This is a genomic window from Streptomyces sp. NPDC026575, from assembly GCF_055567415.1.
In genome coordinates this window covers 1-213,232 of sequence record NZ_JBVHQM010000016.1, presented here as the reverse complement: position 1 = coordinate 213,232, position 213,232 = coordinate 1, and the positions used below count along the sequence as shown (strand labels likewise).

The 213,232-nt window shown below is 70.5% G+C and carries 193 protein-coding genes and 8 pseudogenes; 81 read left to right on the top strand and 120 right to left on the bottom strand.

What is annotated here, in order from left to right:
• The 9 genes and pseudogenes from ACZ4NB_RS23360 to ACZ4NB_RS23320 form a co-directional block, all read right to left on the bottom strand.
• Nucleotides 1–800: pseudogene (locus ACZ4NB_RS23360) on the bottom strand (hypothetical protein); the annotation flags it as partial.
• Nucleotides 801–822: 22 nt separating this feature from the next.
• Complete coding sequence (locus ACZ4NB_RS23355) at nucleotides 823–1,422, bottom strand: helix-turn-helix domain-containing protein (RefSeq protein WP_467664369.1); 600 nt, start codon at nucleotides 1,420–1,422, stop codon at nucleotides 823–825.
• A gap of 284 nt (nucleotides 1,423–1,706) precedes the next feature.
• Complete coding sequence (locus ACZ4NB_RS23350) at nucleotides 1,707–3,311, bottom strand: helix-turn-helix domain-containing protein (RefSeq protein WP_467664367.1); 1,605 nt, start codon at nucleotides 3,309–3,311, stop codon at nucleotides 1,707–1,709.
• Nucleotides 3,308–4,435, bottom strand: a complete 1,128-nt coding sequence (locus ACZ4NB_RS23345) for a hypothetical protein (RefSeq protein WP_467664365.1) — start codon at nucleotides 4,433–4,435, stop codon at nucleotides 3,308–3,310. Before ACZ4NB_RS23345 ends, ACZ4NB_RS23350 begins: the two co-directional genes overlap by 4 nt.
• Nucleotides 4,432–5,202: an AAA family ATPase gene (locus ACZ4NB_RS23340; protein WP_467664363.1), complete on the bottom strand. Its 771-nt coding sequence runs from the start codon at nucleotides 5,200–5,202 to the stop codon at nucleotides 4,432–4,434. Before ACZ4NB_RS23340 ends, ACZ4NB_RS23345 begins: the two co-directional genes overlap by 4 nt.
• A complete protein-coding gene (locus tag ACZ4NB_RS23335; protein WP_467664395.1) occupies nucleotides 5,199–5,741 on the bottom strand; it encodes an AAA family ATPase in 543 nt (180 codons plus the stop codon). Before ACZ4NB_RS23335 ends, ACZ4NB_RS23340 begins: the two co-directional genes overlap by 4 nt.
• A complete protein-coding gene (locus ACZ4NB_RS23330; RefSeq protein ID WP_467664361.1) occupies nucleotides 5,663–6,037 on the bottom strand; it encodes a hypothetical protein in 375 nt (124 codons plus the stop codon). Before ACZ4NB_RS23330 ends, ACZ4NB_RS23335 begins: the two co-directional genes overlap by 79 nt.
• 290 nt (nucleotides 6,038–6,327) lie before the next feature.
• The gene (locus ACZ4NB_RS23325) at nucleotides 6,328–7,905 is read right to left on the bottom strand and encodes a transposase (protein ID WP_467664359.1); all 1,578 of its coding nucleotides are present in this window, start codon (nucleotides 7,903–7,905) and stop codon (nucleotides 6,328–6,330) included.
• A 56-nt stretch (nucleotides 7,906–7,961) separates the two neighbouring features.
• Nucleotides 7,962–8,516: a transcriptional regulator gene (locus ACZ4NB_RS23320; protein WP_467664357.1), complete on the bottom strand. Its 555-nt coding sequence runs from the start codon at nucleotides 8,514–8,516 to the stop codon at nucleotides 7,962–7,964.
• Between the two features lie 964 nt (nucleotides 8,517–9,480).
• Here ACZ4NB_RS23320 and ACZ4NB_RS23315 point away from each other — a divergent pair.
• Nucleotides 9,481–10,191 carry a hypothetical protein gene (locus tag ACZ4NB_RS23315; protein WP_467664356.1) on the top strand — a complete coding sequence of 237 codons (711 nt, stop codon included), beginning with the start codon at nucleotides 9,481–9,483 and terminating at the stop codon, nucleotides 10,189–10,191.
• 188 nt (nucleotides 10,192–10,379) lie between these two features.
• Here ACZ4NB_RS23315 and ACZ4NB_RS23310 read toward each other — a convergent pair whose 3' ends face one another.
• From ACZ4NB_RS23310 to ACZ4NB_RS23300, 3 genes and pseudogenes are all read right to left on the bottom strand, one after another.
• Complete coding sequence (locus tag ACZ4NB_RS23310) at nucleotides 10,380–11,342, bottom strand: hypothetical protein (RefSeq protein ID WP_467664354.1); 963 nt, start codon at nucleotides 11,340–11,342, stop codon at nucleotides 10,380–10,382.
• 586 nt (nucleotides 11,343–11,928) lie between these two features.
• A complete protein-coding gene (locus ACZ4NB_RS23305; protein WP_467664352.1) occupies nucleotides 11,929–12,303 on the bottom strand; it encodes a hypothetical protein in 375 nt (124 codons plus the stop codon).
• Nucleotides 12,304–12,688: 385 nt separating this feature from the next.
• Nucleotides 12,689–15,238, bottom strand: a pseudogene (locus ACZ4NB_RS23300) (RHS repeat-associated core domain-containing protein); the annotation flags it as partial.
• Between the two features lie 190 nt (nucleotides 15,239–15,428).
• On the opposite strand from ACZ4NB_RS23300, the gene ACZ4NB_RS23295 reads away from it, so the two are divergent.
• Nucleotides 15,429–16,295, top strand: coding sequence for an alpha/beta fold hydrolase (locus ACZ4NB_RS23295; RefSeq protein WP_467664350.1), 867 nt, complete (start codon nucleotides 15,429–15,431; stop codon nucleotides 16,293–16,295).
• Between the two features lie 39 nt (nucleotides 16,296–16,334).
• Here ACZ4NB_RS23295 and istB read toward each other — a convergent pair whose 3' ends face one another.
• From istB to ACZ4NB_RS23280, 3 genes and pseudogenes are all read right to left on the bottom strand, one after another.
• Nucleotides 16,335–17,132, bottom strand: a complete 798-nt coding sequence (gene istB / locus ACZ4NB_RS23290) for an IS21-like element helper ATPase IstB (RefSeq protein WP_467664348.1) — start codon at nucleotides 17,130–17,132, stop codon at nucleotides 16,335–16,337.
• Nucleotides 17,129–18,762: pseudogene (gene istA, locus ACZ4NB_RS23285) on the bottom strand (IS21 family transposase). The gene istB and the pseudogene istA overlap by 4 nt, the downstream one beginning before the upstream one ends.
• A gap of 720 nt (nucleotides 18,763–19,482) precedes the next feature.
• Nucleotides 19,483–20,022 (bottom strand): GNAT family N-acetyltransferase, encoded by a 540-nt coding sequence (locus ACZ4NB_RS23280; protein ID WP_467664393.1) that lies wholly within the window; start codon nucleotides 20,020–20,022, stop codon nucleotides 19,483–19,485.
• Between the two features lie 1,188 nt (nucleotides 20,023–21,210).
• Here ACZ4NB_RS23280 and ACZ4NB_RS23275 point away from each other — a divergent pair.
• From ACZ4NB_RS23275 to ACZ4NB_RS23265, 3 genes are all read left to right on the top strand, one after another.
• On the top strand, nucleotides 21,211–25,521 hold the full coding sequence (locus ACZ4NB_RS23275) for a LamG-like jellyroll fold domain-containing protein (protein ID WP_467664346.1): 4,311 nt from the start codon (nucleotides 21,211–21,213) through the stop codon (nucleotides 25,519–25,521).
• 163 nt (nucleotides 25,522–25,684) lie between these two features.
• Nucleotides 25,685–32,035, top strand: coding sequence for an RHS repeat domain-containing protein (locus tag ACZ4NB_RS23270; RefSeq protein WP_467664344.1), 6,351 nt, complete (start codon nucleotides 25,685–25,687; stop codon nucleotides 32,033–32,035).
• Entirely contained in the window at nucleotides 32,032–32,406 is a 375-nt protein-coding gene (locus ACZ4NB_RS23265; RefSeq protein WP_467664342.1) for a hypothetical protein, read from the top strand. The genes ACZ4NB_RS23270 and ACZ4NB_RS23265 overlap by 4 nt, the downstream gene beginning before the upstream one ends.
• 495 nt (nucleotides 32,407–32,901) lie before the next feature.
• Here the strand turns inward: ACZ4NB_RS23265 and ACZ4NB_RS23260 are convergent, their stop codons facing one another.
• A complete protein-coding gene (locus ACZ4NB_RS23260; RefSeq protein WP_467664340.1) occupies nucleotides 32,902–33,381 on the bottom strand; it encodes a MarR family winged helix-turn-helix transcriptional regulator in 480 nt (159 codons plus the stop codon).
• A gap of 97 nt (nucleotides 33,382–33,478) precedes the next feature.
• Here ACZ4NB_RS23260 and ACZ4NB_RS23255 point away from each other — a divergent pair, with 97 nt between their 5' ends.
• The 3 genes from ACZ4NB_RS23255 to ACZ4NB_RS23245 all read left to right on the top strand — a co-directional run bounded on the left by ACZ4NB_RS23255 (nucleotide 33,479) and on the right by ACZ4NB_RS23245 (nucleotide 35,299).
• A complete protein-coding gene (locus ACZ4NB_RS23255) occupies nucleotides 33,479–34,360 on the top strand; it encodes an NmrA/HSCARG family protein (protein WP_467664338.1) in 882 nt (293 codons plus the stop codon).
• A 28-nt stretch (nucleotides 34,361–34,388) separates the two neighbouring features.
• Complete coding sequence (locus tag ACZ4NB_RS23250; RefSeq protein ID WP_467664336.1) at nucleotides 34,389–34,820, top strand: MarR family winged helix-turn-helix transcriptional regulator; 432 nt, start codon at nucleotides 34,389–34,391, stop codon at nucleotides 34,818–34,820.
• 149 nt (nucleotides 34,821–34,969) lie between these two features.
• Nucleotides 34,970–35,299, top strand: coding sequence for a hypothetical protein (locus ACZ4NB_RS23245; protein ID WP_467664334.1), 330 nt, complete (start codon nucleotides 34,970–34,972; stop codon nucleotides 35,297–35,299).
• A gap of 31 nt (nucleotides 35,300–35,330) precedes the next feature.
• Here the strand turns inward: ACZ4NB_RS23245 and ACZ4NB_RS23240 are convergent, their stop codons facing one another.
• A complete protein-coding gene (locus ACZ4NB_RS23240) occupies nucleotides 35,331–36,194 on the bottom strand; it encodes an alpha/beta fold hydrolase (RefSeq protein ID WP_467664332.1) in 864 nt (287 codons plus the stop codon).
• Between the two features lie 134 nt (nucleotides 36,195–36,328).
• The gene (locus tag ACZ4NB_RS23235) at nucleotides 36,329–36,784 is read right to left on the bottom strand and encodes a MarR family winged helix-turn-helix transcriptional regulator (protein WP_467664330.1); all 456 of its coding nucleotides are present in this window, start codon (nucleotides 36,782–36,784) and stop codon (nucleotides 36,329–36,331) included.
• Between the two features lie 78 nt (nucleotides 36,785–36,862).
• Between ACZ4NB_RS23235 and ACZ4NB_RS23230 the strand changes: the two genes are divergently transcribed.
• The 4 genes from ACZ4NB_RS23230 to ACZ4NB_RS23215 all read left to right on the top strand — a co-directional run bounded on the left by ACZ4NB_RS23230 (nucleotide 36,863) and on the right by ACZ4NB_RS23215 (nucleotide 40,609).
• Nucleotides 36,863–37,270 (top strand): VOC family protein, encoded by a 408-nt coding sequence (locus ACZ4NB_RS23230; protein WP_467664328.1) that lies wholly within the window; start codon nucleotides 36,863–36,865, stop codon nucleotides 37,268–37,270.
• A 188-nt stretch (nucleotides 37,271–37,458) separates the two neighbouring features.
• Nucleotides 37,459–38,175 carry a hypothetical protein gene (locus tag ACZ4NB_RS23225; protein ID WP_467664326.1) on the top strand — a complete coding sequence of 239 codons (717 nt, stop codon included), beginning with the start codon at nucleotides 37,459–37,461 and terminating at the stop codon, nucleotides 38,173–38,175.
• A 424-nt stretch (nucleotides 38,176–38,599) separates the two neighbouring features.
• A complete protein-coding gene (locus tag ACZ4NB_RS23220) occupies nucleotides 38,600–40,303 on the top strand; it encodes a hypothetical protein (RefSeq protein WP_467664324.1) in 1,704 nt (567 codons plus the stop codon).
• Nucleotides 40,304–40,390: 87 nt separating this feature from the next.
• On the top strand, nucleotides 40,391–40,609 hold the full coding sequence (locus ACZ4NB_RS23215; RefSeq protein WP_467664322.1) for an EF-hand domain-containing protein: 219 nt from the start codon (nucleotides 40,391–40,393) through the stop codon (nucleotides 40,607–40,609).
• A gap of 53 nt (nucleotides 40,610–40,662) precedes the next feature.
• On the opposite strand, the gene ACZ4NB_RS23210 is transcribed toward ACZ4NB_RS23215, so the two are convergent.
• Nucleotides 40,663–41,016 (bottom strand): histidine phosphatase family protein, encoded by a 354-nt coding sequence (locus ACZ4NB_RS23210; RefSeq protein ID WP_467664320.1) that lies wholly within the window; start codon nucleotides 41,014–41,016, stop codon nucleotides 40,663–40,665.
• 345 nt (nucleotides 41,017–41,361) lie between these two features.
• Between ACZ4NB_RS23210 and ACZ4NB_RS23205 the strand changes: the two genes are divergently transcribed.
• A complete protein-coding gene (locus tag ACZ4NB_RS23205) occupies nucleotides 41,362–41,559 on the top strand; it encodes a hypothetical protein (RefSeq protein ID WP_467664318.1) in 198 nt (65 codons plus the stop codon).
• A 238-nt stretch (nucleotides 41,560–41,797) separates the two neighbouring features.
• Here ACZ4NB_RS23205 and ACZ4NB_RS23200 read toward each other — a convergent pair whose 3' ends face one another.
• From ACZ4NB_RS23200 to ACZ4NB_RS23185, 4 genes are all read right to left on the bottom strand, one after another.
• A complete protein-coding gene (locus ACZ4NB_RS23200; protein ID WP_467664316.1) occupies nucleotides 41,798–42,229 on the bottom strand; it encodes a GNAT family N-acetyltransferase in 432 nt (143 codons plus the stop codon).
• A gap of 245 nt (nucleotides 42,230–42,474) precedes the next feature.
• Nucleotides 42,475–43,293, bottom strand: a complete 819-nt coding sequence (melC2, locus tag ACZ4NB_RS23195) for a tyrosinase MelC2 (protein ID WP_467664314.1) — start codon at nucleotides 43,291–43,293, stop codon at nucleotides 42,475–42,477.
• 40 nt (nucleotides 43,294–43,333) lie between these two features.
• The gene (locus ACZ4NB_RS23190) at nucleotides 43,334–43,810 is read right to left on the bottom strand and encodes a tyrosinase family oxidase copper chaperone (protein ID WP_467664312.1); all 477 of its coding nucleotides are present in this window, start codon (nucleotides 43,808–43,810) and stop codon (nucleotides 43,334–43,336) included.
• Nucleotides 43,811–44,224: 414 nt separating this feature from the next.
• Nucleotides 44,225–44,377: a hypothetical protein gene (locus ACZ4NB_RS23185; protein WP_467664310.1), complete on the bottom strand. Its 153-nt coding sequence runs from the start codon at nucleotides 44,375–44,377 to the stop codon at nucleotides 44,225–44,227.
• 332 nt (nucleotides 44,378–44,709) lie between these two features.
• Between ACZ4NB_RS23185 and ACZ4NB_RS23180 the strand changes: the two genes are divergently transcribed.
• Nucleotides 44,710–45,573, top strand: a complete 864-nt coding sequence (locus tag ACZ4NB_RS23180; protein ID WP_467664391.1) for an aldo/keto reductase — start codon at nucleotides 44,710–44,712, stop codon at nucleotides 45,571–45,573.
• Between the two features lie 40 nt (nucleotides 45,574–45,613).
• On the opposite strand, the gene ACZ4NB_RS23175 is transcribed toward ACZ4NB_RS23180, so the two are convergent.
• Nucleotides 45,614–46,213, bottom strand: a complete 600-nt coding sequence (locus ACZ4NB_RS23175) for a baeRF3 domain-containing protein (protein ID WP_467664308.1) — start codon at nucleotides 46,211–46,213, stop codon at nucleotides 45,614–45,616.
• A gap of 38 nt (nucleotides 46,214–46,251) precedes the next feature.
• Between ACZ4NB_RS23175 and ACZ4NB_RS23170 the strand changes: the two genes are divergently transcribed.
• The 4 genes from ACZ4NB_RS23170 to ACZ4NB_RS23155 all read left to right on the top strand — a co-directional run bounded on the left by ACZ4NB_RS23170 (nucleotide 46,252) and on the right by ACZ4NB_RS23155 (nucleotide 50,451).
• Complete coding sequence (locus tag ACZ4NB_RS23170; RefSeq protein WP_467664306.1) at nucleotides 46,252–47,292, top strand: vWA domain-containing protein; 1,041 nt, start codon at nucleotides 46,252–46,254, stop codon at nucleotides 47,290–47,292.
• Between the two features lie 149 nt (nucleotides 47,293–47,441).
• Nucleotides 47,442–47,975 carry a DinB family protein gene (locus ACZ4NB_RS23165; protein WP_467664304.1) on the top strand — a complete coding sequence of 178 codons (534 nt, stop codon included), beginning with the start codon at nucleotides 47,442–47,444 and terminating at the stop codon, nucleotides 47,973–47,975.
• A gap of 480 nt (nucleotides 47,976–48,455) precedes the next feature.
• Nucleotides 48,456–49,139 carry a TetR/AcrR family transcriptional regulator gene (locus tag ACZ4NB_RS23160; protein ID WP_467664389.1) on the top strand — a complete coding sequence of 228 codons (684 nt, stop codon included), beginning with the start codon at nucleotides 48,456–48,458 and terminating at the stop codon, nucleotides 49,137–49,139.
• 82 nt (nucleotides 49,140–49,221) lie between these two features.
• A complete protein-coding gene (locus tag ACZ4NB_RS23155) occupies nucleotides 49,222–50,451 on the top strand; it encodes an acyltransferase family protein (RefSeq protein ID WP_467664302.1) in 1,230 nt (409 codons plus the stop codon).
• A gap of 102 nt (nucleotides 50,452–50,553) precedes the next feature.
• Here the strand turns inward: ACZ4NB_RS23155 and ACZ4NB_RS23150 are convergent, their stop codons facing one another.
• Nucleotides 50,554–51,087 carry a DUF4232 domain-containing protein gene (locus tag ACZ4NB_RS23150; protein ID WP_467664300.1) on the bottom strand — a complete coding sequence of 178 codons (534 nt, stop codon included), beginning with the start codon at nucleotides 51,085–51,087 and terminating at the stop codon, nucleotides 50,554–50,556.
• Nucleotides 51,088–51,562: 475 nt separating this feature from the next.
• Nucleotides 51,563–51,919: a hypothetical protein gene (locus ACZ4NB_RS23145; RefSeq protein WP_467664299.1), complete on the bottom strand. Its 357-nt coding sequence runs from the start codon at nucleotides 51,917–51,919 to the stop codon at nucleotides 51,563–51,565.
• A 315-nt stretch (nucleotides 51,920–52,234) separates the two neighbouring features.
• Between ACZ4NB_RS23145 and ACZ4NB_RS23140 the strand changes: the two genes are divergently transcribed.
• Nucleotides 52,235–53,674, top strand: a complete 1,440-nt coding sequence (locus ACZ4NB_RS23140) for an MFS transporter (protein ID WP_467664297.1) — start codon at nucleotides 52,235–52,237, stop codon at nucleotides 53,672–53,674.
• Nucleotides 53,675–53,951: 277 nt separating this feature from the next.
• Here the strand turns inward: ACZ4NB_RS23140 and ACZ4NB_RS23135 are convergent.
• Together ACZ4NB_RS23135 and ACZ4NB_RS23130 are read right to left on the bottom strand one after the other, a co-directional pair.
• Nucleotides 53,952–54,163, bottom strand: a pseudogene (locus tag ACZ4NB_RS23135) (DUF4287 domain-containing protein).
• A gap of 54 nt (nucleotides 54,164–54,217) precedes the next feature.
• A complete protein-coding gene (locus ACZ4NB_RS23130; protein WP_467664295.1) occupies nucleotides 54,218–54,787 on the bottom strand; it encodes a dihydrofolate reductase family protein in 570 nt (189 codons plus the stop codon).
• A 128-nt stretch (nucleotides 54,788–54,915) separates the two neighbouring features.
• Here ACZ4NB_RS23130 and ACZ4NB_RS23125 point away from each other — a divergent pair, with 128 nt between their 5' ends.
• On the top strand, nucleotides 54,916–55,581 hold the full coding sequence (locus ACZ4NB_RS23125; RefSeq protein ID WP_467664293.1) for a TetR/AcrR family transcriptional regulator: 666 nt from the start codon (nucleotides 54,916–54,918) through the stop codon (nucleotides 55,579–55,581).
• A gap of 225 nt (nucleotides 55,582–55,806) precedes the next feature.
• On the opposite strand, the gene ACZ4NB_RS23120 is transcribed toward ACZ4NB_RS23125, so the two are convergent.
• Nucleotides 55,807–57,396 (bottom strand): amino acid adenylation domain-containing protein, encoded by a 1,590-nt coding sequence (locus tag ACZ4NB_RS23120; RefSeq protein ID WP_467664291.1) that lies wholly within the window; start codon nucleotides 57,394–57,396, stop codon nucleotides 55,807–55,809.
• A gap of 610 nt (nucleotides 57,397–58,006) precedes the next feature.
• Between ACZ4NB_RS23120 and ACZ4NB_RS23115 the strand changes: the two genes are divergently transcribed.
• From ACZ4NB_RS23115 to ACZ4NB_RS23105, 3 genes are all read left to right on the top strand, one after another.
• Complete coding sequence (locus ACZ4NB_RS23115; protein ID WP_467664289.1) at nucleotides 58,007–58,294, top strand: hypothetical protein; 288 nt, start codon at nucleotides 58,007–58,009, stop codon at nucleotides 58,292–58,294.
• A gap of 552 nt (nucleotides 58,295–58,846) precedes the next feature.
• Entirely contained in the window at nucleotides 58,847–59,197 is a 351-nt protein-coding gene (locus ACZ4NB_RS23110; RefSeq protein ID WP_467664387.1) for an LppU/SCO3897 family protein, read from the top strand.
• 548 nt (nucleotides 59,198–59,745) lie between these two features.
• A complete protein-coding gene (locus tag ACZ4NB_RS23105) occupies nucleotides 59,746–59,934 on the top strand; it encodes a hypothetical protein (protein WP_467664287.1) in 189 nt (62 codons plus the stop codon).
• 140 nt (nucleotides 59,935–60,074) lie between these two features.
• Here the strand turns inward: ACZ4NB_RS23105 and ACZ4NB_RS23100 are convergent.
• From ACZ4NB_RS23100 to ACZ4NB_RS23090, 3 genes and pseudogenes are all read right to left on the bottom strand, one after another.
• Nucleotides 60,075–60,194: pseudogene (locus ACZ4NB_RS23100) on the bottom strand (IS5/IS1182 family transposase); the annotation flags it as partial.
• 428 nt (nucleotides 60,195–60,622) lie between these two features.
• Nucleotides 60,623–61,033: a VOC family protein gene (locus tag ACZ4NB_RS23095; RefSeq protein ID WP_467664285.1), complete on the bottom strand. Its 411-nt coding sequence runs from the start codon at nucleotides 61,031–61,033 to the stop codon at nucleotides 60,623–60,625.
• A 90-nt stretch (nucleotides 61,034–61,123) separates the two neighbouring features.
• Nucleotides 61,124–61,516 carry a helix-turn-helix domain-containing protein gene (locus ACZ4NB_RS23090; protein WP_467664283.1) on the bottom strand — a complete coding sequence of 131 codons (393 nt, stop codon included), beginning with the start codon at nucleotides 61,514–61,516 and terminating at the stop codon, nucleotides 61,124–61,126.
• Between the two features lie 74 nt (nucleotides 61,517–61,590).
• Between ACZ4NB_RS23090 and ACZ4NB_RS23085 the strand changes: the two genes are divergently transcribed.
• Together ACZ4NB_RS23085 and ACZ4NB_RS23080 are read left to right on the top strand one after the other, a co-directional pair.
• Nucleotides 61,591–62,103, top strand: coding sequence for a hypothetical protein (locus ACZ4NB_RS23085; protein WP_467664281.1), 513 nt, complete (start codon nucleotides 61,591–61,593; stop codon nucleotides 62,101–62,103).
• 108 nt (nucleotides 62,104–62,211) lie between these two features.
• Nucleotides 62,212–62,694, top strand: a complete 483-nt coding sequence (locus tag ACZ4NB_RS23080; RefSeq protein WP_467664279.1) for a hypothetical protein — start codon at nucleotides 62,212–62,214, stop codon at nucleotides 62,692–62,694.
• Nucleotides 62,695–62,705: 11 nt separating this feature from the next.
• Here ACZ4NB_RS23080 and ACZ4NB_RS23075 read toward each other — a convergent pair whose 3' ends face one another.
• Nucleotides 62,706–63,527, bottom strand: a complete 822-nt coding sequence (locus ACZ4NB_RS23075) for an alpha/beta fold hydrolase (protein WP_467664277.1) — start codon at nucleotides 63,525–63,527, stop codon at nucleotides 62,706–62,708.
• 306 nt (nucleotides 63,528–63,833) lie between these two features.
• On the bottom strand, nucleotides 63,834–64,772 hold the full coding sequence (locus tag ACZ4NB_RS23070) for a helix-turn-helix transcriptional regulator (protein ID WP_467664275.1): 939 nt from the start codon (nucleotides 64,770–64,772) through the stop codon (nucleotides 63,834–63,836).
• 97 nt (nucleotides 64,773–64,869) lie between these two features.
• Between ACZ4NB_RS23070 and ACZ4NB_RS23065 the strand changes: the two genes are divergently transcribed.
• The gene (locus ACZ4NB_RS23065; RefSeq protein WP_467664273.1) at nucleotides 64,870–65,664 is read left to right on the top strand and encodes an NAD(P)H-dependent oxidoreductase; all 795 of its coding nucleotides are present in this window, start codon (nucleotides 64,870–64,872) and stop codon (nucleotides 65,662–65,664) included.
• A gap of 173 nt (nucleotides 65,665–65,837) precedes the next feature.
• The gene (locus ACZ4NB_RS23060) at nucleotides 65,838–66,218 is read left to right on the top strand and encodes a VOC family protein (protein ID WP_467664272.1); all 381 of its coding nucleotides are present in this window, start codon (nucleotides 65,838–65,840) and stop codon (nucleotides 66,216–66,218) included.
• 104 nt (nucleotides 66,219–66,322) lie between these two features.
• Here ACZ4NB_RS23060 and ACZ4NB_RS23055 read toward each other — a convergent pair whose 3' ends face one another.
• The 7 genes from ACZ4NB_RS23055 to tgmA form a co-directional block, all read right to left on the bottom strand.
• A complete protein-coding gene (locus ACZ4NB_RS23055; protein WP_467664270.1) occupies nucleotides 66,323–67,321 on the bottom strand; it encodes a DUF1259 domain-containing protein in 999 nt (332 codons plus the stop codon).
• 319 nt (nucleotides 67,322–67,640) lie between these two features.
• Nucleotides 67,641–68,408 carry a TetR/AcrR family transcriptional regulator gene (locus ACZ4NB_RS23050; protein WP_467664268.1) on the bottom strand — a complete coding sequence of 256 codons (768 nt, stop codon included), beginning with the start codon at nucleotides 68,406–68,408 and terminating at the stop codon, nucleotides 67,641–67,643.
• On the bottom strand, nucleotides 68,405–69,088 hold the full coding sequence (locus ACZ4NB_RS23045; protein ID WP_467664266.1) for a DUF4166 domain-containing protein: 684 nt from the start codon (nucleotides 69,086–69,088) through the stop codon (nucleotides 68,405–68,407). The genes ACZ4NB_RS23050 and ACZ4NB_RS23045 overlap by 4 nt, the downstream gene beginning before the upstream one ends.
• Nucleotides 69,085–69,825, bottom strand: coding sequence for a hypothetical protein (locus ACZ4NB_RS23040; RefSeq protein ID WP_467664264.1), 741 nt, complete (start codon nucleotides 69,823–69,825; stop codon nucleotides 69,085–69,087). The genes ACZ4NB_RS23045 and ACZ4NB_RS23040 overlap by 4 nt, the downstream gene beginning before the upstream one ends.
• Nucleotides 69,826–70,259: 434 nt before the next feature.
• A complete protein-coding gene (locus ACZ4NB_RS23035; protein ID WP_467664262.1) occupies nucleotides 70,260–71,003 on the bottom strand; it encodes a Clp protease N-terminal domain-containing protein in 744 nt (247 codons plus the stop codon).
• Between the two features lie 86 nt (nucleotides 71,004–71,089).
• Entirely contained in the window at nucleotides 71,090–72,019 is a 930-nt protein-coding gene (gene tgmB / locus ACZ4NB_RS23030; RefSeq protein ID WP_467664260.1) for an ATP-grasp ribosomal peptide maturase, read from the bottom strand.
• Between the two features lie 6 nt (nucleotides 72,020–72,025).
• Nucleotides 72,026–72,217, bottom strand: coding sequence for a putative ATP-grasp-modified RiPP (gene tgmA, locus ACZ4NB_RS23025; protein ID WP_384441964.1), 192 nt, complete (start codon nucleotides 72,215–72,217; stop codon nucleotides 72,026–72,028).
• Between the two features lie 794 nt (nucleotides 72,218–73,011).
• On the opposite strand from tgmA, the gene ACZ4NB_RS23020 reads away from it, so the two are divergent.
• On the top strand, nucleotides 73,012–73,440 hold the full coding sequence (locus ACZ4NB_RS23020) for a hypothetical protein (RefSeq protein WP_467664258.1): 429 nt from the start codon (nucleotides 73,012–73,014) through the stop codon (nucleotides 73,438–73,440).
• 130 nt (nucleotides 73,441–73,570) lie between these two features.
• On the opposite strand, the gene ACZ4NB_RS23015 is transcribed toward ACZ4NB_RS23020, so the two are convergent.
• Nucleotides 73,571–73,957 (bottom strand): methyltransferase domain-containing protein, encoded by a 387-nt coding sequence (locus ACZ4NB_RS23015; RefSeq protein WP_467664256.1) that lies wholly within the window; start codon nucleotides 73,955–73,957, stop codon nucleotides 73,571–73,573.
• Between the two features lie 60 nt (nucleotides 73,958–74,017).
• Complete coding sequence (locus ACZ4NB_RS23010; protein WP_467664254.1) at nucleotides 74,018–74,839, bottom strand: alpha/beta fold hydrolase; 822 nt, start codon at nucleotides 74,837–74,839, stop codon at nucleotides 74,018–74,020.
• A 57-nt stretch (nucleotides 74,840–74,896) separates the two neighbouring features.
• Between ACZ4NB_RS23010 and ACZ4NB_RS23005 the strand changes: the two genes are divergently transcribed.
• Nucleotides 74,897–75,364: a MarR family winged helix-turn-helix transcriptional regulator gene (locus ACZ4NB_RS23005; protein WP_467664252.1), complete on the top strand. Its 468-nt coding sequence runs from the start codon at nucleotides 74,897–74,899 to the stop codon at nucleotides 75,362–75,364.
• Between the two features lie 57 nt (nucleotides 75,365–75,421).
• On the opposite strand, the gene ACZ4NB_RS23000 is transcribed toward ACZ4NB_RS23005, so the two are convergent.
• Both ACZ4NB_RS23000 and ACZ4NB_RS22995 read right to left on the bottom strand, forming a co-directional pair.
• The gene (locus tag ACZ4NB_RS23000; RefSeq protein WP_467664250.1) at nucleotides 75,422–76,087 is read right to left on the bottom strand and encodes a maltokinase N-terminal cap-like domain-containing protein; all 666 of its coding nucleotides are present in this window, start codon (nucleotides 76,085–76,087) and stop codon (nucleotides 75,422–75,424) included.
• Between the two features lie 180 nt (nucleotides 76,088–76,267).
• Nucleotides 76,268–77,257: an ornithine cyclodeaminase family protein gene (locus tag ACZ4NB_RS22995; protein WP_467664248.1), complete on the bottom strand. Its 990-nt coding sequence runs from the start codon at nucleotides 77,255–77,257 to the stop codon at nucleotides 76,268–76,270.
• Between the two features lie 180 nt (nucleotides 77,258–77,437).
• Here ACZ4NB_RS22995 and ACZ4NB_RS22990 point away from each other — a divergent pair, with 180 nt between their 5' ends.
• Nucleotides 77,438–78,097 carry an NADPH-dependent FMN reductase gene (locus tag ACZ4NB_RS22990; RefSeq protein ID WP_467664246.1) on the top strand — a complete coding sequence of 220 codons (660 nt, stop codon included), beginning with the start codon at nucleotides 77,438–77,440 and terminating at the stop codon, nucleotides 78,095–78,097.
• A gap of 544 nt (nucleotides 78,098–78,641) precedes the next feature.
• Here the strand turns inward: ACZ4NB_RS22990 and ACZ4NB_RS22985 are convergent.
• The gene (locus ACZ4NB_RS22985; protein ID WP_467664244.1) at nucleotides 78,642–79,016 is read right to left on the bottom strand and encodes a hypothetical protein; all 375 of its coding nucleotides are present in this window, start codon (nucleotides 79,014–79,016) and stop codon (nucleotides 78,642–78,644) included.
• Between ACZ4NB_RS22985 and ACZ4NB_RS22980 the strand changes: the two genes are divergently transcribed.
• From ACZ4NB_RS22980 to gntA, 4 genes are all read left to right on the top strand, one after another.
• Nucleotides 79,015–79,227, top strand: a complete 213-nt coding sequence (locus ACZ4NB_RS22980) for a WCX domain-containing protein (protein WP_467664242.1) — start codon at nucleotides 79,015–79,017, stop codon at nucleotides 79,225–79,227. The genes ACZ4NB_RS22985 and ACZ4NB_RS22980 overlap by 2 nt on opposite strands.
• Nucleotides 79,228–79,242: 15 nt before the next feature.
• The gene (locus ACZ4NB_RS22975) at nucleotides 79,243–79,881 is read left to right on the top strand and encodes a hypothetical protein (protein WP_467664240.1); all 639 of its coding nucleotides are present in this window, start codon (nucleotides 79,243–79,245) and stop codon (nucleotides 79,879–79,881) included.
• On the top strand, nucleotides 79,878–80,027 hold the full coding sequence (locus ACZ4NB_RS22970) for a helix-turn-helix domain-containing protein (protein WP_467664238.1): 150 nt from the start codon (nucleotides 79,878–79,880) through the stop codon (nucleotides 80,025–80,027). The genes ACZ4NB_RS22975 and ACZ4NB_RS22970 overlap by 4 nt, the downstream gene beginning before the upstream one ends.
• A 299-nt stretch (nucleotides 80,028–80,326) precedes the next feature.
• On the top strand, nucleotides 80,327–81,046 hold the full coding sequence (gene gntA / locus ACZ4NB_RS22965; protein WP_467664236.1) for a guanitoxin biosynthesis heme-dependent pre-guanitoxin N-hydroxylase GntA: 720 nt from the start codon (nucleotides 80,327–80,329) through the stop codon (nucleotides 81,044–81,046).
• A 53-nt stretch (nucleotides 81,047–81,099) separates the two neighbouring features.
• On the opposite strand, the gene ACZ4NB_RS22960 is transcribed toward gntA, so the two are convergent.
• Genes ACZ4NB_RS22960 through ACZ4NB_RS22950 form a run of 3 tightly spaced genes read right to left on the bottom strand, consistent with a single transcriptional unit; the run spans nucleotide 81,100 to nucleotide 84,698 of the window.
• Nucleotides 81,100–83,430 carry an FtsX-like permease family protein gene (locus ACZ4NB_RS22960; RefSeq protein WP_467664234.1) on the bottom strand — a complete coding sequence of 777 codons (2,331 nt, stop codon included), beginning with the start codon at nucleotides 83,428–83,430 and terminating at the stop codon, nucleotides 81,100–81,102.
• A 3-nt stretch (nucleotides 83,431–83,433) separates the two neighbouring features.
• Nucleotides 83,434–84,195, bottom strand: coding sequence for an ABC transporter ATP-binding protein (locus ACZ4NB_RS22955; protein ID WP_467664232.1), 762 nt, complete (start codon nucleotides 84,193–84,195; stop codon nucleotides 83,434–83,436).
• Nucleotides 84,192–84,698, bottom strand: a complete 507-nt coding sequence (locus ACZ4NB_RS22950) for a PadR family transcriptional regulator (RefSeq protein ID WP_399148478.1) — start codon at nucleotides 84,696–84,698, stop codon at nucleotides 84,192–84,194. The genes ACZ4NB_RS22955 and ACZ4NB_RS22950 overlap by 4 nt, the downstream gene beginning before the upstream one ends.
• Nucleotides 84,699–84,871: 173 nt before the next feature.
• Between ACZ4NB_RS22950 and ACZ4NB_RS22945 the strand changes: the two genes are divergently transcribed.
• The 5 genes from ACZ4NB_RS22945 to ACZ4NB_RS22925 all read left to right on the top strand — a co-directional run bounded on the left by ACZ4NB_RS22945 (nucleotide 84,872) and on the right by ACZ4NB_RS22925 (nucleotide 91,896).
• Entirely contained in the window at nucleotides 84,872–86,143 is a 1,272-nt protein-coding gene (locus ACZ4NB_RS22945; protein ID WP_467664230.1) for an ABC transporter substrate-binding protein, read from the top strand.
• Between the two features lie 226 nt (nucleotides 86,144–86,369).
• A complete protein-coding gene (locus ACZ4NB_RS22940; RefSeq protein WP_467664228.1) occupies nucleotides 86,370–88,142 on the top strand; it encodes a glycoside hydrolase family 13 protein in 1,773 nt (590 codons plus the stop codon).
• Nucleotides 88,143–88,226: 84 nt separating this feature from the next.
• The gene (locus ACZ4NB_RS22935) at nucleotides 88,227–89,561 is read left to right on the top strand and encodes an ABC transporter substrate-binding protein (protein WP_467664226.1); all 1,335 of its coding nucleotides are present in this window, start codon (nucleotides 88,227–88,229) and stop codon (nucleotides 89,559–89,561) included.
• A gap of 18 nt (nucleotides 89,562–89,579) precedes the next feature.
• A complete protein-coding gene (locus ACZ4NB_RS22930) occupies nucleotides 89,580–90,980 on the top strand; it encodes an ABC transporter permease (RefSeq protein ID WP_467664224.1) in 1,401 nt (466 codons plus the stop codon).
• Between the two features lie 34 nt (nucleotides 90,981–91,014).
• A complete protein-coding gene (locus ACZ4NB_RS22925) occupies nucleotides 91,015–91,896 on the top strand; it encodes a carbohydrate ABC transporter permease (protein WP_393495882.1) in 882 nt (293 codons plus the stop codon).
• A gap of 76 nt (nucleotides 91,897–91,972) precedes the next feature.
• Here ACZ4NB_RS22925 and ACZ4NB_RS22920 read toward each other — a convergent pair whose 3' ends face one another.
• Nucleotides 91,973–92,875 (bottom strand): PhzF family phenazine biosynthesis protein, encoded by a 903-nt coding sequence (locus ACZ4NB_RS22920; protein ID WP_467664222.1) that lies wholly within the window; start codon nucleotides 92,873–92,875, stop codon nucleotides 91,973–91,975.
• An 83-nt stretch (nucleotides 92,876–92,958) separates the two neighbouring features.
• Here ACZ4NB_RS22920 and ACZ4NB_RS22915 point away from each other — a divergent pair, with 83 nt between their 5' ends.
• Nucleotides 92,959–93,885 carry a LysR family transcriptional regulator gene (locus tag ACZ4NB_RS22915; protein WP_467664220.1) on the top strand — a complete coding sequence of 309 codons (927 nt, stop codon included), beginning with the start codon at nucleotides 92,959–92,961 and terminating at the stop codon, nucleotides 93,883–93,885.
• A 500-nt stretch (nucleotides 93,886–94,385) separates the two neighbouring features.
• A complete protein-coding gene (locus ACZ4NB_RS22910; RefSeq protein ID WP_467664218.1) occupies nucleotides 94,386–95,147 on the top strand; it encodes a CAP domain-containing protein in 762 nt (253 codons plus the stop codon).
• Nucleotides 95,148–95,229: 82 nt separating this feature from the next.
• On the opposite strand, the gene ACZ4NB_RS22905 is transcribed toward ACZ4NB_RS22910, so the two are convergent.
• Genes ACZ4NB_RS22905 through ACZ4NB_RS22895 form a run of 3 tightly spaced genes read right to left on the bottom strand, consistent with a single transcriptional unit; the run spans nucleotide 95,230 to nucleotide 98,074 of the window.
• On the bottom strand, nucleotides 95,230–96,465 hold the full coding sequence (locus tag ACZ4NB_RS22905) for a cytochrome P450 (RefSeq protein ID WP_467664216.1): 1,236 nt from the start codon (nucleotides 96,463–96,465) through the stop codon (nucleotides 95,230–95,232).
• A 45-nt stretch (nucleotides 96,466–96,510) separates the two neighbouring features.
• Nucleotides 96,511–97,875: an NAD(P)/FAD-dependent oxidoreductase gene (locus ACZ4NB_RS22900; protein WP_467664214.1), complete on the bottom strand. Its 1,365-nt coding sequence runs from the start codon at nucleotides 97,873–97,875 to the stop codon at nucleotides 96,511–96,513.
• Nucleotides 97,865–98,074, bottom strand: coding sequence for a ferredoxin (locus ACZ4NB_RS22895; protein ID WP_467664385.1), 210 nt, complete (start codon nucleotides 98,072–98,074; stop codon nucleotides 97,865–97,867). The genes ACZ4NB_RS22900 and ACZ4NB_RS22895 overlap by 11 nt, the downstream gene beginning before the upstream one ends.
• A 297-nt stretch (nucleotides 98,075–98,371) precedes the next feature.
• Between ACZ4NB_RS22895 and ACZ4NB_RS22890 the strand changes: the two genes are divergently transcribed.
• The gene (locus ACZ4NB_RS22890; RefSeq protein ID WP_467664212.1) at nucleotides 98,372–99,298 is read left to right on the top strand and encodes an MBL fold metallo-hydrolase; all 927 of its coding nucleotides are present in this window, start codon (nucleotides 98,372–98,374) and stop codon (nucleotides 99,296–99,298) included.
• A gap of 28 nt (nucleotides 99,299–99,326) precedes the next feature.
• Here the strand turns inward: ACZ4NB_RS22890 and ACZ4NB_RS22885 are convergent, their stop codons facing one another.
• The 3 genes from ACZ4NB_RS22885 to ACZ4NB_RS22875 all read right to left on the bottom strand — a co-directional run bounded on the left by ACZ4NB_RS22885 (nucleotide 99,327) and on the right by ACZ4NB_RS22875 (nucleotide 102,084).
• Nucleotides 99,327–100,559, bottom strand: coding sequence for an FAD-dependent oxidoreductase (locus ACZ4NB_RS22885; RefSeq protein WP_467664211.1), 1,233 nt, complete (start codon nucleotides 100,557–100,559; stop codon nucleotides 99,327–99,329).
• 161 nt (nucleotides 100,560–100,720) lie between these two features.
• Entirely contained in the window at nucleotides 100,721–101,293 is a 573-nt protein-coding gene (locus ACZ4NB_RS22880) for an AMIN-like domain-containing (lipo)protein (RefSeq protein ID WP_467664209.1), read from the bottom strand.
• 164 nt (nucleotides 101,294–101,457) lie between these two features.
• Complete coding sequence (locus ACZ4NB_RS22875; RefSeq protein WP_467664207.1) at nucleotides 101,458–102,084, bottom strand: alpha-ketoglutarate-dependent dioxygenase AlkB; 627 nt, start codon at nucleotides 102,082–102,084, stop codon at nucleotides 101,458–101,460.
• Between the two features lie 210 nt (nucleotides 102,085–102,294).
• Here ACZ4NB_RS22875 and ACZ4NB_RS22870 point away from each other — a divergent pair, with 210 nt between their 5' ends.
• On the top strand, nucleotides 102,295–102,942 hold the full coding sequence (locus ACZ4NB_RS22870) for a CatB-related O-acetyltransferase (RefSeq protein ID WP_467664205.1): 648 nt from the start codon (nucleotides 102,295–102,297) through the stop codon (nucleotides 102,940–102,942).
• Between the two features lie 15 nt (nucleotides 102,943–102,957).
• Here ACZ4NB_RS22870 and ACZ4NB_RS22865 read toward each other — a convergent pair whose 3' ends face one another.
• A complete protein-coding gene (locus ACZ4NB_RS22865) occupies nucleotides 102,958–103,362 on the bottom strand; it encodes a DUF4345 domain-containing protein (RefSeq protein WP_467664203.1) in 405 nt (134 codons plus the stop codon).
• Between the two features lie 96 nt (nucleotides 103,363–103,458).
• On the opposite strand from ACZ4NB_RS22865, the gene ACZ4NB_RS22860 reads away from it, so the two are divergent.
• Nucleotides 103,459–104,112: a TetR/AcrR family transcriptional regulator gene (locus ACZ4NB_RS22860; protein ID WP_467664202.1), complete on the top strand. Its 654-nt coding sequence runs from the start codon at nucleotides 103,459–103,461 to the stop codon at nucleotides 104,110–104,112.
• Nucleotides 104,113–104,119: 7 nt separating this feature from the next.
• Here ACZ4NB_RS22860 and ACZ4NB_RS22855 read toward each other — a convergent pair whose 3' ends face one another.
• Together ACZ4NB_RS22855 and ACZ4NB_RS22850 are read right to left on the bottom strand one after the other, a co-directional pair.
• Complete coding sequence (locus tag ACZ4NB_RS22855; protein WP_467664200.1) at nucleotides 104,120–105,514, bottom strand: tetratricopeptide repeat protein; 1,395 nt, start codon at nucleotides 105,512–105,514, stop codon at nucleotides 104,120–104,122.
• Between the two features lie 201 nt (nucleotides 105,515–105,715).
• Complete coding sequence (locus ACZ4NB_RS22850; RefSeq protein WP_467664383.1) at nucleotides 105,716–105,961, bottom strand: agmatine deiminase family protein; 246 nt, start codon at nucleotides 105,959–105,961, stop codon at nucleotides 105,716–105,718.
• Nucleotides 105,962–106,017: 56 nt separating this feature from the next.
• On the opposite strand from ACZ4NB_RS22850, the gene ACZ4NB_RS22845 reads away from it, so the two are divergent.
• Nucleotides 106,018–106,323 carry a TetR family transcriptional regulator C-terminal domain-containing protein gene (locus ACZ4NB_RS22845; protein WP_467664381.1) on the top strand — a complete coding sequence of 102 codons (306 nt, stop codon included), beginning with the start codon at nucleotides 106,018–106,020 and terminating at the stop codon, nucleotides 106,321–106,323.
• 49 nt (nucleotides 106,324–106,372) lie between these two features.
• Here ACZ4NB_RS22845 and ACZ4NB_RS22840 read toward each other — a convergent pair whose 3' ends face one another.
• Nucleotides 106,373–107,602, bottom strand: coding sequence for an MFS transporter (locus tag ACZ4NB_RS22840; RefSeq protein WP_467664198.1), 1,230 nt, complete (start codon nucleotides 107,600–107,602; stop codon nucleotides 106,373–106,375).
• Nucleotides 107,603–107,750: 148 nt separating this feature from the next.
• Here ACZ4NB_RS22840 and ACZ4NB_RS22835 point away from each other — a divergent pair, with 148 nt between their 5' ends.
• Nucleotides 107,751–108,608: a helix-turn-helix transcriptional regulator gene (locus ACZ4NB_RS22835; protein ID WP_467664196.1), complete on the top strand. Its 858-nt coding sequence runs from the start codon at nucleotides 107,751–107,753 to the stop codon at nucleotides 108,606–108,608.
• A 25-nt stretch (nucleotides 108,609–108,633) separates the two neighbouring features.
• Here the strand turns inward: ACZ4NB_RS22835 and ACZ4NB_RS22830 are convergent, their stop codons facing one another.
• A complete protein-coding gene (locus tag ACZ4NB_RS22830; protein WP_467664194.1) occupies nucleotides 108,634–109,401 on the bottom strand; it encodes a ribonuclease H family protein in 768 nt (255 codons plus the stop codon).
• 126 nt (nucleotides 109,402–109,527) lie between these two features.
• Complete coding sequence (locus ACZ4NB_RS22825) at nucleotides 109,528–110,205, bottom strand: AIM24 family protein (protein WP_399148456.1); 678 nt, start codon at nucleotides 110,203–110,205, stop codon at nucleotides 109,528–109,530.
• A 299-nt stretch (nucleotides 110,206–110,504) separates the two neighbouring features.
• On the opposite strand from ACZ4NB_RS22825, the gene ACZ4NB_RS22820 reads away from it, so the two are divergent.
• Both ACZ4NB_RS22820 and ACZ4NB_RS22815 read left to right on the top strand, forming a co-directional pair.
• Nucleotides 110,505–110,744: a chaplin gene (locus tag ACZ4NB_RS22820; RefSeq protein WP_467664192.1), complete on the top strand. Its 240-nt coding sequence runs from the start codon at nucleotides 110,505–110,507 to the stop codon at nucleotides 110,742–110,744.
• A gap of 487 nt (nucleotides 110,745–111,231) precedes the next feature.
• Nucleotides 111,232–111,777, top strand: a complete 546-nt coding sequence (locus tag ACZ4NB_RS22815) for a DoxX family protein (protein WP_467664190.1) — start codon at nucleotides 111,232–111,234, stop codon at nucleotides 111,775–111,777.
• A 180-nt stretch (nucleotides 111,778–111,957) separates the two neighbouring features.
• Here ACZ4NB_RS22815 and ACZ4NB_RS22810 read toward each other — a convergent pair whose 3' ends face one another.
• Together ACZ4NB_RS22810 and rho are read right to left on the bottom strand one after the other, a co-directional pair.
• Entirely contained in the window at nucleotides 111,958–112,542 is a 585-nt protein-coding gene (locus ACZ4NB_RS22810; RefSeq protein ID WP_467664380.1) for a DinB family protein, read from the bottom strand.
• Nucleotides 112,543–112,736: 194 nt separating this feature from the next.
• Nucleotides 112,737–113,978, bottom strand: a complete 1,242-nt coding sequence (gene rho, locus ACZ4NB_RS22805) for a transcription termination factor Rho (protein WP_467664188.1) — start codon at nucleotides 113,976–113,978, stop codon at nucleotides 112,737–112,739.
• 451 nt (nucleotides 113,979–114,429) lie between these two features.
• Here rho and ACZ4NB_RS22800 point away from each other — a divergent pair, with 451 nt between their 5' ends.
• A complete protein-coding gene (locus ACZ4NB_RS22800) occupies nucleotides 114,430–115,161 on the top strand; it encodes a class I SAM-dependent methyltransferase (RefSeq protein ID WP_467664186.1) in 732 nt (243 codons plus the stop codon).
• 22 nt (nucleotides 115,162–115,183) lie between these two features.
• Here ACZ4NB_RS22800 and ACZ4NB_RS22795 read toward each other — a convergent pair whose 3' ends face one another.
• Nucleotides 115,184–115,909 carry an alpha/beta fold hydrolase gene (locus ACZ4NB_RS22795; protein ID WP_467664184.1) on the bottom strand — a complete coding sequence of 242 codons (726 nt, stop codon included), beginning with the start codon at nucleotides 115,907–115,909 and terminating at the stop codon, nucleotides 115,184–115,186.
• Nucleotides 115,910–115,970: 61 nt separating this feature from the next.
• On the opposite strand from ACZ4NB_RS22795, the gene ACZ4NB_RS22790 reads away from it, so the two are divergent.
• Nucleotides 115,971–116,567 carry a TetR/AcrR family transcriptional regulator gene (locus ACZ4NB_RS22790; protein WP_467664182.1) on the top strand — a complete coding sequence of 199 codons (597 nt, stop codon included), beginning with the start codon at nucleotides 115,971–115,973 and terminating at the stop codon, nucleotides 116,565–116,567.
• Nucleotides 116,568–116,977: 410 nt separating this feature from the next.
• The gene (locus ACZ4NB_RS22785; protein ID WP_467664180.1) at nucleotides 116,978–117,613 is read left to right on the top strand and encodes a hypothetical protein; all 636 of its coding nucleotides are present in this window, start codon (nucleotides 116,978–116,980) and stop codon (nucleotides 117,611–117,613) included.
• A 171-nt stretch (nucleotides 117,614–117,784) separates the two neighbouring features.
• Here ACZ4NB_RS22785 and ACZ4NB_RS22780 read toward each other — a convergent pair whose 3' ends face one another.
• Nucleotides 117,785–118,156, bottom strand: a complete 372-nt coding sequence (locus ACZ4NB_RS22780) for a cupin domain-containing protein (RefSeq protein ID WP_467664178.1) — start codon at nucleotides 118,154–118,156, stop codon at nucleotides 117,785–117,787.
• Nucleotides 118,157–118,310: 154 nt separating this feature from the next.
• Between ACZ4NB_RS22780 and ACZ4NB_RS22775 the strand changes: the two genes are divergently transcribed.
• The 4 genes from ACZ4NB_RS22775 (at nucleotide 118,311) to ACZ4NB_RS22760 (ending at nucleotide 123,276) form a co-directional block, all read left to right on the top strand.
• Nucleotides 118,311–119,213 (top strand): helix-turn-helix domain-containing protein, encoded by a 903-nt coding sequence (locus ACZ4NB_RS22775; RefSeq protein WP_467664177.1) that lies wholly within the window; start codon nucleotides 118,311–118,313, stop codon nucleotides 119,211–119,213.
• Nucleotides 119,214–119,333: 120 nt separating this feature from the next.
• On the top strand, nucleotides 119,334–120,260 hold the full coding sequence (locus ACZ4NB_RS22770; protein WP_467664175.1) for a carbohydrate kinase family protein: 927 nt from the start codon (nucleotides 119,334–119,336) through the stop codon (nucleotides 120,258–120,260).
• A 152-nt stretch (nucleotides 120,261–120,412) separates the two neighbouring features.
• On the top strand, nucleotides 120,413–122,650 hold the full coding sequence (locus tag ACZ4NB_RS22765; RefSeq protein WP_467664174.1) for a trehalose-6-phosphate synthase: 2,238 nt from the start codon (nucleotides 120,413–120,415) through the stop codon (nucleotides 122,648–122,650).
• 122 nt (nucleotides 122,651–122,772) lie between these two features.
• A complete protein-coding gene (locus tag ACZ4NB_RS22760; protein WP_467664172.1) occupies nucleotides 122,773–123,276 on the top strand; it encodes a C40 family peptidase in 504 nt (167 codons plus the stop codon).
• Nucleotides 123,277–123,422: 146 nt separating this feature from the next.
• Here the strand turns inward: ACZ4NB_RS22760 and ACZ4NB_RS22755 are convergent, their stop codons facing one another.
• Nucleotides 123,423–124,175, bottom strand: coding sequence for a L,D-transpeptidase family protein (locus ACZ4NB_RS22755; protein ID WP_467664170.1), 753 nt, complete (start codon nucleotides 124,173–124,175; stop codon nucleotides 123,423–123,425).
• A gap of 271 nt (nucleotides 124,176–124,446) precedes the next feature.
• On the opposite strand from ACZ4NB_RS22755, the gene ACZ4NB_RS22750 reads away from it, so the two are divergent.
• The gene (locus ACZ4NB_RS22750) at nucleotides 124,447–124,959 is read left to right on the top strand and encodes a mycothiol transferase (protein WP_399148442.1); all 513 of its coding nucleotides are present in this window, start codon (nucleotides 124,447–124,449) and stop codon (nucleotides 124,957–124,959) included.
• 821 nt (nucleotides 124,960–125,780) lie between these two features.
• Nucleotides 125,781–126,470: a transglycosylase family protein gene (locus tag ACZ4NB_RS22745; RefSeq protein ID WP_467664168.1), complete on the top strand. Its 690-nt coding sequence runs from the start codon at nucleotides 125,781–125,783 to the stop codon at nucleotides 126,468–126,470.
• 203 nt (nucleotides 126,471–126,673) lie between these two features.
• On the opposite strand, the gene ACZ4NB_RS22740 is transcribed toward ACZ4NB_RS22745, so the two are convergent.
• Together ACZ4NB_RS22740 and ACZ4NB_RS22735 are read right to left on the bottom strand one after the other, a co-directional pair.
• Nucleotides 126,674–127,216: an LppU/SCO3897 family protein gene (locus ACZ4NB_RS22740; RefSeq protein ID WP_467664166.1), complete on the bottom strand. Its 543-nt coding sequence runs from the start codon at nucleotides 127,214–127,216 to the stop codon at nucleotides 126,674–126,676.
• Between the two features lie 180 nt (nucleotides 127,217–127,396).
• Nucleotides 127,397–127,831, bottom strand: a complete 435-nt coding sequence (locus ACZ4NB_RS22735) for a CBS domain-containing protein (RefSeq protein ID WP_467664164.1) — start codon at nucleotides 127,829–127,831, stop codon at nucleotides 127,397–127,399.
• A 146-nt stretch (nucleotides 127,832–127,977) separates the two neighbouring features.
• Between ACZ4NB_RS22735 and ACZ4NB_RS22730 the strand changes: the two genes are divergently transcribed.
• Nucleotides 127,978–130,008, top strand: a complete 2,031-nt coding sequence (locus tag ACZ4NB_RS22730; protein ID WP_467664162.1) for a M3 family metallopeptidase — start codon at nucleotides 127,978–127,980, stop codon at nucleotides 130,006–130,008.
• A gap of 12 nt (nucleotides 130,009–130,020) precedes the next feature.
• On the opposite strand, the gene ACZ4NB_RS22725 is transcribed toward ACZ4NB_RS22730, so the two are convergent.
• Complete coding sequence (locus tag ACZ4NB_RS22725; protein WP_467664160.1) at nucleotides 130,021–130,638, bottom strand: maleylpyruvate isomerase family mycothiol-dependent enzyme; 618 nt, start codon at nucleotides 130,636–130,638, stop codon at nucleotides 130,021–130,023.
• Nucleotides 130,639–130,723: 85 nt separating this feature from the next.
• On the opposite strand from ACZ4NB_RS22725, the gene ACZ4NB_RS22720 reads away from it, so the two are divergent.
• Nucleotides 130,724–131,635 carry a LysR family transcriptional regulator gene (locus tag ACZ4NB_RS22720; protein ID WP_467664158.1) on the top strand — a complete coding sequence of 304 codons (912 nt, stop codon included), beginning with the start codon at nucleotides 130,724–130,726 and terminating at the stop codon, nucleotides 131,633–131,635.
• Between the two features lie 15 nt (nucleotides 131,636–131,650).
• On the opposite strand, the gene ACZ4NB_RS22715 is transcribed toward ACZ4NB_RS22720, so the two are convergent.
• From ACZ4NB_RS22715 to ACZ4NB_RS22700, 4 genes are all read right to left on the bottom strand, one after another.
• Entirely contained in the window at nucleotides 131,651–133,114 is a 1,464-nt protein-coding gene (locus ACZ4NB_RS22715; RefSeq protein WP_467664156.1) for an SDR family NAD(P)-dependent oxidoreductase, read from the bottom strand.
• Between the two features lie 132 nt (nucleotides 133,115–133,246).
• A complete protein-coding gene (locus ACZ4NB_RS22710) occupies nucleotides 133,247–135,796 on the bottom strand; it encodes an MFS transporter (RefSeq protein ID WP_467664155.1) in 2,550 nt (849 codons plus the stop codon).
• A gap of 298 nt (nucleotides 135,797–136,094) precedes the next feature.
• Nucleotides 136,095–136,463: a PASTA domain-containing protein gene (locus ACZ4NB_RS22705; protein WP_467664153.1), complete on the bottom strand. Its 369-nt coding sequence runs from the start codon at nucleotides 136,461–136,463 to the stop codon at nucleotides 136,095–136,097.
• Between the two features lie 26 nt (nucleotides 136,464–136,489).
• Complete coding sequence (locus ACZ4NB_RS22700; RefSeq protein ID WP_467664151.1) at nucleotides 136,490–137,383, bottom strand: DMT family transporter; 894 nt, start codon at nucleotides 137,381–137,383, stop codon at nucleotides 136,490–136,492.
• 397 nt (nucleotides 137,384–137,780) lie between these two features.
• On the opposite strand from ACZ4NB_RS22700, the gene ACZ4NB_RS22695 reads away from it, so the two are divergent.
• Entirely contained in the window at nucleotides 137,781–138,008 is a 228-nt protein-coding gene (locus tag ACZ4NB_RS22695; protein WP_384437254.1) for a 4Fe-4S dicluster domain-containing protein, read from the top strand.
• Nucleotides 138,009–138,055: 47 nt separating this feature from the next.
• On the opposite strand, the gene ACZ4NB_RS22690 is transcribed toward ACZ4NB_RS22695, so the two are convergent.
• A complete protein-coding gene (locus ACZ4NB_RS22690; RefSeq protein WP_467664378.1) occupies nucleotides 138,056–139,255 on the bottom strand; it encodes an RNA-guided endonuclease InsQ/TnpB family protein in 1,200 nt (399 codons plus the stop codon).
• Nucleotides 139,256–139,377: 122 nt separating this feature from the next.
• On the opposite strand from ACZ4NB_RS22690, the gene ACZ4NB_RS22685 reads away from it, so the two are divergent.
• The 7 genes from ACZ4NB_RS22685 (at nucleotide 139,378) to ACZ4NB_RS22655 (ending at nucleotide 148,678) form a co-directional block, all read left to right on the top strand.
• A complete protein-coding gene (locus ACZ4NB_RS22685) occupies nucleotides 139,378–142,101 on the top strand; it encodes a fumarate reductase/succinate dehydrogenase flavoprotein subunit (protein ID WP_467664149.1) in 2,724 nt (907 codons plus the stop codon).
• Between the two features lie 90 nt (nucleotides 142,102–142,191).
• Entirely contained in the window at nucleotides 142,192–142,905 is a 714-nt protein-coding gene (locus tag ACZ4NB_RS22680) for a flavodoxin family protein (protein ID WP_467664147.1), read from the top strand.
• A 25-nt stretch (nucleotides 142,906–142,930) separates the two neighbouring features.
• Nucleotides 142,931–144,049: a PP2C family protein-serine/threonine phosphatase gene (locus ACZ4NB_RS22675; RefSeq protein WP_467664145.1), complete on the top strand. Its 1,119-nt coding sequence runs from the start codon at nucleotides 142,931–142,933 to the stop codon at nucleotides 144,047–144,049.
• A gap of 93 nt (nucleotides 144,050–144,142) precedes the next feature.
• On the top strand, nucleotides 144,143–144,400 hold the full coding sequence (locus ACZ4NB_RS22670; RefSeq protein ID WP_467664143.1) for a hypothetical protein: 258 nt from the start codon (nucleotides 144,143–144,145) through the stop codon (nucleotides 144,398–144,400).
• Between the two features lie 224 nt (nucleotides 144,401–144,624).
• Nucleotides 144,625–144,966 (top strand): hypothetical protein, encoded by a 342-nt coding sequence (locus ACZ4NB_RS22665; protein WP_467664141.1) that lies wholly within the window; start codon nucleotides 144,625–144,627, stop codon nucleotides 144,964–144,966.
• Nucleotides 144,967–145,564: 598 nt separating this feature from the next.
• The gene (locus tag ACZ4NB_RS22660) at nucleotides 145,565–147,370 is read left to right on the top strand and encodes a M4 family metallopeptidase (RefSeq protein WP_467664139.1); all 1,806 of its coding nucleotides are present in this window, start codon (nucleotides 145,565–145,567) and stop codon (nucleotides 147,368–147,370) included.
• A gap of 108 nt (nucleotides 147,371–147,478) precedes the next feature.
• Nucleotides 147,479–148,678, top strand: coding sequence for an MFS transporter (locus tag ACZ4NB_RS22655; RefSeq protein WP_467664137.1), 1,200 nt, complete (start codon nucleotides 147,479–147,481; stop codon nucleotides 148,676–148,678).
• Between the two features lie 122 nt (nucleotides 148,679–148,800).
• Here ACZ4NB_RS22655 and ACZ4NB_RS22650 read toward each other — a convergent pair.
• The 3 genes and pseudogenes from ACZ4NB_RS22650 to ACZ4NB_RS22640 form a co-directional block, all read right to left on the bottom strand.
• A pseudogene (locus ACZ4NB_RS22650) lies at nucleotides 148,801–148,974 on the bottom strand (cytochrome P450); the annotation flags it as partial.
• A 35-nt stretch (nucleotides 148,975–149,009) separates the two neighbouring features.
• Entirely contained in the window at nucleotides 149,010–150,083 is a 1,074-nt protein-coding gene (locus ACZ4NB_RS22645; protein WP_467664135.1) for an isopenicillin N synthase family dioxygenase, read from the bottom strand.
• Nucleotides 150,084–150,340: 257 nt separating this feature from the next.
• Nucleotides 150,341–151,054: an AfsR/SARP family transcriptional regulator gene (locus ACZ4NB_RS22640; RefSeq protein WP_467664133.1), complete on the bottom strand. Its 714-nt coding sequence runs from the start codon at nucleotides 151,052–151,054 to the stop codon at nucleotides 150,341–150,343.
• Between the two features lie 277 nt (nucleotides 151,055–151,331).
• On the opposite strand from ACZ4NB_RS22640, the gene ACZ4NB_RS22635 reads away from it, so the two are divergent.
• From ACZ4NB_RS22635 to ACZ4NB_RS22605, 7 genes are all read left to right on the top strand, one after another.
• The gene (locus ACZ4NB_RS22635; RefSeq protein WP_467664131.1) at nucleotides 151,332–153,779 is read left to right on the top strand and encodes a cyanobactin maturation protease PatG family protein; all 2,448 of its coding nucleotides are present in this window, start codon (nucleotides 151,332–151,334) and stop codon (nucleotides 153,777–153,779) included.
• Nucleotides 153,780–153,818: 39 nt separating this feature from the next.
• The gene (locus ACZ4NB_RS22630) at nucleotides 153,819–153,995 is read left to right on the top strand and encodes a hypothetical protein (RefSeq protein WP_467664129.1); all 177 of its coding nucleotides are present in this window, start codon (nucleotides 153,819–153,821) and stop codon (nucleotides 153,993–153,995) included.
• A 160-nt stretch (nucleotides 153,996–154,155) separates the two neighbouring features.
• Nucleotides 154,156–154,338 (top strand): hypothetical protein, encoded by a 183-nt coding sequence (locus ACZ4NB_RS22625; RefSeq protein WP_467664127.1) that lies wholly within the window; start codon nucleotides 154,156–154,158, stop codon nucleotides 154,336–154,338.
• A 95-nt stretch (nucleotides 154,339–154,433) separates the two neighbouring features.
• A complete protein-coding gene (locus tag ACZ4NB_RS22620) occupies nucleotides 154,434–154,613 on the top strand; it encodes a hypothetical protein (protein WP_467664125.1) in 180 nt (59 codons plus the stop codon).
• A gap of 29 nt (nucleotides 154,614–154,642) precedes the next feature.
• Nucleotides 154,643–154,825, top strand: coding sequence for a hypothetical protein (locus ACZ4NB_RS22615; RefSeq protein WP_467664123.1), 183 nt, complete (start codon nucleotides 154,643–154,645; stop codon nucleotides 154,823–154,825).
• Nucleotides 154,826–154,899: 74 nt separating this feature from the next.
• Nucleotides 154,900–155,130, top strand: coding sequence for a hypothetical protein (locus ACZ4NB_RS22610; protein WP_467664121.1), 231 nt, complete (start codon nucleotides 154,900–154,902; stop codon nucleotides 155,128–155,130).
• Nucleotides 155,131–155,217: 87 nt separating this feature from the next.
• Nucleotides 155,218–156,561, top strand: coding sequence for a hemopexin repeat-containing protein (locus ACZ4NB_RS22605; RefSeq protein ID WP_467664119.1), 1,344 nt, complete (start codon nucleotides 155,218–155,220; stop codon nucleotides 156,559–156,561).
• Between the two features lie 134 nt (nucleotides 156,562–156,695).
• On the opposite strand, the gene ACZ4NB_RS22600 is transcribed toward ACZ4NB_RS22605, so the two are convergent.
• From ACZ4NB_RS22600 to ACZ4NB_RS22570, 7 genes are all read right to left on the bottom strand, one after another.
• Nucleotides 156,696–156,878 carry a hypothetical protein gene (locus ACZ4NB_RS22600; RefSeq protein WP_467664117.1) on the bottom strand — a complete coding sequence of 61 codons (183 nt, stop codon included), beginning with the start codon at nucleotides 156,876–156,878 and terminating at the stop codon, nucleotides 156,696–156,698.
• A gap of 149 nt (nucleotides 156,879–157,027) precedes the next feature.
• Nucleotides 157,028–158,341, bottom strand: coding sequence for an MFS transporter (locus tag ACZ4NB_RS22595; protein ID WP_467664115.1), 1,314 nt, complete (start codon nucleotides 158,339–158,341; stop codon nucleotides 157,028–157,030).
• Nucleotides 158,338–159,411 (bottom strand): 4-hydroxythreonine-4-phosphate dehydrogenase PdxA, encoded by a 1,074-nt coding sequence (pdxA, locus tag ACZ4NB_RS22590; protein WP_467664113.1) that lies wholly within the window; start codon nucleotides 159,409–159,411, stop codon nucleotides 158,338–158,340. The genes ACZ4NB_RS22595 and pdxA overlap by 4 nt, the downstream gene beginning before the upstream one ends.
• Before the next feature lie 74 nt (nucleotides 159,412–159,485).
• Nucleotides 159,486–160,781, bottom strand: a complete 1,296-nt coding sequence (locus ACZ4NB_RS22585; RefSeq protein ID WP_467664111.1) for a four-carbon acid sugar kinase family protein — start codon at nucleotides 160,779–160,781, stop codon at nucleotides 159,486–159,488.
• 93 nt (nucleotides 160,782–160,874) lie between these two features.
• Entirely contained in the window at nucleotides 160,875–161,639 is a 765-nt protein-coding gene (locus ACZ4NB_RS22580; RefSeq protein ID WP_467664109.1) for a DeoR/GlpR family DNA-binding transcription regulator, read from the bottom strand.
• Between the two features lie 190 nt (nucleotides 161,640–161,829).
• Complete coding sequence (locus tag ACZ4NB_RS22575) at nucleotides 161,830–162,225, bottom strand: SHOCT domain-containing protein (RefSeq protein ID WP_467664107.1); 396 nt, start codon at nucleotides 162,223–162,225, stop codon at nucleotides 161,830–161,832.
• Nucleotides 162,226–162,255: 30 nt separating this feature from the next.
• Nucleotides 162,256–164,982, bottom strand: coding sequence for a SpoIIE family protein phosphatase (locus ACZ4NB_RS22570; protein ID WP_467664105.1), 2,727 nt, complete (start codon nucleotides 164,980–164,982; stop codon nucleotides 162,256–162,258).
• 449 nt (nucleotides 164,983–165,431) lie between these two features.
• Between ACZ4NB_RS22570 and ACZ4NB_RS22565 the strand changes: the two genes are divergently transcribed.
• The gene (locus ACZ4NB_RS22565) at nucleotides 165,432–165,770 is read left to right on the top strand and encodes a hypothetical protein (RefSeq protein WP_467664103.1); all 339 of its coding nucleotides are present in this window, start codon (nucleotides 165,432–165,434) and stop codon (nucleotides 165,768–165,770) included.
• A 1,016-nt stretch (nucleotides 165,771–166,786) separates the two neighbouring features.
• Here the strand turns inward: ACZ4NB_RS22565 and ACZ4NB_RS22560 are convergent.
• Together ACZ4NB_RS22560 and ACZ4NB_RS22555 are read right to left on the bottom strand one after the other, a co-directional pair.
• Nucleotides 166,787–168,253, bottom strand: coding sequence for an APC family permease (locus tag ACZ4NB_RS22560; protein WP_467664101.1), 1,467 nt, complete (start codon nucleotides 168,251–168,253; stop codon nucleotides 166,787–166,789).
• A gap of 352 nt (nucleotides 168,254–168,605) precedes the next feature.
• Nucleotides 168,606–170,690, bottom strand: coding sequence for a SpoIIE family protein phosphatase (locus ACZ4NB_RS22555; RefSeq protein WP_467664099.1), 2,085 nt, complete (start codon nucleotides 170,688–170,690; stop codon nucleotides 168,606–168,608).
• A gap of 445 nt (nucleotides 170,691–171,135) precedes the next feature.
• Between ACZ4NB_RS22555 and ACZ4NB_RS22550 the strand changes: the two genes are divergently transcribed.
• Nucleotides 171,136–172,683, top strand: coding sequence for an AMP-binding protein (locus ACZ4NB_RS22550; protein ID WP_467664097.1), 1,548 nt, complete (start codon nucleotides 171,136–171,138; stop codon nucleotides 172,681–172,683).
• Between the two features lie 55 nt (nucleotides 172,684–172,738).
• Here the strand turns inward: ACZ4NB_RS22550 and ACZ4NB_RS22545 are convergent, their stop codons facing one another.
• The 3 genes and pseudogenes from ACZ4NB_RS22545 to ligD all read right to left on the bottom strand — a co-directional run bounded on the left by ACZ4NB_RS22545 (nucleotide 172,739) and on the right by ligD (nucleotide 174,786).
• Entirely contained in the window at nucleotides 172,739–172,972 is a 234-nt protein-coding gene (locus tag ACZ4NB_RS22545; protein ID WP_467664096.1) for a hypothetical protein, read from the bottom strand.
• Between the two features lie 153 nt (nucleotides 172,973–173,125).
• A pseudogene (locus tag ACZ4NB_RS22540) lies at nucleotides 173,126–173,479 on the bottom strand (SpoIIE family protein phosphatase); the annotation flags it as partial.
• Between the two features lie 290 nt (nucleotides 173,480–173,769).
• Complete coding sequence (ligD, locus tag ACZ4NB_RS22535) at nucleotides 173,770–174,786, bottom strand: non-homologous end-joining DNA ligase (RefSeq protein WP_467664095.1); 1,017 nt, start codon at nucleotides 174,784–174,786, stop codon at nucleotides 173,770–173,772.
• A 101-nt stretch (nucleotides 174,787–174,887) separates the two neighbouring features.
• Between ligD and ACZ4NB_RS22530 the strand changes: the two genes are divergently transcribed.
• The gene (locus tag ACZ4NB_RS22530; RefSeq protein WP_467664093.1) at nucleotides 174,888–175,949 is read left to right on the top strand and encodes an ATP-dependent DNA ligase; all 1,062 of its coding nucleotides are present in this window, start codon (nucleotides 174,888–174,890) and stop codon (nucleotides 175,947–175,949) included.
• 21 nt (nucleotides 175,950–175,970) lie between these two features.
• Here the strand turns inward: ACZ4NB_RS22530 and ACZ4NB_RS22525 are convergent, their stop codons facing one another.
• The 4 genes from ACZ4NB_RS22525 to ACZ4NB_RS22510 all read right to left on the bottom strand — a co-directional run bounded on the left by ACZ4NB_RS22525 (nucleotide 175,971) and on the right by ACZ4NB_RS22510 (nucleotide 180,211).
• Entirely contained in the window at nucleotides 175,971–176,957 is a 987-nt protein-coding gene (locus ACZ4NB_RS22525) for an MASE1 domain-containing protein (protein ID WP_467664377.1), read from the bottom strand.
• Between the two features lies 1 nt (nucleotide 176,958).
• Nucleotides 176,959–177,855, bottom strand: coding sequence for a PP2C family protein-serine/threonine phosphatase (locus ACZ4NB_RS22520; RefSeq protein WP_467664091.1), 897 nt, complete (start codon nucleotides 177,853–177,855; stop codon nucleotides 176,959–176,961).
• 265 nt (nucleotides 177,856–178,120) lie between these two features.
• Nucleotides 178,121–179,677 carry an APC family permease gene (locus ACZ4NB_RS22515; protein ID WP_467664375.1) on the bottom strand — a complete coding sequence of 519 codons (1,557 nt, stop codon included), beginning with the start codon at nucleotides 179,675–179,677 and terminating at the stop codon, nucleotides 178,121–178,123.
• 177 nt (nucleotides 179,678–179,854) lie between these two features.
• Nucleotides 179,855–180,211 (bottom strand): acyl-CoA carboxylase subunit epsilon, encoded by a 357-nt coding sequence (locus tag ACZ4NB_RS22510; protein WP_467664089.1) that lies wholly within the window; start codon nucleotides 180,209–180,211, stop codon nucleotides 179,855–179,857.
• A gap of 304 nt (nucleotides 180,212–180,515) precedes the next feature.
• On the opposite strand from ACZ4NB_RS22510, the gene efeB reads away from it, so the two are divergent.
• Nucleotides 180,516–181,769, top strand: a complete 1,254-nt coding sequence (gene efeB, locus ACZ4NB_RS22505; RefSeq protein ID WP_467664087.1) for an iron uptake transporter deferrochelatase/peroxidase subunit — start codon at nucleotides 180,516–180,518, stop codon at nucleotides 181,767–181,769.
• Between the two features lie 572 nt (nucleotides 181,770–182,341).
• Nucleotides 182,342–185,788, top strand: a complete 3,447-nt coding sequence (locus tag ACZ4NB_RS22500; RefSeq protein ID WP_467664085.1) for a toll/interleukin-1 receptor domain-containing protein — start codon at nucleotides 182,342–182,344, stop codon at nucleotides 185,786–185,788.
• Between the two features lie 106 nt (nucleotides 185,789–185,894).
• Here the strand turns inward: ACZ4NB_RS22500 and ACZ4NB_RS22495 are convergent, their stop codons facing one another.
• The 20 genes from ACZ4NB_RS22495 to ACZ4NB_RS22400 form a co-directional block, all read right to left on the bottom strand.
• Nucleotides 185,895–187,067, bottom strand: a complete 1,173-nt coding sequence (locus ACZ4NB_RS22495; RefSeq protein WP_467664084.1) for a lipase family protein — start codon at nucleotides 187,065–187,067, stop codon at nucleotides 185,895–185,897.
• Nucleotides 187,068–187,151: 84 nt separating this feature from the next.
• Nucleotides 187,152–188,258: an AraC family transcriptional regulator gene (locus ACZ4NB_RS22490; RefSeq protein ID WP_467664082.1), complete on the bottom strand. Its 1,107-nt coding sequence runs from the start codon at nucleotides 188,256–188,258 to the stop codon at nucleotides 187,152–187,154.
• A 126-nt stretch (nucleotides 188,259–188,384) separates the two neighbouring features.
• Entirely contained in the window at nucleotides 188,385–189,497 is a 1,113-nt protein-coding gene (gene hypE / locus ACZ4NB_RS22485; protein WP_467664080.1) for a hydrogenase expression/formation protein HypE, read from the bottom strand.
• Nucleotides 189,490–190,614 (bottom strand): hydrogenase formation protein HypD, encoded by a 1,125-nt coding sequence (gene hypD, locus ACZ4NB_RS22480; RefSeq protein WP_467664078.1) that lies wholly within the window; start codon nucleotides 190,612–190,614, stop codon nucleotides 189,490–189,492. Before hypD ends, hypE begins: the two co-directional genes overlap by 8 nt.
• Nucleotides 190,611–190,946, bottom strand: a complete 336-nt coding sequence (locus ACZ4NB_RS22475) for a HypC/HybG/HupF family hydrogenase formation chaperone (RefSeq protein ID WP_467664076.1) — start codon at nucleotides 190,944–190,946, stop codon at nucleotides 190,611–190,613. The genes hypD and ACZ4NB_RS22475 overlap by 4 nt, the downstream gene beginning before the upstream one ends.
• A gap of 49 nt (nucleotides 190,947–190,995) precedes the next feature.
• Entirely contained in the window at nucleotides 190,996–193,428 is a 2,433-nt protein-coding gene (gene hypF, locus ACZ4NB_RS22470) for a carbamoyltransferase HypF (protein ID WP_467664075.1), read from the bottom strand.
• Nucleotides 193,425–194,255, bottom strand: coding sequence for a hydrogenase nickel incorporation protein HypB (gene hypB, locus ACZ4NB_RS22465; protein WP_467664073.1), 831 nt, complete (start codon nucleotides 194,253–194,255; stop codon nucleotides 193,425–193,427). Before hypB ends, hypF begins: the two co-directional genes overlap by 4 nt.
• Nucleotides 194,256–194,258: 3 nt before the next feature.
• On the bottom strand, nucleotides 194,259–194,639 hold the full coding sequence (locus ACZ4NB_RS22460; protein WP_467664072.1) for a hydrogenase maturation nickel metallochaperone HypA/HybF: 381 nt from the start codon (nucleotides 194,637–194,639) through the stop codon (nucleotides 194,259–194,261).
• A gap of 165 nt (nucleotides 194,640–194,804) precedes the next feature.
• Nucleotides 194,805–194,909, bottom strand: coding sequence for a DUF6893 family small protein (locus ACZ4NB_RS22455; protein WP_467664070.1), 105 nt, complete (start codon nucleotides 194,907–194,909; stop codon nucleotides 194,805–194,807).
• On the bottom strand, nucleotides 194,903–195,562 hold the full coding sequence (locus ACZ4NB_RS22450) for a hydrogenase maturation protease (protein WP_467664069.1): 660 nt from the start codon (nucleotides 195,560–195,562) through the stop codon (nucleotides 194,903–194,905). The genes ACZ4NB_RS22455 and ACZ4NB_RS22450 overlap by 7 nt, the downstream gene beginning before the upstream one ends.
• On the bottom strand, nucleotides 195,559–196,980 hold the full coding sequence (locus ACZ4NB_RS22445; protein WP_467664067.1) for a hypothetical protein: 1,422 nt from the start codon (nucleotides 196,978–196,980) through the stop codon (nucleotides 195,559–195,561). The genes ACZ4NB_RS22450 and ACZ4NB_RS22445 overlap by 4 nt, the downstream gene beginning before the upstream one ends.
• Nucleotides 196,977–197,681 carry a DUF6084 family protein gene (locus ACZ4NB_RS22440; RefSeq protein WP_467664066.1) on the bottom strand — a complete coding sequence of 235 codons (705 nt, stop codon included), beginning with the start codon at nucleotides 197,679–197,681 and terminating at the stop codon, nucleotides 196,977–196,979. The genes ACZ4NB_RS22445 and ACZ4NB_RS22440 overlap by 4 nt, the downstream gene beginning before the upstream one ends.
• Entirely contained in the window at nucleotides 197,678–198,316 is a 639-nt protein-coding gene (locus ACZ4NB_RS22435) for a DUF5947 family protein (protein WP_467664373.1), read from the bottom strand. The genes ACZ4NB_RS22440 and ACZ4NB_RS22435 overlap by 4 nt, the downstream gene beginning before the upstream one ends.
• Nucleotides 198,317–198,336: 20 nt before the next feature.
• Nucleotides 198,337–198,906 carry a hypothetical protein gene (locus ACZ4NB_RS22430; protein ID WP_467664064.1) on the bottom strand — a complete coding sequence of 190 codons (570 nt, stop codon included), beginning with the start codon at nucleotides 198,904–198,906 and terminating at the stop codon, nucleotides 198,337–198,339.
• Entirely contained in the window at nucleotides 198,903–200,687 is a 1,785-nt protein-coding gene (locus ACZ4NB_RS22425) for a nickel-dependent hydrogenase large subunit (protein WP_467664062.1), read from the bottom strand. The genes ACZ4NB_RS22430 and ACZ4NB_RS22425 overlap by 4 nt, the downstream gene beginning before the upstream one ends.
• A gap of 85 nt (nucleotides 200,688–200,772) precedes the next feature.
• The gene (locus ACZ4NB_RS22420; RefSeq protein ID WP_467664061.1) at nucleotides 200,773–201,858 is read right to left on the bottom strand and encodes an NADH-quinone oxidoreductase subunit B family protein; all 1,086 of its coding nucleotides are present in this window, start codon (nucleotides 201,856–201,858) and stop codon (nucleotides 200,773–200,775) included.
• A 187-nt stretch (nucleotides 201,859–202,045) separates the two neighbouring features.
• A complete protein-coding gene (locus ACZ4NB_RS22415; protein ID WP_467664059.1) occupies nucleotides 202,046–202,816 on the bottom strand; it encodes a DUF4232 domain-containing protein in 771 nt (256 codons plus the stop codon).
• Nucleotides 202,817–203,059: 243 nt separating this feature from the next.
• Complete coding sequence (locus tag ACZ4NB_RS22410; protein WP_467664057.1) at nucleotides 203,060–203,635, bottom strand: hypothetical protein; 576 nt, start codon at nucleotides 203,633–203,635, stop codon at nucleotides 203,060–203,062.
• Between the two features lie 211 nt (nucleotides 203,636–203,846).
• A complete protein-coding gene (locus ACZ4NB_RS22405; protein WP_467664055.1) occupies nucleotides 203,847–206,075 on the bottom strand; it encodes an MFS transporter in 2,229 nt (742 codons plus the stop codon).
• A 231-nt stretch (nucleotides 206,076–206,306) separates the two neighbouring features.
• Nucleotides 206,307–207,020: a ScbR family autoregulator-binding transcription factor gene (locus tag ACZ4NB_RS22400; RefSeq protein WP_467664053.1), complete on the bottom strand. Its 714-nt coding sequence runs from the start codon at nucleotides 207,018–207,020 to the stop codon at nucleotides 206,307–206,309.
• 235 nt (nucleotides 207,021–207,255) lie between these two features.
• Between ACZ4NB_RS22400 and ACZ4NB_RS22395 the strand changes: the two genes are divergently transcribed.
• Both ACZ4NB_RS22395 and ACZ4NB_RS22390 read left to right on the top strand, forming a co-directional pair.
• Nucleotides 207,256–208,179 carry a ScbA/BarX family gamma-butyrolactone biosynthesis protein gene (locus ACZ4NB_RS22395; RefSeq protein WP_467664371.1) on the top strand — a complete coding sequence of 308 codons (924 nt, stop codon included), beginning with the start codon at nucleotides 207,256–207,258 and terminating at the stop codon, nucleotides 208,177–208,179.
• A 129-nt stretch (nucleotides 208,180–208,308) separates the two neighbouring features.
• Nucleotides 208,309–209,073 (top strand): SDR family NAD(P)-dependent oxidoreductase, encoded by a 765-nt coding sequence (locus tag ACZ4NB_RS22390; protein ID WP_467664051.1) that lies wholly within the window; start codon nucleotides 208,309–208,311, stop codon nucleotides 209,071–209,073.
• A 29-nt stretch (nucleotides 209,074–209,102) separates the two neighbouring features.
• Here the strand turns inward: ACZ4NB_RS22390 and ACZ4NB_RS22385 are convergent, their stop codons facing one another.
• The 6 genes and pseudogenes from ACZ4NB_RS22385 to ACZ4NB_RS22360 form a co-directional block, all read right to left on the bottom strand.
• Nucleotides 209,103–209,843, bottom strand: a complete 741-nt coding sequence (locus ACZ4NB_RS22385) for a 2OG-Fe(II) oxygenase (protein WP_467664049.1) — start codon at nucleotides 209,841–209,843, stop codon at nucleotides 209,103–209,105.
• Between the two features lie 62 nt (nucleotides 209,844–209,905).
• Nucleotides 209,906–210,424, bottom strand: coding sequence for a methylated-DNA--[protein]-cysteine S-methyltransferase (locus ACZ4NB_RS22380; RefSeq protein ID WP_467664048.1), 519 nt, complete (start codon nucleotides 210,422–210,424; stop codon nucleotides 209,906–209,908).
• Between the two features lie 54 nt (nucleotides 210,425–210,478).
• Complete coding sequence (locus tag ACZ4NB_RS22375) at nucleotides 210,479–212,056, bottom strand: AlkA N-terminal domain-containing protein (protein ID WP_467664046.1); 1,578 nt, start codon at nucleotides 212,054–212,056, stop codon at nucleotides 210,479–210,481.
• Between the two features lie 161 nt (nucleotides 212,057–212,217).
• The gene (locus ACZ4NB_RS22370; protein ID WP_467664044.1) at nucleotides 212,218–212,400 is read right to left on the bottom strand and encodes a hypothetical protein; all 183 of its coding nucleotides are present in this window, start codon (nucleotides 212,398–212,400) and stop codon (nucleotides 212,218–212,220) included.
• Between the two features lie 121 nt (nucleotides 212,401–212,521).
• Nucleotides 212,522–212,749: a hypothetical protein gene (locus ACZ4NB_RS22365; protein WP_467664042.1), complete on the bottom strand. Its 228-nt coding sequence runs from the start codon at nucleotides 212,747–212,749 to the stop codon at nucleotides 212,522–212,524.
• Nucleotides 212,750–213,137: 388 nt separating this feature from the next.
• Nucleotides 213,138–213,232 (bottom strand): annotated as a pseudogene (locus ACZ4NB_RS22360) (2-hydroxy-3-oxopropionate reductase); the annotation flags it as partial.

The window sequence follows — 213,232 nt, the reverse complement described above, 5'->3', positions numbered from 1 at the left end:
TTGAGCCAGGCGGCGACGGCGTCACGCAGGAACGGGTAGCGGCTGGCATCGTGGTGCCAGGGGTCGCCTGCGGTGATGTAGATCCGCTCGACACCATTCGGGATGGTGTGGAAGACGGCTTGCAGGATGTCGGCCGCCGACTGGCTGCCAAGGTCGAGGTGATGGGTCTGGTCGCGGTAGACCAGCATGCCGGTGGCGGTGTCGAGGAAGGCCGTGGAGCGGGCCTGTTGGGTGAAGTTCGGCCGGGTGGAGGCCAGGTTGGCGGTGTGGCCGACCCAGCGGTCGCCCTCGGGTCCTTCGGGCAGGGACGGCAAGGAGCGTGGCGTTTGAGGAGACTCCAGCAGGGATGGTGGGTTCGCGGTAGCGGCCGGAGTGGGTGGGGCGGGAGTCGTCTGGGTGAGCGCAGGGTTAGGTGGAGCTGTGGCAGCGGAGGTCGCTGTCTGGGGTGCGCCAGCCATGGAGGGGGCAACCGCACCGGGAGTCGCAGCAGGAGCTTGTGCGGCGGGCGGTTCCTCGGCGGGCTCGGTTTGGGCTTCCGGGGCTGGTTCGGGCGGCGGGGTCTCTGCAGGGGCGGTGAGGCTGCCCGGTGCCAGGATGGGGGCGATTGCGACGACTTCGGCGAGGCTCAGGCCGGACGCCGGTGCGATGCGGTCCGCTTTTGCCTTCTCGTAGGCGGCCAGGGCGGAGATGCGGCGTGCACGCTGCGCTTCGAGCTTGGCGACCTCGGCCTGTTTCTTCTTGATCTCGTCGCGCAGGGTCCGTAGCTCGGCGAGAGCCGCGGTATATGCCTTGCTGTCCATCGCAATCCCTTTGGGGTGTGGGTTATTTGGCGGCGCTGCCTGTGCGGACGTAGGCGATCGCCCCGCCTGAGTGAGAGGTGAGGCGGGCTCCCAGTAGCAGGTCAGCGACGGCGCGGTCCTGGGCTGCGGATGCGATCACGTGTTTCGTGGGACGGGCGAGGTCAGTGACGTAGCCAGCCAGGACTGCGTCGGGGAAGACGTGCCGGCCCTTGGTGTTCTTCTCCCACCGATCAAGGCCGGCCAGGACGGCCACGACATAGCCCGACAGGGTCACCGGCAGCACTTGGCCGGCGGCCACGCTCGCCGCGTCGCATCTCCACCAACCTCGTAGCGCTTTGAGGAGGTCGTCGGGAGTCAGGGTGGCAGCGAAGCCGATCCAGCTCCGGTCTGGTTCGTTTGCGGGCTGAGCTGTGTCAACGCGCAGGACTGCGGTCTCGTCGACGGCCAGCTTGTCCAGGGGTGCGGGCTGGCGTGTGCGGAGGGCTTGAATGACTTCCAGCGGGACCATGACGCGTACCCCGCGGCGGGAGAGGCCCGGGAGAAGTCCGGCGCGCACGAGTCGACGGAACGTGGTGACGGCGCAGCCGAGTTCTGCCGCAGCCTGCCCTGTTGTCAGCAGCACACAGCACCCCTACAAGCAGACTCAGATATCTGATTCGGCTACGACACTAGACGTCTGAGTGGTCCGGGTCAAAGGCCGCGCAACCGGCAGCTGGCGCCAGCGCACCGCGGCGCTGCGCCTGAACCCTCACCGTTCACCAGCACTCGGCCCACGGTCTCGGCGGGTGTAGGCAGACATGGCCAGGGAGAGATGGCTGTGCCAGCCGGGGTGGGGGCGGGCCTGTAGTCGAGGCCACACTCCTGCTTCGCGTTCTGGAGGCCATTGCGGTCATCCGGATCGTCTAACTATTGGCATGTAGAGCACAGATTGTCGTCGTTGTGCTCAGGAAGAAGATCGGACGGAGCGAGGTGGACGGTGTAGCACCTGGTGCATAGATCTCCCCCACAGGTGCGGCAGCCTACGTAGCGCCCGCCTGCATACTCATATCGCCGCTTTTCGACATTCGGGTCGCTGCACGCCACGTGCGGCTCGCGGCTCACCACTGCAGCTTGATACGTGTTCTTCAGTCTCACCTGACTAAGGTCTCTTCCCTCCCGGAACACTCGCCGCCAGTCTCCTTGCACGTGGAGTTCGTCGGTGCCGCACACCCGCACCAAGGTGAGCCCATTGGTATGGGCCTGGTATGCCTTGGACCATAGGTTGGCGAATGCCTGCGAGTGGATGATGTGCATCCAGTCGGGGCGGCGCAGTTTCCTGTTGTAGGACGATTCCCCCATGGTCGAGACGAACTTGGCGTACAGGGCTTTCACGTACTCCAAAGTCACAGGGTCGCGCTCCTCGATGGCACGGGCCCTGGCGTCCCGCAGCGTGGTCCGGAACTTTTCAAGCAGGTTCTCAGTGGATCCAGACGTATAGGACTCGTGGATGAGAGGAGGGTCGCACAGTTCGTAGTTACGTCCTGACAGGCGCAGTAGTAGCCGAAGGGTGGCCTCAGTGATCCATACGGGGCCGGGTTCGTGTCGGGTACCCAGGGGGTTGGGCAGGCAGCCGTCGTGTTCCCAGGCCGGGGGTGTGACGAGGTGAATGCCGGCGCGGCGTCGGTCGTGAGGGTAGGGATTGGTCGGTTGGAGGTGACCGAGGGGCAGGTGGGTCTTGAGGGCGGACAAGTATGCGCCGTTGATGTCCAGTACGGCCACAGGGCCGGTCTCTGCTGGCGCTTGTGGGCGTTGCCAATTGAGGCGAGCTTCCCAGATGCTGTCGGCCGTTCGGGGGGACGGCTTGCAGAGCACCTCGGGAAGCGCAGGGTAGTAGACGATGTCGTACCGGCCGCCTGCGCGGCTTGCGTTGAGCAGACGCATGGCATCGGGGATCGCCCGGGCGGTAAGCGCGGCCGTGGCTGCGTGGGGATCGCCGTCGTGATCAGCTAACGCTGCGGCAACGGTCTCGCGGATCGGGTCCTGGAGGGAATCGGAGTATCGCGCTGCGGCGTGGCGGGGAGTTGGGATGCGGCGCTCTGTCGCCGCGTCGCGACTCGCGGAATGTGAGACCGGCTCGGACGACGGCGCGGAGGCTGCTGCCGCGCAGTCGGAGGCGCTCAGGTGCTGTGCGTATCCCAGGACTTGCTGTGTGGCCGGCTTCCCGCACAGGACGCAGGGAGCGGGCTGGGTGAGCGGCTCGCTGTCAGAAGCGGCTTGCTCGGAGGGCTGGGTGTGGACCTCGGCCGTAGCGTGGGCACTGGTGAGGAAATAGCTGCAAGCGGCGTGGAACTGTCCTTCCGGTTCGCTCTGGCCGGTCTCCCATGTGTGCAGAGTGGCAGTATCCACGCCGAGTGCGTGGGCGACCCGGTGGGCGGGCAGGCCGAGGTGGCGCCGCAGCCGGCTGCGTTCGGCGGGCGGCGGTAGGGGGGTGTATGCGGCAAGGAGAGCGTCGATGGCCTGGAAGCCGTTCATCGTTTGTACTTTCTGGGCGAGTTGGGGCGCGCTACTGGGGTGGGGGCTGCGATGAGACGGCAGGTTTCAGTGGCGTGGGCGACGTCGTTGCGTTCCCAGCTCGTCAGCCGGAAGGGCCGGTTGGCGCCGGATAGGTGGGCAGGGAGATCGGGACGGATGTAACCCTGCAGATCGGTGTAGATGCGGGCGGCTTCCTGGAGGAGGGCTGCCCATGCAGGGAGTTGGGCGGGCAGGTCGGCGCAGGGCTCTGCAGGGGTGGAAAGCAGCAGGTGGGGCAGTTGATCGGTGCCGTAGCCGGTCAGCGCGCGGATGGCGACGGCTGCGGCGTAGAGCGGGTGGGCGATGCGGGTGTGGATGCGCTGGGATACGACGTCGTGGTGGGCGCTGGTGAGGGTGGCAGCAGGGGGCGGGTTGTCACGCGAGGGGAGGCGGGTGGGGACACCGCGGCAGCTGCTGGTGGTCTCCTCTGGCTCCCCCCGTGGGTGCCGGGGGCGTGGAGGCAGCTGATGCCAGGACTCGTCGTCGGCACCAGGGAAGGGGGTGGACTGCCACCAGGGATAGAGGGCTGAGGGCATACCGGGGTGGGGAGCGTGAAGGTGCTGGTAGGCGGCTTCTGGGGTGTCAAGGCTGTGGTGGGCGACCGCGTTGAGGACGTCGCTGAGGGCCTTGGGTGACGGGCCGCTGACGATGAGGGTGAGGTGGATGCGGGTACGTTCGCGCAGGGCCATGAGGTGCTCGAGGTGACGGCGGGTGATGCGGTGGGCGCGGCAGATTATGTATTGGTCAATGCAGAGGGCCTGGGTCCAGGCCGCCGTTATCCGCCAGGACTCGTCGGCGTTTCCGATCCACCATGGTGGATCGGTATTGGGTGGCGGCAGGTGCTTGCCCAGAGCACGGATGAGGTCATGGGCGAGGTAGGCGGGCGCGGTGCCCAGCGGGGTGGGGTGGACGACGATCCGGCCCTGTGCGGGCTGGTGGGCGGCAAGGGCTCTGGTGGTGTAGATGGACTGGTCGTGTGGGTCGGTAATGACGGTGATTGGCGGCAGGTGGGGGTCGGTCTGGTCGGGCGACCACTGGGGCGTCCACTTGTGGATGGCATCTGCTGGTGCGGTATGTGGGGTCATGCGTTGTGGACCAGGCTGGTTTGGAGGCGGCTCAGAAGGGTGGTTGGGTCGGGCGGGCGGTTGGGGTGGCGGCGCAGGGTGGCGTTGAGCTGGTGTGTCAGGGCGGCCCAGCGGCGGAAGTTGCCGTGGGCCCACAGGCTGTCCAGGTGGGTGAGGGTGGCAGGGGGGATGGCTTGCCATAGCGAGTGGAAGGCGGGCAGGACAGCGAGAACTTCGTCCGCGTCGAGTGGTTCCATGTGGTGCCAGGTGGTGATCCGGCTGAGCAATGTCGGCTGGGAGCGCAGGGCCTTGAGGCGGGGCTGGCTGGCGAGTAGCACAACGGTGACTTGCGGGGTGGGGTCGTCGTAGAGGTAGCGCAGGTATTCGATGCAGGAGGCGGACAGCTGGTGGGCTTCGTCGATGGTGAGCAGGCGGGGCGGCTGTATGAGGGCGTGGCGGAGGTAGTCGTCGCAGATGCCGGGGTCCGTGGGCGGGTTGCTGGGGAGGCTGAGGGCGCGGTAGAGGCTGTGGCGTAGGTCGTCGGGTCGGGCCTGGGGGCGTGGCAGCAGTCGCAGAGTTGGCAGGGTGGGGCGTTGGTCGCAGAGGGTGTGCAGGGTGAAGGTCTTGCCGACGCCGGGGTCGGCGGTCAGGCACATCATGCTCTGGGTGCGCTGCGCCTGGTCGAGGGCGCGGGCGGTGGCCCGCACCGCGGAGGTGGTCACGGTGCGGGCGCCGGGCAGGTTGAGGTAGTGGCTTGCGTGGGGGGCGCTCTCGTGGGGGCGGGTCATCCGGCGTCCTGGTCGGGGCGGCGGGTCTTGCGGCGGTGGGGCAGGGCGCGGCGGATGGCCCAGCGTGCGATGGTTTCGTCGACTTCGGTCAGGCCGCGGCGCTTCATGCCTTCGAGGATGTGGTAGGTGATCTTGGACCACATGCGGAAGGTGCCGCCGGCGCCTTCGTCATAGATGTAGTCAATGAGTGCGGGGTCGGCGTTGGCCCGCACTGGGTGGAAGTGGGGGATGGTGCGCTGGACCTCGTCGGCCTCCATCGGGGCGAATTCCTGCCAGATGTAGATCCGGGAGGCGAGGGCAGGTTCGCTGTAGAGGGTCTTGTATGCCTCTTCTCCCCCGACGAAGAGGACAGCGGGACGGTTCTTGCCCTTGCCGGTGTCCCACAGGTGGCGCACGAACTCAAAGCATTCACGGCTGAATTGCTGGGCTTCGTCGCAGACCAGGACGTAGGGCTTGCGGGTCAGGGTCCGCTTGAGGAGGCGGTCGAACTCGCTGGGGTGGGAGGGCGGTTCGCCTTCGAGGTGGAGTTCGTTGAACAGTTCTTGGCGGATATCACGGGGGGGGTGGGGCGGGAGCGGAACTGCAGCAGCAGGACGCGGTCGGCGGCTACTTCCTTCAAGGCCGCCAGGACGGAGAAGGTCTTGCCGAGGCCGGCGTCACCGTAGATGCAGGACATCGCGCGGGCTTCGATGGTGTCGGCGATGTTTTCGCTAGCCTCGAGGAGGGCTTCGGTGGCGACGATGCGGGCGTCGGCGAGGTTGAGGTAGAAGTCAGGCTCGCCGACGGTCTCCTCGTCGTCCGGGCGGGGCGCCGCCACGGTGGTGCTGTCGGTCATGTTGGTCTCCCTTGTGGGCTGCGGTGCGTGGTCGTGGGTGCGGGGTTTCGGATCTACCGATGGGCTGGGGTGGATGGGTTGCTGGGCATGGGCGGTGCCCAGGAGCTGTCCGGTTGAGTCATCGAACAGCTCGACGGAGTCCGGACCGCAGGGGCCGATGCGGACTGTGCGGTCGGTGTGGGCGGCCATCCAGGTGGCGGTGTATGGGCGGCCGCGCCAGTGGACGGCCTGACGTCGGATAACCCTGGTGTTCCGGCGCGGCGGTGGTGCGGGGGCCGTCGTGAGGGTGGTCACGCGTTGTCCTTGGGCAGGGGGGAAGGGGTGTCGGGGGCGGCCCAGCGGTTGGGGGGCTTGATGCGGCGGGGCATGTAGTTGGCGGGCAGGTCGTCGGTGTGGCGGCGGGAGCGCAGGCTGTGCAGTTCTTTCGTGGCCTGTTTGCGGGTCATGGCTCCTTCGGCCACGGCTGGGCCTGCGGTGGTAACCGGTTTGAAGCGGCGTCGGCGCAGCGCTTCGGCCTTGCGCAGGTCTCGGCGCAGGCGGCGGGCGCGTTCGGTGCGTGCCTGGTAGACCTCCTCGACCTGTTCCTGGCTGGCCTGGTCGGCCAGGTAGGCAGTGCCCAGGTGCCGGATGTTGTCGGCGTCGAAGACTTCGATCTCTTGCGGGTGGTGGGGCTGGAAGCGGATGTGGACGCGTGTGCCGGACCAGCCGGCCATGTAATCGCGTCCCTCCCATCGGATGCCGTGGCCGTGGATGACCCGGCTGGAGCGGCTCCCTTCCAGCAGAAAGGCATGCAGATCCTCGGCGGGCACATCGCGGATCGGGGTGGGATCGCTGTTCCAGCACTCCAAAGCGGTCACCCCGCCGTAGTCGTTCATCTTGTGCTCGCTGTTGCGCCTCTGGACCCACTTGGAGAACTCGCTGACGAAGCCCTCGAAGGTCAGTGCTGGGTCCTTCTCCCCCACCCGGCGGCGGGCGTCGAGCTTTTGGGCATGGACGTACCGAGGCAGTGTGGAGAAGAACATGCTGGTAGCGGCGCGGTTGAGATTTTCGATGTTGCCTTTGAGGTGCGGGGTGTAGGGCGGCAGGACATCGACTTGGACGCCGAAGGCTCCCAGGGCTTCTTGGACGGCGCGGGAGAGGAAGTCCTTGCCGCGATCGATGCGGACCCGGGTGGGCAGGCCGCCGGCTGGACCGTAGTTGCCCTCGCGCAGGATGCAGGAGCGTAGGGCGGCGAGGATGGAGCCACGGTGTGGGAAGTGCGCGGTGATAGCCCAGCCCATGGTCACGCCTGTGTGGCAGTCACAGAACCAGGTCACCCACGGTTTGACTAGCCGCCCGTCGGCCCAGACGAAAACGGGGACTTGCTTGTGGTCGCCCTCCCATTCCTCATTGCGGGCTGTGGGAGGGCGGCGCAGGTGCGGGTCGTGGCTGCGGGAGGCCGGCAGCCCGGCCCGCAGGCCGGCCAGGTCCCCGGGCGTGAGGTCCCGCTTGATGGCCCGGTGCAGCGTGGACAGGCTCACCGGCTCTATGCCTATCTTCTCTGCATCTTTCGCGAGTTCTTCGTGGACGCGCTTGATGTTGCCTCGGTAGTAGGCCAGCAAGACGCGGATGTGGTCAGTGATCTCGAAGCGGTCCCGGGTGCGGCGCAGGGGCTGATTGAGCCGGGCGCGGGCGAGGTTGCGCCACACGGTGCGGATATGAACGCCGAGGGTGTGGGCGGACAAGCGGACGTGGGCGGTGGTCAGCTCACCCTGTTCGGCGAGCTGCAGCAGGGCTCGTACAGCGGGCCCCATGAACTCGTCGCGTTCGCGCCGCCCGTGGGCCGTGCCGTCGGGGCTGGGAGGTTCATCTGGGTCAGAAGCCGCCATGGGACTACTCCTATCTGCAGGCGGGGGTGTGAGCGCCCAGCGGGAGGAGGACTGAGTCAGGCCCAGAAGCCGAGGTGGGTAACGTGCTCGTACTGGCGCCAGTCGGAATCCAAGTCACTGATGACGTCCTCCCATTGGCGTGTGAGGTCTTGCAGGTCACTGCGGGACCACGCCTCGACGATGCCGTCCCAGCGGTAGATGTTCTTGCGCCTCCACCGAGCCACACGCTGATGTTTCGGATCCACCTCGTTCTGATCAACGGGGTAGATCTCCACGCGGGTCCCGCCATCGGCATTGAGTCGACGGGTGAGGCTTGCCGCCATGTTGCGGCGACGCAGAAGTCGGAAAGCGTCCTCCAGGCGCAGTTGCTGCCCAGTGCTGGGGGTGCAGTCTTCGGCAAGCCAGGCGGTGATCTTGCGTCGATCCAGGCGGACCCCGCTGTCCCGCATATAGGCGTAGCCCGTGCGGGAGCGGGTCAGGTACAGCGGGTTGCGTCTGAGACGGTCTTCCGACGTTTTGTAAGGGTCCGTGACCTGCGCGCTCTCGTCGAGTGTGATGGTAAGGGCCACGGCCCCGGGCACGCCCTGCGCGCCGAGTCTGCCGAATCCCATTGATCCTCCAAAGCTGATATCGGCGCGCCGCGGCGGTGGCCACCGCTATGCACGTCAATGGGGTCAACAGATGCAGGACGGCGGCAGGGCTGAAAGCGCAGTTGCCGGCACATGTGTGCAAGCTCTAGTAGCAAACGAAGTTGAGGTGCGCCCAGCAAGGCTGCGACAAGGCGGGAGAAGCCTGGTCGGTGGACGGGTACGTCCAGGCACAGGCTCGGTTGCGCAGGACGCGGGTACGCGTCGAACACACCTCGAACCTAGGACGCACAGACACTCAGAAAGATCTTTCCGGTCATTCCTTCCCCGCCGTCCAGTCACGTTGTGACGCGCGTAGCAGGTGCTGTCGCTTTTTGAGCTCTGGTTGTCGCCCTCGCGGGAACTGGACTGCCCAGGTCGGCCATTGATCTACCTTTCCCCACGTCAGGGCAGCATTGGCCAACACGTAACGCGTGCACGACGACGCCTGGCGGCAGGGACGGCGAGGCACTGTAGCTGCAGGGTCTGACAACGAGCCCTCCATAGCACTTGAGTGCGATTGCGGGGCGAGAGGCCGATGGCGCGTTTTTCCCGCTACCGATCAGTACCAGGGACGGCGAGCAGCCAGGACGCTTCATGTGAAGGACCGATGCGCAACGATGCGCTTATGAGTCTCACCTCATCACTCAAGGACCCCACATCCACGATCTCCCGCTTTCTCGCGGAGCAACTCCCTTTCCCTAACCAGGTATTAGCCGACTTCCGTAAGCGATTGACGCGCTTTCCTGCGCCAGTTGAACCTCGGCCTGGAGCAGGCCAGCGCCCGGAATGGCGGATGTTGGGCCACACGATCGACCATCGGCTCCGTATCAGCCTGGGAGCGCCCACCGGCCAGCCGATCAAAGACGGTGTCCTACGGGCCGTCCTTGACGACAACGGATGGCCCAGCAGCGAGGTCATCAGCACAGTGCAGGCAGCAGGAGCAGTCATGCTGGAGGAACTGCGCCAGTATGAGAGCCCCGACGGCCAGCCATTGTCCCTCGCTCCCGAAGCCGAGGACCGATTGATCCGGCTGTGCCACATCGCCTCCAGCTTCGAGGCGATCTTCCGCCACGCGGGCTGGATGCGAGGCAACAGCCTGGGATTTTGTGAGCCCGGCGCCAGCCTGAACGACCTCGTCGAGGCCGTGCCTGACTACATAGTCGACGACATCTGCCAGCAGATGGCCCTCGCTGCCAGCCCCGGCCCCTTCAGCAGCCTTCGCGATCTTCCGGCGCGCCAACGGATCTGCGGTCCCGTCTTTGACGGGAGCCGGCATGTGGGCGGCGCAGACGCCGACTTCGTCCTTAACGGGAAGCTGATCGACTGCAAAGCCACCAAGCGCCCCGAGCGGATGGGGCGCGCCGAGATCTACCAGCTGGCCGGCTATCTCTTGCTCGACTACAGCAACTCCCACGGCATCCAGGAGGTAGGACTGTATCTCTCGCGTCAGGGCGCCCTCATCGACTGGAGCGTTGAGGACTTCCTCGGCCTGCTGGAAGCCCAACTTCCCCTGCCTGACTTGCGGGCAGGGTGCCAGTACGCACTGACCGATGGTGCAGAGGGCACTTCGCTACCTCCCGTGGACCAGCGCCAACGTCTCCCTCGCCCAGGTCGCGCGCCCGCGGTACAGGAGTCGCTCTTCGACGATCTGAGCTGATCCGAAGATACGGTGTCAGCCCATTCAGTCCCCGTGGCAGGCATGGCAGTTTACCGTTCCCATCAGCTGGCGATCTGGCTGGACTACACGTTTTTCTTTCATGGTGCGAGGTGTACGGAAGGTCACGTCACCAGCAGGGGCAGTTGGTCAGGATCGCCCATACGCTGCTCCTGAGGACGGCAGTACCATCACCGGCCAAGTGGCACCTCAGTGATGTCAAGGTTTCGGGCTGGACGCAACATTTCGTCAGCGATGGAACGGGGCACTACAAGCGTGATGTGTCCCGACACCCAATCGGCGTCAATCTGGCAGGCAGCAATGACCGCCAGCTCCCAATCCGTCAGTGGATCGACTTGGAGGCCGCAGTCCCATTCGGCGAACTCCAGCAGCGGCACCTGCAGACGCAGCCGCACAGTCAGTGGTACTGATCTTTCTACCGATGGAGCCTCTCGGGACAGGGTAGACCGAAGCATTTCTTGAGCCCCGCCGGCTGACCAATGATCTGGGCTTGGCATGGTCGCGGAGTATTCATCAGTCCATCGCTGACGCCAGGCATGCCATGTCTTATGCAGTTGTTCCCGGGAAACTTCCGCCTCATCTTGCGGCACAGAGACTCGTCGTTCGAGTTCTTCCACGCTCAAGAACGCCTGGAGGTCCCAACGCCTGCGCTCCACGTGCATGGCTAGCCGAGCCAGCAGCGGCTCCGCCCACTGGCTCAGCCAGGGATATGGGGCAGCGCAGCGCAAGGCATCGCTCATGTAGTGCTGTGTGTCCCTCCACCTCTCGAGACCAGCGAGCCCAGCCACTCGCCCTACAGGGTGCAGTACCTCAGGGTCGATCTCCTCGTCTTCCTCAGCAAGGGTGTCAAGGGCCGTGATGAGGGCCGCTACAGCGTGAGTGAGCTGCCGCGATCGGGCAGGGAACTCGTAAGTAAAGCAGTGGGAACACATCCGGCGTGCCACTTCACGGCTGAATCCAACGGTCTCCGCGGTGCCATGAACCTCATGGCGAATCTTCGAGCAGCCTGCGTCCCCATGCAGAACACCCTTGCCGTCTACGTACACCGTGAGGGGCTGGCCTGTGAAGCGCTCAAGGGGCATGCCATATCCGACCATCTCCATCAGCAGCGCGGGCGCAAGTTCCGTCGTCATGCCGGAACCCTACGGACTTTGCAATCCCTGCGTAGCAGCAACGACCACATGCGCCCGATTCGAGATCAATATTCCTTTGACCCGCAGGACAGACAAACAGCCCTATAGGAAATGCCAGTAAATTGACATGCAGTTATGCAGTTGCCTGTCACAACGATCTTCCACTTCATGCCATCAGAGTGGTAGCCATTTCCCCAGGTCATGGCCCCGACATCAAGTTCCTGACGATGGCATAGAAACGACAAGCGATTGCTGGCATCTCAGTGGCACATCACACCGTGCTCGCGCAGGCGGTCGAGGACGGCACTCCACGATCAGCAACCCCCGTGCCCAGGGCAGGGTCCCTCGCCCCGCGGTGACACACCGGGATCTGGAAGCGTTGTGGCCCCGGAAGCCATGGGCCTCCGGGGCCACAACGACGAACGGCGGGGTCGGTCCGATGCCGACGGCAAACAACTGTAACGGCTCCGTGACGGTGACCAGGTCGTCGATACCGTTGGGCGTTGTCCCTTTCATTGGCAGGGTCGGCTCGATCTCCAGCTTCGTGTCACCGTCACGAACCTGCCTGATGATTCTGCAACATGCTTCAGGCGCTGCTCTCCCCGTGGAGGCAACAACGCTCAACTGTGATCTGATTTGTTCGAGCGATTTCAAGGGTTCCCTCTACAGCACCCTTGAGTGCACGTTCCAGGGCCTTCAGTTCCGGGATTCTCTGCTTTATATCTGGAGCAATCTCTACTGCCTCCCACGCGCTTCGGTAAGCGTCCTCCAGGTCCAGAACCGCCTCAACAATATCCGCATGCTGATCTGCGGAAAGGCCGGAGCGGCCTTGCATACCCATGCCGAGTTGAGCCCTGACTGAAATCAGATCACCGACCAGCCGGACATGTCCAACTCCGACTTTTTTGCTCAGCAGGATCTCGGCCAGAATGGCATCATGGTGCTCCTCGTGTCCGGGCATCATTCTTCCCCTAACTCATCATTCTCTTGAGCTTGATCATTCCTCGTGCGCCTGGTGGGATGTCAACTCCGCCAGGTCTCAATATATCCACACAGTATGTGACGCAGCTGTTGTGGATTCCATCGTAGGGGCCAAGGTCTGCGTTGATGGACCTTAGCTGCGCATCAATGGCCGCATTCACGTCGGGCACATCGAAGATTCGCTCTATCACGTTCGGCCCCAGACGTTGAGCGCCCGCCCCAGTTGTCGGGAAGCCATTCGGATTCCCCTCTCCGTCCCACCCGTTGATGATTTGTTCGGTCTCCATGTACCGGCCGTTGCCCTCGACTCGGATGGTGGCGTGGCCCTGATCGACATCCCAGCGCACCGTCGCGCGCCCGCTGTATGGGGAGAGCCCGAGGGGGTCTGTCCAAGTGTGGGGGTTGCAGACGTACGTGACTGGGTTGGGGGCGGGGGTGAGTCCGAGGGGGTCGGGAGTCGTGTAGCGGGCGGTTTCGGGGTCGTAGGTCCGGACGTAGTTGTAGTGGTGTTCGGTTTCGGGGTCGAAGTATTGGCCGGGGAAGCGGAGCGGTGTGTAGGCGGTGGCGCCCACGTTCCAGACGGTGGAGCCCCAGAGGGTGGTGCGGGCGCGGGCGGCGATGGTGCCGGTTTCGTCGAGCAGCTCGGTGGGGGTTCCGACGAGGTCGGTGATGATGGCGAAGAAGCGCTGGTCGACCTCGTGTTGGGGTGCGTCGACTGCGGTGAGGCGTTCGCGTTGTGTCAGGGGTTTGAGGCCCTGGTGGTCCCAGGTGATGGTCGATTGTGTCGAGCTGTTTTGGAGGAGCGTGGTTTGCTCGCACAGGGTGGTGCGGTCCCAGGTGAAGAGGACCTGCTCGGCGATGCTCTCGCCGTCTTCGGCCAGGCGTAGCTTGGCGGTGCGCCAGCCGAGAGGGTCGTAGGTGTAGCGCCAGGTGGTGCCGTCGGGGGTGGTGCAGGCGGTCAGGCGGTCTTCGGCGTCCCAGGTGTAGCGCCAGGTGTCGGGCTTGTGGGACAGGCGGGTCTTTTGGCGGAGGGTGGTGCGGCCGGCTGCGTCGTATTCGTAGCGGATGCCTCCGGCGCGGTTGATGCGGGTGCCGGTGTAGGTGCGCTCGCCACGGGCCTCGCGGGCGGGGTGGCGGTCGGGCCAGGTGGCATGGGTCTGGTTTCCGGCGGCGTCATAGGCGTAGGTCTCGGTCCAGTTGTGGGCGGAGACGGTGGTGACACGGCCGACGGTGTCGAGTTCGAAGTGGCGTACACCGTTGAGGTGGTCGGCGATACCGGTGAGATGGCCGTCTGCGCGGTAGGTGTACGCACGGTGCTGAATGGTTTCAGCGGCTGCGGTCACGTGCTGGTCGGTGAGACGGCCGAGGGTGTCGAATTGGTTGGCGAAGGTGATGTCGCCGAGGGTGCGGGAGACTTCCTGGCCCAGCGCGTCGTGGGCGAAGGCCAGGGTGCGGCCGGAGACGTCAAGTCCGGTGCACCGCCCTGCCGCGTCGTAGTTCCAATGGCTCACCGCGCCGGTGGGGGTGGTGCGGGACAGGCGGCGGCCCAGGGCGTCGTAGGTGTAGGTGGTGGTGCGGCCGTTCACCGTCTCGCCGACGACCTTGCCGGACTCATCGCGGGCGTAGGCCAGTTCGCTGCCGGGACCGGCGATCCGGGCCAGATGCCCGGCAGCGTCGTAGGCGTAGGTGGTGAGCTCGCCCTCGACTTCCTTGGCGACCATACGGCCGAGGGCGTCGTGCTGGTAGCGGATGGTGTGGCCCAGCGGGGTGGTGCGGGAGGTCAGGTGCCCTGCCGGATCGTGAGTGTAGGTCTGGGTGCGGTTGTCGAAGTCCGTCTCGGCAATCAGGCGGCCGGCCAGGTCGTATTCGTATCGCCAGGTCAGGCCCTGGGGGTTGATGACCTTCATGAGCTTGAGTTCGGTGTCGTGCACGAACTCGTGGCGTGCCCCGTCCGGGCCGGTACGTGCCTTCAGCTGGTCGAAGTGGCCGTATTCGAACGTGGTGGTCTGACCCAGGGGATCGGTGTGGGTTGTGCAGTTGCCCTCGCCGTCGTACGTCCAGGACTCTCGGGTGGCATCGGGATTGACGCGGGCTGTCAGGAGTCCTTCGGTGTTCCATTCGTACCGAGTGGTGTTGCCGAGGGGGTCGGTGACGGAGGTGGTGCGGCCGAATTTGTCCCGGCTGAACGCTGTGACGGCGCCGAGTGGGTCGGTGACGACAATTGGGAGCCCCGCCTTGTCGCACTCGATCCCGCTGGTGCTTCCCAGTGGGTCGGTGACCGACGTCAGGTTGCCGCGTCCGTCGTAGGTGAAGCGGGTGGTTCGGCCTGCGGGGTCGGTGACGGCAATCCGGTTCCCCGTGGCGTCGTACTCCTGGTGGAAGGCCTGGCCATCTGGGCCGGTGACCTCCGCGGGCAGGCCGAGGTCGGTGTAGGTGGTGGTGCTGCTGCCGCCGCCGGGGCGGACGACACCGATGAGGCGCCCCTGCTCGTCGTAGGTGAACTGTGTGGTGGCGCCGACGGGGTCGGTGATCTGCAGTGGCCGGTCGTGCGTGTCATACGTGGTGCGAGTGGTGTTGCCAAGCGGGTCGGTGACGGCGACGACCTGGAGGCGGTCGTTGATGAGGTAGCGGGTGCTGGCGCCCTCTCCGTTGATGTGGGTGGTGATGCGGTGACCGGTCTTCGGGTCGGCTTCGCCGTAGGCGAACCGGTTCTCCAGGTGCCACTCGGCGCCGGACTGAGTGGTGCAGCGGTGCCGATGGTCGTAGGTGTACTCGTAGCGGGAGCCGTTGGAGTCGACCCAGGCCGTCATCCGGTGCTCGGCGTCGTACTCGAAGGTCGTCACCGCGCCGGTAGAGAGAGTGACCGACGTGAGGTTGCCGCTCTCGTCATGCCCGTACGACCGGATCAGCTGGTCTGGCTTCGTGCATCTCTAGGAACAGCGTTTGTCGACAGGTTCCGGAGGCAGTTGATGATCAACCAGCGCACAGATGTCGAGCAGAAATGACGGCACTGACTGCCTGTCCTGGTGAGGTTGGGGTGTGTAGGCACCCGTGCGGGGCGCCCCTGGTGCAGGGGGCTGCTCCGGGCAGGGGCATACTCGCTGGATGGGCTCGATTTATCGCAGTGAGAGGGGCCGGCAGTCCATCCAGGGCTGGTGTGTCGATCAGCTTCATCGGTGGACGGTTCCGCATGAGCGCATGAAGGTGACCGCCAAAGAGGCGCCCACTCACGTAGTGGCTGCGGGCTCCGGCTCGACGACGGTGGTGTTCATTCCCGGTACCAATTTCAATGCTGCTTCCTCATTGCCGTTGGCGACGGCCCTGGTAACTGCTGGCCACCGGGTCTTACTCGTGGACGTCCCGGGGCAGCCCGGCCTCAGTGCCGCAGAACGTGAGCCCTCTGGCGGTGGACTGTCCTGGTATGGCGCTTGGCTGGGCGAGACGCTGAAGGAGTTGGCGGCCGGTCCTGTGACAGTCCTGGGTCATTCATTCGGCGCCGCCGTCGCCGTCTCGTGCGCTTCGCCGTGCATCGAACGACAGGTTCTGGTGTGCCCAGGCGGGCTGGCGAGGCTGCGGATCACCGCCGGCGTGATGGCCGCCTCTGCCGCCTGGTACTTGCGTCCAACGCCGAAACGCAGCGCCCGGCTCCTGCGAGCCATGCACGCGCCCGGCCACCAACCACGCACTGAGCTGGTTGAGTGGATGACGCTCATCGCGCGACACGTCCGCTCAAGCGGATCCCCAGGGATCGCGGATGTGCCCCCGACGGCTGCTCGCCGCTGCGCCGTCGCGGGTGAGCATGACACCTTCCTGCCACCTCGACGCCTCGGCCCCACCGTGCGCAGAACACTCGGTATCGACCTTCACGTGGCCGCTGGCAGCGGTCATCTCCTGGTTGACGAAGACCCCGAATACGTGGCTGCTCTCATCGACAACCTGGGCGGGGCTCAGCCTTCGCATCAGGCAAGTTGAGTGGAAACCTGCCCCGTTGCAGGATTTCGCTGAGCGAGGTTAGCCGGCCTTGGCGGGCTCCTCGGCTCGTGCTCGGGTGCTGGCGAGGCGGTAGGAGTCGGTGCCGGTCTCGATAATGGTGCCGTTGAAGGTCAGCCGGTCGACGATGGCCGCGCAGAGCCGCGGGTCCGTGAACGTCTTCGTCCAGCCTCCGAACGACTCGTTGGAGGCGATGGCGACGCTGTTCTTCTCCTCGCGTTCGGTCAGGACCTGGAAGAGGAGTTCGGCGCCGTGCCGGTCGAGTTCCATGTAGCCGAGCTCATCGATGCACAAAAGATCAACACGCCCGTAGCGGGCGATGGTCTTGTTCAGCTGCTTCTCGTCGGCCGCCTCGACCAGCTCGTTCACCAGCTTCGTGGCGAGCGTGTAGCGGACCCGGTAGCCCTTCATCGCCGCCTCGGTGCCCAGGGCGATCAGCATGTGCGACTTGCCGGTGCCGGAGTCACCGATCAGGCAGAGCGGCTGGCCGTTCTTGATCCATTCGCAGCTGGCGAGGGTGTGGACGGTGGCCGCGTCGATGTTCGAGTTCGCGTCGAAGTCGAACGCTCGTAGGGACTTCTCCCGCGGGAAGTTCGCTGCCTTGATTCGCCGCTCCGAACGGCGGCGGGCCCGGTCGTCGCATTCGGCCATCAGCAGTTCGGCGAGGAAGCCCCGGTAGCTCATCTGCTCCTTCAGCGCCCGCTCGGCGATGTCGGGGAACTCCTTGCGGATCGACGGAAGCCGCAGCATGCGGCAGGCGCTGTCGATGGCGGCGTCGGCGGCCTGCTCGGTCAAGCCACGCTGGCGGGGCAGGGTCATTGCGCTTCTCCCTCACGGTGGTCACCGCTGTTGTCGCGGCGGTGTCGGAGCAACTGGTCGTAGGGGGTCACCGAGGGCAGCGGCCTGGTGTCCGGCGGAAGGTGAGCGAGGCGCCACTCGTGCAGGGACGTCACCGTCGCCGGCGGCTTGCCGGGAACCAGCTGGCCTGCTGCGGGGCCGGGTTCGGTCTCTGCCTGGGCGGCTTTTCGGGCCTCCAGCGCGACGGCGTCCGCGGTCATGGCCGCGGCCCTCAGGGCCGCGGCCAGACCGGCGACGACATTCTCGTGGGGCAGGTGACGGCCCAGCAGTAGCACCTCGATCAGGGCCCGGGTGCCGTCCCGCTCGCCGTGGATCTTCTTGGCCCGGTCCCACCAGGCGTCATGGATCGGTGTGAACTTTCCTGCCGAGCGGGCCTGTTCGAGGGCGGTGGAGCCGGGAAAGGCGCCTGGCTTGCGGACCAGGGCCTCCAGGTAGTGGTCCAGCTCCAGGCGGACAGCGCCCTTGGCGATCAGCCGCTCATGTCGTGCCACTTCCACGTTCCTGTCGTAAACCACCAGGTGAGAAGCGTGTAGAACGACCCGGACGCGTTTGCCGATCAGCCGGGTCGGCACCGAGTAGCGGTTGGTGCGGACGGGGATCTGGCTGTAGCGGTCGACCCGTGGTGTGAACATACGCCCGGTCTCGAACGGCTCGTCGGGCAACGGCAGCAGCAGTGGCTGTTCGACCGCGAAGTACTCCGCAACCGTCTTGGGCCTGGACCCGATTCGGCGGGCGCCGTCCTGCCGGTCCCACTGGTCAACCATCTCGTTCAGCTCGGCGAGCGAGGAGACCTCGGGAACGGGAACGAAGTGGTTGCGGCGAAAATAGCCGATCTGGCCTTCGACTCCGCCCTTCTCGTGGGCCCCTTAGATGCCGGGCCGGCAGTAGAAACTCTCGATGCCGTAGTGCGACTTGAACGCGATCCACCGGTCCGTTTCCACCCTGGCCCGGTTCAGCCCCAGCACCCGTGCGACGGCAGCCTTGAGGTTGTCTAGCGGACCTTGCTTCGCGGGACCCCGCCCAGCGTCCGCAGTGCGTGGACGTGGCCTTCGAAGAAGGCTTCTTGACCGGCCGAGGCGAACACGCGGTGGACGGCCTTGCCCGAATACGACAGGCGGAAGGAGAACAGATAGCAGGTCACCAGCTCTCCGGCGAGCCGCACGGTCACGTCACCGAAGTCGACTTCCGCCTCATGGCCTGGCTGGTGGGTCTGCGGGATGAACGCCTCCAGCGGTGCCTTGCCGGATTCGACCAGGATCTCCGGCTTCCGGCCGGCGACGTAGTAGCGGACCATCCCGTAGGAGACGTCCGCCCCGTGCTCCTCGACCAGCCGGTGAAAGATCCGTGTGACCGTGTGCCGCTGCTTGCGCGGCGCGTCCAGATCCGAACGCAGGATCTCGTCGATCACCGGCTTGAACGGATCCAGGGCACTCGCCCGGGGCGGGAGCTTCTTGCGCGGCTCCGGCCATGCCGAGTCCAACGCCTTCCGCACCGTCCGCCACGTCACGCCGTGCTTGCGCTCAAGCTCCCGCATCGACATGCCGCCGCGATGGTCACGCCGGATCGCCGCGTACAGCTCGACCTTCGACATCGGCGGCATGACCAGCACCTTTCACCAGGAGCATCCCGATGCTGCCCTGGCAAGAGACCCGGCGCCTCCCAAACTCATCAACACCACTCGTTCGTGCCCCGGGGCGCCTCCCAAACTCATCGACAAGTGACGTCACTACTGCTCGATAAAGCCAGTCTCCTGACCCCAACGAACAGCTCACTCCCAGACCAGTCAACTGCCCAGTCTGTGACTGCGAGTTCACGCCGAGCCCGAGACAGATCTACTGCTCTCCCCGCTGCAAGAGCGCCGCCCACCGACGCGCTCCCGTCGGCCTGGCCGCCCACACCTGCCCAGTCTGCGACGGCATCTTCACCGCCAACCCCCGACTCCGCCAGGTCTACTGCTCGCCCGAATGCCGTCGTGAGTCGGAAAGGCAACGCAACCGGACCCGCGACGAAGAACGAGCACGCCGCCTCGGCGAACACCCCCGAGCACTACCGTCCGCCCCGCAGCCGACAGCCCCCGGCCCCATCGACCCACTGGCACCGACAGCCGTCCGGAACTGTCCCCACTGCGACCAGCCAGTCACGATCGTCGCCCTGCTCGCCACCCCAGAAGCCGCCCGCCCCACGATCACCAACCGCGTCACCGACATCGCCCCGCTCAGACGCCTCCAGTGAGCTCCGGCTGACCGTCACCGATCACCGGGCCCGCCGACCTGACGGTCGGCGGGCCCACAACGCGGCTTCGTCCACGAGTTCAAGCAGACGGCACGACCGGGGACCGCAAGCCGAGCCACTGCTCGGCATCCCAGGCTTGGAACCGCTCTACCTCGGTGAACCCCAGTTTTGCCGCGAGACGCATCGAACCGACGTTGGCGGTCTGGGTGGCGAGCACCACCGGCTCGCCGGGAAGGACACCGCCGAGCCAATCGAGTGCCGCCGCGCACGCCTCGGCGGCGTACCCGAACCCCCACGCCTGCGGCAGGAACAGATAGCCGAGATCGACCTTCCCCACAGCAGCCGGGCGAAGATGCTCCGTTGCCCTCCTGAGCAGGATCTGGCCGATCATCGCCTCGTCGAGATCAACGACGAAACTCCCCGGCCACCGCTCGGGCACCCCAGGCATTTCACGCTCAAGCTCGTCCCGCGACCGGGGGCCGCCGAGATAGGCGTGCACCTCTGGCGACGTCAGCAGCTCGATAAACGCTGCACGGTCCCGGGCCTCAGGCTCTCGGAGCACGAGCCGCTCAGTCTTGATCGGGGCAGGCGGCCAGGCGACGGGTCCGAGTTCAGTCATGCCGACCAACCAATCAGCAGGCTCGGCAACGATCAAGGCTCGCGGACCGATCAAGCCAACGGGGCCATGCAGACCCGTTGCGGTGATCAAGGTCCGCTCCCCACTCCCCATCTTCCCCAGACAGTTCAAAGACCAAGCAAATGGGGCGAGGAGCACCCCCGGCCGTTTTCAAAGGTTCCCATCAACAAGAACGACGGGGAGGTCTGTCTGGGGGACTGAGGCACGCACCTTCGCCAGGACACGAGGAAAGTCTTCATCGTCGATGCCACCCAAGTGCTCCTGACACAACCCGTAGATGACCTCGACGGGGTCAGGACGCAGCCCCATCTAGGCGCGGGACGTCCGAATCTCCTCCTCGACTTGCTCCATGAACCAGCGCATGACCTCGTACCAGACGTCCCGGACGAGCAGGGGGGATGCACAGAGGCAGCCGGCAACAGTTGACGCGCCGCCCGTCCTCACTGACCACGTGTCAACAAGAAAAAGCCTACGAAAACCACTAACACCACCACCGCGACACAGAAGGCCACGCCAGCGCAGACCGCGAGGATCGCACTCCACCCGAAACGAGCCACCCGCCGCGAACGCCGCAGCTCCGCCTCATAGGCGTCGTCGTCCCACCAACCCGGCTCAACCATCCCCACCACACCCCCCACATAAGCAAACCACCCTACGGCCGCGGCGCTGCGTGAGATTACGACGCCAAGCCGACAGCCTCCCGGGCCGCAGATCCCGGCCCGCCGGACTGCCGGTCGCGGGCGTAATCGACCCGGTCTCCTTCAGTGGCGCGGCAGCCGGTCCGCACCGGCTCACCGTCCCCACTCCGCGGGGCGCGCAGCCGGATCGGGACCCGGGTTGGTCAGGCAGCGGATGCTACGGATGCCATCGGGCGCAGCTCACAGCTCAGTTGACCGCGCGCGATGGCTTGGCCCGGAAACCGGTCAACATGACGCCATCAGCAGGTCCTGCGGTGGTCCTCAACTGGCGTGTTCTTGCTGCGAATACGACTTAAAGGCGTACAACCCCACAGCACGGTGATAGGCATCACATAACTCCGCTTGGCGGAATGTCGGTTCCGTTCCATGGGTGCCATTTCATGGAGGTACCCAGGCAAACCCTCCTGCATATACGTTCCCGCCCACAACTTCTTCATGGAATCTTCATTTGTGTGGTCGGGGGATGACGGGGATGACTGGCTCAGTGCGTCGTCATAGACGCTTACATCGAGTGCTGTCGGTGGGGATGTGTGGGCTGCTGTCGGCAGGTCTGCTTCCTGCCGCCCTCGCACCACACGCCTGGGCCGCGCCTCACCCGTCGGCCGCCTCCGCCGAGGTCGTCGCCTCGCCTGATGAGTCGAGCGCTCAAGCGCCGACCGAGGACACCGCTCTGGATCAGGCCAAGCGCACCGGACGAGAGGTGGAAGTCACCTCTCTGCGAGGGGAGTCGGCTGATGTCGTGGCCACTCCGGCGGGCAAGCTCCAGGCCCGTCAGTACCTCCGACCGGTCCGCACCCGAGCCTCAGGGCAGTGGCAGGACATCGACACCGACCTGGCCAAACGGAGCGACGGGACGGTGGCGCCGAAGGCGGCAGCCGTGGGCCTGGCGTTCTCGGGCGGCGGTGACAAGCCGCTGGTGACGCTTCGCAAGGTGGGGCGCGAACTGGCGCTGTCCTGGCCCGGAACACTGCCGGCTCCAGTACTGGACGGCTCGGAGGCCACGTACCGCGACGTGCTGCCCGGCGTTGACCTGCGGATGGGGGCACAGGCCGACGGCTTCACCCAGCTTCTGGTCGTCAAGACGGCTCAGGCCGCCGCCAGTTCGGAACTGACGCAGCTTCGGCTGAAGCTGGCGGCCGACGGCATGGATGTGAAGGAGACGGCGACCGGTGGTTTAGAGGCACTCGACAAGGGCGCCGGGTCGCCGGTGTTCGAGGCACCCACCCCTCTGATGTGGGACTCCAGCACGGGTGGGGGCGCCGCCGCAGCCCGCAAGGGGCCGAAGTCCGCACCGGCCGAAGGGAAGACCTCCCCAGCCGCAGAGGGCAGAGCCGAGGGCGGTGAACCGTCGGCCGGCGAGTCGGGCAAGCTCGCGCCCGTAGGAGTGGACGTCCCGGCGGGCCAGGGCCAGGTCGTCCTCAAGCCCGACGCCGACGTACTGAAGGGCAAGGACACCGTCTATCCGGTCTTCATCGACCCCCAGTGGTCCACCCCTCGGGCGACCTCCTGGACGATGGCGTCGAAGTACTGGGCCTCCTCCCCGCAGTGGAAGTTCAACGGTGACCACGACGCGGGGATGGGGTACTGCGACTGGAACCACTGCCAGCCCGAGGACACCAAGCGGCTCTTCTACCAGATCCCGACGTCGGCGTTCGCCGGGAAGTCGGTGCTGTCGGCGGAGTTCGTGGTCCGCAACACCTGGTCCGCTTCCTGCACGGCGAAGGAGGTGGAGCTGTGGCGGACCAGACCGATCTCGTCCTCGACGACCTGGAACTCACAGAACGAGTCGGGCTTCTGGCAGAAGAAGCTGGCCTCGGACAGCTTCGCCTACGGCTACGAGGGCTGCGCGACCAAGGACGCTGAATTCAGCGTGAGGTCCGCCGTGCAGGAGGCCGCGGACAACAAGTGGCCGACGCTGACCTTCGGGCTGAAAGCCGGCAGCGAGAGCGACGGGTATGCCTGGAAGCGGTTCTCGGACAAGGCGTACCTGAGGGTGACGTACAACCGGCCGCCACCGCAGGTGAAGCCCTCGCAGCTGGTGATGGAGTACGGCGGCGGCTGCAAGAAGTCCGGCGCTCCGGCCCGTGTCCGCACCCGGGGGAAGGTGTACGCCAACAACGTCACCGACCCGGATCGGGACAAGGTTCAGGTCCAGTTCCAGGCGAGCTGGGATGCCGGTGACGGCAAGGGCACCATCGCACGGTGGAAGCCGGCGCTGACGACGGCGAAGAAGTCCGGCTCTGACTTCGCCGTCGGTCTTCCCACCTCGATTCCGGCGAACAAGACGGTGAGCTGGGCGGTGCGGACCTACGACGGGGCACAGTATTCGCCGTGGTCGTTCACCGGGTCCGCAGAGGCGTGTTATTTCGTCCTCGACACCCAGGTGCCCGCGGCCCCCACGATCAGCTCAGGGGAGTACCCCGCCTCCGACCCCGAGAACCCGGACGATCCCTGGTACGACGGGGTGGGCCAATACGGCACTTTCACCTTGGCGGACAGCCACCGGGATGTGAACCGCTACAGGTACGGCATCAACGGCAACCCGACCGAGAAGAACACGGTGACGACGAGCGGCGGGGCGGCACGGAACATCGCCGTCCTGCCAGAGAAGCCCGGGCTGAACTTCGTGACCGTCCAAGCCTTCGACACAGCCGGCAACGGCAGTGAGATCCGCACGTACCGGTTCCGGGTGAAGGCCGGGCAGCCCGAGCGGGCTACCTGGCAGTTCGACGAGTCGGGCGGCGCCGACGAGGCGAAGGGTTCCACCCCGGCGCGTAGCGCGGACCTGCACGGCGGCGCCACGCCGGGTGCGGAGGGAGTGGCAGGCACCGCTCTGGCCCTCAACGGGACCGACGCCTACGCGGCTACCGACATCCCTGTCGTCGATACCTCTCGGGGCTTCTCCGTCTCGGCCTGGGTCCGCCCCAGTCAGGTCCCCGACCATGCGGCGATCGTCGCCACCCAGCCGGGCAACAACCGGCCGGGCTTCGAGCTGTACTACTCCTCCGACCTCAAGCGGTGGGTGTTCAACCAGTACACCTCCGACAGCCCCGATGCCGGGATCGCCCGCGCGATGGCGCCCCAGCCCGGCGGCGTCACCGCGAACAGCTGGACCCACCTGGTGGGCGTCTACGACAGCACCGCCAAGGTGCTGCAGTTGTATGTCGACGGCAAGCTGGCCGGCCAGACGCCGTACAGCACCGCGTGGAACGCCCGCCGTGGCCTCCAGCTGGGCGCCGGTTCCTACGGTGGTTCGGCCGGCTCCTTCTTCCCCGGGTCTATCGATGAGGTGCAGATCTTCGACAAGCCCGTCTCCGCCGGCGAGGTCTCCCGGCTGTACGGCAAGGAGCGCATCTACGGCCCCGGGCGGCCTGCCCGTGCGGTCTTCCCGCTCGACGAGCCGGCCGATGCGAAGCAGGTCACCGGCCACGGCGATGTCATGCCGGCCGTCTTCCACGGCGGCGCCGAGCCCGGAAAGGCAGGGGTAGCAGGGAACGCCCTGAGCCTGGACGGCAAGGACGACTACGCCTCGGTGGACACAGCACACTTCAACACCGAACGGTCCTACGCGGTCACCGCATGGGCACGGGTCACCGACGCCACCCGCAACCAAACCGTCGTCGCGCAGGACGGCAGCTTTCTCAGTGCCTTCTACTTGTCGTACGAGGCCTCCGGCGGCGTGTGGAGTGCCCGTCTGGCCACCAAGGACGCCACCGACGGCAACCTCACCCAACAGCGCGTCGCCTCTCAGCAGAAGGCGACCATCGGCAAGTGGGTGCACTTGGCCGTCGTGCACGACACGGTGGACAACACGGTGAGCCTGTACGTCAACGGCCTTCTGCAGGGCAGCACCGCAGTGCCGCAGACCTGGTACGGCGACGGCGCCCTGCAGATCGGCCGTGCCCTGTACCGCGGTGCCTACACCGACTACCTCGCCGGCCAGATCGACGACGTCCGGATCTTCGACCGTCCGGTCTCCGAGGGCGAGGTTCACCAGCTCGTGGCGCGACGACCGGTCCTGACCGGCCGCTGGCAGTTCGATCAGGCAGCCGCCCCCGGAGGTAACTCCGTCGCGCAAGGGCCAGCCATGGCGCTGGGCGGAGGGGCGAAGCAAGTCAACGGGGCAGGGTTCCTGGGAGACGGAGGGCTGGTGCTGGACGGCGCGCAGAACTACGCCTCCAGCGCGATCCCCCTCGACACGAGCGAGAGTTTCACCGTGACCACATGGGCCCAGGCGGCATCGGTCCCCACTCGCCCGGCTGCACTGGTGAGCGCTGAGGCAACCAATGCCAGCGGCTTTGCCATGGGCTTCCTGCCGAACCCCACGAAGACTGGTGAGGGGGTGTGGCAGGCGGTCACCGCCCGGACCGACACAGCAGAGACCGACTACGACTGGGCGGGTAGCGCACAGCCGATGAGCAGTGTGACGGACTGGAACCACCTCGCGATCGTCTATGACGGTTTCGCCCGGCAGCTGCGCATCTACGTCAACGGTGAACTCGGTGAAGCCGCCTGCCTGGATGCGGACGGTGACGGCAAGGCCGACGATGCGCAGTGCACCGAAGTGGTGCCGTGGGCCGAGGACGTCATCTCCATCAAGGCTCTCAAATCGCTGCAGATCGGCCGTGCCAAGGGGCGCTACACCTTTCGGGACTACTGGCCCGGGTCGATCGACGACGTCTGGACCTTCCAGGGCGCGCTCACCGACGAACAGATCGGCCGCCTGGCCGGCGAGTGGTACGAGCTGCCCACCGAGGTACCGAACGTGCCCGACGCGGGCTGAGCATCTGTCGGGCACGGACGGCCCGACACACCAACGCACTTTTCTTCCGACGTAGAACACCACGGTGCCGACGGCTCCGATCGGTGAGCAATTGAGGGTGGGGGCAGAAGTGAACGGCATGCGTGGTCTCTTCAGACGTACTCGGCTCCAGCACCGAGTCGCTATGGGCGTCTCCGCGGTGCTGGCCGGAGCCCTGTTGCCGGCTCTCCCGGTAGCTCAAGCCGCAGCAGCACCTGGAACGCCAAGCCGACCCAACATCGGAAAACCCGTTCCGGGGACCGATGGCATGCGGGTCAAACCGCGGAAGCTGGCCAAGGGACCACGCACCCCCAATGCACACCCCAGAAGCGCTTGGCCCAAGGCCGCCTCAGCAACCCTCCATCCGGCCGAAGGAGGCGCCGCTTCGCCGTCGGCCTCTGGTGCTGGCGGGGATCTACCTCTCACCCTGGCGCCCGCCCAGGCTGGCAAGGCATCGTCCGCGGCGGGGCGCTCCGCGACGCCCGGCGCGGTGACCGCTGGAGTCCTCGACCGGAAGCAGACCCGCCAGGCCGGCATCGACGGCGTTCTGTTCACCCTCCAGCCGTACACGGCCGCCGCGGCGAAGAACGCTTCGTCCCCAACCCCCATGCGAGTGGCCGTCGACTACACGGCCTTCGCCGGGGCCTATGGCGGCGGCTACGCCTCTCGGCTGCGTCTAGTCGAGCTGCCGGCCTGCGTGGTGACCACCCCGGAAAAGGCCGGTTGCCGCACCGCGAAGCCGCTCGCCACCAGCAACAACACTGAAAAGCACACCCTGACCGCGTCCTCGGTGCCGCTGCGCGCGAACGGTCCCACCGTGCTTGCGGCGGTCGGTGACGACAAGAGCGTCAAGGGCGACTACAGGGCCACCAGCCTCTCGCCCTCCGCCACCTGGGACACCAACCTCAACACCGGTGACTTCACCTGGTCCTACGACATGCCCGTCCCCGAGGTCCCGGGCGGCCTCAAGCCGAGCGTGGGCCTGTCGTACTCCTCCGGCGCGATCGACGGCCGCACCGGCAACAGCAACAACCAGGGCTCGTGGGTCGGTGACGGTTTCGAGCTGTGGCCCGGTTACATCGAGCGCCGCTACAAGCCCTGCTCCGACGACGGCGAGAAGCACGCCGACGGCAACAAGCCCGGTGACCTGTGCTGGGGTTACGACAACGCCTTCATCTCCTTCAACGGCAAGGCCGGCGAACTCGTCCCCGCCGGGAAAGACGCCTGGAAGCTCCAGAGCGACGACGGTACGAAGATCAGGCACCTGATGTCCTCGGCGCGGGACAACGGCGACAACGACAACGAGTACTGGGAGCTGACCGACCCCTCCGGCACCCGCTTCTACTTCGGCTACCACAAGCTGCCCGGCTGGGCCGCCGACAAGGACACCACCGACTCGACGTGGACCGTCCCGGTCTTCGGCAACAACAGCGGCGAGGACTGCCACAAGGACGCCTTCAAGGACTCCTGGTGCCAGCAAGGATGGCGCTGGAACCTCGACTACGTCGTCGACCCGCACGGCAACGCGATCGCCTACTACTACGACAAGGAGACCAACTCCTACGGGCGCGACCTGAACAAGGACGACGACACCCCGTACGTCCGCGGCGGCACCCTCAAGCGCATCGAGTACGGCCGGTCGTCCGGCGATCTGTATGCGGGCAAGCCGCTGGCCCAGGTGTCCTTCACCAACGCCGAGCGCTGCCTGCCCCAGACCGGGGTCACCTGCGCGGCCGACACCATCGACGCCAAGAGCTTCTACTGGTACGACACACCCTGGGACCTGAACTGCAAGGCAGGCACCACCTGCGACCAGGGACGCTTCTCCCCCACCTTCTGGACGCGCAAGCGGCTGACGGGGGTGACCACCGAGGTGCTCAAGGACGGTGCCCTCACTCCGGTCGACTCCTGGTCCCTGGCACACCGTTGGGGCAAGGCCGACGTCGACTACCAGCTGGAGCTGGAATCCGTCCAGCACACCGGCCACACCGACACCGCGCCCCTCACCCTGCCGAAGACCACCTTCGCCTACACCCAGCTGACCAACCGCCTCGACAAGACCGGCGACGGCTACGCCCCCTACGTCAAGGACCGCCTGTCGACCATCGACGACGAATACGGCGGCCAGACCGACGTCAACTACTCCACCCCCACCTGCTCGTTCGACGGCCTGCCCACCCCGGAGTCCAACACCACCCGCTGCTTCCCGCAGTACATCGGCGGCAGTTCCAGCGACGACATGGACAAGTCGTGGTTCAACAAGTACGTCGTCACCTCCGTGACGACCACCGACCGCACCGGCGGCGCGCCGGACCAGGTCACCCGCTACAGCTACCTCGGTGACGCGGCCTGGCACTACGACGATGACGACGGACTGACCAAGCAGAAGTTCAAGACCTGGTCGCAGTGGCGCGGCTACGGCCACGTCCGCGTCCAGACCGGCGGCCAGGGCACCACCGCCGACGCCATGAAGACCCAGGAAGACAGCTTCTTCCTGCGGGGTATGGACGGTGACCGCAAGACCGCAGGCGGCGGAGCCAAGGACGTCAGCGTCTCCCTCGACGAGGGTGAGGGCGAGCCGATTGCCGACCACTCCTCGGCGGCCGGCTTCCCCTACAAGACCGTCTCCTACTCCGCCTCTGGCGGGAAGGTCCTGGCCAAGACGGTCAGCCGGCCCTGGCACCACGAGACGGCCAAGAAAGTCCGTGACTGGGGGACCGTCAGCGCGAACTTCACCGGCACAGCCAGCACGCGTGCCTGGACCTCACTCGACGACGGAGTCGGTGCGAAGTGGCGCACGACCACCACCGCCTCCGCCTTCGACACCGTCGCCGGTCGCGTCACCGAGGTCAGCGACCGCGGCGACGACGCCACCACCGACGACGACCGCTGCACCCACACCTCCTACGCCACCAACACCGACAAGAACATCCTCACCCTGCCCGCACGGATAGAGACCGTAGCCACCGAATGCGGCAGCAGCCCGGACCGGTCCAAGGACGTCATCGCCGACGTCCGCACCGCCTACGACGGCGGCACCTACGGGGCCTCGCCCGCCAAGGGCGACGCCACCGCCGTCGCCACACTCAAGAAGCACGACGGCACCACGGCCACCTACCTGGAGACCGGAACCACCTACGACGCTTACGGGCGTCCGGAGAAGGTCACCGACCTCACGGCGAACGTCTCCGCCATCGGCGACAGCGCACCCACCCGTAATGCCCGCGCCGACGGCCGCACCACCACCACGGCCTACACCCCCGCCACCGGCTTCCCCACCAAGACCGTCGTCACCACACCGCCCGCCGACGCCAAGGACGCCGCCACCGCCCAGACCACCACCACCGAACTCGACCCGCTGCGCGGCCACCCCACCGCCACCGTCGACACCAACGGCAAGCGCACCACCCTCAAGTACGACGCCCTGGGCCGCTCGGTGAAGGTGTGGCTGCCCGACCGCGGCTCTGTGCCCACCTACCAGTTCGCCTACTCGGTCGAGGACGGCAAGCCGGCTGCCGTCGCCACGTACACCCTCAACCCCAGCGCTCAGTCGCAGACGGTCTCCTACACCCTGTACGACGGCTACCTGCGCACCCGCCAGACCCAGGTGCCAGGCCCGGACGGCGGGCGGCTGATCAGCGATACGTTCTACGACGAACGCGGGTTGGTGGCGAAGACCTTCGCTCCCTACTACGCGCTCAAGAAACCGGAACGTGAGCTGTTCAAGCCCGCCGACGCCCTCAGCGTCGAGACCCAGACCTGGAAGACGTACGACGGGCTGGGCCGGGAAACCGAATCACGCGACGTCGCCGGCAACGGCGAGGGCGGCAAGGTCCTGGCCGTCACCACCACTAGCTACGGTGGGGATCGCACCACCGTCATCCCGCCCCAGGGCGGCACCGCCACCACCACGGTGAGCGACGCACGCGGCCAGACCACCCAGCTCCTGCAGCACCACGCTCGCGCGGTCGACGCACCGGTCGCGACCACCCGCTACACCTACACTCCAGCGGGTCTGCTCTCCTCGGTCGCCGACCCTGCAGGGAACACCTGGTCATACAGCTATGACCAGCTCGGCAACCAGATCCAGGCCAAGGACCCCGACAAGGGCACAACGAAGTCCACGTTCGACGACCGTGGCCAGCAGATCAGCACCACCGATGCCCGGGGCACCACGGTCGCCACCGTCTACGACGGCCTCGGCCGCAAGACGGAACTGCACGACAAGACGGCAGACGGTCCCCTGCGCGCCACGTGGGTCTACGACACCGTGGCCGGAGCGAAGGGACAGCTCGCCGAATCCACCCGCTACCTCGACGGCAAGCCGTACACCAACAAGATCACCCAGTACGACACGCTCTACCGTCCGCAGCGCACAGCCACCGTGATCCCGGACTCCGAGGGCAAACTGGCCGGCACCTACCAGGCCAGCACGTCGTACTACGCAAACGGCCTGCCCAAGGCCCGCAGCTTCTCCGCCATGGGGAACCTCATCGGCAAGGGATGGAACTACAGCTACGCCGATGACACCCTGCGCATGACCACCGTCTACGGCACGAACATCCGCTCCGACGCCAACTACACCCTCACCGGCCAGCCCCTCACCTACAAGATCGTCGGCAGTGGCGGCAAGCTCACCCAGGTCACCAACTCCTACGAATTCGGCACCCAGCGCCTCTCGAATTCCCGTGTCGACCGCCAGGACGTCGCCGGCGTGGACCAGTCCGCCACCTACGGCTACGACCCCGCCGGCAACGTCACCTCGCTCTCCGACGTCTCCCGCACCGGCACCGACACCCAGTGCTTCACCTACGACTACCTGCGCCGGCTCACCGAAGCCTGGACCCAGGACGAGAAGACCTGCGCCCCGGCACCGTCAGGGAACCTGGTCTCAGGCCCGGCGCCCTACTGGCACTCGTACGCCTACGACGCTGCGGGGAACCGCACCCACCTCACCCAGCACGACCCGGGTGGTGACGCAGCCAAGGACACCAAGAGCACCTACACCTACCCCAGGCCCGGCACGCCCCAGCCCCACACCCTCACCTCCCTCGACACCACCAGCCCGACCGGCACAAGCAGGAACACCTACAGCTACGACGGCACCGGCAACACCACCAGGCGCCTCCTGCCCGGCGACGAACAGACACTGCACTGGGACGCCGAGGGACACCTCACCAGCGTCACAGGGCCGTCAGGCGACAACGGCGCCAAGACGACCTCCTACGTCTACGACGCCGACGGCAACCGCCTGATCACCCGCACCGACGACAAGACCACCCTCACCCTCGGCGACCACACCGAACTCGTCCTCGACAAGGGCGCCGACAAGCCCAAGGCCACCCGCTACATCCCGCTGGGAAGCGGCAACCAGGCCGTCCTCGCCGACGACGGCACCTACACCGTCACCCTCGCCGACCGCCTCGGCACCGGCCAACTCGCCATCAATGCCGCTGACCAATCCCTCGCCCTACGCCGCACCCTGCCCTTCGGCGGCCCCCGCGGCACCCGGCCAGCCAACTGGCCTGGGACCAAGGGCTACGTTGGCGGCACCGACGACACCACCGGCACTGGCTTGACGCATCTCGGTGCCCGCGAATACGACGTGGACACCGGCCGGTTCATCTCCGTCGACCCTGTGATGGACCTGGCCGACTCGGAGAGCTTCAACGGGTACGCCTACGCCGGGAGCAACCCGGTCACCGACTCCGACCCTTCCGGACTGTGCCGCCGCGATATCTGCGGCGACGGCTACCCCGTCGCAGGCGACCCGGAGCACGCCGGCTACACCGGCCAACGCAAGGGCGAGCGCCCCTTCGGCGGGTCCAGTGGCTTGGGTGCCGCAGGCGCGCACTACACCTCGTCCGTTCATGTCAGCGCCGGGCGACAGGCGGCTGCCCAGTATCAGTGCGGATGCGAGCGCCCCGAAAGACTGGTCTTCCAGGAAGCCGCGCAAATCCCATACTTCTTCCCTCCCGACAGCGCCTTCGGGAAGTTCGAACGCGGGAATGTGCGCGAAGCGCTGCACGATCTCTGGAGTGGACCTGTCTGCCATCCCGGCGATCTGTGCGAAAACATGACATACGGCGTCATGCCCATTGTCCCGGGAGGCACGGGTGGGCTCTCAGGTCCGAAGCCGCGCTTCCCCGAGAGCGCTGCCGACGGCGAGCGCTTGCGCAGACAGCTCAGCCAAGAGTCGGGAAGACTCCCCCAGGTTCGCTCTTATGAAGACATTTTCAACACTCCTTCTATCCTGAGTGGGGGCGTTAAACCGAATCAGGTTCGCCCGTACTTTGAGGGCAAGAGGGGATGGAAGGAAGAAGGGTTGCGGAGAGGGAAGAATGAAGGTGGCGGTTGGGTCATCCGCGAATACACAGATCGCGGAAACGAAACCGGGAGGATGCTTAGGTGGAATCCTGGCGGCGGCCATCACGGCGAGGGCGCATACTGGAGAGTTGTAGGACCTGAAGGGGATCTGGGAGGAATCATTCGATGAGCGCCGCAGAGGACAGCATGGCGAGATTCCAGCGATGGGCCTTGTCCGTCTTGGAGCTTCTCAGCGCAACGCCGGATCGCCAATCGGCTTACGCTCGGGAGTCGAATGTGGGACTGGATGAAATCTTGCTGCAGTTCGACGATGTGTTGCATGTGGCTCTCGCCAGAGCGCGTGATGGTTCCCTCGACGAGGGACATTACCTACTGCTTCTTGAGGTCAACGAGCGAGTGAACTCCGTCAACGAAATGCCAGATTCCATCTGGACCAACGCCGCCCTTGAGGACGCATCGGAGTGGAGGGAATTGCGAATTAGCGCGGAGGCAACAAAGGCGAAGCTGGAAAGAATTTGGTTGCCGACAGAAGAACAATAGGCAGAATATCCTTATCCTTTCGGGCTGGCACGCCGCAGCAACAGAGACTAGCCGAAAGGCCAAAATGGCCGCGCAGCCGCAGCCCCCCCCCCGGACTCATCAGTTGTGCGGCATTCACCTTCGTCACCCAGACGTAGAGCGCCGACCCGACTAGATGCACAGGTTCGCGCCGAAACGGTTGAGTAGCCAGCGACGATTCTTCATGCCTCCACGACACTGCGACACCTTTCTCTCCGACTGGCACCGGCTTGCCTCAAGCGAAAGCGAGGAGAACGCCGGGGCGCTTGCCGGGGCGCTCTCGGCCGCACAGTGGCGATCGGTCACCGATGCGATACCGGAAGCCGCCGGAGGCCGGGCACCGGACCTTTCCCGGCTGGAGAAGTAGATGGGCGTCTCGATGCCGCAGCATCAGTGCCGTTCGAGGGGATGCCTGGGAGCTTCCGCGGGGTGCCTTGCGGGCTTCCGCGTCGAGCGCGGACGGCTGCGGGCCGGTGCTCAGTCTGGTTTGGGGCGGGAGCGCAGGTGTTGCATCTGGGTGTGGCTGAGGTCGTGTGCCTGGCGCATGTGACGGGTGATCACTTCGAGTTCGTGCTCGGTGTGGTTGTCGAGTAGTGCTTGCCAGTCCTTGCCGAGGTCGTCCCATACCGCGGTGACACGGGCTACGCGTTCGGGCACCGGGGTGACCAGGACGCGGCGGCGGTCCTGTTGGTCGGGGGTGCGGGCGACGTAGCCTCCTCGTTCGAGCCGGTCGACCAGTCGGGTGGCCGAGCCTGTGGTCAGGCCCGTCATGTCGGCGATCTGTTTCACGGTGAGCGGTCCGGGTTCGGCCGTCATGAGGCTCAGGCATTGCACGTCGGTGGGGTGCAGGCCGAGGTGGTCGGCGAGGGCTTGGTTGAACAGCACGTACGCCGCCAGGTAGCGGCGGGACTCCGTCGACAGCTCCTCGTACAGCCGGGCCCGTTGCGACTCCGCCACCTGGATCACCTTTCCGTTTGCTGCGCGGCGCAGCTTTCTATAGTCTGCTGCGTGGAGCAGTTGATGCGCCACACAGTCATTCTAGCCTGGGGGAACCATGCTCACCATCGCCGTCACCGGGGCCACTGGAGCCCAAGGCGGGGCCACCGCCCGCGCCCTGCTCGCCGCCGGCCACCGGGTGCGGGCACTCACCCGCCATCCCGGCTCACCCGCCGCCGACGCCCTGCGCGGCCTCGGGGCGGAGGTGCGCCGCGCCGACTTCGACGACCGCGCGTCCCTCGACGCGGCCCTCGCCGGGGCGGACTCGCTCTTCGCCGTCACCACTCCCTTCGGCGCCGACACCGCCATCGAGGCCCGGCAGGGCAAGGCCGTCGTCGACGCCGCGGCGGCCGCCCGCCTCGGGCACGTCGTGCTCACCTCCGCCGCCCACGCCGACCGCGGCACCGGCGTGCCGCACTATGAGAGCAAGTACCTGGTCGAGCGGCACCTGCGGGCGGTCGGCGTGCCGTGGACGGTGATCGCCCCGGCGGCGTTCATGGACAACTACACCAGCGGCTGGACCCTCGACGGCCTGCGTGAGGGCGCCTTCGCCTGGCCCATGCCCGCCGACCGACCGCTCACGCTCATCCCCGCCGTCGACATCGGCGCATTCGCCGCGCTGGCCCTCCAGCGCCGCGACGAGTTCACCGGACAGCGCATCGACATCGCCTCCGACGAGCGCACCCCGGGCCAGATCGCGAAGATCCTCGCCGCGGCCGCCGGCCGCTCGGTGGCCCATCAAGAGGTGCCTTTGGCCTACGTGCGGACCCGGTCGGCGGACCTGGCCGCCATGTTCGCGTACTTCACCGCCTCCGGCCTCGACGTCGACGTCGCCGGGCTGCGCCGTGACTACCCCGAAGTCGGCTGGCACAGCTTCGCCGACTGGGCCGTCGAGCGGGACTGGACCGCGCTCCTGGCCTCCGTGCCCGCACATCAGTGACCCCTTACCGGAAAGGCAGGGCACCCGCATGAAGCCCATCGGCTTTTGGCTGAACCGCACCGACCAGGCCATCACCCGCTACATGAACGACATGCTGGAGGAGTTCGGCCTCACTCGGATCGCCTGGCAGGTCCTCAACGTCCTCCACGACGCCCCCCAGACCGCCGTCGCCGACGCCGACGTCCTGTCGGCTCTCGCCGCCAACGCCGACGCCCACACGCTGACCGGCGCGGTCGAGGCCGTGCTCGCCGGCGGCTGGGCATCCCGCCCCGCACCGGACCGGCTCTCCCTTACCGGCAGCGGCCGTCGGCGCCTGAGCGAAGTCGCCGAACGCGTCGACACCTTCCGCGACCTGTCCACAAACGGCATCTCCCCCCACGAGTACCGCACAGCCGTCCTCGTCCTGGAACGCATGACCCACAACCTGGAGACGGCGGCAGGCGCTGACCGGCGGCCCTGACGAAAGCCTGCGACGGCGACGGTGCCGGCCCGCGCAGCGGGCAGCGGGCAGCGGGCAGCGGGCAGGGCCAGGCGGTACCGGGTCGTCGCGGCGCCCTTGTAGGGTCGTGGTGGGGCAACTGTGTGGCGTGTCCGCACGAGCCATGGAGCATGGGAGGGGCGCAGATGGTCGCGTCGTTGTTGGTGCTGTTGGTGGGCTTGGGCGTGCTGGCCGCGATCGTGGTCGTCATCGCCGTGGCGATAAGCAGGCGCGGCCAGAGCGCGCAGCCGCAGGTCCCTCCCGGGGGCTGGGGTCCGGGTCCGGGTATGCCGCAGCAGGCGCCTTATCCGCCCGTCCAACAGCCCGGCCAGGGTTTCGGGCCGGGGCAGCAGCCCGGTGCGCAGGCGTATCCGCCGGTCGTCCCTCCCGGGCAGCCGCCGCAGTACCCGGGACCGTACGGGGCGCAACCGCCACAGCAGCCGCCCTATCAGGGGCAGTGACACCCGAAGGTCGCCGATGACCGGCCGCGGATCAGGTGCGGGGTGCAGGTCGCTCGTCCCGGTTGGCGTGCAGGAATTGCAGCAGATGCCGGTTGACCTCCTCGGTGTGCGTCCACAGCAGTCCGTGCGGGGCTCGGTCGATCTCGACGTACCGGGCGTGGGGCAGCATCGCGTGCATCGGGCGGGCGGTGGCGGCGACCGGCAGGACGCGGTCCCCGGTGCCGTGCACGATGAGGGTCGGTACGTCGACGGCCGGCATGTCGCGGCGGAAGTCGGTCCGGCACGTCGGGATGGCGCTCAGACACACGTGTGTGGGTACGCGCCGTGCGGCGGCCCGCGCGGCGCGGACCTGGTCCGGGCCGATCCGGTTGCCGAGCGTTTCGTCGAGGTTGTAGAGGTCGTGGAAGAAGGCGTCGAGGTAGCCCTCGCGGTCTTCCTTGAGGGCGGCGAGGGTCTGGTCGATCAGCGCCTCGTTCACGCCGGAGGGGGTGTGCTCGGTCTTGAGGAGGTAGGGCCCAAGGGGGGCCATGAACGCGGCCTTGGCCACGCGGGCGGAGCCGTAGGTGCTCAGGTAGCGGGCGATGTCGCCGGTGCCCATGGAGAAGCCGACCAGTAGGGCATCTGTCAGGTCGAGGGTGGTCATCATCGTGTGGAGGTCCCCGGCCAGGGTGTCGTAGTCGTAACCGGCTCGGGGATGTGCGGAGTTGCCGAACCCGCGCCGGTCGTAGCTGATGACGCGATACCCGGCGTCCCGTAGCGCGGTGGTCTGCGGCGCCCACGAACGTTTGTCGAGCAGGTACCCGTGCAGCAAGACGACGGGCACCCCGTCTCCTTCGTCCTCGTAGTGGAGCTCGACGGCGGGACCGTCCTTCCCGCCTACGTCGATGTAGGGCACGGGCTGCCTCGCTTGGTCTGTGAGGGGTGGCTGCCGGGTGTCGGATGTATGCCGATGGTTGTCTTGGGTGATCCTCGCAGCTGTCGGCGGCCGTTCAGGTCGTCGAGGTGGTCGTCGAGGTGATGGCGTCCTAACTAGCCGTCGGCGTCCGCCAGTCCTTCGTGGACGCGTAGCAGCAGGTCTTGGAGCTGTTGGCGCTCGTTGGTGTCCAGTGGCGCGAGCACGTTGTCCTGGACGGTTCGCGCGTCGGCGTCCAGGTCCGTCAGGACGGCTCGTCCGGCGGGTGTGAGGGAGACGCGGACCCGGCGTCGGTCGGCGGTGTCACGTGCCCGATCGACGTAGTCGGCGGCGGTGAGCTGGTCGACGGCCTTGGCCGTGTCGCTGGGATCCATGCCCAGCCGGGCGACCAGGTCGCGTTGGGCGTGCGGCCCGAAGTCGGCCAGTGCGGCGAGGATGGCCATGTCCGACAGTCGCAGGCCGCGCTCGGCCAGTCGCTCGGCCAGCAGGCCGCGGGCGGTCTTGCCGACGCGGGAGAGCAGGTAGGTGCTGAGGTCCAGCAGGGTGGGCGGGGTGGATCGATCGGCGGCCACGGCACAAGTCTAAGGTGCCCACCTATAGTGGGTGCGGACCCACTGTTTTCGATGGTTGCCGACCTGAGGAGACCTGCCGTGGATGCCCTCTACCCTCGTCTGCTCGTCACCCGCTTCGCCGAGTGCTTCCGCTTCTACGAGGCGATCCTGCCGCCGCTGGCCGGCGCGAGGCTCGTCAAGGGCACGCCGGACGGCCCCTACGCCAACTGGGACGTCGACGACGATGCCGTCCTGGTGCTGTTCGACCGCGGCGCGATGGCCGCGGCGATGGGCACCGGGGCTCTTCCCGCAGAACCCGGCCCGGCGCAGGACACCGCGATGCTCGTCTTCCGGGTGGACGAGGTGGACAAGCGACTGGCCCTCTGCCTGGAGCACGGCGGCCGCCTCGTCGTCGGCCCGACCGACCGACCCCAGTGGGGCCCGAACCTGCGCACCGCCCACCTGCGCGACCCCGATGGCCACCTGATCGAGCTTCAGTCCTACTAGGACTCGTCCGGGCGGTCGGGTGCGGAGCGAGAGGACCGGGGCTGCCGTGGTGCGGCGCCGAGAAGGACGACCTCGCCGCGTCCGTCGCAGGTCGCAGCGCGTGGCCACGGCCCGCACCTGCCGCAGCGGACGTTGATCTGCCCGCGATTTTCGCACCGCCGGGAACGGGGTGTGGTGGACTGGGCGTCATGACCGACATCGAGACGATCACGGTGCCCGGCCATCTGCGGGGGTACCCCGGAGTGGCGTTCGGCGGATACATAGCGGGGGTGCTCGCCGAGCGGGCGACCGCCAAGACCGTACGGGTCGACTTCCGACGGCCGACCCCGGTGCAGGTGCCGGTGGAGCTCACGGAGACCGCCGACGGCGGGGCCGTGCTGACCGGTGCGGACGGGGTGCTGGCGGTGGCCACCCCCGACGAGTTGATCCTCGACGCACCCGAACCGCCCTCCTGGGACCAGGCGTCGACGGCGGCCGAGGCATACCGAGCGGCCCCGCCGGAGGGGACCGTGGACTGCTTCGGGTGCGGACTGGAGCGCACATCCGACACCGGGCTGCGCCAGCACTGCGGCATCGTGCCGGGACGGGATCTGGTGGCCACCGCCTGGAAGGCCGGCCCCGCACTCGCCGACACCGGGGGGATGCTGCCGGCGGAACTGGTGTGGGGGGCGCTGGACTGCCCGGGGAACGCGGCGGGGAAGCTGCTGGGGGCCTTGCGGGAAGGTGCGGTGACGGCCTCGCTGACAGCCCGGCTGCTCCAGCCCGTGCCGGTCTCCTCGCCGCTGGTGTCGTATGCGTGGGTCCTGTCGGAGGAGGGACGCAAGCACCGGGTGGGTGTCGCCCTCGCCACGGCGGAGGGCGACCTGTGCGCGCTCGCCTCGGCACTGTGGGTGGACCCCCGATAGCGCCCCGGCCCCCTCGCGGCAGTTGTCGGCCCCGAAGCAGCAGCGGCACTCCGGGCCTGCGGAGCGGCGAAAGACAGGCCGGCGGCAAGGGCCTGTACCGCTGGTGGGGTGCCGGGTCTGCGGCGGGCACCCCACCAGGCGGTGTGTTCCCGGTCAGGTCGCCGACGGCGGAGAAAGGGGCCGGCGGGGACTTTCTGTGCCTACTGTGAGAGGAGGAGTCGCTGCGGGTCTGCTCTGCCGCCGCCGCGAAGAGCGCCACCACCGGCCGGGAGCGCCACCGGGCGCGCAGGGCCCGGCCCACGCGCGGGGCCCGACCACCGCGCGGGGTCGACCGCGGAGCCTCGGGCGGCGCCTGCGACCGGGCGACGGCACCGGCGCCGTCGAGTCGTGTCGAGTCGTGTCGCCTCGCTGTGCAGGAGACCTCATGGACTACTTCTTCGACCTCGGGACCCTCACCCGGCCCGTATCGACACGCTCACCACAAGCGCAGCGCTGGTTCGACCGTGGCCTGGCCTGGAGCTTCGCGTTCAACCACGAGGAGGCGGTCAGCTGCTTCGAGTCGGCGGCGGCCGCGGATCCCGGCTGCGCCATGGCGTACTGGGGCGTCGCCTATGCCCTGGGCCCCAACTACAACAAGCCCTGGGAGTTCTTCGACGACGCCGACCTGCGGCGCACGGTGGAGCGGGCGCACACCGCCGTCGAGCGGGCCCGCGCACGGTGCGAGGGGGCCACGCCGACCGAGCGCGCGCTCATCGAGGCGCTGCGTCAGCGCTACCCCGCCGCGCAGGCCGCGCCGGACTGCTCCGTCTGGAACGAGCCCTACGCCCGGGCCATGCGCACCGCGTACGAACTCGCACCCGACGATCCGGACGTCGCCGCCCTCTACGCGGACGCGTTGATGAACCTCACCCCGTGGCGGCTGTGGGACCTGCGCACGGGCGAGGCAGCCGTCGGCGCGCGCACGCTGGAAGCGAAGGCCGTCCTCGACCGCGCGCTGCTGACCGAGACCGGCGCCCATCACCCGGGCGTACTGCACATGTACATCCACCTGATGGAGATGTCGCCGACGCCGGAGCAGGCTCTCGCGGTCGCCGACCGTCTGCGGGGGCTGGTCCCGGACGCGGGCCACCTGCACCACATGCCCTCACACCTCGATGTGCTGTGCGGCGACTACCGAAAGGTCGTGTCGGGCAACAGCGACGCGATCAGGGCGGACGAGAAGTACCTGCGGCGGGCCGGCGCGATGAACTTCTACACGCTGTACCGCTCGCACAACCACCACTTCAAGATCTACGGTGCGATGTTCCTCGGCCAGTGCGAAACGGCGCTGGAGGCGGCCGCGCAGCTGGAGGCGGCCATCCCCGAGGAGCTGCTGCGTGTGGCGAGCCCGCCCATGGCCGACTGGCTGGAGGGGTTCTTGGCCATGCGGGTGCATGTGCTGATCCGCTTCGGCCGGTGGGGGGACGTCCTCGCGCTGCCGATGCCCTGTGATGCGGAGCTGTACTGCGTCACCACGGCGATGCTGCACTACGCGCGCGCAGTGGCGTACTCCGCCACGAAAGCGACCGCGAAGGCCGAGGCCGAACGGGAGCTGTTCCGCCGTGCGGCCGGACGGGTTCCCCCGACGCGGATGCTGTTCAACAACACCTGCCGGGACATCCTGGCGATCGCCTCCGCCATGCTCGACGGCGAACTCGCCTACCGCAAGGGCGCCTACGACGTGGCGTTCGCCTGCCTGGAGCGCTCCGTCGAGCTCGACGACAACCTGCCCTACGACGAACCGTGGGGCTGGATGCAGCCGACCCGCCACGCCTACGGGGCGCTCCTGCTCGAACAGGGCCGGGTCGAGGAGGCCGAGGCCGTCTACCGGGCCGACCTCGGACTCGACGACGCCCTGCCCAGGTCCTCACAGCATCCGGGGAACGTCTGGGCCCTCCACGGCTTCCACGAATGCCTCGTGCGCCGCGGCCAGACGGGCGAGGCCCGTATCGTCGCCCAGCAACTCGCCATGGCCACCGCACTCGCGGACGTCCCCGTCGAGGCGTCGTGCTTCTGCCGCCTCGGCGCCACGGGCGACGCGGGCGACGCGGTTGGGCGTCACGGGCCTTGGAACGGGCGTGGCCTGTGACAGCCGGGCGGGGTGGGCGCGTCCGTGTCGCTCGGAGTGGACGGATAATCTGGGCCCGTCAGCGAAGATCGCAGAAGGGCAAAGCACATGGCAGACATCGTGGAGACGGCGGCGCGCAAGGTCTTCGAGCGCTACGACGTCGACGGGGACGGCCAGGTCACCGCGGACGAATACCGCAAGGTCGTGGCGGAGTTGGAGGGCTCGCAGATCACCGAGGCGCAGGCTCAGGAGCTGATCGACTCGCTCGACACCAACGGCGACCGCCAGATGTCCTTCGAGGAGTTCTGGGCGGCCATGAATGGCTGACACCGCCGGGTCCGGCACCGGAAGCTGCCGGACCCGGTCCGCCGTCCCACCGGTCAGCCGAGCCGGTACTCCCACCCCTCGCGCCAAACGAAGTCGACCCCCAGCAGTTCTTCCAAGGGCTTGCCGTCGATGAGGTGGTCGAACGCCCAGCGGGTGGCGACGTGCCCGATGACCAGGATCCGGGTGTCCGACCAGCGCGAAGGCAGATCCGTCAGGAAGCGGCCCACGCGGTCCACCGCCTGCCGCCAGCTCTCACCCCCCGGATAGGGGTGATCGATGCGCTCGCCCAGCTCCACCGCCAGGCCCCGACCCCGTTCGGACAGCCGTCCGGGCAACCACCCGGTGGCGATCTGGCGGTCGTTGTCCTGGCTCCACGAGTGCGTCTCGAAAACGATCTCCAAGGACATGCCGCCACGCTAACGCCCCACCCGAGCCCGCTGAATCGTGCTTCTCCCAGAGCGGACAACCGGCCGACGAGGCAGCAGCCGGCGCGCTCAGACCGGCTGCACCGGGCCGTTGGGCCTCCCATGCCGTGGCCTCCCATGCCGTGGCTCTCGCGCCCCAGGCCCAGGCCCTGATCCGGCCGCCGCGGTGGACGGTGGCGACCGTGCGAGCCCTGCGCCCGTGGGGCGCCGACCTTTCTCGCTTCATACATATGGACGGAATTTAGGCCGATCGCACTTCGGGCCGCGGGAGTGCGGGGCAAGATGCGGGCTCGATGACGGGAGTCCGTCGGAAGGGATCGAACGCACATGGTGGAACACCTCCCGAAGCCGCAGGACGAGCAGGTCCCAGAGCCGGGTTGCAGCGAGAAGGCGCCGGGGTTCGACGTGTCCCGTGCAGCCCGCCTCACCGCCGCGGTGGTTGCCCCGCACCTGCCCCGCGACAAACGCAAGGGCGGCAAGGACGGCAGCGGCAGAGCCAGCCGGGCGACCCGCTGGATCGCGTGAACCCGATACCGGGCCGACCGCATACGAGAGGCGCGAGGCGAGCTCGGCGGACGCCCGCCCGGTCCGCTGTGGGGGGGAAGCTCGTTGTGCAGGAGACGGCTTCGCCCGGGGCGCCGGGAGCGCCATCTTGCCTTCGGGACAACGGTGGTGGCGCGCTCGTCGCCTGGGGCCGGCGATCCGGAGTCGGCGGTCCGGATCGCCGGAACGGATCGCCGGAACGGATTCCAGGTGCGGGGCGTCAGTCTTTGCCCATCAGGCGGTACATGCCGATCGAGCCGTGTGTGGCGGTGTCGGCGAAGCCGAATTTCTCGTAGAGGAAGCGAGCGGGGCCGTCGGCGATGAGTGAGACGTAGGCGGTGGCGGGGGCGCGGCGCTCCAGTTCTTCGGTGAGTGCGGCCATGATGCGGGTGCCCAGGCCGTGGCCTTGGTGTGCGGGGTGTACGCAGACGTCGACGATCTGGAATGCGGTGCCGCCGTCACCGATGATGCGCCCCATGCCGATGGGGGTGTCGTGGTGGTAGAGGGTGACGCCGTACCAGGTGTGGGGCAGGGCGAGTGCGACCGCCTCGGGGGTTTTGTCGGAGAGGCCGGCGTCGGTGCGCAGGCGGCGGAAGTCGTCACCGGAGGGCACCCCCGCACGCAGTTCGTAAGGACCGTTGGCGTCGTTCATGCGTGACACGCTACAAGGTGCGCTATGGGCCGGTTGCTTGCGTCCTGGCTCGTCGGGCGTCTCTTTGCGGGGCTGCGGGTGAACCTGCGGCGTGGGCCGCCGACTTCGGAAGGAGGTCACGGCCGCCGAACCGGTTTACCCGGCAGGCGGCCGCACGGTGACCAGAGGACCTGCGTCCGCGGCCGCGGCCCGGACGGTGTCGCGGTCAGCGCCCTCGCATGGGCCCGAACAGTGTCATGAGCCTGTCATCCATAGGTGTAGAACCTGGTGTGGTCCAGCATGTCCGCCGGCGTGACGTCGTTCCATGGCTTCATCGTGTCGTGGAGGTCGACGACGTCGGGGGTGTTGCCGGTCGGCAGATAGCCCGACTTGGGGTGCTTGCGCTGCCAGTCGGCCCAGAGCTTGTCGACGAAGCAGTGGTGCAGCCAGAAGACCGGGTCGTTGGGCGACGCTCCGGTTGTCATCTGGCCACCGACCCAGACATGCACCCGGTTGTGCAGATTGGGACCGCGCCAGCCCTCGATGTGGTTGCGGAAGCCGTCGGCGGAGCTGTTCCAGGGGGCGGTGTCGTAGACGTTCAGGGCGAGCACCTGATCGACCTCGGCTCGGGTCGGCAGTTCGCGGACCCCGGTGCCCAGGGAGCGGCGCAGGAACGTCCGGCCGTCCACCCGTATGTTCAGCGGCCAGTTGCCGTTGCCGAAGGCGAACGGCCCCGACGTCACCCGGCCGTCGCCGCTCCGTCCGTCGCCGCCGAGGAAGTCCTCGGCCCACAGCGAGCTGCGGGGCGAACGGTCGACGGTCCAGTCCCAGTAGGGCAGCATGACCGACGGCGTGATGCTCTGGAGGGCTTCTTCGAACTGGAGCAGGAACCTGCGGTGCCAGGGAAGGAATGACGGCGATCGGTGGCCGGTGCGCTCTGCGTTGTCGGTGTCACCGATGATGAAGGCGTTGTGGGTGCTGATGAACTCGTCGTAGCGGCCGGTGCGCTTGAGCTCCAGCACCGCGTCGACGAAGTTCCGCTTCTCGGTGGCGGTGAGGTCCGCCTGGTTCTTCCGGACTGCCATGTCGAGGACTCCTCGGTGGGGGGACGGTCAGGGTCGGGCCTCAGCTGGTGACGACGGGGACCAGGTCGGCGCCCTGGAGTTGCCGGACGGCGGCGCGCGCCAGGGCGCGTGGCGTGGTGAACGTCTCGTAGTGGTTCACCAGGCTGATCCAGGTGCCGTCCGCGTTGCGCATCACATGCAGGTCGTCGTTGTCGATGCGGACAACGAAGTCCATGCCGTCGTGCGGGCCGGCCTGGCCGGAGTGGTGCTCCGCCTGGCCTCCATGGTTTTGGTGACCTCCCTGGTGTGCACCTCCTGCTTGTGCCGGCCAGCCTTCTATGTGGCGGCCCTGGTACATCTCGTCGAAGGGTTCCGGCATCTCGTGGTCATCGGAGCGCGCGGCTTCGGGCGCGTGTCCGTGGCCGTGGGTGGGGCGGGCGGCGGGGGTGTCGGCGAAGGCGGCCGGTGCGGCGAGCGCCGCCGCGGCCAGGGCCGCGGCGCTGCCGTGCAGCACCTGGCGTCGGGTGGGACGCGACATGTTCCACTCCTCTGTTCGTTCGGCTCCTCCTGCGGGCTGCCGCGGAGGGTTGTTGAAGCCGGCGCGCCGAAGGTCGGCCCGCGCCGCCACATGCTGGCAGGGACGAACGAGTCATCAAGTTGCGCCGCCTGAACGAGACAACACCTGTACGGAGGTGCAGAGTTCAACGGCGGAGATCGTCCTTCTGGCCCGTCGCGCTTCCCCGCGGAACGGGATGTTCCGCGACGTGAGCCGCTCTTCGCCGCAGATCCTTTTCCCGCCCAGTCGTTACCGCGAGCCCGCGCGCGGCCCGGAACTCGGCGCAAATACACGGGGTTTGGGGCAATACGGGTTTGCGGCGGAGCCCGGTGACGGCGAGTCCGCAGGAAGCACCACGGGGTTCGCGAGTTGAGCCAGGCGGTGGTGATCGCCGGCTCACGCCGACCGCGGGGAGCCGCTCACCACGGCGGTCGCCGTCGAGGAGTCGGACGGCTCGATCGTCGGCTGCTGCGAGTTCGTCGTACCTGGCGACGGCAGGGCGACGGGCTGCGCTACGGCACCGGCGTACTGCCCGAGCGCCGCGGCCACAGCCTGGAGCCGCTGACAGTCCGCTCTGCCCGCAGGCCGATGGAACGGCGCTGACACACCCCGCCGAACCCGAGCCACCTCAAACGAGCCACGCTGGTACGAGCCACGCTGGTAGCAGCGCTGTCGGCCCAGCAGTTCCTGACCTGTGCGCTCTCGACAGGTCCAACGGCTGGGCGCCGACGGCGAGTTCCCCGTAAAGGTGTGAGGTTTTGCCCAGCTCTGCGGCCTGTTCGGGAGCGTGGTGATCGCCCCATACTCCAGGGCCCGGCAAACCGAAGGGGTGGAGGAGCACGGTGAGCGCAGCGGCGGCGGGGACCTGGAAGCTCGGGGACATGGAGGTCAAGCGCATCGGCTACGGCGCGATGCGGCTGACGGGCAACGGCATGAGGGGGAACTCCGACGGCGCGCCGATCGACCGCGATGCCGCCGTCGGCCTGCTGCACAGCGCGTTCGAGCAGGGTGTCGACCACATCGACACGGCCGCCTTCTACTTCTCGCCGCTGCGGTCCGCCAACGAGCTCATCAACCGCGCCCTGTCGTCCTGGTGCGGCGAGGTGGTCGTGGTGACCAAGGTGGGCCCGGCGCGCGACCCTGCCGGTGCGTGGCTGGCCATGGCCCGCCCCGACCAGCTGCGCGGCCAGGTCGAGGAGAATCTGCGCCAGCTGGGCCGCGACCACCTGGACGTGGTGAACCTGCGCCACGACGGCCCCGGTACGGCCTCGATCGCCGAGCACTTCGGCGCGCTGGCCGAGCTGCGCCAGGCGGGCCTGATCCGGCACCTGGGGCTCTCCAGCGTCCGCCCGGAGCACGTGGCCGAGGCCCTGGCGATCGCGCCCGTGGTCTGCGTGCAGAACTCCTACGGGCTGGACTGGCGCCGCGCCGAGGAGAGCGGGCTGATCGGCCTGTGCCGGGAGCGGGGCATCGCCTTCGTCGCGTACTTCGCCATCTCCGGCCTGCGGCGCGAGGCGGCCGCGGGCCGGGAGCACGACGCGCGCGTGTGCCGTGTCGCCCGCGACCACGGGGCGACGCCGGCCCAGGTGCGGCTCGCCTGGACCCTCCACCGCGGTCCGCACGTGCTGGCCATCCCCGGCACCACGAACCCGGCGCACCTCACGCAGAACATCGCCGCCGGGGACTTGCACCTGAGCGAGGAGGAGCTGGCCGCCCTCGACGGGCCGGGCGCGGACGCGGCATGAGCTGGGGCCGGAGGTGGTCCTGCGGCCGCCTGACGGCGGGTCAGTGGCGTAGGGCGGCGGCGACCTGGCCGGCGCCCGCGAGGGTGCCGTCGGGGACGAAGGTGGCCTGGGCGCCGGTGTCGAGGGAGCGTTCGATCACCTCGTCGACGATGTCCTCGCGGGCTCCGGGGGCGTCGGATTCGGCGGGGACGAGGGGCTTGCCGTCGTCGCGGACGGTGGTGCGGAACTGCTCCTCGACCACCAGGTGGGTGATTCGGCCGTCGCCGGCGGCCTGCCGTGCGGGATCTGCGGTCGCCTCCCTGGCGATGGATCCGACGGCGTCCAGCAGGGCGAGCGCGGCGGCGTCGCCGACCACGTAGAGCGGGCGGGTGTCGGCGGCGAGCGCCTTGCCGATCTCGGTGTCGGTCTGCCGCAGGAAGGTCTTGGTCTCCTCGTCGCGGAAGGTGCTGGGCGTGTCGCCGGTGCGCTCCAGCCGTTGGGGGTCGGGCGCTGCGTCGTGGACGCGGGCAACGGCCTGCTGCCTTGCTGGCGGGCGCGGGTGGCGGTGCCGGACTCGGAGCCCTCCTCGTGGAAGGCGGCGTCCGCAGACGGCCTCGGTTTCAAGGTCGATTGTCAGTGGTGGGTGAGAGAGTAGGCACATCGGTTCGGAACATCGATTCGGAACATGGGGGACCAGTTATGTCCAAAAGCCAGAACTACATCAATCACGTTGCTCTTGTACTGGATGCCAGTGCGTCCATGTCGCAGCTGAGCGGCAAGGTCGTCGAAGTCGCCGATCAGCAGATCGCCTATCTGGCCCGCCGTTCGCAGGAGCTGGACCAGGAAACCCGCGTGACGGTGTATGTGTTCGCGAACAAGGTGGAGTGCGTCATTTACGACAAGGACGTGCTGCGCATGCCGTCCTTGAAGGAGCTGTACCGGGTCGGTGGCATGACGGCTCTGCTGGCGGCCACGCTGAAGTCGCAGCGGGAGCTGGCGCAGACCGCTCAGCTCTACGGCGACCACAGCTTCCTGACGTTCGTGCTGACGGACGGGCAGGAGAACGCGAGCCATCGCTGCCCGGGCGCCCCTGCCAGGAACCCGCGTGACCTGGTGCGGGACGTCTCCGAGATGATCGAGACGCAGCAGGACAACTGGACGCTGGCCGTCCTTGTGCCGGACCAGATGGGCAAGCGCGAGGCCATGCAGTGCGGCTTCCCCAAGGACAACATCGCCATCTGGGACGCCACGAGCACCCAGGGGCTGGAGGAGGCCGGGCAGGTCATCCAGCAGGCGACCGAGAAATTCATGGTGGGGCGCGCCCGGGGTATTCGGGGATCGCGGGCGGTGTTCTCCACGGGTGCCGACGCCGTCAACAAGGACACCATAAAGGCGGCCGGTCTCACTCCGGTGAATCCGTCCGAGTACGAGCTGATCCCGGTGGCTCGTGATGCGAAGATCCGGGAATGGGTCGTCGAATGCGGGCATACTTTCCGGACCGGTTGTGCGTTCTATCAGCTGAGCAAGTCGGAGAAGATCCAGGCGCAAAAGCAGATTGCGGTCCTGGAGAAGAGGACGGACCGGGTGTATACGGGGCCGGAGGCGCGGGCCCTGCTCGGTCTGCCGGATATGGAGGTCCGCGTGAAGCCGGATCACAACGACGACTTCACGATCTTTGTGCAGAGCACCAGCGTGAACCGCAAGCTGGTGCCGAACACGCGGCTCATGTTGATGAAGTGACGGCCCAGGTCCCGCCGGCCCGGTCCGGCGGGACCTGCTCGCTGTGCCGGGTGTCCTGATTGATCGCTCTGCCGGGCGTGGTGAAGGAGACTGCCGGTACGTGATCGGGCGAGGAGCCCTGTGGCCGTCCCACACCGAAAGGTGGAGTCATGCACGACCTGCCCACGCTGCTACGCGAGTACGACCGTGCCCGCGCCTACACCGACGAGTTGTGGAGGGACCTCACACCGGATGAGGTGATCTGGCGCCCCCACGAGAACTCCAGCGCCATCGGCTGGCACCTGGGCCACCAGGCCCACGTCGCCCACTTCATGATCCGCAACCTCACCGCGGCCGAGCCCAGTCCCGACCCGGAGCTGGACGCGGTGATGGACTCCGCGAATCCGGAGAAGTTCCGCGGCGCGCTCCCCACGGTCGACCGGCTCGCCGCGTTCCGTGACGCTGTCGCCGAGCGCGTCCACGCCCGCATCGGCGACATCGCCGCCGGCCGTGTCGGCGCCCCCACCCAGCTGTCCATCGTCGCGACCCACCTGCTGACCACACTGATCAACCACGAGTACCAGCACGACCAGTGGATCGGCGAGGTCCGGGCCGACAACCTCGGCCACGCCCTCCCGCCCGACCCCGAGTCGGACCGGCTCAGCCGCATCGACGGCTACCTGGTCTGCAACCCCTACGCCTGACCACAGGACGGGCGTCCCGGCCGTTGCGGGTGGGGCCAGCCGGCTGGAGAAGTACGGGGCCAGGAGCGCGTAGATCGACCAGTCGTACGCCTCGACGGCGCTGCCTGCCGTGGCCGCGCACAGGCTGCGGCCGTGCGACGTCCGCCTGCTTGGGACGTCGTCGGGCCCGTCAAATCCCGCCGGCTCTCGCACCGTGTCCTGTATCTCCCCTGCCTCCTGGTGTTTCGTGCGCGCGCATCGCCCCGCTCGGTTCGGCTCGGTGAACGGCGCGGCGGTCGGCCCGGCGAGGTGACGTAGGCGGTGGGTGCGGCCGGCGCGGCACGGGTCGGCCGATGCAGCACGGGTCGGCCGGTGCAACACGGGTCAGGCGGTGCAGCACGGGTCGGCCAGTGCAACACGGGTCAGGCGGTGCAGCACGGGTCGGCCAGTGCAACGCGGTCCGTTTGGACAGAAGTTGGCCAGGAGTCTAAGGTTTTGGCCATGCGGTCAAAAAATGATCCGGATGGCCAGTTCGGTGCCGGGGCGGCCGAGCCCGAGTCGCGGAAGTCACAGGAGTCGCAGCGTTCGTTCATCGAGAAGGCGCGCCGGGCCCAGATCATCGACGCCGCCGTCGAGACCATCGCGGTACGGGGGTTCGCGAAGGCTTCGCTGGCGCAGATCGCCGAACGGGCGGGCATCAGCAAGGGGGTGATCTCGTATCACTTCGCCGGTAAGAGCGAGCTGATCGAGCAGGCCGTCGAGCAGATCTACGAGGGGATCGGCGCCTTTGTCGGTGCCCGGCTGGACGAGCGGGTCGGGGCGGGTGCGTGGTTGCGCATCTATGTCGAGTCGGTCGCCGAGTACATGCTCGGCCACCGGGCGCAGCTCACCGCGCTCGGTGAGATCTTCAGTCACTTCCGGACGGCCGACGGAGAGCCGCGCTATGGCGTGGCATCGAGCGAGCCGCTCTACGACGCGCTGGAGAAGGTCTTTGTCAAGGGCCAGCAGAGCGGTGAGTTCCGCGCGTTCGACGTGCGGGTGATGGCGGTGAGCCTCCAGGCGTCGATCGACCATATGTTCGCGTATTGGAGTGCCCATCCCGAAAGCGATCTGACCGCCTATGCCGGCGAACTCGCCGACACCTTCGAGCACGCCACACGCGCGGACGGCCGCGCTTCCGCGTGACCGCACCGGACAACTCTGCGGACCGCACCGGAGTGAACTTGCGTTCAACTCGGCTGAATCGCACGAAACGGGGAGAGGGCTTTTGACGACCGACGATCGGGAACGCACGGCCTTGGAGGCCGGGCCCGAGCCGACCGCCGCGAGGCCGGCGCGGCCGCGGCTGCTCTACATCGACAATCTGCGGATCACGCTGACGGCGCTGGTGGTGCTGCACCACACCGCCGTCACCTACGGCAACATCCCCGCCTGGTACTACACCGAGCCGGCCAAGGACGGCTCCGGGCTGCTCCTGGACGTCTTCGTGATGTTCAACCAGGCGTTCTTCATGGGCTTCTTCTTCATGATCGCCGGGTATTTCACCCCGGCCTCCTACGACCGCAAGGGCGCACGCCCGTTCCTCCGCGACCGCCTCAAGCGACTCGGCATTCCGCTGCTCGCCTTCCTGCTGCTGATACGCCCCCTGACGAACTTCAGCGGGTACGCCGATCTGCGGGCCGAATTCGCCGAGCACGGCAAGTCCCTCCCCTACTGGCTCTACTACGGCTTGAGTTGGGATGCCGGGCCGCTCTGGTTCGTCGAGGTGCTCTTGGTGTTCGCCATGCTCTACGCCCTGATCCGCCGCCGCAGTGGCGCACACCGCGCACTCGGCCCCGCCGGCCAGGCCGGGCGCGAGAGCGCGCAGGTGCCGCCGGCCCCGCGGGCTCCGCGGGCTCCACGGACACCGGCGGTCGTCGGCTTCACCGTCGCGCTCGCCCTTGCCACCTATCTGTGGCGGATCGTCGTCCCGAGCGACACCTATGTGCCGTTCCTGGGCCTGCCCACCCCCAACTTCATGCCGCAGTACGCGAGTTTCTTCGTCCTCGGCGTGCTCGCCTACCGTCGGGGCTGGGCCCAGAGCCTGCCGCGCAGGGCGGGCTGGGCGGGTTTCGCCCTCGCCACGGTGGCGACCCTCGCGTACCTTCCCTTCGTCGTCACCGTGGACACGGCGACGCTCGTGGGGCACGGCAGCTGGCAGTCGCTGATCACCGCCGCGTGGGAGTCGACGTTCGCCGTGGGCATGGTCCTCGGGCTGACCGTGGTCTTCCGTGAACGTCTCAACCGGCAGGGCCCCACCGCCGCGTTCCTGTCCCGCCACGCCTTCGCCGTCTACGTCCTCCACGCGCCGGTGCTCGTCGGGCTCGGCCTCGCCTTTGGCCGGCTGCATGCGCCGGCAGCGGCCAAGTTCGCGCTCGTCGCCGCCCTCGCGGTGCCGCTGTGCTGGGCCGTGGCCTACGGGGTGCGTCGCCTCCCTCGGGCCGATCGGGTGCTGTGACTCCTCCCCGCCAGTCTCCTTATCTCTTGTCGTCCCTGCTCTCTTGTCGTCGCTGCTCTCTTGTCGTCGCTTTCTCGCCGGGCCAGTGGCGTCCGTAGGTGGTCAGTGCGTCGCGTGCCCCAGTGCGGTGGCGGCTTGTGTCCAGGAGGGCTGCCACCAGGTGGTCACCGGGTCCCATACCCGCACGCCCCGGGGCAGTCCGAGGGCGTGGGCGGTGAACGTGCGGCCGTGGTGGGAGGGGTCGGCTGCCACGGTCACGGAGTCGACGGTCCGGGGGTGCGCACCGCCGGCCGGGTCGGCCGTGCGCACCGCGGCGTGGGCGGTGGCGTGCGGGGCGAGGCGGTAGGGGGCGCTATGAGTGGGCGGTACCGGCCGCGCCGCGCCGTCCAGGTCTGCGAAGGTGACCGTCGGGATGCGGTCCACGACGCAGGCGCGAGCGGTGTTGTTGGTGACCTTGATGTGCAGTACGTCGGGGCGCTGGGCCGCGGTCGCGAACACGCTCACCGCGGACTCCTTGCAGGTCGGTGTCGGCGCCGCGGAGCCGGTGGCCGCCTCGGCGGTGGGAGCGAGCGTGGCGAGGGCGGCGGCAGCGGCGGCAGCGGTGGCCGGGATCGCGAGAAGCGAGCGGGCGCGCATGGCGGGGTCCCCTGTTCTGTGGTGTGAGCGGCTCTGTGTCACCAGCGGTGACCGGCGAGGGCGCCAACTGGTTGCACAGCGGCGCCCGTTCGGCGGCTGCGGGCGGCTGCCGGGTCGGCGGGGCCGCCGTCCCACCGTCCGACGAGTTGGTGGTACGTGGTGCCGGGTGAGAGCTACGAGGGCCTGTTCGCGGCGCTGGGCCTGCACGATCGGGTCCCGGTCAGCTTCCGCGAGGACTCGACGTGGCGGACCTGCCGCCCCGGTCGGACGCCCACCCTGTGTTCGTCACTCCCGAAATCGACGGCTGGCGTTTGATATTCGGAATTCTCGACAGTGTCGTCGACTGGGAGTGGGAGGAGATGACGGGGCCGTGGAGCGCGTCGAGATACGCGAGCACGGCTGGCTGGCGGTGAGCGCCGCGAACATGGACCACGAGGGGCTGGAAGAACCGGCCCGGGCGCAGTGCCGGCCCGGGCTAGGAGTCGACGGTGAAGCGGCCCGCCTGTAGGCCGGCGGCGATTTCCGCGGTGGTCTGCGCTATGGACTGGGTGCTCGAATCGACCACATGGCGCTGGAGTGGTCCGATGTCCGCGAAAGCTCCGTACAGGCCGGTGATCGGTTCGATGTCCTTCAGGTGTCGGCCTTCGCGGTGGGTGGCGCGTTGGAGCGTCACCTCAAGGCTGGGCCGCAGGACGATATAGGAGAGGTGCAGGCCGCGGCGTCGGCATGCGGTGCACGACGCATCGAGCATCCACGGTCCCAGGATGCCGTCGAGGATGACGTCGTAGCCGTCCGCGTAGGCGCACGCCGCGTCGATTTGCCGGAGATCCAAGCGGCGGAGGAAAGAAATTCCGGCAAGGCGCCGCCGGGTGAGGTTGGCCACTTCGGGTGGTGGCGGGTGCGGCTGATTCCATGTGGCCGCGGGGGGGGTGCCCGGGTGGTGGCCGGCCGGGGATCCGCCCGGGTGGTGACCGGCGGGGATCCGCCCGGCCGGCGATCGGGCGTCGGGTGCGGGCTCCGGGTACGGGCTTCGGGTGCGGGCTTCGGGCCCGCTGAGTGCTCGGGGTGCTTTGCGTGGTATCTCCCGTTTGGCACTCTAGGGTGATCGTTACTGCTGGGCGCTTGTGCACGGGATGGAGTGGAGGCCGTGGCGTTCGCGGAGCCGGCGGGGGGTGGCCAGTGCGCCTCCCCCGCGCAGCCGGGCCCGGGCTCCGGCGTGCGGTCCTTGGTTCCGCTGCTGGCCGTGTGTGCCGGGTACTTCATGGTGATCTTGGACGTGACGGTCATCAACGTCGCGGTGCCGGTCATCGGCCGGGAGCTGTCGGCCTCCGTCACCGGCATCCAGTGGATCACCGACGGCTACACCCTGGTCTTCGCCGGGTTCTTGCTGATGGGCGGCGCGCTGGGCGACCGGTTCGGCAACCGCCGGATCTTCGGCGTCGGGGTGGCGGTGTTCGCCCTGTCCTCCGCCGCGTGCGCGTTGGCCTCAAGCGGTCTGTTCCTGGTCGCTGCGCGGGGGGCGGAGGGGCTGGGCGCGGCGTTGATCGTGCCCGGGTCGCTGGCGTTGCTCCAGCAGGCGTATCCGGGCGGGGCGGCACGTTCGCGGGCTTTCGGGATCTGGGGGGCGATGGCCGGTGTCGCGGCCTCGGCCGGGCCGCTGCTGGGCGGGCTGCTGGTGTCCACTGTGGGGTGGCGGTGGGTGTTTGTGATCAATCTGCCGATCGGTGTGGCCTGTTTGGTGCTGACGCTGCGGCAGGTGGCGCCCTCGGCCCGGCTGGTGTCGCGGGCCGTGGACTGGCCGGCGCAGTGCGCGGTGGTGTCGGCGGTGGCGTTGTTGACGGCGGCGCTCAACGAGGCGGGGCGGCGCGGCTGGTGTGATCCGGCGGTGCTGGCCGGGCTGGTCCTGTCGGTGCTGGCGGCGGCCGCGTTCGTGGTGCGCGAGCACATGGCCCGCTCCCCCGTCGTCGCGCCGGGCCTGCTGCGTTCGCGGGCCCTGGGCGGCGGCGCCGTCATCGGCCTGCTGTTCAACTTCGGTTTCTACGGCATGGTGTTCACCGCGAGCCTGTACTTCCAGCATCAGCGTGGCTTCAGCGCGCTGGGCACGGGGGTGGCACTGTTCCCCGCGGTGGCGATGACGATGTTCGCCTCCGTGCTGTCGGGACGGCTGGCGCGGCGTACCGGGGATCGGCCGTTGGTGGTCGCCGGGATGCTGCTGGCCGGGTGCGGGTTGGCGGGCTGGGCCGCGGCGGGGGACGATCCGGCCTACCCGCTGCTGATCGCGCCGATGATGGCGGCGGGGTTCGGGACCTCCTTCGCGCTGACCGGCTCCACCTCGACGGTGATGGGTGCCACGTCCGCGGCGTATGCGGGGACCGCTTCGGCCCTGTTCAACACCGCCCGGCAGATCGGCAGTTCCACGGGCGTGGCTCTTGGCGGCACCCTGCTGGCCACCGCCGCCGACTACGGTCGGGGCCTGCGCGTCAGCATGGCCGTCGGCGCGCTCGCCTACGTGGCGGCCGCGGGTCTGGCCTGGCGGTGCGTGCCGCCGCGGAGGTCCGGGAAGGAGGACGCTCCTGGCGCGGGGTGAGCGCGCGGGGTGGCGCGGTTCGGGCGTGGGCGTCTGCCTTTGCCCGTCGGCCGGACTGCCGCCGTACCGTGTCGGGCGCGGGGCACGGCCCGGATGGTCGTGCCTACGTCCAGCACGCCGCCGTCCTTGTGCCGCTCCCCGCGCCTCGCAGGTGGCCGTGTCCGGTCCGCGGGCGCGCAGATGAGGTGCTCCCGCTCCAGAGCCCAGGCCCCGGTGCCGCGGTCCGGTCCGCGGGCGCGCAGATGAGGTGGCGGTGAGCGCGTAGGGGTGAGGCCGGTTACTTCCCGGTGTCCTGGGCGAGGGTGTGGGCGACCAGGGCGTTGGCGTGGCCGTGGCCCAGTTGGTGTGCGGTCTTGAGCCAGGTGACGAGTTCCATGTGCTTGGTCAGGGGCGAGGTGCGGATGAGGTCGATCCACTCCTCGATGGGCGGCCGTACTTGTTCTCGATGGAGGGGAAGTAGCTGGCGGGGCCGCGGGCTGTGGTGGTCATGTCGGTTCCGTCCTCGGGCCGGTACTGCTGCCGGTGAGAGTGGTGGGTGGTGGTTCAGGCGGGTCGGGCGGTCGGGGTGTGGCGGAGCAGGACCACCTGGGAGTCGAAGGTCTGGGAGTGGGTGAGGGTGAGGTCGAGCCGCTGCCGGGGGGTGCGGAAGACGGGCTTACCGCCGCCGAGCACCACGGGGTGGACGAGGATCTGGTATTCGTCGATCAGCCCGTGCTCGGTCAGGAATCCGGCGAGCGTGGAGCCGCCGAACAGCAGCAGGTGGGCGCCGCTCTGCTTGAGGGCGGTGAGCTCTTGGACGACGTCGGTGCGCAGCACGCGGGTGTTGTGGTCGGCCTCGGTCAGCGTGGAGGAGACCACGATCTTGGATGCCTTGCGCCACAGGGGGGCGAACGCGAGGTCGTGGGGGTGGGTGGAGTACTCCTCGGCGCGGGGCCAGTAGCCGGCCATCATCTCCCAGACCATGCGTCCGTAGAGGAAGATGTCGGCGCTGTCGGTCAGGGTGCGGGAATAGTCGGCGAGTTCGTCGTCCATGACGGGCCAGTCGAACTCGCCGGCCGGGCCCTCGATGTAGCCGTCCAGCGACTGGTGTACGAAGTGGGTGATCCTGCCCATGAAAGTCCCCCTGCTGTGTGAGCGCCGGGCCGTCTGCGACCAGCCCTTGTGTACGATGTCCACATTCGGGGGGTGTGGTGATCCGCGCCCCCCGGTCGATCATGCAGAAGCCTAGACGAGTTAAGTGGATGCTGTCCACATTGGAGTTGGTGGCCATGGCCCAGGACGGCAAACCCCAGCGCGACACCTACCGCCACGGGGATCTGCGCAACACCCTCATCAAGGCAGGACTCGACCTCGCCCGCGCAGGCGGGCCACAGGCCGTGGTGCTGCGCGCCGCCACCCGCCAGGCGGGAGTCGTCCCCAACGCCGCCTACCGCCACTTCGCCGACCGCAGCGCCCTGCTGCACGCCGTCTCCCAGGCCGCCATGGCCCAGGTCGCCCGCACCATGGAAGCCGAGCAGGCCGCCCTGCCGCCGGCCACGGACGCGGTGGCCGGCGCCCGGGCCCGCTTCCGCGCCGTCGGCACCGGCTACCTGCGCTTCGCCCAGGAGGAGCCGGGCCTGTTCCGCACCGCCTTCCACGTCCCGGGCGATATGACCCACGCCGCCGCCGACACCTCCGCCGGCGCCACCGGCAAAACCCCCTTCGAACTCCTCGGCGCCGCCCTCGACGACCTCGTCGAGACCGGCCTCCTGCCCGAAGACCGCCGCCCCGGCGCCGAGTTCCTCGCCTGGTCCGCGGTCCACGGCCTGGCCGCCCTCCTCATCGACGGCCCCCTGCGCGGCCTTGCCCCCACCCAGGCCCACGACGCCGGCCAGCAGGTCATCGACATGATCGAACGCGGCATCTGAACCCCCGGGTACAGACGCTGCCATCCGGACGGAGAGAGTGCGGCCCCGACGGGGCTGGGGGCGACCCCGGCGGAGCGGGTGCGCCCCCGGCGGAAGTGGGTGCGATCCCGGCGGGGCTGGGTGTGTTCCGAGCAAGGTGGGTGCGACCTGCGGCCGGACGAGCGCAGCCGCGGCCGCGGCATTGCGGCGGTGGCCGCATTGCGGCGGTGGCGGTGGCGGTACGGATCAGGAGGGGGACGCGGCCTCGTGCAGGAGTCCGGGAACCAACCGGTCCTCCAGCCGGCGGCGCAGTGCGGTGCGGTCCACCTTGCCGTTGGTGTTCAGCGGCATCGTCTCGACGGTGTGGACGTGCGCGGGCAGCATGTAGGGCGGCAGGCTGCGCGCACAGGCCTCGGCCACGGCGGCCGGGTCCGGCGCACCGCAGAGCACGGCGGTGATCGTCGCCGCGTCCGGCCACAGCAGGCACACCGCCTCCACCGCCCCGGCCCGTCGCAGCACCGCCTCGATCTCGCCCAGTTCGATCCGGTAGCCGTCGATCTTGACCTGGTGGTCGTTGCGGCCGATGCAGACCAGCTGGCCGTGGTGGACGCGCACCAGATCGCCGGTGCGGTAGTACCTCTCGCCGTCGCGTACGAAGAAGCGCTCGGCGTTCAGTTGCGGTGCCCCCAAGTAGCCGGGGGTGGTCTGGGGGCCGGCCACGCACAGTTCGCCGGTGGCGCCGTCCGCGACCGGAGTCAGGTCCTCGTCCACGATCAGCGTGTGCAGACCGGGGTAGGGCAGGCCGATGGGGACGTTGTCGTGCACGCACTTGGCGGGGCTGGTGCGCGCATCCCAGCGGTGGACCGTGCAGGCGATGGTCAGTTCGGTGGGACCGTAGAGGTTCTCCACGACCGAGGCGGGCGCGGCGGCCTGCCAGGCTTCGGCGGTCGCTCGGGGCAGCGCCTCACCGCAGAACAGGCTCCAGCGCAACGTGGGCATCGAACCGGGCGTGAGCACGCCGTTCCTGCGCAGCGCCGCGGCCACCGAGGGCACCGAGAACCAGACGGTGATCTGCTCGCGTTCGAGGTAGGCGAAGGGCGCGGACAGCTCCCGGGGGTCCATGACGCAGACCCGCGCCCCGTTCTCCCAGGCCATGAACAGATCGAAGACCGACAGGTCGAAGGTCTGCTCGCCGATCTGCGTCAACCGGTCCTCGCGGCTGAGCCGGTAACGGTCCTGGTTGGCGGTCAGGAAGGAGCGGATGTTGGCGTGGGTGATGGGCACCGCCTTGGGCACACCGGTACTGCCCGAGGTGAACAGCACATACGCCGCCTCGTCGCAGCCGGGCTCGGGCAACTGCTCAAGCCTCCTCGCGGCGGCGAGATCGGCGGCGTGCAGGACGGGACCCTCACCGAGGTCCCCACAACTCGTGGGCACACTGTCGGGCAGCAGCACGGCCGGCCGGCGCGGCAGGCCGGCCAGCAGCTGGGGCAGTTGCTCCACCGACGCCGCATCGACGATCAGCGCATCGAGCGCGGACGCCTGGAGCATGGCTCGGGTCCGCCGCAGCGGCAGGTGCCGGCTCAAGGGGACGAAGGCCGCTCCGGCGCACAGCGCGGCCGCCACCCCCAGATACGCGGCCGGGCTGCGGGAGGCCAGGACACCAACGCGCCGCGGCCTGGGCCCGGCCGCCTCGACGATCGAGGCCGCCCACCGACGGGCGGTGTCCGCAACCTCGTGGTAGGTGTACGCGCGCCCGCCGAGGGTCAGCGCAATGTGGTCGGGCAGGCTGTTCGCGTGGTGCAACAGTCCGCCGCCCAGGCGTCGCTTCGGCACCGTGACCATCTCAGGCCGGCGGAGCCATCACACAGGCACCGGCGCAGGCCGGCAGGGACAGCGGAGACATCAGAGTGCAGGGCCAGGGTGTAGGGCTCATGTCTCCACCCTGCCCAGTCCGAGCCCCCGGCGCCTGTCGACGCCCCTGCCCGACCGCCGACCGCCGCGCGTGCCGAACGCGCACCGAAATCCCCCGAAACCGAAAAGACGCGGGAACGCCAGGCGACGACCCTGCGCCGTCACCGCCCTACCGACCACGGCCGGACGCGACCGGACGTGGGCGGCCGTGGGCGGCCGTTGGGCGGACGTGGGCGGACGCGGCCGCACGTGGTCGGCCGTGAGCGGCCGTGGGGCCAGTGAAGCCAGGCGGCGAAGGGCGGCGAAAGGCGGGGAAAGGCACCGGGGGCAGTGCAGGGCGGTGAGCGGCGAGCGGCGAGCGGCGAGCGAAGTGGGTTCTGCAAAAGGCCGGTTCGCCGGATGACCTATACGCGCGATGACCTATACGCCGGATGGCCGATTCTCTGGATGGCCTATTCGCTGGATTACGTGTGGTCACTCGATCAGCTGTACTCGGGGCGAAGGTGCCCAGGGGGACGTGCATGGTGATTTCATGAACACTTCTCAGATGAATCGCCCGAAGAAGACCGTTTCGCGAATAGGCGCGGCCGGTGCCGCCCTGGGCCTCGCCCTTGCGGCCACGGTGGCCACCGCCACCTCCGCGGCGGCCGTGACCCCCGCTCCCCACGGCGCCGCCGCTTCCAAATCGAGTCCGGCCGGCGACCACGACAACGGATGGGGAAACGCCTGGGGCGGCTACGGCGGCGGACACCACGGCGGCAACCACGGCGGCAACGACGGCGGCGACGACTGCACCGGCCTCGTCGTCATCTGCCTGTGACACACAGCCCACCAACACACAACCCCCACAGCCCGGCCGGGCCGACAACGCCCGGCTGACCAAGGACGACGGACGACGGACAGCGGGCGGCGGGCGGCGGACAGCGGACAGCGGACAGCGGACAGCGGACAGCGGACAGCCCACGAGCGGGGAGCCGGGTGGGTGGCCCCCCTGTGGGGGGCGTGGGTGGGGCCTCTTAGCCTGTTGGTCACACTCGAAGCGGTGCCGGGCCGCACCAAGCAGGCCAGGTCAGCCGCGTACCACAGGGGGACCCGCATGTCCGCGTACTCACCACCGCCGCCCCAAGGCCCCACACCCCAGGGCCCGGCACCCCAAGGCCCCCCACCCCAGGGCCCGATACCCTATGGCCAGCCCGGCCAGCCCGGCCCGGTGCCCTACGGCCAGCCGCCGGCCGGTCCCGGCGTTCCCACCGGCGGGGCACCCGCCGGTGGGCCACTCCCCTACGGCCAGCCACCCGCATACGGACAGCCGCCTGCCTACGGCCAGCCGCCGAGCTACGGCCAGCCGCCCGTGCAGCAGCGGGGCGTGGCGATGTTCACCCCCACCGGGCCCGAGCGGCGCCCGTGGCTACGGCCAGTGGTCGCGGTGGGTGTCCTCATCGCCATCGGCGTCGGCTTCTGGGGGCTGAGCACATTGACCGACGACGGCAAACCCTCGGCCAAGGTCGCCCGCGACGCAAAGGTCGGCGAGTGCCTGGAGAACCGCGGGACGCACGGCGACCCGGTGCTCTTCACCATCGACTGCGGCGAGGCGAAGGCCGAGTACAAAATCGTGATCGATGCGTCGCTCCAGGGCACGTGCCCGCAGGAGTTGGACAAGTACACCGAGCGCGGCGGCCGTCAAGGACAAACCACACTGTGCCTAAAGCCGGTACGCCACTAACCCAGGCACAGGCCCCCGGGCGCAGGCCCGGGCGTGGGCCCGGGCGTGGGCCCGGGCGTGGGCGTTACTCCGGGTGAGGCCAGGTCCGGCGGGCGGGCGACGCCTGAAGCGTCAGATGGTGCTGCCTGCCAGGCGGTGCCAGTGGAGCAGCGTGGCTTCGGCAAGGAGTTCGGGATTAGCGACCGCCGATGACCCCCAAGACGACGCACAAGACACGGTCGACGCCCACATGGTCGACGACGGGACCGAGGCAGACGGAGAACAACCCAGAGACCAGCACGACGGCCAGACCATCAACGCGGCCGGTGTTGTTCGGTGCCGTGGCCGACCGCTGCGAGGAAGAAGACACCCGCGAACCCGCACCGGTAACCGGTAACCGGTATCGGCTATCGGCTATCGGCTATCAACATTGGCTGCCCGACGCCGGGCACCCCTGAGGGCCGGCTCGGGGCACTGGGCTCGGCCGTGGGGCATGCCCCTGTGCCAGTCGGGGCGCAGGGATCCACTAGGGTCATCGCGACATCAAGGCAAGGAACCGGGGGCACGCTTTGCCGCACAAGACGGACATCATCGCAGCGACCACACTCGTGCTGGCACTGTGCGTGGTCCTTTTCGGCAGTGCCAGCACACCCAAGGGCATCGGCGTACGTCAGGAGGGAAATGGCGTACTTCAGATGCAGCCGGGCGAGGTCATGATGATCGGCAAGGACGCCTTCATCCTGGAAGAGCACCACTAACTAGCCTGAGTAGTACGGACCTTGTGACCATCGGCGCGCCCGTTACTGCCGCGCCGATCTCCTCTGCAGCGACGAACTCGTACACATGGCGCTGGACCGGCACGGCGGCGAGCTGCTCTTCCAGGTTCTGCCCGCGCGCGAAGGAGCTGCACGTTCATCCCGTGCCTCTTGTGTTTGCCGGAGTAGAAGGGGCGGTCGGCAGTGAACCGGTCGATCGGCAGGAGAGACCCGTCCAGCAGCACGAACGCCCTCGTCAATGCCGTCCGGGCAACAAGCACACGAAGCCTCTGGTGGAGACGGATTTCTTGGTCGAAAACCCATCTGTCAGAGGCTTCACCTGTATGTCAGACCAACTGGCCTGCCTGACCACCAAGTTGGAAAAGGCTCACTGTCCCGGCCACCGCATCACCGTGACCGGGACAGCACCCTCATAACCAGGACAGCACCCACACGCTCAGCTCTGTGCGTCGGCCGTGACGCGCATACCCACGCGATCTCGCGGCCCTCGACGTTGGCGTCGGCCGCGGTCCGCTGTGCCGGGAACTCCACGATCCCGTACCACGGCCATGCTGCTCGGATGCCAGATCAGCGGGCCCGTGCGGAACCGACCGCAGCCACAGCCCGTCAGCCGGCGACTGCCCATGCGCGCCGAACCAGCCGCTCGCGCCGAAGCGGTCGAACGACTCCGCTAGCCCTTCGGCTGGGTGAAGCGGATCCGGTTGCCGAAGGGGTCGCGGAGGCCGCAGTCGATTCCGTAGGGGCGCTCGGTAGGTTCCTCGGTAAATTCGACGCCCTTCCCCAGCAGCGTCTCGTACGTCGAGCGGCAGTCGTCCGTGGTGAGGATGAGCCAGCCACCCATCGCGCCCTTGGTCACCAGCTCGCGGACCTGCTCCGCCGTCTCCTCGGACATGGCCGGCGGGCCCGGCTTCTCCAGCAGGATCTGACGCTCCGGGTGGCCGGGAACGTTGACGGTCAGCCAGCGCATGAAGCCCAGGTCGACGTCCGTGTTGATCTCAAGGCCAAGCTTGCCGACGTAGAAGTCCAGAGCTTCGTCCTGGTCGAGAACGTACATCGCAGAATGCGTGATCGCGTTGAACATGTGCATCACGCTACTGGGCACGACCAGCGAAAACTTATCCAAAACTGCTCACTGCGTGCGTGGCGCGGACGGTGAGGTCCGAGCGGGCGATCAAGCGCTCGGCCGCGTCCAGGCCATCGTGAAACATGTCGGCACACCCGTGGCCGTCGCCTCTTTCCGGTACTCCCGCGGCGACCGTCCGACGATGTCGCGGAACGTTCGGCTGAAGGTCCCCGGACTGCCGAAGCCGACAGCGAAGCAGATGTCCGTCACGCTGCGGTCGGTCTCCCGGAGCAGGAACATCGCCCGCTCGACACGGCGGCGCTGCAGGTAGCGGTGCGGCGTCTCACCGAACGTGGCCCGGAAGGTGCGCGTGAAGTGAGCCTCCGAGACATGGGCGATCCGGGCCAGGGCCGGGACGTCCAGCGGCTGAGCGTAGGCGCGGTCCATCGCGTCCCGTGCCCGCAGCATGCGGCGATTGGTCTCTTCTACGGCGCGGCTCACAGCGCCATCACACCACAGCTCCCCACCCACCCATCGCAGATGACCTGCGAGCCTGCCGCCTTAGGCTGGGCACCGTGACAGAACCGAACCCCTTCGTGCATCCCTGCTGGGGCCTCCAGTTCCATTGGTGGGCAGTGGACTCGGCCGGCCGGGTGGGCATGTTCTCTTCCGCTTTCGGGCCCGTCCCCGCTGCGGCCCATGCCCGGGAGTCGACCATGGGTGCTGCGACCGCGCAGGCGAGGGCGCAGCACCCTGAGTGGTTCGACTGGGTTTGCCACGACGATCCCGAGGAATGCCCCGAGACGCACTGCGCTGTCGCCTTGGGACGGGGGCCCTACCTCTTCACCTGGGACGAGGAGTACGACGACCGCTACACGCGCTTCGGTGTGCCGAACGAGCCTCTGCTCGCGTCGCAGCTGTCAGGACGGCTGGCCGAGGCCGCCCGGCTTGTCGAAGCGGACTTCCTCTTCGAACGGTCGGTCCGGGTCGACCTGCGGTACCCGGGAGGCAAGGAGCTGCTGTCCGGCACGCCGGGTACCGCAATCGGCGACGCCGTGGCACAACGGATCCAGGCACGGTGGATCTAGGCGCGACGTACCCGGGGACGCCGCAACTAGGGCGACGTACCCAGGGACGCCGGAACTAGGTACGCGTGCTCATGACTCGTCCGACGCGGAGCGGGCACCATGCCACCCATGAAAACGCACAAACTGCACACCGCGGCCTCCGCGGCCTCCGCAGTCTTAGTGGCGGCCGTGCCGATTGCCACATGGGGTCTGATCGGGCGGCAGGACGCAGCCGGCTACTCGCCGTCCGAGCTCGACCATGCGGTCGAACCACTGCCCCTCTCAGCGGGCCCGGAGACTTCTCTCGGTGTCATTTCCCTGGTGCTGACGGTCGTGACCGCGGCACTGCTGGCGTACGCCTCGCGCAAGGGAGCCTTCGACCGCGGCCGGTGGATGGTGCTTCTGCCTCTGCTCGTGGCCGGGCTGATCGTCGGCGCGGGTTGGCGGGTGCTCACCGCCGGGGTGATCGGCGCGAACATCGGCGCGGGGCTCGTCATCTGGGTCGGCGGGCCAGTGACGGCCGCGCTCCTGTTCTGGGCGCTGTTCGTCGGCCTGAAGCGCCACCGCGGAGGCGAGGGCGGGAACGGCCGGGTACGTCAGTCCACGGCCTGAGTCGGCTGCGCTCAGCCGACGCAGTGGGGCTGGAAGCCGGGGTCGGCCGGGCCCTGCCGGTCCAGGGCGTGCTTCACCCACTGGGCGACGACCGGGTCCTTGGTGGCCTGGTCGTGCTCGGTCGTGTCGAGCGGGCACTTGTCCTGTAGGAGGACGTTGGTGACACCGCCTGCCGGACCGCTCAGGAACGAGCTGGTGTAGGGGAGCACGACCTCGTCGTATCTGGTGGCGAGCTGGGTGTAGTCGGGACCTGCCGGCGCCTCGGGGTCGGCGTTGAGCTTCGTGAGCAGATCGGAGCCGGTGGTCTGGTCCACACAGGCCGGACAGACGGTGGCTCCGGCGACGAGGGCCAACGGGTTCGAGGTGCCGTGGTTGGACGGCACGATGCCCACGAGGTCGTCGACCTTGTTCGCACCGCCGAGGAACTTGATGTAGTAGCGCGGCATCATCCCGCCCTGGCTGTGGCCGACAAGGTCGACCTTCTTCGCGCCGGTGGATCCGAGTACGGCGTTCACGAAGTCACGCAGCTCGGACGCCGAGTCGGGGATGGGGTCGGTGGCGGCATGCCCGTAATTGAAGGCGAACACGCAGTAGCCGGCATTCGCCAGGTTCGGCGAGAGCGTGGCCCAGTTCTCGGCCATGGTCTTGAACGTGCCGTTGACCAGGACGACCGGCTCCGGGTGTGCCGAGCTGGGCTTGCACGACCAGTCGTTGGCGCCCGCCGGGGGGATGTCGGTGACGGCGGCATGGGCGGTGGCGGTCAAGCCCATGAAGCCGAGAGCCACCGCCGCCGTAGCAGCGGTCACAAAGCGGAGGCGGGAGCGCAGACGCATGGTGGGACCTTTCTCGGACGGGGCCACTTCCCGAACTGCGGTCGACAATGTCGAACCGTAAGCGGAATAGTTACTTCCGAGTCAGGAACCGTCAAGACTTCCGTCGCCAGCCCGATGTCACATCCGCGCCCCCTTGCGATGACGGACCGCGTCATGCTGGGCAGGGGTCGCCGACGGAACGATCAAGGCGAGGAATGAGGCGAGCGACGGGAGAGCGATGGGGAGAGTGATGGGGAAATGCCCTGAATGTCAGTGTGTGACGGCAGACCGACCGGGAGGGCCGTGGTGTCGTACGTGACCCGCGGGTCAGCCGCCTCCGTTGGATACGGCCCTCGCCAGTCGGGCGAGGGAAGCGGCCTCGCGGCTGTCCTCCTCGGCGCTGAACACGTGCACGACCAGGCCCATCTCGCCCGGCACGGCCGGTACGTGCAGCGTCTCGTAGTCGAGGGTCAGCAGTCCGACCTCCGGGTGCCGTAGCCGCTTGCGTCCAGCGGCGCACATCACGACCTCGCCGGTGGCCCAGATCCGCCGGAACTCGGTGCTGTGGGCGGACAGTTCGGTGATCAGCGCGGTCAGCGCCGCGTCGCCGGGGTAGCGTCCCGCGGATACCCGCAGCTGCCCCACCGCCTCCCTTGCGCGGTCCTCCCACTCGGGGTGGAGGTTCCGGGCCGCGGGGTCGAGGAAGAGGTAGCGGGCGTTGTTCCGGTCGCGGCGGCCGGGGGCGGACAGGCCGCCGATCAATTCGGCGCCCAGGCTGTTCCAGGCCACGACGTCGAGACACTGGTTCGTCACGAAGGCCGGAAAGTGGGCCATACCGTCCAGGAGCCGCTGCAGCAGGGGGCTGACCCGGGCGCTGGGGGCGGGGTCGCGCCGCGCCCCGGCCAGGGTGGCGAGGTGCCTGCGCTCGGCCGTGTCGAGGCCCAGCGCCCCGGCGAGCGCGTCGAGCACCTCAGGGGACGGCTGGGTGGCCCGGCCCTGTTCGAGGCGCACGTAGTAGTCCACGCTGATCCCGGCGAGCTGGGCCAGCTCCTCGCGCCGCAGCCCGTGCACCCTCCGGCGACGGCCGCCGACGAGGCCGACCTGCTCCGGCGCCACGCGCCCCCGGCGGGCGCGCAGAAAGCCGCCGAGCGCCGTGCGGGTATCGCCGATCCCGTCGATGCGTTCGGTTCCCTCGCCGTTCGGGGTGGCGTCTTCGCTGCGGCTGTCCATGCCGTCTGTGCGCTCGATGTGGTGCGGGCCGTTCATACGCCCAAGTATGCGTGGCCCTCGCAGTACCAGGATCGCCGTTCCGCCGTTGACCAGGGTGCTGGCTACCCGGTCCCGCCCGGGAGAACGTAAGGGCATGACCGAAGCAACACCGCAGCAGCGCAAGAAGATCCTCGTCGTCAGCGCCCACCCGGAACCCCGTTCGCTCAACGCCGCGCTGACCGCCTTCGCGGTCGAGCACCTGCGAGCGGCAGGCCACGAAGTACGGGTGTCCGACCTCTACTCGATGAAGTGGAAGGCGGCGGTGGACGTCGACGACTTCCCCGACCACAGCGCGGACCACCGGCTGGATGTGCTGGCCGCCCATGAGCAGGCCACGCTGGCAGGTCGGCTGTCGCCCGACATCGCGGCCGAACAGGAGAAGGTGCGCTGGTCGGACGCGGTGATCCTGCAGTTCCCAATGTGGTGGTTCTCCGTGCCCGCGATACTCAAGGGCTGGATCGACCGGGTGTTCACCAACGGGTTCGCACACGGCCCGGCGGTCCCGCCGCCCTACAGCGAAGGCGCGCTGGGAGGACGGCGGGCGCTGGTGTCGGTGACGATCGGCGCCCGCGAGTCGGCATTCTCCGACCGGGGCATCCATGGCCGGCTGTCGGACGTCCTCCACCCGGTGCAGCACGGCCTGTTCTGGTTCACGGGCATGACGCCGCTCGATCCGTTCGCCGTGTACGGCACCGTCGACCTGCCGGAGGAACGGTTCGAGGCGGCCAAGCGGGACTACGGCAGACGGCTCGACGGGCTCTTCACCGACGAGCCGGTCCCGTTCCGGTCACTCGTCGGCGGCGACTACGACCGCGAGATGCGGCTGCTACCGGACGTGGAGGTGCCGGGGACGAGCGGGCTCGCCCTCCACGTCCGCCCATCTGCCTGAGGCCCGGGGTCACCGACGAATGGCCGGTGGCCGCCTTCCGGCCTCGTTGGCCCAGACACGGCGTGCCTGGGCCAACTAGGCCGAGAGCACCGTGCATACCGCCCGGCGCACGGCGCCCGCCCCGCGGAAATTGCGCTGGACAGACCCCGTCTCCCTGGCCGATAGTGCGCCGCATGGCCTCTGTTGTGCGACACCTCACCATCGACTGCTCCGACGCCTACCGCTTGGGGCAGTTCTGGGCCGCGGTCCTGGGCGGCTCCCTCGCTGACGACGACTTCCCCGGCGACCCCGAAGCGGTGGTCACGGCACCCGGCTCGAACCTCCTGTTCATCACGGTCCCGGAAGCCAAGGCCGTGAAGAACCGGTTGCATGTCGATCTGCAGCCGCAAGACCGCTCGCGCGATGAGGAAGTGGAGCGGATCCTCGCCCTGGGCGCGACCGTGGTCGGCGATCACCGCAATCCGGACGGGACGGGTTGGGTGACCATGGCCGATCCCGAGGGCAATGAGTTCTGTGTGGAACGCAGCGCGGCCGAGCGGGCACGGGCGCAGTGAGCCGCGAGGGGTGAATCGAGCCTCAGGTCCCGACCAGGCTTGATGCCTCTGACAATCCAGGTAACAGCCCAGGTCGCTATCGACGGCGGCGGCCCGCGCGCTGGTCAGCCGGCCGGCACCACGTTGGTCGCCGCCACCGCGGGGCGCAGGGCCCGGGCGATCCTGAGGCCGTCACCGACGAGCCAGAAGTGGACGAAGAACAGGCGGGGTTTGTCCGTCAAACCGTGGTTGTGCAGCTCTACCAGCTCGGCCCCGGCATGCCGCAGGGCCGCCAGAACGTCTTGGACCTCCTTGGCGATCATGGCGCAGTCCCCGCTGATCGCGGCGTAACCACCGCCCAGCGGCTGGAAGTTGAACGCGGTGGTCGATCCCAACCCCGGAGGCAGTACCCGGTGACCGTCGCTGATGGTCTCACGGCGGACGAAGACGGACTTGTAGATGCCGTCGTCGATGGTGCCCTTCACGCCCAGCGTGGCGTCGATGGCGGCGGTGTCCAGGTCGAGGGGCTGCGGCGGGACCGACGCCAGCGGGGGCGGCGTGCCGGTGCGGTCGAGCGCCGCCCGAAGGCCGCGGGCCAGGGTCACGGGGTGGTGGCCATGCGCGTGGACGTGCACCCACCAGATGTCGGGACTCTGGGAGAGCAAGTGCTTGTGGATCGCGGTCAGCCCGATCTCGTGCTCGGACAACGCATCGATGAAGGGCTGCAGTTCGGACTCGGCGACCACCAGGTCGCCCATCATCATCGTGCTCTTGTCGGCGTAGCGGACGAAGGACACATGCGAGCCGAGGGCCAGCGCTGGTTTGACGACGACGCCGCGGGTGCGGACGAGGAGGTCCTGGCGCGGGAAGGCCGTGTGGTACATCATGTTGCGCTTCATATCGCCCGGTCGGCCCAGCACGTTGGCCACGGCTTCCCAGCCCGATAGGGCAGTGGTGACCGGTTTGACCAACCTGCCGTTCTTACCCCCGGCCGTCCCTGCTGCCATGGACCGAGCGGGGGCCGACGCGCCGGCCAGCATCGGAACCAGGGCGGCCGCGGCCAGCACGCGCCGCCGCGGCGCACCCGCGTGCGGGTAGTCGTCCTGCTGTCGAGATCCAGCCATCACGTGAGCACCTCCATGACGAGATGGAAGCACGGCGGACCGGCATCAAGGCCGTCACCCGCATCGCTTGAGGCCACATGGGCTAAGCAATCAGCCCCCGGTCCCGGGGCGGGTGGTACGCCCTCCGGGGGCGGGCGGCACGCCCTCCGGGAGCGGGTGGCACGCCGTCCGGGGGCGGGCGGCACGCGGTGGGCGCACGCTCGCCGCGCCGTGCCACGGTGCGGAGCGACGCGGCGCGGTCGAAGCCCTGGCGGGACCGGGACTGGGACCGGGACCGGGACCGGGTCGCGGCGCGACGCGGGACCCACCCGCCCCTCGCTCATGGTCGCGTGGTCGAGCGAAGGCGGTGCCGTACCACACGCTGGGCGAGCGGACCGAGCTCGTCGAGGGCGGCGGCCAGTACGGCGAGCTGTTCGAGCGCATCGAGGGCAAGCGTCGCACCGCGTTCGTCGACGCCCTCATAGAGTTCGAGACCGACGAACGAGCCCGCGACGGCGCGGGCGAGTCCCGGGATGTCCGTGAACTCGGCGATCGGCGAGCCCTCCAGGACCCTGGCCAGGACCTTCTCGATCTCGTCGATCCACAGCTGCAGACCGGCGGCGGTGGCGGGTGCGAGACTCGGCTGGGTCTGGGCGGCTGCCAGCAACTGTCCGAGGAAGGCGACCTGGCCGGCCGCCCGCTCCCCGATGTGCATCTCGCGGCCGAAGGCGAGCAGCTCCGCGAGGCTGCCGATCTTCGCGAGCCGGGCTCGGTAGCGCGCGACGCGCTGCTCGGCGCCGTGGCGGCAGGCGGCGGCGAGCAGTTCGTCGACCGAGCCGAAGTGATAGAAGACCAGGGCCTGGTTGACGCCGGCCGCCGCCGCGATGGAGCGCGCGGAGGTCTTGGCGATGCCCTGTTCGGCGAGGGTGCGAAGCGCGCCCTCCAGAAGCTTCTCCTTGGTGCCCGGGGCCTTGGTATCCGGGGCCTTGGTGCCCGGCGACTGGGTGCCCGGGGCCTTGGCGCCCGGGGCTTTGGTGTCCCCTGCCTTGGCGGTACCTGCCTCGGCGGTACCTGCCCCGACATCCCGGGTCCGGGTTTCCCGGTTCATGCCCGCGCCTCCTCGCGTACGGGACGCAGCCCGGCGCGCACTCCGCACGCGTCCACGTCGGTGTACTCGGCGGTGAACGACCCCTCGTAGCCGAACAGCGGGCCGAAGTAGCGGTTGGCCACCCGCACCCGGATGCGGAAGCGGCCGGTGGAGTCGTCAAAGGACTCCCGTACCTCCGCTTCGCCGCCGATCAGCGCCGGCACGCGCAGGTCCAACGGCCCTTCGCGGAAGCGGTGTTCACCGGAGCGGATGAGGAGCGAACCGTCCGACTCGGCCGTGGGGTGCAGGTCGGTGGCCAGGTGCTGGTGGGTGCCGAGGTAGTCCAGGACGCAGTCGCGCTCGGGGCTGTGGACCATGGTGGCGTCGAAGCGGCGTGGCCCACCGGGCAGTGCGAACGTGCGGACGAACGTGACGGTCTCGCGGCCGTGGGAGTCGACGTAGGGGACGTTCTCGATGGTGAAGGGAACGTCGGTGCCGGTGCGCGGGACGAGGATGTTGCGGCTGGCGCCGAGGGCGAGAAACGGCTTGACGAAGGCGGGGCCGTGCCAGATCCGGTCCATCACACCACGGCCGGTGCATGCCTCGCCGCTTTCGAGTCCTACGGAGAAGCGCCGCCGTAGTTGCGGGTGGAGCCGGTGGAAGGCGCGGTCGCCCATGACGCGTTGGAAGATCGAGGTCATGCGTGCTCCAAGGTGGTGAGGAGGCCGGGCGCTGCGGTACGCGCGGGTGGGGTGCGTCGGCAGCGGCGGGCGGCCGGGGTCCGGGACGAGGGCGGCGCGAGGAGCGCGACGACGGCGAGCGCGAGCGTGAGGTACGCGGCGGCGCTCATCGCCGGCAGGTAGGAGGGCTGGACCGCCCACATCATCACCGTGCAGACGACGGCCGTTGCCACGGCCAGGGCGCGGGCCGTCAGCTCGGCGACCGCATACCCGAGGGAACGGGCCGGGCTGATGCCGCGTTCGCACCACAGCCGCAACCGGTCGAAGGACCAGGCGGTCGCCCAGCCCATCAGCGGCCGGAACACGATCCGGTCGGCGGTGGCACCGAAGCGGCCCCAACGCGGCCGGTAGTCATAGCCGGTGAGGAACCGCACGCCGTCGGTGGTGGGCACATACCTCCAGTAGCCACTGCCCTCGGCGAGGAGCGAGAGGCGCTGGGGCGAGGCGAATCGGAGGGCCGAGACACGCTCACCGCCGCTCCGGTGCCGCTCCCCCGCCGATATGCCGGTGCCGGCGACGGTGAGGAAGGGCAGCACCCGAGTCGCGTACCGGAAGCGCTGGGGCTCCCCGGGGGCACGCGGCAGGTAGTCGATCTCCGTGAAGCGCAGATCCCAGCGTTGGTGATGAGCGGGGACCTGGGTGTGCTCCCAGATCGTCTCCATGTCGGCGCGGATATGCGTCTCCACGTAGAGCTTCATGAACGCCCCCTGCTCATCGGCCCGCTCCTGGCACACCGCCGTTTGAGCGGTTGCTCAAGGTGAAGTTAGCAGGCGTTTGAGCGATCGCTCAATGCGGGGTGACGGGGCATCATGCATCGATCGAAGGGACGGCCTTTCGGACCGGAGCCTGATCCGCGGACGCGGCGGCCTCGATGCGACTTGATCCCCTTCGCAGTACGGCCCGCTGCTTGCCGACTGGTTGCGCCAGTGGGCGCCGGATCGCACCGTCGAGGCACTTCTTGAGAACTTCCCGAGCTGACCGATGGGTGGTTCACGCGGTTCGTCAGGACGGGATGGTGGGCCATGCCATCCCGTCCGGACGCGATCCGGTGCGTGCCACCTGTCGTCCGGGCGCATGGCGGCCGGCCGTACCGTGTGTGTCGTTCCGTGACTTGCCGTGTCGTGTCGTGTCGTCAGGATTCTTCGGACGTCGGCGTCTTGAGGTACTGCGCCAGGACGGCGACGATGCGGGCCTCCGTGGTGGCCTTGTCGATGCCGGCGTCGGCGAGCAGGCCCGTGCCGTTCTCGTGTTCCAGGAGCGCCAGCAGGATGTGCTCGGTCCCGATGTAGTTGTGGCCCAGGCGCAGGGCCTCGCGGAAGGTGAGTTCGAGTGCCTTCTTCGCGTCGACGTCGAAGGGAATGAGGGCGGGCATGCTCTCCGCGGCCTCGGGCAGCGCCGCCGTCGCCGCCTGCCGGACGGTGTCGAGATCGACGCCCTGGGCACGGATCACGTTCGCCGCGAGCGCCTCGGGCTCGGTGAGCAGCCCGAGGACGAGGTGCACGGTGCCGATCTCGTTGTTCCCCGCCGCGTGGGCGGCGTTCTGTGCGGCCACCACGACGCTCCTGGCGCGGGGCGTGTAGCGACCGAAGCCCTGGTTGGGGTCGAGGTCGGTCTCGCCGGGAGCCTTGGGCACGAAGCGCTTCTGTGCGGCCTGGCGGGTGACGCCCATGCTCTTGCCGATGTCCGTCCAGCTGGCGCCGGAGCGCCGGGCCTGGTCCACGAAGTGGCCGATCAGGTGGTCGGCGACATCGCCGAGGTGATCGGCGGCGATCACGGCATCGGTCAGCTGGTCGAGGGCGTCCGTGTGGACCTTCTTGATGGCTTCGATCAGGTCGTCGAGACGGACGGGAACGGAGGTCTGGGTTGGTTTCTCCATGTGACAACCGTAGGTTGACACCCAGGGGGTGTCAACCCGAGGTTGACATTGAATTGTGGGGCCCGGACGGCCGTCAGCGACGGGGCTCAGCCACCGGGCTCCTCGGCCAGCCAGGCCGCGATGGCCTGGGCGATGGGCTGATCGGTGTCGACCTGGACAAACCCGAACTGGCCGCCCTGGTTGCATTCGAGGAACCACCACACCCCGTCGCAGTCCACGGCGAAGTCGAAGGCTCCGTAAGCGAGTTGGGCGACGTCCATATAGGAGTCCACCGACCGGCGAACGGCGTCCGGCACCTCGGCGGCCTTCCAGGAACCCTGCTCCGCGAAGCGGCTGTCGACCTCGTCGGCGTCGGCTTCCTTGCGGGCGGCGAAGATGCGCCCGCCGACCCAGGTGAGCCGGATATCGGCGCGCTTGCGGATGTGCTGCTGAAACAGCGTCGGTCCGGCCTCGACCGCGGAGAAGTCCGCATCGGGGCTGACGCGGGTGGTGGGCAACACCATCGGAGGGTCGCCGGGATGCCGACCCGAAACCGACTTCACCACCAGGTCCTGATGCTTCGCCGCGAACTGGCGCGCGACCACCGGGAACGAAGTGATCAACGTCGCGGGAACACTGAATCCGCTCCGCTGGGCGATATGCAGCTGCCACGGCTTGTAGCGCGCCTGCCCGGCCGCGACGGGATGGTTCATCCAACGCGCCGGGGTGCAGAAGAGCATGCCGTACAGCGCCTGCTCGGACTCGGCGGACAGCCACGCGGACTGCTCCACGGCGCGGGCGCCCGGAGCGCCGGGCCGGCGGACCCACACGGACCGCAGGCTGCTCAAGCTCACCATGCGCTCATCCGTCTTCAGATACCCGCGGAAGTCGCCGCCGGCGTAGTCCGCCGACAGGGCGACCCTCCCCGGCAGATCGGCGGGGTCGAGGCGGACCAGTGGAACACCGAGGTCGTACAGGGCCGCGACCACCATGTCCGCCGTCAAGTCCTCCTCACAGGTAAGAACAAGAACAGTCATGGACGTTCAATCATCGAAGTGCGTCTTGGAACCAGCGGTGGAGGCGGTGGTTCCCGTCGCCAGCAGCACCGCCCGATTGCGGGCGGCCGGACGCCCGTCAGGAAGGACGTTGAGCTGCCGCGCAGCGTCATAGACGTACGGAGCGGCAACCACCGACCTCACCACCGGACGGGCGTAACCCAAAGCAAACGGACGCATACCTTCTCCTTATAAAGCCCACTCCCCACCCCGCGGCAGAAGCAGAGACAGGGAAGCCTCACCAGACAACTCTGCACAGATGACGCGATCATGCGGTCAAACAGTTGCCTGTTTCGATCGAATCCGAAGAACCGCTTGACGCAACAACCCGCAGAACGTAGATGCCACAGGACGGGCATCACCGGACCGACTCCCTCCGCACAGCGTCCTTCTGATCGGCGCGACAGCGGGGCCCCCGTCGCACCTCAGCCCTCTCCCCGACCGACCGGCCGTTCCGCCCAGAACCGGAGCGAAGGCTCATGAACGCGCGCCACCCTCACGCGCCCATCCACCAACTCCCCTCCCACACAAGGAACTTGGCATTGACGGTGCAATAGCCCGATTGACAGGGTGACCGGAACTGACCAATTGCGACAGGGGGAAGCGTGGGACACCGTGAAAACGACGCATTAACAGGCACCGGGAGCGGTCACCCGATGAGTCGGGCGAGGTTTCTGAGCACTACTGCGGGGGTGGTGACCCCGTACCCCACCCCCACCGACAAGCACCGCGCCCGGCACGCGGCCCGGTCCGCACCGGTCCGCACCAGGGCCGCCGCCGTGGCCGCTCCTGCACGGTTCCGCCCCCTGTGCACCGTCCCACCCCACTGCGTCACTTACGCCCCGTCATCAGGAGAGATGACGTAAGATCGCCAACCAATACGCACGACTTCGAACAACTGTCGCAGTCACCGCACACTCGGAGAATCCCTCCGTACCAGACCAAGGTGACCGCACAGGGGGGAAGGAAACTCGATGAAGTCATCACGTCTCGGGCGTCGTCTGGCCGGAACCGCGGCAGCCACCGTCCTGGTCGGCGCCGGTGTGCTGGCCGCCGCGCCGTCCGCCGTCGCCAAGGCCAATCTCCTGACCATCAACAAGGTCTCGCTCCAGGAGTCGGGCCTCCGGGCGAACGTCACGTACTCCTGCGACCCCGGCATGAACCACCAGTTGGTCGCCAACGCCACCAAGGTCAACCCGGCCGGCCACGACGAGTCGATCGCCGCCGGCACCATCAAGAGCGCCAAGCTCACCTGCGACTACAACAGCCACGCGGCGCAGGTCTCGCTGCGCCCGGCGGTCGGTTCGCACTTCGCCAAGGGCGACAAGGTGAAGGTCGCGGTCTTCTACTTCGACGAGGACGGCTTCAGCTACGCGCACCAGGAGAAGGTCACCGTCCTCTAGGCGCCCACCCCTCCATGCTCTTCCGCCCGGCAGACGACATTCCGTCACACGTCGTCGTCTGCCCGGCGGGAGACGTGCGTGCCATCCCTCGCCGGCTGCCGGGCGGGCGGGGGAAGCGGTGGACGGACTCCTACTTCCGGCCGGCGATGGTGATGATTTCCCGGCTTGTACGGGTGAGGGGCGCGCCGTCCCAGTCGCCGTACTGGGCCTCGATCTCGAAGCCCGCACCGCTCCACCGGGCGGTGGCCGCGGTTCCCTCGATCCACTCGATCGACCCGCTGTCGGCTCTGCGCCGGGCCCGGCGGAGCGCGGCGCGATCCGGGTCCAGGCCGACGAGGCGCCCGGAGTGCCCCTTCTCGCGCGCTCGGTGCAGCATGGCGCCGGTGCCGCAGCCGACGTCCAGCACCTCGTCCGCGGCCATGACCAGGTCCTCGTAGAAGCCGTCGCCGGGCCGGACGGAAGAGTTCCACGGGTTCAGCACGTCATAGAGGGCAGCCGCGTCGGCATCTGAGAACACCCCGACAGTATTCATCGTCGGCATTCATCAGCCGTATGCCTTTGATGTGTGCGGGTTCGTCTACGCGGAAAGGGCGGAGAGGAATTCTCCGAGAGCCTCGTTGAAGGCGTCGGGGCGTTCCATGTTGGGGTAGTGGGCGGCGCCTTCGATGGTTTCCGTACGGCCGTTGGCGACGATGTCCACGAGTCGTTCCGCCATGCCGATGAGATCGTCCGAATCGATACTGCCGTTGAGGGCGAGCACGGGGACGGTGATCTTCGCGGCCCGGGTCCAGGTGTCCGGCACGGGCACCAGATGAACCGGTTCGGTGCTGGTGTGCTTGGCGACGGTCCGGTTGAGCATCTGCCGCAGCCGCCGGACGACATGGGGTGCGACGTCGTCGAGGGAGCGATGCGGGCCGGCCGCGCCCCGCATCCATGCGTGGGTCCATGCCTCGGCGTCGGCATCGGCCAGCGCGCGGGCCTGCTCGGCCAGCATCTCCTTGAGCCAGGGGTCCTGGAACTCGGGTTCGTTGGTCCCCGCACCGCTGACAACCAGCGCGCTTACCAGGTCGGGGTGTTCCAGCGCGGTGTCGACGGCTGTGCCCGCGCCCATCGACAGCCCCACCAGGACCGCCGGGCCGATGTCGAGATGGCGCAGGAGCGCCGCCAGGTCATCGCACTGCCGGAACGGCCCGCTCGCGTTGGTGGATCCGCCGTGGCCGCGGGCGTCCGGCGCGATCACGCGGTAGTCCGACGCGAATGCCGACACCTGGTCGTCCCACATGCCATGGTCCAGAAAGCCGCCGTGCAGGAGTACCAGCGGTCGGCCGGTGCCGATGTCGCGGTACGCGAGTCGGCCGTCCGCAAGCTCGAATGAGTACACGCCAGGAGCCTCAGTCATGACAACCAAGGTGTCATCAGTAGGAGAATTTGGCAACTGAGGTGTCATTATGGAGCGGTGAACCCTGAGCCGCTCGAACCTGATGACCTCGCCCTCCGGCTCACGGAGGTGTTCGATCTGGTGGGCCCGCTGTACAGACGGGTCCAGCGCAAGGTCGAGCAGTCCGCGCCCGTCGAGGGCCTCTCCGTCGGCGTGCGCGCGGTCCTCGATCTGCTGCGCGCACACGGGCCCATGACCGTCCCGCAAATGGGCCGGGCGCAGGCGCTGAGCCGGCAGTTCGTGCAGCGGATGGTCAACGAGGCCGCGGCCCGGCAACTCGTCGAGAGCCTCCCCAACCCCGCTCACCAGCGGTCTTCGTTGATCCGGCTGACCGACGACGGCGCAGCGGCCATCACCGCCGCTGTCAGTCGTGAGCGTGCCCTACTGCGGCAGGTCGGCGGCGAGCTGACCGACACCGATGTCGACACCTGCGTGCGGGTGCTCACCGAGATGCTCAGGCTCTTCGACGATGTCGATGTGAACTGATCTGCCCGCGCCGCACGGACGGCTGCGCGGGCCCGGCCAGGACCCATCGGACAGGCCCTAGCCCCGAGGGCTTGCGTGCAAGACGGCGAACAGTCCCTGGGCTCGCGTGCCGTCCGGAAGGTCCCAGGCGCCGGCGACATGACCGGTCGCGCCCTGCGGGGGAAGGGGCGAGCCGTCCGGGGCGGGCCGAAGTACCCGGTGTACGTGGAGGGTCGCGCCGTGCGGCGTGGTCAGCTCGGTGCCCTCGTCGCTGTCGGTGGTCGCTGTGGCCGAGCCCGCGGAGATACCGTCCCCGCCGGTGTAGGAACGGGTGACGTCCAGGTCAGGGGTGTCGGTGGCGCTCTGGGCCTGCGCCTGGACCCGCCCCTCTATCAGGGCCAGCAACTCGGTGTTCAGCACCTGGTCGTGGAAGCCGTCGTAGACCCAGCGCCGCCCCAGCACTCCGTGCTCCATCGTGCCGACGAGGGCGTGCTCGGCCCCGTCGAGCGGGGCACCGCGATAGGTCATCGGCACGAGGTAGGTGGTCGGTTCGGCTCCAGCGGTGTCGGTGACCACCATGAACTCGATGCCGACCTCGCCTTCCGGTTCGTCCAGCCGGAAGCCGCCGGCCTTGGCCAACTGCGGTTCCCCCGCGCCGCCGCGGTACCACGGGCGGGTGGGCAGCCAGGAGGCGAGCAGCTCCAGCTTGGTCGGCGTGATGGTGGTGCGGTGGATGACGGCCATGCCGGAGCTTCTCTTTCGTCGGGTGGATACGAGCACCGACAGCTTTTCATCCGCGCGGCGCCGGTAGGGCGGTTCTGCGGAGAACAAGATCCGTTGACCGGGTCCGGACAGGCCCTGGTCGGGTTGCGACTGGTCGCAGGCCGGGGAGCCGGGCCATACCAGCCGAGTCACCCCACCGAGTCACCCCAGCACCACCTCGGAGCCGATCGACCGCTCCCGGGCCGCGGCGACGACGAGGGCCGCCGCCGCGGCGTCCTGGGCCGCCACGCCGACGGACTTGTAGAGGGTGATCTGGTCGCGCGAGGAGCGGCCCGGTTTGCTGCCGTCGAGGAGTTCGCCGAGTTCGGCGTGTACATGCGCCTCGGTGATGACGCCGTCGCGGATCGGGTTCAGCAGATCGCTGCTGCCGGCGGGGAAGGGCGCCAGGGCCGCCTGTCGCGTTTCCACGCACACCAGGGCCTCGGCGATCGTGGCGTCGTCGATCTCACGGCCGGCCGGGTTGAAGCCCACCGAGGTCACATGGACGCCCGGGGTCAGCCAGGTGCGGCGGATCACGGGGTCGGTGGCGTGGGTGGTCGCGGCGGCGATGTCCGCGCCGTCGAGGGCCTGCGCGTAGGTGGGTGCCGCCTCGACCGGGAGTCCCAGTGCGGCGGTGAGTTCCTCGGCGAGGGCGGCCGCCTTGGTCTCGTCGCGGCCCGCTACGCGGATGTGCCGAATCGGGCGGACCCTGCACAGGGCCTCGGCATGGGACCGGGCCTGGGCGCCGGTCCCCAGGACCGCCAGCACCGAGGCGTCCTCGCGGGCGAGCAGCCGCGCCGAGAGGGCGGAGCAGGCGGCGGTCCGTGCCGCGGTGATGGCCGTACCGTCCAGCAGCGCCACGGGCTCGCCGGTGTCCGGGTCGAAGACGACGATCAGCGCCTGATGGGTCGGCAGGGGTGTGCCGGCGTTGCGGGGGAAGACGGAGACCAGCTTGCTCATGAGCGCCCCGGCCGACGGGACGCGCCCCGGCATGGCCGCGAGGAAGCCGTCCCGTTCGGGCACCAGCGCGGCGACGCGGTCCGGTGAGGAGGCGCGGCCGGCGCTGAGGTCCGTCATCGCCGACGCCAGGCCGTCGATCAGCGTGTCCACGTCCAGCAGCGCCTCGACCTGCGAGCGACCGAGAACCAGCATCCGTCTCAACCTCCTGATGGCAGCCGTACGGCCGGCGGGTCGCCTGGCCGCGGAGTCGACCGTAGCCCCGTACGGATCACCGGGGCGCGGCGGCACCGGTGGAACGCGGGTGGGCCGCCAGACTGGCTCTGCGAGCCGCCGTTGAGGGAGGCGGCTCCTGTGACGGAAGGGACCCAGACCATGACCACGGATGCCCACCCCGGCCCACTGCGCCTGTTCGTCCTCGGTGCTGCGCTGCGGGCCGAATCGACCAACGCCCGTCTGGCGTCCCTCATCGCGGGGATACTGACCGCTGCCGGTGCCACCGTGGACCTCGCCGCGATGCGGGATTTCGACATGCCGCTGTACGACGGCGACCTGGAGACGGCGCACGGGCTGCCGGACGGCGCTCTGGCGCTGCGTGACCGGCTGGAGTGGTGCGACGCCTTCGTGCTCGCCTCCCCCGAGTACAACGCCTCCGTGCCGGGCGTGGTGAAGAACGCGATCGACTGGGTTTCGCGGGTGCGGCCGCAGCCGTTCAAGACCAAGCATGCGCTGCTCGTCTCCGCCTCCCCGTCCCTGATCGGGGGCAACCGGGGGCTGTGGGCCCTGCGGGTGCCGCTGGAGCACCTCGGTACCCGGGTCTACCCCGACATGTTCAGCCTTGCCGGGGCCCACAACGGATTCACCGAGGACGGGCAGTTGGCCGACGCCGGGTTGCAGCAGCGCCTCGGCGAGACGGTGACGGCCTTTCTCCATCTCGTCGAGGCCGATGCGCGCTATGTCTGCCTGCAGCGCCGGTGGTACGAGTTCCTGGGCGATCGCACGGAGGCGCCGGTGACACAGCGGGCGGAGGACTGAGGGGCTCGGTCTCGCCGTCGCCGACCGGCCTTCGGGTGTGCACCCGGTCGGCGGCGTTCGGGACGCAGGGAGGGAAGCGGGCGTTCATGGTGATCTTATGACCACTACACGGATGAATCGCTCGCAAAGGACCGTTTCGCGGGCGCTTGCACTCACCGCCGCCCTGGGTATCGCCGTGGCGACAGGGACGGCGTCGGCGGCGGCCGCGATCCCCGACCCGGACGCCGCCACCGGGCACACGTCCACTCGGCCCCATCAGCCCAAGCCTGCTGACGGTCCGTCGCACGACGGCGGTGACTCGCACGAGGGCGGTGAGTCGTCGCACGACGGCGGTGAGTCGTCGCACGAGGGCGGTGACTCGCATGAGGGCGGTGACTCGCATGAGGGTGGTGAGTCGCACAGGGGCGGTGAGTCGTACGGGGGCGGTGAGCAGCGGAGCCCGTTCGGCGGTAATCACGAAGACGAGTGCACTCTCATCATCACCTGCATCCTGTGACGGATGATCCGTGCGCGGCCCGGTGCTCGGCTGCGGGCTGACTCTCGGTCAGGCCGCGGCCGAGCGGCTTTCCTCAGCCTCCGACGCGGAGGTAGTGGCCCCAGTGCGGCCGTAGACGCGCTGGGCGGCGCGGATCATCTCCTTGTCGGGAGTGAGGTGTTCGGTGCGGCCGAGGCCCCGGATGAGGAGGAAGGTGGCCGACCAGGGGCCGATGCCGGTCAGGCTCAGGAGCTGGTCGCGGACCTCGTCGTAGCGGCTGTTCCGGGCGGACCAGGTGCAGGCGGCGGCGGTCGCGGAGGAGCCGGTCCGCCGTCGCCCGGGGCAGGGGCTGGCGGAGGTCTGGGCGGCGTTGCGGGACGGGGTGGAGCGGGTCCCGGACGAGGTGCGGGTGCGCTGCCGGGTGCGGAGCGAGCGGCTGGACATGTTTCTGCGGATCCAGTCGGCGCATCTGTCCGGGCCGCCGGTGGACCGGGGCGACGGGTGGGCGGAGGTGGAGCTGGCCTTCCAGGCCGTGCGGGCGGCGCGTGCGCTGCTGGTCTTCGGCGCGGACGTGGAGGTGCTGACGCCCGCCTCGGCGCGCGAGGAGCTGACCGTCGCGGCGGCGGAGGTGACGCGGTTGTACGGGCGGGGGTGAGGGCGGCGGCCGGGGGTGGGACCGTGGCGGCTGCCCTGCGGGCGGCCGAGGGCCCTGATCTCCTCCCGGCTGACCGTGGAGAGCATCGAGCGGATCGTGGCGCTTGTGGCCGGCGCCAACCAGGACGACGCCGGACCCGCAGGTGGCGGTACGGAGGGCGAGGACGCGCCACCGGTACTGGCGAAGGCCAAGGAAGCGCCGGGCAACGTGAGCCTGGAGACGATGCTCACCGAGGTCGACAAGCTGCTGACGGTGCGGGCGATCGGGCTGCCGCCGGATCTGTTCATCGACGTCGCGCCGAAGGTGGTGGCCGACTGGCGGGCGCGGGCCGCGGTGGAGTCGCCTTCCCACCTGCGGACGCACCCGGTGCCGCTGCGGGTGACCTTGCTGGCCGCGCTGCTGCACGAGCGGGAGCGGGAAATCACCGACACGCTGGTGGAGCTGCTGATCTCCACGGTGCACCGGATCGGGGCGCGGGCGGAGAAGAAGGTCACCGAGCAGCTCATCAACGCGTTCAAGAAGGTGTCGGGCAAGGAGAACATCCTCTTCAAACTCGCCGAGGCGTCGCTGGGCACCCCGGAGGGGACGGTCCGCCAGGCCGTGTACCCGCCGCCCGCGCCCGCGGCGCCCGACTCGGCCGCCCGCCGGCGATGACCGAGGAGCAGGTACGTCACGCCCGCGACCTGCTCGCCCGCCCGGAGAACACCGTCACCTCGATCGCCAAGCTCCTCGGCGTCTCCCGCAACACCGTCTACAACTACGTGCCCGAACTCAAAGGGTGGTCGCCTCGCACTCGCTGACGCGACGAGCACACCGGAACTGCCCCAACCCACCAGGTCAGAGGACTGATCACCGCCGTTTGCGGCTGGTGACAGCGTTCTTACCGGCACCCCAAGTAGCGGCCGCGCGAACGGCGGGACAAGCCGTGACCAGACGGCCGCAGTCATCTTTTGTCTGTTTTGTATCTTGTCGAGCGGACTGATCCCCCGCACTGTCGGTTCCGGCAGTCGTTGATCACCACCGCCACGCCGGAGCACGGCTGCCCCGCGGGCAACGCTGCCCGCACCGCCGCCCGTTCCCCCGCAGCCAAGGTCTCACGATGACTGAAACGACCGAACGCCACACCGCCGTACGCACCGAACTGGAACGCTTCCTGCAGACCCCGGAGTTCAGCTGCCTGGGGGCCCGCGCCGCACTCAAACGCGGCACCCTCACCCATGGGCACTACCGAAGAATGGGCGAGCCGACATCGGCTCGGGACAACCACCGCGACCTTGCGGCGTATGTCGAGGAGGTGCGACCCCAGCTGTCCGACCAGAGTTTCCGCACCTTCGTGGCGACGTTCGACGAGCCGGGCCCGGTGGACGAACTCGCCTACGAGGAGCTGATCTGGCAGCACCTCCAGCTCATGCACGACATCGACAGCCGGACGCACGGCCTGGACGCGGGCGCATCGTCCGATCCCGACCGGGCCAATTTCGGCTTTCACACCGGTGGGCATGCGTTCTTCGTCGTGGGCATGCACCCCGGCTCGTCGCGGGCGAGCCGCCGGTTCTCGGCGCCGGCGATCGCCTTCAACTCCCTGGCGCAGTTCATGCTGCTCGGCGAGAAGTTCTACTCGATGCAGGACGCGATCCGCCGCCGCGAGGAGCGGCACAACGGCTCGGTCAATCCGAGCTTCACGGTCTACGAGTACGAGCGGCCCGCACGGCACTTCTCGGGGCGGTTCACCGAACCGGACTGGAAGTGCCCCTACGTCGCACGGCATGAACCGGCCACCGAGGACTACACGGAGGGGCTGATGCAGCACGAGCGGTGAGGCGCCCGCACCACGCCGGCCCCGGCTCCCCCGCCCGCTCGCGCGGACCCGGCCTACAGCACGTCCGAAGCCGAGTCCGCCGGTCGTCGGCGTGCCGCGCGGGCGGCCGGGAGTATCGCGGCCGCTCCGGCGACCGCCACGGCCAGGGTGACGACCAGCAGCAGGAGGCTGGGGGCGGGGCGCTGGGCGATCCCGGTCCCCCAGCCGCTGGTGTGGCCCTGGAGGTCGATCAGCCATTGGGCGGCGAGGACGCCGAGCGCCGTGCCGGCCAGTGCGGCGGCCAGTGCGACGAAGCCGGCGGCCGAGACGATGACCGCGATGATCTGACGGGGTGTCAGGCCGACGGCCCTCAGGGCGAGGAGGTCGCGGCTGCGGTCGCGTACGGCGGCGCCGACCGTCGTCGCCAGTTCGACGAGCCCGATCAGGGTCACCACGGCGATCAGACCGGCGGTCACGGCACGGACCGAGGTGAACTGGTCGGCGGGGTTGGGCGTCTGGCGCACTTCGAGACGGCCGGCGGACTCCTCGGTCAGGGCGTGGCGTACGGCGCCGGGGTCGGCCCCGTGCGGCAGGACGAGGTGGTAGAAGTCCGGGCGGGGCGAGGCGGCTCCGGCGGGCGCCGGGGGCTCGTCGCGCAGGGTGTCCAGGGTGGTGGAGACGGTGCGGCCGCCGTCGGCGGTCTCGATGCCGCGGCCGACGAGGTGCAGGACGTGCGGACGGCCGGCGACGGTCATCCGGACCCAGTCGCCGACGTGTGCGTCGAGGAGGTCCAGCAGGCCCTGTCCGGCGACCGCCTCGTCGGGGCCGTGCGGGGCGCGGCCCTCCGCGAGGGCGTAGGGGTAGGGGCGGGCGTCGGTGCCCAGCCCGCGCAGCGTGATCGTCCCGGTCTGGCCGGGGACCAGGGCCTGGACCTCGGTGCCGGGATAGGCGGTGACCTCCGGCTGGGCGGCGAGCAGCCGCTGGACCGCGCGGTCGTCGAGGGTGTCGGAACGCGCGGTGAGGGCGGCGGGCAGGCCGACGCTTTCCGGGTGGGAGGCGAACCGGTCGAGCGTGGTCCAGGTGCCCAGGGCGATGGTGATCAGCAGCAGGGGTACGGCCAGGCGTGCCACGGCGGCCGTCGAGCGCAGCGGGCGGTGGAAGGCGCCGCGCCAGCCGAGGACCAGGGCCGGCGGGATGCCGAGGCCGAGCGCCCGCCGGGTCGTGGCCGAGGGCCGGCCGGCGGTGGGCGCGGCGGCGCGGGCGACGGGCACCGGCGGCACCCGTCCGGCCCGCCAGGCAGCCAGGCAGGTCGCCGAGCCGATGAAGGCCATCACCCCGCCGACGATCGCCAGGGGCAGCCAGGCGTGCTCGGGGAGCTGCTCCCACAGGGTCATCGCCTCCCCGATCCGGCCGGGGACGAGGGCGCCGAGCGTCTGGGTGAGCAGCGCTCCGAGGGCGGTGCCCAGCAGGGCCAGACCGAGGTGGAGCGCGAGGAACATGCGGACGACCTGGCCGGGGGTGAAGCCGATGGCCTTGAGGACGGAGATGTCCCGCAGATGTCCGTGGATGCGGTTGGTGATCGCACCGCCCACGGCGAGGGCGGCGGCGAGCAGGGCGCCGAGACCGAAGAGGCCGAGGAGCCGGGCCAGGAGGTTGTTGTCTCCGGCGGCCTCGGCCTTGGCCTGGCGCCAGGTGGAGACGTCGGTGATCTGATCGGCGCCGAGCTGGGTGACCGCCCGCTGGACGACGTAGTCGGTGTCCTCGGAGTGCGCGAGCCGGAGGCCGACGGTGCGGCCGCGCTGGTCGCGGGCCGCGTCGGAGGCGCTGAGGGTCCGGGGCAGCACCCAGGCCACGCCGGGGGTCTCGCCCGCGCGGAAGGGGGCCTCGGCGGTGTCGGCGATACCGACCACCCTCAGGGGTGCCTTGAAGCCGCTCAGGGCGAGGGAGTCGCCCGGTTCCGCCCACATCGCGCGGGCGACCGAGCTGTCGAGCACGATGCCCTGGGTGGCGCCCGCGTCGGCGCCCTCGTCGAGCCAGCGGCCGGCGACGGTCTGGGGGGCCGCGGTGGTGGGGCGCTCGGCGGTGCCGCGCAGCTCCAGGGTCGCCTTGGTGCCGCCGGGCTGGAGGCTGGCGGTGGTGCGGACGGTGGGGAAGGGGCCGGAGGTGGCGCGTACCTCGTCCAGCGTCGCGAGCGATCCGGCGGGGGCGTCGGCCTGGGTGTGGATCCAGACGTGGGCGCCGGCGGACTGGGTGAAGACGCGCTGCCAGGGGTCGGTGGCGTAGGCGAAGAGGGCGGTGGCCAGCAGGAGGGAGATGGTGATCCCGGCGGTGGCCAGCACGATCAGCACGGCCGCCGGGCGGTGTGCTCTGAGGTGCGCCTGGGTCCAGCGTGCCGCTGCTCGCACGGATCAGCCCTTGAGCTTCAGTACGTCGGCCACGCCGGCGGTGGGGCGGTCGTGGGGCTCGCCGAGGTGCGCGTCGTCGACGACCTGGCCGTCGTGGAAGCTGATCACCCGGTCCGCGGCGCTGGCGATCCTGGCGTCATGGGTGACCAGCAGGATCGTCTGGCCGCGCTGGTGGAAGCGGGCGAGCAGCCGCAGCACCTCGCGGGTGCCCTTGCTGTCGAGGCTGCCTGCGGGTTCGTCGGCGAGCAGCAGGCTGGGCGTGTTGACCAGGGCGCGGGCCAGGGCGACGCGCTGCTGCTCGCCGCCGGACAGCTCGCTGGGCGTGCAGTTCTCCTTGCCGGTCAGACCCAGCTCGTCGAGCAGCTCGGCACGGGCCGTACGGGCCTGCCGCGGGGACCGGCCGGCCAGCAGCGCGGGGAGTTCGACGTTGTCGGTGACGGTGAGGTTGGAGACGAGGTTGAAGAACTGGAAGACGATGCCGATGTGCTTGCGGCGCAGCACCGCCCAGCGGGCCTCGCTGTAGGCGTCGACCTGGCGGCCGCCGAGCCAGAGGGAGCCGCTGTCGGGGCGGTCGAGCCCGCCGAGGAGATGCAGCAGGGTGGACTTGCCGGCTCCCGAGGGGCCGGTGACGGCGACGAATTCGCCCCGTTCGATACGGAGGTCGACACCGCGCACCGCGTGGACGGGGGCGGCGCCTTCCGGCCGGTGGGTCTTGACCAGGCCGGCTGCCCGCAATATCGGGCCGGATGGCTCGTCCCGGTTCATTCCAACTCCTCTTGGCAGCGCTCCAGCCAGTCGAGATCCGCCTGCAGATGCAGCATGGCGCCCTCGATCAGCAGCTGCGCGACGCGGTTGCCCCGGTCCTCGACGGCCGCGAGTTTCGACAGGTCGCGCATGGTGTTGAGGTAGTGGCGTCGCTGCTTGTTGATCAGGGCGATCTGGTTTGCGGTCCCGGTGTGGCGGGCCAGGGCGAGCTTCATGAAGAACTCGTCCCGTACCCGTGGTTCGGCGGTGGTCTCCTCGAACCACGCGTCCACCGTCTCCCGTCCTGCCTCGGTGATCCGGTAGATGCGCTTGTTCGGACGGTCGGACTGCTCGACGTCCTCGCCCTCGATCAGGCCCGCCTTCTCCAGCCTGCCCAGGGTGACGTAGATCTGGCCGACATTTGGCTGAGGGTAGGCGGCGCCGAGGAGGTTCTCAAGGCCCTGTTTGAGTTCATAGCCGTGCGCGGGTCCGCTGACCAGCAGTGCCAGGAGTGGCAGCCGCACGCTCTCTCCCTCTCCTCCCCGCCCTACATGCCGGTTATCTGGGCCCGTCCGACTGTGAGCCGGATCGCCGTCGTATCTTCCTGCGACATCTAGTATCCCGCATGGCTAACAGGTATACATGGGGCGGGCTGTCGGTCCTGTGTCCCGTCGACGCCTGGTGCAAGGAGGAGCCCATGCGGTGGAAGCGTGCCGCGGGGAGGGCTCTGCTGATTTTCTCGCTGCTGCTCACGGGCAGTGCGGGTGCGCGGGCCGGGGAGCCGGCCGGCGGCTCGGACGGCCGGGGCCCGGTCACGCTGGTGACCGGCGGCGACCTCACGGGCTATCTGCGCGGCGTCCTCGACGGCTGGAACGAGCGGCATCCGCGCGAGAAGGCGACGCTGGTCGAGCTGCCGGACGCGGCCGACGAGGTCCGGGCGCAGATGGTCACCGAGCTGCGCTCGCGCAGCGCCCGCTTCGATGTGCTGAACATCGACGTGGCGTGGACGTCGGAGTTCGCCGCCGCGGGCTGGATCAAGCCGGTCGACGGCGGCCAGTTCCCGCTTGACCGCTTCCTACCGCCGGTGGTCGACACCGCCACCTTCCGGGGCCGGCTGTACGCGGTCCCGTATGTGACCAACGCGGCGCTGCTCTACTACCGCAAGGACGTCCTGGCGAAGGCGGGCGCGCACCCGCCGCGCACCTGGGCGGAGTTGGCCCGTCTGGCGAAGACGGTCGCGCCCAAGTACGGACTGGACGGCTACGCGGGCCAGTTCCTGCCGTACGAAGGGCTGACCGCCAATGTCGTCGAGGCCGTCCAGTCGGCGGGCGGCACGGTGCTCGCCGGGGAGGGCGAGCGGGTGACGGTGGACTCCCCCGCGGCCCGCCGGGGCCTGTCCTTCCTGCTCGACGGGGTGCGCGAGGGGTGGATCCCCCAGCGTGCGCTGTCGTACAAGGAGGAGGAGTCCCGCGAGGCCTTCCAGGACGGCCGGCTGCTGTTCCTGCGGAACTGGCCGTATGCGTACGCGCTCGCCGGCGGCCCGTCCTCGAAGGTGGCGGGGAAGTTCGGCGCGGTGCCGCTGCCGGGTCCCGACGGGCCGGGTTCCAGTGCGCTGGGCGGCTCCAACCTGGCCGTCAACACGCAGTCGCGGCACCAGAAGACGGCCACCGAGCTGATCTCGTATCTGACGTCCGAGGCGGTCCAGCGCCGGGTGCTCACCGAGGGTGCGCTGCCACCGGTCTGGGCCGGGCTGTACACCGATCCCCAGTTGGTACGGCGGTTTCCGTACCTGCCCACGCTCCAGCGGAGCATCCTTGCGGCCAGGCCCCGCCTGAAGAGCCCGCAGTACGACCAGGTGAGCCTCGCGGTGCAGGCCGTGATGCATGACGCCCTGGTCCACCGGCGGAGCACGGACGCCACCGTCGCGCGTCTGGTGCCCGAGCTGAGGGCGATCGTCAGCCGCGGCTGACCCCCTCTCCTTCGGTCGCGAGGGCGACCCTTCTCTAGTTACTTGTTAGGTACAGCCTCGCGCTGCCGCGCCTCTCGCCGCTGCATAAGTCGCCGCAAACTAGGACACTTTACGGGCATATTCGTCCGTTCCGTTGACACCCAAATGACATCCCTACTTAACATGCATGCATAACAGCGACCAGCAGGTCGCACGGCACGCCCCTGCAAGAACGGGATCACGGCAGATGCTCACAGCCACGGCGGACAACGGCCAGCCGGCCGACTCCACGCCCTCTCTCCCCCTCCCCGGCCCGGGCGCCCCCGCGCTCGCTCCCGCCACCGAGGACGCGTCCCGGAGCACGGCTCAGCGCTGGTGGCGCGACGCGGTGATCTACCAGGTCTACGTCCGCAGCTTCCTCGACAGCACCGGCGACGGCATCGGCGATCTCGACGGCGTCCGCACGGGGCTGCCGTACCTCAAGAAGCTGGGGGTGGACGGCATCTGGCTCAGCCCCTTCTACCCCTCCCCGCAGCACGACCACGGCTACGACGTCGCCGACTACCGCCAGGTGGACCCCGTCTACGGCGACCTCGCCGCCTTCGACCTCCTGGTGGCCGACGCCCACCGGCTCGGTCTGAAGGTGCTCTTGGACATCGTCCCCAACCACTGCTCCAGCGAGCACCCGTGGTTCCGCGCCGCCCTGGAGGACCGGCCGGGCGGCCCCGCACGCGAGCTGTTCCACTTCGCCGACGGGCGCGGCGAGAACGGGGAGCTGCCCCCCAACAACTGGCGGGCGATGTTCGGCGGCCCCGCCTGGTCCCGCGTCCCCGAGGCGGACGGTGCCGCCGGCCAGTGGTACCTGCACATGTTCACGCCCGAGCAGCCCGATCTGAACTGGCGCAACCCCGCCGTGGGCGCCGACTTCGAGAAGGTGCTGCGCTTCTGGCTGGACCGCGGCGTCGACGGGTTCCGGATCGACGTGGCCGCCGGGCTGTTCAAGCACCCCGAGCTGCCCGACTCCCCCGACCCGTCGGCCGACGAGCGGACCCGCGACTCGGTCAACCCGCTGGCCTGGAACCAGCCCGAGGTGCACCAGGTGTGGCGCGAGTGGCGCGCGCTGTGCGAGGAGTACACCGCCCGCGACGGCCGCGACCGACTGCTGGTCGGCGAGGTCTCCGTACGGACGCCGAGCGAGCAGGCCGCCTACGTCCGGCCGGACGAGCTGCATCAGGCGTTCTTCTTCCACCTGCTGACCGCGCGCTGGGACATCGACACCTTCCGCACGGTGATCTCCGAGGCGCTGACGGACATCGCCGCCACCGGCTCCACGGTCACCTGGGTGCTCAACAACCACGACCAGGTCCGCACCGTCACCCGCTACGCGGCCGGGCCCGACGGCGGGACCGCAGCCGCCACCGGGACGGAGCCCGCGGACGGATGGGGACCGGCGCGGGCCCGCGCCGCCGCCCTGCTGATGCTGGCGCTGCCCGGCGCGGCGTACATCTACCAGGGCGAGGAACTCGGTCTGCCGGAGGTCGTCGACCTGCCGGACGAGGTCCTCACCGACCCGATCTTCCACCGCACGGGCAGCCGGCAGCACATCCGCGACGGCTGCCGGGTGCCGCTGCCCTGGTCCGGGCACGCCTCCCCGTTCGGCTTCACCGCCACCGGCGACGCGGCACCGCCCTGGCTGCCGCAGCCCGCGTGGTTCGCCGAACACACCACGGACCGGGCGCTGTCCGACACCCGGTCGTTCTGGCACCTGTACCGCGAAGCGCTCCAGCTGCGCCGCAGCCTGCCGCAGCTCGGCGAGGGCACTCTGCGCTGGCTGCCCTCGTCGCCACTGGTCCTGGCGTTCGTCCGCGGCGACGGCCTGGTCTGCGCGGTCAACTTCGGCACCGAGCCGGTGCCGGCGCCCGTACCGGGCCTCCCCCTGCTGGCCAGCGGCGACTGCCCGCCGGGCACGCTCCCCGGCTCCACCGCCGCCTGGTGGATGCACACCCCCGACCCCCGATAGCGCCACCCCCTCCAAGCCCCGCCCCCGCTGGCCCCGCCAGTGCCCCGCCCCGTCCTCGCAAGTCCTCCCGAAGGGAATCCCACGATGAGACGCTCCGCAGTACGACACACCCGAGTCGCCCTTTCCGGCGCGGCCGTACTCGGCCTGGCCCTGACCGCCACGGCATGCGGCGGCGACGTCTCCGCCGGAGGCGGCAAGAAGGAGCTCAACGGCCAGACGGTGACCGTCGCCGGCGTGTGGACCGGCGTGGAACAGAGCAACTTCAAGCACGTCCTGGACGCCTTCACCGAGAAGACCGGCGCCAAGGTCGTCTTCTCCTCCACCGGCGACAACGTCTCCACCGTCGTCGGCAGCCAGATCGAGGGCGGCAACGCGCCCGACGTGGTGATGGTCCCCCAGGTAGGTGTGCTCCAGCAGTTCGCCAGGAAGGGCTGGCTGGCCCCGCTCTCCCCGGAGATCTCCGCCGCCGCCACGAGCAACTTCGCGAAGGTGTGGAAGGACTACGGCACGGTCGACAAGACCTACTACGGCCTGTACTTCAAGGCCTCGCACAAGTCGACCGTCTGGTACAGCCCGGATGCCTTCCAGCAGGCCGGGGTCGAGCCCGCCAAGAGCTACAAGGAGTTGCTGGCGTCGGGCCGCGCCCTCTCCGACTCGGGTGTCCCGGCCTTCTCCGTGGCGGGCGAGGCCGGCTGGCCGCTCACCGACTGGTTCGAGAACATCTACCTCTCCCAGGCCGGTCAGGAGAACTACGACAAGCTCGCCGCCCACCAGATCCCCTGGACGCACCCCACCGTGGTCAAGGCCCTGACCACTCTGGGCAAGCTGTTCGGGGACAAGAACCTGGTGGCCGGCGGCGGATCGGGCGCGCTGCGCACCGACTTCCCCGAGTCCGTCCAGCAGGTCTTCGGCCCGGAGCAGAAGGCGGCCATGGTCTACGAGGGAGACTTCGTCAGCGCCCTGGTCACCGACGAGCTGCACAAGCAGGTCGGCAAGGACGCCAAGTTCTTCCCCTTCCCCTCCGTCGACGGCGGCAAGGCGCCGGTGGTCAGCGGCGGTGACGCCGCGGTGGTGCTCAAGGCCGGGAAGAACAAGAAGGCCGGGATGGAGTTGGTGAAGTACCTGGCCTCCCCCGAAGCGGCGAGCGTCTGGGCCAAGGCCGGCGGCTATATCTCCCCCAACAAGAAGGTGCCCGCGGGCGCCTACCACGACGAGGTCACCCGCGATGCGGCCAAGTCGCTGACCGACGCCGGGAACTCGGTGCGGTTCGACATGTCCGACCAGGCGCCCGCGGCCTTCGGCGGCACCCAGGGAGCCGGCGAGTGGAAGCTGCTGCAGGACTTCCTGCGCGACCCCTCCGACCCCAAGGGGACGGCCGCCAAGCTTGAGGCCGCCGCGGCCAAGGCGTACGGAAAGTAAGGAACAGGACCCCCCTCCATGCCTGTCACCACTCCGGAGGTGCCGCGCGCCACGACGCGCGGCACCCCGCCCCTCCCGCCGGGCGGCACCCCCCGCCGGGCCGACGCCGCCCGGCGCGCCGTCCGGCGCCGCCGCCGGGTCGCCGCGGTGTTCCTGTTCCCCGCGCTGTTGCTGCTGGGCGCCCTCGTGGCCTATCCCATCGTCTTCTCGGTCATCCGCAGCCTGTACGACGCCTCGGGCGACACGTTCGTCGGCGCCGGCAACTACACCGCGATGTTCCAGGACCCGGCCACGCTCCGGGCCATCCGCAACAGCGCGATCTGGGTGGTGTTCGCCCCCGCGCTGCTGACCGGACTCGGCCTGGTCCTCGCCGTGCTGACCGAGAAGATCCGCTGGAAGACCGCGTTCAAGCTGCTGATGTTCATGCCCATGGCGATTTCCTTCCTCGCCGCCGGCATCATCTTCCGCCTCGCCTACGAGCAGGATCCGCAGCGCGGCGTCCTCAACGCGGTCACCGTCGGCATCCACGACAGCGTCCAGGGCGATTCGGCCTCCTTCCCCACCGCCAAGACGCGCATCGGGGACAAGCGGCTGACCCACGGCCGGGACGGCTCCTACCGCACGGCCGACCGCACCTCCCCCGGACACACCGTCAACCTCGGCCTGGTCGGCGTGGCGCCCAAGGACATGCCGCGGCAGGCACGGCCCGCCGCACCGGCCGCCGACACCCCGGTGGCGGCCGGTGAACTGCGCGGTGTGGTCTACCTCGACTTCACCCCCGGCGGTGGCGGCACACCCGGCACCGTCGACCGCGGGGAGCGCGGACTGCCGCGGCTCTCGGTCGAGGCGGTCGACTCCCACGGCAAGGTGGCGGCCACGGCCACCACCGGACCGGACGGTTCCTACCGGCTCAAGGGCCTGTCCCGGGGTTCCTACACCGTCCAGCTCCCCGCGAAGGACTTCGCCCCGCCGTACGAGGGCATCTCCTGGCTCGGCCCGGCCCTCATCACGCCCGCCATCATCGGCGCCTACATGTGGATCTGGACCGGTTTCGCGCTCGTCCTGATCGGCGCGGGGCTCTCGTCGATGCCCCGGGACGTCCTGGAGGCCGCGCGGATGGACGGCGCGAACGAGTGGCAGGTGTTCCGCAGGATCACCGTGCCGCTGCTCGGGCCCGTCCTGGGCGTGGTGTTCGTGACGATGGTGATCAATGTGATGAAGGTGTTCGACCTCGTCTACATCATCGCCCCCGGCCCCGTACAGCAGGACGCCAACGTCCTGGCCCTGCAGATGTGGCTGGTCTCCTTCGGCGGCGGCAACAACCAGGGCCTGGGCAGCGCCCTCGGCGTCCTGCTGCTGCTCCTGGTGGTGCCGGCCATGGCCCTCAACATCCGACGCTTCCGCAGGAGCCAGTCTTGACGTCCTCGCCGGGTTCGCACGCAAGGAGATTTCGATGACCACCGTCCAGGGAACCGCCGCGCCCCGCAAGCGGGCGGCCGCGCGGCCGGCGAAGTGGCTCAGCCGCGGCGCGGTCCAGATCTTCCTGGCCGTCGTCGGGCTGGTCTGGCTCACTCCGGCCGCGGGCCTCTTCCTCTCCTCGCTCCGTTCGGAGGAGGCCAACGCGAGCAGCGGGTGGTGGACCGCGCTGACCGCGCCCGGCCAGCTGTCGTTCGACAACTACGCGGCGCTGCTGAAGGACTCGGGCATCGTCCAGGCTTTCTGGAACACCGTGTTGATCTCGGTGCCCACCACCCTCGCCGTGGTGGTGTTCGCCGCGCTGGCCGGATACGCCTTCGCCTGGATGGAGTTCCCCGGCCGGGACTGGATCTTCCTGGTGGTGGTCGCCATGCTCGTGGTGCCGGTCCAGATCGGACTGCTGCCGGTGGCCAAGCTGTTCGGCGCGCTCGGTCTGTTCGGCTCCATCCCGGGTGTGATCCTCTTCCACACCGCCTACGGTCTGCCGTTCGCCATCTTCCTGCTGCGCAACTACTTCGCGGAGATCCCCAAGGAGATGCTGGAGGCCGCGCGGATGGACGGCGGCGGGGAGTGGCGGATCTTCTCCCAGCTGGTGCTGCCGCTGGGCCGGCCGGCCATCGCCAGCCTGGCCATCTTCCAGTTCCTGTGGGTCTGGAACGACATGCTGGTCGCGCTGCTGTTCGCCGACAACTCCTCGCAGCCGCTGACGGTGGCCCTGCAGTCGCAGATGCGGCAGTTCGGCAGCAACATCGGCGTGCTGGCGCCCGGCGCGTTCCTGTCCCTGATCGTGCCGCTGATCGTGTTCTTCGCGTTCCAACGGCACTTCGTCCAGGGGATCATGGCGGGCTCGGTCAAGTAGCCCGCGCCCGGGGCGCGAGGAGGGGATGGGCGAGGCGGCGCCGGGCCTTCGGCGCCGCCTCGCCCATGCCGTGTCCCTACTGGCCGGGGTCCGGCAGGGGAACCGCCTGGCCCGTCACCCGTATCCGGGCGTCGTCCGGGTGCAGGTCGACGAAGAGGTCGCTGGGGCGGCCCATGTCCTCGCCCTGCCGGATGTGGATCCGCAGGGGCTCGGTGACCAGGCCCAGCGTGCGCAGATAGCCGCCGAAGGCCGCCGCGGCGGCGCCGGTCGCCGGGTCCTCCACGACGCCCCCGACGGGGAAGGGATCGCGGGCGTGGAAGTCGAGGCGGTCGGGGGCCGCGCGGTGCACGAGGTGCACGGTGGTCCAGCCGTGCCGCCGCATGATCTCGTGCAGGGCGTCGAAGTCGTAGTCGAGCGCGGCCAGTCGTGCCCGGCCGGCGACCGCCAGTACGAGGTGCTCGTTGCCCCCGAAGGCGACGTGCGGTGGGAGGTCGGCGTCCAGGTCCGCCCGGCTCCAGCCCAGGGCCCGCAGCACCGGTTCGACCTCGGTGTCCTCCGCCGGGCGGGAGTGCGCCGGAACGCTGGTGAGCGTGGCGCGGACCGGCCCGTCGCCGTCGGCGGTGGTCCCCACCCGGATCTCGCCCGCGGGCGTGTCGAAGAGCAGTTCGCCGGTCCCCGTCCGGGAGGCGAGGGCGACCGCGGTGGCGATCGTGGCGTGCCCGCAGAAGGCGACCTCGTCGCGGGGGCTGAAGTACCGCAGCCGGTAGCGGCGGGCGACGGGGTCGGACGCGGTGACGAACGCGGTCTCGGAGTATCCGACCCGGGCGGCGACGGCGAGCATCCCCGCCTCGTCGAGGTCTTCGGCGTCGAGCACCACACCGGCCGGGTTGCCGCCCGCGGGGTCCGCGGTGAAGGCCGAGTAGCGCAGTACGTCGAGGGCGGGCGCCGAGGCGGTGGAGGACTGCTGTGTGCTGGTCATGCACTCACCCTGGCACCGTGCGGCCATCGCGTCCAACGATGGTTTTCGTTCGCCCCCATCGAGGATCGCGATAGTGTGCGCCGATGGACACCAGACTCCTGCGGACCTTCGTGACGCTCGCCAGAACGGGCGGCTTCACGGCAGCGGCCCGCGCACTGCATCTCGCGCAGTCCACGGTCACCGTCCAGATCCGCACCCTGGAGCGGGAGCTGGGGACGCCGCTGTTCGACAGGCTGCCCTCGGGGACGGTGCCGACCCGTGCCGGGGCGCGACTGCTGGAGGCGGCCGAGGAGGTGCTCGACGCGGTGGCCCGGCTCCACGCGACGGCCTCGGCCGGGCAGGGCGACCCGGAGAGCGGGACGGTCGAGGGCGAGGTGGCCGTGGGGGCGGGTGATTCGCTGTGCTCCTCGCGGCTGCCCGCGGTGATCGCCGCGTTGCGCCGCGACCATCCCGGCCTCGATGTCCATCTGCACTCCGTCGGCACGGCCGCGGCGGTGGACGGTCTGCGCACCGGCCGGCTCGACCTCGCGCTCCTGCTGGAGCCGACGGTCGCCGAGAGCGATCTGCTGGCCCGCCGGGTCGCGAGCGAGCCGCTGGCGTACGTGGTGGCGCCGGGCCACCGGCTCGCCGACCGGGCTGCCGGCTGGGAGGAGTTGGCCGGCGAGAGCTTCTTCGTGCACGAGGAGGGCTGCTCCTACAGCGATCGGCTCGTCCGGACATTGCTGGGTATTTCCGATGCCCGTCCCCGGATCACCCGGTTCGGCAGCATCGACGCCGCCCGGTCGTGCGTCGAGGCCGGACTCGGCCTGACCCTGCTCCCCCGGGTGACGGTCGAACGGCATCTGGCGGAGGGCCGGCTGTCCGCGGTGGCCGGCCCCGAGGCCCGGCCTGTCCCCGTCCAGCTGGTACGGCACCGCAGGCGCTGGGTCTCGCCGGGCGCCCGGGTCGTGGCGGAGGAGCTGACCCGGGCCTTCACCGGGGGCCCCGACGCGGCGTCGCACGAGGCATGACCGGACACCGGCATCGGGCCCCGAAGCGACCCAAGGGCTGTCCCGCCATCCCTGGTGGGACAGCCTTCGGGGAATCCGGATAACGGACACCGGACGACTCCCCTGTGATATCCGCCATACCCGCGGGCGGCATCAACTATCGAGATTAGTAATTGATCTGTTGGCGACATGGGGGACTTGTCCGTCTTGATAGCGGAATACCTCGCACGGAACGGGGCGATATGGGTTCGCCCCGGAGCCGCTCCCCGCCTATTCGCCACACAAGGCATTCTGACGGGGTACCAGCGATTCCCGGACGACGCGGATCCGGACCTGCATGGCCCTACCTCCATGACAAGGGCCGCGGCGACCTACTATTCGCGTTAGTACATCTCTTTCTTGTCTTGCCCGGCAGTGGTCCGAAGAATGCGACCCCATGGCGTCTCCGCAGCTCAGAAGCGGGGACCAGGCGGAGCCAGCCGCACTCGAAGGCGCTCCGCGATTACCGAGCGAGGTCATGGATGAGCAAGCACCGCAAGACGAGGCACCGCCGGAAGATAGCCATCGCCGCGCTCGCCGTCGGCGTCGTGGGTGTGCCCTCCGTCGCCATGGCGTGCTTCGGTGACCAGGGCGACGAGCGCGTCCGGTCCCATGACCGCGGGCAGTACGGATCCCACCAGCGCCGGCAGCACGAGTCCCCCGACCACCGGCACCACGATCGGTCCCAGCACCACCGGTCGCGGCACGGCGAAGGACACCCGAAGCCGACCGCGACGGCGACCAGGACCCCCGCCGCGACGCCCACCAAGGCCCCCTCGAAGGCACCGACCGCGGCGCCCACCAGGACCGCCGCCAAGGCCCCCGCCCCGGCGCCCAGCGCCACGAAGGCCGCCGCCCCGGCGTCCTCCTCGGCCACCGCCCGCGTGGTGGAACTCGTCAACATCGAGCGCGGCAAGGTCGGGTGCTCGCCGCTGAGGGTGAATGCGCAGCTGACCAAGGCCGCGCAGAATCACAGCGCGGACATGGCGGCGCATCGGAATATGTCCCACACGGGATCCGACGGATCTGCCCCGGAGGACCGTATCCAGCGTGCCGGATACAACTGGAGCGCTTACGGCGAGAATGTCGCCTACGGATATTCCTCACCGGAGAGCGTGATGAAGGGCTGGATGTCCAGCCCCGGCCACAAGCGCAACATCCTGGACTGCTCGTTCAAGGAGATCGGCGTCGGTCTGGCTCAGCCCGGCTCTTACTGGACGCAGGACTTCGGAACGGCCGGATAACCGCGAGACGCCGAAAGGGCCGGATATCCGCGGCACTTCGGGACGGCTATGAGGTCCCCGACAGGAATTTCCGTCGGGGACCTCAGCGCCGTCCGGCCGCCGAAGCCTTGCCGTCGCGGGCGATCAGCAGATGGCGCGGGCCGCGCAGCACGGGGCTGCGCCGGTACGGCGGCGGATCCTCGACCAGCCGGACGTCGTCGAGGTGCCGGATCAGTGCGGTGAGGGCGATCTGGGCCTCCAGGCGGGCGAGCGGTGCACCGAAGCAGCTGTGGATGCCGCTGCCGAATCCCAGGTGCTGGTTGTCCTCGCGCGCCGGGTCGAAGCGGTCGGCTTCACGGAACCGCAGCGGGTCGCGGTTGCCGGAGGCGAGCACCAGGACGAGCGGCACGCCCTTGGGGATGGTGACGCCCGCGACCTCGATGTCGGCCAGCGGGGTGCGCTGCGGCAGCATCTGGACCGGCGGCTCGTAGCGCAGCAGCTCCTCGACCGCCAGCGGCATCAGCGCGGGTTCGCGGCGCAGGCGGGCCAGCTGGTCGGGGTGGCGCAGCAGGGTCAGCACGCCGTTGGTGATCAGGTTGACGGTCGTCTCGTGGCCCGCGATGAGCAGCAGGACCGAGGTGGTCATGATCTCCAGCGGGGTGAGCTGCTGGTCGGCGCATTCGCCGGCGTCGTTGACGAACGCGGAGAGCATGTCGTCGGACGGCTGGTCGCGGCGCTGCTCGGCGAGCCCGCCCAGATACAGCCCCATCGCCTTGCGGGCCTCCAGGGCGGTGTGTTCCCGCTGCGCGGGATCCTCGCCGGGAGTGGGGTCGAAGCCGGCGACGATGACGTCCGACCACTGCCGGAACTGCGGCTCGTCGTCGGTCGGTACGCCCAGCAGCCGGCAGATGACGGTGACGGGGAGCGGGTAGGCGAAGTCGTCCACCACGTCGATCTGGTCCTTGTCCCCGATGCCGGCGAGCAGCTCCTCGACGATCCGGGTCATCTCCCCCTGCATGGCGTCGATCCGGCCCGGGGTGTGCGGGGGGCCGAAGGGCCGCATCGCCAGGCCGCGCAGCCGGTGGTGGGCGGGGTCGTCGAGCCCGATGAAGGACGGCGGAAGCTGCTCCCCGGCGCCCTCCGGCGCGGTGCGCTTGCGGCGGTCGGAGCTGATCCGAGGGTCGTGGAGCAGCGCCATGATCTCGTGGTACGTGCCGACCAGGTAGCTGCCGTCCTCCTGGCGCACCACCCCCGCCTCGCGCAGCTCGGCGTAGAGCGGATAGGGGTCGGCCCGGCTGGCGTAGTCGGTGATCCGGTGGAACAGGGTGTCCGGGGCCATGGGCGGGGCTCCTCATCGCTCTGCGTCGCTAGGGAGTGGCGGGGCTCAGCGGGCCGGGCGCACCAGGGTCAGGCGCCGGTCCGGCAGATGGCCGGTAAGGGCGACGGTCGGACCGTGCGAGAGCACCTTCGGGTCCGGTACGTCGGAGGGGGCCGGCGCCATCCGCCCGACCTGGTCGGGGGCGCCCGGCCCGGGCGGGAACGGCGCGGCCGTCTCGATCATGCGCTCGTAGTGCTCCAGGGACTTGGCCTGGTTCACGCTCACCGCGGCGGTGACGCGCCCCCGGTAGCCGTAGACGGCGACCAGCCGGGCTTCCTGGAGCGAGCCCTGGGCGATGACGACCTGGTCGGAGAAGGTGGGGACGCCGACCGACTTGATGTTGAGGCCGAACTGGCTGGACCAGAAGGCCGGTACGGACAGATGCGGGCGTCTGCGGGGCCCGGGGTTGATCATGTTGTGGGCGGCGACCTCGGCCTGTGCGACCGCGTTGCCCCAGTGCTCCAGGGACAGCAGCTGGTACTCGAAGAGCGGGTGCGGGAATCTGGCCACGTCGCCGGCGGCGAAGACGTCGTCGGTGACGATCCCGTACATGTCGAAGGCGCGGCACCCCGCGTCGCAGGTCACCCCTCGTGGGCCTGCGGCGAGTCCCGACTCCGCCAGCCACTCGGTGTTGCGGACCGCGCCCAGGGCGACCACCGCGACATCGGCCTCGATCCGTGTGCCGTCGGAGAACCGTGCGCCGGTGAGGCGCCCGTTGCCCTCCAGGGCGGTGACCGTCACGCCGCAGCGCAGATCGACGCCGTGGGCGCGCTGCAACCGCGCGGCCAGCGCGCCGAGCGTTCCGCCGAGCGCGCCGACCAGTGGCGCCGGCCCCCGCTCGGCGACGGTCACCTCCAGGCCGCGTTCCCGGCAGGCGGAGGCGATCTCCGAGCCGGTGAAGCCGGCGCCGATGACCAGGACCCGGCGCGGCCCGGCGGCCAGCCGCTCGGCGAGCCGGCCGGCCTCGTCGCCGGTGCGCAGGGTGAACACGCCGTCCAGGGCGGCCTCGGCCGGGTCCGGCCAGGGGCGGGCCCGGGTTCCGGTGGCGATCAGCAGCCGGTCGAAGGGCACCTCGGCACCGTCGGCGAGCAGCACCCGCTTCCCGTACGGGTCGACGCCGGTGGCCCGTACGCCCAGTCGCCACTGCGCGTCCACCTCCCGGCGCCGCGGCAGACCGGTGGCGTCGGCCGGCACCTTGCCGAGCAGCACCTGCTTGGACAACGGCGGCCTGTCGTAGGGGGGTTGCGGCTCCTCCCCGATCAGGGTGAGCGAACCGCCGAAGCCCTCCGCGCGCAGCGTCTCGGCGGCCCGCAGCCCGGCGAGCGACGCGCCGACGATGACGATCCGGCCGTCGCGGAGTTCACCCTGCACCGGGGCCCGCCTCCTCGCCGACGAGGATGGCCCGCACGGGGCACGCCGCCGCGGCCCGGTGCACCCGTTCGAGCTGGTCCTCCGGGATGACCGGGGTGTACATCAGGGCCTCCTCGCCGTGCATCGCGAACACCTCGGGGGCGAGGAAGGCGCACTGTGCGTAGCCCTGACAGCGATTGAGGTCGACGACGACGTTCATCCCGAGTATCCACTCCTCCCGCGGCCGCACCTGTCCCACCACCTCCGTCCTACTCCCGATCCCGGCGCGGGGCAGGCGGTGCCGGGCCGTCGGAGTGGTGACTCACGGCGACCGAAATTGACTGTCATGGACATGCCCTTCTCTCGCGGCGACGGCTGCTGAGAGACGCCCCGACCGGAAGAAACAAGACCCGGCCCCCCTTCCGCTTCTCGCGCCCACTGAGCACCCTTTTGTCACGCCGGCGGAAGATCCCAAGGCCCGCCGCCATCCCCGAACACCCGAGAAGTGAGTCGCACCATGGACGCTGAACACACGCCCCGCCCCTTAGCAGCCGACACCACCGCGGCCGCCGACTGGTACGTGGACGAGCGCTGCAACAACTGCGACGTCGCCCGGCAGCTCGCGCCGACGCTGATCGGCGAGGTCGACGGACGGTCCCGGATCCTGCGTCAGCCGCGCGACGAGGCGGAGGTACGCCAACTGCACGCCGCCGCGTTCGCCTGCCACTCCCGCTCCATCCGCCGCCCCTCCCGACGGCTGGACACCTCGCTGGACCCGTTCCCGCAGCCCCTCGACGACACCGACGACGCGGTGCACCTGTGCGGCCATAACTCGCCGCACACCGCCGCGGCCAACTCCTACCTCGTACGGCGCCCTTCCGGGACCCGGATGATGATCGACACCCCGCGCTGGAGCGAGGAGCTGGCCTCGCGGTACGAGGGTCTCGGCCCCGTCACCGACGTCCTGCTCACCCACCAGGACCACGCCGCGCACGGCCGCCGCTACGCCGACCGGTTCGGCGCCCGGCTGTGGATCCACGAAGGCGACCTCGCGGCGGCTCCGGACGCCGACCGCGTACTGCGCGGCACCGACCCGGCCGAGATCGCCGACGGCGTCCTGGCCCATCCGCTCCCGGGCCACACCAGGGGAAGCGTGCTCTACGTCGTCGACGAGCGGTACTGCTTCAGCGGAGACAGCTTCTACTGGTCGCGGTCGACCGGCGACATCGAGGTGGCGGACAGCGTCACCTGGTACTCCATCGAGGAGCTGGCGGCGTCCCTGGCCCGTACCGTCGACCGGCTCCGCTTCGAGTGGCTGCTGCCCGGGCACGGCGACCGCAAGCGGCTGCCCGCCGCCCAAATGGACCGCAGAATGCGGCAGTTGGCGGCGCGGGTCGGCGAACTGGAGCCGCGTCCGATCGACTTCACGGCGGTGCGCTGGTGAGCGCCGTCGCGGTGGCCCGAGCGGCGGTTCAGCGCACCGAGGCGGCCGGTGGGCGCTCGCGTACGGCGCCGTAGGCGAGGAAGTAGGCCGGTACCCGGTTCAGCCACCGCGAGGTGGTGACCAGCTCGGCCATCCGCTTCGCCCGCCTTGGGTTGCCGAACGGCGCCTCCCCGGCCAGCACCGGTCCGATGACGCGGGTGTGGGCGAGCCGCTGCAGGGCCTGGGTCAGGGCGGTGGTCGGCCACCGGCGGCGCTGGACGGCCCGTACGTCGCACAGACCGACCGAGCCCGCACTCAGCGGCCCGACGAGGTGCCGGGCGGCGGCCACCGCGTCCTCGACGGCGAGGTTGATGCCGATGCCGAAGACCGGCGACATCGCATGCGCGGCATCGCCGATGCACAGCAGCCCCGGGCGGTGCCAGCGCCGCAGCCGGTCCAGCCGTACGTCGAGCAGCTTCACCTCGTCCCAGGACCGCAGCGCCCGGACCCGGTCGGCCAGCCACGGGGCGGCGGTGGTGAAGTCGGCCATGAACGGCTCCAGGCCGGCGGCGCGGCGCTCGGCGTCGGTGCCCTTGGGGATCAGCGCGGCGCACTGCCAGTAGTCTCCGCGGTCGATCATGGCGGCGAGCAGCCGGTCGCCGACACCGCCCACGAGCCCGTGCGGATCGCCCGCGCGCCGCGGAAGCCGGAACCACCAGGCGTCCATCGGGCAGGCGAAGCCGCGCAGTCCCAGCTCGGGCAGCAGACGGGCCAGCGAGCCCCGTCCGTCGCAGGCGACCGTGAGCGTGGCCCTCAGCTCGCCGGTACGGCCGTCGGACGTGCGGTAGCGCACCCCGTTGACCCGGCCGCGCTCGACCAGGAAGCCGGTCGCCTCGGTGCTCATCCGCACCGAGAAGGACGGCTCCCGCCGGGCCTCGTCCACCAGGAGGTCGAGCAGGTCCCACTGCGGCACCATCGCGATGTAGTTGAACCTGCCGCGCAGCGCGCCGATGTCGCCGACGGTGACCAGCGAGCGGTCCCGCCCGAGCGGCAGCTGAACCGTCTTCACCCGCCGCTGCGGCAGACGGGCGAACCGCTCGCTCAGGCCCAGCTCGTCCAGCAGCGCCAGGGTGGAGGGGTGGACGGTGTCGCCGCGGAAGTCGCGCAGGAAGTCCCCGTGCTTCTCCAGGACCGTGACCGCCACCCCCGCCCGGGCCAGCAGCAGGCCGAGCACCATCCCGGCGGGGCCGCCGCCCACCACGCAGCAGGTGGTCCGCTCCATCGCAACCGCTCCTCTCAGGTGACCGCCCGGCATCCGCCGCACCGGCGCCCCTGCGGGCACCGGCACTCAGCGACATATACCCGCATACCAGGACGCCCTCGCACGTCCCCCTTCGCGATTCGGGCGGATGCCGCGGCGGGCGGGCTCGCCGGAGAGTCGCCTCACCAGGTGTGCGCGACGTCCACGATCAGCTGGTGACCGGACTGCTGGACCCGGAACGGCAGCTTGGCGCGCACACCGAGGCCGACCTGGGTCTGCCCCTCGAAGCTCGCCCCGAACCTGGTGTCCTTGAACGTCCGGTAGCCGGTGAGGTCCACGCCGGGCAGCGGCTTGCCGGCCTCCGCGGCGTAGCTCGGCTTCCCGGTCGAGGGGTCGTAGCTCGGCGCGGACACAAAGACCTGGAGGATGGCGCCGCCGCCGACCGGGATCCGCCGGCCGGAGCCGTCCTGATGGAACGCGTCGACATAGCCGACGTGGTATCCGACCTTGCCGGCCGCGCCGCCGATGTCGAAGACCATCCGGTCGTAGCACGCGTGCCGGCCGGTCCTGACGCCCTTCAGCGGCTCGGCACTGGCGCCGGTGGCCGACTTGACGCCGCTGCCCCAGCCGGTCGCGCAGGTGGCCGGGGCGGTCGTGCCGGCCGGGCCGGTCGCGGCGCCGGCCGCCCCGGCCGTGCCCAGCACCCCGGCGCCCGCCAGCACGAACACCGCGGCCGCGGTCCCCAACCGTCGCATGACATACCTCCAGAAGAATTTCGGTACGGAGAGATCCGGTGCAGCGCGTTCGCTACACCGGTAACGATGCGTGCGGGAGGACGGCTCCTGGGGCCGGCGCGTTCCGCCCGGGTCCGCTTTCGGCCGGCGCGGGCTCGAAGTTGTCGCGAAAACCGGCGCCCTGGTCACCGCACGCCGTGGGGCCGGAACTGCACGCTGATCCGCGGCCCCGACGCCCGGGTGCTCTTGGGTATCGCATGCTCCCAGGTCCGCTGGCAGGAGCCGCCCATCACGATGAGATCGCCGTGCCCGAGGGGCTTGCGCACCGAGCCGCCCCCGCGACGTGGACGCAGCAGGAGGTCGCGCGGCGCGCCCACGGACAGGATGGCGACCATCGTGTCCCCATGCCGGCTGCGGCCCGTCCGATCTCCGTGCCAGGCCACGCTGTCGCGGCCGTCGCGGTAGTAGCAGAGGCCGGCAGTGGTGAAGGGTTCGCCGAGTTCGGCGGCGTAGTGGGCGGAGAGCGCGTCCCTGGCCTCGTCCAGGACGGGGTGCGGCAGGGTGTCGTCGGCCCGGTAGAAGGCGAGCAGCCGCGGTACGTCGACCACGTGCTCGTACATCTGCCGGCGCTCGGCCTGCCAGGGCACCTCGGTGGCGAGCCGCAGGAACAGGGCGTCCGCCCCGGTCAGCCACCCGGGCAGCAGATCGATCCAGGCCCCGTCGCCGAGTTCGGTCCGGCGCAGCCCGTGCAGCGGGCCGAGGCGGATGTCGTCGGTCTGGTCGAAGAGCGAGCCCTGAAGATGCGTGCTCATGCTGCCAGGGTACCCAGATAATCGAATAAATGTTCTGTGGCGCGTTCCGCGGCGGCCCCGGCCGCCGGGTCCGGGCATCCTGCCGTGCCGCTTCGGCGCCCGAAGCGCGGGAAGCCGCCACGCCCGGTGGCGCGGATTGCGATCATGGAGCGAGCAATCCGCGGAGCCCCACCGGGGGGCTCCCCCGCGCGTGAAGGAGGCAGATCTGTGATGCCGGCAATTCCCGCCGATCCGACCATGGTTCACCCGATGCCCGAGCAGCCCCGGGTCGTGCTGCTCAAACCGCTGCTGACCTCGCCGCTGATCGAGGTCGGGGAGTACACCTACTACGACGATCCGAACGACCCGACCGCTTTCGAGACCCGCAACGTGCTGTACCACTACGGGCCGGAGCGGCTGGTCATCGGGAAGTTCTGCGCGTTCGCCGAGGGCGTGCGGTTCATCATGAACGGCGCCAACCACCGTATGGACGGCCCCTCGACGTTCCCCTTCCCGATCCTCGGCGGCTCCTGGGCCGAGCACTTCGATCTGATCGCCGGCCTGCCCGGCCGCGGTGACACCGTGGTCGGCAACGACGTCTGGCTCGGAAACGGGACCACGGTGATGCCCGGCGTACGCATCGGCCACGGAGCGATCACCGCCACCGGCTCCGTCGTCGTCGACGATGCCCCCGACTACGGCATCGTCGGCGGCAACCCCGCCCGCCTCATCCGCCGCCGCTACGGCGACGAGGACATCGCGCGCCTGCTGGCCCTCGCCTGGTGGGACTGGCCCATCGAGCACCTCACCGAGCACCTCCGCACGATCATGTCCGGCAGCCTCGACGACCTTGAGGCCGCGGCCCCGGCCCCGCGGTAGCCGCCCGGGGCGATCTCAGCGGTCCCGTCCGGCCACCCTCGCCACCGCCTTCTCGTCGGCGGTCGACAGCCAGAAGTACAGCCAGGGCAGGGCGAGTTCGATGACCGTCAGCACGAGCTGGAACCACTGCGGCCGGCCCTGGACGGCGAGGGACAGCAGCCGGCCGGCGCCGCCGAGCAGAAGGATGCCGGCCAGCCACCGCACCGCCGTCGACGGGACCGGCGACTGCCGGGCCGCCCAGATCCAGGCGAGGCCGTACCCGAGGAAGACCGCCCCGTAGAAGCGCTCCCGGCTGTCGACGGTCGCGCCGGCCGAGCCCTCGCCCGGCACCGAGCCGATCCCGAGAGCGAGGTGGACGGCGCCGATCGCCACACAGGCGATCCCCATGACCAGCACCAGCCACTTGAGAAGCCCGACCATGATCCGACCACCCCTCCGCCATTAGTAGACAGCTGCCTACTAACGGCGAAAGCAGGGACCTTAGTAGACACATGTCAAGCAAGTAGGGTGTACGGCGTGACCACGCGCCGCCGACTCGATCCCGCCGAGCGCCGCGACCAGCTGCTCGACGTCGGAGCGCGGCTCTTCGCGGCGAAGCCGTACGACGAGGTCCTCATGGAGGACGTCGCCGAAAGCGCCGGTGTCTCCCGCGCGCTCCTCTACCGCTACTTCCCCAGCAAGCGCGATCTGTTCGCCGCCGTCTACCGGCAGGCCGCGGACCGGCTGCTGGCCGCGACGCACCTCGATCCGGCCGTGCCCGTGGCCGAGCAGCTGGCCGCCGGACTCGACGCGCATATCGACTACTTCGTCGCGCACCGCAACACCGTGCTCGCGGCGAACCGGGTGCTCGCCGGCGACCCCGTGATCCAGGCCGTCATCACCGACGAACTGGCCGTACTGCGGCAGCGCCTGCTCGACACCACCGCGCTCAAAGACGGCCCCGGTGACGTGGTGTCGGCGGCGCTGATGAGCTGGCTGGTGTTCGTCCGCGCCCTCTGCGTGGACTGGCTGACGCACCGGGCGTTCTCCCGCATCGAGCTGCGCGAGATGTGTGTCGGCGCTCTGCTGGGGGCGCTCGGACCGGTCATGGACCTCGGCCCGCTCCTGGCCGGCCGCCCGGCCGAGGACAGCGGTGCCGGCGCCGGGACCCGCACCGGTGCCGGCGGCTGAACTCCCCTCAGGCCGACGCCTGTGCGGCGGCGCGTTCGCGGGCGGCGGCGGCCCGCACCGGGTCGCCCAGCTGGTCCTCCAGCCGGGCCTTGGCCGCCCAGTTGTACGGGCAGATCGGGCGCAGCTGGATGCGCTCGCTGAGCAGGGTGCGGGCCAGTTCGGTACGGCCGGCGCGCAGGGCCGCCTCGACGAGCGTGCGCTGGATCGCGTCGCGCTGGGCGTGGCTGCCGCCGAAGGTGTGCAGACGGTCGCGGACCGGCAGCAGCAGATCGGCGGCCCGGGAGTGGTCCCGCTGCCCGTAGGCGATCAGCGCGCGGCAGACCGGCAGGCCGATCCGGGCGGTCATGGCGCGGTTGGCCCCGGCGGGTTCGGCCGCCAGCCAGCGCTCCCGGTCCTGGACGAGGCGCTGCGCCCGGGCGATGCGGCCCGCCCCCACATAGGCCATGACGGCGTGGGCGTCGTTGAAGGCGTAGTGGGGGCCGTCCTGGCGGCGCTCCCAGGCGTCGGCGAGTCGCTCCCAACGGGCGCTGTGCACGTCCTCGGCAAGGTACAGCCGCCACAGCAGGGCCGAGGCGTCCAGCAGTCCCATCGCCATGCCCGCCGAACCGTCGTGGTGGATGGCGGAGTCGTAGATCTCCAGCACCCGGGCGCCGTCGCCGGCCTCCAGTGCGTAGAGGGCGTAGTGCCACCAGTTGTGGACGGTGAGCAGGGTGCCGCTCGACCAGTCGTCGGTACGGGCGTCGAGGAAGCGGATCCCGTCGGTGAAGCGTCCGCGCATCTCGTAGCTGTGGACCACGCCGTGGATCGCCCACACATCGCGTGGATGCCGCGCGACGGCCGCCAGGCCGACCTCCTCGGCGCGTTCGTAGTGGCCCGACTCCTCCAGGCCGAACGCGTACATGCCGAGCAGCGGCCCGTGGTGGGGGTCGTCCTCGTCCCAGGCGTCCAGTGCTCCGCCGATGCGGTCGCGCAGACGGGCGGCGTCGCCGGTGAGGAAGTCGTGCTGATGCCCCACGAAGAGCGCCAGCGCATCGCGCGGATGGGCGATGGAGATCTCGCCGAGGATGCGGCCGGCGCCGTGCAGGTCGCCGTCCAGCCATGCCGTGGCGGCGGCCAGGTGCATGCGCTCGCGGCGGGTGAGCCGCTCGGTGTCCAGCCCGGAGCGGAACTCGGCAAACGCCTCGCGGGCCGCGGCCGCGTCCTTCTCCTCGGTCCCCAGCACGCCCAGATACGCCATCAGGCTCTGCCCCATCACGGAGCGCGGCGCCGCGGCGAGCACGGACCGGGCCGTCTCCATGATCTGCGGGCGGAAGAACAGCAGGTCGTCCAGGGCCTGTTCATAAGGAACGACGGCATCGGCGCCGGTGTCGGTCATCGTGTGGCCGTGCCGGTCGGTGGTCATGGATACCTCCTGTGTGGCATGGGTGCCGGACGGGCTGGTCCGCGCAGCAGCGGGAGAAGCGCAGGCCACCGCGCCGGAGACGGGGCGCTCGCGCATCCGGCCATCGTCCCCGTGCCGAAGACGCGCGTCAGGCCCCTTCACCCGAATGGCCGAACGGCGCCCCCGGGGCGAATCCGCGAGCGGACCTCTCCCGCAGCGTCCTCAGTCGGCCTTGGGCATCTGCTGGGTCGCGCAGTGGATGCCCCCTCCGCCCTCGCCGAGGTGCTCCACCGGCAGGGGGACGACCTCTCGCCCCGGGTACAGCTCGCGCAGGATGGCGGCGGCCCTGCCGTCGGCCTTCCGGTCACCGAAACGGGGCATGACGACGGCGCCGTTGACCACGGAGTAGTTGACGTAGCAGGCCAGGAAGCCGTCCCCGCGGCGGCCGATGTCCACCGGCTCCGGCAGCTCGACGACCTCCAGCCGCTTCCCCCGGGCGTCGGCGGCGCGGTCCAGGACAGGACATCGCCCAGGTACGGGAGAACAGCGCGGCCTGGGGCGAGCTGCGCGCCACCGCCGTCTTCGCCCCGGACCTGCGCGAGCTGCTGGCCGACGCGACCAGGGAGTGGGTCGAGGACCTCGCCCAGCTCATCGGCCAGGTGCGGGCGGCCGGTTCGGCCGGCACCGACACCGACCCGTACGCCGCGGCCGAACGGCTCACCGCCCTGGTGGAGGGCCTCAGCGAACGCTGGCTGAGCGGGAGCACTTCGCTGGAGCGCGCCCACGAGCTGCTCCGCGGCGCCATCGAGGCGGAACTACGGGCGCGGTGACCGGACGACCGGCCCGTCCCCCCGCCTCGATCCGCCGTCCGACACGACGTCAGCGCCAGCGGGCACGCCCGAGGGCGGCCGCCAGAGTCAGCGGAATCGTCAGCACGGCGGCGACCGCGAAGATCGCGCCGTACTCATGGTGGGCGGCGGCGCTCGCCGTCAGACTGCCGGCGAGCGCGCTGCCGCCGTAGAGGCTGACGCCGAACATCGCGACGCCGGTGGCCCGGGCCGTCGGCGTCGCCGCCGTCGCCCACGCCTGGACCGTGGTGTGCAGGAACGACCAGCCGGTGCCCAGCAGCAACGCAGCGACTCCCAGGGCCGGTACGGACCGGCTCACCGTCGCGAGGGCGTAGGCCGCGGCGGCCTGTGCCCCGCCCGCCGCGATCAGCATCGCGGGGCTCCAGCGGCCCACGAGCCTCTTGACCAGCTGCGCGCTCGCCATGGCGCCCACGCCGTAGAGCGCCGACACCGCCCCGGCCACCGCGGCCGGCACGCCCCGGGCCTCCAGCGCCGGCGCCAGATACGTCAAGAAGCCCAGCATGACGGCGCCTTCGAGCAGGGCGACGGCCATGACGTACCACATCCACCGCGTGGTGAGGACGATGCGGAACGGTGCCAGCAGGCCGGCCCCGGTGGGGGTGCGCGCCGGTTCGGGGAGGTGGCGCAGCGCGCGGGAGAGGTACCCGGCCAGCAGCGCCGGCAGCAGGAAGACCACGCGCCAGCTGACGTAGTGCGCCAGCGCACCGGCCACGACCGTGCCCAGCGCCGTGCCCAGGGCGAAGGCGGTCATCAGATCGGTGAGCGGGCGCTGGCGCCGCTCGGCGGGTACGACATCGCCGATATGGCTCAGGGAGGCGGGGATGCAGGCGGCGAAGCAGGCTCCCGAGACGGCACGGGACACGATGAGCGTCTCGGCGTTCGGGGCGAGCGCCGAGAGCACCGCGGCGAGCGAACCCGCGGCGAGGGAGAACCGCATCACGCTGATCCGCCCCAACCGGTCGCCGGCCAGCCCCCAGACCGGCTGCATCAGACCGTACGCCAGGTAGTAGCCGCCCGCTGCGAGCGCCACCTTCGACAGATCCGTACCGAGCCGGTCCGCGATGATCAGCAGCATCGGGGAGATACAGAACCGGTCGAAGTTGCTGATCAGGCCCGCGCCCCGCAGGAGCCGGAGCGAGCGGGCGGGCAGCGCGGGCGCCGGTTCGGTGGACCGGGCCGGCTCGGTCGGCCGATCGGGCCCGGTGGGCGAGGAGGTGGACACGGAGCGGTCTTTGGACACGGGAGGACTCCCTTCGGCGCCCGGCGCCTTCCCGGGCTCTGTACAGCCAGCCCACCACCCCCGCCGTCCACTTTTGATCGCCGAGCGATCACCATCACTCACACTTTGAGCTGGAACGACGCGCGTGATGAGAAAGGAGGTCGGCGCGATGAGCGTCAGGGAACGGCCGGCCGGCGAGGGACCCGGCCCGGCGAGTACGTCACGCAAGGAGCTCGGCGCCTTCCTGCGCTCACGCCGGGAGCGGCTGACGCCCGGGGAACTGGGCCTGCCGGTCGCTCCGCGCCGTCGCGCCCCCGGCCTGCGGCGCGACGAGGTGGCCCAACGGGCCGGTATCAGCGCCTCCTGGTACGCGTGGCTGGAGCAGGGGCGGGTCCGTACGTCGGAGCAGGTGCTGCGCTCGGTGGCGCGGGCGCTGTGCCTCGACGGGGCCGAGACCGCGCACGTCCTGTCGTTCGTCGAGGACGTCGCGGCCGCCGGCGCCCCGCCGGGCTTTGTCTCACGGAACCTGTTGTCCCTGGTGGAGTCGGTAGCGCCGAACCCCGCCGTGGTCATCGATCCGCACTGGGACCTGCTGGCCTGGAACGCCGGTTACGCCGCACTGCTCACCGACCCCGCGCGCCTTCCCCCGAAGCGGCGCAATCTGCCGTGGCTGGTGTTCCGTTGGCCGCCGGCGCGTACCCTGCTCGCCGACTGGGAGTCCGAAGCGCGCGGACTCCTGGGCCAGTTCCGTGCCGCCGCCGCCCGCCGTCCGGAGGACCGCAGGTATACGGAGATCATCCGTGAGATCACCCAGGACCCGGACGCGGCCCGCTGGTACGGCCGACGGGAGACGGCCGTCTACCAACCCGCGGTCCGCCGCTTCCGACACCCCAGGGCGGGCGCTCTGAACCTGCGCTATGTGAAGCTGGCCGACCTCGACGAACCGGGGCATCACTTCCTGTGCTACCTCCCCGACGACACGGACACCGAGGCCGCGGTGCACAGGCTCGTCGGGGAGGGCGGCTGATTCCGGCCCGGTCCGCGGACAGGCCCTACGCGTCGTCCCCCGCGCCGGTGCGGCATGCCGGGTGGCCCCAGCCGTCCGGGTTCTTGGCGATGGGCTCGCCCGCGGCGTAGGACCGCCCGCACCGGCAGCGGCCGGGGAACTTGGCGTTGAGGGTCCGCGTGGAGTTGCCCGAGGTACGGCGCCGCGGCGAAGAGGCCGTCTTGGAGGCGGCCGGGTACGAGGAAGCGGTCGCGGAGGCCGTCTTCGTCGCCGAACCGGTGGTACGGCGGCGCGCGGGCCGCACGGCGTCCGGCGCGGGCGGCGGCTCCGCGGACCCCAGCGCGCTGCCCGCGGCCTCCTGGACGACGGCCGCCTGGCTCGCGGCCCGGTCGGCGAAGTCATTGAGCCGGTCGCCGTCCACTTGGTGCGCGGGCACGTACCGGAATTCCACCTCGCGCCCCGTGAGCAGGGCGTCGATCCGTACGACGAGTTCCTGGTTGGCCACCGGCTTGCCCGCGGCCGTCTTCCACCCCTTGCGCTTCCAGCCGGGCAGCCACGTCGTGACGGCCTTCATCGCGTACTGGGAGTCCATCCGGATCTCGATCGGAACGGCCGGGTCGGTGGCCGCCAGCAGGCGCTCCAGCGCGGTGAGCTCCGCGACGTTGTTCGTCGCGGTGCCCAGCGGACCGGCCTCCCAGCGCTGGACGGTCTCCCCGTCGTCGGCGACGACCCAGGCCCAGCCCGCGGGCCCGGGGTTTCCCTTCGAAGCACCGTCACATGCGGCGATCACGCGTTCAGCCATGCGCGCGATCATGCCAGGCGGCGGCTCCCGGGGCGAAGTCGCGCCCCCAGGAGCGCCCGTCGGCAGCGGCGCCGGTCGGCGGGACCGCCGGTGGGGCCGCCGGCAGCGCCGTCCGTACGCGTTGCGCTGCGCGCCCGATCAGTTGCCGGCGGCCTTCTCCGGGCGGAGCTCGCTCGGCCGTACGACCACAAAGCCCTCCCCGTCGAGGCGGAGCTGAACGGCCTCACCGGAGCCGCCCCGGAGCATCGAGCCCAGGCTCTGCGAACGGTGCAGCGTGGTCTGCAGGCTACTGCTCCAGCCGACCACGGCGTCGGTGTCGACGAAAACCGGCGACTGCGGCGACACGGGGATGACGATGGGATTTCCCTCGCACACGACACCCAGCTTGCCCTGGCCGCTGAAAACGGAGTTGAAGAGACCGCCGCCGACCATACCGGCGCCCTTGACCACCTTGATCTCGTAGGAGAGCGACGGATCGAAGCACAGCACGTTGCGGCCGTTGACGGAAAGGCCGTCACCGGGGGCGAGATCGATGATGAAGCAGTTCGCGGCCTCATGCGCGAACCACACCTCACCACGGCCCCGTACGGCCATCAGCGCCAGCCCCTCACCGGTGACCGCGCGCTTGAGGAACTTGCCGACGCCCTGCCCCTGCTTCTCGAACTGCAGGTCACCGCGGTAGGCGACCATCGCACCCTGCCGGGCGTAACACTCCCCGTCCAGCGCATACTTGATCGACTTCGCGTTCTGCTGCGTCATACCGGGCGCGGTCGCCGGTATCGCCATGTTCTCCGAGGCAAAAAGAGCACTGTTCATGGCCGTCATGGTAGGCCGCATTGCCGCCGCACCAACCGGAAATGACGGCCGGGAGCAACCGATGCGCTCCTGCCCCGTCTTCGGCTGCGCACCCATTGCCCGTTCGTACGGCAGATCGTCAACTCCGGCCGCGAAAACACCTGGAAGTCTGGTCTTCGGGGCCGGTGCCTCTGGAGCGGGATTCGGCGGGGAATCCACATCGGTGTACGCACAGAGCGGCTCACAGCCGTGGTGCGAGGTGTCCCTACGGGGCCGCATCGCCCAGGAGCCGCTTCCTTCACCAGTAGGGAGACCGATCGATGGCTCACCGGATCAAGAGCGCCCTCCTGACCGCCGGCGCCTGCGCCGTCGTCCTCGGCGGGGCCGGCCTGGCCTCCGCCGACAGCGGCGCACAGGGCGCCTCGCTCCACTCGCCCGGTGTCCTTTCCGGCAACACCACCCAGATCCCCGTCCATGTTCCGGCCAATGTCTGCGGCAACACCCTCAACATCGTCGGACTGCTGAACCCCACATTCGGCAACACCTGCGTCAACGACTGACGCATTGCCGGCCCACGGCTTTTCCGAGGCGAGCAGCCCGTCCCGGAAAAGCCGTGGGCCGGCCGAGCGGGCCCTCGGTTTCCCTTCCCGAGGGCCCGCTCTTCGTTTGCCCTGCCTGGGACCTCCCCCTTTCCCCCGGACGGAATTCGCGACCGCACACACTGCTTTACCCCTAAAACCTTCTCCCGTTCACCCTCTTTGCATGGAGAGGGCACATAGCCCTATCCCATGGCTCTGATGTGAAAGCTCACGCAGTTACCCCTAGGCAAGCGCCCTCTCGCGTAGCACGATCGACTGTAAAGGGCCGGACCTTCCTCTCGACACATCAGGTAGTCAGCTCGTCCCTCACCGCCACCGCTCACCCCTGATTCGGCTCGTCATCCACCCGGCTTTCCTCACCCTGAGCGCACCGGCGCGTCGCGTGGTCGCGGCGCCGGTGTCCGGCACCGCGACCACAGGACGCGCCGGTGCGGAAAGCGACACCGTCATGAAACTGTTCGCCGAGCCACGTCCGGACGCCGAATCCGAGCCCAACGGACTCCGGTCTCCCCCACTCACGGCAGCCGATGTCGGCTTGCTGCTGCTCCGCCTGAGCGTAGGACTGATCATGGCCGGCCACGGCGCCCAGAAGCTCTTCGGGCTCTTCGGCGGCCACGGGCTCGCCGCCACCGGAAAGGGATTCGCCGCCCTCGGTTACCGACCGGGCGAATTCTTCGCCGGCCTCGCCGGGGCCTCGGAACTCCTCGGCGGTCTCGGCCTCGCGGCGGGGCTGCTCACCCCGCTGGCGGCCGCCGCACTGATCGGCGTAATGATCAACGCGATGGCTCTCGCCGCCCCCAAGGGCCTCTGGGCCTTGTCAGGCGGCCTGGAATATCCGCTGTGCATCACCGTCGTCGCCCTCGCGGTCGCCGCGATCGGCCCCGGCCGCCTCGCGCTCGACAGGCCCTTCGTCTGGAGAGACGGCGGGTGGGCCTGTGCCGCCGTCGCCCTGGGGCTGGGCGGCCTAGGCGCCGCCCTCACCTTGGCCCTGTGATCCGGAGAATTCCCACCTGTGAAACCTGTGATCCGGAGGCACGCTGGAAAGCGCCACGCAATCGGCTTTCTTGAACGAGCACGGGGCCACTGGATCGGCGTCGCGGGAAACCCGGCTTCGATAGATCAGCGCCCACGACCGGCACCATGCCGACGAACATCACGTCACGTGAGACAACCTCTACGCCTTGATGGGTGCGGCCGACCTGGCGGCCTGCTCGATCTTCGCGCAGTAGGCCGCACGGGCTTCCTCGTCGATCTGCTTCTCGTTTTCGGCGCGCACCCCGGTCCGGCCGTCGAGGCCCTCGCGCAGGATATCGGCGTGCCCGGCATGCCGGATGGACTCCCCGAGGACATGGACCATGATGGCGAACAGGTTCGTGTTGGGATGAGGCTCAGGCCACCACGGCACGTGGCCGGGGGCGTCGAGGGAAAGCTCGTTGATCGTCGCGTCCGAGTGTTCCCACGTGCGCCGGTAGAACCCGATGATCTGATCGCGGGTCTCGTCCTCGGCCGCCCACAGATCGCTGCCGTCGGAGTCCTGCCACCGGGGCAGCGGTTCCGGGGAAGGGCGGTCGAAGACCTCGCCGAAGTACCTGGCCTCGACGGTGGCCACGTGTTTGACCAAGCCGAGGAGGTTGGTCCCGGTCGCTGTCAAAGGTCGGCGGGCGTCGTATTCGGACAAGCCGTCGAGTTTCCAGAGCAGCGCCTTGCGGTCCCGCCGCAGTCTCCCGTGCAGGTTGTCCTTCGCGAATTCATCGATCATGCGGCGTGAGCCTGTCATGGGCTGCTCGTGCTCTCAAGATCCCGTACGTGGTCCGCAACGACTGGCAGAGCCGCGGCCTGGCCATGCCGCCACACCCTGACCTGCTGCAAGAAGCTCGCGAAACGTGCCACGTGAGACAACCTCTTAGGCGACCGAGGGGGCTTGGGCGGCTTGCACGCGGTGGATCGGTCGGGTCATGCGTCCGGGAGGGTGGCCTGCACCTGGCGCAGGAACGTCGCATTGTCCGGAGTGTGTCGCACCTTCTCCAGCAGCGCCTCCCATTTCGCCGGTCCGTCTCCGGTCTGGAGGGCCCGGCGCACTCGACGCATGGCCATCAACTCGGTTGCGGTGAGCAGCAGTTCCTCGCGGCGGGTGCTGGAGGCGGTGACATTGACGGCCGGGTAGACCCGTTTTGCCGCGAGTGCGCGGTCCAGGCGGAGTTCCATGTTGCCGGTGCCCTTCAATTCCTCGAAGAAGTAGTCGTCGGCCCGGGATCCGGTCTCGACCAAGGCGGTGGCGAGAATGGTCAGCGAACCGCCCTCCTCCGCGCAGCGCGCGGCCCCGAAGAGCCGCTTGGGGCCGTACGGCGCGGCGGCGTCCACGCCTCCGCTCAGCGTTCGACCGCCCGATGCGGCGGCGGTGTTGTGCGCCCGGCAGAGCCGGGTCAGGGAATCCAGGAGAATGACGACGTCCTCTCCTTGCTCGACAAGCCGTTTCGCGCGTTCCACGGCCAGATCGGCGAGCGCGATGTGCTCTTTCGCCGGTCGGTCGAAGGTGGAGGCGAGCACCTCGCCGCGTACGCCACGGCGCATTTCGGTGACCTCCTCCGGCCGTTCGTCGACCAGGACGACCATCAGCCGGCATTCGGGGTGGTTGTCGGCGACGGCGGCGGCGAGTTGTTGCAGCAGAACGGTCTTTCCGGTCTTCGGCGGGGCGACGATCAGTCCGCGCTGCCCCTTGCCGACCGGGGCGACCAGGTCGACGATGCGGGACGTCGGGCCGCCGCTCGCGCTTTCGAGGCGCATCCGGTGTCGTGGATGCAGCGGCGTGAGATCACGGAAGTGCGGCCGGCCCCGCAATTCCTCCGGCGGGCGACCGTTGACGGTCTCGACCTCGGTAAGCGTCCGCGGGCGGCCGCACCCGCCGACGACGAAGTCGCCCTTGCGCAGGCCGTTCTTGCGGATCAGCGGGGCGGGTACTCGAACGTCTACGGGCGAGGCGAGGCACCCCTCCGCCCGGAGAAAGCCGAATTCCTGCTTCGCGTTCGCGATATCCAGAATCCCGGCGGCCGGCGTGGCGATGTCGACTTGGGGACCGACCGTGGTGAGGGAATGGGTGGCGTTTCTGGCGTTTCTGGCGTTGCTGGAGTTAGTGGCCTTGGTGGTCTTGGTGAAGTGAGTGGTGGGCGCGCTGGGCGCGGTTTTGGTGGTGGTCACGGTGTCCTCTCGGGACGTACGTAGGTGAGTACGCGGTACAGCGGGTACAAGGGGAGCCGGCAGATAAGGGGGCGGTGACTTCACGCCCCACGGGCGGGCAGAAACCCGCGGCCGGAGAGAGGGTGATGCTGCCTGGCAGGAGCGAGAACTGCGGGTGCCGGACAGAGAGCCGGCGCTGGATCGCCGTCGCCGTGGCCGTCTGGACAGACTGACCGAGGGCGTATCAGCGATGCGCATTGCGAAGCACATGCGACGCTGAGATGAGCTGGGCACCGGCGCCGGAATTACGGCGAACACAAGTGCGCTCCGAACGCACTGTAGCACTCGGCGCGGATGCGTCGACAGGCTTTTCGAACCTCACCCGGCGCCACCCGACGCCGCGGGCCGCAGGCGCCAGCCGCCAGCCGCCAGCCGCCAGCCGCCAGCCGCGGATGAGCCTATGCTGAACGCGATGTTCGCACCCCAGGGCCCCACGTTCCGTGAACTCGCCGTCCAGGCGCTGTCCTCCGTCGAGCACGGCTATGACCTGCTCGCCCCGAAATTCGACCACACCCCCTTCCGGACCCCGCAGTCGGTGCTGACTCCCGTGTCACAGGCGCTGCTGAAGCTGGGGCCGTTCGACAGCGGCCTCGACCTGTGCTGCGGTACGGGTGCGGGGGTGGGCGTACTGCGGCAGGTGTGCCGGGAGCGGGTCACGGGGGTCGACATCAGCGCGGGGATGCTCGCCGTGGGCCGGGCCCGTGAACGGATGACCGCGACCGGGCCGCGCATCGACTGGGTACGGGCGGATGCGCGGGCCCTGCCCTTCGGCCCGGTCTTCGATCTCGTCGTGAGCTTCGGTGCGTTCGGGCATTTCCTTCCCCAGGAGCAGCCGGGGCTGTTCGCGCAGGTCCACTCGGTGCTGCGCCCCGGCGGCCGGTTCGTCTTCCCGATCGGCGCGCCGCCCCGCCCGGGGTCGCCTGCCTACTGGGCGCTCCTGGCCTTCGATACGGCGATGCGGGTCCGCAATGCGCTGTGGCGCCCGCCCTTCGTCATGTACTACCGGGCGTTCCGGCTGGCCGATGTACGGGCGGAGCTGATCCGGACCGGCTTCGAGGTGGAGTTGCACGCGCTGCCGGAGCTGGGCCTGCGCCCCGACGGCAGCCCTCGGTGCCGGTTGGTGGTGGCGACCCGGGCCCGGTGAGACCGGACGGGGCATCCGCGCCTCACCGGCGAGCGGTGACGACCGCCGCCGCGTCCATGACCTGCCGGGCCACCGCCGTGGCGTCCGTGAGAAGGGTGAGGTGGCCGCACCCGGGCCGGACGACGAGGCGACCGTCGCGACAGGCGTGGAGGAAGCGGCGTTCATCGCGGCGGAAGTGGTCGCGTTCGCCGTTCACCAGCCAGACCGGCCCCGGATAGGCCGACAGCGCGGCGAGCGGGTCCAGCCGGCGCACGGCCGCCACGACGTCGGGCACGATCTCGCAGCTCAGACCGCCTGCGGCCATGGCTCGCCCCAGACGGGCGGGCAGCGCGTGACGGAACGCGAACGCGCTGAGGCGGTTGGCTTCCTCCGGATACCTGGCCGCCGCTCGTGCCGCTCCCCGGTACACGGCGCCGAGCGGTCCGTTCGGCAGCGCCGTACAGCCCATCGCCATCAGGCCGGCCACCCGGTCCGGGTGTGCGGCAGCCGTGGCGATCGCGACGTAGCCGCCCAGGGACAGACCCGCGACCAGGGCCCGGCCGCCGACTCGATCCACCGCCTCGGCCACTGCCGCCACGGCGCCGGACAGGGTGAACGGCTCGCCGCGTCTGACCCCGTGGCCCGGTAGGTCGGGTGCCGCAATGGGGTGGCGGGTTCCGATGGCTTGGACAACGGGTTGCCACATCGTGCTGCTGACGCGTGTGCCGTGCACGAAGACGACGGGCAGCCCGGCTTCTTGGGTCTCCATGCTCGGCACGCTACCAAATGCAACGCAACGTTGCGTTGCACTTTTCTGCTAGCCTCTCCTCATGAGCGAGGAACGACACGACGGAACGCGGCGAAGCGGCGGCCCCCGGAAGGCACCGGAGATCTTCGACGCCACACTGGACCTGCTCTCGGAGAAGGGCTACGAGGGCCTGACCGTCGAGGGAGTCGCCCAGCGGTCCGGGGTCAACAAGACCACGATCTACCGCTGGTGGCCGTCCAAGGGAGCCCTCCTCGGCGCCGCGCTCACGGGCGCCCGCCGACTCGACGTCGAACTCCCCGACACCGGCAGCCTCCAAGGCGACCTGGAGGCACTGCTGCGCACAGTGGTGACCTTGCTGACCACTCCGCCCGGCTCCGACATCGCCGTCTCCGCGCTGGGCGCGGTCACCCACAGCCCCGAACTCGCCGGCCATGTCCGCGACTTCTTCGCCGATCGGATCGACCGCGAGCGCCCCGTCTTCGATCGCGCCGTCGCCCGCGGTGAACTCGCGGCGGACGCCGACCCCATGCTGCTGGTGGACCTGCTGGCCGGGGCCGCCTGGCTCCGCGTCGTACTGCGGCAGCTCCCGGTGGAGAAGGACTTCGTCCCACGAGCCGTGAGCACCGTGCTCAACGGCGCGTCCATTGCCCGGCGGTGAGAGGGATTCTCACGAGAACACCTCCCGCGAAGCGGACTCCGGGAAGGGCCTGAAGAGGACCCAAGGAGGGCTCAAGGGGGGTCCAAAGAGGGCCCGAAGAGGGCCTGAAGAGGGCCTGAAGAGGGCCTGAGCAGGACCCGTGCGAGAACCGCCGAAAACTGACGCGGCCTCCGTTTCGTTTCCCCCCAAAGGGACTGTTTCACCATCAACTACAACTTTACCGACTCTTGGTGTAGTTGAATCAATTTTCACACCAGTCTCGAACGCAACAGCGGCGGACGCGACATGCACCACATTCCCTCCGGAACTGTCGCTTCCATCTGCCGTGTGTGAAATAGGCGAGAAGCACGAGAGGCAACACCAAGATGACGAAGAGGAACGGCAGAACGATCCGGTACGGAAGCCGGTTGATGGCACTGTCCACGGCCGCGCTGGGACTGGTCGCCGCGATGACCGTACCCGCCGCGGCAGACGACGGCCCCACCCGGGAGCAGCTCATAGCCGACTGCGCCTCCGGCGAGGGGAAGTGCAGCTTCAACGAGCCCACGCTCGGCAAAGCCTACCTGGGCGATTTCCGGCAGGTCTCCAACTCCCTTTACAACTGCAGCACTTCGGACGCCACGCAGTCGATGGGCTGGGCGGACACGGTGGGTTCGACGGACAGCGCCGGCGTCTCGGTCACGGCCGGCGGGAAGATCGCCGGTCTGATCGACCTGAGTGTGACCGCGACGTACAGCCACACCTGGTCGAGCTCGCACACCGAGAACAGCTCCCTGAACATGACGGTGAAGCCGGGCGAGGTGGGCTGGATCTCGCGGGCACAGGTCATGCAGACCGTCTCGGGCACCTGGCAGACCCATTACGACAGCCCCAAGTGGGGGCACTACTACTGGTTCGTGCCGGACACCGTCACGGGTCCCGCGCCCAACGGCACGGATGGGCAGAGCAACGCGGTGACGGTCAAGACCCGCAAGATGACCGCGTCGGAGAAGGCTTCCTGCTCCGCCGAGTCGAAGAAGGGCCGGGCGTTCGTCGTGAAGCGCTGATCACGGCAGCCGCGACCGCCCGACGGCGGGCGCGGATGACGTGAGAGCGGACCGGCCGAGCAGCCGGCCCGATGCCTCCCGGCCCACCCCATGGGGCCGGGAGGTTCCTCGTGGCGGACTCCCGCCGAAGGTCTCGCCCAGGGACAGCCCTTAGGGCCTGTCCGATGGGCCCTAGTCAAGAGCTTGGGCCGCCTTGGTCCTCGGGCCGCCCGCGTCACCGGTGTTGAGCGTCCCGGCGGGTTCGAGCAGCAGGACGGCGGTCTCCTCGTCCGCGAGTGGGCAGTGTTCGACGCCACGCGGAACGACGAACAGTTCACCGGGCCCGAGCACCACATCGCCGTCCCTGAGCTGGATGGTCAGGCGGCCGCTGATGACCAGGAACAGTTCGTCGGTGTCCTCGTGGCGGTGCCAGATGAACTCCCCCTTCAACTTGGCGAGCTTGACCTCGTAGTCGTTGAGGTCGGCCACCTTCTTCTGTGACCAGAGGTCGTTGAACTGCGCGAGCTTGTCGGCCAGATCGACCGGTACGGGAGGCTGCGGCATCGCCAGGTCCTTTCGCAGGGCGGGCAGGTCGGCGCACCCGGAGGGCGTTCGTCTCCGGGCATCGTGAGCGTCGTCATGAGGCATCGCTGTGCGCGAGCGTCATGAGCTGTCAGCCTGCCGCGCCCGGTCCCTTGCGATCTTGTACGTTCCTGGCATGACAGCAGCTTCGGGCCCGCCTCCCACCACGATCAGCGCCTGGCGGCCGTCGGTACCGGGTATCTCCGAGGTCCTCCACGCACACTTCACCGATCACGCCTATCCGTCCCACACCCACGACACCTGGGATCTGATGATCCTCGATGACGGATCGGTCGACTTCGCCCTCGACCGGCACCGTCACGGAGCGACCGGTTCCGGCAAGGTCGTTCTGCTGCCTCCCGGTGTCTCGCATGACGGCCGGACGGTCACCGAGACGGGCTTCCGCAAGCGCGTGCTCTACCTGGACCTGACCGTGCTGCCGGAGCACCTGACCGGCAGTGCGGTGGACGGCCCGGTCCTCGACGATGCGCTGCTGCGCCGTCGGATCCACCAACTGCACACCGCCCTCGGCGACGCCGGCACCGCAGCCGACGACGGGCCCAAGGGCCGGCTCCGGGCCGGAGGGAGCAGCAAAGACGCCGTGTTCGAAGCCGAATCCCGGCTGGCCTTCATCCGCGAACGGCTGCGCCTTCACCTCGCCCCACCCGGCCGCCTCGACGCGCTTCGGCCCCGTACGCCCGGTCGTGAGGCGAACCGGCTGGCTGCCGAGCTGCGGGAGCTGCTGGACTCCCGGATACCCTCCGGGATCTCCCTCCAGGAGGCCGCCGCCACTCTGCACGCCCACCCCACCCATCTCATCCGCTGCTTCAAGCAGACCTACGGGCTGCCGCCGCACGCCTACCTGACCGGCAGACGCATCGACCGGGCCCGTCGGCTCCTGCTCGACGGCCGCCGGCCGGCCGAGGTCGCGGCGGCCGTCGGATTCCATGACCAGGCGCATCTGAACCGGCACTTCACCCGCCATGTGGGCACCACGCCGGGCCGCTACGCCGCCGCGCGCGGCAGCGGCCCGGTGTGAGGGCGCCGGGAGGGGTGTTTTGGCCGACCGTGGCGTTACGGGGAGCTGAAGCGCCGTCATTTCGGCCATCTCCCAGGGTTATCGGCCCGATGCGCTGCGTGGTGTGCCTACAGTCCCGCCATGACGCATGGGCAGGACGTGACCGGCGGCCCGGTGCTGGTGGCCGGGGCGTACTCGGTCGATCTTGTGTACCGGGGGCTGACGGGACCCCTTGCGGACGGCAAGGAAGTGTGGGCCGAGGGCTTCAGCATGGTGCCCGGCGGGGCGTTCACCCTGGCCATGGGGTTGCGGCGGCTGGGCCGCGAGGTCGTATGGGCGGCGGACTTCGGCAACGACCCGTTCAGTCTGGAGGTGCTCGCGGCGGCGCGGGACGAGGGGCTGGACGAGCGGGCCTTTCGGCGCCATGCGCGACCGCTGCCCAATGTGACGACGGCGTTGTCCCGGCCCGGCGACCGGGCGATGGTCTCGTACGAGGAACCGGTCGTCGCCCCTCCGCTGGCGCAGCTGATCGAGACCTGCCGGCCGGCGCTGGTGATGCTGCCGTTCCTGCAGTACGGACCCGCGGTGTCCCACGCCTTGGACGCCGCCGCGCGGGTGGGGGCGGAGGTGTTCATGGACTGCCAGGACTACCCCGGCAGCGTCGATGTCCCCGAGGTGGCCAAGGCGCTCGGGCAGGTTGCCGTCTTCGCGCCCAACGCGGCGGAGGCGCTGCGGGTGACCGGGACCGGGTCCGTCGAGGAGGCGCTGGAGGTGCTGGCGGGGTTGGTGCGCACCGTGGTGATCAAGCAGGACAGCCGGGGCGCGGTGGCCGCGGAGGACGGCGTACGGATCGCGCAGCCGTCGCTGCCGGTGGACGTGGTGGACACCACGGGCGCGGGTGACTGCTTCAACGTGGGTTTCGTCCATCGCCGCCTCGCGGGCGGGACGCTCGCCGAGTGTCTGGCCGCCGGTGTCGTCTGCGGGGCGGCGTCCGTCACCGCGGCGGGTTCGGGCGGCGCGCTGGACGCGGCCGGGCTGGAGCGGTGGCTCGCACGTCTCTCCCCGTAGCGCGGCCGCCTCCGTACGGCACACACGGGCCGTACAGCAGCGACGGGCCGTACGGAGCCGCAAAGAGCAGACCGGCGCGGCGGAGTGCGGGCCCGCACAGCCGGAGTACCGACCCGTACCGCGCAGACGCGCCCAACGACAACGGGGGAAACATGGCAGCGCTGGTGTCGGACGAGCAGGCTTCGCCCGAGCCGTCGGCCGGGGGTGCCGGTGACCGGGTGCTGGTCACCGATCTGGACGGCACGCTGCTCGGCGGCGACCGCACCGACCGCCGGCGGCTGCGCCAGGCGCTCGACCGGCACCCGGAACTGACCGTGGTGTTCGCGACCGGCCGCTCCCTGCCGTCCGTCGAGGGGATCCTGCGCGGCGATCCGCTCGTTCCCTCCCCCCGTTGGATCATCGCGGACGTCGGCGCGAGCGTGATCGACGGCAGCGACCGCACGGGCGTCGGCCCGCTGCAGGACCGGCTGCGTGATGGCTGGCCGGGGCAGCGGTGCGTACGGGAGCGGTTGGCACGCTTTCCCGAACTCGTCTATCAGGACGGGGTGGTCCAGGAGGGCCGCTGCTCCTTCTTCCTGCGTCCCGAGCAGCTCTCCGAAGCGATCACCGACGCCGTGCGGGAGCTGGGCTGCGGATGGACGTACTCGGCGGACCGCTACTTCGACGTCCTGCCGGCCCGGGCGAGCAAGGGCAACGCCCTGGCGCTGCTCGCCCGTCGGCAGCGGTGGCGGATGGACTCGGTCCTCGTGGCCGGGGACTCGCTCAACGACCTGTCGTTGTTCCAGCTCGGCGCACGGGGTGTGCTGATGAGCAATGCGGAGGCGGCACTTCGGGAGCGGATCCCCGACCGTGCGGACGTCCACCGGCCGGAGCGTCCGGGGGCGGCCGGCATCCTGTCGGCGCTGGAGAGCCTGGGCTGGATCGAGCGTGCTCGCCCCCTCGTGGTCGGCTACCACCGTCCGCCGGTGCGATGGGCCGGCGGACAGTGGCAGCAGCCGCTGAGCCCGAACGGCGTGCTGCCCACGCTGCAGGGCCTGTTCAGCGCCGAAGGTCCCGATGCCGTGTGGGCCACGGCGCTGGTCGAGGACGACGCTCCGCAGGACACGGGCACCCCTCCCGATCCGCCCACCCGTCCAGGTCTGCCCGCCCGCCCCGGTCTGCCGCACCGGACCGGTCTGCCGCTGGCGTTCCTGCCGGTGGCCGCCGCCGAGTGGACGGAGTACTTCCATCGCGCGTGCAAGGAGACGCTCTGGCCCGCGCTGATGTCCCAGCCCGACCGGATGCGCTACCGCGCCTCGGCCTGGCGGCACTACGAGGCGTTCAACGCGCGCTTCGCCGACCATGTGAGCGCCCATGCGGCGCGCGGCGCCACGGTCTGGCTGCACGACTACAACCTCTGGCTCGTGCCGGGCATCCTGCGCGCGACGCGGCCCGATCTGCACCTGGGGCTGTTCCATCACACGCCGTTCCCGCCGCCGGCCGCCTTCGCCCGTATCCCCACCGCCGAGCAGCTGCGCGACTCCCTCGCCTGCCTGGACTGGGCCGGTTTCCACACCGCCGAGTTCGCCGACCACTTCCGGCAGGCGCTGGCCGGGGCCCGTCGAGCACCGCGTACCGGCGTCCACCCGCTGGGCATCGACCGGCGGGCCGTCGAGGAGCTGGCCCGTACGCGCGGGGTGCCGGCGGCGCGGCCGGGGCCGGCCCTGATCCTGTCGGTGGAGCGACTCGACTACGCCAAGGCGCCGCTCGAAAAGGTCCGCGCCATCGCGATCCTGCTCGCCCAGCACCCGGAACTGTGCGGCGCGTTGCGCTTCCGTCTGGTGTGCCCGCCGCCCGAACCGGGGATCCGGGTGCACGACGGCACCCGCGCCGCCCTGGAGCGCGCCATCGCCGATCTCAACGACCGCTGGCGCACAGGAGGTTGGGAACCCGTCGAATACCTCCCCCGCGCCCTGTCCTTCGGTGAGGTGGTCGACCACTACCTGAGCGCGGACGTGTTCTGGGTGACGTCCCTGCAGGACGGTATGAACCTGACCGCCAAGGAGTTCATCGCCAGCCATGCCGCCACCGGCCGGTCCGGGGTGCTCGTCCTCTCCCGCCACACCGGAGCGGCCTCCCAACTGGGCGCCGCCGCCCTGCTCACCGACCCGCGCTCCCCCCAGGACCTCGTCGGCACCCTGCACCGCGCGCTGACCATGACGCCTTCGGAGCGCCTGGCCCACATCACCCGACTCGCCGCCCTCCTCGACGACCAGACACCCACCCGCTGGGCCCGCCAGATCATCGGCGCCATCCCACGGCCGCCGAGGGAGACGGTGAAGACGACGGGCGGGGCGAACGAGCCCAGCGCGGCGACTACGGCGACTGCAGAAGAGGCCGTCATGCGCTGACCGTACAGGGGCCCCATGCACCGCACCGCTCCCCCACCGCGCGGCGAAGTGCGCGGTGCGCGCGCCCGAACAGCGGGTATCACCCTGGGGAATCCGCACTCTTGCGCTCCCGGGAGCCGCTCATGAGGCACACCCATCCCCAGCCCGGCGACATCGGACTCACTCAAATCTCCGGCGTCACCGGCCGGTTGATCCGCTTCGGACAGTGGATCAACGGCGACGGTTTCGCCGACTACCAGCACGCCTTCCTGGTCCTGCCCGACGAGCGGCTGCTGGAAGCCCAGCCCGGCGGGTCCCGCATCCGGCCGCTCGCGGACTACGCCGACGCCGATGTGCTCTACGTGTACCCGGAGGGGCTCACGGAGCGGCAACGCGCCGGAATCTGCGCGGCGGCCTCCCGTTACGTCGGGGTGCCGTACAGCTTCCTCGACTATCTCGCGATCGCCACGCACCGGTTGCGGATGCCCGTTCCGGGGCTGCGGCGCTATATCGCCAGCACTCGGCACATGATCTGCTCCCAGCTCGTCGACCAGTGCTATCTGGACGCCGGAGTGCATCTGTTCGCCGACGGGCGCTGGCCCGGGTATGTGACGCCGATGGCGCTGTACAACATCCTGGGCCGCTGACGCCCCCTGACCGCGGAAGCGGGCGGCACGAGGGACGGGCGGGGGCGTTCGGGGCGCCGGAGCCGGATATCCGGCTGCTGGACCAGCGCCCCTTGCTCGTTCTCCGCGGTCGCCCGCGCCGCCGGGCGCGCCTGCGTGCCCGGTGATCAGGTGCCGGACTTGCGGCCGTAGACGTAGACGTCGTCGCCGGTCTTCAGCAGGGACCAGTACTTCTTCGCGTCGCCGTCGCGCATGTTGACGCAGCCGTGCGAGCCGGGGGCCGACCAGACACTGCCGCTGATGGAGTGGAAGGCCTGACCGCCGTCGAAGAACTGGCTGTAGGGCATGGGGACGTCGTAGAGCGTCGACACATGGTGCAGGTTGCGCCAGTAGACCTTCTTGGCGCCGGTGCGGGTCTCGTAGCCGTCGCGGCCGCTGCGGATCGGCACCGGCCCGAACACCAGCCGCGATCCGTCCTGTATCCAGCTGAGCTGGCGGGTCAGGTCGACGCAGGCTATTCGTCCCCGGCTCGTGGGGCATTTGCCGGCTTTGTTCGGATTGCCCCCTGCTGCCTTCTGCTGTGCGACCAGGCTCATCACACCCCAGGTGACGGGACCGGCGTAGCCGATGTTCGGGCTGATGCCGTGGCTGGTCTGGAAGGCGCGGATCGCCCGGCAGTCGGAAGCCGACTGCCGGCCGTCGACCCGGAGGCCGAGGAACTTCTCGGCCTGCTTCTGGTAGGGGCCGCGGCTCGCGGTGCAGGCGGACGCGGTGGCGGCCTGGGCGGTGGAGCCGAAGGCCGCCGTCAGCGGCAGGGTCAGCGCGGTGAGGGCGAGCGCCGCGCCCACCCGGCGGCCGGAGCCGGAGCGCCGCGGTCTGCCGGGGTTCACCGGCCGTCGCAGGTTCAGTCGTGGTTTCATGCCCGGTATGACTGTTCGCCCGACCTGTCGGTTGCAGGCGTGACCGACCCGAAATAACTGCGTACGTCATATCCGGTCGGGCGGGGTGCCGCCGCCCACTCCTCACCCCGGCCCCCGGCCCGGTCCCCGCGCTCTTCCGCGCCCTGGAGGCGACGCCGTCCCGGACGCGGACGCCGACGGATCAGCCTCCCACCATTCCTTCGCTTCCCTTGCGACCATGGGCCCGCCGCCGGGGCTGCCGCCCTCCGCCCGTCGCCGCTAAGGAGCCTGTATGACCGCCGCCAGTGCAGATCTGCTCGTCGATGCCTTCGGCCGTATCCGGGAGGTCGTCGAGGAAGTGGTCAGCGGGCTCAGCCCCGAGGAGCTCGCCGAGCGGCCCGACGACGCCGCCAACTCCATCGGGTGGCTGGTCTGGCATCTGACCAGGATCCAGGACGATCATGTGGCCGGTGCGGCCGAGGCGGAGCAGATCTGGATCTCGGACGACTGGTACGAGCGCTTCGGGCTGCCGTTCACGGCCGACGACACCGGATACGGCCACTCCCGCAAGGAGGTGGCGGCGGTACAGGACCTCAGCGCGCAGCTACTGACCGGCTACCACGAGGCGGTCCACGACAACACGGTGCAGTACCTCGCCGGGATCGAGGACAAGGACCTCAAGCGCGTCGTCGACCGGGCCTGGTCGCCGCCGGTCACCCTGGGCGTCCGGCTCATGAGCGTCATCGCCGACGATCTTCAGCACGCCGGCCAGGCGGCGTACGTACGCGGGCTGCTCGGCCGCTGAACGGCCGGGCGTCGGTGGTGCGGCCGACCGCGGCGTGGTGCACGGCCAGCAGGTGGGCGGCGAGCCCATCGCCGCCGCCGGCCGCGAAGCGCGGTCAACCGGTAGACGCCGACCAGTGCCAGCGCGTACCAGGGCCATGAGTGCCCCAAGTGCTCCACGAAGCCCTCCCTTCATGAGAGTTGCTGCCACCCGCGTCGTTGCGGGTGAGCCGGAACCTGGGATGCGTTCCTGCCCCTCTCACCGATGAGCGCGCTCGGCGGCGACCTCACGGGGCGTCCGGGGCGGTCGCCGCGCCCTCCGCGGCCGGCGGCGCGGGCCCCTCACCTTCCCTTCCACCCCTTGCGTCCCGGCCGAGGTCGCCGCGAACTGCCGTGGCAGGACGGGTTGTTGCACCGCCGCGCCGAGGCGGGACGAGCCGTTGCACTGCCCGGCGGTCCGTGCGCGGTGCGTGCGGACCTGCGCAGCGCATGCACCAAGTGCCTCGGATGCGCTCGGCGGACACCCCCGCAGCGGGTGAACGATCCCCCGGACCCCGTGGGGCATGCGCCTACGGCATGAGGGGTGCGCCCCTGCCCGTCAGAGCGGGTGCGCCGTGGGCAGGCATGCCCGTGCTCCGGAGGCAAGGGGGCAGACCGTGCGGCGACGGCGCTACCGCGCGCTCTGCCGATGCGAACTCTGTGCGTGGTTGTCTCATCCCCGTCGAATTCATGGCGCCGCACGGAAATCGCGGTCGGGCACCGCTCGAACGCGATTTCCGCCAAGGCGTCACGTTTCCTGAATGGCCGCCAGGGAACTGCGCGGCAAGCGACGGGAGCAAACGCATGGAATTTCCGCAGGTATCGGAATCGACCGCCCGGAATGAATTCCGGGGCTACGGGGTCCGAGGCGTCACGGCGGCAGCCGTACTGCTGGCGGCCGGCGCGCTGAACGTGGCGGCCGAGCAGCCGGCCCAGGCGGTGACAGGCGGGACGTGGGACCGCTTGGCCGGGTGCGAGAGCGGAGGCAACTGGCGTATCGATACCGGGAACGGGTTCTCCGGAGGGCTGCAGCTGGCCCACTCCACCTGGCGCTCGTTCGGCGGCCGGGCGTACGGGGCACGGGCGGCGCAGGCGTCCCGGGCACAGCAGATCAACGTGGCGGAGCGGGTGCTGGCCCGGCAGGGGTGGGGCGCGTGGCCCGCCTGCTCGGCCCGGCTCGGGCTCAACTCGGCCTCGCGGCACACCGTCCCGCGGGTGACCACCCCGCGCCCCGCACCGCGGCACCGGGCCCAGCCGCCGGTGAGCCGGCGGCTGCCGCACCCGCAGTTCCACGAGAAGCGGTACAAGCCGCGTCCGCAGCGCAGCGGCACCACCGTCGTCGTCAACACCGGGGACACGCTCAGCGGTATCGCGCACGAATTCGGGTGCCGCTGGCAGGAATTCCACCGGTTGAACCGCAAGGCGATCGGCGGGAATCCGGACCTCATTTACCCCGGCACCCGGCTGGCCGTGCCGCGAAACAGCTCCCGCTGAGCGCCAATTGACCGGGAAGCGGGCAGCGCAAACAAACTGAGCGCACCGTAGAACCGTTTCGAAACCCCGTTTCGAGACCCGATTCGAAACCCGTTACGGAATACCCGGGTATTCCCCAGCGGTGGGTTGCAGGCCGTCCGTGGCGCCGCGGACGGCCTGCCCGCGCGAGCGGACCCGGCGCGGATGCCCGGCCGGACGAAGCGTCAGACCTTGGTGAAGCAGAGCGTGTAGTTGCCGCTGCGGAAGCGCGCGCCCGAGTACACGATGCTGGTGTCGTACTGCGGCCCGCACTTCTGGCCGGCACCGATCAGCCGGTCGCCCGTCTTGTACTCGGCCTGGGGCGAACCGCAGTCGACGACCAGCGGCTTCGGAGCGTCGTCGGTGCCCTGCATGTCGATGCAGTCACCGGTCTGCGGGGCGTACTTCTTGTTCTCCTCGGCCCGCGCGGACGCCGATGCCTCCGCCTTGGCCTTGCCGCCGTTGGGGTCGGTGTTGTAGTTCCACACGTACCAGGCGCCGCCGCCGAAGACCGCCAGCACGATGACGGCGGTGATCAGACCTCGCAGCGGGCTCGACTGCCGCTGCGGCGGCCGCTGCGGCCCGCCCGGCTGCTGCGGAGAGGGGTACTGCTGCGGCTGCTGCCCGTACGGCTGGGGCGGCTGCTGCTGCCCGTACGGCTGCTGCTGCGGATACCCGTAGGGCTGCTGCGGCGGCTGGTTCTGGTAGGGCGGCGGCGGTGCGGACACGACTGAGGTCCCCCATGGTTGACTGCACGAACAACGTCAACGCGTTGTTGACCGATGCAGGTTACCTGCCGTCAGCCGGCCGTCGCTCAGGTGGTCCCCCGCGCCCGGACGGCGCGCCGGGCCGGAGCTCTCAGGGCTCCAGCGCACCGGTGCGCCATGGGGCGCAGGAGAGGGCGACCGTCAGGCGGTCGCGTACACGCGGGTCGCGAACTCCGCGATCTGCTTGTCGTTGAGGTTCTTGGCGACATTGGCCTCGGTGATCATTCCGACCAGGCGGTGGCCGCCCTTGACGTCGATCACCGGCAGGCGCTTGATGTGGTTGTTCTCCATGGTCTCCAGGGCCTTGGAGGCGTCCGCTTCGGCGTCGATCCAGTGCAGTTCCCCGCCCAGCGAACCGGCCTGCACGGACGCCGGGTCCACTCCTTCCGCACAACAGGTGACGACGATGTCGCGGTCGGTGATCATACCTATGAGCTTGTTGTTGTCACCGCAGATGGGCAGGCATCCGACGTCGAGATCGCGCATCATCTTGGACGCGTCGTAGAGCGACTCGTGCGCACCCACGCAGCGCACGCCGCCGGTCATGATGTCCCGGGCTCGCAGTTTGGCGGCCATGGTTCCTCCTGTCTCAAGGAGTGTTGCTTGCCTCGCCTTCGATGACACCACGAATGGCTCAACGACGCTTCCCGGGGAAGGGCCCGGCGGACCGTATGCGACGACCGCCGGACCGGGCGCCGCAGCCGGGCATAGGGTCGACGCCCGTGATACCGACGAACCCTTTCTTCGAACCGAGTGACCTGCCCTACGAGCTGCCGCCCTTCGCGCGGATCCGGCACGAGCACTATCTGCCGGCCTTCACCCGCGGCATGGCCGACCAGTTGGCGGAGGTGGCGGCGATCGGAAGCCGCGCCGATCCGGCGACCTTCGAGAACACCGTGGAGGCGATAGAGCGCAGCGGTGCGCTCCTGGGCCGGGTCCGGCGGGCGTTCGCCGCCAAGGCCGCGGCGGACACCGACGAGGAGATCCAGGCCCTGGAGGCCGAGATCGCGCCCCGGCTGGCCGCCCACGACGATGCGCTGCTGCTCGACCCCGCGCTGTTCGCCCGGCTGGACGCGGTCTTCGACCGGCGCGAGCACCTCGGGCTGGACGCGGAGCGGCTGCGGCTGCTGGAGCGCCACCACTCACGCCGGGTGCAGGCCGGCGCACGCCTCGCACCGGAGCAGCAACGGCGGCTGCGCGAGCTGAACACCGAGATCGCCACCCGGAGCATCGAGTTCCGCCGGAATCTGCGCGAGGACACCGCCCACGCGGCGCTGGTGCTGGACCACGCCGAAGAGCTGGCCGGTCTGCCGCCGGACCAGATCGCCGCGGCGGCCGAGAACGCCCATGCGCTGGGGCACGAGGGCAAGTTCGTGCTCAGCCTGAAGAACTTCTCGAACCAGACCGAACTCGCCGCGCTCGACAGCCCCGAACTGCGTGCGCGCCTGCTCGACGCCTCACTGCGCCGCGGTGGCGAGCGCAACGGCCCGATCGCCGTGGCACTGGCCCGGCTGCGCGCCGAGCGCGCCGCCCTGCTGGGCTTCCCCAGCCACGCGGCCTGGGAACTCGCCGACCGCACCGCCGCCACCACCGACGCCGTCGAGGAGATGTTCGACCGGCTGGCCGCCCCCGCCGTCGCCAGGGCCGAGCGCGAGCGCGCGGCCCTGGCCGAGGCCGCCGGTGTCGCGGAGATCGGTGCCGCCGACTGGCAGTACTACGCCGAGCGGGTCCGCAAGGAGCGGTTCGACCTGGACGCGGCCGCACTGCGGCCCTATCTGGAGCTGGAGCGGGTACTGCGCGACGGGGTCTTCCACGCCGCGGAACTGGTCTACGGGATCACCCTGACCGAGCGCCCCGACCTGGTGGCGTACCACCCGGACGCCCGGGTCTTCGAGGTGCGCGACGCCGACGGCGGCCCGCTCGGGCTGTACATCGGCGACTTCCACGCCCGCGAGTCCAAGCGGGGCGGGGCGTGGATGGAATCCCTGGTGGTCCAGTCGCATCTGCTGGGCCAGCGGCCCGTGGTGGTCAACAACCTGAACATCGCCAGGCCCCCGGAGGGCGAGCCGGTACTCATGACCTGGAGCGAAGTCACCACGCTGTTCCACGAGTTCGGGCATGCGCTGCACGGCCTGTTCTCCGACGTCCGCTATCCGCTGCTGTCCGGTCTGCAGGTGCCGCGCGACTTCGTCGAGTTCCCCTCGCAGGTCAACGAGGTCTGGGCGGACCGGCCCGAGGTACTGGCCCGCTATGCCCGCCACCATGCCACCGGAGAGCCGATGCCGGCCGATCTGCCGGCCCGTCTGCGCGAGGCGGAGAACTTCGGCGCCGGCTTCCGGATGGTGGAGCACCAGGCCGCCGCGGTGCTGGACTGGTCCTGGCACACCCTGTCCGCCGACGGCCGACTGCCGGGCGACGGCGATGCGGAGGCGTTCGAGGCGGCCGCGCTGGAGCGCGCGGGGCTCGCCGTGGCCGCGATCCCACCGCGCTATCGCACCGGCTACTTCGCCCACATCTTCTGCAGCGGATACGCGGCCGGGTACTACGGCTACCGCTGGGCGGAGGTGCTGGACGCCGATGCCGTGCGCTGGTTCCACGAGAACGGCAGGACGGTCCGCGAGAGCGGTGAGATCTTCCGCCGGGAACTGCTAGCCAAGGGCGGCAGCGTCGACCCCATGGAGGCGTTCCGCGCGGTGGTGGGACGCGATCCGGAGATCGGGCCGCTGCTGGCCCGGCACGGTCTGGCCGACTGAAAGGCCGTCGCCTCAGCGGGCCTCGAACCGGGCCTGCCGCTCCCCCCGGAGGCGTCCGGCGGGGAGCTTGCGGCCGAAGGCGACCAGCAGCAGGTCCTGGGCGGCGCCGGACAGCGGGGCTCCGGCGCCGAAGGACCAGTCGAGGTCGTCGGCGCGCAGTGCGACGCCGCTGAGGTCGGCCCCGAAGAACCTGGCGGACCTGGGGGTGACGGTGGCCAGGAGGAGGCGCACCCGGTCTTCGGGGACCCGGCGGTCCAGGCCGAGGGCGACGGTGATGTCGAGGCCGTGCACCACGTCATGGCCCAGCGCGGAGGCGAGCCCGCCGACCGGCGGCTTCCAGGGGTGGTGGGCGTTGTCGCGGAGGAAGGCGACGAGTTCGTCCGTCGTGGCTCCGGCGGCGTCCCGCCGGGCGAGCCGGTCGGCCACCCTGTTGATGCTGCCGCCCGCCCTGACGAGTTCGGCGGCCACCTTGGGGAACGAGTAGCGGAATCCCATCGACATATGGGCCGCGACCTCCCGCACCCGCCAGCCCTCGCACAGAGTGGGAGCGTCCCACTGGGTGTCCGTCAGACCTGCCAACATGTCCGCGATTTCCCGGCGTTCGGCCGCGATCGCCGCTTTGATGTCCATGCTCCAATGATCTTGGTCCCGCAGCCATAAGTCCAAGAGCGGGTGGTTCTCCACTCCATAACCACCGGTTCTAGAATCTCGCACCATGGAACTCCGGCAGCTGCAGTACTTCGTCGCGGTGGCGGAGGAGGCGAGCTTCACCCGCGCCGCGGCCCGTCTGCATCTGGCGCAGCCCGGGGTGAGCGCCCAGATCCGGCAGCTGGAACGGGAGCTGGGTCAGCCGCTGCTGGACCGTTCCGGCCGTTCGGTGACGGTGACGCAGGTGGGCGAGGCGGTGCTCGCCTACGCGCGGGCCGCGCTCGCCGCCGTCGAGGGGATCCGGTCCACCGTGGACGAGTTCACCGGGCTGCTCCGCGGCCGGGTGGCGATCGGTCTGATCTCCGGCGCCGCCATCGGCGCCTTCGACGTCCCCTCCCTGCTCGCCGACTTCCACGACGACCATCCCGAGGTGGAGATCGCGCTCACCGAGGACAGTTCGGAGCGGATGCTCGCCGCGCTGCACGCCGGCGCACTGGACATCGCGGTGATCGGCCTCGCGGAGGAGGAGCCCCCGCAGGGCGTCTCCCTCCAGATGCTGATCGATGTGCCGCTCGTCGCCGCCGTCGCGCCGGACGATCCCCTCCTTGCGCCCCCGGAGCGCAGATGCGTCCCGCTGGCCGCGCTGGGCGACCGCCCGTTGATCAGTCTGCCGCGCGGTACGGGCCTGCGCGGTGTCCTGGAGCGGGCTTGCGTGCAGGCGGGCATCCGGCCCCGGATCGCCTTCGAGGCGGCCGCCCCGCAGGTGCTGGCACAGCTGGCCGCCCGCGGCCTGGGCGTGGCGGTGGTTCCGGAGCTGCCGGCACAGGCGGCGGCGGACCTGGGGCTGCGCACGCTGAGGATCACCGAGCCGCAGCCGCGCGGCCGGGTCGCGCTGGCCTGGCGGACGCGGGGACCGGCCGGCCCCGCGGCCAGGGCGCTGCTGGACCGGCTCCGCGCTACGTTGCCCGCGCCCGGTTGAGGCGCGGGCGCCGGCTCACCAGGCGGACGGGGCGTAGTCCTTCAGGAAGCAGCCGAAGAGGTCCTCGCCGAGTTCGCCGCGGACGATCGGGTCGTACACCCGGGCCGCGCCGTCGACCAGGTCGAGCGGGGCGTGGAAGCCCTCCTCGGCCAGGCGCATCTTGTCGGGGTGCGGGCGCTCGTCGGTGATCCAGCCGGTGTCCACGGCGGTCATCAGGATGCCGTCGGTCTCCAGCATCTCGCGGGCGCTGGTGCGGGTGAGCATGTTCAGCGCGGCCTTGGCCATGTTGGTGTGGGGGTGGCCGGCACCCTTGTAGCCGCGGCTGAACTGGCCCTCCATCGCGGAGACGTTGACCACGTACTTGCGGCGCGCGGCGGCCGCGGCCATCGCCGGGCGCAGCCGGCTCACCAGCAGGAACGGCGCGGTCATATTGCACAGCTGGACTTCCAGCAGCTCGACCGGATCGACCTCGTCCACCTTCTGGATCCAGCTGTTGGTCGCGTGCAGGTCCGGGACGAGCCCGCCCGCGTCGATCGCGGTGCCCGCCTCGATGCGGGCGAGCGAGGTGGAGCCGGTGGTCAGGGCGAGGGCGGTGACGTCCTCGGCGGTCAGCCCGCCCTGCCCGGCCGCCGAGGCGGCGGGGAGGGCGGCGGGGGCGCCGCTGCCGAAGTTGCCGAGGACGAGGGAGGCCGGCAGCTCACCGGCGGGCAGCGGCGCCGACTCGGCGGCGAGCAGCTGCCCGTACGCCTCGGGCGAGCGCCGGACGGTCTGCGCGGCGTTGTTGATCAGGATGTCGAGCGGGCCCTGGGCGCTCACCTCGTCGGCGAGCGCGAGGACCTGGGCGGGGTCGCGCAGGTCGATTCCGACGATCTTCAGCCGGTGCAGCCACTCCGCGCTGTCCGGCATCGCCTTGAACCGGCGGACGGCGTCGTTCGGGAAGCGGGTGGTGATCGTCGTGTGGGCGCCGTCGCGCAGCAGCCGGAGCGCGATGTACATGCCGATCTTCGCCCGCCCGCCGGTGAGCAGCGCGCGCCTGCCGGTGAGGTCCGTACGGGCGTCGCGGCGGTCCCGGTTCTCCTGGGCGCAGGGGCGGCAGAGCTGGTGGTAGAACGCGTCGACCTCGGTGTAGCGGGACTTGCAGATGTAGCAGGACCGGGGGCGCTCCAGGATTCCGGCGATCTCCGTGGTCACGGAGCTGGTGAGGGCCAGGCCCTGGGTCTCGTCGTCGATCCGGTCGGGCGCTCCGGTGGCCGTGGCCGCGGTCACCGCCTTGTCGTTGGCCGTCTTCGCCGCCCGGCGCTCCTGCCGCCGGCGCTGCTTGACCTTGCGGTAGATGCCCGCGGTGGCGCGGCGTATGGCGACCGCGTCGGGGTGGTCCAGCGGCAGCGCGTCCAGCTCTTCGAGCACGCTCAGGCAGACCGCCATCCGCTCCGAGTCGATACCCGCGCCATCGGCCCGGCCTGTTTCGGTCACCGTCATCGCCGCTGCCGCTTTCCTGGGATCGTACGTTCTATTGTTCGTGCTTCGGCGGAACTGTACGTAGGCGGGGACGCGTCCGCCAAACCGGTGCGGGCCCGGCACCGGTCCGGCACCGGGCCCGCACACCGCGTTTCAGGTCACCGCGTCGTGCCCCAGGTCGATATCGCAGTCGCCGCACCCGGCGGCGCGCACCCGCACCGAGGCGGCCACCGGCGGGTAGCCGCCGGCGATCAGCGTGTAGGCGCCACCGTCGAGGTCGGTGAGGACATACGCACCGTCCCGGTCGCTGGTGGTGGTGCGCACCACATGGCCCGCCGGGTCCAGCAGGGTCACCCGGGCATCGTCCACCAGCCCGCCGTCCGCCGTGCGAATCGTGCCGCGGACCCGGGCTCCCGGCTTCAGCCGGATCCGGTACCGGTTGCGGGTGCCTGCGGCCACCTCGGCCTGGAGGGCGGCCGGGCGGTGGTGCTCGGCGCTGACGGCCAGGGTGTGGCCGCCCGGGACCAGTTCGTCGAAGGCGAAGCCGCCGTCCCGGCCGGTCCGCCCCGAGGCCACGACCTCGCCGCGGACGTCGGTGACCACGACGAGCGCATCGGGCACGGGGGCGTCGCCGCGCTCCGTACGGACCTCGCCGGCCAGGCCCGCCGCGCCGCTGAGGGTCAGGTCGTAGGTCAGGGCTTGCTCGCCCACCACGACGGTCACCGCCTGCGGCCGCCGGGCGTCCCCGGAGGCGATCAGCACATAGGTGCCGGCGCCGGTCACGGGCAGGGCGTAGCCGCCGTCGGCCGCGGTGGAGGTACGGCCGAGCTGCCGACCACCGACGGTGATCACGGTGAGGGCGGCGTCCGCCACCGGCCGGCCGGCACCGTCCCGCACGGTGCCGTGGATCGACGGGCCGGCCGGGCCGGTGGCCGCGGGGGGCTCGGTGGGCGCCGGTGCGCCGTCCACGATGCCGGCGTCGTCCGTACTGGTGTCACCCGTGCCGACGGCATCCGCAGCGGCGGCCTCCGCCTGTGCACGTGCCTGGAGCCCGGACACCTGCCGCAGCGGCGCCTCCTTGACGAACCACATCAGCAGGAAGGCCAGCGCGACGACGACCGCGCCGATCAGGAAGACGGTGTGCATCGAGTCGGCGAAGCCGCGCTTGAACGGCTCGGCGAGGCGCGGGTCGAGGTGCTGGATGAACGACGAATCGCTGAGTACTCCGGCGGAGTCGCCGTTGCCCTGGTGCCCCAGCATGTCCAGTACGGGCCTGTTGGCCGGGTCGCGCACCACGGCGGGATCGTGCAGCGCGGCCTGGAAGCGTTCGGTGGTCGCGGCGCTGCGGAAGGCCGCGGAGATCTTGTCACCGGCCGTGCCGAACAGCACCGACAGGAAGACCGCGGTACCGGCGGTGGCGCCCATCTGCCGGAAGAACGTGGACGAGGCGGTCGCCACGCCCATGTCCCGCGGCGGCACCGTGTTCTGCACGGCGAGCACCAGGCTCTGCAGACAGCCGCCCAGGCCGAGGCCGAAGACCAGCATGTAGGCCATGGTCTCCCACAGCGGGGTGTCCCACTGGACGCGGAGGTGGAAGAGCAGCATCCCCGCGACCATCAGCGCGGTGCCGATGAGCGGGAAGACCTTGTAGCGGCCGGTCTTGGCGGTGATCTGGCCCGACGCGACCGAGGCGATGATCATGCCCGCCATCAGCGGGAGCATCTCCAGGCCCGACGTGGTGGGGCTGGCGCCCTTCACGATCTGGAGGTACTGCGGGATGAGCAGCATCCCGCCGAACATGCCCATGCCGATCAGCACGGACAGCAGGCTGATCTTGCTGAAGGTGCCGTTGCGGAACAGCCGCATCGGGATCAGCGCGTCGTCGCCGGTCCGCCGCTCGACGAGGATCCAGGCGAGGATGCCGACGGCGCCGACGACGTAGCAGGTGAGGGAGCGGGCGGAGGACCAGCCCCACTCCCGGCCCTGCTCGGCGACGAGCAGCAGCGGGACCACGCCGAGGGAGATGGTGAGCGCCCCCCACCAGTCGATGCGGTGGTCGCGCCGGGTGTGCGGGATGTTGAGGACCTTGGCGACGACGAGCAGCGCGATGACGCCGATCGGCACGTTGACCAGGAAGACCCAGCGCCAGCCGGTGATGCCCAGCAGCTGGTCCTGGCCGGCGAGGGCGCCGCCGATCAGCGGTCCGGCGACGCTGGAGGTCGCGAAGGTGCCCAGCATGTAGCCCTGGTATCGGGCGCGTTCCCGGGGCGGGACGATGTCACCGATGATCGCCAGCGCCAGCGACATCAGGCCGCCGGCGCCCAGGCCCTGCACCGCCCGGAACGCGGCGAGCCCGGTCATCGAGGTGGAGAAGGTGCACAGCACCGAGCCCACGACGAAGACGCTGATCGCGGCCAGGTAGTACGGCTTGCGGCCGTGCAGGTCGGACAGCTTGCCGTAGAGCGGGGTGGCGATGGTCGAGGTGATCAGATAGGCGGTGGTCGCCCATGCCTGCTGGCTCAGGCCGTGCAGATCGTCGGCGATGGTCCGGATGGAGGTGCTGACGATGGTCTGGTCGAGTGCGGCGAGGAACATCCCCAGCATCAAGCCGCTGAGGATGGTGAGGATCTGACGGTGCGGCAGGCCCCCCGGCCCGGGTATCGCCCGCGACCCGGCTTCGGGAGGGGAGGTGGCAGTGCTCATGTACGTATCTCTCCCTGCTCCACGGCGGCACCCTGGACTCCCCCGGGACCCGGCCGTGGTGGTGTCGTTCTGCCCTGTCCTCGTCGAGGGGGCCCAGGGCCGGACCGGATCGGATCGGCCCGGCCCTGGGTGACCACGGATCAAGGAGCGCGGCCCGTTCGGTGCCGCGCTGACGGCGGTGGTGGCGAGGGCGCCCCGCCCCGCATGTGCGTGTACGTGGCAAGGTTAGCCGGGCGGACGGTGCCCGGTGGCGCCAAGTCCCGTGCATGCGCGGGCGGTTGGGAGCGGCCGACGGCGCTCACCCGGCGCCGTGCGCACACCGTTCCTGGTCCTTGACCACGGTCAGCGTGATCTGCCGGCCCTTCATGGATGTGCCCGGTGCCGGCTGCTGGCCGCAGACCTTCCAGGAGGCCGGCCACAGCACATGGCGGCCCGCGCCGCGGCCGTCCTTGAACCGGATGCCGGTGTCGTAGTCCAGCGCCTGGAAGGCGTCGACCAGGCCCCGGCCGGTCACCTTGGGCATGGTGTGTCCGTCGGCGTGGGCGAGTCCGGCCAGTGCCAGTGCGGACAAGGCCAGGGCCGCGGCGGTGCCGGCCCGCGCGGTACGGATCCTCGCGGTGTGGCGCTTCGGGGTGGGGTTCTTCACGGTGCGGTTGTCGTTCACCACTGGGGAACGATCTTCGCCGAGGAGGGTCACTTGCGGGCCGCGGGCTCCTGCTCCTGGGGGCCCACCAGGTCACGGGCCAGTGCGACGCGGGAGAGCAGCAGGGCGCCCCACAGGACCAGCGCGATGCCCAGGGCTTCGGGGAGCAGCCACCAGCCGGTCCGGATCCGTTCGTCGAACAGGGTGATGCCCAGGGACAGGCTCACCAGCGCGTCGCCGAGGGTGAGCACCGGCTGGGAGGCCGTCAGCGGGCCGGACTGCATGGCGTTTTCGAAGAGGAACAGCGCCAGCACGCCGACGAGCGCGAACCCGTAGGTCTGCCAGGACGCGAAGAACGCGCCGGGGCCGCCGGTCTCCCAGACGTGGGTGGCGTCCTTCATCAGGGCCGCGGTGAGTGCGTAGGCGATCGCGGCCGACGCGGCGAAGCAGGCCGCCCGCACGCCGCCCGCGCCCCGGCGCAGCGCGGCGCCGACCGCCGTGCCGATCACCGCGGCGCAGACCGCGAGGGCGGGTACCCAGCGGCTGAACGGGGCGTGGTCGGTACCGATGGTGGGCGCGGCGGCCGCGAGCGCGGCCCCCAGGCCGACGACGATCAGCGCCACCCCCGTCCAGCCGGCGCGCGAGATCCGTCCACCGAGGATCAGCCGTCCGATGATCAGGGTCAGCGGCAGTTCGAGGACGAAGATCGGCTGGACCACGGACAGCGCGCCCTGCGACAGCGCCAGCGCCTGGAAGCAGGCGGCGGCGATGACCGCGAGCATCCCGCCGAGCCAGGCGGCGCGGTGCAGCAGATCGACGAGCAGGCCCAGGCGCAGCCCGGAGGAGAGCGGGATGGTGCGCGCGGCATGGCGCTGCAGCGCCGTGGCCAGACCGTTGCTGGCCGCCGCGAGCAGCGCGAACAGCACGGACGGCCATACGCTCATGCGTCCTCCTCGTGCGCCGTTGCCCGCCGTTGCCCGCCGTTGCCCGCCGTTGCCCGCCGTCGACGCTATCCGGACGGCGCGGGGGCCGGCCGCCGACACGGGCGCGGCGGCCGCGGGCACTGCGCCGGACGGCGGTATCCGGTGCCCCCGGCGGTCGCGCACCAGGTGGCGCAGCCGCCCTCGGCAGGATCGAAACAGCAGGTCAGCGCGCCTTTCGAGGGGCCGTGGGTGGCGCAACATTGCGGCAACACCACTACCCGGGATGCCTCGGTATGGTCCACCGCAGGCCGGTCCGGACCACGGCGGCCGGCGCTCGCGGGGCCGGTCGCGCCGCACGGCCTGAGGCCCTTTCGCCCGCTCACCCTGCCCTTCTGCCGCTCCTGCCTTGGAGACCGCCATGTCCCTGGTACCCCAGCGGGCCGATGTGCCCGTGACCATCGACGAGTCGAAGTGCATCGACGGCTGCACCCTCTGCGTCGACATGTGCCCGCTCGACTCGCTCGCCATCGACCCGGCCAGCAACAAGGCGTACATGCACGTCGACGAGTGCTGGTACTGCGGCCCGTGCGCCGCTCGCTGCCCCACCGGCGCGGTCACCGTCAACATGCCCTACCTGCTGCGATGAGAGGCACCACCGTGACTACTCCCCCTCCTGAAGGAGGGGGCTTCTCGTCAAGCCGGTGCGGCTTGACGACGGGCCAGCCCGGCCCGCAATACGTTGGAAGCCCCCACGATGTCGGCGTGCGCGGTGTGGTCGCATGCCTGGCAGTGGAACTTTTCCTGGGTGGGCCGGTTCTCCTCGGCGACATGCCCGCATTCGGGGCAGGTGCGGGAGGTGTTGCGGGGGTCCACTGCGATCACCTCTCGTCCGGCACCTTCCGCCTTGGCGGTCAGAATCGCGAGGAACACCCCCCATCCGGCGTCAGCGATCGAACGGTTCAGCCCGGCTTTCGCCGCGGCCCCGTTGGGCAGGAAACCACCCGGCATCTCGGGGTCCGGCTTGGGGGCCGGAGTTCTGCTCATGTTGCGGATCTTGAGGTCTTCGTATGCGATGACATCGTGATCCCGCACCAGATCCAGCGCGGTCTTGTGCGCATGGTCAAGGCGCTGACGGCGCACTTTACGGTGCAGGGCGGCAACACGTTCGACGGCCTTGCGGCGGCGCTTCGAGCGGCGTTCGCAGCGGGCGAGTGCCTGCTGTGCGGCTTGAAGCTTCTTCGCGGCCTTGCGGCCATGCCAGGGGTTGTCGATATGCGTACCGTCGGAGGTGGTCAGGAACGAGGCGATTCCCATGTCGATACCGACCACCGCCCCCGTCGCCGGGAGCGGTTCAGGCTGGTCCTGGTCGGCCGTCAGGACGACGTACCAGCGCCTTCCCTCCCGCTTGACGGACACGGTCTTGACCTTGCCGATCACTGGCCGGTGCTGCTTGACCTTGACATGCCCGACACCTTGGAATCGGACACGAGTCTGCGCATCGTGCGGGGTGGAGTCCCACCGGCAGCCGTCCCCGTCCTTGGGGAAATCCACTGTGTCGAACCTGCACGCATTGCGGAACCTGGGATAGCCGGGCGTTTCTCCGGCCTTGATCCTGCGGAAGAACGCCGCGAACGCCTTATCCAGACGGCGCAAGGTGGCCTGCTGGCTGGAGAAGGACCAACGCCCTTGCCTCTCCGGGTCGAAAGCCCGGATGTCCTTGAGCTGCGCGGACTGCTGCCCGTACTTGACCGAGGTCTTGGAAACATGCCGGTAGGCATCCCGGCGTTCCTGCAACGCCCCGTTGTAGAGAGAAGCGTGATCCCGCAGCATCTCACCCAACGACTGAGCCTGACGCACGGTCGGGTACAGCAGGAACTTGTACGCACGAATCAACGGAATCACCTCCTCAACACCCCGATTTTAACAGCGCGTTCGTAAATACGCGCAGGTCAAAGCAGCATTATGATCCAATTCACCCCCTGCCTGAAGGCAGGGGGTGCCCTGGAAGGAATCTGATGGAGATCCCCGCTCCGGGCTCCGCCGAGGAACTGTCCTGCGACGTCCTGGTCATCGGCGGCGGCACCGCCGGAACCATGGCCGCGCTCACCGCCGCCGAACACGGCGCGTCGGTCCTGCTGTTGGAGAAGGCGCACGTCCGGCACTCCGGTGCGCTGGCCATGGGCATGGACGGCGTCAACAACGCGGTCGTCCCCGGGCGGGCCGAACCCGACGACTATGTCGCCGAGATCACCCGCGCCAACGACGGCGTCGTCGACCAGTCCACCGTCCGCCAGACCGCCACCCGCGGCTATGCGATGGTGCGGCGGCTGGAGTCGTACGGCGTGAAGTTCGAGAAGGACGAGCACGGGGCGTACGCGCTCCGGCAGGTGCACCGCTCGGGCTCGTATGTGCTGCCGATGCCGGAGGGCAAGGACGTCAAGAAGGTGCTCTACCGGCAGCTGCGCCGCCGCGAGATGCGCGAGCGCATCCGGATCGAGAACCGGGTGATGCCGGTGCGCGTCCTGACCGGCCCCGACGGCCGGGCGATCGGGGCGGTGGGCTTCCACACCCGCACCGGCGGCTTCGTCGCGGTCCGCGCGGGCGCGGTGATCCTCGCCACCGGTGCCTGCGGCCGCCTCGGCCTGCCCGCCTCCGGCTACCTCTACGGCACCTACGAGAACCCCACCAACGCGGGCGACGGCCACGCCATGGCGTACCACGCGGGCGCCGAGCTGACCGGTATCGAGTGCTTCCAGATCAACCCGTTGATCAAGGACTACAACGGCCCGGCCTGCGCCTATGTGGCCAATCCCTTCGGCGGCTACCAGGTCAACCGGCACGGCGAGCGGTTCGTGGAGTCCGACTACTGGTCGGGGCAGATGATGGCCGAGTTCGCGGCCGAGACCGCCTCCGCACGCGGGCCGGTCTACCTCAAGCTCAGCCACCTCCCGGAGGAGTCGGTGGCGGCGCTGGAGACCATCCTGCACACCACCGAGCGGCCCACCCGCGGCACCTTCCACGCCGGGCGCGGGCACGACTACCGCACCCACGACGTGGAGATGCACATCTCCGAGATCGGGCTGTGCGGCGGTCATTCGGCGTCCGGGGTCCGCGTCGACGACCACGCCCGCACCACCGTGCCCCGGCTGTACGCGGCCGGCGACCTGGCCTGCGTCCCGCACAACTACATGATCGGCGCGTTCGTCTACGGCGACCTGGCGGGCGCGGACGCCGCCCGATTCCGCGCGTACGAGGGCGAGTTGCCCGCGGATCAGCTGCGCGCCGCGCATGAGTTGATCTACCGGCCGCTGCGCCATCCCGACGGCCCGCCCCAGCCGCAGGTCGAGTACAAGCTGCGGCGGTTCGTCAACGACTATGTCGCCCCGCCCAAGAGCGGCGCCCGGCTGTCGCTGGCCGTCGAGCACTTCGAGCGGATGCGCGCCGAGATCGCCGGCATGGGCGCCCGCACCCCGCACGAGTTGATGCGCTGCGCCGAGGTCGGCTTCATCCGCGACTGCGCCGAGATGGCCGCCCGCTCCTCGCTGGCCCGTACCGAGTCCCGTTGGGGCCTCTACCACCAGCGCACCGACCATCCGCGGACCCGCGACGGCGACTGGCTGTGCCACCTGGACCTGCGGAAGTCCGCCGCCGGGCGGATGGAGTTCACCGCCCGCCCGGTGGAGCCGTACCTCGTCCCGGTCGAGGGGTACGCCCCCGTGGGCGGCGCCGCCCGCTTCCTCGGCGAGGTGCATCCGGAGCAGGTCGCGACGGCGGGGCGGCGGGACACGCCGCCGGTGGGCTCCGTCTCCGGTTCCCGGCCCGGGAACGCCGGGCGCGCCGCCGGGCCGGGGCCCGCTCCCGGTGCCCCCTCGCCGCGGATCCTCGAACTCCTCGCCCTTGCCGAGGACCAGCCGGACCTGGCGGCGCTCGGCCCGTACCTCGCCGACCCCGACCCCGCCGTTCGCCGTGCGGCGGTCGACGCGCTGACCGAAAGCGTGCCGCCGGGCACCGGCCCGGCCCTCGCCGCGGCGCTCGCCGACACCGACGCCGCCGTACGGGCGGCCGCCGGCGCCTCGCTCCGCGAACTGGTCGAGGTGCTGGTGGTGGAACCGGGGCTGCGCGCGCCGCTGGCCGCTGCGGTACGCGGGCCCGACCCGCTCGTCCGGTCGTCGGCCGTGGAGGTGCTGCGCGCGCTCCGTCTCGGTGACCGTCCGCTGTTCGCCGCCGCGCTCGCCGACCCCGACGTGGACGTCCGGATCCAGGCCGTGCGCGCGCTGGTCTCCGTGGACGCCGCCGACGAGCTGCGGCGGGCCGCGAAGGACGCCTCCCGCGAGGTCCGGGTGGCCGCCGCACACGCCCTGGGCACGGTCGGCGGGGCGGCCGACCTGGCGGCGCTGGTGCACGACGCGGACGTCCTGGTACGGGCCGCGGCGCTCGGGGCGCTGGCCACCACCGGCTGCCCGCCTTCGTACGAGGCGCCGGTCGTCGCGGCGCTCGGCGACCCGGCCTGGCAGGTCCGGGCCGGCGCCGCGCAGGCCCTTGCCGCCGCCCGCCCCGAGACCGGCGTGGCCGCGCTGCGCTCCGCCCTCCGCGACGGCCACGCCGACGTCCGCAAGGCCGCGGTGCTGGCGCTGCGGGCCCACAGCGGGCGCGCGGACGCCCGCGGCGCGTTGGCCGCGGTCGCCGACGACCCGGATGCCGATGTGCGCGCCTACGCCCGGCTCGCCTCGAAGGAGTGACACACGTTCGGGCCCGCCCGGTGGCCCCTCGGTCCCCGCAGCTGAAGGCTGGGGGCCGAGGGTCCGTCCGTCCCGCGCAAGGAGTTCCTGATGGCCCCCACGTACCGCTACGACGACCTGAGCGCCCTGTTCGTCAACTGCACGCTCAAGCGATCCCCGGAGACGAGCAACACCGAGGGACTGGTCGACAAGAGCCGCGCCCTGATGGCGGAGAGCGGGGTGACCACCGAGGTGATCCGCGCCGTCGACCACGACATCGCCACCGGTGTGTGGCCGGACATGACGGAGCACGGCTGGGCGTCCGACGCCTGGCCGGAGCTGTACGCGAAGGTGCTGGCAGCCGACGTCCTGGTGCTCTGCGGACCGATCTGGCTCGGCGACAACAGCTCCGTGATGAAGCGGGTCGTCGAGCGGCTCTACGCCTGTTCCAGCGTGCTCAACGACCGTGGCCAGTACGCCTATTACGGCCGGGTGGGCGGCTGTCTGATCACCGGCAACGAGGACGGGGTCAAGCACTGCGCCATGAACGTCCTCTACAGCCTCCAGCACCTCGGCTACACGATTCCGCCGCAGGCCGACGCGGGCTGGATCGGCGAGGCCGGGCCCGGGCCCTCGTATCTGGATCCGGGCTCGGGCGGTCCGGACAACGACTTCACCAACCGCAACACGGCGTTCATGACGTGGAACCTGATGCATCTCGCGGCGATGCTCAAGCGGGCCGGCGGCATCCCCGCGCACGGCAATCAGCGCACCGAGTGGGACGCCGGCTGCCGACCGGGCTCCGCCAACCCCGAGCACCGCTGAGCGCCGGGGATCTGGGCCGCGCGGTATGCCGAACGAACCGCTCCCGTCGTACTCCCCCCGATGGCCCCGGTACGTCGAGTTCGCACCGGGCGTCCTGGTCGCCGGCGGGCTGATCTGGGACACCCTGTCGCCGGCGGAGTACTGGGGCGATCCGATGCTGACGGCGGCCAGTGTGACGGCCGGTGCGCTGCTCTCGCTCCAGCACACCCTCGTGATCGGCGTCGTGATCATCGTCGGTGTCGCCGTGCTGACGGTGAAGGACGGCACCGCCGGCGACGTCGTGGGCTATCTGGAGCTGATCAACACGGTCTTCGCCGCGCTCATGGGGGTCGGGGTCAACTGGGTGGTCGCCCGCCACGGGCGCTCTTTGGACGTCATGCGCACGGTCGCGGAGGCCGCCCAGCGCGCCGTGCTGCCCGCGCCGCCGGAGCGCATCGGTGCGCTGACCATCGCGGCGCGCTACCAGGCCGCCCAGAGCGAGGCCCGGATCGGCGGCGACGCCTACGCGGTGCAGCGCACTCCGTTCGGCGTCCGGCTGCTGATCGCCGACGTCCGGGGCAAGGGGCTGGACGCGGTGAGCGCGGTGTCGGTGCTGCTGGGCGCCTTCCGTGAGGCCGCCGAGGAGGAGCCGGGGCTGTCGGCGCTCGCCGACCGGATGGAGCGGGCGCTGTTGCGGGAGAGCGACCAGACCTCCGAGGAGGTCCGCCTTGAGGGCTTCATCACGGCCCTGATCTGCGAAATCCTGCCGCAGGGCGGCGGGCTGCGGCTGCTGAACTGCGGCCATCCCGCGCCGTATCTCTGCCACGGCACCGAGGTCCGGGCGGTGGAGACCGGCGAGCCGGGCCTGCCACTGGGCATGGGCGGACTGGGCGTGCCGCGGCCGGATCCGACCGACCGGCCCTTCCCGGCGGGCGGCACTCTGCTGCTGGTCACCGACGGTGTGACCGAGGCCCGGGGCCCCGGCGGAGCGTTCTACGACCCCGCCGCGCAGCTCGCGGGCCGGGGCCCGTTCCAGGAGCCGCGGGAGGTCATCGACCTCCTGGCGCGGGAGGTCGAGCGCTGGACCGGCGGGCCGCGCGACGACGACATGGCGATGCTCGCGATCACCCGTCAGCCGATGCCGACACCGAATCTCCTCGTGTGATACGGGCCTTGTGGGGCGAGAAATGAGAAGATCGAGTACAGCATCAGCATCCGCCCCGAGCGTGCCATCGCTCCCGCGCAGATCGGAGTTGATGTGTCCGACAACAGATCAGCACTGCACAACGGATCCGCACTCCACGACAGTTCGCCACGGCACGACAGCTCGGCGGTGCACAACAGATCGGCTCTGCTGAGTCAGCGCGCCGCCGTCATCCTCCTCCTGGGCGCCCTCACCGCCCTCGGTGCCGGAGTGCTCACCTGCTTCAACGGGGGCACGCTGGCGTCCGCGGCCCTCGTCGGCGGCGCGGCCTTCGGCGCCGGCGTCACCTTCTTCCATACGGTCATCGACTGAGCCGTCCACCGATCCGGCCGCCCGGCGCCTCGCGGCGGGCATCCGGGATTATTGAAGGAGAAATCACCCATCGGCGGGCGGCCCTCCGGGCCGGCCCGGCGGGCCGAGTGGGATATCAGCGGAATCCGCGGCCCCGCATACGCTGCGCAGCCGCACGGCAAGTGCCAGACTTGAGGCACCGCGCCCGGCCGCCGGCCGGGGCCCTTGTCGCCGAGGGGAACATCATGACCTGGGCATCTTGGACCACTGTCGGGATCCACGCCCTACCCGGCGCGGTTCGCACCGAAGAGATCGGCGTGATCAACGGTGACCTGACCATCCATACGACCTGGTCGGAGAACCTGGCCCATGTGGCCGTGCAGCACACCGGGTCCTCGGACTGGTACACCATGGTCGGCAGCCCCGTCCCGTGCCCGTCCGAAGAGGCCAGCCGCAGCTTCCACCAGGCCGTGGTCGAGGCCGTCCGGGGCGGGGAGCGGGCCGACGCCTCCCTTGAGGAGCTCTTCGATCCGCAGGGGACGGCCGCCGCGGCGGACAAGCCGGGCCGCCCGAACAGCGACGCCTAGAGCCCTCTCCGGTGGATCAGGGCCGGCGGGGCCCTGGCGTGCGCACCGCCGCCCCGATCACCCGCCGTCTCCCCCACCCGTCGCCTCGTCGCCTGACGTCTCGATCGCCTGCCGCCTCGATCGATCACCTGCCGTCGAGACCGGCCTCGCTCGGCGCGTAGCGGCGCCGCTGCTCAGCATGCCCCCGCTGCTACGCCCCGCCCCTCAGGGCACACCCTTCCCCGCGCGGTGACCGCGCCGCTCCGGGCTGCGCCCCGGCGCGGACCGGCGCGTACCGGCGCACCTTCGGTGACGGCCAAGGGGGCTTCGCGCGTTCATCGGCCCGGTACCGGCAATTCCCGCCGGCGGCCGGGCAACCTTTTCGCGCCTCTTCATGTCTGTTGAGTCAGACCACAATTGGTCACCTTGCAGCTACCCAAAGGTGATCAATTGTCAAATTTAGACCACAAATCTCGAATACTGATCATTTAACTTTACATGCCCATGCCAGGGCATACAGGGTTTGCGCGGGGTCACACGACCCCCGCGGTGCACAACAACACCGCGTGTACGGGCGGTTGACCTGTCGACCGCCCCACAGCGCTAAGGACCCCCATCAGTGCGTAGACCCCACATACGCAGCCGCCGCCTGGCCATAGCCGTCGCGGTGGCGACGGCCGCGACCCTCACGGCCGGTGCGGCGACCGCCGTCGGCGCGACCACCGCGTCCCCGCAGCCCCACTCCCCCTCCTCAACTCCCTCCACCGGCAAGGTCGTTGACGCGGCACGTGCGGCCGCGTACGCACACGCCACGGCCACCGGAGTCGGCAAGCAGGACACCCTCAAGGCCACCGACACCATGGTGGACCCGGACGGCCGGCAGCATGTCCGTTTCGTCCGGACGCACCGCGGACTGCCGGTTCTGGGCGGCGACCTCGTCGTCCATCTGACCGCCACCTCGGCGTACGAGGGCGTGACCCGGGCCTTCAACCACCGGGTCGACGTGCGCACCACGGACCCGAAGCTGTCGGCCGATCAGGCCCGGTCCAAGGCCGCCACCGTGGCCAAGGGCGACGCCGGCGAGCCCGAACTGGTCCTGGCCGCCCGGGACGACCAGACCACGCTGGCCTACCAGGTGCAGGTCGCCGACAGCCGTACCGCCGAGGCCGGAGGCGCCCGTACGGTCGTCCTCGACGCGACCACCGGCGCGGTGCTCAGCAACGCCCCGGAGAACGACTCGTTCCTCTCCCCCGCCCTCCTGGACAAGCTGCGCGAGCGCGGCGAGCGGCTCAACCCCGTGACCGGGCTGCTGGCTCCCCCCGCGCCCCCTACGGGCAAGGCGGCCACGGCCCCCGGCTTCCCGTCCGCGGCGAAGGGAACCGGCTCGTCCCTCTTCGTCGGCAGTGTGCCGCTGTCGACCACCCAGACGGCGAAGAAGTCCTTCACCCTCAAGGACCCCACCCGCGGCAACACCGAGACCCGGGACGCCGGCGACAAGGAGCTGGAGAAGTTCACCAGCGGCAAGGCGCTGACCTCCACCACCAACCGCTGGGGCAACGGCACCACGAGCGACCGGGCCACCGCCGCCGTGGACGCCCAGTACGGCATCACCAGCACCCTGGACTTCTACAAGAAGACCTTCGGCCGCAAGGGCATCAAGAACGACGGCCGCGGCGCCCGCGCCCTGGTGCACTTCGGCAAGAACGTCGGCAACGCCTTCTGGTCCTCGGACTGCGGCTGCATGCTCTACGGCGACGGTGACGGCAAGACCTTCGCCAAGCCGCTGGTCGTCCTGGACGTCACCGGCCACGAGCTCAGCCACGGTGTGGTCGACGCGACCGCCAACCTCCAGCCCACCCGCGTCGACGCCGAGGGCAACCAGTTCGGCGAGCCCGGTTCGCTCAACGAGTCGCTGGCGGACATCTTCGGCAGCGCGGTGGAGTTCGCCACCGACAACCCCAAGAACCCGCCGAACTACCTGATGGGCGAGAAGCTCGGCCTGGAGCAGAAGTTCCTGCGCCGGCTGGACAAGCCGTCCCTGGACAAGCTGGAGGGCACCGTCGACTACTGGTCGAAGGAGTCCTACGACACCGAGGTGCACGCCGGCTCCGGCGTCTCCTCGCACGCCTACTACCTGCTCGCCGAGGGCAGCGGGAAGAAGACGATCGGCGGGGTGGCCTACGACTCCCCCACCGTCGACGGCTCCAAGGTGACCGGCATCGGCCGGAGCAAGGCGACGGCGATCTTCTACCGGGCGCTGACCCGGTACATGGTCTCCACGACCGACTTCCACGACGCCCGGACCGCGACGCTGCACGCGGCCAAGGACCTGTACGGTGCGCGGAGCACCGAGTACAAGACCGTGAACAGGGCCTGGGCCGCGGTGAACGTGACGGCGGCCAACGCCCCGTCGGCCAAGCACTGAGCACGGGCCCCGGCTCGTGTGGTGCCCCCGCCGTCCGGCGGGGGCACCGTGCGTTTCCGGGCCGCCGGTCCTCGACCTCACGGCCCGCCTGCGCCTACGTTTGAGCCCATGATCACCGATCGTGCCGGCGGGGAACGGACCCTCGGCTATCCGGCGGCGGCGGGCGTGTTCGCCGTCGGCATGGCCGGTACGACCCTGCCGACCCCGCTGTACGGGCTCTACCGCGAACAGCTCGGCTTCTCCGAACTGATGGTGACCGTGGTCTTCGCGGTCTACGCCCTCGGCGTGATCACCGTCCTCCTCCTCGCGGGCAACGTCTCGGACGAGACCGGCCGGCGACCGGTGCTGCTGTGTGCGCTGGGGCTGTCGGCGGCGAGCGCGCTGTGCTTCCTCTTCGAGGGCGGGCTACCGCTGCTGCTGGTGGGGCGGGTGCTGTCCGGGTTCGCCGCCGGCCTGTTCAGCGGCGCCGCCACCGCGGCCGTGCTGGAGCTGGCGAGGCCCGGCCAGGAAGCGCGCGCCGGCTTCGCCGCGACCGCCGCGAACATGGGCGGCCTCGGCTGCGGCCCGCTGCTGTCCGGGCTGCTGGCCCAGTACACGCCCTGGCCGCTGGCCCTGCCGTTCCTGGTGCACCTGGTGCTGGTGGCCATGGCGGCCGCGGTGACCTGGTTCCTGCCGGAGACCGTCACGCGCCCGCACCGGCCCCGCACCCTGCGGCCCCAGGGGCTCCGTGTGCCGCCGGAGGTACGCGGGGTCTTCGCCCCCTCGGCCGTTGCCGCCTTCGCCGGATTCGCGCTGCTGGGCCTGTTCACCGCCGTCGCCCCGGCCTTCGTCAGCCAGACCCTGGACGAGCACAACCTGGCCGTCACCGGACTGGTCGTCTTCACGGTGTTCCTGGCCTCGACCGCCGGACAGCTGCTGACCGGACGGATCGGTGTGCGCCGCGCCCTGCCGGTCGGCTGCCTGGTCCTGGTGGTGGGGCTGTTGCTGGTGGCCACCTCCCTGGCCGTCACCGCGCTCCCCGTCCTGGTCGTCGGCGCGGTCTGCGGCGGCACCGGCCAGGGTCTGGCCTTCCGCGCCGGTCTGACCGCGGTGGGCGGCGCGGCGCCGCCGGAGCATCGCGGCGGCACCATCTCGGCCTTCTTCCTCGTCGCCTACCTCGGCATCTCCCTGCCGGTCGTCGGCGTCGGAGCGCTCACCCTGGAACTCGGCCTGCGCGGGGCGGGCCTGACCTTCTCCGGATGCGTCATCGTGCTCGCGGTGGCCGTCGGCCTGTACGTACTGCGGCGGCCGCTCACGGATGCCGGCTGACCGCACTCGACCGGGCCGCGCCGTACTCAGGCCCCGCCGACCGCCCCCGCCCCGGGCGCGAGCCGTACCCGAAGCTCCTGCGGCCCGCGGGTGAAGACCCCGGTGTCGGCCGGCTCGATGCCGTCGGCGAGGGCCAGGGCCGGGAAGGCGTCGATCAGCTCGCGGGCGTTGCGCTCGATGACCGGCAGGAACGTCTCGCGCAGCTCCCGGCCGCGGAAGGCCGGGGCCACCAGGGCGCGGCGTACGGAGTGTTCGTGGCCGCTCATCTGCGGGAGGGTGCGTCGGCGGTGTGCGGGGGCACCGGGGGGCGCCCGGGAACCGGGTGGCGGTATCAGTCGTCGCGGGCGGCCCGCAGGCGCGCGGCCTCGCGGGGCGCGTTCTCGTTGAGCCGGCCGGCGCGGGAACCCGCGAGCTTCTCGGACAGATGCCGGCCGACGGTAGTGGGCGGGTAGAGCGGCTCGGTGCCGGCCGGTACGCAGCCGGGCAGGCAGCTGATCTCCGCGTCCCAGTTGCCGTCGTGGAAGTACGCGGCGGAACGGCGCCGGACGACCCGTCCCGCCTCGTCCGTGGGCGGCAGGACCCGGTGCATCGTCGACAGCCAGCGGCCGTTGGTCCAACGAGCCAGCAGATCACCGAGGTTGACCAGCAGACAACCGGGCTCGGGCAGTACGTCGTGCCAGTCGCCGCGGGTGTCGAGGATCTGCAGTCCCGGTACGCGGTCGGCCCACAGCACGGTGACGATGCCGTAGTCGGTGTGCGCGCCCATCCCCATCCGATCGCGGTCGAGGACGGTCTCGCGTTCGGGGCGCGGGTAGTGGTTCATGCGCAGCACGTCGAGGGAGTGGTCGGTGAACGGCGCGAAGTAGCCCTCCTCCAGGCCCAGCGCATGCGCGAAGATCCCGGTCAGCTGCCGGGCGAGTCCGCCCGCGCGGGCGCACCACTCCTCCACCGCCTGGCGGAAGCCCGGCACGGACGGCCAGATGTTGGCCGGGTACAGCGCTTCGGGCAGCCCCAGGCCCGGATAGGCGGACGCTTCGGAGCCGACGTTGAATGCCTCGAAGAGGTCCTCGGCGGCCGCGGGCACGCCCAGGCTCAGGCTGAGCTTCTCGGTGCGGGGCGGGGTGTAGCCGCGGTTGATGTCGGGGGACGGCGGCCGCAGTTGCTCCTTGTCCTCCAGGGGGAGCGCGAAGAACGCGTCCAGCGCGTCGGCGAAGGCCCGCGCCGTGGCCTCGGGGATGCCGTGCCCGCGCAGCTGAAGGAAGCCGACGGTGCTCGCCGCCCGGTCGACGGCCGTCGCGAGGGCGGCGCGGTGGGCGTCGGTGCCGGTGTGCCAGTCGGTGATGTCGATGACGGGTACCTCCAGTACGCCGTCGACGGCGGTGGCCCTGCCCGCGGTACTGCCCATCGTGAGGTCGTCCCTTCCTCGCCCGGTGCTCCGCTGGGGGTGCGGCCCACCTGTGTCGTTCAAGATTTCACTGAACGCTGCACCAACAGGCGTGATCGGCACGAGCCGACCGGCGCCGGATACATGGATACCCGAGGCGGCCGTGGAGTATCGGGCGCGAATCGCCCGGCGCCGGTAACGGCCGTGGCCGCCGCGCCGGTTTCCGGCGAGCGCGCGTGCCAGGCGTCGCGGGCAGACGGGGAAGGTGGCGACAGGGCCTAGGTGGAGATCACTTCCTGCACCAGCCGGGTCATCTGCTGCGAGGGCGCGACTTCGAGTTCCTGCTGCAGCAGCTCGCGGTAGGTGTGGTAGCGCTTGAGCGCGCAGGCGATGTTGCCCTCGGCGATATGGATCTCCACGACGATGCGGTGGGCGGTCTCCCGGATCGGATCGATGGCTATCGCGGTCAGCGCCGTCTGGAGGGCGGGCAGGTACTCCCCGGCGGTCTGGAGTTGCTGGGCGAGGCTTTCGAGGGCGTGCAGCCGTGCCTGGTCCCAGCGCTCGCGCTCCAGCGTGAGCCAGTCGTCCGGCCAGCCCGGCAGTAACTCCCGGTTCAGCTCGCCCACCAGTGCGTCGCAGTCCGCCGGCAGCGGGCTCAGTCCGGCGATCACCCGCTGGGCCGTCTTCCGCATCGCGTCCAGGTCGACGTCCACCGAGGGCGAGAGCCGCAGGCGTTGACCGGCGCTGTCGATGACGGTCGCGGACCGGATCCGCCGGACCGGGCACAGGGCCGACCGCAGATTCGCCGCCGCCCGGCTGGGTGTGCAGTCGGGCCAGAGCTGCTCGGCGGCCGCCCCTCGGTAGACGCCGTGCTTCTGCAGGGCCAGCAAGGCCAACAGGCGCTGGGCTCCCAGCGGGAGGGGAATACGGCTTCCGGCATATGCGAACTCGAAGGTCCTAAGTAGTTCCAGGTACACGCTGTTCGAATTCACAAGGTCCACTGTGCGACCGGCGGCTGCATCGCGCATCCGGATATGCCGCAGGCATCGCGTTCACCGGCTGTTCGTGCGCCGTTCGAGCATCTCCGTCAGCCGGTTTCGTCGGGTGGGTCGAGGCGGTCTGACCGGCCAGTCAACGGCTCGGAGATGAACCGGAGACGTTTGCGGAACGCCCTTTGGACAATCCGGGGGACGCCCGCCGGACGGGCCGGCCGGAGTCTGGTCCTGAACGGCACCCGTGACCTGAGCCATTGGCGGAGAGGGGAGCCGGATGGAAGCCAGATCGGTCCTTGCCCGCCTGCCGGTGCGCGAGGACGAGCTGCTCGGTGACGCCCGAGTGTGCATCGCCGTACTGGACGGTCCGGTGGACCTGTCCCACCCCTGCTTCGCGGACGCCGATCTGACCAGGCTCGACACCCTTGTCGAGGAGCCCGCCGGAGGCGGGCCGATGTTGCTGCACGGCACACACGTCACCAGCCTGCTGTTCGGCGGGCGCGGCAGCGTCGTCCCCGGCCTGGCCCCGAAGTGCCGGGGGCGGCTGCTCCCGGTGTTCCGGGACTCGGAGAAAGGCCGTGTCCCGCAGCTGGACTTGGCCAGGGCGATCGAGCGGGCCGTCCAGGAGGGCGCCCACATCATCAACATCAGCGGTGGTGAGCGCACCCCGGACGCCCAGGCGGACAGCCTGCTGGAGCGGGCGCTGCGGCTCTGCGACGACCACGGCGTCCTGGTCGTCGCCGCGGTCGGCAACGACGGATGCGACTGTCTGCAGGTCCCGGCCGCCGTGTCGTCGGTGCTCGCGGTCGGAGCGCTGGGCACCGACGGCGAACCGCTGAAGATCAACAACTGGGGCGACGCCTACCGCACGAACGGGGTCCTGGCCCCCGGGCAGGACATCGAGGGTGCCGCACCCGGTGGCGGCCGGGTGGCGCTCACCGGCAGCAGCTTCGCCACCCCCCTGGTATCCGGGGTTGCCGCGCTGCTCGTGGCCGCTCAGCTGCGCGCGGGGCACGAGGCGGACCCGAAGGCGGCGGCCGAGGCGATCCTCAAGACCGCCTCCACGGTCCCGTGCTCCCCCGGTGACGCCCCCGAGTGCCGCCGACGCCTGGTCGGCACCTTGGACGCCGCGCGCGCGTATGACCTCGTCACGGGGCGATATGACGCGTCCGTGACGCCGTCCGACGCGACGCCGGCCCCGTCCGGGACATCGGACGCTGCATCGGGGGCCCCGCGCACCGAAGCGGCCACGGCGGAGGAACCCCACACGGAATCAACAGCCGGAGTCAATGCCATGGACACCGATCGCACAGATGCCACTGCTTACGAGGCAGCCGAGGCCACAGGAGAGGAGGCGGAGCGCACGCCCCCAGGGCCTGTGCCCCCGGCGCCCGCCGGTGGCGCCGGGCCGGAGGGCCACCCCACGCCGGGGGCCGGACCCGCCGGCGAACCCCCTACGACCGAGACGTCCCGTGCGGAGACGTCCCACGCGGAACCGATGGAAGGAGCCAGCGCCATGGAGAGCAAAGGCGTGGACGTCCCTGCACACGAGACGGCCGGGACCGAGGAGAGCCGGAAGCCAGCGGCCACCACACCGCTACCACCGGCAGAACCATCCCCCGTCGGCAGCGGACAAGGAGCCGGAGTCCGCCCCTCCTGTGGCGGTGACACCGCGTGTTCGTGCGGCGGAAGCTCCGCCTCGCGCCCCCTCGTCTACGCGATCGGCACGATCGGGTTCGACTTCGGGACCGAGGCGCGCAGGGACACCTTCCGGCAGTTGATGCCACCGATTCCGGAGAAGGACCCGGTGGACGGCAAGACGGTCTACCGCCAGCCGAGGGTCTACGACCCGTTGCAGCTGAGCGCGTACCTGGCGGAGAACCCCTGGGAGTCCGACAAGCTGACCTGGACGCTGGAGCTGGACCGGACACCGATCTACGCGCTGGAGGCCGAGATGCCTACCGGTATGAGCTGGGGCGGGCCGATGCCCGAGGAGCAGCATCCTCCCCAGCACCCCACCAAGGCCGGCGAGCCGGCCCGGGACACCCAGCAGGACCTCCTCGACCACTTCTACCCGCCGGTGTCCAGGGTCCACAAGATTCTCCGAGAGGCGATCGTGGGGCACGTCAGGGCCGAAGGCGAGCGGGACTACATCTCCCGTGTGTCCATCCCCGGGGTGCTCACGGACCGCACGGTACGGCTCTTCTCCGGCCAGGTCGTCCCCGTGGTCGAGGTCAAGAGTCGCGGCATCGCCACCTGGAATGAAACCGCGCTGGTGAACGACGTCGTGAAGGCAGTCACCGAAGCCACCAAGAACGCCGCGAAGAGAGAGGCCCCGGCCAATCCGGAGGACCTCAAGAAGACGATCCGGGCGCTGCTGGACAAGGTCTACTACCAGTTCCGCAACCTTGGACAGAGCTCCGCCGACCGGGCGATGAACTACGCCGGCACCAACGCGTTCCAGTTCGCCGCCTCCATCAAGGACGGCCTGCTGTCCGCACAACACGTTCCCGGGAAGAGCAACAACTTCTACGCCCTGGACTCGGTGCGGGTCTCCAAGAGTCCCTACTGCCGGATCGGCTCGGACTGCCAGGACGTCATCGTCACCTTCATGGACCCGGAGGACGATCACCGGGCCAAGGTCAACTACCTGTTCACGATCGACGTGAGCGACCTTCCGCCGGTCAGCCTGGCGCCGGCGCACACGTTCCTCGGCGAAATCTGAACCCTCCGCCCGGAGCGGAGAACACAGGAGGAGCAGACCATGCACAACAACAACGACGATCGGCCGAAGATCTCCCTGCCGGTCCAGGCGCCACCGGTTCGCCGGGACGACTGGAACGCCCCGGCAGCGGACCACGGCGACACCGGCGTCGAGGCGGCGCGCTGCGCCGACCTGACCGGGATCGCCCGGCAGATGTGCTTCGCCCGTGGCTCGTAGACGGCGGGGCGCTGTGACGCAAGACCCCCTGGTCGACCGGGAGTTCACCACGTCACCAGGGCGCCGGACCACCACCGCGGCCACGGTCGCACGAGTGGGTCCGAAGAGTGCCGGCACGTGCGTTCCGTCGGCATGACGTGCAAGGGAAAGGCAGAGCACGATGATTGACCGGATCGAACGGGAAGCGGACCGGCCGGAGAAGGCCGCGTCGCTGGAGATGCCGCGGCAGGCGCCGCCGATCGACCGCACCGCAACCACCACACCGGGCGTGACCGGGGACGCCGCGGGCGTCGAGGCGGACGGTTTCCTCACCGACTGGATCGCCAGCAAGCTCCCGATCTGAACGCCACTCCGCGCCGGTGATCGCGGCATTTCCCGCTCACCGGCGCATGACCTCCATCGCTGCCTCCCTGACAGCGTGCGAAAGGAAAAGCGACCATGTTTGACCAGACCGAACGAGAGACGGACCGGCCCATCCGGCCCACGACGCTGGAGTTGCCACGGCAGGCGCCGCCGATCGACCGCACCGGAACCACACCGGGCATCGCCGGAGAGGCCCCGGGCGTCGAAGCAGACGGCTTCCTCACCAAGCTGCTCTCCAGCGTTCTCCCCATCTGAGTCTCCCCCCGAGCGACGGAAGGAAGGCCATGAAGACCAACCGCACGGAACACGACGTGGACCGGGCCGGTGAGCCCACCGCGTTGGAGATGCCGCGACAGGTACCGCCGGTCGACCGGACCGAAGCCGTATCCGCCGGTACGTACGGCGACACCGCGGGCGTCGAGGCGGACAACTTCCTCGACGACGTCCTCCACTTCATCCAGAGCTGACCGAAGCGCACCGGTGACTTGGCCCCGCCCGGTCACCGGTGCAGACCCGGTACGCCGACGAGAGGAGATCAACTATGCAACTCACTCTGCCGGTCCAGCGCGTGATCGACCGCTCGGATCCCTACGAGCCGTTCTTGGTGCTCGTCCCGTTCGTGGAGGACGACGGGACGCAGAGCCTGAAGCGGATACAGGTAGGCGAATACTTCGGCCACGATGTCGACGATCCCGACCCGCTCATCTGCCACGACCCCCGTGGTCAGGAGTGCCGGCCGACCCCGGTCGTCGCGTGGGGAGGCGGGCTCTGATCCGCAGACCGGACCCGGTGCCGTGACCGTCGGCCGCGGCACCGGGCGACCAGCCCAACCCGCCGCAGCAGAAAAGGAGTCAGCACCATGGTGGCACTCACCACGGCCATCGCCTGGCCGAAGGTCGTCAGTCCGCCGCAGCTCGACAAGGTGTATCTCTTCTTCGACGACGACACCTACCATCGCTACGACGCGGTGACCGGCGCCTTTGAACAAGGCTCACTGGACGTGCGGACGAACTGGCCGAAGCTCGACGGCTCGCCCGATGCCTTTGTGTGGTGGGGCGCCGATACAGCCTATGCCCTCACCGGCGGGACGTACGTGCGCTATGACCACCGCACGGGCAAGACCGATCCGGCGTTCCTGCCGCCGAACCCGCCCGCCACCCTGGCCGCCGACTGGGCGGGCCTGCCCGACGGCTCGGACGGCGGGATGAACTGGCAGGAGGGCATCGACACCGCGGTGAACTGGGGCAACGGCAAGCTGTATCTGTTCAACGGCGACGAGTACGTTCGCTATGACATCACCGCCGACAGTGTCGACCCCGGCTATCCGCTCAAGATCGCCGACCATTGGCCCGGAGTGTTCACTACGGACCTGACAGCCGCGCTCTACCCCGGAGGACGGTTCGCCTACTTCTTCCGCGACGACGCCTACCAGCGCTACGACGTGGACGCCGACGTGGTCGACGACAGCGGCACGCTCTCCGGCTTCAGCCTGGCCCCGACACCGTCCGGCGCCCTGGCCCCGGCCCGTCTCCTCACCCTCATCGAGGCCAACCGGCTGATGGCGGACCTGATCCGGCGCGGCAAACTCACCCTCAAGAGCCCGGTCTTCGTGGACGGGCCGACGGGGATCGTGTCACCGACCCCGAGTCAGCGTGTGACCGTCGGCCCGCCGACTCTCGACGGGATCCGATACACCAACGCCCTCAACCCCACGGCCGAGTTCTTCGACAACGTCGACCAGCGCATGTTGCTGGCCCTTTACCGGCTGACACGGTGGACCAACTCTTCGCGACCCGACGTGACGGAGCTGCTCCACCTGGGCATCGGCCATGGCTCCGGCCCACCGAACGACTGCCACAACCAGGGCCGCGCACTCGATCTGTCGGGCATCCGCGGGACGGACGACGGGACCTCGTTCGCCAAGTCGATCAAGACCAACTGGGGGCAGCTGCCGCCGCGTCCGGGCAGCAACGTCCGTATCGACCCCTCCGTCGACCCGCTGGCGTACGGCCTGTTCAGCACGGCGTTCCGGTACGCCACGTTCGAGTGCGAGGCCAATGGCATCGGCGCCGCCAACAAATGGCCGATGCCGCAGCTGGGCGGCAGCGGCTTTGTCATCTACCCCGACTACGGCGGAGACGCCGCGCTCCGGGCGGCCCACCAGGACCACATCCATATGCAGGTCGGTCCCACCCGGATCTGACGGACCCGACGGACGTGCGGGACGAAGGAGCACCGGAGCCGACCCGCCGGACAGGCTCGGCGCCGCCGAACGCGTCGGTGCCGGCCGCCACTCCCGAGTGGTGGCGGCCGGCACCGGCAGGGTGCTGGTCCGGATTACTTGCGGCCCTTGCCGCAGCCCTCGCTGAAGACCGGTTCGCCGTGCTTGATGCCCGCGAAGAACCAGCAGTGGTGGTGGCGGTGCTTGTGGTCCTTGCCGTGAGCCAGGGTGGCGCTCGCACCGCCCATGACGATGGTGGTGGCCAAGGCGCTGGCGGCGATCGCGGCGCGGATGCGCATGTCTGCTCCTCAGGAGGATCAAAGGGGTGTATCGACCCATTCAGGAATCACCCTTACGCCCTCCGCCAAAACCTGACTCACCGTTAATTGGGCGGGTCGGAGTAGCGGGCGGCGGCCGGTGCGCCGTTCGCCTCCGGCGGCCGCTGCGGTCAGCTCACTCCTTCCGCCGCCTGCCCGACCGGCCGGCGTACGGGGCGGGTGCTCGGGCGCAGCCCGAACGCCACCAGCGCCACGGCCACGGCGAGGAAAGCGGCCAGTACGGCGAAGCCGGTCACGCTCGAACCCGTGGTGTCGGTCAGCCAGCCGACCAGATAGGGGCCGGCGAAGCCGCCGAGGTTGCCGAGCGCGTTGATCAGCCCCATGGCGACGGCCACCACCTCGAAGCGGAGCAGCTCACCGGGGATCGCCCAGAAGGGGCCGTACGGAGCGTAGACCGCGGCCGCCGTCAGGCACAGCAGCACCATCCGCGGCAGCGCACCGTCCACGGCCTGCCCCAGCAGCAGGGCGGCGATGCCGACGACGAGGGGGACGGCCACCGCCTGGCGCCGTCTGCCGGTGCGGTCGGACCATGCGGCGTTGGCGATCATGACGGCCAGGGCGACGGCGAAGGGGATCGCGGTGAGCAGCCCGACCTCGGTGGACGATCCGTCGTGGGTCAGCTCCTTGATGACCGACGGCAGCCACAGGTTGAAGCCGTAGAAGCCGGTGATCCAGAAGAAGTAGACGCCGATGAGCACGAGGACCGGCTTCTGCCGGACCGCATCGCGGTACGAGCCGCTGCCCGCCGAGGGCTTGGCGGCCTCGTCGGCGGCGATCGAGCGCTCCAGGTGGTCGGCCTCGGCGCGGGAGATCCAGCGGGCCTGCGCCGGCCGGTCGGCGACGGTGAACCACCAGACCACCGCCCACACCAGGGGCGGCAGGCCCTGCAGCACCAGCACCCAGCGCCAGCCGGCGTGGTCGAGCATCCAGCCGGACAGCGGTGCCATCAGAACGGAGGAGAGCGGCAGGCAGGCCATCCACAGCGCGTTGGCACGGGCGCGCTCGCGCAGCGGGAACCAGGAGGCGAGCAGGATGAGGACGGCGGGCCAGACGCCGCCCTCGAAGAAGCCCAGCACGAAACGGGCCGCGTAGAACTGCGCTTTGGTCTGTACGAGCCCGGACAGCGCGGCGGCCAGCCCCCACGCCACCATCAGCAGCGACACGGTCTTACGGGCGCTCCAGCGCTGGGCGAGGATCGCGGCCGGGATCTGCAGGAACACATAGCCGAGGAAGAAGACCCCGCCGACCAGGCCCTTGTCGGCGTTGGACAGCTCCAGGTCGCCGTGCATGTACGGGAGGATGACGGAGACGTTGTTCCGGTCGAGGTACGCCAACATGTACATGACCGCGGCGACCGGGATGACGTACACCCAGCGCTTGGCGGGGGCGGCCGCAGGGGCGGACTGCGGCGTCGGGTCCGTCATCGGGCGGCCGCCGTTCCGTAGGCGGCGCGGATCCGGTCGGTGCAGCGGCTGAACTCGGCGGCGGCGCGGAAGGCCGCGGCCATCGTGCCGTGCGAGGCGCGGCCGCTGCCCGCGATGTCGAACGCGGTGCCGTGGTCGACGGAGGTCCGCAGGATCGGCAGGCCGACGGTGACGGAGACCGTACCGTCGAAGTCGACGGTCTTGGCGGGGATATGGCCCTGGTCGTGGAAGTGGGACAGCACCCCGTCGAAGCGGCCTTCGAGGCCCTGGTGGAAGACCGAGTCGGCGGGGATCGGCCCCACGACGCCGAGCCCCTCGGCGGCCGCCTTCGCCACGGCCGGGCGCAGGACGGTGATCTCCTCGTCGCCGAAGTGGCCGCCCTCGCCGCCGTGCGGATTGATCGCGGCGACCGCGAGCCGGGGCTCGTCATGGCCGAACACCCGCAGGGCGGTGACCGCGTGCCGGATGGCGTCCGCGACCCGCTCCTCGGTGATCTGGTCGAGGGCCTTGCGCAGGGCCAGGTGCCGGGTGGTGAAGAAGATCTTCAGGCCGCGGACCACGAACATGGTGTCGAAGTATGCGGCACCGGTGAGTTCGCCGAGCATCTCGGTGTGGCCGAGGTGCTGTGAACCGGCGGCCCAGATGGCCTCCTTGTTGATCGGCGAGGTGACGATGCCGTCGACCTCGCCGGCCAGCGCGGCACGGGTGGCCGCCTCGATCGCGGCGACGGCGGAGCGGCCGGCGACCGCGTCGACCCGGCCCCAGGGGAGGTCGGCGGGCGCGATACCGAGGTCGAGCACATCGATGGTGCCCGGCTCGAACCGGGCCTCCCCGGGGGCGCCGACCGCACGGACCTCGACGTCGAGGCCGCATACCGCGACGGCGCGGCGCAGTACGGCGGCGTCGCCGACGGCGAGTCCGCGGCCGAGTGCGGTGGTCGCCGGGTCGGCGAGGGTACGGGCGGTGATCTCGGGGCCGATGCCGACGGGGTCGCCGAGGGTCACGGCGAGGACGGGCAACGCGCGGTCGGAGGCGGTCGGGTGGCCGGCTGCCGGCTGAGGGGTGGTCATGGGCTCGCCTTTCTCGGTGCGGTGTTCACGGGCGCGCGGGGCCCGGTGGCGGTCAGGTGGCGGTCAGGTGGCGGTCAGCCGGAGCTCGGCGTGGCGCGGAGGGTGTGCCGGGTGGCGGCCGCGCGCAGGTGCTCCAGGCAGTCGCGGGCGGCGTCGGGGCCGCCGATCAGGCCGCCCTTCGTGGCGAAGGGCAGTCCGTCGTGCGGGCCGCCGACCAGGTGCCCGGCCACGGCCAGCGGCAGTACCTCGGTCTCGATGGCGAAGCCGTCGGCGCCCAGCGCCGCGGTGACGGCCGCGGCGACATCGCCGCCCGACGCGTACAGCCCGCCGGGGCACAGCTCGGCGACGGCCCGCCGGGCCACCTCGGACAGACAGCGCAGGATGCGTGCGGCGGTGCCGGGGTCGCAGGCCGGCGCCGCCCCGGTGGCCGGCGCCGCGGGCGGGGGTGCCACCCGGACGCCGAGCACCATGGCCTTCTCCCCCGCCGCCCGGAGGGCCGCCAGTACGCGGTCGGGGTCCGGGTCGGCGGGATCGAGGTCGGCCCAGCGCGCGCCGAGTGCCGTTTCCGTACGGGCGAGTTGGGTGCGGGTGCGGTCCGTGACGCTGCCGACGACGGCGAGGATCCGGACGGGTGCGCCGCCCGCGGACCGCAGGCCCAGCTCGGTGGCGAGGGCGGCGCCGAACGGGCCGGAGTCCAGCGCGACCCAGCGGATGTGGTCCTCGGCGGCGAGCCGGGCGGCGGCCGCCGCGACGGTTTGCAGATGGGCGTTCTCGGTGGCGTCGCACACCATGACCTCGGCCCGGTCGGCCCGCAGCGCCTCGGCGACCGCCGCCGGGCCGCGCTCGACCACGTCCAATGCCAGTTCACCCGTGGTGCGCCGGCTCTGTGTGCCCAGCACGGCCGCGACCCGCGAATGCCGTACGGGGTCGAAGGGGTCGCGGGCGACGGCCGTCCGGGTCAGCGGCACGCCGTCGACGAGGTGCAGACCGCCGACCGTGGTGCGGCCGGCGTCGGGGAAGGCGGGGACGGCCAGTGTCCGGATCCGGGCCGAGGGCTCATGGGCGGCGAGGGCGTCGAGCACCGCGTCGAGTTCGCTGCCGGGGTTGCCGCGCAGGGTGGTGTCGACGCGCTTGACGATCAGGGGTGTGGCCCCCGCCGTCTCGACGGCCGCGCGGACGGCGGCGTAGGCGCGGGCGGGGGGCCAGTGGCGGGAGGCGGTGTTGACGACGAGGACGTCGACCCGGTCCGCGTAGCGCTCCCATTGGGTGAGCGCGCCGATGGTGACGGCCCGCAGGCCCCGTCGTGCGTAGAGCGCGCCGGTCGCATTGCTTCCGGTGAGGTCGTCTCCGATGACGAGCACCTGGGCCATGAGGCATCCTCCCGAAGTGGCTGAACCGCGCATTCTTACTTGCACGGTTCACGCAACATGCGCACTCAGGGTGGCCAGTGGCGCCACGCACTGTCAAGGGGTACGCACCGACCACCCCGCGTCCGCGTACGCGCCCAGCCGCCGCTCCTCGACCCCGCAGATCAGCCCCGTACCGGCCGGCATCGCCGCCCAGTGGGGGAAGCCCGCTCCCCCGCCGATCTTGGAGTGGTCGGCGAGCACCCAGGCGGCCCGGGCGCACTCGGCCATCGTCTCCTTCAGGGCGGCCTGTTCGAGGTCGGGGCAGTTGATGCCGCGCCGGGGGTCGAGGCCGTCGACACCGAGGAAGGCGATGTCCGGGGTGAGCCGGCGCAGCGCCTGTTCCGTACGGGTGCCCAGCAGCGCCTCGTTGGGCCGCCGCAGCCGCCCGCCCAGCACCACGACCTCGACCTCCGCGTCCGCCAACTCGACCAGCGCGGCGAGCCCGTTGGTGACGACGGTGACGTCGGTGCGGTCGCGCAGCTCGTGCGCCAGCCGCGCGGTGGTGGTGCCGGCGTCGAGGAGCACCACATCGCCGCTGCGGACCAGCGCGGCCGCGGCGCGGGCGATGGCGTCCTTCTCGGTGCGCCGGGTGCGCTCCTTGTCGTGCCGGGACCGCTCCACCGCGCGGTGGTCGACCGCGCCGCCGTAGGTGCGGGTGATCCGGCCGAGCGCCGCCAGCGTCGCCAGGTCGCGGCGGATCGTGGACAGCGAGACATCGAACTCGCCCGCCAGGTCGTGCACGCTGACGTCGCCCGCCCCGAGCAGCTCGACCATCCGCTCCCGGCGGCGCCGGGTGGCCGAGCGTTCCCCACTGGTCACGTCACTCTCCGCCTCTCAAGTTGCGCGATTCACGCAACTTGAGATTAACAGCCGTGAAGAGCGGCCCGGAAGCAGCCGAGAAGCCGGACATCAGCCGTGAGGTCGGCACTGAAGTCGGCCGCGCGGGCCGTGGGCGGCGCGGCGCGCAGCGACCGCGCCCGGCGCCGCCGCCCGCAGCGCCCGTCCCCCCTCAGGCGAGCACCTTGGCCTTGGCCTTCTGGAACTCCTCCTCGGTGATGTCCCCGCGGTTCTTCAGCTCCGCGAGCTTGGCCAGGGAGTCCTCGGGCCGGATGGTCTCGTCCTGCGCCTTGGCGGTCTCGCGGATGTAGTCCCGCAGCTGCCTCTGCTGCCGCTGGGCCAGCGCGACCTCACGTTCGCTCAGTCCGCGGCCCCGCGCCAGCACATAGATGAAGACGCCGACGAAAGGCAGCGCGATCACCAGGATGAGCCACCCCGTTTTGGCCCAGTTGTTGATGTCCTGGCTGCGGAAGATGTCACCGACGATCCTCACCAGCAGGAACAGCCACATCACCCACAGGAAGATCAGGCACATCGTCCAGAAAGCGTTGAGCAGCGGGTAATCCATCACGGCCTCCTTCTGCTGCGCGCCGTGCCCTCACCTCAAAGGATCCTCGCCGTCGGCCGCCGCCGCGAACAGACCGCCGTCGGCGAGCGCCTGCTCCGTCCAGATGACCTTGCCGCCCGCGGTGTAGCGGGTCCCCCAGCGCTCCGCCATCTGAGCGATCAGGAAGAGGCCGCGGCCGCCCTCGTCCGTGGTGGCGGCCTGCCGCAGATGCGGTGAGGTGCTGCTGCGGTCGGAGACCTCGCAGATCAGGGAGGTGTCGCGGATCAGCCGTACGCGGATGGGTCCGGAGGCGTAGCGGATGGAGTTGGTGACCAGCTCGCTGAGGATCAGCTCGGTGGTGAACGCCTCGTCCGCCAGACCCCAGTCGACGAGCTTGCGGACCGCCGCGGCCCGGACCTGGGCCACGGCCGACGGGTCCGGCGGCACGTCCCAGTCGGCGATGTGCGCGGTGTCCAGCACCCGGGTGCGGGCGACCAGCAGCGCGATGTCGTCGCTGGGGAGCTCCGGCAGCAGCGCGCCCAGCGCGGCCTCGCAGGTCTCCTCCGGTGTCCGCTCGGCGTGGTCGGCGAGGGTGCGGCTCAGCAGCTCCATCCCGTCGTCGAGGTCGCGGTCGCGGTCCTCGACGAGCCCGTCGGTGAACAGGACCAGCCGGCTGCCTTCGGGCAGTTCCCGCTGCCAGGACTCGAAGGGCATACCGCCGAGCCCGAGGGGCGGACCGCCCGGCACCTCGGCGATCTCGGCGGTGCCGTCCGGCCGCAGCACCAGGGGCTGGACGTGCCCGGCGCGCGCCATCGTGCAGGTCCCCGACGCCGGGTCGTAGATCGCGTAGAGACAGGTGGCGCCGGTGACCCCGGCTCCCTCTGCGCCCTCGGCACCCTCGTCCTGGTCGATCCGGGTGACCAGCTCGTCGAGGTGCCAGAGGATCTCGTCGGGCGGCAGGTCCAGATTGGCGAAGTTGTGGACGGCGGTGCGCAGCCGGCCCATGGTCGCGGCCGCGTGCAGACCGTGCCCGACGACATCGCCGACGACCAGCGCCACCCGGGCGCCCGGCAGCGGGATGATGTCGAACCAGTCGCCGCCGACGCCGCCGAGCCCGCTGCGCCCGGCCTGCGCGGGCAGATAGCGGTAGGCGGCCTCGACGGCGTTCTGCTCCGGCAGCGCACGCGGCAGCAGGCTGCGCTGCAGGGTGACCGCCATGGTGTGCTCGCGGGTGTAGCGGCGGGCGTTGTCGATGCTCACGCCGGCGCGGGCGACCAGTTCCTCGGCGAGGGAGAGGTCCTCCTCCTCGAACGGCTCGGGCACCTGCGAGCGCCAGAACATCACCACGCCGAGGATGGCACCGCGCGCCCGCAGCGGTACGGCGATCATCGAGTGGATGCCGCGGGCAACGATCTTCCGGGCACGCTGGGGATTCTGCAGTTGCCACCCCGAGAAGGCGGGCAGGTCGGCTTCGAGGATCGCCTCGCCGCTGGTGATGGCGGCGCCTACGGAGGCGGACGGCTCGAAGCGGATCGGGCTGTCGACGGGGTACAGGCCGCTGTCCGGCGGGATGCCTGCCGCCGCGGTGCGCCGCACCTCGATGCCCGCGCCGGCGAAGACCGCCGGCTCCTCACCGGTCAGTACGTCCTCGGCCAGGTCGACGGTGACGATGTCGGCGAACCGGGCCGCGGCGAACTCCGCCAGCTCCTCGCAGGTGCGCACCACGTCGAGGGTGGTGCCGATCTCGGTGCCGGCGTCGTAGAGCAGCTTGAGGCGCCCGCGGGCCACATCGGCCCGGCCGGTGACCGCCCGCAGCTCGGTGGTGTCCCGCAGTGTCGTGACGCTGCCGGGCGGGCCGCCCGCCTGGTCGGTCGAGCGCTGGTTGACGGCCAGCAGCCGTTCGCCGACCGGATGCACCTCGTCGGTGACGACCCGGCCGGAGGCGAGCAGTTGGGCGGTGGCCCGGTCCAGCCCGACGTCGGCGATCTGGCGCCCTTCGACGTCCGGCGGCAGATCCAGCAGCCGGCGCGCCTCGTCGTTGGCGAGCAGCACCCGGCCGTCGCCGCCGGCGATGATCACGCCTTCGCGTACGGCGTGCAGCACCGCGTCGTGGTGCTCGTACATGCGGGTCATCTCCGCGGGCCCCAGGCCGTGGGTCTGGCGGCGCAGCCGCCGGCTGACGAGCGCGGTACCGCCGGTGGTGAGGAGGAGGATGCCGGCCGCGGTGCCGAACAGCAGCGGGAACTGGTCGTCGACGACGCCGCTGACCTTCTTGATGGTGATGCCGGCCGAGACCAGTCCGACGACCTTGCCGTCATGGCCGAAGACCGGGACCGTCGCCTGGACCAGGGGGCCTATGGTGCCGACGATCTTCTCGGTGACCACGGCGCCGGACAGCGCCGGCTTCAGCGTGCCGACGAACTTCTTGCCGATCCGGTCGGTGATGGGGTGGGTGTAGCGGATGCCCTCGGTGTTCATCACGACGATGAAATCGACGCCGGTGGCCTTGCGGGCGGCCTCGGCCCGCGGTTGCAGTACGGCGGTCGGGTCGGCGCTCTTCAGCGCCGGCTCGATGCCGGGTCCATGGGCGAAGGACTCGGCGACGGCCACCGATCTGTTGCGGGCCTCGCGTTCGGAGTCGGTCCGGGACTGCAGCACGAGCGCCGCCATGGCGGCGGCGACCAGCAGCACCACGATCGCCACCTGCAGGAGAAAGACCTGACCTGCGACAGTTCGCATCCTGAGAACCGAACGCGGGCGGCCGTAGCGTCCGGCCATGTCCTCTTTCTACACCTCCCGCATACGGTGGGCGAGCCGCGTACTGCGGAGCGCAGCGGCCGCTGGGACCCGTGTCGCTTAGGACGGCTTCACGGGCTGTTCGAGGATCGTCCCGTGATCTGCGGTCGGGCGCCAGAGGGCGGAAAGACCCTCGGGTAGGTTTTACTGACGCACATATGCGAATGTCCTCGACTAAGGGGACAAACGCGCCGGTCACCGCCCGGCATCAGACCGGGAACAAATCGCCCAGCTTCTGGATTGTGCATGTAACTCTCCCCACAGGTTTGAACTCTTGATGGGCGCAGGTGTAGCGGTCGGGACATCCCGACGCCGGCACAACGTGCCTGGTCAGCGCCGTCCACGGGTGGCCTGATGGCGACGGACGGGCCGCTGTGAGGTGCACCTTGCCGCCCTATGGCCCGGCGATGCGGTGTGAGACGTTCTTGGGCATGCATGTTCCAGAGGAGATCCGCGCCGAGGCGGCGGGGCTCATCGACCACCACGCGCTCGGCCTGTGGAAGCCGCACGACGCCGACCGGCGCGTCGCCGTGGCGCTGTTCCGCTTCCTCGAAACAGGTCTGCCCCTCACGGGCGAGCAGGTCCGGTCCGTCCTGGCACACGCGGAACCGGCCGACGGGGCCGGCGAGCGGCTGCTGAAGCTGCTGCGCATGACCGCCGGGCTGCTCGACGACGCACCCGCGGCCGACTCCCCCACGGGGCGGGACGCGGTCGACCACGTATGCCTGCTGCTGGACGCACTGGCACTCTCCCGCCCTGCGGAGCAGTAGCGCGCGAGCCCGCGGTGAGCGGATGAGCAGCGTACGAGCCCGCCGATGAGCAGCGCGCGAGCGCACAGTGCAGTAGCGCGCGAACCCGCACGCGCGTAGCACGCGAGCCCGCGGCCTGACGCCCCTTCCCCCCGCGACGGGGTGGACACCCACGTCCTGGCGCCTCTGCGCCCCCGTCTTCGCACCTCCGCGCCCGCCCCGGCCGGGGGAGCTCTCCACACCTCCGCGCCCGCCCCGGGCCGCGGCAGCCCTACACCGGCCCACCTCGCGGCGCGGTACCCCTCCGCGCCTCTGCGCCCGCCCCGGGCCGCCGCAGCCTTACACCGGCCCACCGGCACACCTCGCGGCGCGGTACCCCTCCGTACCTCTGCGCCCCGGGTCGCGACCCTCCTCCACACCTCTGCGCCCGTCCTCCGCGCAGCGCGGCACCTCTCCACACCCCACCCGCCCAGCCCGCGTCACGGCACCTCTCTGCCCCCGGCACCCACCAACCCTCACCTCTACACCCGCCCACCCCCCGTAGGGGGGTGGGCGGAGGGGAAAAAGTAGCGGAGAGGCAAAGGCAGCGGAGGGGAAAAAGCAGCGGAAGGAAAAGCAGAAGGGCCAGCAAAGCAAGAGCGCGAGGAAGCCGCAGGGCGAGAAGTGCAGGACAGCAGCCGACGTGCAGGACGAAAGCCAAAGCCCGCCCGGACAGCTGCTCCGGGCGGGCTTGGCTCTCTTGTACGGCTGAAGGGCCGGTCGAGACCCTGCACGGCTGAAGGGCCGGTCGAGGCTCAGTCGGACGCCAAGGCGTACGTCTGAAGGGCCGGGCAAGACCCCGCGGCGGGCTCCGAGGCGTACAGCTGAAGGGCCAGCCAAGCCCCCGCGGCGGGCCCCGAGGCGTACGGCTGCGGGGCCGACCGAGCCCGCCCCCGCAGGAGGACCCGAGGCGTACTGCTCAAGGACCGGAAAACCCGGCGAGCGGGGCCGAGGCATACGCCCCGGCCCCGCTCGCGGGTACCGCTCCCCCGCCGGGACTACCCCGCTTCCGCGACCGCCCCCGCGGGCGACGGTTCGTCCGCCGCGGCCTGCTCGTCCTCCGGGACCGAGATCACCCAGTGTGTCTCCTGCCGCGGGCGCAGGTAGCAGGCCCAGTACAGTGCGGCGGCGGCGACGATGGCCCCGGTGACGACCAGGCTCTTGGTGCTCTGCTGGGTCAGGACCCAGGCGAGCGCGACGACGAGGAGCGCCGGGACCGCCGGCCACAGCGGCATCCGCCAGGCCAGCCGGTGCTTGTGCTCACCGCGACGGGAGACCAGGGCGCCCAGGGCGACGAAGACGTACATCGCGGCGACGGCGACACCGGTCACCTCGCTGAGGGTGTCGAGGTTGACGAAGCACAGGGCCGCGCCCGGGACACCGACGACGAGGGTGGCCGCCCAGGGCGAGCCGAAGCGGCGGCCGACGTGCGAGAAGGCGCGGTTGACCGAGGTCGGCCAGGCCGCGTCGCGGGCCGAGGCGAAGACCACGCGGGAGTTCTGGATCACCATCACGATCGCCGCGTTGATGATCGCCAGGGCGATGCAGAGGCTGACGAAGGTGCCGACGCCTGAGTTGCTCCAGTCCTGCACCATGCCCGCGACGTCTCCGGCGCCGAGGGTCTTGAGGTCGGGGGCGCCGAGGGTGATCGCGATGACCGGGATCAGGACGACGGCCGCGCCGATGGCGAGGGTCCACAGCACGGTGCGGGAGACGTTGCGGCGCGGGTTCTCGATCTCCTCGGCGAGGTACACGGCGGTGGAGAAGCCCTGCAGGATGAAGAGCGCGGTGGCCAGGCCCGTGACGATGAGACCGGCGGTGACGGCGGTGGTGTGTCCGTGTCCGGCGTCGATGACGGGGTGGACGAGCACCGACGCGGAGCGCTGGGTGTGGCTGAAGCCGAGGAAGGCGACGACCGCGCAGGCCACCACCTCCAGCACGAGGAAGATGCCGGTGATCCAGGCGTTGGCGCGCAGGTCGAGCAGGCCCATGGCGGTGGCCAGCAGCATCACGCCGGCGGCGGTGTACTGCGGATCCAGGTGGACGATCGGCGCCAGATAGTCGGCGGTGCCCAGGGCGATGATGGGCGGCACGATCATGACGACGATCAGCGACAGGATGAATACCAGCCATCCGGCGAGGCGGCCCATGAGGGTGCCGACCATGGCGTACTCGCCGCCGGAGCTGGGGATCAGCGTGCCGAGCTCGGAGTAGGTGAAGGCGACCCCGATGCACAGCAGGCCGGCGATGGCGATGGTGAGCGCGGTGCCGGTGCCCAGGCTGGCGAACGAGTCGGGCACGATCACGAAGAGCGAGGAGGCCGGGGTCAGGCAGGACAGCGTGAGCAGCGTGCCGCCGACCACACCGATCGACCGGGTGAGCTTGGGGCCGTTGGCGGTACTCCCCTCCGCCGCGCTACGGGTGTCCCGCTCAGGGGCTGCGGAGGCAACAGGCGTGTAGGGCATATCGGTTATCCGTATCCCATCGATCCGGCGGCAGAGGGGGGCACTTTGCGAGAAGTGCGCCAAAACGCGATGCAGACCTGGCGAAGCGCAGGCGCCGCTTTGGTGACCGAATAAAACCCCCGCGTTCGACCCACGTCAAGGTCTTGTTAAGAGGGTGAGACAACGAAATCCGTAGGTGTCGAGCGGAATCATGGCCCGTATCCACACCTGCACTACGGCGCAGTAGCGGATTTCGCGGCTGGAGCGGGCGGGGTGGGCCGCCTCTGGAGGCGGCCCGGCACAGCCGCCGAATCCGTAGCGGCCCCCGCGAATCCGCCACGGCAGCGCGGCCGAGTCGGGCGTCCGGCCCGGCTCACTCCTCCAGCGCGTGCACCCGGGCGATGAGCAGGGCGACGTCGTCGTGGCCGTGTTCGTCACGCAGTGCGCTCAGGAGGTGGTCGCACAGGTCCTCCAGGTCCGGCCCGGGCTCGGCGAGCAGGGTGAGCAGGGTGTCCAGGCGGGTGTCGATGGCCTTGTCGCGGGTCTCGATCAGGCCGTCGGTGTAGAGCACCAGGTGGTCGCCGTCGCGCAGCGGCACCGTGGTCTGCTCGAAGGGGACCCCGCCGACGCCGAGCGGGGCGCCGGTGGGCAGATCGAGCAGCTCCGGCTGCCGGCCCGGTCGGACCAGCACGGGCGGAAGGTGCCCGGCGACCGCGATCCGGCACAGGCTGCGGTGCGGGTCGTAGACGGCGTAGAGGCAGGTGGCGAAGGCCGGATCGAGACCGCCGGCGATGTGGTCGAGGTGGCGGAGCACCTCGGCGGGGTCGAGGTCGAGGTCGGCCAGCGCGCGGATCGTGGTGCGCAACTGCCCCATGGTGGCGGCGGCGTTGATGCCGCTGCCCATGACGTCGCCGACCACCAGGGCGGTCTTGTCGCCGGCCACGGGGATGGCGTCGAACCAGTCGCCGCCGACCTCGCTGGCCGCCTGGGCGGGCTGGTAGCGGTAGGCGATCTGCATGGCCGTGGGCTGCGGCGGCCGGTGGTTCATCAGATGGCGCTGGAGGGTGAGCGCGGTGCGGCGCTCGCTCTGGTACGAACGGGCGTTGTCGATGCACACCGCCGCCCGCGCGGCCAGTTCGACGGCGAGCACGGCGTCGTCCTCGTCGAACGGCTCGGGGTTGCGTACGCGGTAGAGCGACAGCGCGCCGAGCACCTCGCCGCGGGCGATCAGCGGCACCGCCAGGTAGGAGCGGAGTCCGGCCTGCTTGAGGAAGGCGGCGCCCTGCGGGCCCGCCGCGATCCGCCGCAGGTCGTCGTCGTCCACCTGGGGGACGACGACCGGGCGGGCCTCGGTCACACAGCGGGTGATCAGCCGGTCGGCTTCGTAGGAGGCGATCTGCCCGGTGGGGTCGGCGGCGCGCACGGCGCCGGTGTCGTAGGCCGTGGACACCGCGAGCGCCCGGAAGCGGGCGGGACCGCCGCGGGACAGCACACTAGGGCGCCGGCCGTCGAGGATCGCGTCGAGGACGTCGACCGCGGCCATGTCCGCGAGTTCGGGCACGATGACGTCGGCCAGTTCATGCGCGGTCTGGTCGACGTCGAGGGTGGTGCCGACGGTCGCGGAGGCGTCGGCGATGAGGGCGAGGCGGCGGCGGGCGCGGGCGGCCTCGGTGGCGGAACGGTGCTGCTCGGTGATGTCGACGACGGAGGTGGCCAGCCCCAGCACCCGGCCGTGGGCGTCCTCCAGCCGGTAGTACGACACCGACCATGCCTTGTCTGCGTGCGGATCGGCGGCGGTGCCGCCGACGGTGAACTGGTCGAGCAGCGGCCGGCCGGTCTCCAGGACCTCGTGCATCCGGGCCACGATGACGTCGGTGTCGAGAAAGGACAGCGCCTCGCGGACATGGCGGCCGATGTGCTGGTCGGCGGGCAGGTCGTTGATGCGTTCCAGCGCGGGGTTGACCATGACGAAGCGGAGGGCGGTGTCCAGGACCGCCAGCCCGATCGGCGACTGGGCCACCAGGCGTACCGACAGCGCCAGGTCCCGCTCGACCCGCCGCAGTACGGCCTGGTCGGTGGCGATGCCCAGCGCGTAGGACCGGCCGCGTTCGTCCAGCAGGCGCATGTTGCGGAATTCGACGAGGCGGGTGCTGCCGTCCTTGTGCTGGATGGGGAAGACCCCGGCCCAGCTCTCGCCGCTGGCCATGACTTGGGAGAACAGCCGCAGCACCAGGTCGATGTCGTCGGGTCCGACCAGCAGCTGGCCGGCCGGCCGACCGAGCGCCTCCTGCGCGGTCCAGCCGAAGAGCTCCTCGGCCTGCGGGCTCCAGAGGGTGATCCGCCCCTCCGCGTCCAGCATCACGGCGGCCACGCCCAGCACGTCGAGCAGGCCGCCCGGCTGCCCCGGTGCAGCCCCGACCGGGGCGGCGCCCTCGGGGAACGCGTCGGTCGCACCCATCCAGGCACTCCTTCCGCCGGTCACCGCTGACCGACAGCCGTGGCGCTCTCCGTACATCGGCCGATTCTCGCCGTGTTTCCGATGCCCTCCATCATCCCTCGACACGGGACGGCCCCGCAGGGAGAGCGAGAGCCGCAGGGCATGGGCGTCCCGTGCGCGAGGGAGAATTATCCGCCGCCGCTTCCGGCCCTGCGACCGAGTTGGCGATATTCGGAGCGAATAATCCGGCCGGGCTTCGCGACCGGGCATGCGGGCCGGCGGCCGTACGCCGCAAGGTCTGCGGGCCCGGTGGCCGGACGCGCAACAGCCGCGCCGCACGCTCCGACTTGGAGATGTCGATCTCCTGGGACTACTCTGACCTTTAGTTGCCTCCAGCAACTAACCATCGGTATCGCACCCGGCGACGGTGACCGCGTCCGCCGGCGTCAGGAGGAAGCCCGTCATCATGTCCCTCACCGACCGGACATTCCGCACCTACGTGGAGGAGAACCTCGATGCACTTAGCTCGAACCCGGCACGCGAAGCCCTGGTCCACCAAGGGCGCCGGGTAACCGCGGGCGAGTTCCGCGCCCTGGTGCACCGCATGGCGCGGGCGCTGCGCGCCCAGGGGGTCGAGCGCGGAACCACCGTCACCCTGCTCAGCGGCAACCTCCCCGAGACCCTGGCCGCCCGCTACGCGGCCAACCTGATCGGCGCCCGGGTCAACCACCTCTACAACAAGCTCTCCGCCGAGTCCCAGGCCCACATCGTCCGCGACGTCGAGACCCGCGCCCTGATAGTCGACCCGCGCTACGCCGAGCGGGCCGCCGAGGTCACCGAGTTGGCGCCGGTGCCGGACGTCCTCGTACTCGGCCCCGCGAAGCTCGGCACGGACCTGCTGGAGCTGGCGGCCGGGCAGTCCGACGAGCCGTTCGCGAGCCTGGCCCGGCCCGACGACGTGTCCACCATCCGCCACACCGGCGGCACCACCGGCCACCCCAAGGGCATCTGCACCACCTTCGAGCAGGTCCGCTGGTTCCACGGAGCGCTGGCGGAGCAGCCGGAGTTCGAGCGCCGGCAGCTGGTCTGCACGACCCTCGCCCACGCCGCGGGCGCACTGGCCGACAACACGCTGTACACGGGCGGCACGATCGTCCTGCTCGACGACTTCGACCCCGAGACCGTGCTCGCCGCCATCGCCCGCGAGCGCATCACCGACATGTTCCTGCTGCCGCCGCTGCTCTACCAGCTGATGGACCATCCGTCCGCACGGCACACCGACACCTCCAGCCTGCGGATGGTGACGTACGGCGGCTGTCAGGCGTCCCCGGCCCGCATAGCCGACGCGGTGCGGATGTTCGGTCCGGTGCTGCTCCAGGGCTACGGGCAGAACGAGGCCGGCGGCATCAGCATGCTCACCCCGGAGGACCACGACCCGGACCGCCCCGACCGGCTCCGCTCCGCGGGGAAGGTACTGCCCGACGTCGAGGTGGCGATCCGCGACGAGTCGGGTCGCGATCTGCCCGCCGGCGAGCACGGCGAGGTCTGCGTCCGCTCCGCCATGATCATGAAGGGGTACTGGAAGCAGCCCGAGCTGACCGCCGAAGTGCTGCGGGACGGCTGGCTGCACACGGGGGACATCGGATTCCTGGACGACGAGGGCTACTTGACCATCGTCGACCGGATCAAGGACATGATCGTCGTGGTCGGCGGCCATGTGTACACCACCGAGCTGGAGGACGTGCTCAACTCGCATCCGCAGGTGCTCCAGAGCGCCGTCTTCGGCGTCCGTGACGCCCACCGCATGGAGCAGGTGCACGCCGTGGTGGTGCGGGTGCCCGGCAGCACCGTCGACGGGAGCCAACTGCGCGAGAAGGTGCGCCTGGAGCGCGGTGCGATGTACGAGCCGGCCCGGATCACCTTCGTCGACGCGCTGCCGCTGACCGACGCCGGGAAGCCGGACAAGAAGGAGCTGCGCCGGCAGGCCGAGCAGGAGGTGGGCGCCGCCGGCTGACCGCGTTCGGGCCGCCGCGACTCAGCGCCGCGGCGGCCCGATGTGCTGGTCCCGCTCAGAGCAGACCAAGCAGGCCGAAAATCAACGAGAGCAGGCCAAGGTGCTTACCGTCGTGGTGGTGGTAGCCACCGTGGTGATGGTGCTTGCCATGCTTCTTGCCATGATGATCGTGACCCGACGAGGACGCCGCGGGGCTCTGGGGAGCAGCCGCAGCCGTGCCGGCGAGCGGCACGACGGTGGCTGCAGCGATCGCCGCGGCGGCGACGGAACGGCCTATCGACTTGCGCATTGCGTTCTCCAGTTAGGCAGGAAATGGGACATTCCGATAAGTACCGCGCTGGGCCGCACCCCCCGCAGACACGGCGACCGGCCACTCCAACGGCCCAGGGAATTGCTCCAGTCGCGGTAGTGAACGGGCCCGGCGGGCCCGCGAGTGTGCTGGTCAGAGCCGGATGACGACAAGGGCCGTGTCGTCGGTGGCGCCACCGGACGGCAGCAGCTCCGCCAGCAGCAGCTCGGCGAGCGCCTCGACGTCGGCGCCCCGATGCCGGGTCAACGCAGCGGCCAGCCGCCCCAGACCGACGTCGATGTCCTCCCCGCGGCGTTCGATCAGCCCGTCGGTGTACAGGACCAGCACGGTGTCGTCGGCGAAGGCCACCCGGGCCTCGGGACGGGCCACATGCTCGGGCCGCGCCCCAGCGGCGGATCGGTCCGCCTGGTCCAGCAGCTGCACCGCGCCGTCCGGGTGCCGCAGGGCCGGCGGCGGATGGCCCGCGCTGCTGTAGGCGAGGGTGCGGGTGGTCCAGACCCGCCTCGTAGTCGATCGCCGACTCGCTCACGTGCGGCCCGCATCCGACGGCGGGCGCCGCGCACGCTCACCGTTCACCTCGGGTGCGTTCCGCTCGGTCACCACGTGCGGCATGTTCCCGCCCGGACGGGCGGCGCGCATGCCGGGACCCGGGCCCGCCGCCCCGGTCGGCGCGCGAACGGCGAGGCCGGTCCGCAAGTGGTGTGAGCGGGGCGGGTTCGGCCGGCCGGGTGGGAGGTGCGCCCCGGGCAGGCCGCCCGCCCCTCGGAAGGCACGTCCTACCTGGTCTTGCGCGCCCGGCTCGGCTGGACCCGGGCCGGCTCGCCGGGCATCTTCGGGTGGTCGGGGGGATAGGGCAGGTCCCCCAGTCCCTCCTCCGCCGTGTGCCGGTCGGCGAGTTCCAGGACGGACTGCAGGCTGAAGGCGTGGTCGGCCATGTCGGCGTGCACATCGCCGAGTTCGGCGAAGCGCGGTGGGACGGTGCGCAGATCGAAGTCCTCGGGCGTGGCGTCGGCCAGCTCCTCCCAGCGCAGTGGGGTGGAGACCGTCGCCCGCGGCCTGGCCCGCAGCGAGTAGGCCGAGGCGATGGTCCGGTCGCGGGCCATCTGGTTGTAGTCGACGAAGACCTTCGCGCCGCGCTCCTCCTTCCACCAGGCCGAGGTCACCAGGTCCGGCAGCCGGCGCTCCAGGGCCCGGGCGACGGTGATGGCAGCCCGTCTGACCTCGGTGAACGTCCATTGCGGCAGGATCGGTACATAGACGTGCACCCCGCGGCCGCCGGAGGTCTTGGGCCAGCCGCGCAGTCCGTGTTCGGCCAGCAGCTCCCGCAGTTCGTAGGCGACCCGGACGGCGTCGGCGAAGTCGGTGCCGGGCTGCGGGTCGAGGTCGATGCGCAGCTCGTCGGGGTGCTCGGTGTCGGCGCGGCGTACCGGCCAGGGGTGGAAGGTCAGGCACCCGAGGTTGGCCGCCCAGATCACGGCGGCGGGTTCGGTGGGGCACATCTCGTCGGCAAACCGGCCGCTGGGGAAGGCGATGCGGGCGGTGGGCAGCCAGTCCGGCAGTCCCTTGGGGGCCCGCTTCTGGTAGAAGAACTCGCCCTCGACGCCGTCGGGGAAGCGCTGCATGGTGGTGGGCCGGTCGCGCAGGCCCCGCAGCACCCCGTCCGCGACGGCAAGGTAGTACTGCGCGACGTCCAACTTGGTGAAGCCGCGCTCGGGGTAGTACGTCTTGCCGGGATTCGACAGCCGCACCGTGCGCCCCGCGACGTCCAGCTCGACAGCTTCGCCTCCGGCCATGCCTCCACGCTAGGTTGCGCGCCGCGGCACCGCGCGCCGGAAGGGCGGCGGGCCGTGCCCTCGGCGCGCGGTGAGCGCCCCCAGCGCGCAGGATCGGGGGCATGGATCTGCCCGTCATGCCCCCGGTGTCGCCGATGCTCGCGAAGCTGGTGACCGACATCCCCGCCGGCATGCAGTACGAGGCCAAGTGGGACGGCTTCCGGGTCATCGTCTTCCGCGACGGGGCGGACGTCGAGATCGCCAGCCGGACCACCAAGCCGCTCACCCGCTACTTCCCCGAGGTGGTCGCGGCCGTACGGGCCGAACTGCCGCCGCGCTGTGTCATCGACGGCGAGATCGTCATCGCCCATGACGGCCGGCTGCACTTCGAGGAGCTGCTGGAGCGCATCCATCCGGCGGACTCCCGGGTCCGGACGCTCGCCGAGCGGACGCCCGCCTCCCTGGTCGCCTTCGACCTGCTGGCGCTCGGCACGGAGGCATTGATGGACCAGCCGCAGTCGGCGCGGCGGGAGGCGCTGGTCGAGGCGCTGCGGCCCTCCCGGGCGCCGGTGTACACCGCGCCCGCGACGACGGACCGGGAGCTGGCGGGCCGCTGGTTCACCCAGTTCGAGGGGGCGGGGCTGGACGGGGTGGTCGCCAAGCCGCTGGACCTGCCCTACCGGCCGGGCGACCGCGCCATGTTCAAGATCAAGCATGCCCGCACCGCGGACTGTGTGGTGGCGGGCTACCGGCTGCACAAGAGCGGACCGGTGGTCGGGTCGCTGCTGCTGGGCCTGCACGACAGCGCGGGCCGGCTCCAGCACGTCGGGGTGTGCGCCTCGTTCCCCATGGCCAGGCGGCGGCAGCTGGTCGAGGAACTGGCACCGCTGCGGATGGACGAGGTCGCCGGCCACCCTTGGGGCGCGTGGACGGACGAGGCGGCGCACGCGTCCCGGCGGATGCCGGGCGGGCCCAGCCGCTGGAGCGGCGGCAAGGACCTGTCGTGGGTGCCGCTGCGCCCGGAGCGGGTGTGCGAGGTCGGCTACGACCACATGGAGGGCAACAGGTTCCGGCACACCGCCCAGTTCCGCCACTGGCGCCCCGACCGTACGCCGGAGAGCTGCACCTACGCCCAGCTGGAGGAGCCGGTGGGCTACGACCTGCGGGAGCTGCTGCGGGACTGAGGGCGGCCGGGGGCCTGCCGGTCAGCGCTGGTCGGTGCCCGGGGGCCAGCGGCGCCGGCTCTCCCCCGGCGCGAGCCGGTCCACCACCTCGGCCAGTTCCGTGCAGGCCAGCTCGATCTTGCGCCGGATGGCGTTCTGCTCGGTGACGATGGCCGACAGCAGCAGCGCGGTGAGCGCCGCGGAGGCGTTGAGCGCCTGCAGGTTGACCATCGCCTCCAGCAGGCTCTGGCCCTCGAACGGTCCGATGCGCGCGGTCGCCGCCGTGATCGCCAGTACGGACACCAGCAGCACGCAGGGCGCCGCGCCCGCGAGCTGGAAGCGCAGCGCCGCCCACACGATCAGCGGAAAGACCAGGAAGAGCAGGGAGAGCGGGCTCCTGGTCGCCATGAACGACAGCACGACCGCCGCGGCCAGCAGTGCCGCGGCCTCGGCCCAGCGGTAGGCGGGGATGCCGTAGGGCCGGCGGATGGTGCGCAGGGCGAGGACGAGCGGGGTGACGACGAGGACGCCCATCGCATCGCCCACCCACCAGGCCGCCCAGGTCCGCCAGAAGCCCCCGGTCGGCAGCGAACCGGTCAGCACCTGGGTTCCGCTACCCACCGTCGCGCTGATCAGCATGCCGGCGAACGCGCCGAGGACGACCAGGGCCACCCCGTCGCGCAGACGGTCCAGTTCGACGCGGAAGCCCACCTTGCGGAGCATCAGGCAGGCGCACACCGGGGCCAGGGTGTTGCCCGCCATGACGCCGAGGACCGTGACATCGAGCGGGCTGAGCGTCGCGACGATCGCCAGCGTGCCGAGGGCGATGCCCGGCCAGGTCCACATGCCCAGCAGGAGCAGGCTGCTCAGCGCGATGCCCGTGGGCGGCCATAAGGGCGTGACCACGGCACCGCCGACCACCACCGACTCCCGAAGGCCGATCCATGCGGACGCGAAGTAGACGGCGGTGAGAACGAAGATGGTCAGGGCTGCCGGTGCGAGACGTCGGAGTTCTTCGGTGCGCACCACATCAGCCATCAGACAACGCGGACGGCCGGGCGTCGGCTGCGACACGCGCGCCCGGTCCGGGCTTCACCCGGGGCTGTGGGCCGCTGCCGTCGAAGCACAGCACGATCACCGCCGAGTCGTCGCTGTGCCCGGTCAGCTCGGCCACGCTCATCGCCGCGGCGGCCACCGTGGCCGGATCGCCGTCGGCGTTGGCGCACACCAGCCGGGTGACCTGCTGCAGTCCGGCCTCTATCGGGAAGGACGGCCCCTCGACGACCCCGTCGGTGAGCAGCACCAACGCGCCGGAGGTGTCGAGCCGGCGGCGGGTGACGGGGTACACCTCGCCCGGCACGATGCCCAGCGGCACTCCCCCGGGGTCGTTGGTGAGGCCCGAGCGGCCGTCGCTGGTGGCCCAGATGCCGGGGATATGGCCGGCCCGGGCGCTGGACAGCTCCCAGGCGACGGGGTCGAAGCGGACGAAGGTGCAGGTCGCGAAGAGCCCGCAGTCGACCGACAGCAGCAGGTCGTTGGCCCGGCTCAGCACCTCGCCGGGGTCGGCGGCGTGGACCGCGACGGCCCGCAGCCCGAGGCGGATCTGCCCCATGAAGGCGGCCGCCTCCACGTCGTGGCCCTGTACGTCGCCGATGCAGAAGGCCAGTGAGCCGTCGGGCAGCGGGAAGCCGTCGTACCAGTCGCCGCCGATGTCCAGCCCGTGCCGGGCGGGCGCGTAGCAGGCGGCGGTGCGCAGTCCGGGTACTTCCGGCAGTCGGGTGGGCAGCATCTCGCGCTGCAGCGCCTCGGCCAGCTCGACCCGGGCCCGTTGCTTCTCGGCGCCTTCCCGCGCCTGGGCGGTCAGCCGTCCGAGGGTGGTCAGCAGATCGTCGGCGCTCGCCGACCGCGGGGGACGACGCCGAAGCATGGATCGCTCCAAGGTGCATCGGTGCATGGGCCACTGCGGGGGTGCACGCTCCGTGCGGCGGTCCGCATGGGCCTCCTGACCTGGCCTGATGGGGCTCCGGTGAGCCCACCTGTCCGATTCATCTTATTTCCGCGGTGCGACTTCCGCTTGATGGCGGGCGGCCGGGCCCGGCGCCCCGGCACGCACCGTCTCGCGCGGCCGGACGACTACGGGGAGCGATCGCCGCCGATCGCGCCTGTCCCGCTGCCGCCGCTCCGGGACGGGTTTACGCGGTCGCCGTCCGATGGCGGACGCCGGAGCGTACGGCCCAGAAGAACACCGCCAGGGCGAGAGCGGCCACCGCGATCGAGTCGTAGGGGGCGGGCAGGCGGCCGGAGCCCTCGAAGGTGCCCAGCCAGGAGAGCACGATCAGGCCGATGAGATAGGCCACCAGCCAGGCGCCGGTGCGGAGTTCGACGCCGAGGGGGCGGCTCGGGCCCGCGCCGTCGCGCTCGATGGCCGCCGCGTCGCGCGCTCCGGGGCGGTGCATGGCCAGGAAGATCAGCAGGCCGGCGAGGACGAGGGGCAGGGCGAGGCGCAGGTCGTGCCAGCCCGACCAGTAGACGAACTCGCCGGCCACCACGAAGCTCAGCGGCGCGATCCAGCGCAGGCCCGGAACCCAGCCCGCCGTCCGCCCGCCCGGCTCGGCGCGGAACACCGCGACCGCGACCGCGGAGGCCGCGTAGATCAGCAGATACATGTCGCCCATGACGCTCACGATGTCCTGCCAGCCGCCGAACGGCAGCAGGAAGACCACGATGACCAGGAGGTTGATCACCAGTGCCCGGCGCGGGACGCCATAGCGCTGGTTGACCTTCATGAAGTACCGGGGGATGGTGCCGTTCTTGGCGAGCGCGTAGGTGTGCCGCGCGTCGATGGCCACGCCCACGTACGCCGAGCCGCCGGGCGAGATCACCGCGTCCGCGTAGAGCAGGCTGGACAGCCAGTGCAGGTTGAGGATCAGGGCGAGCTGGCCGAAGGGCGAGTCGAAGGAGACGCCCTGCCAGCCGTTGCCGAGGAGGTTCTCGGGGACGGTGAAGAGGTAGGCCAGTTGCAGGGCGAGGTACATGGCCACGGCCAGGGCGATGCCGGTGAGGACCGCGCCCGGGATGGTCCGGCGGGGGTTGCGGGTCTCGCCCGAGAAGTCCAGCGGGGCCTGGAAGCCGTTGACCGAGTAGACGATGCCGCCGCCGGCCAGCGCGGTCAGGCAGGCCACATAGCCGTACGGCGCGAAGCCGCCGTGGTCGGTCAGCCGGCCGGAGTGCCAGCCGGAGGCGATCAGTGCGAGCACGGTGACCACCGGGACGACGATCTTGAACACCGTGATCAGGTTGTTGAGTCGGGCGAACATCCGCACCGCGAACCAGTTCAGCGCGGTCAGCAGCACACTGAGTCCGGCGGCCAGCGCCAGGCCGGCGAGGGTGAGAGTGTGGCCGTTGTAGATGCCCGGGAGGTAGTGGGCGGCGTACTGCATGATCGCGCTGATCTCCGCCGCGGTACCGCCCACGGACAGCAGCGTCGACCAGCCGATGAGGGTGCCGACGAGCCGGCCGCTGGCGAACAGCGGCCAGCGGACCGTGCCACCGCCCTCCGGCCGGGACGCGCCGAGTTCGATCAGGACCAGCGCGATGAGTCCGCACAGCAGGCCGGCCGCGATCCAGGACAGCAGCGCGGCCGGTCCGGCCGTCTGCGCCGCGTACATGGCCGCGAACAGCCAGCCGGAGCCGACGATGTTGGAGAAGCCGATACCGGTCAGCCCCCAGAACCCCAGGTCCCGGCGCAACCGGCGCTCCTGCGCCCGCACTTCCGGCGCGCCCGCCGCGCCGTCCCCCTCGGATGCCTGACCCTCTGCCACGAAAACGGTTCCCCTCGATGCGCTCTGCCGCCTCGCTGGACCCTACGCGACGATCATCGGGCCGCGTCCTTCCGCTCCCCCGGGAGCACGCCGCGCGGTGTGGCCTCAGGCGCAGGTCCAGCAGCCCGACCAGCACGCGGTGGGGCGCACCGAGTGCCCCCGGGGGTACCGCCGGTCGGCCGGGCGCTCCTCGGCGGGGGCGTCCGCGGTGAGCGCGTGCAGGCCCGCGAGTTGGGCACACAGGACGACGGCGATCGCGGCGAGCTCCTCGGGCTCGGCATGTCCCCTCTCGATCCGCAGCGACAGTGCGGCGGGCTCGACGGCGGGCGGGCACTCCTCGGCCGGTGCCCCCGCGTCGGCCTGAGGGCCCCCGTCCCCCCGTACGGTCTCCTCACCCGGTGTGGACTCTTCGAACTGGGTGCCCTCGCCGGTGGTTCTGTTCTCGTCGGTGAATGCGTTCATAGCTGGGGGTCCCGGGGCTCATGGGCGGTGCGGGGCATGTGACAGGCCGCCCCGGCGCTCCTCCGTGCCGGGTTCGGGGCCGTGTTCGGGCAGGTCACAGGGGTGACGCTAGAAGCGCGGCGGGGCGCTGTCGCGCGGGAGGGCGGTCCGCCTGCGCCATTCGGGCGACCGGACGGCGCCGCAGGCGTGATATCCGCCGCCCGGGCCGTGTTGGTCCCGGTCCTCTTGGCGGGGTTGGCGAGCATGGCGGACAGGGACGTGCAGGCACGCGGGTGCCGGATGACGTAGTCAGGATGGCGGGACGATGAGACGTGATCAGGCCGGCGACGAGCGTGCCCCGATGCGGGACGACGGGCGCCGAGGATTCCTCAAGTGCGCGGCGGGGCTCGCCGGGGTGGCGGCCGCGGGGCTGAGCCAGGAGGCCACCGCGGCGGACCGGTCGGCGGGCCGGGTACGCGACGGCGGTCGGACACTGCCCGACAGGGTCCCCTTCCACGGGCGCCATCAGGCCGGGATCGTGACCCCCCAGCAGCTCTTCGCCGGCTTCGCGGGCTTCGATGTGCTGGCCGAGAACCGCGAGGGCCTGGAGAAGCTGTTCCGGACGCTCACCCACCGGTCCCGGGTGCTGGCGGCCGGGGTGAAGCCGAGGGACGAGCAGGTCGCCGCCGAGGAGCCGACCCCGGACTCGCTGACCATCACGCTGGGCGTGGGGGCCTCGCTGTTCGACGACCGCTTCGGGCTCTCCGGTCACAAGCCGCGACATCTCAAGGCGATGCCGGCCTTCCCCGACGACCGGCTGGAGCCGGCGCGCTGCCACGGCGATCTGTCGCTGCAGATCTGCGGCCAGCACCCGGACGCCATCGTCCATGTGCTGCGCGATGTGGCCCGGGAGACGGAAGGGTTGCTGCGGCCGCGCTGGCGGTCGGACGCCTTCCTCAATCCGTCCCGGCCCTCGGGGTCGCCGCGTACCTTCGTCGGATTCAAGGACGGCATCGTCAATCCGGACACCGAGTCGGCCAGGGAGACGGACCGGCTGCTGTGGGTGACCCCGCCGTGCGGTGAGCCGGACTGGGCGCTGGGCGGCAGCTATCAGGTGCTGCGGCTGATCCGCTTCCACGTCGAGAAGTGGGACAAGGTGCCGGTGGACCGCCAGGAGAAGATCTTCGGACGGCGCAAGGCGAGCGGCGCTCCCCTGGGCGGCAAGGAGGAGAGGGACCTGCCGGACTACCGCAGGGACCCGCACGGCGAGATCATCCCGCTCGACGCGCACATCCGGCTGGCCAACCCGCGGACCGCCGAGACCGACGACTCCCGCTTCCTGCGGCGGAGTTACAACTACAACAACGGGTTCGACTCCCACGGCCGGATGGACCTCGGCCTGGTCTTCTGCGGCTACCAGCAGGACCCGGAGCGGCAGTTCGCGACCGTGCAGCAGCGCCTCGAACACGAGCCGCTGGCCGAGTTCATCACGCCCATCGGCGGCGGCTACTTCTTCGCCCTGCCGGGAGTCCAGGACCCCGACGACTGGTTCGGCTCCCGGCTGCTGAAGAAGATCTGAGCACGGCGGGTCCGGCGACCACGGGGACGCGGCAGCGCCGCGGGGCGACGCCCTCGGGACGGACAGGGCGATTCCGGCTCGTCGGACCGGTGCAGCAGCCCGTCCCGCCGTGTGGCCAAGGGCTGCTCCGGCACCGGCGGTCCGTGCTGCCGTCGCAGGAGACAGGCGCGGTCTCATGCCGAGAACCCGCTTTGTGAGGATGACCGGTCGTTTTGAAGGACAGGACGCCACACGCTCGCGACTCTCGGTAGTCTGCGCCTCGTCTTGACGGTGGACGATCGCACACGGGGGTAGGTGTGGCGCGCCAGGCGCTTTCTTCACCAGACGAGTCGGCCTCACGGGCGCGCCGACTGAGCATCACGAGGAGTGCGGCCTGGCTTGCCTCCTGCCTGACCAGTTGGGCGCTCCTCTACCCGTTCCTCGGGCCGGCGGCTGCCCTCTTGGGGCTCTACGTGCCGCTTGCCGTGCACTTCCCAGGTCCTTCACCGATAGCCGTCTGGAAGGCCGGAAGCGCCGGGAAGGTTGCGGCTTCGTGGGCTTGGCGGCGTCTGCTGCGGCCGGAGGCTCTCGCGGTGCCGTTCGCCGTGGCCGTCCCCTTCGCGTGGCTGGTCACCGTCGCACCGTCCGGGAGCTTCCACTTCTGGGGGTCCGTGACGCTTCTGCCCCTCGCCGTCGTGCTCACAGCCTGGTGGGCCGGTCTGGAAGTGACCGTCGACGGTCTCCGCCTTGGGCAGGAACACGCCGGAAGGGCAGGCCGACGGACTGCACGCACCTCCGGATGGTTTCTCGCCACCCACGCCGTCGTCGCCGCAGTGATGGCGGGTGGCGGCGCCTGGCTCCTTCGGACCGTGGGCCGCCAGCTCGCGTTCGGCACGGCCGAGGTTGCAGCAGGCATGGAGCGAGCCGCAGACGCGGTACGCCGGCTCGACGCGGAGTTCTCCGCCGGTGTGTTCGGCCCGACATACGAACGTCAGCCGTACTGGGCGGGACTCGTTGCCGGCGCAGCGCTCCTCGCGGCTCTCGCCTCGGCCCTTCTCCGGGAACTCGCATCACGGAGCGGCATGGAGCCGGACCCGTTCCTCGATGCAGCCTCCGAGCCACGGTCCGACGCCCCGTTGCCGGAAGCCACCGGCAAGGTCTTCCTCAGCTATTCACGCAAAGACGGCGCGGTCGCCCGTGGGATCCGAGAGCGCCTGGAAGGGCAGCTGCGCGACGTCTGGGTGGACTGGGAGGCGATCGAGCCCTCCGAGAAGTGGCGGCAGGCCATCGATGAGGGAATCCGCACCTCCGATGCCCTCATCCTCCTGGTGAGTGGGGATTCGCTGCGATCTCCCTACTGCCGGGACGAATGCATGACGGCAATCGATTTACGCAAGCGGATTCTGCCGGTCATCATCGACCCGGACCTGGCCACTGACTTCACGGCCGCAATGAACGAGCACGGCTGGGAGCCGCTCAGCGCGTATCAGAGTTTCCCCATGATCGGGGGAAGTGGCGAGGATTCCGATCAGGGGATTCAGCGCATCGTTTCCTTCGTCACGCAGCACTATCGCTGGGATGCCTTCCATACACGCCTGGGCAATCTGGCTCACGAGTGGTGGGAAATGGGATGCAAGGACGGTCTGTTGCTCCGCGCCGAGGAACTGGCTCTTGCCGAAGAGTGGCAAGAGCATCCTCGGGGCAAGGAACACCACATCGGCCTGACCGAGCGAGAGACCCGATATGTCAGTGAAAGCCGTCGTGCGGCCGGGAGGCGTGCCAGGCGTCTGCGGGCCGGCCTTTCCGTCGTCACTGCGGTCGTGGTCGGCTTGAGTTCGCTGGCTGTTTCTGCACAGGGCGATGCCGAGGCACAGCGACGTACGGCACTCTCCCGGAAGCTTGCCGCTGCCTCGCTGGGTTTGTCCAGGACCGAGCCGGAGAAAGCCGTTCAGTTGGCTTTGGCTGCCTACGGGCAGGCACCCACGACCGAGGCTCGGAGCGCGCTCGCCGCGCACCTGGAAAGCTTCAACAAGGTCCGCACCATCATTCCCCCCAAAAAGGGTGCGGTGTCCCGACTGCTCTTCAGCCCTGATGGCGGGCTGCTCTTCATCGAGCGGGATTACGGCACCGTCCAGATCTGGGATATGGATACGGCACGCAGTAAGGGAACTCTGCAAGGAGCTCTGCTGAGTTGGCGTGACGGCGGGGCTCGTTCCCTTACCGCCGACGGTCAGACGCTGGCGTTGCGGACCGGACGGCACGGCGAGCAGATCGATCTGGTGGACACCGGCACCTTGCGAACCAAGGAAAGCTTCTCGGTTCCGCAGACTGGGAGCACAGGTGCAATCGGCCACAACGGTGGCGGCCTGAGCCGGAATGGCGAATTCCTCATAGCCGGGGGATCATTCGGCGCTGGCGCATCGATAGCCGTGTGGGACGTTCCTCACCATCGCACGCTGAAGATCCTTGCGTGCGACGTGGCCGAAATGGCGCCCTCGGGGAAGACGGTTACCTGCGGAAGGGATCGGAAAGTGGAGGTGCTCGGGTTGCCGGACCTGCGAACTCGGCAGACGATCTCCACATCGAGTGGGAGTTTCGAGGGCTACACCGCGGATGACCGTGTGGTGGTGAACTACGGCGAGACGGCGGACCTGGTAGGTGAGGCCAGGGTCTATGAGCCAGGATCTTCCCACCCTTGGATTCCGCCAGGGAATATGTCACTGAACTACGGCCTCCTGACGGAAGATGGCCGGCACGCGGTAGTCCATTCGACAGACATGAGGCGTTGGGAACTGTGGGACCTGAAGTCACACAAGCGGCTGCGGACCACGACCGGCCAAAAGGAAGCCGCCCATGCCATCCGAGCGGAAGCCCCTGTCGAGCCCCAGTACAGCGACACGAACGGTGACCGCGAAGCGGCGACTGGCGAGGGAAAACGGGTTGCCACCCTGACCAAGGACGGATCAGTGGTCGTCTGGGAACGCACGACGACTGGACGACTCGCCGAGCACCACGGCCTGCCTGAGGTCAAGGCCCCGTTCAACGGGTTCGCCGTGAGTCCCGGCACGAACACCTTCGCCACGGCGGACTCTCAGAAGCCCGTGGTGCAACTGCGGGACAGTCGCACAGGAAGCCTTACCGCCACGATCCGCCTTGCCGAGACGGGCACGACCCTGGCGTTCAACAAGAACGGATCGCTGCTTGCTGTGGCCGAGCGTGCGGGCACACTCCAGCGCTCCCCGGTCGAGGTCTTCCAGGTGCCCAGTGGCCGTCGCGTAGCCCAGATGCACTACACGCCCAGTCTGAGGAGTGGTATCCCGACGCTGGCTTTCTCTTCCCGCGGCAGCGAGCTCTACGGCACACTGCAGGGGGAATCAAGGGTGGTGAAGTGGGATCTGTCAACCGGCGGTGAGACCCGCAGTTACGGTCCGGATCCCGTGAGCAACGGATACGCGGACCAAGCCGCACTCAGTGCGGACGGAGCGACGCTGGCCCTCACCGACCGCCAACAGACCGTCAGTTTGTGGGACACAGCCTCTGGAAAGCAGCTCTCCTTCAAAGTCCGCAACGCCAGAAGTGGCGCTCTCAGTCCCGACGGACATGTCCTCGCGACAGTCGGCTATGACCATAATGGCGACTTCGGTGGTGGCTCCGTGACGTTGTGGGACGTCACCACCCAAAAGCGGATCGGGACAAGCCTGGTACCCGAACAGGGCGCCTCACGTGTGCTGTTCAGTCCCGACGGTCGCACCCTGACGGTGGTCGGAGACGGCAGTGTGTCCGAAGTGGCACTGACACTGTGGGACGTGGCGAGTCACCGTCAGATCGGTTCTGACTTGCTCGTGACGCACCGCGACGCGGCTGTCGGATTCAGCCCCGATGGCACCCGGATCGACGTCGCAGACGGAAACGGCATCACGAGGATCCGCATCGATCCCTCGGCGTGGACAACGGCTCTGTGCGGAATGCTGACAGGCCCACTCGGCAACTCCGACTGGCAGGACGCCGCACCGCGGGAGCACTACAGGTCACCGTGCTGACAGCGGCCGCTCCTAAGGATGTCCGGACGGGGCCGCCACCTGGTGTGACAGCCCCGCTCGGCGGATCGTGGGGCCGCGTGGGCGACCTCGTCGTGGCGGCGGTGACTCAACCGCAGTTGCCGGTCGTCGGCCGGTCCGCGAAACGGTCCGCGAGCCAGTCGGCGGCCGGCCGGGAGCCCGCGATCGCGCCGAGGACGTGCTCACCGAGCGGGATCGAGTGCCACTGGACGGTGGCCCCCTTGGCGCACCAGTCGGCCCGCAGCTGCTTGCCGACCCCGTAGGGGATCAGTTCGTCGACGGTCCCGTGGTAGAGGTACACCGGGGCGTCCGGCTCGCGGGTGCCCAGGTTCGACGCGCGCAGCCGCCGCTGCCAGTCCGGTTCGTCCAGCGGGTTCCTGACGGTGACGTCGGAGACCTTCTTGAACAGGCCCGCGACGGTGTCGACGGCCACGCAGTTCTTCTTCATGAAGTCGACATAGTGCCGGCCCTTGTCGTTGAGGTACTTCTCCAGGTGTAGTTCGGGGAAGGCGGCGTTCTGCCCGGTGGCGGCCATCAGGATGAGGCCGGCGCCGATGTTGCCGTTGTTGGCGTCGGCGACCTTGCCCAGATCGGCCGGTACGCCGCCGGTCGCGGTGCCCTTGACGTCGAGTTCGGGCGCGTAGGACCGGTGCAGTTCGGCGGCCCAGCTGCTGGCCTGGCCGCCCTGGGAGTAGCCCATGATGCCGACCGGGGAGTCCTTGGTGACGCCGGCCGCACGGGCTCCGGGCAGCCGCTGCGCGGCCCGGGCGGCGTCCAGGACGGCCTGTCCCTCGGCGCGTCCGACGGTGTAGGTGTGGTCGCCGGGGGTGCCGAGCCCTTCGTAGTCGGTGACCGCGACCGCCCAGCCGCGGGCGGTGAGCTGCTGGATGAGATTGGCCTCCATCGTGGTGCCCTTGGGGAAGCCGGCCGAGGGTGCACAGGAGTCGGCGAGGCCGACGGTGCCGACGGCGTAGGTGATGAGCGGCCGGGGGCCGGTCCTGCCGTCGTCGGGGACGATGACGGTGCCGGAGACGGTGTTGGGGGCGCCCTCGGCGGTGGTGGAACGGTAGGTCAGGTGCCAGGCGCGGGTGCCGGTGGGCTGGCCGGGCAGCGGATGGAAGGACGTCGGGGCGGCGGTCACGATGTCGCCGGGGCTGCCGTGCGGGGGCGCGGCCGGCCGCGGCGCCGCGGCGCTCGCGCCGGTGAGGCCGAGCGAGAGTGCCAGGGCGGCGGTGGCGAGTGCGGTGGGGCGACGGTGCATACGGCTCTCCCAACTGACGCGGATGCTGGGGTGGTTGCAGCGACCGTAGTGACTCGCCGGTAAGGATGGCGCTGACCGGGACGCTCAGCTTTGTTGACCCGATGTCTCATGACGTGCGAGCCGGTCACCTGAGGTGGCGCGGTCGATCGGCTCGGCGGCGGCACCGCTCAGCCGGTAGGCGCCGGGTGTGGTGCCCGTCCACCGCCGGAAGGCGCGGTGGAAGGCGGTGTCCTCCGAGAAGCCGATCCGCGCGGCGAGTTCGGCGATCGGCTCATGCCCCGCGACCAGTGAGGTGATCGCCGCGTCCCGCCGTACCGCGTCCTTCAGCCGCTGGTACGAGGTCCCCTCGGCCTGGAGCCGGCGCCGCAGCGTCGCCGGGCTCACCGCCAACCGGGCCGCGACCTCGCCGACCTCCGGCAGCCGTGCCGGGGCCGCCGTCCGCAGCGCCTGGACCAGGGTGCCGCGCACCTGCTCGGCGACGGTGGTCCCGTACTCGCGCCGGCTCAGCAGATCGGCCGGCGCCCGGCGCAGCATGGCCGCCAGCGCGCCCTCGTCCCGTACGACGGGCGCGGCGAGCCAGTGTGCGTCCCAGCCGGCCGCGGTGCGCTCAGCTCCGAAGTGCACCGGGCAGCCGAACAGCACGTCGTACTCGTGGGCGTGGGCCGGTGCCGGATAGGCGAAGTGCGCCCAGCGCAGCGGGATGCGGCGGCCGATCAGCCAGCTGGAGAGCCGGTGCCAGATGATCAGGATGCACTCGGAGAGGAAGTTGCCCTGGTCGTAGGGGCGCAGATCGGTGCGTACGGAGAAGACGGCCGGGGCGCTGTCCCCGACCGGGGCGGGAAGCGTCTCGACCGCCATCTCGGGCCCGCCGGGAAAGAGCCGGTAGAAGCGCGCCGCCCGGTCCAGCGCCGAGCCCAGGTCGGGGCAGCCCAGGCAGGCGTGGCACATCATGGCGAAGGTGCCGCGGCGGCTGGGCTCGGGTCCCAGGCCCAGGAACTCGTCGTCCGTCGCGCGGTGCAGGGCCTTGACCAGCCGGGTGAACTGCTCCGGTGTGACACGGGCGCGGTCGTCGCCGAGCAGCAGCGGCGGGATCCGGGCGGTCTGCAGCAGCGGCACGGTGTCGAGGCCGAGGCGCTGTGCGCCGCTCAGCGCGGCTCGCACATGGTGCATGGCGATCGTCAGCCGGCTCATGGCTCGACACGGTAGCGGCCATGAGCGAAGAGGTCAGCGGGCGTGACGCCGCCCGTCTTCCCGGCGGCCGGTGGTGGTCTCCGGCGTCGTGACCGCCCCCGTAGCGGACGCCGCGCGCCGGGCGGCTCAGCAGATCCGCGGCAGCTGCTCCCCCAGCGGCAGATCGACCACGCGGGTTCCGCCCAGGAGGGTGCGGGCCACGACCATGCCGGGGTGGGTGGCGACGGTCTCGCCGATGATGGTGGCGCCGGCGCCCAGGGGGTGGGTGCGCATGGCGGCCAGGACGGCGTCGGCGTGCTCGCGGGGGACGAAGGCGACCAGCTTGCCTTCGTTGGCGACGTACATGGGGTCCAGGCCGAGGATGGCGCAGGCGTTGGCGACGGTCGCAGGGACGGGGATGGCGCGTTCCTCGATGACGATGCCGGTGCAGGAGACGGTGGCGATCTCGCACAGGGCCGCGGCCAGCCCGCCGCGTGTGGGATCGCGCAGGACGTGCAGGTCGGGGGTGACGGCGAGCATGGTCTCGACGAGACCGCCGAGGGCCGCGCAGTCGCTCTCGATCTCGACGCCGAATTCCAGGCCCTCGCGGACGCTCATGATCGCCACGCCGTGGACGCCGATGTCACCGCTGACGATCACGACGTCGCCGGGGACGACGCGCTGCGGGCGCAGGTCGACACCGGACGGGATCAGCCCGATGCCGGCGGTGTTGATGTAGACACCGTCGCCGTGGCCCGCCTCGACGACCTTGGTGTCGCCGGTGGCCACCTCGACGCCCGCGGCCCGCGCGGCCGCTCCCATGGCGTCGGCGACCCCGGCGACCACCGGCATCTCCACGCCCTCCTCCAGGATGAACCCGCAGGAGAGGTAGGCGGCCCGCGCACCGCTCATGGCGAGGTCGTTGACGGTGCCGTTGACGGCGAGGTCGCCGATGCTGCCCCCGGGGAAGAACAGCGGCCGTACGACGAAGGAGTCGGTGGAGAAGGCGAGGCGGGTGCCTGCGAGGGACACCGCCGCGGAGTCGCCGAGCTGGGCGAGGACCTCGCCGCCGAAGGCGGGTACGAAGATCTGCTGCACGAGTTCGGCGGAGAGCGCACCGCCCCCGCCGTGCCCCATCACGACGCGCGGCTGGTCGCGCAGCGGGGTGGGGCAGGTCCAGCCGGAGATGTCGACGGTGGGCAGTTGGCGGTCGGCCGGTGCGGGGCCGCCGTTCGGCGCGGTGCGGGGGGTGTCAGACAACGGGGGTCGCCTCCAGCGGGGTGGGCGGGGTGCCGAGTCGGCGGTAGAGGAAGTAGGCGGCGCAGGCCCCCTCGCTGGAGACCATGGTGGCGCCGAGCGGGGTGCGCGGGGTGCAGGTGGTGCCGAACGCCTCGCATTCGTGCGGCTTGATGAGCCCCTGGAGGACCTCGCCGCTGCGGCAGGCGGCGGGTTCGCGGGTGGTGATGCCGGACACCGAGAAGCGGTGCTCGGCGTCGTAGTGGCGATAGCGCTCCGACAGCCGCCAGCCGCTGGCGGGGATGGTGCCGATGCCGCGCCAGGCGCGGTCGGTGACCTCGAAGACATCGGCGAGCATGGCCTGGGCGGCCGGGTTGCCCTCGGTGCGCACGGCGCGCGGATAGGCGTTGTCCACGGTGTGTTCGCCGCGTTCGAGCTGGCGGACGGTGCGGCGGATGCCCTCCAGGATGTCCAGCGGCTCGAAGCCGGTGACGACGATCGGGACCTGGAAGCGTTCGGCCAGGTCGGGGTACTCCCCCATGCCCATCACGCTGCACACATGGCCGGCGGCGAGGAACGCCTGGACCCGGCAGCTGGGCGAGGTCATGATCGCCTCGATGGCGGGCGGTACCCGGACGTGCGAGACCAGCAGGCTGAAGTTGGGGATGCCCAGCCGGTCCGCCTGATGGACCGTCATGGCGTTGGGCGGGGCGGTGGTCTCGAAGCCGATGCCGAAGAACACCACCTCGCGGTGCGGGTTCTGCTGGGCGATCTTCAGCGCGTCGAGCGGGGAGTAGACGACCCGTACGTCGCCGCCGTGGCTGCGCACCTGGAACAGGTCGCGATCGCTCCCGGGGACGCGGAGCATGTCCCCGAAGGAGCAGAAGATCACGTCGGGGCGGGCGGCGATGTCCAGGGCCTTGTCGATCATCTCCAGCGGCGTCACACAGACCGGACAGCCCGGACCGTGGATCAACTCGACCTCGTCGGGGAGGAGTTGGTCGATGCCGTGCCGGATGATGGAGTGGGTCTGGCCTCCGCAGACCTCCATCAGGGCCCAGGGCCGGGTCACCGTGGCGTGGATGTCGTCCAGCAGCCGGCGGGCCAGCTCGGGGTCCTGGAATTCGTCGATGTACTTCACTGCCGCGCCTCCCGCGCCGTCCGGCCCACGGCCGCTGCCGTGGCGCCGCCTGCCTCCGGCATCCCCTGGGCGGCCGCGGCCTCCCAGGGATCGCCGAACTCCTCCTGGAGCAGGCCGAGTTCCTCGAAGAGCGCGAGGGTCTGCCGGGCGGACTCCTCGTCCAGGCGCTGTAGTGCGAAGCCCACGTGCACGATCGCGTACTCGCCGACCTTCAGGTCGGGGACGTACTCCAGGCACACCTCCTTGACGACCCCGCCGAAGTCGACGGTGGCCATGCGGGTGCCGTCCCGCTCCTCGATGTCCAATACCTTGCCGGGTACCGCCAGGCACATGGGCCTCTCCTCGTCATGGGTACGTTGCGTCTGCCGCGCGCCGCTCGGCTCAGGGCACGCCCACCCCGCCGTACAGGGGCGTGGTGCGCGCCGCCACGACGATCTGGCCGAGCGCCAGGCCCCCGTCGTTGGGCGGGACCGAGCGGTGGCGCAGGACGGTGAAGCCGTCCTGGCGCAGCCGGCCGGCGGTGGCCTCGGCCAGCAGGGTGTTGGCGAAGACGCCCCCGGTCAGGGCGACGGTCCCCAGTCCGGCCCGCTCCCGCGCCAGCCCGCACAGGTGCCGCACCAGCTCGGCGACCGCCGTGTGGAAGCGGGCGGCGATCAGCGCCCGGGCGGTGCCCGCGCGGACGTCCCGGACGACCGCGGTGAGCAGCGGCGCCGGGTCGGCGAGGGTGTCGGCAGCCAGGCCCTCGGGGCCCTCCGGTGCGGTGTGCAGGGCGAAGCCGTAGCCGGCGCCGTCGTCCTCGCCGGCGGTCAGGGCCGCGGCTTCGAGTGCGACGGCGGCCTGCGCCTCGTAACCGGCGCGGTGGCAGATCCCGGCGAGCGAGGAGACCGCGTCGAAGAGCCGGCCCATGCTGGAGGTGGGCACGCAGTTGAGGTTGCGTTCGAGCTGCCGGGCCAGCAGCCGCCGCTCGTCGGACGGGCAGGCCGTCACCGGGGGCAGGTCCTCGGCCCAGTCGATGCCGGCGGCGCGCAGATGCGCCAGCGCCATCCGGTAGGGGCGCCGTACGGTGGTGTCGCCGCCGGGCAGCGGCACATAGGCGAGCTGTCCGAAACGGCGGTAGCCGTCGTAGTCGGCGAGCAGGATCTCCCCGCCCCACACGGCCTGGTCGTCGCCGTAGCCGGTGCCGTCGAAGGCGACGCCGATGACCGGCCGACCGCCGTCGAGCCCGTGTTCGGCCATCGCCGCGGCGATATGCGCGTGGTGGTGCTGGACCCGTACGAGCGGCCGGCCTTCGGTGTGGCGCTGGGCCCACTGGCCGGACCGGTAGCCGGGGTGCCGGTCGGCGGCGAGCAGTTGGGGGCGCACTCCGGTGACCGTCTCCAGGTGCGCCTCGGCCGCTTCGAACGCGAGCTGGGTGGCGAAGTCGTCCATGTCGCCGATGTGCGCGGACAGCCAGGCGCGGTGCCCCTCGGCCAGGCACAGCACGTTCTTGAGGTCGCCGCCGGCCGCGAGCGCGGGCCGTACGGGCACCGGGAGCGCGACGGGGAACGGCGCATAGCCGCGGGAGCGGCGCACGAACAGCGGCTCGCCGTCGCTGATCCGGACCACCGAGTCGTCGCACGGGATCCGGATCGGCCGGTCGTGGGTGAGCCAGGCGTCCGCCAGGTGCGCCAGCCGGCGCAGGGCCTCGGCGTCGTCGGTGACGATGGGTTCGCCGGCGAGGTTGCCGCTGGTCATCACCAGCAGTCGGGGTCCGGGCCGGTCGCCGGGCAGGCCGAGCAGGAGGTGGTGCAGCGGGGTGTAGGGAAGCATGACGCCCAGGTCGGGGCTGGTGGGGGCGACGGCTTCGGAGAGCACCGGCGCACCGGGCACCGGCGCGGGGTCCGGGGTGCGGCGCAGCAGGACGATGGGCCGCTGGGGTCCGGTGAGCAGTGCGCGTTCCTCGTCCCGTACGCGCACCAGGTGGGCGATGTCGTCGATATGACGGGTCATCAGGGCGAACGGTTTGTCGCCGCGGGCCTTGCGGCGGCGCAGCAGGGTGACGGCGGTGTCGTTGGCGGCGTCGCAGACGAGGTGGTAGCCGCCGAGGCCCTTGACGGCCACGATCGCGCCGTTCGCGAGCAGCCGCCGGGTGCCGGCGACCGGGTCGGCGCCGTCCTCCGTGCGGGGCGACCGGGTGCGGTCGTCGGGGTCGGCGGTCAGCAGGCGCAGCCGGGGGCCGCAGTCGTGGCAGGCGATGGGCTGGGCGTGGAAGCGCCGGTCGCCCGGGTCCGCGTACTCCCGTGCGCAGTTGGCGCACATCGGGAAGCGGTCCATGGTCGTCAGCGCGCGGTCGTAAGGGAGCCCGGTGACGATGGTGAAGCGCGGCCCGCAGTGCGTGCAGGTCAGGAAGGGGTGCCGGTGGCGGCGGTCGGCCGGGTCGGTCAGCTCGGCCAGGCAGGCGTCGCAGGTGGCGGCGTCGGGGGCGACCAGGGTGCGGGAGGCGCCGTGGCCGCGGGAGGGCAGGATGCGGAATCCGGGCTCGCCGAGCGCGGCGACGTCCTCGCCGTCGACGGCCTCGACGACGGCCAGCGGGGGTGCCTCGCCGCCGATCCGCTCGGCGAAGCGGGCGAGGGCCGCGGGGTGGCCCTCGACCTCGGCGACCACGCCCTCACCGGTGTTGGCGACATGCCCGGTCAGGCCCAGTTCGGTGGCGAGGGCATGGACGAACGGCCGGAAGCCGACGCCCTGGACGACGCCGCGCACGGTGATCCGGCGGCGCGCGGCAGCCGCCGAGGGGGCCGCCGCCGGGGCCCGGTCGACCTGCCCGGTGGTCATGAGCGGCTCGACGCCACGGTGCCGGGGCCGGTCCGGTGGGGGTGACCGCCCGTCACCCGCGGGGCATGGCTGTGGTGGTCCCCGTCCTGGCACACCTCGGCGCGCGGCTGCCCCTCGTCGGCATCGTGCACGTGGTGGGACTTGCGGGTCATGACGGGGAGGTGCACCGGCGCTCCGTCGCGCGCCGCCAGCGCCCGTTCCAGCAGTACGCCGTCCCCTTCTCCGCCGCGCACCGAGGTGAGCACGACCTCGACGCCGGGGTTGATCCGCTCGACGTTGGCGCGGAACTCCGCCTCGTCGAAGGAGACCGCCTCGGCGATGTCGGTCTTGGTGACGACGACCAGGTGGGCCAGGCCGAAGGCGGTGGGGTACTTCAGCGGCTTGTCCTCGCCCTCGGTCACCGACGCCAGGACGACCCGCAGCGTCTCCCCCAGGTCGTAGGAGGCCGGGCAGACCAGGTTGCCGACGTTCTCGATGAACAGCAGCCGGGTGTCGGCGGGGAGCCAGCCGTGCAGATGCCCGCCGAGCATCTCGGCCTCCAGGTGGCACAGCCCGTCGGTGAGCACCTGCTTGACGGGCGCTCCGGAGCGGGAGAGCCGTACCGCGTCGTTCTCGGTGGCGAGGTCGGCGGTGAGGGCCGCGACGGGGATGCCGCGGCTGCGGGCGAGGGTGAGTTCGCGCTCCAGGAGGGCGGTCTTGCCGCTGCCGGGGCTGGAGAGCAGGTTGACGACCGCGGTGCCCCTGGCCGCGAGGTCCTCGCGCAGGGTGTGGGCGCAGGCGTCGTTCTTGGCGAGGACGGCCTGTTGCAGATCGACGACACGGCACATGGTTCAGCGCTCCTGAGGAATCGGTGCGGGGACCGGGGCGTTGTTCCAGCACACGGTGACGATCTGCAGTTCACGGCCGGACAGCAGCCCGTCCGTCGCCCCGCCGCAGTCCGGGCAGCTCAGCCGCGGCGGCATGCCCACCTGCCAGGTCGTCGCGCAGGGGCCGCAGCGGGCGCGGGCCGGCACCGGTTCCATGACGAGTTCCGCGCCCTCCAGCGCCGTGCCGGCGCAGGCGAGTTCGAAGGAGAAGGCCAGCGCGTCGGGGACCACTCCGGCCAGTTCGCCGACCTGCAAGCGGACGCTGCGGACCGCGGTGGCCCCGGCGGGCCGGGCCGCGCCCTCGACCTGGTCCACGACGGCCAGCGCGATGGACATCTCGTGCATCGGTCCCTCTCTGGTGCGGGGACGGCCGGGTGCCGCCGGGCTGTGTCCGGCGGCGCTGGGCTTCATTAGACGGCGCCACCGCGGGGCGGCCCGGGTGCCTCGCCGGGGCGGCGCGGTGGCGTACGCCGTTCGGTGCAGCGCGGCGGGCGGCCGGCCGCGGGCCCGTCACATGGCCCGGATGCGCAGATAGCGCTTGATGTCGGGGAGCAGGGACTTCATGGCGAGGGCGAGTGCGGTGGCGGCCGCGCCGCCCAGGGCGAGCTTCAGCATGGTGTGGTGTTCCTCTCACTGGTGCCCGGTCCGTTGGCGACCGGTGCCGGCTCTTCGGCGGGGTGTTCCGGCTCGTTCGCGGCGCCCGCTGCCGGCTCGTCCGCGGCGTCGGCTGCCGGCTCGTCCGCGGCGTCGGCTGCCGGTGCGTCCGCGCCGACCAGACGCAGGATCAGCCGTACGGCCTCCTCGACCGCGGCCTCGACCGGTGCGCTGAGCCCGATGCCTTCGGCGACATCGGCGGGTTCGCAGCCGACGACCAGGACGCGCTGCGGGCGCCGTTGGCCGGTGCCCGCGCTGAGCGTGTCGAGCAGCGCGAGCACGGCGTCGGGCGTCATGTGGTGGCCGTCGAGAGCGGTGGACCCGGCGGCGGGGGCGGAGCTGGTGGTGGCGTCGAGGAGGTAGACGGTGCCGGGTGCGCCGCTGCGCGCGGCGGCGTCCACGAGCAGGACGGTGTGGTAGCCCTCCAGCATCTGGTAGGCGAGGTGCACGCCCCGTACACCGGCGTCGACGACCTCCACGCCCTCCGGGAGCGGGTGTTCGGCGAGCCGGCGGACGGCCTCGACACCGAAGCCGTCGTCGCCGAGGAAGATGTTGCCGACGCCGGCGATCAGGGTCTTCCCGGGCGGTCCGGCGGCGGGGGCGGCGGAGCTCACGCGTCCTCCAGAGGGGCGATCTCATCGGGTTGGAAGTACAGGAAGCGGCCCTGCTCCCGCTGGATGTCGGCGCCCGGGTCGTCCTCGACGGTCACCGCGAGGTGCACCCCGCCGTCCACGTCGTGCAGCACCGCCTCGACCCGGGCGCTGCGGCCCTGGAGGAAGAGGTCCTGGGCGTCGGTGCGGCGCAGGCCCGGCTTCAGCAGCACCCGGCTGCCGGCGCCGACCGACCGCCCGTCGACGGTGATCCGGTCGTGCTCGGGGTCGACGCCGCGGTCGCCGGCCGGGTCCCACCAGGGGGTGTCCGGGCGGGTGCCCGGCACGTCGGGGGCGGCCGGATCGGCGGGGGCGGTCGGGCCGGCGTCGGTGACCTCGCGCAGCGCCCGGACGGCGCCGTGCAGCCGCTCAAGGACCTCGGGCGGCATGGTGTCGGCGAGCGCGATGACGTCGGCGGCGCGCGGGTCGGTGCCGCGGGCCTCGCGCTTCTCCTGGTCGGTGAGGGCGGCGGTGCGCAGCGCGAGGATCTCGTCGATCTCCAGGGCGTCGTAGAGCGCGCCGGGGCTTTCGGGGGCGATGGCCGGATGGTCCTCCAGGATGATCGGGGAGGACAGCACCACGTCGGCGCGGCCCGACGCACCGGCCAGCACGGGCCAGGAGTGCTCGTTGCGGCAGGACGCGGCGGCGGCCCGGGCCCATTCGGGCGGGTCGGTCATGGACAGGAACGAGCCCGCGCTCAGGCCGAGCAGGAGATGGGCGCCGACCAGGGAGTACGGCAGTGCGGCGGTGCGGTCGGCGGCGGGGTCCGGCTTCCAGGCGCTGGTGTTCTCCACGATCGCGGTCAGCCGCAGCGCCGCGTACGGGCCGTCGAGGGCGGCGGCGGTCAGCCGTACCAGGCCCTCGATCCCGGCTCGGTGGCGCAGCAGCCGGCCGACCTGCCGCCCCTGGGCGTCGTGGACCGGCTCGGTCTCCTCGTGCGCGGGACGGGCGAACGGGATCGTCAGGCCCTCGTCGGTCAGCTTGGCGACGTCCACGTCCAGGGTGATGCGCTCCTCGGTGCCCTCGTCCCAGCAGGACACCACCCGGTCGGGCAGTTCGAGCTGCTCCACGGTCTCGAACTCCCCGTCGGCGACGAGGCGTTGGACGGTGCGCCGCTGGGCGTGCAGAAACCGCAGTTCGGCCGCGAGCCGGGCGCCCGCTCTGGGCTCCATGAGGCATTCGGTGCGCTGGAAGGAGTGCTCCGCGTGCTCGGCGCCCCAGCCCGGCGGCACCAGGACGCCGAACTGCCACCGGAGACGGTTCTTGGCGGCGGAGGCGCGGTACGGGTAGAGCACATAGCCCTCGAACAGCACCGCGTCGGCCACCTGGCGGGCGGTGGCGAAGCGGTCCGCCGCCTCGTCGGGCAGGACGCCGGCCGTCACGGTGCGGTCCTCTCGGTGGCGGGGCGGACGGCCCCGGGGAAGAGCCGGGCGCGCGGTGCGGGCGGCTCGGGGCCGTCGGCGCCGGCCAGCAGCGCCTCGACGGTCGCCTGCCAGGAGGGCAGGGCGCGCCGGGAGCGGTAGGCGAGCAGCGCGTCGAGGGTTTCGCGCGGCAGCCGGAGCCAACCGCAACCGGGGAAGTGCGCCTCGGTCATCTCCTGCCAGACCGTCACCGGCATGCGTACGGACGCCTCCTTGTGCCAGGGCACGGGCTGGACCTGGAAGCCGCCGGCGCCGGCGAAGACCGTGCCGGAGAAGAGCAGCAGCATCGGGACCTCGCCGTCGCGCAGCGCGTGGAAGTAGCGGCCGGCCGCGACGTCCAGGTCGTAGCTGCACGGGACGGGCAGATCCACCTCGCACTCGCCGGTGAAGCCGGGGACGACCAGCGAGACCTGGGCGAACTGCAGGGGGTGCAGGCTGGTGCTCCAGCGGGAGCGGTCGCCGAAGAGGTCGGCGAGCGCCTCGGCCTCGTCGGGCGTGTAGCCGCGCCGGGCCGGCTCGATCCGGATCTGGCAGCGCAGCGCGAGGGCGTGCACCCGCACCGCCGGGTCGGGGGCGGTCACACGCAGCCGGAAGAGCAGGGTGGGGGCGGCGGCGTAGGGGTCGGCGCGGACGCCGGTGCAGACGAACGACAGCTCGGTCACGGCCGGTCGTCCTCCTTCGGGGGGCGGGCCCGGCGGGCGACCTTGGTGAAGAAGTCGGCGAGCGCGGCGCGCGCCTCGGCGCCGCCGTCGAAGCCGTGCCACAACAGCCGCATCCGGCCCACGAGTTCGTAGCAGATGTCGACGGGCACCAGATAGCACTCGATCCGCCCCTCGATGCGGCGCAGCAGCAGCGCCTCCACATCGGGCCGGAGGAGGTCGGCCAGTCGGCTGGCGGCCAGCACGGTCTGCCAGGTGGACGGGTCGAGTTCGCTCTCGGTGGCACCGGCCGGGCTGGGGTAGAGGGCGACCAGCCGGTCCAGGTCGGAGTGGCGCAGGAAGAAGGCGACGCCGACCGGGATCTGCAGCAGGTCCCAGGCCGCGTCGTCGAGGGTGTGGCCGGGGTCGACGAGGTAGCGGTCGGGGACACTGCGGAACTGCCCGGCGTCGGGCGCCTCGAACAGCAGCGCGCACGGGGTGCAGGCGCAGGCCAGCGCACGGCGGCTGATGTCGACCAGATGGCGGTGGTTGTGCTCGGCGAGCACCATGGCGCACAGTTCGCAGCGTTCGGGGGCGGGCGGTGCCGGTGCGCGGAAGCGGCGCAGACCGCGGTGGGCGGTCAGCGGCCCCAGCCGCATGGCCGCCGTCTGGGGGCCGCTCACGAGACGGTGGCGGCGGTCGGCGGACGGCTGGAGATCTGCAGCAGCGGCGGTTCCGTGCGGGCGTCGGCGGCCTCCCACTCCACCGCGCTCACCTCGGGGGCGAAGCAGCCGAGCGCGGCCTCGACGGCCTGCTGGGCGGCCTGGTTCGTGCTGGGGCAGCCGCAGCCGCCGGAGTCCGCCGAACGCAGCCGCAGCACGCCGGTGTCGGCGGCGAACTCCGCGACCTCGGCCGGATGCCGACGGCGGACGCTGTCCAGGGCGCGGTCGATGCGGGCGGCGGTGTCGTCGGGGTGCAGGTCGTGCAGCACCAGCAGGCCGGCCACCAGCTCGTCGCCCAGCAGCGCCGCCCACGGGCCGCCGTCGCCCGTGTCGCGCTGCAGGAGGTGGGCGATCCGGGCGAGCCCCGCGCCGTAGAAGTCCATCAGGGCGCGCACGAGTTCCTCGGCGGCGGCGCTCGCCTCCCGGTCCTCGCGCTGGGCGAGGCGGTCCAGTACGTCCTCGACGCGGCGGCCGGTCGCCTCGGCGTTCGGCGCGGCGGTCTGCTCCGGGGCGGTACGGGCGCTCATCCGGACAGCCCGCTCAGGCCGGTGGGCACATGCATCTTCTGGACGGATCTGCCGTCGCCGACGTACATGTGGACGCCGCAGGGCAGACACGGGTCGAAGCTGCGCACCGTGCGCATGATGTCGATGCCCTTGAAGTTCTCCGGGGTGTTCTCCTCGAAGATCGGGGTGTTCTGGACGGCGTCCTCGTACGGGCCCGGGGTGCCGTAGGTGTCGCGGGTGCTGGCGTTCCACGGGGTCGGCGGGTAGGGGTGGTAGTTGGCGATCTTGCCGTCCCGGATGACCATGTGGTGCGAGAGGACGCCGCGGACCGCCTCGGTGAAACCGCAGCCGATGGACTCGTCGGGGACCTCGAACTTCTCCCAGGTCTGGGTGCGTCCGGCGCGGACCTCGTTGAGTCCCTGCTCGGCGAAGTGCAGCGCCATGGCGGCGGAGTACGCCTGGAAGTAGGTGCGGGCGCGGTTGCGCTCCAGGGCGTTGCTCCACTTCGGGATCTTCCACTCGAAGCGGGCCTCGGGCTTGGTCATGCTGCGCGGCAGGTCGATGACCACGCTCTGGCCGGTGGCCTTGACGTACGGCGTGTCGACCAGGCCGGACAGCGCGGTGGACCAGAGCCGGGCGATCGGGCCGCCGCCGGTGTCCAGCGCCAGGTGCTCCTTGCCGTCGAACCACCGCGGGGACATCACCCAGCTGTACTTGTCGTTGAAGTCCCGCTTCTGCGGGGCGGGGATGGTGTGCTGGTTCCACGGGTGGCGGGGGTCGACGGGGTTGCCGAGCGGGTCGTGGGTGACGAACTGCTCCTGGCCCTGCCAGTCCTGGTAGTAGGAGCTGCCCAGCAGGATCCGGATGCCGAGGTTGATCTCGGTGAGGTCGTTGGTCACGAGCTTGCCGTCGACGATGATGCCGGGGGTGACGAACATCTTGCGCCCCCAGTCCGTCATGTTGCGGTACGTGAAGTCGCAGTGCTCCGGGTCGTTGAGGGCGCCCCAGCAGCCCAGCAGGACGCGGCGCCGGCCGACCTCCTCGTAGCCCGGAAGAGCCTCGTAGAAGAAGTCGAACAGGTCGTCGTGGAGCGGGACGACGCGCTTCATGAACTCGACGTAGCGCATCAGCCGGCTGAGGTAGTCGGTGAAGAGCTGGACGCTGGCGATGGTGCCGACGCCGCCCGGGTAGAGCGTGGAGGGGTGCACATGGCGGCCCTCCATCAGGCAGAACATCTCCCGGGTGTAGCGGCTGACCTGGAGCGCCTCGCGGTAGAACTCGCCCTCGATGGGGTTGAGGGCGGTCATGATGTCGGCGATGGTGCGATAGCCGTGGTCGCCGGCGTGCGGGGCTTCGGTGCGCTGGGCGACCTCCCAGACCCCGGGGTTGGTCTCGCGGACCATCTTCTCGCAGTAGTCGACCCCGACCAGGTTCTCCTGGAAGATGTTGTGGTCGAACATGTACTCGGCGGACTCGCCGAGGTTGATGATCCACTCCCCCAGGTGCGGCGGCTTCACCCCGTAGGCCATGTTCTGCGTGTACACCGAGCAGGTGGCGTGGTTGTCGCCGCAGATACCGCAGATCCGGCTGGTGATGAAGTGGGCGTCGCGCGGGTCCTTGCCGCGCATGAAGACGCTGTAGCCGCGGAAGACGGACGAGGTGCTGTAGCACTCCGCCACTCGCTTCTGCTTGAAGTCGATCTTGGTGTGGATGCCGAGGCTGCCCACGATCCGGGTGATCGGATCCCAGGACATCTCCGTCAGACCGCTGCCGTCACCGGCCGCCTTCGTCTTGGGTGCCATCGTGTGTGCCGTTGCCCTTCTGTACGCGGGGAGGGGGTCGGACGGAGAGTCCGGGGTCGTGTCAGCGGCTACGGGGATGCGCTCATCACGGTCTGCGGTAGCCGGTGGTCAGTTGGTCGCCGCGGTGGCGCCACTTGGGCTCGTGGTCGGCGGTCCTGGCCGTGATGCTGCGCAGCCGGCGGACGACGCTGCCGTACACGGTGCTGGCGACGCTGGAGACCTTGGCACCGGGCGGCTCGTCCATGAACGGCATGAACTTGTCGGGGAAGCCGGGCATGGTGCAGGCGATACACAGACCGCCGACGTTCGGACAGCCGCCGATGCCGTCCATCCAGCCCCGCTTGGGGACATTGCATTTGACCACGGGGCCCCAGCATCCGAGCTTCACCAGGCACTTGGGCGAGTCGTAGGTGGTGGCGAACTGGCCCTGTTCGTAGTAACCGGCCCGGTCGCAGCCCTCGTGCACGGTCTCGCCGAAGAGCCAGGTGGGCCGCAGCTGCTCGTCCAGCGGGATCATCGGAGCCGCGCCGACCGCCTGGTAGAGCAGGTAGGTCAGCGTCTCGGAGAAGTTGTCCGGCTGGATCGGGCAGCCGGGCACACACACGATCGGGATGCCTGCCTTGGAGGTCCAGTCCCAGCCGAGGTAGTCGGGCACGCCCATGGCGCCGGTCGGGTTGCCGGACATGGCGTGGATGCCGCCGTACGTGGCGCAGGTGCCGATGGCGACGACGGCGAGCGCCTGCGGGGCGAGGCGGTCGATCCACTCACTGGTGGTGATCGGCTGGCCGGTCTCGGGATCGTCGCCGAAACCGCACCAGTAGCCCTCCGGCTTGATCGACTCGTTGGGGATCGACCCCTCGATGACCAGCACGAAGGGGTCGATCTCGCCGCGCTCGCCCTTGAAGAACCACTCGATGAAGGTGTCCGCGCCCTGGACCGGGCCGCACTCGAAATCGATCAGTGGCCAGTGCACGGCTACCTTGGGCAGTCCCGGTAGCACGCTGAGCGCGATCTCCTCGATGCTCGGCTGGGTCGCGGCCGTCAGCGACACCGAGTCGCCGTCACAGCTCAGACCGGCGTTGATCCAGAGGATATGGATCGGGGACTCGTCCTCGGCGGACGGCTTTCCGTTCGCGGCGGCCTTGTCGGCCACGCTCGATGCTGCGGACATGGCGATGTCTCCTCGGCGGATATGCAACGAAAGCGATGGTTCAAGGCTTCCGTCCACCTTGGTAACACCTACCGACCCGCCGAGCCGGTCACCGGGGGCCGTTGCGGTGACGCACCGTGGCGGGGGTCACGACGCAGCGGGCGCCCGGTCCGATGGACCGAGCGCCCGCAGGGGACCGTGCCGAACGTCAGCCGAGCGACCCGGCCTCCACCGCGGTCACGTCGAACCGTCCGCCGCAGACCCGCAGGCCCCGGCTGCCCGTGGTCATCGAGTCCTTGGACCCGGGCGGGTAGACGAAGACGATCTGGGAGTCCTTCCAGCAGGGAGTGTCCGAGACGCCGTCGTTGACGGTGTGCAGCACGGCGTGTGCGCTCTGTCCCGGCTGGAGCCGGACGACGCCGCCGGCGCCACCCGACCGGGTCGCGGGCTTGCCGACCGGCGAGCCGTCGCGCTGGATCAGCGACACCCCGGGGAAGCCGCGCAGCGTACAGGCCCTCTTGCCCTTGTTCGTGAAGACGAGGGGGTAGTGGATGTTGCCCGCCCCGATGTCGGAGGGGCCCAGCCGCAACGACATGTCGGCGGCGGTGCAGCGGTCCGACGCCGTCACGGCCGAGGTGTCCGAGGCCGCGGCGCTCGGGGCATCGCCCGTGGCCTTGCCGCCGGGCAGGGTCGCCGAGTTCGCCGACGGCTTCTCGCCCGCCGTGGACTCCTTGCCCGCCGTGGACTCCTTGCCGGCCGTGGACTGCTTGCCGGCCGACGACGGCTGCTTCGCGCCGGGGGCCTGCGCGCCGCTGCCGCTCTCCTGGTTCTGGGACGTGGCGGGTGCGGCTGCCGACGAGGGGCGGGAGGCCGTGCCGTTCCCGTCCTGGCAGGCGGTCAGCGCGAGCGCCGCCACGGCGATCAGCGATCCGGCGGCGACACGGCGGCCGCGGCCGGGCGTCTTGATGGTGAGCGACATGAGTGTCCCCCTCGTCTGGTAGGTGCGAGCTCGGGTTCGGGTGCGTGCGGTCCGTTCGTTGTTCTTCCAGCGTGGCTCCGGGCACTGCCGGTCCGCTAACGACGCACTAACACACCGCTAACGAGGCAGCGTGCCCGGCACGCCGATGACCCCGGCACCTCTTTGACCAGCCGGGATTCCTGGCGCGCCGCTCAGGCTCGCAGAAAATTCCCGGGTTGCGGGCGCCGCACCGCGAGGTTCGGCCTACTTCCCGGGCCCTTGGTCGGCTCCGATGTTCGGCGGGTCGGGCACCGGATTGCCGTAGAAGTCCCGCGCGCCCCCGTCCGGGACCCGTACGCCGGCGCCCAGTGCCGGGGAGCCGGCGCGCAGCCGCACGTCGTCGGGGGTGACGAAGAGCGGGTCGGCGCGAACCGCGCCGGTGTCGCCGACGGGAATCCCGGGGGTCCGGGCGTAGAGGTTGTGGTCGTAGGTGTTGTGTGTATCGGCAATCGGGGAGCCGGCCGGGGCACCGACGAAGACATTGTCGCGGAACGTCACGCCGCCGGGGCCGTTGCTGCTGACCATGGCCGTCCCCGGGAAGCGGGTGGTGACGGTGTTGTTGTGCACCAGGGTGCGGGTCGCGGGGCCGCAGACGACCGAAATGACGCCATAGGGAGAGGCGGTGTTGCGGTCGTCGACGCTGACGTTGTACCGGACGGTGTTGCGGTCCGAGGTCATCCCCTCGCCGTTGCAGATCAACAGGAAACCGCCCTCGTTGTCGTGGCTGTAGTTGTACTGGTAGACGTTGCCGTTGTTGCCGCCGTCGAGGTCGTACGCCATCGAGTCCCGGGTGCCGTGACCGCCGCGACCTCGTTGAACTGGTACCGCACCGCATCGGAGTTCCAGGCCCGGACACCGGCGTTGTAGCCGCCCGAGCGGATGTTGAAGCCGTCGACGCGGTTGTGCTCCACCCGTGCGCCCACGGCGTTCTGTACGACGATGCCGGTGGTGCGGGGCGCCCGCCGACGCCCCGCACCTTCGCTCGGCTCGGTCAGCGCCGGTCGGCGGACGGCCGGGCGGGCTCCAGGACCACATCGCAGGTCGCGTCGCCGCCGGCGGCGAGGGACAGCGGGGTGGCGTGCGGCGGATAGCCGGACGCGGTGAGGGTGTAGTGACTGCCGGTCAGATCGCCGAAGGCGAAGGCCCCGTCGGGACCGGTGAGGGCGTACCCGGCGACCGCACCGTCCTCGACGAGGGTCACCGCCGCGTCGGCGAGCGGCCGGCCCTGCGGGCCTCGTACCGTGCCGCTGACCATGACCGTCGGTTGCAGCCGAGCGTCCTGGTGGACCGGCTCCCGGCCGGACAGCTCCAGCGTGCGGGCCTGCGGCCGATGGCCGGGGGCGCCGAGGACCAGGGTGTAGCTGCCGACGGCGGGCGCGGCGAGGGCGTAGCCGCCGTCCGCGGCGGCCGTGGTGACGCCGGCCTGCCGACCCTGCCGGTCGATCAGCGTGATGCTCGCGCCCCTGACCGGCGCGCCGGAGGTGTCCAGGACGCGGCCGCGGAATCCGGCGGGCCGGTCGTTCGTGGTGGTCGTGGTGACCGCGGTGGTCACAGCAGTGGGGGCGGACGGTTCCGGGGAAGTCCGCGCATCGGGCTCGCCACCCGTACCGTCGCCCGCCGCCGCGCCGTCCACGCGCACGCCGTCCACGCCGTCCACGCCGTCCACGCCGTCCACGCCGTCCACGCCGTCCACGCCATGCTTGCCGCCCGGGTACGCCGCGCCCTCCGCGTCGTCCGTGCTCTGCGCCACCAGGGTCGGGCGGGACTCCATGTGCTGCGACGGCAGGAAGGAGGCCAGGGCGACGCCGACGAGGACCGCGGCGGTGGCGATCAGGAAGGCGACCCGGAAGCCCGCCAGCGTGGGGATCGTGGCCGGTCCCACGCGCTGGGACATATGGGCCAGCACCATGCCGATCACGGCGCTGGACACCGACGTGCCGATCGATCGCATCAGGGTGTTCAGACCGTTGGCCGCGCCGGTCTCGGACGGATCGACGGCGCCGATGATCAACGCGGGCAGCGAGGAGTACGCCAGGCCGATGCCCGCGCCGACGACCACCGCGATGATGACGGTCTGCCACGGAGCGCTCATCAGGCCGATGCCCGCGCCGTAGCCGATCGCTATGACGAGCATGCCGATCAGCAGCGAGACCTTGGGGCCGCGCCGGGCCGCGATCCGCGCGTACAGCGGAGCGACGAACATCATCGTCACACCGAGCGGCGCCACGCACAGCCCGGCCACCACCATGGACTGGCCGAGCCCGTAGCCGGTCGACTCGGGCAGCTGCAGCAGCTGCGGCAGGACCAGCGAGATCGCGTAGAACGCCACACCGACCGTGATCGAGGCGAGGTTGGTCAGCAGCACCTCGCGGCGGGCCGTGGTCCGCAGATCCACCAGCGGATCGCCGATACGCAGCTCCATCACGCCCCACAGCACCAGCACGAGGACGGCGATACCGAAGAGGCCGAGGGTGGTGGGCGAACTCCAGCCCCAGTCGCTGCCCTTGGTGATGGGCAGCAGCAGGGTCACGAGGCCGGCGGACAGGCCGAGAGCGCCCGCCACGTCGAAGCGCCCCTGGGCGCGTACCGAAGTCTCCGGTACGACAAGGAGGGTGAGCAGCATCGACAGCACACCGAGCCCGGCGGCACCGAAGAACAGGGTGTGCCAGTCGGCGTGTTGGGCCACCAGCGCGGCGACCGGCAGCGCCAGTCCGCCGCCGACGCCGATCGACGAGCTCATCAGGCCCATGGCCGAGCCGAGCCGCTCCCGCGGCAGCTCGTCCCGCATGATGCCGATGCCGAGCGGAATCGCGCCCATGGCGAAGCCCTGTAGCGCCCGACCGATGATCATGATGAGCAGGTCGCTGGTGAATCCGCAGATCAGCGAGCCGACGACCATGACCGCGAGGCTGGTCAGCAGCATCCGCCGTTTGCCGTGGAGGTCGCCGAGCCGCCCCATGATGGGTGTCGAGACGGCGCCCGCGAGGAGGGTGGCCGTCATGACCCATGTGGCGTTGCTGGGTGCCGTGTTGAGCAGCACCGGCAGGTCCTTGATGACCGGCACGAGCAGCGTCTGCATCACCGCGACGGCGATGCCGGCGAAGGCGAGGACCGGGACGATGCCGCCGCGGGTTCTCCGGTGGCCGCCCGCGGTGGGGTCGGACACCGGGGGCGCGGCGGTGGCCGTCCTCTCGGACGGCTGGTCCGTCGTCTGCGTCATGCGTGCGGCCTCCAGGGCGGCAGGGGTGAGTGCGGTACGGCGATGGATACGTGCATGACGAACGTTGTATCGCGGGGGCCATTCCGCCGCCCGGTCAACACCCTTGACAGCAGAGGTGATACGCCTCACACCGTTGCGCTCTTACGTCCCGACAACACCGCCTGCGCGGTATTTTTCACCGCCCCGCACCTCCGCGGACCGGCTGCATCGGCGACCCTCGTCCGAGGCCCCTCAGCCCGCGGCGACGGCACCGGCACCGGCACCGGCACCGGCACCGGCAGGAGCATCGGCAACGGCGTCGACCTGCGCACTGCGCCGAAGAGCGGCGTCCAGCTTCGCACCGCGCTCCGGGTCCAGATCGAGCCTGGCGAGGACGGCCGGCACCGCGATGCTCGGCAGGGTGTGCTGGAAGAAGACGGTCAGCCGGTAGCAGAGGTCGGCCTGATTGGTCAGCGCATGGGACATCATCTGGATCCCGGCGAACGCGCCGACGAACAGCTCGGCGGTCTCATGGATCACGACGCTGTCCAGGATTTCCCCGCGCTTGCGCGCATCGCCGAGCAGGCCCTCGACGAACACGGTCCACGAGAGCATCGAGCGCTTGCGGTCCAGACGGTTGGACCCCTGCTCGACCGCCAGCCGGGCCGCTCCGCGCTGCATCGGGTCGCTGCGCAGCCGGAACGCCAGGACCTGGCCGGAATCGACGAACTCCTGCAGCTTGATCTGCTGCGGCTCCACGGCGATATCGGTCACATGCTCTTCGAGCACGGCGAGCGCCAGCTGCTCCTTGGAGGCGAAGTGGAAGTACAGGGCGCCCTTCGTCACACCGGCGCGCTCAAGGACTTCGGCGATCGTCGCGCGGTCGTAGCCCTGCTCGTCGAACACCGACGCGGCCGCCTCCAAGATCACTCGCCGGGTCCGGATCGCGCGGTCCTGTTGTGCCACAGGGCGCCTCCTGTCTGTTGAAGCCTTCAACATTCCGCGGGTGCCGGCCACCGGTCAAGTCACCGCGCCACCAGCCTATTTCCCCTTTCCCCCAGTCCGGCATTGAAAATAAAACCGGATGGTACGTATCTTATCAGCGATGAGCCTCATCCCGTAGAGACACCTGGGGGCAGCCGTGAGCGATGCGTTGCACGTCAGCGACACAGTTCGGCGCGAAGCCCCACGCCGCACGCCGCTGGAATCCGGCCGGCGCGCGGCGACCCGGCCCCTTCCCGGAGACCCGGTCCGCCGCGAATACGTGCACCGTCCCATCGTCGACGACATTCTGGTCACTTCTTGGCGCAGATTGAACGATTCCCACTTCTCCGTGACGGCCCAGTGGCCCAGCGACCACGGATACTTCACCGCCAACCAGGACCGCCACCGGCTCATCCTCACCGGTGAGACCATCCGCCAGGCGGGGCTGCTGCTCTCCCACACCGAACTCGGCGTACCGGTCGGCCACCACTTCATCCTCGGGGACCTGATCTTCGCCACGCACTCCCCGCACCTCGACACCGGTGGCCGTGCCACGCCCCTGACGATCGACGTCGTCTGCAGCCGGATGCGCATGCGGGCCGGCACACTGACCAGCGGCCGGTTCGATATGACCCTGCGCTCGGCGGGGCGGGTCGTGGCGACGGGCCACTCCCATGTCACCGTCACCTCGCCCGGGGTCTACCGCCGGATCCGCGGCGAACGGCTGACCGCGCGACGCGACCCCGGACCGCTGCCGGCATCCGTCCCGCCGCAACTGACCGGCAGCGCCACCGACCACGACGTCCTCCTCTCCCCCACGGACCGGCCCGATCGCTGGCTGCTGCGCATCGCGCCCGACCACGCCGCGGTGGTGAACCCGGCGAACGATCATGTACCCGGCATGGTGCTGCTCGATGCGGCCCAGCAGGCCGCCCACGCCCTGACCGCGCCCGACGGCTTCGTCCCGTACGCGCTCGGCACGGAGTTCCTCCGCTACGCCGAGCACGGCACCCCCTGCGTGATCGAGGCCCGGTGGGTCCCGCCGGCGCTGCCCTGCACCAGAATGGTCCAGGTCACCGGCTTGCAGGACGGTGCGCCGGTGTTCGTCTCCACCCTCACGGCACTGGACGCCCGCAGCTGACACACCGCTCGCAAGCCGCATGCGCGCCAGTGCCCTCGCGCCTGCACGCGCCTGCGCCGTCGCCATCCGGTGATCGACCGCAGCCGGTGACGGCACGCCCGCCACAAGCACAGGAAAGGCCAAACGACCATGGGTGACCTCAAGGGGAAGACCGCGCTGGTGACCGGCTCCAGCCGGGGAATCGGCCGGGCCATCGCACAGCGCCTGGCTCAGGACGGTGCCCTGGTCGCCGTCCACTACGGCAGCAACGACACCGCCGCCAAGGAGACGGCAGAAGGCATCACCGGCGCCGGCGGCCGGGCGTTCGTCATCGGTGCGGAACTGGGGGTCCCGGGCGATGCCGAGGCCCTCTTCGCCGCCTTCGACGCCGAACTCGCCGCCTGCGGCGCGGAGCCCGGGCTCGACATTCTCGTGAACAACGCGGGGCTCAACTTCCCCGGGCGGATAGACCAGGTGACTCCCGAGGAGTTCGACCGCACCCTCGCGGTCAACACCAAGGCCCCGCTCTTCATCGCCCAGCACGGTCTGCGCCGGATGCGGGACGGCGGACGGATCATCAACGTCTCATCGGCGGTGACGAGTACGGCGCACCCCTCGCAGATCGCCTACAGCATCGCCAAGGGCGGGCTGGACACCCTCACGCTCGCCCTCGCCAAGGAGCTCGGCGAGCGCGGTATCACGGTGAACACCCTCGCCCCCGGCTGGGTCGAGACCGATGTGACCGCGGTACGCAGGTCGACTCCCGAGGGCCGGGCCGCGCTGGCGGCCTATTCGGTGTTCAACCGGATCGGCAAGCCCGCCGACATCGCGGACGCCGCCGCCTTCCTCGCGTCGGACGACGCCCGCTGGATCACCGGCCAGCGCATCGACGTCACCGGCGGCTCCATGCTCTGACCCGGTCGGGCGCATCCCTGGGCCGGGCCTCACGCGTCGTGGAAGACCAGTCCCAGGGTGTGCCGGCGGCCGGCGCGGACGGTGCTGACTCCATGGCGTACGGCTCCCGCCGACCAGCCCCGGGCGGAGCGTACGGGGCGGTCCCGGGTGGTGAAGATCAGGCCGTGGCCCGCGGGCAGGACGGTGGTGGTGCCGCGGGACTGGGCCCGTGGCCGCTGCTCGACCAGGAGGAACTCCCCACCGGTGTAGTCGGCGCCCGGTTCGTTGAGGCCGATGACGACCTGGAGCGGGAAGACCCTCTCCCCGAACAGGTCGCGGTGCAGCGCGTTCCAGTCGCCCGCCCCGTAACGCAGCAGGATCTGCGAGGACTTGGTCTGGCCGGCTTCGTGGCAGCGGACGAGCCACTCCTCCAGGGTGTCCGGCCAGGGCGCCGGTCTGCCGAGCTTGGCCGCCCACTCGCGGGCGGTCCTCAGCAGAGGGGGGTAGAACGCCTCCCGCAGCGCCTGGACCGGTCCGGGCAGCGGGTCGGCGAAGTAGCGGTACTGGCCCGAGCCGAAGCGGTGCCGGGCCATGTCGATGGTCGAGCGGAAGCGGTCGGTGTCGTCGTACAGGGCGATCAGGGCGCGGCGGTCGGCCGGAGAGAGCAGACGCGGGGTCAAGGCGCACCCCGTGGCGTCGAGTTCCTCCCCGATCGCCGTCCAGTCGGCGGCCGCGACCCGGTCGGCGAGGACGGCGCCATGGGCTCGGCGCCGGATGGTCGTGGTGGTCATGGCGGGCTCCCGTGGGGCGTCGGCGTTCCGGGGCGGCGCGCGGCCGGTCGGTGGCGGCGCGCTCAGGCGGCGTGCGGTACGGCGCCCTCTAGGCCGAGGAGCTGCCGCTTGCGCTCCGGGCCGCCCGCGTAGCCCGAGAGCGATCCGTCGGCGGCGATCACCCGGTGGCAGGGCCGGACGACGAGCAGCGGATTGGCGCCGATCGCCGTGCCGACGGCGCGCACCGCGCCCCGCGCCGCACCGATGTCGGCGGCGATCCGTCCGTAGGTGGTCGTGGTCCCGTACGGAATCTCCTCCAGCGCCTGCCATACGCGCCGCTGGAAGTCCGTGCCCGTGCCCGGGGTGGCCGTGAACTCGATGTCGAAGCGGGTCAGCGTTCCGTCGAAGTAGGCGCGCAGCTGGCGCGCGATCTCGGCGAACGCGTCGGGGGCGTATGTCCAGCCGTCCTGGAGGGCCGCTCCGCCCTTCTGGCCCGGTACGGTCAGCGAAGTGAGTGCGGTGCCACCGGGTGCGGTGGCCGACTCCTCGCCCACCAGGAGGAGTTCACCCAGCGGGCTGTCGAGCGTGGTGTAGCGCGTCATGGTCCTGTTCTTTTCTCTCCGTGGTCTGCGGATGTGGGTCGGTACGGGGGCCGTCTACGGACGTGGGCCGTTTTGCGGAGGCGGTTCAGTCCGGGTGCCGGTCTGCGGAGGTGGTTCGGGCCGGGTACGGGCGGCGCCTCGGCGCCGGGGCTCCTCCGCTGCGGCCGGAGCGTTCCAGAAGTGGTGCATCGCGTAGGAGTTCCAGGGGCGCCAGGCCCGCGCACGGTCCTTCAGATCGTCCGTCGGGCCGCCGGCCCGGCGCATGCCGGCCAGTACGGCCGCGTCGCCGGACAGCAGCACATCGGGATCCGCCAGTGCGCGCATCCGGATGTAGCCGGCGGTCCAGGGCCCGATGCCGTGCAGGCCGAGGAGCCGGCGCTCGGCCTCGTCCCGGTCCGCCCCGGAGTCCAGGGTGAGGGTGCCGTCGGCGAGCGCGGCACTGAGGGTGCGCAGGGTGTTCCGCCGCTGCTCGGGCATGCCGAGTGCGGCGAGCGAGACCTGCGCCAGGTCCTCGGGACGCGGGAAGAGGTGGGTGAGCCCGCCCGCCGGTTCGGGCAGCGGCTCCCCGTAGGCGGCGACCAGCGCATCGCCGAGCCTACGGCCCGAGGCGACCGAGATCTGCTGGCCCAGGACCGCGCGGATCGCGAGCTCGTGCGGGGCGGGTGTGCCCGGGGAACGCAGGCCGGGGCGCCGGTCCACCAGCGGTGCCAGCGCCGGGTCCGCGGCGAGCCGCTCGGCCACCGCGTACGGATCGGCGTCCAGGTCGAAGAGGCGGCGCACCCGCTGGTTCGCGGTGGTCAGATCGCGCAGCTCGGTCAGGTGCAGCCGGCACTCCAGCCAGCCGGCCCCGGGTGACTCGTCGACCTCGGCGACGCCGGGTCCGTTCGGCAGCCGCAGGGTGCGCCGGTAGGTACGGGCTCCGGGCTCGCCGGTCACCTCCTCGACGCCGGTGATCGCGCGCTGCTGGAGGTGGTCGAAGATCTCCCGTGCCGCGTACGGTCCGCGGTAGGCCAGCCGCAGCGGCAGTACACCGGGGGTGGCGGGCGGGATCGTCGGACCCTGTCGGGGCGCCTTCCCGGGACGGGCGGCGCGCAGCGCGCTCGGGGTGAGCGCGTAGATCTCCTTGATGGTGTCGTTGAACTGGCGCAGGCTGGAGAACCCGGCCGCGAAGGCCACCTCGGCCACCTGTAGGCCGGTGGTCTGCAGCAGGACCCGGGCGGTGTGGGCGCGTTGTGCCCGTGCCAGCGCCACCGGCCCGGCGCCCAACTCCGCGGCCAGCTGCCGCTGGACCTGCCGCGCGCTGTAGCCGAGCCGCGCGGCCAGTCCGGACACCCCCTCCCGGTCCACCACCCCGTCGCCGATCAGCCGCATGGCGCGGCCGACGACATCGGCGCGGGCGTTCCACTCGGCCGAACCGGGCACCGCGTCGGGCCGGCAGCGGCGGCAGGCGCGAAAGCCCGATCCCTGCGCGGCCGCCGAGGTGGGGAAGAAGCTGACGTTGCGCCGCCGGGGTGTGGTCGCCGGGCAGCTCGGCCGGCAGTAGATCCCCGTCGTGGACACGGCGAAGAAGAACGCACCGTCGAACCTGGCGTCTCTGCTGCGCACCGCCTCGTACCTGCTGTCCTCGTTCATCACAAGGTCCACTGTGCGGCAGGCCGGGCGGCGACGCTGGCGGAATTCGGACAGCACGCTCGGACACCGAGGACCGCACCGGCAAGCGTGCGGAGCGCCGTAGGCGGAGCCCTATGGCAGCGCCCGCGACTGCGCCGGAATCGCCACCCCTATGACGCCGGCTAGGACGCCACCGCGGCGAGGATCACCAGGATCAGAAGGATGACCAGGGTCTCCCAGCGCATGGCTCTGCGTATGACGTCCAGACTCGGCAGCGAACCGGACCCGCCCCTCGTCGAGCCGCCGGTGCCATAGGAGTCGTCGCCGCCGGAACCGTCGTCCCCGCCGTCCCCGCCGTCGCTCATGCCCAGCCCTCGATTCTCGCCATCATTGCCCCGGCCACGATCTGACCGCTGTCCCTGTCATTCATACCCCCTGCCACTGACAGCGGAGTTGGCGCCCCTCGCGGTCGGCGGTGGCCGCGCGTCACGGCGAAGGCATCGGCCAGTCGTCCAGCGAGCCGCCGCGCCACTCGACGAGGCGGGGATCGTCGAGCCGGATGTCCTCGGCCGGGCCGGTGACTCCCGCGCGGCGGAGGAACTCGGCGACATCGCCGCGGCCGTGTGCCAGGCCGACGATCTGCCCACGCACGGTCACCCGTCGACCACCGGAGGGCGTCGGCGGGTGCACGATGACGGGCGGATGCTCGGACATGCATCCAGCGTGCGCCGGGCTCCGCACCCCCGCACCTCGACAGCCTCCACAGGCGTCAATCCCCGGCCGGATGCCGCAGGCGGCATGACGAAGCCCCGGCCAGACGGGGGGAACTGGCCGGGGCGGTTCGGGGCGGGTGCTTCGCCGCACCGCACACCCGATTGAACGGTAAACAACGCATTGCCGTTCCGTGAAGGGGGCGTGAGGATCGTCACGTCCCGAAATGCCCCCGTAGATCACGTCCCGAAGTGCCCCCGATAGATGGGGCGCGCCCCGATGCACACAGGCGCACACAAAGCCCGGATGGCCAAACCGGCGCCGCGACTGCAGTGCGGCAGTCGCGGCGCCGGTCGTCTGACGGCGGCCCGGGGTCACCCCCGTGACCGGTTCAGCTTTCGGTGGTGTGTCCGGAGAGGCGTTCGACGCCGCGCAGGAGGGCGGAGTGGTCCAGGCCGCCGTCGCCTTGTGCGCGCAGGGAGGCGA

Bases quoted from the DNA above. Each gene is read 5' to 3' on its own strand.
- ACZ4NB_RS23350 (WP_467664367.1), bottom strand. From the start codon at position 3,311: ATGAACGGCTTCCAGGCCATCGACGCTCTCCTTGCCGCATACACCCCC.
- ACZ4NB_RS23345 (WP_467664365.1), bottom strand. From the start codon at position 4,435: ATGACCCCACATACCGCACCAGCAGATGCCATCCACAAGTGGACGCCC.
- ACZ4NB_RS23340 (WP_467664363.1), bottom strand. From the start codon at position 5,202: ATGACCCGCCCCCACGAGAGCGCCCCCCACGCAAGCCACTACCTCAAC.
- ACZ4NB_RS23330 (WP_467664361.1), bottom strand. From the start codon at position 6,037: ATGACCGACAGCACCACCGTGGCGGCGCCCCGCCCGGACGACGAGGAG.
- ACZ4NB_RS23325 (WP_467664359.1), bottom strand. From the start codon at position 7,905: ATGGCGGCTTCTGACCCAGATGAACCTCCCAGCCCCGACGGCACGGCC.
- ACZ4NB_RS23320 (WP_467664357.1), bottom strand. From the start codon at position 8,516: ATGGGATTCGGCAGACTCGGCGCGCAGGGCGTGCCCGGGGCCGTGGCC.
- ACZ4NB_RS23315 (WP_467664356.1), top strand. From the start codon at position 9,481: ATGCTGGAGGAACTGCGCCAGTATGAGAGCCCCGACGGCCAGCCATTG.
- ACZ4NB_RS23310 (WP_467664354.1), bottom strand. From the start codon at position 11,342: ATGACGACGGAACTTGCGCCCGCGCTGCTGATGGAGATGGTCGGATAT.
- ACZ4NB_RS23305 (WP_467664352.1), bottom strand. From the start codon at position 12,303: ATGCCCGGACACGAGGAGCACCATGATGCCATTCTGGCCGAGATCCTG.
- ACZ4NB_RS23295 (WP_467664350.1), top strand. From the start codon at position 15,429: ATGGGCTCGATTTATCGCAGTGAGAGGGGCCGGCAGTCCATCCAGGGC.
- istB (WP_467664348.1), bottom strand. From the start codon at position 17,132: ATGACCCTGCCCCGCCAGCGTGGCTTGACCGAGCAGGCCGCCGACGCC.
- ACZ4NB_RS23280 (WP_467664393.1), bottom strand. From the start codon at position 20,022: ATGACTGAACTCGGACCCGTCGCCTGGCCGCCTGCCCCGATCAAGACT.
- ACZ4NB_RS23275 (WP_467664346.1), top strand. From the start codon at position 21,211: ATGACTGGCTCAGTGCGTCGTCATAGACGCTTACATCGAGTGCTGTCG.
- ACZ4NB_RS23270 (WP_467664344.1), top strand. From the start codon at position 25,685: ATGGGCGTCTCCGCGGTGCTGGCCGGAGCCCTGTTGCCGGCTCTCCCG.
- ACZ4NB_RS23265 (WP_467664342.1), top strand. From the start codon at position 32,032: ATGAGCGCCGCAGAGGACAGCATGGCGAGATTCCAGCGATGGGCCTTG.
- ACZ4NB_RS23255 (WP_467664338.1), top strand. From the start codon at position 33,479: ATGCTCACCATCGCCGTCACCGGGGCCACTGGAGCCCAAGGCGGGGCC.
- ACZ4NB_RS23250 (WP_467664336.1), top strand. From the start codon at position 34,389: ATGAAGCCCATCGGCTTTTGGCTGAACCGCACCGACCAGGCCATCACC.
- ACZ4NB_RS23245 (WP_467664334.1), top strand. From the start codon at position 34,970: ATGGGAGGGGCGCAGATGGTCGCGTCGTTGTTGGTGCTGTTGGTGGGC.
- ACZ4NB_RS23225 (WP_467664326.1), top strand. From the start codon at position 37,459: ATGACCGACATCGAGACGATCACGGTGCCCGGCCATCTGCGGGGGTAC.
- ACZ4NB_RS23220 (WP_467664324.1), top strand. From the start codon at position 38,600: ATGGACTACTTCTTCGACCTCGGGACCCTCACCCGGCCCGTATCGACA.
- ACZ4NB_RS23215 (WP_467664322.1), top strand. From the start codon at position 40,391: ATGGCAGACATCGTGGAGACGGCGGCGCGCAAGGTCTTCGAGCGCTAC.
- ACZ4NB_RS23210 (WP_467664320.1), bottom strand. From the start codon at position 41,016: ATGTCCTTGGAGATCGTTTTCGAGACGCACTCGTGGAGCCAGGACAAC.
- ACZ4NB_RS23205 (WP_467664318.1), top strand. From the start codon at position 41,362: ATGGTGGAACACCTCCCGAAGCCGCAGGACGAGCAGGTCCCAGAGCCG.
- ACZ4NB_RS23200 (WP_467664316.1), bottom strand. From the start codon at position 42,229: ATGAACGACGCCAACGGTCCTTACGAACTGCGTGCGGGGGTGCCCTCC.
- melC2 (WP_467664314.1), bottom strand. From the start codon at position 43,293: ATGGCAGTCCGGAAGAACCAGGCGGACCTCACCGCCACCGAGAAGCGG.
- ACZ4NB_RS23190 (WP_467664312.1), bottom strand. From the start codon at position 43,810: ATGTCGCGTCCCACCCGACGCCAGGTGCTGCACGGCAGCGCCGCGGCC.
- ACZ4NB_RS23180 (WP_467664391.1), top strand. From the start codon at position 44,710: ATGGAGGTCAAGCGCATCGGCTACGGCGCGATGCGGCTGACGGGCAAC.
- ACZ4NB_RS23175 (WP_467664308.1), bottom strand. From the start codon at position 46,213: ATGTGCCTACTCTCTCACCCACCACTGACAATCGACCTTGAAACCGAG.
- ACZ4NB_RS23170 (WP_467664306.1), top strand. From the start codon at position 46,252: ATGTCCAAAAGCCAGAACTACATCAATCACGTTGCTCTTGTACTGGAT.
- ACZ4NB_RS23165 (WP_467664304.1), top strand. From the start codon at position 47,442: ATGCACGACCTGCCCACGCTGCTACGCGAGTACGACCGTGCCCGCGCC.
- ACZ4NB_RS23160 (WP_467664389.1), top strand. From the start codon at position 48,456: ATGCGGTCAAAAAATGATCCGGATGGCCAGTTCGGTGCCGGGGCGGCC.
- ACZ4NB_RS23150 (WP_467664300.1), bottom strand. From the start codon at position 51,087: ATGCGCGCCCGCTCGCTTCTCGCGATCCCGGCCACCGCTGCCGCCGCT.
- ACZ4NB_RS23130 (WP_467664295.1), bottom strand. From the start codon at position 54,787: ATGGGCAGGATCACCCACTTCGTACACCAGTCGCTGGACGGCTACATC.
- ACZ4NB_RS23125 (WP_467664293.1), top strand. From the start codon at position 54,916: ATGCTGTCCACATTGGAGTTGGTGGCCATGGCCCAGGACGGCAAACCC.
- ACZ4NB_RS23115 (WP_467664289.1), top strand. From the start codon at position 58,007: ATGAACACTTCTCAGATGAATCGCCCGAAGAAGACCGTTTCGCGAATA.
- ACZ4NB_RS23110 (WP_467664387.1), top strand. From the start codon at position 58,847: ATGTTCACCCCCACCGGGCCCGAGCGGCGCCCGTGGCTACGGCCAGTG.
- ACZ4NB_RS23095 (WP_467664285.1), bottom strand. From the start codon at position 61,033: ATGTTCAACGCGATCACGCATTCTGCGATGTACGTTCTCGACCAGGAC.
- ACZ4NB_RS23080 (WP_467664279.1), top strand. From the start codon at position 62,212: ATGAAAACGCACAAACTGCACACCGCGGCCTCCGCGGCCTCCGCAGTC.
- ACZ4NB_RS23075 (WP_467664277.1), bottom strand. From the start codon at position 63,527: ATGCGTCTGCGCTCCCGCCTCCGCTTTGTGACCGCTGCTACGGCGGCG.
- ACZ4NB_RS23070 (WP_467664275.1), bottom strand. From the start codon at position 64,772: ATGAACGGCCCGCACCACATCGAGCGCACAGACGGCATGGACAGCCGC.
- ACZ4NB_RS23065 (WP_467664273.1), top strand. From the start codon at position 64,870: ATGACCGAAGCAACACCGCAGCAGCGCAAGAAGATCCTCGTCGTCAGC.
- ACZ4NB_RS23060 (WP_467664272.1), top strand. From the start codon at position 65,838: ATGGCCTCTGTTGTGCGACACCTCACCATCGACTGCTCCGACGCCTAC.
- ACZ4NB_RS23055 (WP_467664270.1), bottom strand. From the start codon at position 67,321: ATGGCTGGATCTCGACAGCAGGACGACTACCCGCACGCGGGTGCGCCG.
- ACZ4NB_RS23050 (WP_467664268.1), bottom strand. From the start codon at position 68,408: ATGAACCGGGAAACCCGGACCCGGGATGTCGGGGCAGGTACCGCCGAG.
- ACZ4NB_RS23045 (WP_467664266.1), bottom strand. From the start codon at position 69,088: ATGACCTCGATCTTCCAACGCGTCATGGGCGACCGCGCCTTCCACCGG.
- ACZ4NB_RS23040 (WP_467664264.1), bottom strand. From the start codon at position 69,825: ATGAAGCTCTACGTGGAGACGCATATCCGCGCCGACATGGAGACGATC.
- ACZ4NB_RS23035 (WP_467664262.1), bottom strand. From the start codon at position 71,003: ATGGAGAAACCAACCCAGACCTCCGTTCCCGTCCGTCTCGACGACCTG.
- tgmB (WP_467664260.1), bottom strand. From the start codon at position 72,019: ATGACTGTTCTTGTTCTTACCTGTGAGGAGGACTTGACGGCGGACATG.
- tgmA (WP_384441964.1), bottom strand. From the start codon at position 72,217: ATGCGTCCGTTTGCTTTGGGTTACGCCCGTCCGGTGGTGAGGTCGGTG.
- ACZ4NB_RS23020 (WP_467664258.1), top strand. From the start codon at position 73,012: ATGAAGTCATCACGTCTCGGGCGTCGTCTGGCCGGAACCGCGGCAGCC.
- ACZ4NB_RS23010 (WP_467664254.1), bottom strand. From the start codon at position 74,839: ATGACTGAGGCTCCTGGCGTGTACTCATTCGAGCTTGCGGACGGCCGA.
- ACZ4NB_RS23000 (WP_467664250.1), bottom strand. From the start codon at position 76,087: ATGGCCGTCATCCACCGCACCACCATCACGCCGACCAAGCTGGAGCTG.
- ACZ4NB_RS22995 (WP_467664248.1), bottom strand. From the start codon at position 77,257: ATGCTGGTTCTCGGTCGCTCGCAGGTCGAGGCGCTGCTGGACGTGGAC.
- ACZ4NB_RS22990 (WP_467664246.1), top strand. From the start codon at position 77,438: ATGACCACGGATGCCCACCCCGGCCCACTGCGCCTGTTCGTCCTCGGT.
- ACZ4NB_RS22980 (WP_467664242.1), top strand. From the start codon at position 79,015: ATGTTTCTGCGGATCCAGTCGGCGCATCTGTCCGGGCCGCCGGTGGAC.
- ACZ4NB_RS22985 (WP_467664244.1), bottom strand. From the start codon at position 79,016: ATGTCCAGCCGCTCGCTCCGCACCCGGCAGCGCACCCGCACCTCGTCC.
- ACZ4NB_RS22970 (WP_467664238.1), top strand. From the start codon at position 79,878: ATGACCGAGGAGCAGGTACGTCACGCCCGCGACCTGCTCGCCCGCCCG.
- gntA (WP_467664236.1), top strand. From the start codon at position 80,327: ATGACTGAAACGACCGAACGCCACACCGCCGTACGCACCGAACTGGAA.
- ACZ4NB_RS22955 (WP_467664232.1), bottom strand. From the start codon at position 84,195: ATGAACCGGGACGAGCCATCCGGCCCGATATTGCGGGCAGCCGGCCTG.
- ACZ4NB_RS22945 (WP_467664230.1), top strand. From the start codon at position 84,872: ATGCGGTGGAAGCGTGCCGCGGGGAGGGCTCTGCTGATTTTCTCGCTG.
- ACZ4NB_RS22940 (WP_467664228.1), top strand. From the start codon at position 86,370: ATGCTCACAGCCACGGCGGACAACGGCCAGCCGGCCGACTCCACGCCC.
- ACZ4NB_RS22935 (WP_467664226.1), top strand. From the start codon at position 88,227: ATGAGACGCTCCGCAGTACGACACACCCGAGTCGCCCTTTCCGGCGCG.
- ACZ4NB_RS22930 (WP_467664224.1), top strand. From the start codon at position 89,580: ATGCCTGTCACCACTCCGGAGGTGCCGCGCGCCACGACGCGCGGCACC.
- ACZ4NB_RS22925 (WP_393495882.1), top strand. From the start codon at position 91,015: ATGACCACCGTCCAGGGAACCGCCGCGCCCCGCAAGCGGGCGGCCGCG.
- ACZ4NB_RS22920 (WP_467664222.1), bottom strand. From the start codon at position 92,875: ATGACCAGCACACAGCAGTCCTCCACCGCCTCGGCGCCCGCCCTCGAC.
- ACZ4NB_RS22915 (WP_467664220.1), top strand. From the start codon at position 92,959: ATGGACACCAGACTCCTGCGGACCTTCGTGACGCTCGCCAGAACGGGC.
- ACZ4NB_RS22910 (WP_467664218.1), top strand. From the start codon at position 94,386: ATGAGCAAGCACCGCAAGACGAGGCACCGCCGGAAGATAGCCATCGCC.
- ACZ4NB_RS22905 (WP_467664216.1), bottom strand. From the start codon at position 96,465: ATGGCCCCGGACACCCTGTTCCACCGGATCACCGACTACGCCAGCCGG.
- ACZ4NB_RS22895 (WP_467664385.1), bottom strand. From the start codon at position 98,074: ATGAACGTCGTCGTCGACCTCAATCGCTGTCAGGGCTACGCACAGTGC.
- ACZ4NB_RS22890 (WP_467664212.1), top strand. From the start codon at position 98,372: ATGGACGCTGAACACACGCCCCGCCCCTTAGCAGCCGACACCACCGCG.
- ACZ4NB_RS22885 (WP_467664211.1), bottom strand. From the start codon at position 100,559: ATGGAGCGGACCACCTGCTGCGTGGTGGGCGGCGGCCCCGCCGGGATG.
- ACZ4NB_RS22880 (WP_467664209.1), bottom strand. From the start codon at position 101,293: ATGCGACGGTTGGGGACCGCGGCCGCGGTGTTCGTGCTGGCGGGCGCC.
- ACZ4NB_RS22875 (WP_467664207.1), bottom strand. From the start codon at position 102,084: ATGAGCACGCATCTTCAGGGCTCGCTCTTCGACCAGACCGACGACATC.
- ACZ4NB_RS22870 (WP_467664205.1), top strand. From the start codon at position 102,295: ATGCCGGCAATTCCCGCCGATCCGACCATGGTTCACCCGATGCCCGAG.
- ACZ4NB_RS22865 (WP_467664203.1), bottom strand. From the start codon at position 103,362: ATGGTCGGGCTTCTCAAGTGGCTGGTGCTGGTCATGGGGATCGCCTGT.
- ACZ4NB_RS22855 (WP_467664200.1), bottom strand. From the start codon at position 105,514: ATGACCACCGACCGGCACGGCCACACGATGACCGACACCGGCGCCGAT.
- ACZ4NB_RS22835 (WP_467664196.1), top strand. From the start codon at position 107,751: ATGAGCGTCAGGGAACGGCCGGCCGGCGAGGGACCCGGCCCGGCGAGT.
- ACZ4NB_RS22830 (WP_467664194.1), bottom strand. From the start codon at position 109,401: ATGATCGCGCGCATGGCTGAACGCGTGATCGCCGCATGTGACGGTGCT.
- ACZ4NB_RS22825 (WP_399148456.1), bottom strand. From the start codon at position 110,205: ATGAACAGTGCTCTTTTTGCCTCGGAGAACATGGCGATACCGGCGACC.
- ACZ4NB_RS22820 (WP_467664192.1), top strand. From the start codon at position 110,505: ATGGCTCACCGGATCAAGAGCGCCCTCCTGACCGCCGGCGCCTGCGCC.
- ACZ4NB_RS22815 (WP_467664190.1), top strand. From the start codon at position 111,232: ATGAAACTGTTCGCCGAGCCACGTCCGGACGCCGAATCCGAGCCCAAC.
- ACZ4NB_RS22810 (WP_467664380.1), bottom strand. From the start codon at position 112,542: ATGATCGATGAATTCGCGAAGGACAACCTGCACGGGAGACTGCGGCGG.
- ACZ4NB_RS22800 (WP_467664186.1), top strand. From the start codon at position 114,430: ATGTTCGCACCCCAGGGCCCCACGTTCCGTGAACTCGCCGTCCAGGCG.
- ACZ4NB_RS22795 (WP_467664184.1), bottom strand. From the start codon at position 115,909: ATGGAGACCCAAGAAGCCGGGCTGCCCGTCGTCTTCGTGCACGGCACA.
- ACZ4NB_RS22790 (WP_467664182.1), top strand. From the start codon at position 115,971: ATGAGCGAGGAACGACACGACGGAACGCGGCGAAGCGGCGGCCCCCGG.
- ACZ4NB_RS22785 (WP_467664180.1), top strand. From the start codon at position 116,978: ATGGCACTGTCCACGGCCGCGCTGGGACTGGTCGCCGCGATGACCGTA.
- ACZ4NB_RS22780 (WP_467664178.1), bottom strand. From the start codon at position 118,156: ATGCCGCAGCCTCCCGTACCGGTCGATCTGGCCGACAAGCTCGCGCAG.
- ACZ4NB_RS22775 (WP_467664177.1), top strand. From the start codon at position 118,311: ATGACAGCAGCTTCGGGCCCGCCTCCCACCACGATCAGCGCCTGGCGG.
- ACZ4NB_RS22770 (WP_467664175.1), top strand. From the start codon at position 119,334: ATGACGCATGGGCAGGACGTGACCGGCGGCCCGGTGCTGGTGGCCGGG.
- ACZ4NB_RS22765 (WP_467664174.1), top strand. From the start codon at position 120,413: ATGGCAGCGCTGGTGTCGGACGAGCAGGCTTCGCCCGAGCCGTCGGCC.
- ACZ4NB_RS22760 (WP_467664172.1), top strand. From the start codon at position 122,773: ATGAGGCACACCCATCCCCAGCCCGGCGACATCGGACTCACTCAAATC.
- ACZ4NB_RS22755 (WP_467664170.1), bottom strand. From the start codon at position 124,175: ATGAAACCACGACTGAACCTGCGACGGCCGGTGAACCCCGGCAGACCG.
- ACZ4NB_RS22750 (WP_399148442.1), top strand. From the start codon at position 124,447: ATGACCGCCGCCAGTGCAGATCTGCTCGTCGATGCCTTCGGCCGTATC.
- ACZ4NB_RS22745 (WP_467664168.1), top strand. From the start codon at position 125,781: ATGGAATTTCCGCAGGTATCGGAATCGACCGCCCGGAATGAATTCCGG.
- ACZ4NB_RS22735 (WP_467664164.1), bottom strand. From the start codon at position 127,831: ATGGCCGCCAAACTGCGAGCCCGGGACATCATGACCGGCGGCGTGCGC.
- ACZ4NB_RS22725 (WP_467664160.1), bottom strand. From the start codon at position 130,638: ATGGACATCAAAGCGGCGATCGCGGCCGAACGCCGGGAAATCGCGGAC.
- ACZ4NB_RS22720 (WP_467664158.1), top strand. From the start codon at position 130,724: ATGGAACTCCGGCAGCTGCAGTACTTCGTCGCGGTGGCGGAGGAGGCG.
- ACZ4NB_RS22715 (WP_467664156.1), bottom strand. From the start codon at position 133,114: ATGACGGTGACCGAAACAGGCCGGGCCGATGGCGCGGGTATCGACTCG.
- ACZ4NB_RS22710 (WP_467664155.1), bottom strand. From the start codon at position 135,796: ATGAGCACTGCCACCTCCCCTCCCGAAGCCGGGTCGCGGGCGATACCC.
- ACZ4NB_RS22700 (WP_467664151.1), bottom strand. From the start codon at position 137,383: ATGAGCGTATGGCCGTCCGTGCTGTTCGCGCTGCTCGCGGCGGCCAGC.
- ACZ4NB_RS22695 (WP_384437254.1), top strand. From the start codon at position 137,781: ATGTCCCTGGTACCCCAGCGGGCCGATGTGCCCGTGACCATCGACGAG.
- ACZ4NB_RS22685 (WP_467664149.1), top strand. From the start codon at position 139,378: ATGGAGATCCCCGCTCCGGGCTCCGCCGAGGAACTGTCCTGCGACGTC.
- ACZ4NB_RS22680 (WP_467664147.1), top strand. From the start codon at position 142,192: ATGGCCCCCACGTACCGCTACGACGACCTGAGCGCCCTGTTCGTCAAC.
- ACZ4NB_RS22675 (WP_467664145.1), top strand. From the start codon at position 142,931: ATGCCGAACGAACCGCTCCCGTCGTACTCCCCCCGATGGCCCCGGTAC.
- ACZ4NB_RS22665 (WP_467664141.1), top strand. From the start codon at position 144,625: ATGACCTGGGCATCTTGGACCACTGTCGGGATCCACGCCCTACCCGGC.
- ACZ4NB_RS22655 (WP_467664137.1), top strand. From the start codon at position 147,479: ATGATCACCGATCGTGCCGGCGGGGAACGGACCCTCGGCTATCCGGCG.
- ACZ4NB_RS22645 (WP_467664135.1), bottom strand. From the start codon at position 150,083: ATGGGCAGTACCGCGGGCAGGGCCACCGCCGTCGACGGCGTACTGGAG.
- ACZ4NB_RS22635 (WP_467664131.1), top strand. From the start codon at position 151,332: ATGGAAGCCAGATCGGTCCTTGCCCGCCTGCCGGTGCGCGAGGACGAG.
- ACZ4NB_RS22630 (WP_467664129.1), top strand. From the start codon at position 153,819: ATGCACAACAACAACGACGATCGGCCGAAGATCTCCCTGCCGGTCCAG.
- ACZ4NB_RS22625 (WP_467664127.1), top strand. From the start codon at position 154,156: ATGATTGACCGGATCGAACGGGAAGCGGACCGGCCGGAGAAGGCCGCG.
- ACZ4NB_RS22620 (WP_467664125.1), top strand. From the start codon at position 154,434: ATGTTTGACCAGACCGAACGAGAGACGGACCGGCCCATCCGGCCCACG.
- ACZ4NB_RS22615 (WP_467664123.1), top strand. From the start codon at position 154,643: ATGAAGACCAACCGCACGGAACACGACGTGGACCGGGCCGGTGAGCCC.
- ACZ4NB_RS22610 (WP_467664121.1), top strand. From the start codon at position 154,900: ATGCAACTCACTCTGCCGGTCCAGCGCGTGATCGACCGCTCGGATCCC.
- ACZ4NB_RS22605 (WP_467664119.1), top strand. From the start codon at position 155,218: ATGGTGGCACTCACCACGGCCATCGCCTGGCCGAAGGTCGTCAGTCCG.
- ACZ4NB_RS22600 (WP_467664117.1), bottom strand. From the start codon at position 156,878: ATGCGCATCCGCGCCGCGATCGCCGCCAGCGCCTTGGCCACCACCATC.
- ACZ4NB_RS22595 (WP_467664115.1), bottom strand. From the start codon at position 158,341: ATGACGGACCCGACGCCGCAGTCCGCCCCTGCGGCCGCCCCCGCCAAG.
- pdxA (WP_467664113.1), bottom strand. From the start codon at position 159,411: ATGACCACCCCTCAGCCGGCAGCCGGCCACCCGACCGCCTCCGACCGC.
- ACZ4NB_RS22585 (WP_467664111.1), bottom strand. From the start codon at position 160,781: ATGGCCCAGGTGCTCGTCATCGGAGACGACCTCACCGGAAGCAATGCG.
- ACZ4NB_RS22575 (WP_467664107.1), bottom strand. From the start codon at position 162,225: ATGGATTACCCGCTGCTCAACGCTTTCTGGACGATGTGCCTGATCTTC.
- ACZ4NB_RS22570 (WP_467664105.1), bottom strand. From the start codon at position 164,982: ATGGCCGGACGCTACGGCCGCCCGCGTTCGGTTCTCAGGATGCGAACT.
- ACZ4NB_RS22565 (WP_467664103.1), top strand. From the start codon at position 165,432: ATGCATGTTCCAGAGGAGATCCGCGCCGAGGCGGCGGGGCTCATCGAC.
- ACZ4NB_RS22560 (WP_467664101.1), bottom strand. From the start codon at position 168,253: ATGCCCTACACGCCTGTTGCCTCCGCAGCCCCTGAGCGGGACACCCGT.
- ACZ4NB_RS22555 (WP_467664099.1), bottom strand. From the start codon at position 170,690: ATGGGTGCGACCGACGCGTTCCCCGAGGGCGCCGCCCCGGTCGGGGCT.
- ACZ4NB_RS22550 (WP_467664097.1), top strand. From the start codon at position 171,136: ATGTCCCTCACCGACCGGACATTCCGCACCTACGTGGAGGAGAACCTC.
- ACZ4NB_RS22545 (WP_467664096.1), bottom strand. From the start codon at position 172,972: ATGCGCAAGTCGATAGGCCGTTCCGTCGCCGCCGCGGCGATCGCTGCA.
- ligD (WP_467664095.1), bottom strand. From the start codon at position 174,786: ATGGCCGGAGGCGAAGCTGTCGAGCTGGACGTCGCGGGGCGCACGGTG.
- ACZ4NB_RS22530 (WP_467664093.1), top strand. From the start codon at position 174,888: ATGGATCTGCCCGTCATGCCCCCGGTGTCGCCGATGCTCGCGAAGCTG.
- ACZ4NB_RS22520 (WP_467664091.1), bottom strand. From the start codon at position 177,855: ATGCTTCGGCGTCGTCCCCCGCGGTCGGCGAGCGCCGACGATCTGCTG.
- ACZ4NB_RS22510 (WP_467664089.1), bottom strand. From the start codon at position 180,211: ATGAACGCATTCACCGACGAGAACAGAACCACCGGCGAGGGCACCCAG.
- efeB (WP_467664087.1), top strand. From the start codon at position 180,516: ATGAGACGTGATCAGGCCGGCGACGAGCGTGCCCCGATGCGGGACGAC.
- ACZ4NB_RS22495 (WP_467664084.1), bottom strand. From the start codon at position 187,067: ATGCACCGTCGCCCCACCGCACTCGCCACCGCCGCCCTGGCACTCTCG.
- ACZ4NB_RS22490 (WP_467664082.1), bottom strand. From the start codon at position 188,258: ATGAGCCGGCTGACGATCGCCATGCACCATGTGCGAGCCGCGCTGAGC.
- ACZ4NB_RS22475 (WP_467664076.1), bottom strand. From the start codon at position 190,946: ATGTGCCTGGCGGTACCCGGCAAGGTATTGGACATCGAGGAGCGGGAC.
- hypF (WP_467664075.1), bottom strand. From the start codon at position 193,428: ATGACCACCGGGCAGGTCGACCGGGCCCCGGCGGCGGCCCCCTCGGCG.
- hypB (WP_467664073.1), bottom strand. From the start codon at position 194,255: ATGTGCCGTGTCGTCGATCTGCAACAGGCCGTCCTCGCCAAGAACGAC.
- ACZ4NB_RS22460 (WP_467664072.1), bottom strand. From the start codon at position 194,639: ATGCACGAGATGTCCATCGCGCTGGCCGTCGTGGACCAGGTCGAGGGC.
- ACZ4NB_RS22455 (WP_467664070.1), bottom strand. From the start codon at position 194,909: ATGCTGAAGCTCGCCCTGGGCGGCGCGGCCGCCACCGCACTCGCCCTC.
- ACZ4NB_RS22435 (WP_467664373.1), bottom strand. From the start codon at position 198,316: ATGCGGCTGGGGCCGCTGACCGCCCACCGCGGTCTGCGCCGCTTCCGC.
- ACZ4NB_RS22430 (WP_467664064.1), bottom strand. From the start codon at position 198,906: ATGAGCGCCCGTACCGCCCCGGAGCAGACCGCCGCGCCGAACGCCGAG.
- ACZ4NB_RS22425 (WP_467664062.1), bottom strand. From the start codon at position 200,687: ATGGCACCCAAGACGAAGGCGGCCGGTGACGGCAGCGGTCTGACGGAG.
- ACZ4NB_RS22420 (WP_467664061.1), bottom strand. From the start codon at position 201,858: ATGTCCGCAGCATCGAGCGTGGCCGACAAGGCCGCCGCGAACGGAAAG.
- ACZ4NB_RS22415 (WP_467664059.1), bottom strand. From the start codon at position 202,816: ATGTCGCTCACCATCAAGACGCCCGGCCGCGGCCGCCGTGTCGCCGCC.
- ACZ4NB_RS22410 (WP_467664057.1), bottom strand. From the start codon at position 203,635: ATGGCGTACGACCTCGACGGCGGCAACAACGGCAACGTCTACCAGTAC.
- ACZ4NB_RS22405 (WP_467664055.1), bottom strand. From the start codon at position 206,075: ATGACGCAGACGACGGACCAGCCGTCCGAGAGGACGGCCACCGCCGCG.
- ACZ4NB_RS22390 (WP_467664051.1), top strand. From the start codon at position 208,309: ATGGGTGACCTCAAGGGGAAGACCGCGCTGGTGACCGGCTCCAGCCGG.
- ACZ4NB_RS22385 (WP_467664049.1), bottom strand. From the start codon at position 209,843: ATGACCACCACGACCATCCGGCGCCGAGCCCATGGCGCCGTCCTCGCC.
- ACZ4NB_RS22380 (WP_467664048.1), bottom strand. From the start codon at position 210,424: ATGACGCGCTACACCACGCTCGACAGCCCGCTGGGTGAACTCCTCCTG.
- ACZ4NB_RS22375 (WP_467664046.1), bottom strand. From the start codon at position 212,056: ATGAACGAGGACAGCAGGTACGAGGCGGTGCGCAGCAGAGACGCCAGG.
- ACZ4NB_RS22370 (WP_467664044.1), bottom strand. From the start codon at position 212,400: ATGAGCGACGGCGGGGACGGCGGGGACGACGGTTCCGGCGGCGACGAC.
- ACZ4NB_RS22365 (WP_467664042.1), bottom strand. From the start codon at position 212,749: ATGTCCGAGCATCCGCCCGTCATCGTGCACCCGCCGACGCCCTCCGGT.